Here is a 230,686-nt window from a genome sequence, read left to right as displayed (position 1 = left end):
CAAGCTCCATATCGCAAAAGGTTTGAATACCTTCTTTGTCTCCATTTCCCATTCACTCCCCTAATATACTATTTCCATTCCTTACAGATCTCTGCAATCTGTTATATTCTAGCTCTAACACTTCTCTCCCAAACGGCGTTAACTCATAGCACTTCTTTCTATCTGTAGAGGCAACTTCAACAATTAATTTTTCTTTAAGTAATTTCGTCGTATTCCCGTATAAAGTACCAGGACCGAGCTTTACTTCCCCATTTGTCATCTCTTCTACCATTTGCATAATTCCATATCCGTGCATTGGTTTCACTAGTGATAACAGTATGTAATATGTCCCCTCAGTTAACGGAATATATTTTTGCGCCTTCGCATTCATTATAACTACCTCCGATACATCGCCTTATGATATATCGACTTACGATACATCGTATATCGATATTATATAATCATATTCCAAAATATTCAAGATTAATTTAATAATTAAATATCCATTTATTTGAATTAAAAAACCATACAAATTTTCTGAATAATTTGTTAAAATATAGAAATATTAGCTCTTTTATAATGAAAGGAATGGTACATATGATAAATAAATTGAAAGAAAACATCGGATCTGTGTTTGTTGGGAAAGAAAATGTTATTGATCTACTGCTCGTTTCACTTCTTGCTGATGGACATGCACTACTCGAAGACGTGCCTGGTACTGGGAAAACGTTACTGGCGAAAACCATTTCCAAAAGTATTGGTGGTAGTTTTTCTCGCGTTCAATTCACCCCTGATGTACTTCCAAGTGATGTAACAGGTATTGAATACTTCAACCCAAAAACAAGCGAATTCGAATTAAGAATTGGACCAGTTATGACAAACATTTTGCTAGCAGATGAAATTAACCGTGCAATGCCGAGAACGCAGTCGAGTTTGTTAGAAGCGATGGAAGAACGACAAGTGACGCTTGAGAAGCAGTCAACTCCTCTGCCGAAACCGTTCTTTGTTATTGCGACGCAAAACCCAATTGAATCACAAGGGACTTTCCCTCTTCCAGATGCACAGCTTGATCGCTTTTTAATGACGATTTCAATTGGTTATCCAACTCCTAAAGATGAGTTACAAATGATGCGACGTTTTCGGAACGATTTACCATTAGAAAGTGTCACATCTGTCATCTCATTAGAAGATATTTTAGAATCTCAAAAACGAGTAAAAGAAATATTTGTTTCGGAACCGTTAGAACATTACATTATTAAACTTGCTCATGCTACAAGAAATCATGATTATATCGCTAACGGTGTAAGCCCACGTGCCACATTAGCTTTAGTACGTGCTGTTCAAGCTTTAGCCTTTTTACATGGGAGAGAATATTGCACACCAGAAGATATACAATTGTTAGTTCCTTCTGTTTGGAATCACCGTATCGTCTTATCAATGGAAGGTGCATTACGTACGACAAAAAATGATATTATGCAAAGTATTTTAAAAGAAGTTGATGTACCCGTGGAGATTGAGCAAGCATGAATGGACAGCGCGTTGTAACTGTACCTTTATTTTTTCAACTTCATATTATTCAACTAACCGTTCCAATCGCGTTACTTTTCACATTCTTTTTCCCGCAACGAATGCTTATGTTTCTCTTTTTCTTCTATTATATATTTGCGATTTTTATTTATAAATATGTCGCTTTCATAGAGAAGAAGTTTCAAATCATAAATGAGAAACAAACTACACGGCTTTTTCCTGAGGAATCTGGACAGTTTTTTATTCATTTAAAAAATGGAGCCAGCATACCGATCGTTAATCGTGTTTGTTACTTTCATTTAAATTCGTCCCTTATACCGCATAAAGAGCAAGGCATTGAACAAATATCAAAAACGTTATTCTCTTTCCCATTTTCACAACCTGCACATTCGGCACAAAAATGGGATTTAACATTAACCGCTACGAAGCGTGGGGTGTTTCAAATTGAACAGTTTGAATGTGTATTAAAAGATCCATTTCATCTATTAACTGTACATTTACCTGTTTTTGATAAATTAAGGACTGAAATTATTGTGTATCCTTCTCCTAAAGAAGTAGCAGGTTTGCAAGAACTTCAGCAACTTTTAATCGGATCCTATCAAACGAATTTTTCTTTTTACAATGACGAAACATCTATTATAGGTGTAAAACGCTATGAACGTGAATCATTCCGTTCTATTCATTGGAAGGCATCTGCTAAAATGCAGGAATTACAAGCGAAGCAATATGAACCTGTAAAAAATTATAGTTGGACGATTTGTCTTTCTTTAGCTGCCGATCGTGGATTTGGTTGGAAAGATAATGTTGAAGATTTAATTTCATTCGCAACATACATTTGCCAATATGCAACGAAGCATCACATACCGTTTGAATTATTTATTAGTGTATTAGCAGAAGGTGGTGCATTACATTTATCGTTACATGAAGGGCAAACGCAATATGCAAAAGCTTTAGAAGAATTAGCCCGTATTTCAGATGATAGTACGTTACTTCCGAAACAAGGATTCCTTCATTATGTAACGAGAAAGAGAGAACGATCGTCTACAATGATATACATTGGTTTACAAAGAAATGAACTCCCTCTTCTCTCGCAGCCAACGTTTCTCATTACTAGTGAAGGGATGGTGGAATCGGTTGAAAACTTGGCTATATCACATTCATGATTTCATTCTGCTCCTCCTGCTTTCATTATTAACAGAAAGAGATGAACTAATTAGTATTGCAATATTTTTAACAACAGGCTATATTGGAGTATTTCTTATTCATAAATTTATGCAGAAAAAAACAACAGGATTTGTAATACTTTTAGTTCTTCAAATCGTTCTTTTCTCTTTATTTTTACCTTTTTCTCTTTTTGGCACAATCATATTACCACTATTTTTCTTTATCGTACATGTGGTCGGACCTGGATATCCAGTTCAAAAATCTTTAGGTGGTATTATATGGTTTGTCGTTTCAGTTATATTTTATGCACCCTTTCCACCGTTGTGGAAACTATTAATGTTAGCCTTGCATCTTATGATTACATTTTGGTTAACCGGGGCAAATCGCAAACAACAACTATTACGTTTTGCTTCTATCATTACGATTGGCTTAATGAGTATATTAATTGTTCAAATATTTCCTTTCATTCGACTTATTTTTGGTTTTATAACGGAAGTAGTCGCATTAGGCGTCGGCTATGCTTTAATGCCATTAATTAAAGCAGCGGAATTAAAAGATACTGAAGATGTTTGGGCAAATAAAGGACATCTCTTAAAACCAAAAATTGAAGACGGAAAAAAAATTCCTGATTTTGATCCAATACTCATAAATAGCGCTACAATAATAGTCTGTACAGCTATCGCTATTTACGTCGTTTGGAAAATAGTAAAAAAACGAAAACATTTAAGTTTACCAAATATGCACGTCTTCGAATCTACTATCATTACTGATAAAGAAGGAATGAGCCAAAATCGTTTTAAACGAAATAAACCGCCACATAACGAAATTCGGAAGGAAATTTTTAAGCTAGAGAGTAAGTTAACCTCTCCTTTAAATAGAAAACGGGGAGAAACTGTTGAAACTTGGCTAGAAAGAATAAACGATGAAGAAGATGTAAATATTCAAAGTGACATTATTATAGATGCTTATAATACTGTGCGGTATTCAAATGGTGCAAACACTGTACTTCTACATGAATTTAAGAAAGAGATTCATAAGCTTTATGCATATCAAAAAAATTTGAAGAAACGAAAGAAATAACGTAACAAAAAGACTCCTATATTCATAGGAGTCTTTTTATACTTCTACGTTGCTTTTTAAATGGAAGCATTCTTCCCTGCTTCAATTTCTAATGACTCTTCATGCCACCAAAGTGTTTCTTCAGGATCTTCTTTAGCAATTTGGTGTGCTTCTTTTTTCGTTTCTACTGTAGGATATGAACCTTTTAGCGCACGCCCTGAAGTCGTAACGAATAGTACACTAAATACAACTAATCCAATAATACTTACACCTGCTAAATAAAATGCCGGTGCGAGCGGGTTACCAGTTGCATGAACTAAGTATGAACATACAAGCGGTGTTGTTCCACCGAATATCGATACAGAAATATTAAATGAGATCGAAAGTGCTCGATAACGTACATCAGTGAAAAAGAGTGATGGTAATAATGAAGGTAATGTTCCTTCATATACACTTAAGAAGAAACCTAATACGAAAATACCTGCAAATATAGCTGCAATATGTCCGTTACCTATTAGTAAAAATGCTGGAATTGCAAATACAGTTAAACCAAGTAAACCAATTTGCACAACGCGTTTATTACCAATTTTATCACTTAATTTACCGAAATATAGTGCTAGTGGAATCATAAGTGCCATCGTAATAGAAATAATTAATAAGCCTGTTGTTTCTTCGACTTTAAGTACTTGAGTTAGATAAGAAGGAATATACGAAAGAATCATATAATTCGTAATATTAAAGAAGGCGACAATTACTGTGCTTAATAAGAAGTCTTTTTTGTGATACTTAATAATGTCCATAAATGAAAATTGTTCATTGTCTTCAGATTCCTCTTGTGCTTTTTCCATCTCTTCAAAGATTGGAGATTCATCTAGATGACGGCGTAAGTATAAACCGACCAAACCAATTGGTGCAGCTACTAAGAACGGAATACGCCATCCCCAGCTGAGCATTTGCTCATCTGTTAACAATAACGTCAAAATGGTAACAATTACCGATGCAGCAATGTAACCTGAGAGTGTTCCAATTTCAAGACCACTACCGAGTATACCACGCTTTTTATCTGGAGAAGATTCTGCGATATAAACCATTGCACCTGAATATTCGCCGCCTGTAGAGAAGCCTTGAATCATTCGGGCAACTAAAAGTAGTATTGGTGCCCATACACCAATTTGTTCATAGGTTGGTAGTAATGCGATGAATAATGTAGAAAGTGCCATTAAAATAATAGTAGTACTTAACACGATTTTTCGGCCGTACTTATCTCCTATTCTACCAAAGAATACACCTCCGATTGGTCGAACGAGAAAGGCTGCTGCAAATGTACCGAATGTAAGTACAAGTTGCAATCCACTATTATCAACACCTGAGAAGAATAATTGACTTAAAATTACCGCTAAATACGCGTATAATCCGAAGTCAAACCACTCCATTGCGTTCCCTATACCAGTAGCAATTACTGCTTTCCTGGCTTGTTTAGGATTGACAATATTAACGTCTTGAGGTTCAAAATTTAAATCATTATTTTGTTGCATATAATAAAACAGCTCCTTTTTTAATTTAACTTCTTTAAGCACACCTTCTCTTATTGAATAAAATTAATTCGAAGCACTTAAGGGAAATCAACGTCTCCTTGTCTGTTATTATTATTTCACATAATTAATTATTTGTCCAATTAAATGCTCTTTTTGTATAAATTTACACCCTATTTAACTTTTTATAAAATGAAGTTTAGGCTATATAATATATACCTTTACACTATAAATGAACCTTTCATTTATTTATATTTATAACGTTTCTATAATTGCTTCCTCTAACTTAGAAATCAGTAACTTTTACTAAAGACTTGCATATATTTAAAAAGTGAACTCATTGGCTCGAATTCTGTTTTATTACATTCAACTATAATATTATTGTAGTTTTAAAGGAGGCTGTTTTATGTTGGAAATAATCCTTTTACTTGCTACTGTTTCTTTTCTCTTTATTATTTCTGGATTTTTCATTACCTTAAAACAATATAAAGAAATTAAAAATATAAAGACTATATTAACTACAAAAAAAGAAAATGAGAAAACTACATCCGAAAACTCAATCCCTATGCAATTAGACCTTAGCGTTCTCAATAATTTACTCGCTTCTGGAATAAATAAAGGTTCTAATTCAGGTAATGAAAATTCTAAATCTGATAAAACTAAATAGTCGTTACGTATATAATAAAATATACATCTCCTATTTTATCTAACCTTATTAATAACTACCTCTGATTAAAAAGGAGACTACTTATGTGTAAAAATCCGATTTCTATTATTATTCGTATACAGCATAACATAAGAGTTTTAACTGAAATTTTGAAAGCCTGTGAACAACTACAGCCTTTAGAAATCATCCTTACTATTAACGGATGTATCGATGATTCCATTGATATTGCACAATCTTACAATTGTAAAATTATCACGCTAGAAGAACCGACAGAATCAAATAATTGTTATGTAATTGGTGCCAAAAAAGCAAAGGGTAAGTACCTCTTATTTTTAGATGCAAATTACAATATCAACCCTTCCTTACTTAAACAATTTCTTCAACCATTACTAGATGAATCAGCTGACTTAGTATTAAACAATTTAGATGATTTTTTTTATCAAAAGCAAAAGCCAACCATAGAAATGATTTGGCAGCAAGTTACGAATCATTTTTTTCATCGTCCAGATTTACATGTTAACTCATTATTATTTCCTCCCTATGCAATAACAAAAGAAATTCTTGAAGCAATTACTCCAGAAAGTTTATTAAATCCGATATTAGCACAAATGAAAATTATTAAAAATAAATTTCGGATTAGCAATCATTTTAAAATTTCTATACCGCAAATTCCCTCCTTCCCCTCAAAACAACTCATTCGTTATCACCTAGAAGCAATTGAAAATTGGATAAATATATTACAAAATTCAAGAGGAAACTATACTGATAATAATCGAAGGCGAGATATTATTTTAGAACTTCAAAACGGCGAACAAAGAGCTATACCAAAAATAATTACAGGTAAAGAGTTTTATTCAAATACTTATGGAAATAAACAATTATCCATCATTATCCCTGTTCAAAATGAAGAAAAAACGATAGAATCTATCATTTTTGAGGTGCAGAAATTAAAACCTTTAGAAATCATCATTATTGTTAATGGATCAACAGATAAAACAGAGGAATTGGCGAAGAATTGCGGTGCAACAGTTATTACTTACAAAGAAGCACTCGGCATTGATACCGGACGTGCCGTTGGTGCATATTTTGCAAAAGGTGATATATTATTATTTATTGATGGTGATTTCTTAATTCCTAGTTCTGATTTATTACCATTTGTACAATCTGTTCAAAATGGAACCGATTTAGCTTTAAATAAATTAGAGGACTACTACATGTATCGTCTTCCTTATACTATCGTGACTGCATGTAAGTATGCTGTTAATTTAGCATGTAATCGAAAAGATTTAGGTATGGGATCCACAATTGCTGTCCCTCATGCTTTTAGTCGAAAATGCATTGATATAATTGGATTTGATTCACTTCTTTCACCAACCTTAAGTCAAGTTAAAACAATTTTAGCAGGCTTGCATATACAAAAAGCCCATTCTGTCGACGTTGACAAGATAAATCGAGTTCGACCCAAAAAACACTTCTCTGAGGAAGGCCACCTTTCATTAGCAACACAGCAAATCATTGGTGATCATATAGAGGCAATTTCTTACCTCCTCGAACAAAAAGGAGACACTGAATGCTCTTAATTGTATATCCTTACGAACAGATAATATATAAATTCAATTTAAATATATAGCAAAATAAAAAAGATGGTTTGTAACCATCTTTTTTATTTTTACATTAGTTCAAAAGAAAAGTAGAAAGTAGGCTTTTCATTTCTTGATTTTCTTAAGAAGTTTGAAAAGAGAGGCTTGTTAATGAAGATACAACACTTAAATCATCGTTTAGTGTAATTGAGAAACATGCAACTAATGGTAAAGTAATTACAATTGATCCACTAGGACTAATTACAATTGTAGGACTTGTCCCACATGCACCCCCACAATCCACTACAGCGTCAATTCCACTACCAGGGGTAATTGTAATTTTAAGACATACATCAAAACAAACATTATTCGTAGTACATGCCATAACTCTCCCTCCTTTCTCTTAACAATATATGCAGTTAGTTAAATTCGGACACGACTCTCTTACTAAATTTTATAAATTAGATGTTATTTTACTATTAGGTTCCAAGAAAATTAACGTTTTATTAAACTATCTAAATCAACTAAAAAACTCAAATCATCCTTTACTGAAATAGAAACACATGCAATAAACGGTATTACATTAAAATTAGATGAACATTCATCATTGCACCTTACGAATATTTCTGCCCCACCATTTGGATTGACTTTAGTTTCTAAACAAATATTAAAACAACTTTTATTGATGCAAGACAAGATATTTCCTCCTTTCTTATATCCAATATCAATTTATTCAGAAATAAAAATATTGTTACAACTTTATTCACTCTTTACTTTCCATACATAAAATAAAAAAGATAAAAGCTCCTTCATATATATAAAGAAGCCTTTACCTTTTGGTTACTTGTTCATTTATTATCAGTCAGTGAAACATGCTCTTCACTTGTACCTAAGCTAAAAATAATAAAAATTTTTGATTTCAGTTTCATTACAATACTAAATATCGTTAAGTTGCATAAATGAAATGTTGAGGTTACTCATTCAATAGACAAATTTCCCTTTTAAAATAAATCTTTAAAACCCTTATTCTTCAATAAATACGAAAATCCTTCTAAATGATCCCCAGTAATTCTTAATACAGCTGGTGGATGTCCTATCGTGGCAAAATGCTCTTGTGGCCGAATACGATTAGGTTTCATTACATCTACAAAATGGACACATTCAACTTTATATCCTTCTAATATTGCCTTTACTTGCGCAACACACGCTGTGTGAAGTGTATCCCAGCCGATTCCCTCTAAACATTTTCTACTAATAGCATGGGGAACAGCAATTGTGGATCCCACTCCTAAATCTTTACGATTACAAGCAATATTCAACACATATTTATATAAATTTACAATATATAGAGGAAATCTAAGATTTAAATTTAAATCGTTTAAAGCCATATCAATCCCATTGGCAACAGCCTTTGTTAATGGGTGAAGATCTTTTGCTGGAATAGCAAAATCAGCATCAATAAAGAGAAGTATATCCCCTGTGGCTTCTTGTGCACCAATTGCCCGTCCTACATCGTGACCCAATGCTTCTTGATAAACAATTACTGTAGCTCCTAGTTGCTTAGCAATTGCTTCTGTTTGATCTGTTGATCCATTAATTACAACAATTATTTCTTTCGGTTCAATTTTTCTTGCCTCAAGAATAACTTCTTTAATCGTTGTTTCTTCATTTTGTGCTGGTATAATAATCGATAACTGTTTTCCATTATAAATAGAGGAATTCATTCCCCATCCTTTATGAAAAAGTGAATAATTCTTCTCTTTTTTTAGTTGCTCTATAATTTCTCTTTTTCTTCCTCCATCTGTATAGTTACCTCTACCATCTTTTCGTTGTAACCAACTCTCCAAAGCTTTTACGTTTTCTTTAATCTCACATACTTCTAATTTAGTTAATTCATTTTTATAGAAAGAGGTTTTGTTTGTGGGTATATTATTCAAGGAGGTGTTAGTGATAGCTGACGAGGATTGTAGTCGCCACCCTTTCTCAATAAAAGTTATTTGAGATAGAACGGGATTTTGCAAAGTGTCATATCCAATGTCCTCAATTGCTTTTTTTCTAATGGCATATGGCATAGATAACACCGAATCATATTTTAAATCCATGCGCCCCAATACATCGTTTACTATTTTTCTATACACCATAGCAATACTTGGCCATTCTACTCTCATCTTTTCAAAACATACGGAGTCTATGTTATTTAAGATTACATCCTGTTCCTTTTTTAGTAGCGGTTCTATAAATCGTTCTAATTCTACCGAAAAAATAACATCTTCTCCATTTAAAAATAAGACCACATCACCATTGGCGACTTTTGCCCCCTGAACTGGTGCTTTCCATTTACTTTTCTCCTCAATCACAACAACGTTACTTTCAACAAATGTTGATATAGATTGTATCGCACTCATTCTATCATCAGATACAATAATAATTTCTAGTGGTTTTATATGCTGCACTTTATTTAAAATTTGATTCAATTTTGATTTATCTTCTCCTAAAACTATAACGACTGATAGGTCCACTTCTTTTTGTTCTTCTTTTACAGTCTGATTAGGTTTTACTTTTTTTATATATTCAATTGTTTCACTCTTACCTACAGCTGCATGCCCTGCTTTTTTATCAAAATATAAGTCAATTATAATTTGATTTACTTCCGTGTCTTTATCAAGTTGCTCTAATTCAGAAATAAATGGTAGCAAATGATTTTGCACATCAAATTCACACGCGAAATTTTGCAAAAAATAAATGTTCGGCACATATTTAATGTGATTAAAAAATTTCACAACATTAATTCTTTCACCAAATTTCTCCTCAACTTCTTCTCTTGATAAACCTGGATAAGATAAATCGAAAACTAAATTTACCGGTACAGGTATCCACTTTATTAAATTTGTTTGAGGATTATTAATGAAAGCTGTGGAACCTTTAACGAATCCAGCTAAAATTAAAGACATAAATCCTCCTCCAGAACTTCCATAAAACAAGACATTTTTTGAATCAACTTTTAACTTTATAAATAATATTTCTAGAATATTAGCTATATCTTGTAAATAAAATCTATTTAACTCTCCCTGTCCCCAACCTAAAGATAATTTTCCAAGATATAAAGTAGGATCATTATAATATATAACAGTATCTTCAAATTCATTCATCCAAGAATGTCGATGAAAAATAGGTGGACCAATTGGTTGTTCTTGAAACCCACCTGCTCCGGATCCAAAAACAATTGTGTTAGAAGCATTGGGCTTAATACGAATTAAAAATTCATACGTTACTTTATCCCAATTAACCTTGAGTATAAATGGCTCCGTAGTTTGAAAATCCATTTGCCATAATTGTTCATATGAAATGTTAATTATTTTATACTGGTCTAACAGTTTAATCACCCTTTCCATCCATTTCGAGTTGTTCTATCAAGTAAGAGAGAGCTTCAACATGATCACCAATTATTCTTAATACTGCTGGAGGATGTCCATTTTGACTTACATTTTCCTTTAAACGAATTCTATTCGGTTTTACAACATCAACATAATGAACACATTCTACCCTATATCCTTGTAATATAGCTTTTACTTGTGCAAGACTAGGGCATAGTAAAGTTTCCCACCCTATTGCATCTAAACATGATCTACTCATTGCATGTGGAATAGCTACTAATGATCCATTACTTAATTCTGGGCGATCATATGCTAAATTAAGCATATATTTTACAATATCAACAATATAAAAAGGCGGATTGAGCATTGGGTTCAAATCATTTAACGCTATGTCTATGCCATCTGAAACTGCTTTTGTAAAGTGATGTAAATCACTTCCTGAAACACTAAAATCACCATCAATAAATAAAAGAATATCTCCTGTAGCTTCAAGCGCTCCAATAGCACGTCCAACATTATGACCGAGTCGTTCGTTATATTTAATAATAGTAGCACCAAGTCTTTTAGCGATATTGGCCGTTTGATCTATCGAACCATTTACAACGACAATTATTTCTAGTGGTTCTATTTTTCTCGCCTCAAGTATTACTTGTTCTATAGTTTCCTCTTCATTTTGCACCGGTATAATGACAGAAAGTTGCTTCCCATCATAAATTGAAGAATGCATTCCCCACCCTTGATGATAGGAAGGGTATCGCTTACATTCACCTAGTTTTTGAACAATATCTCTTCTTTTTCCTGCATCAGTAAACCCTACTCTTTTTCCCTTTTTCTCTATCCATTTAGAAATACCGATTAAATATTTTCCCAATTTCTCCTTTTCATTTTCTGACAATTCTTTTTTAACTAAATACCCTTCCTCTTCTAACGTTTCATCTCTAGATAACGTTTTTATTGCATATTGATCGTTAATCCGCCATCCTTGATCCACTATGTTCATATGAGCTAGAACGATATTTTTCATATAATCAAAGCCGATATTTACTACTACTTCCTTCGCAAGTGCATATGGTAATGAAAGTATTGAATTGCTTTTTAAATCTGGTCGACTTAAAATTTCATTTAACATTTTTCTCCATACAATATCCATATTTGGACATTTACCAACTTCTACAAATTTATCTATTTTGTTTAATACTACATCAGCCTGATTTGTAACAACTGGTTCAATAAATTTCTTCATCTCATTTGTAGATATTGAAAAATTACTATCTACAAATAACAAAACATCTCCTTTTGCTGCCTTTACAGAAGCTTCATACCCCTCATAATACGTACTATATTTATCCATCAAAACAATATGGCATTTATTTTTCTTTGCTATTTCATACAAATTTCTTCTATCGTTAGGAACTAAAATTATAATTTCAAGAGGATTTAGCTTCCATATAGATTGAATTGACTCTTCTAATATTTGCTCTCTTTCACTATACAAAATAATAACCGTTAACGATTTCATTACACGCCCCCTTTACACATCATGTGACATAAAGTGAAACTTTAATCAGTGGGGGTTTTCTTCATCCCCCACTGATTATTAGCCCTCACCAATCGGACTTTAATGGGCAGCCCGACCCCCACCTAAATTCTTTGCTTTCACTAAATTTTGAGGTGGGGTCTTACCGCCCATTAAAGCGGGATAAAATATTAAGTATTACCATTTCCTATGAATTTGCTACTTTATTAACATATTCAAAAGTGAATTATACTGTGTAAAAACAATCGTCTATTTTTGAAAATATAAGTTCTACACTCGTTCCCTTCCTCTTATCATTATTTGTTACAACTCTCACCATTTAAAAACAAAAAAAAGCCCTAATTTCTTTAGGACTGTTTTAAACTAATTTATTTACATTATTAATTTTATATACTATCTTTTTCCATGTTATACCTCTATCCGTTGTAGTAAATATTTCTTTTTTATTACACGCCCAACCTTTACGCCGATTAAAAAAATGTAAACAAAATACATTTTTCAACAATGGATTACTTGATACCTTTATCCATTTTGCTCCTTTTTTTATTATTTGATATACACTTCCATGTTCACTATTTATAACCCAGCCATAATAGGAACTAAAAAAAGAAACAGCCGCTTTACTAGTATTTATTGTTTTATTTGAAATATGCCACGAATTCCCCTTATCAAATGAGTAATTCATTAAAAATACATCATTATTCATTTTAGTTGGTATTACTAACAAGTTATTTTTATAGATTGCTTTATAAGCCATAGAAGTCTCATTATTACTTCCTTCAAGACTTGGAATATCTTTTATAGGCTGCCAATTTACCCCGCCATCTATTGTTTTAAATACCGCTGATGTTTCATATTGTTTGTGCAATGAAATAAATCCAACTAACTCGTTTATAAATGTTATTCCTGAAATACTATCACTAATACTTATATTTTTAATTACTTTCCATACTCTCCCTTTCGTTTTCATGTAGTATAAATTATGTTCAAATTTATTTGATGCAAGCTTTCTAGACAATACAATCCATATACTATCCATATTGGTGGCATGCAATTGTACTTGAATATCAGTCGATTTCTCCCACTCTTCTTCAATTGGTAATATAAACTCACTCCATCTTTCCCCTCTATTAACTGTATAAAATATAGCGGGCAATAAATCATCATTAGTTTTTGTTAAACCATATGCCCAAGAGCTTCGAGCATTTATTGGATATCCAAATAATATAATTGAATTTAGAGGATTAACAACTTCCCATTCTACTCCTCCGTTTCGAGTATATAAGATAGCTTGCTTTTTATTTGTATATTGAATACCAGCCCACCCAAATCTATCAGTTCGCATTTGTAAAGAAGTAAATTGAATATCATTATTTTTCAATATATCACCTCATTCTTATCATATATATATATTCGTATGCTATTATTTTCAAAACGTTCTATCATTAGTTGTTAGTACCACTCGTTTTATCTACTATCTTTACACATTTACTTTCTCTTTTCCTCACCAACCAAATATCAATAAATAATGTATCAAATCTAATAAAGTTCCTTTTATTTTTTCATTCTCATTTCATAACGACTGTATTTCACAAAATTCTACTATAAAAAATGCACCCCAATTGTAAAACTATTTCTAACAATTAGAGTGCACTTTATATAAAATATAGCTTTAATTTTTAAGCACTTACTACAGCAGCAACTTTATCTAAACAAATAATAAACTGATTAATAAATGCGTCAATTTCCTCTTTCGTAATAATATACGGCGGAAGTAATCGAATAATATTCCCTTGTGTTACATCGACTAACATTCCTTTATTCATTAGCTCAATCTGTAATTTCTTCACATTTTCATACGTATCATTCAGACTAATTCCAAACATCATGCCAGCATGACGTACTTCCTGAATATAATAAGAATTTTCTTTCTGAATTTCTTGTAATTTATCATTTAAATATAGTGACGTTTCATACGCTTCTTGCATTAAACCATCGTCAATCAATGTGTTTAATACAGTTAACCCTAAAGCCGTTCCCATAGATGAATGAGCAAACGTTGTACCGTGATCTCCAGGTGCAAATACATCACATAACTTTTCACCTACAATAATTCCTCCTAGCGGTATCCCGCCTCCTACTCCTTTACCAATTTGAATAATGTCCGGTGTAATATTAAAATTTTGATAAGCAAATAGTTTTCCCGTTCTACCCATACCACTTTGAACTTCATCAACGACAAGAAGTACATTATATTTTTCACATAAATATTGAATACCATGTAAATATTCACTTGATAAAGGATAAATCCCCCCACTTCCTAAAACAGGCTCTAGCATAATCGCAATTGGGTTCTCTTTAATAATGGTCTCTTCTAATTGGTCTATATTTTCGCGCTCTACTTCATATACAGGAATAGATGTTTTAGGGAAATTTTGATATACCTTTTCTTGTCTCGTAAAATGTAGTGCCCCTAACGTCCTCCCGTGAAAACTATCTTTTAACACAACTACTCCATCACGTTCTTCATTCGCAATAGTTCTATATTTATCAATTAATTTTAATGTCGTTTCTGTCGCTTCCGTACCAGAGTTTGTAAAAAAGACTTTTCCGCTTTTTAAAGTACACTCTACTAATTTCTTTGCATACTCAATTGCAACTGGGTTTAAGAAATGAAACGGTAAATGCAACGATTTCGCAACTTGCTCCATTGTCGTTTGTACAATTTTAGGATGATTGTATCCTAATACATTTACTCCTACGCCAGAAAATAAATCTAAATACTCTTTACCATCTACATCATATAGATTACATCCTTCTCCTCTTTCCATTGCAACCTCTGTACGACAATATGTAGACACCATATATTCTTTATCTAATTGAAACCAATCCGACATGTTAAATTCCTCCTAGTTATTTTTCCTTTTTTAACGTTCATTCTCTATATAATCGTTTATAAATTAAGTTTTAAGATTGAAATTTTAATAGTGGTTTTCTTCCACATTTTTATTAAAACGTGTGCTTTCTCTTCCCGATATTCATTTTTCCATAATTTCTTCTATTTCAACAGGTCCACTACATATGTGTTTTTTTCATCTAGCGGTATGTTACTGCTTTGAACTTTGCATGTCATACATAATTGGGACTATAAAATCATATTTAGTAACAATCGACGAAAAAATTTGGAGGCTATATCGATGAATGAAAAACATGATAAATATAAAAAAGATTTATTAGATGAAGACTTTAATAAACATCGAGAACTTACTGAACCAGCTAAATTCCACTCTCAAACAGTTGGTTTACGTGGCCCCGTACTAGAACAAGATAGTGTACTGCATGAGTCATTACAACAATTTATTCATGAAAAAATTTTAGAAAGGCCTGTTCATGTAAAAGGATTTGGTGCGTTCGGTTATTTTCAAACGATATATTCGATGTCTGAACATACTAAATTAAGTTTTTTACAAAATTCTAATGAGAAAGTTCCTGTTATGGTTCGATTTTCGTTAGCTGTTAGTACGAAAGGAACACCGGATACTGCTAGAAATGTACGCGGTTTTTCTACAAAATTTTATTCAAAAGAAGGAATTTTTGACCTTTTATGTAATCACATTCCTGTTTTTTCTGTTCGTGATCCAATGCGTTTCCCTGAAACGATTCAAGCATTATTGCCTTCACCTAAAAATAACTTAATAGACCCGAATAGATTTTGGAGTTTTGTCGCTAAAGCACCTGAATCGATTCATTTTGTTGTCCGTTTATACTCTAATAATGGTACGACCAAAAGTCTTCGCCACATTCCAGGACATAGTGTTAATACATATGTATGGAGAAATGCGGAAGGTAATCGAAAGTATGTAAAGTATCATTGGTACCCATTTGAAGGTGTACAATACATTACTAGTAAAGAAGCAATTAAATTAGCTGCTGAAAATCCTGATTATAGCGGGAAAGATTTATATGATGCTATTAAAAATGGTAAACCAGTGGAGTATGGTTTATACGTCCAGCTCATGGATCCGAAAGATGAAGCGCACCTATCTTATGATCCTTTAGATGACACAAAAGTATGGGATGAACAGACGTATCCTCTCATACCAGTCGGGAAAATGGTATTAAATAAAAATCCTGAAAATTTTATGGAACAAGTAGAAAAGGTCGCATTCTCTCCTTCTAATTTACTGGATGGTGCAGAACTATCAGATGATAAAATGCTGCAAGGGCGCGCTAACATTTACAGTGATTCACAAAGAAGAAGAATTGGTCCAGAATTTCGCAAATTAACGATTAACCAGCAGCAAGATTGGACACCTGCTAATCAAATTACAACCGGTGAAGGAAGGTACGTTGAAGGTAAACTTGAAAGAACTTCTATAACGAAACAGGATGACTTTACGCAGGCTGGTGAATTTTATACGAAGTTACAGCCGATAGAAAAAGAGCATCTCGCTGAAAACTTAGCTAGTGATTTAAAAGTTATATCCGATGATATCAGAAAGGTCGTTTTAGGGTATTTTCATAAAGTGTCTGCTGATTTAGCTGCAAAGATTGAGAGTGCGTTGCAAAAGATTTAAGCATATAAAAAACGTCATTTTAATGTTTAAAATAACGTTTTTTATAGAAAAATTACTAATAAAATTTATTGTCTCGTTTATAAATTATTAAAGATAGATTCTCCTGTAAGATTTTCGTTATTTCATTTTATATTATGATACTCATTTTTCTTTTTCATATAATCTTTTTCACATTGCAACGGCTTGAATTTCACTTTTTTCCCTTTCTTCTTTTTCGTTTTTATAACGAGCCATTCCCCTTTTTCAACGTCTAGTTTTAGGCGTTTCATTACATTGATATTATCTTTTTCTTTATAAAGTAAAAATGCTTCTTGCGCCCTCACAAATAGGCTGGGCTGTTCGCTAAATCCACCACTATCATAAATTTTAGTTAGCGAAGTATAATAAGAATCATTTTCCTTTCCACCATACATCAAATGAGCAGCCTCCAGATCTCTTTTACTTACTTCCCAAAAACTATGTTCATCAATATTTAAATTAAATGTGGATTTAATGTCCTGTATTATATTCTTCACATACTTTTCATCTCTAACTTTTCTTTCTTCGAGACAATCCGAAGATAACTCTGGTGCATCTGATTGGGAATGTACAACGTGTTGTATCGATACACACAGAATAAATACGCTTAAAATGTAAAATATTTTTTTCATATTTACATATCACCTCAAATGATTTAGATACTATATCATTTGAGGCTTACAATATTCTTATGCTAATAATAGGAAAGATCCTATAAAATAAAATTTTTATAGGATCTTTCCTTTTAATATTGCTTTATCAAATTCACGGGCGAGGCAACTACCTTACTACTTTTCACATCATATAATCCTATAGGTGTTACTCGTACAAAAGGCAAGTGCGTCGCAGAAAAGAATAAAATTGTAAATGCTGGATCATCATACGCGTAGCCACGCTCTTGTAGTAATTTCACCATCTGTTTCTCTTCCTGTATTAATTCTCTCATTTTTAAATTAGACATAATCCCGAGCAATGGTAATGCTATTTCGTGTAACACTTCATTGTTTTCTGCTATGACCATTCCACCACCGAGCTCTTTTACTCTACGAAAAGCTGTAAGCATATCTTCTTTTCTTTTTCCTATAAGAATGATGTCACCTGTACCAGAATAAGAGCTAGCAAGCCCACCTAGTTCTTTTGCAAAACCTTTCACAGCTGTATTCACTTGCCAACCGCCATCACGAGCAATCATCATAAGGAAACATTCATCATGATCTGTGGACAATTCATCACAGTCTATATTGATTTCACTAGTGTATGGTTTTGTAATAACGTTATTTAATAAGTGTATCCCCGTTTTATTAGAGAAAATCATATCCTCTTTTTCTATTGACCAATCTAGTGATAATGGAGTTACTTTATGTTTACTCCAGTCTATATGTAATGCCTCATGTGTATTTACACCGTCACGCTTCACCCATTTCCCCTTTGCAATTACACTTATTGGAACCGGGTTTTCTTTACTTTCCAAAATATTAATATTAGCAATTCTACCTGTCGCAATTGAACCATGTAGATGTTCCATATTGTAATAACGAGCGATATTATAGCTTGCCATATGATAAGCATCTATTATTGGCACTCCTTGTTTTATCGCGGTAGCTATCATTACATTTGTCATTCCATTTTCATAGAACGAAGGATGTGAACCGTCTGTCGTAAGAATAAATCTATCAAACTGCTTTACTCCTAGTTCCAGCAATTCTTTCAGTAACACTTCTAAATCTGGACGGATTGAAGAATTTCTTAGGGAAACCGTGTAACCTTGCATAAGACGAGCAAAAGCTTCCTGTCCTGTCATCGCCTCATGATCACAATCTGTACCTAACAGTTTTAACTTTGCTAAAGTCGTTTCAGATGCTCCTGGAAAATGTCCTTCTACTTTTTTTTGTAATCGTTTCGTTTCCTGCACCCAATGTAACATTTCATCATCGCCATGTAATAACTTTGGCCACGCTGTTAGCTCACCGCCTTGAAGAACTGCTTTATGCTTTAGCCACTCTATTATTTCTTCACGATTAAATAAAGATTCCCCGTTTTGCAATTCAGTCTGTCCATCAAAACGACACCACCAATACATACTTGCTGGAATCTTTTCAAATTCATCTAATAAACAAAATGCTTCTTCACGTTGTAATGTGAAAAATAAAGTTAAATTATCATTAATAAAAGTAGTCGTCCCAAATTGCATCGCATAATTCGCTAACGTTTCTGGATTATATAATTGATACGGATGTGCATGCGGTTCTATGTAACCGGGTACGACATACTTTCCTTCACAATCAATGACTTCGCATCCTTGTAGTTGCACTGGTAGTTTTTCTCCTACATAAATAATGCGATCATCATAGATCCAAATATGTGCTTGCATCCACTCGCGTATATAGGAATTTAAATAAGTTGCATTTTTCAATAAAATGTGTGGACTTCTTGTGCCGTCTATTACTTCAACATGTTCTCTTAATTGCTTGTTACTCCATCTAAACTGATTTTCTCCCAATGAATTTCACTCCACATCTAGTTACTATTATTTATTAAAATAAAAATAATTAACAAACTAAAGTATTATCCATTCATAACTCCCCTGTATAACCCCTATCCCCTTCATTATATGGAATGATTGTAAAAATAACAATTTTCAGAATCAAAAACACACCTCTTTGCTCAACAATAAAAAAGGATGTCGTGTAACTGACATCCTTTTTATTGTTGAATTACACTTGATGTCATACTAGGAATGCTAATACTGTCCTTTACAACAGAATGCTATTCGCTTTCTTTTCATCTATTTCTTAAATTCAATTTGCATCATTTTATTAAACTGCGGAACAATATCGATCCCACCTATAGAGTTAACACTGATAGCCAATGTATGTTTGCCTCCAATTACTCCCCCAGCAAAAGTTGTAAATCCAGGAATTCCTCCTCCATGCCCCCAAACTGAAACACCGTTTGGAAGTTTAGTCTCATAGATTCCAAGACCGTATGCGTCACCAACCCCTTTTCCTTCTATAGGAACTGTAGTAAGCATTTCTTTTAGCTCGCGTTCCTTCAGTAACTTACCACCGAGTAAAGATGAAAAGAACTTATTTAAATCATCCGCATTAGAAATCATATCTCCAGCTGCATTAGCTAAACTCGGATTATAATAAGTAATATCTTTCAACTCGCCTGTTCCTTCCATTTTCACATATCCACGAGCATGATTCTTTCCTGGGATGACGGGTGAATTTCCTGGTAAAAACGTATTTGATAGGTCCAAAGGTTCAATAATTCGCTTTTCGATTTCTTCCGCATAACTATTTCCAGTTATTTTTTCAATAAGCATTCCTAGTATTACGTATCCTGTGTTTGAATACAACCAGTCTTTACCCGGTGAGAAATCTGGAGGCAGCGAAAGGCCTATTTTCACTATTTCTTCTGCTGTATACGTTTTTTTCGAATTCATTATGTCCGCGTCTTTTGACTTTAAGTATTCAGCGATACCACTCGTATGATTCAAAAGTTGTCGTATCGTAATTTGATTACCATCATACCCACTTCCTTGCACGAGACCCGGTAGCCACTTTTCAATTGGATCGTCAAGTTGTAAGCGATTTTCTCCTACTAATTGAAGAATAGTCGTGGCAGTAAACGACTTCGTCACACTACCAATCCGAAAGCGATAATCCGAATTCACCGGTTTCTTTGTACTTAAGTCCGCCACGCCAGCAGTAAAACTACTAGTTTTTCCGTTATTAGACGCCTTAGCTAATATTCCTACAGCACCAAGCTGTACTGTTTCCTGCATTACTTGTTTCCAGCCATTACGATTCTTTTGATCATGTACTTGTGACGAACTAGAAATATTTTGAGTTGACTCTGCAGTCACAGTAAAACCAGGTGTGAATAGAGCAGTACCCGCTAATAAAACTGCAAAACTTGCTAACTTAATTGAATTACATTTTTTCATAAGGCTTTCTCTCCTCCATTAATATCGGATTGATTCAAGCTATACTTTCATCCTATATGATAAATCTCTCTTTTTTCTTATCCATTCCTTACGAAATACTTACTTTCAAAATTTGGCGACCAGATGAGAAAAAATTATGTATGGAAATAAAAAAAGAACGTGTTTTCATTTATAAACACGTTCTTTTAAGCACTCTATTAACTTTTACCATCCTGCACTAGCGTTCATACCATTTCCTATAATAGTAAGAAGTAGTGGCCACAGTACTGGTACTAACGTAAGAAATAGATTAAACAGTATAAGTATTCTATATCTTCCAGGAATATTATAATTTTTACGATTAACAAATAATACAAAAACTAACAATATTATGGTCGTTACAAACAAAAGTAACACTAACAACCAATACCAAACCATTAAACTGAGACTCCATGGCTGTAATAGCTCGTGTACAATACCAAAGGTGATTCCCAATACTGCAAAACTAAAGGTAGTAATTGTTGCTTTGATAAACAATTTACTCGTTTTTTTATCGTATGTATACTTACAATATAAATCTATTATCGTGTATAAAGATAAAAATGCCATTAATACACCTATCCAAGACAATAACCAGTCTCCGCCTCCTCTAACTACCATAAACAGAAACCAACACATCCCTGCTGCAGAAAAAATAAAGGAAAGGAGTATGTTTTTCAATACCGGTTTCATTCTGTTTTCACACCCTTACAAAAATTTAAAAATAAATAATAATTTCTTATTTACATGCTACTAGTAATTGTTTTATCTCTTTTTCATTCTATATTGATGTAGTGAAGATAACTCCACAAAAAATGTAACGAGCAATACTCTATTAAGACAACCCATTTCCATTAGTATTGATATAAAAAAGTAAGTATACATTACCATATAATTAAATATAAGTAAATAAAATTAATTATATGGTAATTTTATTTACTTATATTAATGTCACCCTTTACCGTCTCGCTCTATCCATCGTACAGTCTTCTCTACATCTAAATCCGTATACGTCTTTTCACCATAACGAACAGACTCATATATCGAAATAATATCTCTCGTTCTACAAATTCTCGTTAACCATTGTTGCATCGTTTCATAAGACCTTCTTTGTTCGTGAAATGGTAATGTTCTTTCCCATTCAACTAACGTTTTCCTTATCGTATCTTTAGGTAACGGCTGTTCAAACTGATGCTTCACTTTCTTGTTCTTTTCGGTTCTATCCGTATTTTCCTTTGTTATCGATTGTTTATCCTGTTCTATTTCTGATTTTGTTACCTTTTTCCTCATTAATTTATAAAAAGCATATAGAATAACTAATGCAATAATTACATAAAAAACGACACTAATCCATGCATTTGAAAGAACAGAAAACACATCAGTCCATGAATTTTTTCGTACAAAAAGTGGAATTTCCCTATATATTTTTGTTCTTGTATCTACAACTCCTATTTCTTCATCTATAATTCTTTCAGGTTCATCAAACTGTGCGTCTACACTAGTAAAATCATAATTTCTTTCCGATATTGTCTCCGTCTTACTAGAAAAAAGCCCATTTACTATGTCTTGTACATGCACAACACCTTGTGATAACGTTATCGCACTAACCGTAAAGAAAAGTAGTATTAATACTCTAACACTCCACAACTTTACTTTCACATGTCTCTCTTTATTAGCCATGACATAAACCCCTTCTTATTCTTTAATTACGACCCATTTATTCGTTCTACTGTATTTCCTTGGGGAAGTACCAAGAATTAAAGGAACCGCATCTAATTCCTTTCGCCGAAATCCAGCTGTGTAAAAATAAGAAGAAGTTATAGGTGTATCTTGATCCGATATTGAGGCAAGTACCTTTAATACATTTTGCAAATGTTTCCGGTTATCTCCATTTTTTATATGTAGCAAACCATTATCTTTCACACTATTAATCCATACTTCAAACGAACAGTTTTGCATAAGAAGTTGTTTACATATGCCTGCTGTTAATTCAATTAATTCTTCTATATCATTTCGCAAAGAAACACCACTTTTATTTTGCAAGTTGAGATAAATCGCGTATTTATCACATTGTGTTCGCTCATACTTTTTCGCAGTTATCGTCCCTGTTTTCGCTGTTGCACTCCAGTGGATGGAACGAAAATCTTCATTTTCATAAGACTTTACTCCCATTACTTTCGTTTCATCATATAAGGGTGAAGACATCGCTTTTCGAAATCCTCGTGACCATTCTTGTAATTCAGGAACTTGTATTTTCGGAACAGCTGGTAAGACTAAATAAGAGGGCATATCAACTTGTTTATATGTTATATGGTTCGTTATAAATCCAAAGAGATCAGTAATAACAATTTCAACTTCTTCCCATTTCGCGATGCCTCTTTTTAACGCTACAGCTTGCAAATCAAATGAAACTGACTCCCTTCCTTTTAAATTAAAATTCATATAATAATTTGAACCTGTACTATGATTTTTGTTTATTTCATCATGATTCCAAGTTAGCTTATTTTCACATTTAAATCGAAATACAATATTAAGAATAGGAAATATCGACTTGTTTGAAATTTTCATTTTGCACATATTCGTTTCACCTATAAAAACGTTCGAATTCCCTTGACTGTATTCCCATTCAACACGAGATACTTTACGTATATATACATGCATAGCACCTATTAAAATTACATATAAAAATACGAGAGATAAAAACAGTAGATTACTTGAAAATACACTTAAAATAACGGCTACAACTGACATAACCCCCATTACGAAAGGCTCCGCTAAAGGTGTATACACAAGCTGTTGATTCATCGTACATTCTCCACTGGCACACTAATCGTATGAAGAATTTCTTTCATAATTTGTTCTTTCGTCGTTTTCATCTCTCCCTCAATCGTTAACGTTAAACGATGAACACAAACGGATGCAGCGAGCGTCTTAATATCATCTGGCGTACAGTAATCTCTTTCATTTAATATTGCCCGTGCTTGAATTGCTCTCATAAATGCCAACGTTCCCCGAGGGCTTACACCAATTTCAATTAACTCATGGTTACGAGTTGCTTCAATAATTTCAAGGAGATAATCTTGCACATCATTCCCTACTAACACTTCTCTTGCACGCTTTTGCATCGTAATAATTTCTTCACTTGAAATAATAGAATGTAACGTTTCTAATGGATCATTCATTTGAAACCGATTCATCATTTCCTTTTCAGCTTCTCTCGTAGGATAACCTTGGCGTATTGTGAGTAAAAACCGGTCTAACTGAGCATCTGGTAACGGAAATGTGCCGGCTGATTCGAGTGGATTTTGCGTTGCTATAACTAAAAAAGGTTCTGGTAATGAATGTGTCTGTTTCGCAATTGTAACAGTACGCTCTTCCATAACCTCAAGTAACGAAGATTGTGTTCTCGGTACAGCTCGATTAATTTCATCCACTAATACGATATTTGCAAAAATAGGACCTAACCTCGTTTTAAAATCCGATTCCTTCACATCAAAATATTCAAGACCAATAACATCTCCAGGCAAAGTATCCGCTGTAAATTGTATTCTTTGAAATTTAGCGTCCACACTTTTAGCCAAGCTTTTCGCTAACGTTGTTTTTCCTGTCCCAGGTACATCTTCTAATAAAATATGCCCCCTTGCTATAAGAGCTATAGCTGCCAGTTCAATCGATTCATCTTTTCCTATAATAACTTTCGAAATATTATTAGTAATCTTCTTTAATGTACTCATATAGTATCTACCACCTTTAAATTATCTAAAAATTAAGAATATATTTTTTCCAAATTATAACATGTAATTCGAAGATGAAATAGAGTGAAAATGAATCTTTTATTTTTTCTTCATTGCACGCAAAAAAGCACCTATTATCGTATATTGACAATAAGGTGCTTAACTCACGTAATTTTCATATTGGGTATTTAACACCTTATATACATTCACTATCTTTCTATTTCACTCCAAATATCAATATCACTTTCATTTAAAATCGATTTAATTTCGTCTTTCTCAAAAACTACTAAATAATTATACGGTAAAGCTAGTACTTGAATAATTGCAGGTTTCATTTTTAATAATTCGTAGGCGTATATGGTCTCTAATTCTCCTGATACTTCTTCATTAATAGGACCTATATACCAACCCGAATCACCTTTATCACAACCACTAGATCTTTGTAAATAAAGCCCTTCTTGTTGCAACACATTTTTCGCTATCCCAACCTCTCTAGCTGCAGCAATATTGTCTTCCTGCTCTTGTAAGTTCAATTGTTGTTCTTGCAAAGTAAATTGTTTCATCTTGGTTTGCCAGCTTGTACTTCTATAATCTCTTGAGTTCGTCTCATTGTTTCTTTAAAGAATCGACATTGATTTCTATTAGATATCCTAAGTACACTCATACTCTCATCTGCCTCTTATTCTTGCAACCAATTTCGTGCCACTGATGAACACCCTTTACAGGTGTTAAAAACATAGAAAAACCTTGAAAAGCATATATGCCAATCAAGGTCTCAGTTTATATACCACCTATTATTTACATATTCCACTTTCCCATACTCTTTTTCCGTCAGTTAAAAACACTGCACTTGGCGGATCATCATAGAGAGAAATTTCAACCAATGAACTTTTTTCTTGTATCAACCAATTATATACAATACCTTCGTTAGTAGAAGGTTGAGATAAAATATGATTTACTTGAAATGCTGTTGCATAATATTCTGCGTATGCGGGGTCATCATCATCTAATCCATTGTCTGTCTCATAAAATGTGTCTGTTTTGCCTATAATTCTCAACCCACTGTTCCACTCTAATATGATTTCTACACCTTCATGCTCTGTTAATGTTTTAAATAAAGAATCTGCTTCCATAGACATCCTCTTTCTTAATTTTATTCTGATGGTTTTGCTGGTACTATATGGGCACCATCTTTTCCATAATGTATCATTCCTCTATTAGTCTCTATATATTGTCCGGTCACAGTGTCATAGTATTTACCTATTGGTTTACCAAAGTCCACTCTTTCTTTATTTTTGGTAACAGTGGTTCCTTTTCCGGCAAACTTATCAAGCAATTCTTGCGCTATTTTATTATCACCATAGAAAATGCTCTTATTTTTTCCATTTGCTAATTCTTGTTTATAGTTCGGTGTATCAGGAATATGCTTTTCTTGAGCTCCTGCTTTCACTTTTATTGGATAACCATTTACTTCACGGTATGGACCTTTAGGTACAGAATCTTTTCCATAAGAAGGTATTCGATTACTCGCACCCTTACCCCCACCAGAAGACTGAATTTTTTGAATAGTACCCTTAGTATTTTGAATCGATTTATCCCATACAAATCCACCATGTGCAAAAAGACTAGCCCCAGCAGCTGTTGCTGCTATATCTAATGGGATAACAATTGGTGACGCTAACCCGCCAGTTCCTACTTCTGCCACGATAGTTAAGAAATTAGATCCGCCTATGAGCGAGATACCTTCAAACATTTCTACAATGGACCCGACTATTGATATAACATTTCCAGCCAACCTTCCAGCTTGGTAAGTTGTCTTACTTTCTAATTTATCATTCTCATGTGGTTGTAGTCCAAAAAAGTTTTCTAGTGCTGCATCACCAGCACCTTGAAAAAATTCGATAACTCCATGCAAAAACGTTTGCGCATAAATGGCTGTTTTTTCATGCCATGATCTATTGTCTTCCTGCTCTTGTAAGTTAAATTGTTGTTTTTGCAAAGTAATTTGTTTCATCTCGGTTTGACGAGCTGTTTCTTCTATAATCCCCTGAATCGAACTCACCCAATCCATATTCAACCCTTGTGTACTAAACGTCCCACTCACAGGACTAAATCCTTTCCCACTTTGCACTTCAGCGAGTCCGGCTGTGATGCTAGCTGCTAATTGGAGAGCGGTGCTGTAGTTGTTGCTGGATGAATGATTGAATTCATATAGACGCTCTAGTTTTTCTTCTAGTTTTTTTCTCATTGTACCTAATACCGTTACAATTGCACCTACTCCGGGCATTGGTGTAAGTACTTCTATTGCTTCTATACTTGTAATCGATTGATTGGCATGTCTCGTAGAGTAAACTGCTACGATAATCCAGTCGTTGAAAACTTCTTCATATCATGAAAGAGAATTGTGGAAGCACTTCATCATTTGAAACTTTTGTTTTGGTATTTTTGAATATATAATTCACCGTACCAAATATTGTAATTCCGAAATAAAAAGCACTTGTTGCTTTTAGTCGACAATCAAGTGCTTTAAGTTCATCTGTTTATTAAGTAGGATTATTTGGGGAAATTTCCAATTAACTTTACAATATCTTTAAAACTTACGAATTCATTAGTTTGATGTTTATTCCATTTATTTATATTCTTAGCCCACTAATAGCTATCTCGCCTAGTTATTGTTCTTATATTCAAAAGAATTACCTCTCTTCTTTGCACAAATATAAGTATTGGCCAAACTTAGGGAATGCATCCCAATTTCTAGATACATCATCTTTTATCTCTCGCTCTTCTACTTCTCCAGTTTTAGAATCTTTTTGCTCCATAGCAATATGACCATTTTCTTGATACCCCAAAATCATACTTTTTAACTGTGTATCCCCGTCATATTCCCAATACATTATTGTCCTTAGGAATAGTCTATTATCTTCTTTAACAATAAAATCGTAGTGTAAATATTTACGAAGAAAATCATCAAAAAAACTTACCGATACCCATTTCTCAGTGACATTTACTAAATACTTTGGCTGCTCTCCATCACTAAGAACAGCAGTATAAGAATGACGATTTTCATGAAGTGTCTTGGCTGCATTCTCATCAATAATATTCCAAGGCTTCTTTTTTATATTAGACCACTTATCACAATAATAAATTTCCATTAATTATACACCTTCCCATTAATATCACGAATAATAATCCCTTTCTCATTCGCCTCTTCAATAATTTTTTGTGGAACTGGCTTTGTTTGTACAGGGATTTCCAAAATTAACTCTCCATCTAGTCGACCACCTTTTAAAGCATTAGGATTAAATTTGCCTGAAGAAATTTCTGAACCGGAAGAATACTTTTTAGTAAACTCACTTAAATAACTTAATGCCGTCTTTTCTTTTACTTCAGCCAATTGGGTAAATTTCCTCGAGACAATTTCTTCACTCGGAATATAAGAATCTACAACATATTTCTTCCCATTGATTTCCTTTGCCTCTAACTCTACTTCATTATAAGGATATCGAGGACGATTTTCCTTATTAAATCTATTCCCTGCTTCCCATTGCTTTTTCACAAAGTCCGGTATTGATTTCTTTTTAGATAGTGTTTCACCCGTACCCTTACCACCATCTTTAGACTTCGCAAACTTATAAAAAGCTTCTAATAATTCGCCTTGAGGTATTTTGGTTACAATAGTTCCACCAACACTAGAGAATGCATAGGAAGCATTTCTCTTAAATGATTGTAACATTTCAAGGGTAGGCTTCAATTCTTTTGCTAGTTTTTCTGCATTAGCAATTGTACTTATTCCACTTGATGTCTTTGCGATATGACCGATTTTATTTAGCGCCTTTAACTTATTTACTTCTCCTACATAATATATATACTCTGAAATACTCTACTTAATTTACAGAACCATTCGTAAACACAAAAATAGTGGCAGTTGGATTCTCCAAACTACCACTATTTTTAACCTCTTAATTCATTAAATTCCGTATAAATTAGTTTTTCAACGTTACTCATGATACACAATGTTTTAATTTGCTTATTATAGAACTTCCTCTACATCGACACTCTCTACCTTCACTTCATACATATTTGGGATATTTACTTCTTTTGGTACCCATGCATAATAATTTTGATCATTCTCTAACATAAATTGAACTAACTTTGTTTCTGAAACATTCCAGAAATTTTTAAGATTATCGATGTAGTCCTCTAAATCTTCTTTATAGTCCAATTGTAATATATAATCTCTTACCGTCAGAGCAAACACAATTAAACTTCCTAATAGATTTTTTTGCTCATTTTCTTCTTCATACTCTTGTGGTAAGAACCACACTTGACCTATTCCTATCGTTTTTTTGTATTTTTCATAAAAACTACTATCGTCCATATTATCATAGTCATGGATCAATTCATTGACCAATGAATGCCATTTTGGCGGAATAATGTTTTCCAATGCAGGATTATGTTCAATTCCTTCTACTATATCCTCGATTTCTTCTGTCTCATCTTCATAGTGATATTCACTTAGGTCTATATGCTTAAATTTCATTTCATTTTTATAATGTGCCAAATCATATGGATAATGATTATTATCTTTTAAACTTGTATCATCAAGTTCGAGTATCTTTACTATTGCAGCTGTCTCAAAGCTCCAATACCCTACATATCCAGGTTCTTTATGCGCATTTTTCCATTCATAATCATAATGGCCTTTAAACCATTCTTTCTCCATGTACGTTTGTAATCTTTTAGATGCTTCTTTTTTATCTGTTTGTGCAAGTTCTATAATCTCTCTCGTTTTTGCATATGGATTTTCTTTATAATATCTGTTCGTCATTTTTGTGTATCCGATATCACTAGCGCATAAGAGGAAATCGATTACTGCGTCATTCATATTTTCTTTCTCAACTAGCTTAGCTAAACTTACAAGATTCTTTTTCTCCGTCTCTAATAAAATTCCTAGAGATATCATCCAAATTAGATTTAAATATCCAACTTCTCTTTCCCCTATATGCCCCAAATCAATAAGAGCGTTGTCAAAATCTCCTTCTATTGTATGGATAGCTTCTCCTAGGGAATATTTTGCGTTAATATCCTCTAACTCATAATTAAAATTTAATAGATACCTTCCTTCTATAAGACTTTTATTATCTTTAGCCTTTCTTTGAATACCATTCCTTTCATCTTCTTCAAAACTTTTAATCTCCTCTCTATTTTCCTCAATAAACTCTTTATTATATTCTATTCCTTCTCTACATTTTTCTTCTATACATAAAGGATCTCTCATACTATTCAATTCCTCCTAACTTCTAAATTATGGCCATTCTCCAATGTTGTTTCCTTCTTCATCTAACCTATATGTTTTCACATTTCCACTACTATCAACCTTTGATAACACTCTCTCAACTTCCTGATCTTGTAATGCTTTCGTAATCTTTGATGCTAATTTTGCATCTCCATCAACGGCCTTCAATATTCTACTTTTTCGGGTCTTCGCACCATTCAACCAACCATCTGACATTTGTGGTCCATCTTTAGTTTTTCCTAATTGTGAACTACCAAACTTTGCTTCATCAATAACATATTTAATATTTGAATTTGGATTTGCATTTTCGTATAATCCATCAATCCCTTTTACTATTTTATCATTTATGCCTGTTGGTGCACTTTTTCCGACTGGCTTTAAATCAAATCCAGCTTCTTTTAAACTTTGATTATTCAATAAATTGTCATTAGATTTTATTTCACCATAATTACCTTTTTTTGCTTTTTTTCATAATATTTTTCTTGGCTTCTACAACTTTTAATTGATGTTCATTTAAGTTTCTAGCAACATAATGCTCTCTGCTACTTTATCAACTTGAACCATACCCTAAATAAAAAGCACTTGTTGCCTTTAGTCGACAATCAAGTGCTATAAGTACATATTTCTGTTACAAGCGTAATTAAATATTTTTTGATTATTTTAATAATAATTATCTCTTTGTACTAATATTATTTTTTCGCATAGAGAATTTATTCATTTTTAAAATGAACCATGTCATAAGGATAATAAGAAATATCTTTTAATATACTATCATCTAATCCTAAAATTTTCATAATTGCTCCACTTTCAAAACTCCAATAACCAAAATATAATTTTTCTTAATGTTTATGGCATTCATACCATACCATATTATTATGCCCAACATACCATTGCCCTAACAAGTATTTTTTCATGAATTCACAAGATTTTGTATTATCATTACACAAAATAACATTAATCAGACTTTTAAATGGCTTTTCAAATAACCAGCTATATTTTCGAACTGTAATCACTTCTTAACAACTACTAATCTACCTCTATTATTTGTATCCCTTCTTTGGTTTCTGGACAATCATTAATGCTTCTTTTTAATACTCATCTTCAAATAAACAATTATATATAGTAACACCTGTTTCCTTTAACTCTAACGAAACATCCTCCACTTCAATACTTAACGTTTCTTTATCAAGATTCTTTATTCCGTTACTATCTAATAATTTTAAAATACTACTTCCTATTTTCTTAGATTCATCATTGTATGGCGAGGACTCTTCAACTAGCTCGATTGTACCATTAGTGTATCTATATCTTAAATATTTAACCACTGCATATGGCGCGATTGCCGAAATCATTAGCATTACACAATTAATTTCTGATTGCTTCCGAACATACTCACTGAATTCTACACTACCAAAACGAAATTTCACATCTAGTGGTAGAAAAATGTAAGAAAAACATGATGAATAACTAAAATCAGTAATATTATCAACGTTTATATTTGATATTTTATTAATTTCTCCATCCCAGAAATGTTTATCAACAAATTTCCCCAAAACATATTGGAAATCACCTTGTTTATATAATTTATTAACAACTTTTAGTATCTCATCACTCATAATTATTCTCCTTTATTGTACAGGGTATCCATGTATATTTCCTTTACCATCCATATGAACCTTTACCCTCGTTTCTCCATTTGGACCTATTGGTTTTCCAAAATCATGTACTCTAACACTTCCATCTGGCTTTACTGGTGTTCCTTTCACCCATGCTTCTTGTGTCTCTACTACTCCATTCTTCCCTGCTCCCCACTGCGATTTGGTTGAGACATTATTCCCATGACCAGGAACATGTTTACCTTGTTTTCCTGCATCAACTTTTGGAGCCCCTGAAACGCCAGCATCAACATGTCCTTGACTTGCTAGTTTATCATTTTTTCCAATGTTCCCTGCTACACTGGCTCCCTGGCCACCATCACCATTACCCTTACCTCCACCAGAAGACTGGATTCTTTGAAGAGTATCCTTAGCATTTTGAATCGATTTATCCCATACAAATCCACCATGTACAAAAAGACTAGCCCCAGCAGCTGTTGCTGCTATATCTAATGGAATAACAATTGGTGATGCCAATCCACCAGTTCCTACTTCTGCGACGATAGTTAAGAAATTAGATCCACCTATGAGCGAAATAGCTTCAAACATTTCTACAATGGACCCGGCTATTTAATAATTTTGCCCTGTTTTTTTTAATGTTTTTTGACATTGAAAAACATACTATATAGCATCAATTGAAGCCTATGTGCCTGTGAAATGCAAGGTACGAAAGTGCATTCGCTCAAATAATAATTTTCAATTGAAATCAACAAAAGAGACCTCAAATGTGAAGTCTCTCTTGTTGATTATTTTCCATAAGTAACTCGCCATTTATTTGTTTATTTTAAGACAGATAACGTGGTTCATTCAAATATATATCTTAAAGAAAAAATTTTTCCTGCCGTCATAATCTAGTAGAATAGATTCAAGTAATTCTTATTAATTGCGATAAACTCACTAGGAATCTCATCTGCTAACCAAACTTTTTCATTTCCTAAATAAAATTTAACGCCTTCTTCTCTAGCTTTTTCAGTATTAACTTCTAAAATAATAGGATGCTTATCTTTTCTTTTCCCCACTAATTCAGCAGTTATAATATCTTCAGAAAGATGGACATATTGTCTCGACATAGGTGATAGACCATTTGATTCAATAGAATTTAAAAAGCGAGGAGATGTACCATGATAAAGAAATTTAGGTGGAACGCCTTCTTCCTTTACTATTTTCATGGGAATAGAATGTCCATACAACGCACGAATTTTATTTTCTTTTAGCTCATGCCTTTTTTTCTCAGATTTCTCAATCATTATTTTTAAATCTTCTATCTTCACATCTCTCCATTCAATGGATTGGTGAAGTGCTTGTAAAAGTTGCTCAACAGAAACCCACCCATTCTCATCTAACTCCAATTCGTATTCCCATGGAGCATGACGTAAAGCATAAGATACTTCTTTACTTAAATTTGTATAGAATTTTTGTTTATTCAATTTCTTCACTCCGATTGTAATCAATCATTTCTTTCATAGCAACTTCGACCCACTCCCAAAAATCATCAAACTCTTTTCTTTGTTCAAAGCCTTCAGAAGCAAAATCATGAATAAGTTGAACTTTACTTCCTTTGCCGATTTCAAAACATGCAGTATCATCATTATCAACTCTTTTAGCAAAAGGAATCAGCTTACGATTAGGATATCTTTTCTTCATACCAGAGTATATGTTAGTAGCCTGTTCTGATTCCTTTAAAAACCATATATCAAAATTAACTACATCTAATTTGACTAATAAGGTAACAGTTTAAATGCCACCTATTATTTACACATTTTTCTTTCCCATACTCTTTTTCCGTCAGTTAAAAACACTGCACTTGGCGGATCATCATAGAGAGAAATTTCAACCAATGAACTTTTTTCTTGTTTTAACCAATTATATACAGTACCTTCGTTTGTATTAGGTCGAGATAAAATATTATTTACTCTAAATACAGCTGCATCATATTCTGTATAATTTATATCATCCTCATCTAGTCCATTGTCTGTTTCAAAAACTGTATCTAGTTCTCCAATAATCCTCAATCCACTTTTCCATTCTAGTATCATGTCACTATGTTCATAATTTATTAATGTTCCAATTAAAGAATCGTACCCCATTTACATCCTCTTTTCTTATGATTTTTATGGCCTTGATGGTACTATATGAGCGCCATCTTTTCCATAATGGATCAACCCTTTAGTAGTCTCATGGTATTCACCAGTATTGCGGTCATAATATTTTCCTATTGGCTCACCAAAGTCTACTCTTTCTCTACCGTTTTTTAATAGTTCACCTTTCCCGGCGAACTTATCAAGCAATTCTTGCGCTATTTTATTATCGCCATAGAAAATGCTCTTATTTTTTCCATTTGCTAATTCTTGTTTATAGTTCGGTGTATCAGGAATATGCTTTTCTTGAGCTCCTGCTTTCACTTTTATTGGATAACCATTTACTTCACGGTATGGACCTTTAGGTACAGAATCTTTTCCATAAGAAGGTATTCGATTACTCGCACCCTTACCTCCACCAGAAGACTGGATTTTTTGAATAGTATCCTTAGTATTTTGAATCGATTTATCCCATACAAATCCACCATGTGCAAAAAGACTAGCCCCAGCAGCTGTTGCTGCTATATCTAATGGAATAACAATTGGTGATGCCAATCCACCAGTTCCTACTTCTGCGACGATAGTTAAGAAATTAGATCCACCTATGAGCGAAATAGCTTCAAACATTTCTACAATGGACCCGGCTATTGATATAACATTTCCAGCCAACCTTCCAGCTTGGTAAGTTGTCTTACTTTCTAATTTATCATTCTCATGTGGTTGTAGTCCAAAAAAGTTTTCTAGTGCTGCATCACCAGCACCTTGAAAAAATTCGATAACTCCATGCAAAAATGATTGCGCATAAATGGCTGTTTTTTCATGCCATGATCTATTGTCTTCCTGTTCTTGTAAGTTCATTTCTTGTTTTTGCAAAGTAATTTCTTTGATCTCGTTTTTTCGAGCTGTTTCTTCTATAATCCCCTGAATCGAACTCACCCAATCCATATTCAACCCTTGTGTACTAAACGTACCACTCACAGGACTAAATCCTTTCCCACTTTGCACTTCAGCAAGTCCGGCTGTGATGCTAGCTGCTAATTGGAGAGCGGTGCTGTAGTTGTTGCTGGATGAATGATTGAATTCATATAAATGCTCTAGTTTTTCTTCCAGTTTTTTTCTCATTGCACCTAATACCGTTACAATTGCACCTACTCCAGGCATTGTTGTAAGTACTTCTATTGCTTCTATACTTGTAATCGATTGATTAATTCCCCTTATTTGTTCTCTTATTTCTTGTTCAATCACATCTGTCGAAGCAACTTTCGCTTGGAACTCATTTGGAAATGCTTCATTTTGGCGAATTAATTCTTCACATAGGCATATGATTCCTTGCGCTAGTGGCCGAAATGTTTGGACAAGGTAGGCTTTTGCACTACTGTATGTTTGTCCTTGTAATACTGTGTCTATCGCAAAGGCATCAATAGATTGAATGGCTTGTTCCATACTTTGAATCGTAGCATTACATATAGCGTTCATACTTTGAGTTTGATTTTGTACTTCTCCCAAATACATGTTTAAACTCATGTATTGGCCTCCCTTTGTAGTTGCTGCTGTTCATAGGAAAGGTCGTTTTCTTTCTCACTGAGATGCCGTTTTTCTTTAAGCAACGTCTCTTTTTCATTTTCTAATTCGAATGTAAGTTTTCTTTCATACTGTCCGATTTCTTGCCGCATATTCGTAAAAAGGTGAAACACTTCTTTGTCGCCGTGCCAAGTTTCTAGTATTCGGTTAAATAAACGATTGCTTCTATTTTTCCATTCATGAAAACTAGCCTCAGCTCGTTCTTGATTTTGCAGCGCGATTCGGTTTTCATTTTGTTCTTCAAATATAATTCGTAATTTTTGATTACATTGATTGATTCTCGTTTCAATTCCTTGACTCATCTTTTCTCCCTACCTTTTCCCCTTTACGTAGGTTGTTACATTATTGAAAAGTCTTTTGAAGTCCTGTATCCATTTTCTCAAATTCATTTGCTACGGAATGGATATTATCAATTGTTTGTTGAAAAGCAGTACAAAATTGTTTCGTGATCTGTAAATTTTGTTGATTTGCTTCTTGTGCTTTGAAGTTCACAGATAGTGTAGTACGCGTTGCCTTATTTATAGAGCGACTAGTAGCACTTTGCATTCGATCTGAAGCATTTCTCATTTTCGTTGCAAGTTGCGTTGCCGTATGCAAATTACTTTGAAATTCTCCCATCACTTACTCCCCTCTACCTTATATTTTCAAGAAAATTATACCATGGAAAAATATTCTAATAAACCGAATGTTCGAATTTAACATACAATTCACCACTATTATTGAACATAATTTCAACATAACTGTGTCGAAATTATGTTCTACTTATACAAAAAAGATGACTTCAGCCATATGCTAAAGTCATCTTTTTCTACCTTATTATTTTACTAACTCTCCATTATAAGCTTTTATATTAAGCGGAGCAGTTAAAAACTGTGCTGCTTTACTAACGAAAGATGTGAAGTGTTCACTCGTATTATGACTCGCAACTGCTGCTTCATCTTTCCATACTTCTACCATCGTATAAACACTTTCTTTTTCTGTATCTTTATATAAGTCATAAGATACATTTCCACTTTCTTCTTTTGAACCGTGAATGAGTGGCTGAATTTCTTCTAAAAATGCTTGTTGTTTCGCTGGATCTACTTGAAATATTGCGTGAATAATAATCATGGTGTTTCCCCTCTCATCTTTCACTTATTGAAGTTCTTTTATAAAATTATTTCCACTCTGCAACTTTTTCAATTGGAAGACGTACTGATTGGTAACCACTGTCTGCAGCTTTCCCGATTGAAATTAACATAACTGGTACGTAGCGTTCTTTATCTAGTCCAAATGCTTCTGCAATTTGGTCTTTTTCAAATCCACCAATTGGACAAGTATCATAACCGTGCGCACGAGCTGCTAGCATAAATTGCATCGCTACAAGACCACCGTCAATTAATACTGTATCTTTCATTACTTCTGGTGTAACCATAGAGAAGTAAGCTGAAAGTTTTTTCATTTGATCTTCTTTTACTTCTGCTGGCATAAGTCCACGCTCTACTGCTGTACCGTAAATTTCTTCTGCGTTATCAAAGTTGTTTAAATCACCAAATAAAGCAATCATTGCTGAAGATGTTTCTACTTGAGATTGATTGAATTTCGCAAGTGGCGCAAGTGTTGCTTTCGCTTCGTCACTTTCAATCACTACGAATCTCCATGGTTGCATGTTTACTGAAGATGGTGCAAGTGTTGCTTCTGTAAGAATTTCTGTCATTTCTTCTTTGCTAATTTTCACTGAAGGGTCGTACTTACGAATTGAACGACGTCCTGTTAAAATTTCGTTAAAATCATTTGTTTTTACTGAGTTAGTCATAGTTGTATTCTCCCTTTTTTATAATTCTTTTATATTTTCTTGAATGTGATTTAACATATTTAAAAGATTATCGCGTTCTTCCTCACTTAATCCTTTAAATGCAGATGCTGCAAAACGTTCTTTTTCCTCTTGAAACGCTTGAATTTTATTTCGTCCCTCTTCAGTAAGAGAAACTAACGTAATTCTGTTATCTTCTGGATTTTTACGTCTTACAATCATTTCATTGGCCTCAAGCTGCTTTAAATGCCTTGTTATCGCAGCATTATCAATATTCACTTCTTGCTGAAGTGCTTTTTGACTAATTTCACCTACTTCAAATAATTGAAGTATAAGCTCTAATCGAGACTGGCTCATACCCGTACACCCTTCAAATTTCGAACTTACTTCTTTATTTAGAAAGTGTAATTTATATAAAATAATCGCTTCTTTTGAGCATGAACTTGTCAAATTAACCCTCCTTTACAATCAAAATAAAAACATTTGATGTATCAATAGTTGATATGTCAATTAATATAATCTATATCGATTTAGAATGCAAGCATTTTGTTTTTATTTTATTTTTTCCAAATTAAGGCGCTTTGTAGCGTTACAAATAATGTTAATTGCACTATAATAATACTAATTTAAAGAACTGGAGAGTGATTGATAATGCGGCAATACACAAATAGAAATGAGGAATTGAAAATGGAAAATGAAATGAGGATATTCACAAATGACAACAATAAATATAGGGATTGTTGCGCACGTAGACGCTGGCAAGACGAGTTTGACTGAGCGTATTCTTTATGAAACGAATGTGATTAAAGAAATTGGCCGAGTAGATAGTGGTAATACACAAACTGACTCAATGGAATTAGAAAGACAACGCGGAATTACGATTAAAGCATCTGTCGTTTCTTTCTTTATTGATGATGTAAAAGTAAATGTCATTGATACACCTGGACACGCTGATTTTATCGCTGAAGTGGAGCGATCATTCCGCGTTCTAGACGGTGCGATTTTAGTTATCTCTGCCGTTGAAGGTGTGCAAGCACAAACAAAAATTTTAATGCGAACATTACAGAAACTAAACATACCGACTATTTTATTCGTTAATAAAATTGATCGTAGTGGCGCAAACACTGAAAAAGTTATGAAACAAATAAAAGAGGTTCTTTCAAATGAAGCATTCCCCTTCTATTCTGTTCTAAACGTAGGAACGAAAGGAGCCCAGATTATTGCATACAAATCATATGACGATTGTACGGAACTGTTAGCGCCATATAATGAATCGTTACTTGCGTCATATGTAAATGATGAAATCGTACCGGACGTATTATTAAGAGAAGAACTCGAAAAACAAATACAGCAAGCAAGTGTGTACCCAATCTTTTTCGGTTCAGCCATGACAGGTATAGGTGTAACTGAACTGCTCGAAAATATTTCAACCTTATTTCCAGCTAATAAGTCGGCAGAAAACGAAACATTATCCGGTGTTGTGTTTAAAATTGAACGTGAACCTTCTGGAGAAAAGATTGCTTATGTAAGAGTTTTTTCTGGTCGTTTACACGTAAGAAAATATGTTGATATACAGCGCGGAGACGTTCTGGGGCATAAAGAAAAGGTTAAGAAAATATGTCTATTTCATAACGGGAATGTTGTTCAAGCTTCTATCGTTCCTAGCGGAGAATTTTGCAAAGTGTGGGGACTGAATGATATTAAAATTGGTGATATTATTGGTGAACGTACGGATTATATAAAAGATATTCACTTTGCCGAACCACAAATGGAAGCTTCCATTGATGCAGTATCAAAAGAAAGAATTCATGATTTATACGCTGCACTTATGGAGCTATGTGAAGAAGATCCACTTATTAAAGTGTGGAAAGATGATGTTCATAATGAACTATATATTCGCCTTTTCGGTGAAGTACAGAAAGAAGTAATTGAAACGACTCTTTTTGAAAAATATAATTTGCAGGTTACTTTTTCAAATACGCGAGTTGTATGTATTGAAAAGCCAATTGGCATTGGGAATTCCGTTGAAGTCATGGGTGAAAAAGCCAATCCATTTTACGCAACAGTCGGATTCAAAGTTGAACGTGGTGAACTTAATTGCGGCATAACATATAAATTAGGTGTTGAGCTCGGCTCACTACCTTTAGCATTCCATAAAGCGATTGAAGATACGGTATTTCAAACGTTAAAACAAGGATTATATGGATGGGAAGTTACAGATATTATCGTCACGTTAACACATACTGGTTATGCTAGTCCTGTTACAACAGCGAGTGACTTTAGAAATTTAACACCGATCGTATTAATGGATGCTTTAAAGCAAACTGAAACACATGTATATGAACCAATAAACGAGTTTGAATTAACTGTACCGGAGCACGCAATTAGTACCGCGATGTATAAGCTCGCTGCCGTTCCAGCAACTTTTAGAGAGCCTATATTGAATAATAACTCTTACCAGTTAACAGGATCATTACCTGTTGCAAAAACAGAGAATTTTAAACGAATGCTACATTCATTTACAGAAGGAGACGGCATATTTACAACGAAGCCAGCTGGTTTCACAAAGCTTATGGCTCCCTTCCCTACTCGAAAACGTGTTGATTATAATCCGCTGAACCGTAAGGATTATTTACTTCATGTTTTGAAGGCTTATTAAAGTAAAAGAGGTGCAATTCGCACCTCTTTTGCATGTATTAATAGGTTAGTTTGTCCTAACAACTTCTTTAAGTTCTCCTATTATTTTCGCTATAGCCTCAATTGAATTTTCCGTTTCATATCCCCCAACATTTACAGAATGATTTGCATTTTTGACAACTTCAATCTGTAAATTCGTTTTATATAACTGATCAATTTGATCTGCATTGTATTGGTGATCTTTATCCCCAATAACTAAAAACCCTTCGTGTCGACTATGTAAGATAGAATCAAAAATTGTATCAAACGTCAGTAAAGGTGTAAGTAATATCATTTTTGACTGCGCGAATTCGTCTCTCTTCATTAAATCATTTGCAATCGGAATTGTTCCGAGTGACTTCCCTAAAAACATAGTCTCGTTGTATTGCTCATCTTTTAATACTTCATTTATTACAGGATTAATATCATCCATCATTACTTTCGTTACTTCTTCCATTGGTTTATTCATTACTTGTTCGTCATAAGAATAATGAATATGTACAACATCTATTTTATGTTCAAGCATTAACATCGTTGCGTAATAAAATAACGGCTTATCATAATTGTATCCTGAACCTGAAAACATAAAGCAAACGGTACTAGAACCTTTTTCGATATGTGTGTAATAAATTACTTTGTCATTTATATGTACCTCTTTTTTAGTTGCCTTCACCATTTTCCCCTCCGAATACATTTACTTTTGTAATACGATATGTTCTGTGTGAACTGATACATCCTTTACTTTCTCTTTTATAAATGCAGGCTGTAAGTTATATGTATGCAGTTCTTCAACTGGCACCCATCTAAACAAATACGTTCTACCCTCTTCTTCCAAAATATATTGATCCGCTCCATTTGCAGGTAACTCATGTAGCTCTACTTCATAATAAAAACTAATTTCATGAAACTTTCGCTCAGAAAGTGTAAAGAAATTTTCTACTGACCATATTAATCTTTTCCCTTTCATAGGAACACCTAATTCTTCTGCAAGCTCTCGTTTTAACGCATCCTCACTATTCTCTAACATTTTCACTCTTCCGCCTGGTACGTACCAAAAATCTTCACCGTCACATTGCTGAATAAGTAGTTTATTACCTTGTTTACAAATTGCTCCGACTCGGTAATTAAAACATGTTTCCTCTACTTTAAACGTAAGATCCATCCGTAATGCCCCCTCATATAAATATCGAATTATTACAAAACAATTATGTAATTACTGTACAAATAAGGTTACTAAATTTATCCACTTCATTCAATCGTTTTCGAATTTTCCGAACTCTTATTTTTCATCATTACAAGTGTATATACATATGTTACAATCACATTGCACACTAGAAAACATTATGGGGGTACGGATGGAAACGTTATTAATCCAGCAAACTGAGAAATCAAATAAGTTTTGGAAAATCGTTGTGAAAGAAAAAGACTATGTTGTGTTTTACGGAAAAATCGGCACAGCTGGCAGTGTGAAAGCGAAAGAGTTTGAAACAGAAGAAGAATGTATGAAAGAAGCTAATAAACTAGTTGCTTCCAAACGTAAAAAAGGATATATAAACCCTATTCAAGGGGAAGATTACATAAAAGAAAAGACAATAACCGAAGAAGAATTTTGGGAACTACTTAATCGTGCAAAAACGAAAGGTGAGGAACAAGTAGAACAAATAGAATGGCTTACTTCCCACCTTGCTAAACGTACAGTACATGAAATTGTTGCTTTCGATACGCATATGCATCGTATTTTGAAAGATTCCTATACCTCCCGTTTATGGGCAGCAGCCTATATTATTATGGGTGGCTGTTCAGATGATACTTTCGATTACTTCCGCGGATGGTTATTATATCAAGGAAAAGAGACATACGAAGCTTGTATTGAAGATCCAGAACGATTAATTCCTGTATTAGAAAACTTGAGTGAGTATGACGTCCCAGAGATTGAAGAACTTTCTTTATATTTCGGTTTCACTGTATATGCAGAAAAAACTGGTGACGAAGATGATACTTACTTTACACTTTACCATGTCTTATCTAATGAAGAATTCAACGATGTAGATTTTGAATTTGACTGGAATGAAGACGATGAAGAAGGTTTAAAAAAGATGTTTCCTAAGCTATGGGAGATGTATGGGGAAGAACCGATTGAGTAGTAGATTAATTATTCGTGAAAAAGCGCCTTGTTTCTTTAGTAACAAGGCACTTTTTTTGATACTATATTTAAATTATTATCTTCCCACTCTCCCACCACTCCATAAAAGTCTTTAAAGAAGGAGCAACCCACGTTCTACTATCATTTTCATGATTCCATACATATATATCATCTCTTTGCACTTTTCCATTCAAAATGGAATAGCCAAACAAATCACCATTTCCGCCATCAGCAAAAAATAATAAACAGCCAAAAGGCATATATAGATCCTTAAAATCAGCTATATTTCTCATATTCATATTTTCAGTTTTAATTTTTGAAGCAGACCATATAAAGTCCCCGTACTCACCTTCTATACCGTTTGTTTCTTGTAATAATTGATATAAATCATTCGGTAACTCCACATATAAACATTGTTGTATATCAGTAAGTTCCTCCTTCGTAGCCGAATTTTTTAAGCTTAAGTTTGATGAGATACTGTGAATGGTGTCTTTCCACATCACCTTTTCTCCTCCTTATGTGCAATCAAGTATATTCAAAGGACTCCGCTAAATTTATTGATACCATCTTTCTAACAATTCCTTCTCCCTCTCCCCTGAAATACCTGCTTTTAATTCCCATTCGTCTGTACTCTTCATCCACTCATACACGTCTGTAACTGTCTCTTCTATTTTTCTAAAAGTAAGTCCTTCTTTAACAGCATTCTCGATACTTATAGAAAACCCACCTTTCCACGGCTTCGTCTCACCTTCTAATGAAAAAGTTTCTGGAAGCCATAGTGGCATCTCTGTCCAAGGCTGTACTTTATGTCCATTCATAAACGATTCATCTACCCAAACGAATTCAGCATCACTATTCATAACCTTTTTACACGTATTTAATAGCTCTTCCATCGTCAAATCATAATTTGGACCTGTTACATTGAATGTACCTACATTTTTATTTCCTGCTATGTTTAGTCCCCAGTTTGCGACGTCTTTTATATCAACTATTTGCACTGGACGGTCTTTTCTTCCTGGAACTAACACTTTACCTCCTTTTGCTACACGCCCGATCCAATATGGAAGTCGATCTGTATAATCAAACATTCCTGAAAGAAGTCCTGCTCTTACGTGTACAACACGCCCTGGCCAATATTTCTCTGCTTCTTTTTCACATAATACTTTTAGTGCACCATAATGCTCATAATGAGATATTTCACCATTCTCTACAGCCTTTATTTGCTCTTCCGTTGGTTCAGGTTGTAATATATAGTCTTCTTTTATGTCATGCGGGATCCAATCCTTATATACGGAAAGGCTTGAGATGAATATATAATGTTTTATATTATCTTTTAAGACATCTCCAATATTCCGAATGTGATGCGGAGAAAACCCACATGTATCCACGACAACATCCCATTTTCGATTTTCTAAACTTGATACATCACCATTTCTGTCACCGATAAGTTGCTCCACTTCAGGAAAAATTTCTTTGTTTGTTCCGCGGTTAAATAATGTAACTTCATGTCCTCTTTTTAAGGCCTCTTCTACAAAAGCTCTTCCTAAAAATCGTGTACCGCCTAGAATTAATATTTTCATAGTTCTCCCCCATTCGTGATTAATAACCCTTCCTAATGTTTAACGATTTTTTATTGAGGAAAGTTACGGGGAGCATTTAAATTTTTCTACAAGTTCACCATTACTCTTTTAAAAGTATATACTCTTTAATTAATCTCCATCTATCCTTTGCTTCTGGCACAACTTCAGAAGCAATCGCCACCACCAGTTCCTTCTCTGGTACGCAGCAAATCATATTCCCACCATCGCCCATTGCACAGTATGAAAAAATTCTATCCTCTTCTCGTAACCACCATAAGTAACCATATTGATTTGGGTTCATTGTTGTCGATTCTTTTATCCATAATTTTGATAGTATTTGTTTTCCATTATGAATACCTTCATTCAAATACAGCTGTCCAAACTTAGCCATATCTTTAACTGTTAACGTTAGTCCCCAGCCGCCCGTCGAAATACCATTTGGATCGTGAACCCATCCCTTTACATCTTTTCCGAATAAGTCATCAAATCCAAATGCTTTCATATTGTAGTTTGGAATTTCTCTCATGCCGAGTGGCTGAAATAAGTATTTATTCGCAAATTCACGGGCACTTTTTCCTGTTGCGCTCGTTATGATTGCTGATAGTAAATGAGCTCCTGCAGATGAGTATTTAAAAGATCCGATTTCTCCGCCTTTTCCTATCCTATTTAACGTATACTGTACCCAATCTTGTTGTGTACATAGTTCTTCTAACGGTTCCTGCCAGTCTACGAAAGGGTGTGGAACTGTCATCGTAAGAAGATGCTCTACTGTTATTTCAGGTGAATGAACGTTATATTCCGGGAAAAATTCTATTACTCTTTGATCAACGCTTTTTATATAGCCCTTATCTATACATATCCCAATTAGCGCAGAGATTATCGTTTTTGTGACTGACGCTATGTGAAATGCATCATCTGGACCGTAACCGTTATAATATTTTTCAAAAATAACATTACCTTTCTGCATTACTAACATACCATTCATATTTTCATATTCTTCTTTTATAATCTGATCTAACTTTTCAGCAGTTTTCATTATTCTTTCCCCTTTAACCTGTAATTAAAAAGGTTCGATAGGTACATATATATCAACTATATGTTTATGCTTTGGATGCTGCTTTGGGTCATTTCTATATACTTCAAAAGGATACGAGTCTCTCGGTTTATATCCGCTATTTGGCAGCCACTCACCATATATAAAGTCCCACGCTCCCTTATATTCATCTTGGAATATTTCAAAATGTCCTACTGCATACTTGCCTGAAGGTATTATCATTATTCCAATATCACTCGTTTCTACTGCGGACTCATTCGGAATTGTTATGCATAAACTAGTTCTTAAATGATTGTCCTCAGTAAATTCATGATGATCGTGGTAAATGGTTAATACTTTCGTATCCTCAAATACATGATAATTTTGTTCAACTGCGTAATGAAATAATTTCTCTATCATTTTTGAAAAAGCTATAGTTAACTCTTCATATGTACCGATATGCCTTATGTATGCGACGTTTATATCATCTACTGTTACAATTTCAACATTCCCTCGAACCTTCTTACATTCATTGTATTGAGAAGTTCTTCTTACGTCTTTGCAATTCTTGCTATTATCGTTTCGATATTGTGACGGACTTACACCGTAATAATTTTTAAATGTGCGGGAGAAAACTGCTGAATCTGTGAATCCGAAGTGATACGCAATATCTGTAATTGTCATATCCAAACGGTATGTAAGTAAATTTGTTGCTCTTTCTAATTTTAATCGGTTTACATACCGTGATAATGGCTCGTCTACTATACCTTTAAAAATACGATGAAAATGAAACTTTGAAAATCCTGCTACATCCGCTAGCTCTTCAATGGATAGTGAACTGTCTATGTTTGATTCTATATAATCTTGAACCTTATGTATGCGTCTTACATACTCATTTCTACTCTGTTTATTCTCCATACTCTTTATCTCCTCACAACAAAAAGAACCATCCCAGAATACTTTTAGGACGGCTTTCTATTCGTAATAGATTCTTCCATATTCTATTGTTAAATCGATATAATTTCACTATATTTTTTAAATTGATGGTAATGTGGCGGTCTCCCGATTTAATTGAAAGAAACAACTATTTTTTTATAGCCCTACGCAAATTAGTAATATTATTGGGATTTAGCTCCCATTGTCTCATAAGTTCTCTTTGTCTTGTTTTTAAGTCTTCAAATGGTTCTTCCACTATGTCGATTTTATTAAATTTCCCTTCGAAAACTAAAGCATTTTTTATCTTTTTATATCCACCAAAACCTAAGTCATCATTTAGTAACCAGACTACTCTCTGTATTTTTGCGAATAAAATACCATCTGTACACATTGGACACGGTTCCAACGTGCTATAAATAGTAAACTTCTCATTTTTTATTTTTGCATCAAACATTGCTTCCCCTGCATTGCGAATAGCGTCTATCTCTGCGTGAGCTGTTATGTCTTTTTGTGGATGCACTCTATTTCTTCCTCTTGCAATGACATTATTATTTCCATCAACAATAACTGCTCCTACTGGATATGTGTTTTCTTTTAATGCCTTTTCTGCTTCTTCCAATGCCATCTCCAAAAAATATCTATCTCTTTCAAAATGCATATAAATCCCCTTCTTTTGATGAAATTATTTTACAGAAATTGCTTTTGACATCCCACTCACTTCTATCAAATTAACAAAACAAAAAAGGATATCATTATGTCTGCAACAACGGGGCAAGAATGGTGTTTTAATATAAACTTAATTGAATAGAATTTGTGATACAATCCCATCTTCATTAAGCTAAGAAAAACAAATACTCTAAAACGAGAAATTTTGAGGTATCATAAAAATTTTCAAATTTTTAATTCTTGTTTTGACGTTTCTTTTGTATGCTCCCTATAACTCCAAATACAATCGCTACTGCTAAACATACGATTGAGAAAGTTTGTAATACGTTTGTCGAAAAATAGCCTACCCCTAACACTACTGCTAAAACGATTCCTGCTACTAACATTCTCCGTTGCTGCATATCCATGCAATCATTCCCCTTTTATTTACACATTTTTCAAAAACAAAACTCTACTACCGCCGTTCCCATCATAATTTGTATGTACCGATACACCCTCTACCTCATCATCCCCAGCCTCAATTCGAAAACCGATTTCTTGATGAAACTGTATCGACTTTTTATTAGTTGGTGACGTAATTGCTTTTACAACTTTACGATTATTTGCACGAGCGACATCAAAGAAATAAGAATACAATGTCGATGCGATTCCTCTTCTTCTATACTTCGGATTTACACCGATAAAATGAACGTATGCTTCATCTTTATATGTTTGTGAAAAAAATCCACATAAGAAACCTAACGTTTCTCCTTCTTCCTCAATGATAAAACTCGTTTCTTGAAAGTGAACGAAAAACAATTTTGGCAACATGGCAGCCATGTCTCTCCCGCCCCACCAATCATTTAAAACAGAATGAATCTTTACATAATCTTCCCCTTGGATGTTTCTTACTCGCATATGTTTCTCCCTCTCACTCACTTCATTTTTTCATAAATTTTAATGACTGTTTCTACTAATAGGATGAATACCCATATCCCGCAAAATACAAGAACTGACTGAAATATAGAACCTAGCATAACAATACTTATTAAACCTAATTCTGATCCTGAAATGGACATTTCATCAAACCCCAGGTTATGTATAAATGGACCAGTTGAAAAAGCCATTAAAATTGATCCTATTAAATAAATCACACTCATTATTTTTAATATTTTTATAGAAAGATACGAAGTTTGTTCTTGCTCCACTTGTGATAATTCGATTTCTCCGTTCTCAATTCCTTTTTGTAAACAGTCTTCACATAGAAATTATTCCTTAATTTTTTTACCACCGTGCATCGTACCTGTTCTTTCTTTACATCTTGAGCATTTTCGATTTATCATGTTGTTACCACTCCAATCTATTAAGATTATACTTATACAATTCTATTTTTACCTTAATATCCCTTTTATGTATTTTATAGAGAAAGGTCGTGTTTTATGATTTCAAAACTCACGTTTGGCTCGAAAAAACGTACCGTTCATTATGTATTAAGACCTAGTTGTTATGCGATTATTTTCCATTCATCTTCTTCAAAGATTGCTGTTATCCAAAAAGGAGACCGTTACTTTTTACCTGGTGGCGGTATGGAAGGTAATGAAACAAAAGAAGAATGTTTGCACCGTGAACTACTAGAGGAATTAGGATGGGCAATTAAAATTGATCAGTATGTCGGTAATGCGGCTCGATATTTTTATGCAGAAAAGGAAGATATATATTATTTAAACGATGGATTTTTTTATATTGCGAATATGGTGCAGAAACAAACTGAAAACTGTGAGGAGGATCATGTTCTAAGGTGGATGTCTCCATTGCATGCTATAAAGCTTCTCATACACGATCATCAAAAATGGGCCGTTGAACACGCGCTTTTATTACGAAATAAAAAATGATCTCCTTCTATATGAAAGAGATCATTTTTACTGTTAACTTACTTTTTTCAAATTGAGAGCAGGCTTTTTCATTCCGCCTTTTTTTACAACATATAAACCGATAAAGATAATAAGCCCGCCAACGAGTTGCATCATATTAACTTGCTCCCCAATTGTCACTGCCGCAAAGATAACTGCGAATAAAGGTACAAGATACATATAAACCATTACTTTTGTTGAGCCTATTTGACTAATACCGACATACCATATTGCTAGTCCGAAGATGGTCGCGAAGATGATTGAATATGCTAGTGATCCCCAGCTTGGCGTATCTACTGGCCATGTTAATGAATTTACGTTGAATAAACAGTATATAACTAGCGGTACAATTCCAATTAAAGTAGACCATGATGTGACTCTCATTGCGGAGTATTTTGTGATAAGAGGTTGCGCTAATATTGGATACCATCCCCACGCAATTGCTGCGACTAATCCAATTACATTTCCGAGCCACGCATACTCATAAGTAGCTCCTCCTGTATGTCCTGTTAATAAAACGAATGCTGCACCAATAAACGCTACTATTGAACCAATTTGTACTTTCATCGAAAAACGTTCTTGTTTGTGTAATACTGCTAATATCCCTGTAAAAATAGGTGACATCGCAATTAATAATGAGGCGTTCGTTGCTGAAGTATATTTCACAGATAGCATAAACATCGTTTGATACATTGCCGTACCAACAATGCCGACTGCTACTAATCGTAACCAATCTTTTCTTTCAATACGTAATGAGCGTTCCATCATAAACGTAATAAGTAATAATACCGGAGATGCTACTAAAAATCGTAAACTATTAAATTGAATGGATGACATATATGCCACACCATACTTTCCAATTGTATAATTTGCTCCCCATACTAATGCAACTGATACTAGGAGCCATTCCATTTGCCATCGTTTCATCCGAATCTCCCCTTCCATATTTAGCATAGTAAAATTGGCTGGATATAACACCGTCCAATTGGCTGTTTTTTTACCCAGCCAATTTGTTATACTGAATATATATAAGAGATTCGGAGGCGTTTGTATGGAATGGAAGCTAGATAACGACAGTAAAATCCCCATTTATCAGCAAGTTGTTGACTTTATTGAAAAACGTATTACATATGGAGAACTTCCTCCAGGTAGCTTCCTCCCTTCCGAACGGAAATTAGCTACACAGTTAAATGTAAACCGAAGTACAGTAACGACTGCTTATAATGAACTACGTGCAATGGGAATTGTAGAAAGTACGACTGGTAAAGGTACACGTGTAAGTACACATATGTGGGGCGTTTCTCCAACATTAACGCCGAACTGGAGAAATTTCGTAGAAGGTGGTACGTTTTTACCAAACTTACCGTTACTTCGCCATATTCGGGCAGAAATACAACAAAATGAAAATATTATAGATTTCGCGAATGGAGAACTCGGTTGTAATCTTTATCCTCACGATCAACTACAAACGATTTTACGAGAACAACCGTTAACGCATTCATTAAGTTATGATCATCCGCAAGGCTATCTCCCGTTAAGACAAGCGGTCGTAAAATATATGAAAGAATATTTAAAAGTTGAGGCGACTGAACAATCCATTATGATTACATCCGGCGCCCAGCAAGCACTTCACCTTATCGTACAATGCTTATTAAATCCCGGTGATGCAGTCGCTTTTGAAAGTCCTTCACACTGTTATTCCTTACCGTTATTCCAATCAGCAGGTATTCGTATTTTCCCGTTACCTGTCGATGAACATGGTATTAATCCGGATGATGTACAGGAATTATATAGAAAGCACCGCATTAAAATGATTTTTTTAAATCCAAATTTCCAAAACCCTACGGGCACAATGCTTCATCCAAACCGTAGAAAAAAACTGTTATCACTTTGCGCAGATTTACGAATTGCGATCGTTGAAGATGATCCATCTAGTTTGCTGACACTAGAAAAGAAACAACCTTGTCCTACTTTAAAATCAATAGATGAAAATGGGACAGTCATTTATGTACATTCCTTGTCTAAAATGATTGCACCAGGTTTACGAGTCGGCTGGCTTGTCGCCCCGCAGTCTGTAGTAGAAAGGTTATCCGACGCAAGACACCAAATGGAATTAGGTATGAGTATTTTCCCGCAGTGGCTTATGCAGCAATTTTTCGAAACTGTGCCATTTCACTCTCATATCGTACCGTTACGAAAACAATTAGCGGAAAAAAGAGACGTTATCGTTCGCGCCTTAAATGAGCAACTTCACGACAAAATCTCTTTTTCAAACCCGACCGGCGGTATATACATATGGGGAAAATTAAACGAACCGATAAACGAAAAACAACTCATTATGCAAAGTTTAAAACAAGAAATCGCCTTTATGCCGGGTAGTATTTTCGGCGCGAAAGATGGTTATATTCGTTTATCTTATGGAAAAGTGAATATTAATCAAATTGAGGAAGGGATTTCTCGTTTACGTGAGGCTATTTTGCTTTGTGAAAAATAATGTGAGATAAAGCCTTCTCGTTTGACAAAAGAAAAATCTACCATTATTATCAACACGAACCTAGTTACCCCGCATTAACGGGCAATAAAACTCCCAGCTCAAAATTTAGCTGTAACAAAGAAGTTAGGTGGGAGATTAACTGCCCGTTAATGCCCGATTGGTTCAACTAATAATCAGTGAAGGGTGAATCCCCCCCACTGATTAAAGTTTCACTTTATAGGAGTGGTAAAAATGAAAATTTACGTTGATGCAGATGCTTGCCCTGTAAAAGATGTAATTATTTATGAGGCTACGAATGCAGAAATCCCTGTAACCCTCGTTACTAGCTTTTCTCATTATTCTAATGCTCAGCAGCCTAAAGGTGTGGAAACAATTTATGTTGATTCTGGAGCAGATGCTGCAGATTACCGAATTATGCAGTTAGCAAAAAAAGAAGATTTAATCGTAACGCAAGATTACGGTCTTGCTTCGCTCGCTTTAGCAAAAGGCTGTATCGTACTACACCATAAAGGCTATAAGTATACGAATGATAACATTGAACAATTGTTACAAACACGATATTTAAGTGCAATGGTTCGAAAAAGTGGTAAGCGTACAAAGGGACCGAAACCATTTACAGCAGAAGATAAAGAGAAATTTAGAGCGCTCTTTAAAAGTATGATCGCCCATTAAAGATGAACCTTCTTTTCGAAAGGAAAACTTCGCAAAACAAAGAAGAGAATATCCAAATGAACATTCTCTTCTTGAGGTTTACCCGTTTAAAATGAAGGTAAATTATCTAAGTTATTTTCCTTTATTCCATCAGGTTCACTACGTATAATATCTCTGCCATACTTATGAAATACATCCACATGAGCTAACTTCCCTGATTTTGCTTCACTAAGAGCAGTCATATAATCTAACTCTCTCCCGCTACTTGTTTTAAACGCTATTAAATCACCATCATCATTTTTACGAACAGCAACAATTTGTTCTGCTCCTGAATTGACTTCATTGTCTACTTCAAATTGAGCTTGCTCTTCTCCTTGATGTAAGTAATCATTATAAACTTTTTCAAAGTCTTTATTGTCCATAACATTCACCTCCAGCACATTTTTTAGTATGGCTGGGAGGTAGTGGTTTTATGTACTTTTCTCTTAGAAAAACGTATTTTAATACCTACGCAAACCCTTCAAAGTCTCCAATATATCATCTGTAAAAGCTGTACTACCCTCTGTCTCTAAAGCTCTGAAATATAAACTTCTTAAGAAAGCTCTAATATTTTGTACTAAAATATCATACTGAGGATGCGGGATGTCTTCAACAATTGCTATACTATGTAACCAATTGCTCCACTCTTCCTCAGTTAAAAGATTTTGGTTACGTAACGACATAATTGGCGCTACTAATCTCTCATCTTCAAAGTGAATGTATACGTAGTCATGTAAGCGAACCTTCTGACGAACAGCAGCTAATATAGCATATGAAAACTCACGATTTTGGATTGTACGTGCTAAAGCATCAAGCGCATCTGCTGCATGTGCAGTAGAGTGTGCCCAGCCTTTTCCTTCTACGTAGCCTCTTACATCTTCTTCTAAATACACATATTCCAGCACTTGTTCTGCTACACTGTACAGTTGTTCTTCGGATAACAACGGTTCTCTTTCATGAACAGATAAAATAAGTGGTGGAATTAATACGGAGAATGCACGTTTAAATACAGAATCTGTTCCCTTTTCACCAATTTTATAAAATAAATAATCAGGACTAATTGCTTGTAACATTAATCCTCTTAACTCTTTTTGTCTAAATACATCATTTGTAATCCATGTATGAAGCGTACTATAAATTAAATCATCACGTAATTCAGCATCTGGTGATCCGATATAATCTAGCATCCACTGCGCATATGGATATGCATCTACGTCTTCTGGTACAGCATAATTGTTATTTTTAATTTGTAGTAGTTCTTCTTTTAGTTCTAGTACTTCATTCATTATATTTCTTGTCCCCTTTTTGCGTTTTTTATTGTCTTATCCCCTTTTATTTGCTTCATAAAATTAATTTAATTATAACAATAAACAAAAGGCTATACATATATTTCTGATTATGTATTACGCTCTTTCATGAAATATAACTTCTGGATTTCCTAAATCATTATTCTTAAATATAACATTCGTACACTCTTTTGGATTATGCTCATCTATATACATCTTACAGGCCGCATGATATCTGTTTAAAAACATCTGCTCTGCTTCTTCATAACTTCCAAAAGCTTCAGTTTCCCGCTTAGCACCACGTTTTCTCGCAATCTCAAAATTTGTATCTACAAAGATTTTGTAATCAAATAAATGCGCAACGTCTTTTTTCAATAGAAACGTTCCATCTACTATTAATATCATATTTTGCGTGGCCAATAGCGGCTCATTATGTACAGGCATATCCGTTATTAAGTTATGAGAAATCGTTTCATATTGTAAATTCCCGTTAGGTCCTAAAGGCATTAATAATCTTTCTTTGAAAGCTGTATAATCGTGTGCATCTTCATAATACCCCCTTGCAGATTCTTTTCCTTTTGCATAGCGAATCACTCTTGGATTATGAAAATCATCAATGCTGGCGCGTGTTACTGGTAATCCTCGTTTTTTTATTTCTTCCGCTAGTTCGTTTGCAAATGTTGTTTTTCCTGATGCTGTAATACCACTTACTCCAACTCTTGTTGGATAGGTTAAGTTTAGCTTTAAAATATAATCTGCAATTTTTTTGATTTGTTGTTTTCGGTTCATGATATCTCCCTTTACATTTAGTTTACATAATATTATTACAAGTAATAATACATGTCGCTATTTGTCGGTAAGTCGATATTCTTTATCGAATCGTCGATATATCGAAAAAATCGTTGATATATTTTAAGTTACGATAGATATATTTGAAAAATCGTTGATATATTATTAGCTTACTTCCCCTTAAACCCTCGATATAAAGCAGTCCGTAATTCTTGTTTGTATTCTTCAATTTCTGGCATTTCGAGTTCTTCTGCTAGTCTGATAGCTAATTCAATATCATACGGTACTCGTACAAGTTGAATAGAAAAGCTCGCTGCTTCTTTTTCATTGTAAGTTCCTTCAAATATTAAATAGGAAGCTTGTGTTATTTCAAGTGGGTTTCCTACGCTACCAGCATTACATAACGTTTTTCCTCTGAAATTTTGAACGAATGCTTGGTGAACGTCACCGTAGCAAACGACATCTGGCTTTCTTTCTTCTTCTATGTTCTCTGTGACCTCACTGTTTTCGAACATACTAACACGCTCTTCTCTTGAAGCGTGCGGTTGAATTCTTTCATATAAACTTCTCGGTGAAGCGTGGAACATACGAATCAATTTGCCACTCATAAAAAATTCGATTGAAAATGGTAAGCTTCTTAAATAATCATTTTGTTCTTCCGATAATTGTTTTTGATGCCATTTTAACGCTTCAAATTCAGTCGGTTTTGTAATAAAATCATCCCAGTTACCCATTACAACTACTTCACATTCTTTACGAATGATTTCAATTACTTCGCTAGAATGAGGGCCTTTTCCGACTAAATCTCCAAGACAAATAATGCGTTCAATTCCTCTTAATTTAATATCTTTCAGTACAGAATCTAATGCCGGAATATTGCCGTGAATATCTGAAATTACTGCTATTTTATCCATATGAATCCCTCCATTACTTATAGTTTATTATATCCTCATGTTGTGATTGATACCATTTTGGAATATAGGATGAAAAATGATTATGATCTTCTAAAATTCTGTTCAATCTTTCTTTCATATCATCTACTAAATGGGGCATGCTTCGGTTTGTCCATACGATATCCGCTGGGAATGTCATTGCTGCATATAAGGAGTACAGTTTCCAAAAATGAAGTGACGGTTCTCCCCCGCAATAACCATGAACTTGTCCAACTGCAAATGGTTTACTTATTCTTGTAGTAAAAATCGCTACGTTATAGAAATCGTGTATTGGATCGCCAAAATCATATCCACCAAAATCGATAACGATAAACTCCTTATTATGAATCATACTATTTGCTGGATGGAAATCATCGTGTAAAAAGGTGATTGGACGATTTTTCAATAAATACTTATGATTTTCTACAAAGGTTAATATGGGCTTCAAATCGAGAAATTTCACCTCGTAACCTTCTAATGCTTCTATATATCTTTCATACTTATTCCATCGAACCGTTTCCCATTTATTACTTACGCTTTCTTTTTCAATTGAATGAATCCTCTTTAATACTTCCCCTGCTTTTCTTCCTGCATAATACTGTTCTTCCACCGATAGCTTCCCTAAACCTTCTTCACCATTTACACCTTGGACCCATTCAAATACTTGAACACATTTATTTAATTCCTCAAGTTTTATGAAATGAATTAACTTCGGCGTTGGAATATGTAATAACTCTAATTGTTTCATATACGTATATTCTTCTTGTTTACGTTCAAAATGAACAGCATCACATACTTTTACAAAATATGTTACTGTGTTTTCTAACTCTATTTTATATTTCTCTTCATGTGAAAAACCTTTCGAAATAGCTGTACACGTTGCAATACGAGGCCATTCTAGTTCTCTCTCTATCTCTCTAAGCATTTCTTCCACAACGTTCACCTCTATTAATATATGTACAAACTACCTAACACTTCATGTTCTCGTTTATTTCCACCTTTAAACTCTACTGCAAATGGATTTTCGCCATGATTTTTTTTGTATTCTTGCACTAGACCTTCTCCAACCGGTTCACAAAACTGCACATGAATGTCACCAAACGATACACTTTGACACTCCGCATTCCATTCTTCATTTTTCACGACCGAGCTTGCAGTTAACTCCATTACTTCTTTCCATTTCTGCACCGTTTCTCGAACATTTTTCACCGCATAATGAACCGTTTCAATTTGTTGTACCTTGTTTTTATGTTCCGTGATTGTTCCAATGTTACGTAAATCTTTTCTTCTTTCTTCATCTGTTTCATTCCATTGTATAAAGAAAGGTAATTTCGGCCCGTTCTCTTCTTGCTTTACAAATAACATTTTCCATTCTAAAAGGCGACCATCTTTTCTCATACGTTTCCCTTCAAATGGTCCTTTTGTTTGTAAACCGTATTTACTAAACTTATCTGCTAATTCTTCAATGGCATCTGTTCGAATTGCGATTTGTAGCATCCCTTCGCCATCTTGTAATTTCACTACCGTTTCTTGTACTAATGGATTTTCTGCCTCTTCCGCTTTTTCTTCATGTTGAACTGCTAAAAATTCTATATATGATAAATCAAAATAACTTAAACTATTCCAAGTACCCCAATTCGTATGCTCTCCGCCTAATACAGTATGAAATCCAAGTTCCTGCATTTGTTTTGCTGCTTCCTCCGGTGTACCATGTACTGCGTGTACGAGATGATCAAATCGTAACATGTCTTTCTCCCCTTTCTTTCCATCCTTTTATTGTATATTTTATTTTTCTTTCATTCAATTCAAAAAACTTTAAAACCCAGTTGATTTATAAGATTAATATGTATTATAATGAAACAAATTTAATTATTGCTGATTGGAAAAACCAAAGGCACTTTTCTCATACGGGAAAAGTGCCTTTTTCATTTATTATTACAGGGGGATTTTTTATGCAGAAATTAATTGTCTTTGCTATTATTGGATTTTTCGCTCAATTAATCGATGGAGCGCTTGGAATGGCGTACGGGGTAACGTCTTCCTCTTTATTATTAATGTTTGGTATTGCACCAGCTGTCGCTTCCGCATCTGTTCATTTAGCTGAAGTCGTTACAACCGCGGCTTCTGGTGCATCTCATATCAAATTTGGAAATGTTGATAAATATACAGTTTCCAGGCTTACATTACCTGGGGCAATCGGCGCATTTGTTGGGGCATGTTTTTTAAGCAATTTACCTGGTGATGTCATTAAACCGTACATTTCTGTATTTTTATTTACTTTAGGGGTTTATATTTTATTACGATTCATCATTCAAAAACAAATTGTTGCTTCAAAAAAACGTATGTCTGCAAAACAACTTGTGCCGCTTGGCTTATTCGCTGGATTCGTTGATTCAACTGGTGGTGGTGGCTGGGGTCCGATTACGACACCTGTACTTTTAGCAAGAGGAAATGAAGCGAGAAAAGTTATCGGATCTGTAGATACGAGTGAGTTTCCTGTTTCACTCGCTGCAACAATTGGCTTCTTCATCTCACTTGGCTGGGAACAAGTAAGCTGGGTTTGGGTATTTGCGTTAATGCTTGGCGGTATTGTCGCTGCACCAATTGCTGCATGGTTAGTTCGCATCGTTCCAGCACATTTACTTGGCGTATTAGTTGGCGGTCTTATTATCTTCACAAATATTCGTACACTGCTTACTACATTTAAAGTGGATCCAACTATTATTTCACTTTCTTACGTTGCAGTTGGTCTTGTCGTTATTATTTCTATTTTCATTGCTGTTCGAAATCATTCCAATCGGCCTAACGCATCAACGGCTGAGTATCCGAATGATCAGAAGCAAATGCTACCATAACTATAAAAATACCGCCCAATTTAGAGCGGTATTTTTTATTTTTCTATTTTCCAATTAATCATCGTTTCTGTAGCATTTACTCTCTTCATATGTAACTTTTCTAAAACACGCATCGAACTATAATTATCTAGGAGTGTCTCTGCAATTATTGTTTCTACCTCTCCTGTTTTGAAAGCCCAATCGATTAGTTCTCTTACAGCTTCTGTTGCATAGCCCTGATTCCAATATTTCTCAATAAATCCATAACCGATTTCTACTGTTTGATTCTCATTTGGTTTCCCCTTAAACCCAATATCACCTAAAACGATATCATCTTCTTTCCGAAGAACATACCACGCCCCCCATGATAATAAATCCGCATCTTGTTTTATATTCCCTACATGCCCCACAATATGCGGACCGCTATTATATCCTTGCTCGTTAGCGACTTGAATCCTCTCTTCTGTACACGGCACTATATAGAGCCTTTCTGTTTCTAATTTCATTTTGATTTCCCCTTTTTGCTTAAACGTTACTCTAATTATAACAAATAATATGACCTTATCATGAATGTCGAATTATATTTTTCTGAATTTTCTTTTAATTTAAAGGATTTTTCAATATTTTTTGCGAAACATTTGTATAACAATTTTTTCTTTGCTTATTGCTACATAATAGTTGGTTCGGGTGGAGTTTTGCAAGCGTTTCCTATACAATAACCGATATTTTTTGATTTTTTCCTACAAAATATCTTGCAATATATTCAGAAAGTCATTACAATTGCCATATATTAAAAATCTTAGCAATATATAAATCCTCATCAATCCGATGAGGTAGAGGTTGCGACTTTTAATAGTAAAACGGACGAGACACAGAGAATGTCAGCTGACTCCGTTTGAAAGGAAAAGTTGCCGAAGTTTATATTTCTTCTCTGGAAATATGAGCTGGGGCTGTCTCCGAAAGGAACAGAACTGTCACGTTTACAAAATTACCGTGTAAACGTGGGGTGCTATCTTAACGGAAGGGTATGATGGGGTGGTTATTTGTGAAACGTTCCGCCAAATTCCTTTGGCGGTTTTTTGTATTTTTCTCCCCCGCTCCTTCCTAACCTACAAGAAAAGGAGTGTTGAACATGAATAGCGCAACAAATCAATCTACCTCTAAAACGCAAACTACACAAGGAAAAGGTGAATTAAGACGCGGTCTAAAATCAAGGCACCTTACGATGATTTCTCTCGGTGGTACAATTGGTACCGGACTATTTCTTGCCAGCGGTGGTGTCATCCATACAGCTGGACCTGGTGGCGCATTAATTGCATACGCCGCAATTGGAATTATGGTTTATTTTTTAATGACAAGCTTAGCTGAACTTGCAGCTTACATGCCTGTTACTGGATCTTTTAGCACGTATGCAACAAAATTTGTTGATCCATCACTTGGCTTTGCACTTGGATGGAACTATTGGTATAACTGGGCAATTACAATTGCGGCAGAACTAGCGGCCGTAACATTAATTATGAAATTTTGGTTCCCGGATACCCCTTCTCTTATTTGGAGCGGATTATGTTTAGCTATTATTTTCCTTTTAAACTACTTATCTGTTAAAGGGTTTGGTGAATCTGAATATTGGTTCGCACTTATTAAAGTAGTTACTATTATTATCTTTTTAATTGTTGGTTTCATGATGATTTTCGGAATTATGGGCGGCGAAACGGTTGGATTCAAAAACTTCACTGTTGCAGATGCACCATTTAACGGCGGTATCATGGCAATTATCGGTGTATTTATGGCAGCTGGTTTCTCTTTCCAAGGAACTGAATTATTAGGAGTAGCTGCTGGTGAAACATCTGATCCAGAACGTAATATTCCGAAAGCAATTCGTTCGATCTTTTGGCGTATTCTTTTATTCTATATCCTTGCGATTCTCGTTATCGGTTTATTAATTCCTTATACAACTGAAAGCCTTGCAGCAAGTGATGTAACAGTAAGTCCATTTACACTTATTTTTGAAAAAGCGGGCGTTGCCTTTGCTGCTTCTGTTATGAACGCTGTTATTTTAACTGCTGTACTATCTGCTGGTAACTCTGGTATGTATGCATCAACTCGTATGCTTTGGGATTTAGCTCGCCAAGGAAAAGCACCAAAATTCTTAGGCAAATTAGATAGCCGCGGTGTACCTGTTAACGCGTTAATCGTAACGTCAATTGTTGGTAGTATTGCTTTCATTGCTTCTTTATTCGGTGACGGTGTTGTATACATTTGGTTATTAAACGCATCTGGAATGTCTGGCTTTATCGCATGGGTTGGAATCGCAATTAGTCATTACCGTTTCCGTAAAGCATATATCGCACAAGGAAAAGATTTAAATGACTTACCATATAGAGCAAAATGGTTCCCATTTGGTCCAATCTTCGCATTTACACTTTGTATCATCGTAATTTTAGGACAAAACTACGGGGCATTTATGGGTGAATCAATCGATTGGAATGGCGTACTCGTTTCTTACATCGGTTTACCACTCTTCTTAGTACTATGGTTAGGATATAAATTTACGAAAAAAACAAAAGTGATTCCACTTGATAAATGTGAACTAAAATAAAGTGAAACGAGCAAACAAATTTGTTTGCTCGTTTTTTGTTGCAAACCTCTTTGCTTCCCTATTGCTCCTGTTTTTGCAATAATAAAGGAAATATAACTAAAGGTTGGGATACTATGAACATTCGTATTACTGATGAAGCAAAAGCAGCTATACATAGATTAGAACGTGAAAACAAAAAGATCATTCGCATTAGAGGGACAATGACAAACTCTTGTAGTATTTTCGTTGATGTCGATTTAATTTGGGATACATATAACGCAGATGATGTTGTATATGAAGATGCAGAGCTTATCGTACAAATGGATTCATTCACGAAAGACTACACTGGTGATACAGTGAAGCTTGATTATAAGACGACTGGTTTTAGTATTACGACTCCGAGTGAGACGTTAGTTTATGGATTGTCGATTAAAAAATAAAAATTGTTTTCATTTGACCACCGAGGTGAAAAAATGGATAATTATGTTCCGTTAAAATTTTTATTTAGCGAAGAATTAGCAGAAAAAATAGCTGATTCTATTTGTAAATACGATCCGAATTTCTCTAAAAAAAACTTTGTAACCTCTGTAACATGTAAAGTTGAAGGTTTAGAGTTAAAACAACGTATTGAAGTAATAGCAGATGAATTACAAAATGCTTTACAAAAAGATTTTAATGCAGCAATACATATATTACTGAAAACATTAGGACCAGAAAATACAACAGAAGTAGGCATGTTTACAAATGGATATATGTACATGCCTCTTGCAAAATACGTTGAAAAATATGGACTTAACAACTTTGAAACCTCATTCAACGCCATGTATGAAATAACGAAAAGAAATACTGCTGAATATGCCATTCGGCCTTTTCTTGAAACATACCATGAAGACACACTAAATATATTACAACAGTGGATTCATGACGAAAACAGCCACATTAGAAGATTAGTTTCTGAAGGTACAAGACCAAGGCTTCCTTGGGCTAAAAAAATAGGAGCTCTGAAAGGTGACTTTAAGTACAATTTACAGCTTCTTGAACCATTAATGAATGATACTTCTAAATATGTCCAAAAATCAGTAGCCAATCATATTAACGATATTACGAAAGAAGATAAAGAACTCGTTTTTCAATGGTTACAGCAATTACGTGATAAACAGCATCCTATTAATCCTTGGATTATAAAACATGGGTTAAGAACAGTTATTAAAAATGGTACTTTACCAAAAGATTTTTCTTTTTAAGTATTTTAAAGAAAACCGATTATGCTTCAAAAATGAAGTATAATCGGTTTTCCTTTTGAATACAGAAATAACAAACGTAAAAAGCACTTTAAATTTCTTCTTTATATCATTATTTTACTAGCTCTTCTATGTTATTACTTTCCTTAATTTTTTCGGATGATAGCCAGAGTGAATAACTTGTTCCATCCTTGTTCCTTAAAAATATGTTAAATTCCTTATTATATAGTTCTTCTTTAAGAATAGTGACTACCTTTCTCAAATCCTCTATTACATATGGATCATTTCTATATTTTATCTCACTGTCATTGAAAACTAATGTCAATTCATACTCTAGACAATTGCCGTCTTTCGGGTGTGGACAAGTAATATCCTCAATTTCAAAACGATCATTTTGAATTTCATTTAACCTTACGCCTACTTTTGTTTCAGTTTGAACCAAATATGTCCAATAACCGCTTACTGTGTTTTTCATTGTTAAAAGCAGTTCTTCTTTCGTTATAGCTTTTTGCACATTTTGAAAAGGCAAACCTATAGATTCACCATTATAATCCTCAATTTCAAGTTTTGTTATCTTTCTATTGCTCTTCTGAATGAATTGGATTAGAGCATATAAACGATCTAATTCTTTTGATTCAAATTGACTGTAATCAATCTTGTCACTCGTTTTTAAAGTTAATAATAACTTATCCGTTGGTTTCTCCTCTATATCATCATCCACTATATATTGAAAAACATTTTTATTTTCAGGTTCCACGTAACCTAATTTTTTAATTTCTTCTAGCATTGGTTTAAATTTCTTATATTCCTCATATGTTTTTTTTCCGTATTGATATTCATCACCTTTTATTCTTGAATATAAGAAGCCATCTACCTCTACTCTAAATTGAATATTTTTGTTATTTTTTGCTTGAACAGTATGATATGTATGCCCCATATTCCCTTCGTTTATAGCACCCCAATGTGTTACAATCACATCAATTCCGTGCTTTTTTTTCACATATTTTTTCACCTGATCGTCATCTTTATAATTACACCCACTTAAACATAAGAAACATAACAATAGTAACATTACATTTTTCATTCTTTTCATATAGCACCTTGCCCTCTTTTCGCATAAACAAAATATTCCATATATAAAGAATACTAAATCGCTGAATGTTTTCAAAGAATTAAAATATTTTTACACTCGGTTTATATATCTATTTCTTTTATTAATGGCTCTAATAAGTTTTAATATTGATAATCGAATATAATAAAAAGAAACCTAAATTTAAGGTTTCCCATTTTTACCAACAATTTGAATTTAAATAGATATTTTTTAGCCAAGTAATAATTCGTAGTACCTGAAACGACTCAAACCAAGTAATTAAAAACAGGAGAACAAAGAAAGAGATAAGTGATATGAATTTTAATCTTCCACCTTCACGTCTAGCAATCGCTATAATACTCAGAACCACTCCAATTAAAAAAGAAATATACCCTAATAGGATAATAGGCTCAGAATAGCTATCTATTATCCTATTTAATCCAAATAATAACATTCCAAAAGTCATCAAGGTTATTGAAAATACACTAAATTTTTTCATAATTCAACCTCCAATATAATTTTACTATTTTATGGAGAGAATAATTTTTTTATGCGTATGGATGAACAATTACACTATAAAATTAGATAACTCAATTTATTTTTTCATTAAACAACTGCCTTCTTTTATACCCTCAAAGGATTTTCACTCAATTAACCCGAATATATAAATTACCATTCTCACAAGGAGCGAATCTATATGAATCTATTCGAACACGAAACGTAAAACTGCCTCTCTTTCATAAGAGGTCCTCCCTTTTTCTTTTCTTATCATATCATTCATTTACGAAATAGGAGGAAATAATTATGAAATGTAAGCCATTATTTTTAACTTTATTAAAAAGTGCAAATACAAACTTTAGCGGCTGGGATTTTTCTTTCATTTCAGAAACGGGTCGAATGAAGAGCGAGCCTTTATCGTGGTCGTACGGCAGCACTGCTTTTCAGCTTATGCAATGTGCAGAATCAGTGCTCGATATGGGTACTGGCGGCGGAGAGTTTTTATCTATGTTACAACCGTTCCCGTCAACTATATTCGCTACTGAGGGCTACACTCCAAACGTGTCAATTGCTCAAAACAAATTAGAGCCTTTAGGAGTTACTGTTTTAGAAGTAACTGATGATACTGCATTACCATTTCAAGATGGGCAGTTTGATTTAATTATAAATCAACATGAATCGTATGCTGCTTCTGAGGTAAACAGAATCCTTTCTCCAAGTGGCGTTTTTCTTACACAACAAGTTGGCGGTCTTGATTGCGCGGAACTTAATGAGCAGTTTGGCTCAACACTAAATAGCGACTTTGCAAGTTGGTCTCTCGAAACAGCATGCAGTGAGTTAAAGCAAAATGGATTTACTATTTTAGAAGCAAGGGAAGAATTCCCTTTCCAACGCTTTTATGATATTGGCGCTATCGTCTATTATTTAAAAGCGATTCCGTGGCAAATTCCTGATTTTACTGTCGAAAGATATTATGAGGATTTATATCGCATACATGAGAGCATCTTGCAAAAAGGATATTTTGATGTGAAGCAACATCGATTTATGATTAAGGCGATTCGCAGCTAGCAAAAAGGAGGTGGCATAGCCACCTCCTTTTTGCTCCGTTTACGTATGTTCTCTACTCTTTCATCATAAGAAAAGTTATATCATACATATTACAATTATGACCAATGAGTTGTATTTCTGAAACATATAATCACCTCGCATATATAATGAGAGCAAAAACGTGATTTTTCACTTTCCTCTTCTATTGAGAAACAAGTTGTTTTTCATATCGCTTGTTCGTATCATCTTCTGTTAATACTGTCGGTAAGTATTTTGGTAAGTTGCTAACTACACCTCTATTATCACCATCTAATATCCAATCAATTTCTTTCCATTCTAATAATCCTTCAGCCGTACGAAATGGTGTATTCATCTGCATTTCATCTGGCAAATCAGCAACGAACACATACATTCCTTCATTAGCCTGGGGCTCATCTTTACCTTTAAAAACAACAGTCCCTTTATACGTTACACTTGAAAGTTCTATGCCCGTTTCCTCAAATGTTTCTCTAATTATTCCTTCGTATGGCGTTTCATTATCTTCTATTTTTCCTCCGACACCATTCCACATCCCCATATTCGGCTTTTTATTTCTATTTAATAGCAGTATTTTATCGCTTTTTCTAATAAAGCAAATTGTGTACTTGTACATACAATCATTTCCTTTCATTTTCCACATGAGTTATTTGGCTTATTTTCAAGTAAAAACACTCGCCTTACAATTCCTTACTACATAATATATAGTACAACTTTCATGCGTAAACACTTTACGTCAAACGAGAGAATCCTTTTTAGAAAGGAGAATTTAAAATCGATACTATAAGCAATGAATTTTTAAACCAATATTACAACAGCCTTGTGTGGTTAAACGATACACACTGGCTCGGGGTTCCAATCTGTAAACTTCCCTCTGATCTCTTTTTGTATCAAGAAATCATTTATGAATTAAAGCCCGATTTAATTATTGAATGCGGGACTTTTCATGGTGGTAGTGCACTGTATTTAGCTTCTATGTTAGATTTAATTGGAAAAGGTCACGTACTTACTATCGATATAACTCCGCAGCCAAATCGGCCATCACATAATCGGATTACGTATTTAACAGCCTCTTCTGTTTCTGTGCAGGCCGTTCAAACAATAGTAAGTATGCGCAAACCTGATGATGTGATTTTAGTTATTTTAGATTCTGATCATAGTAAAGAACATGTATCCAAAGAACTCTTACTATATAAATCTATCGTCACTACTGGCAGTTATATAATTGTAGAAGATACCTCCATTAATGGAAATCCACTTCTTCCTGATTGGGGTCCTGGCCCGATGGAAGCTGTGGATGAGTTTTTAACAAAAAATAATCACTTCATAATCGACGACTCTAAACATAAATTTTTCATATCATTTAATCCAAAAGGGTTTTTAAAGAAAATAAAGTGAAACTTTAATCAGCCCTCACCAATCGGGCTTTTACGGACAGTTGATCCCCCACCTAACTTCTTTGCTTTCCCTGAACTTTGAGGTGGAGGTCTTACTGCCCATTAATGCGGGGTAAAGTGAAACTTTAATAAGTGGGGTTTTGCTCCTCCCCCACTTATTCTATCATTTTCATTTTTGAAAAAGGATAATATACGAATTCCACCTTGCCAATTATGTTATCTTCTTCAATATATCCTAAGCCATTGCGACTATCTCTACTTACTTCGCGGTTATCTCCCATTACAAATAACTTATTTGGTGGAATTTTTGTCTTTTGAAAGTTATAAAACACTTGTGTGTTGTTAAATAAATCTTTGTTCGTATATGGTTCTTCTTGCTTTTTATCGTTCACATATACCTTTCCATTCGTTATGTTAATTACATCACCCGGAAGCCCTATTACACGTTTCACATAATATTTCGATTCATCCTCTTCTTTTATAATGACAATTTCTCCGTGTTGTAAATTAGAAAGACGTACTGCTGCTTTATTTACAAATACGTAGTCTGCTTCATATAAAGTCGGCTGCATCGATTCCCCTTCCACCTTACATAAAGTAAAAGAATGGTAGCCTATGACTATCACCAATATAAATAGTATGTACTTTCCCCAGCCTCTCTTAATCTCCTTTTTCATATCCATTCCCACCTTATAAAGCGCTTTTTAACTCAAAAAATATATCACTGCACAATAAGTTTCCATGCAGTGATACTATTTTTACTGTGCCTTGTTCGGTTGTTCTACTGGAATTGAATTTGCATTTGATCTATTTGTTTTTAATTCAAAATACGCATCCAAAATCTCTTTACCAATGGCAGAATTAATTCCTGATTTATCATCATTCACCCATGGCACAACAACTGAAAAGGCTATTTCCGGATCAGCATCATATGGCGCATAACCGGCAAGAGTTAAATTATAACATTTTTTTCTGTTGTTGTTCTCATCTCTTCCAATATCACTTTCTCCACCATATACTGTCTCAGCTGTTCCTGTTTTTCCCGCTGGTTTATATGGTAAACCTTTAAACGTTCCAGTACCTGTTCCGTCAGCTTCTTGAAAAACCCTTCTAAATCCTTCTTTTACATGATTAATGTACGAAGTGTCCATATCCACTCGATTTAATACAACTGGTTCAATCGACCGAACGACTTTTCCTACATCCTCTGGTCTATTCGGTTGTTCTCTAACTTCTTGTACAATTTGTGGTTTCATTCGGTAACCGCCATTTGCAATGGTTGAAATATATTGCGCAAGCTGAAGCGGCGTATATGTATCATACTGTCCAATCGCGTAATCAAGTAAAAATCCGGGTATGTTATCAGTTCTACCTACTTGACCAATTGATTCATTTGGCAGGTCAATACCAGTCGACACACCTAGGCCAAATTGTCTAAAATAGTAGCGCATTTTATTAAATGTTTCTTGTTTAATGTCTAATGGATTGTTTGGGACATAATTAATGCCTGCCATTTTTAAAGCCGTATTAAACATATAAACGTTCGATGACACTTGCAAAGCTCTTAAATCATCAATATCCCCAAATTCTTTCCACGATTTCTTCGGCTTAGAACTTCCTTTAAAATACATTGGTGCATCAAAGAAATGTGTATACGGCTTAATCGCTTCTGTTTGATATCCAGTTAATAAAGTAGCACCTTTTACAGTTGACCCTAACTCATAAGAACTTGTCATCGTTCCTAGTGCATAATCTTCTATTTGCATACCGCCATCTTTATTTACAATTTTCTTTCCTGCCATTGATAAAATTTGACCGTTTTTCGGATTCATCATTACTACGAACGCACGATCCATCATCGGCTCTGCAGCATGAAAAGCTCGTAAATTCTTTTCAAGGCTTCCCTCTACTCTTTTCTGTAAATCCATATCGACTGTTAACATCAAGTTATTTCCACTTTTTCCTTCAGTCACTTTTTCAGTTCGAACAATCTTCCCTGCTTTATCCATAATATTTTTAGACTGTTCTTTCGTTCCATGTAGTGCATCTTCGTATTGTTTTTCGATGTAACTTTTACCAATACGGTCGTTTCGATTATAATCACGAACTAAATAATAATCTAATTGTTCTCTTGGCAACCCTTCATTTTCATTAGAAACGCTACCGAGTATAGAGCGCAGTATTTTATCATTTGGGTATTCACGTTCCCAATCTACTGTTGTATCTACCCCCGGTAAACTTGCCAACCTTTCACTAACGACAGCATATTCATTTTGACTTACATCTTTTTTAACGATTTGCGGCGTCATTTTATATCCCGCATTCATTTTGCTTTTAATTACTAATACTTCTATATCTTCCTTTGAAAGCTCATTTAATTCTTCTTGTGTAATTCTTTCCCGGCGCAGTTCTTCTACTTTTTTATCTAACTCTTTTCCTTCTATTTCTTGCTTTCTAAATTTACTCTCATCTTCTTTCGTTACTTTCGCTGCTGCCCGCTTTTCATTTAACTGCATCCAAAAATCTTTCTTATCTGTCTCTGTTAACTTATCCATGTCCTCTTGCGACATTTCAATTAGCTTAGCTAAATCTTTTGCTACCTGTAAAACTTCTTTCGAGTCTACTCCTCTCATTTTCGTATATGTAACGGTTCGCAATGGTTTATTATTTACAATAACGTGACCTTGCCGATCAAACATTTTCCCTCTAGGAACGGGAGTGCTTACCGTTACATCTTCCTTTTTGTTTACTTCATTTCTATACGTTTCTCCATCAATGATTTGTACTTTACCTAATTGAATTATAATAGCTGAAAATAAAAGAAAGACAATAAAAAATAGTACATTTAACCGAAATGGAATATGAGTCTTTTTCTTTTTCGATTGTTTTTTCTGCTCCTTTTTCTGTCTCATTTCGCTCCCTCGCTTCATTCTATTAACATTTCTACGCAAAATCATTATGTATCAAATTTATTTATATGATATATATAGAATTTTATATTAATTACAAAAGAAATAAAAGATTTAATTTTCAGTTTTTTATTTCGCTATCCTATTTATTACCATTCCCTTAATGCACAATAACATGAATATTATTCTAAAAGAAAAATGGGACAAATTGATTTTTATACCATTAATTAACATTTCTTTGTATACTAAAGAAATAGATTCATAAAAGACATTACTTAAGGAGAGAACGAAAATGACAGATTCGTTTATCATACATACTAATACGCCACATTGTTTAAACTTTATGATTTACATTCAAAATATTTATCTCAATCAAAAAGGAAAAAAAGAAAATTTTCGTTTTCCTTACATAACAAAAACATTACATTTCTCCACTGACTTTAAAACAAACTTCAAAGAATTATGGCTGACTCTTCGTAAGCAAACTGCTAACGACAGATATGATTTACAAATTTTTCACGAGGAGAATCATATATTTTACGAGAAGCTTTTTGACACTCAATTATGTAATGAGGAATCTTTTAAAGAATTACTGTGTAGTTTTAAAGTATGGTGGACTAGCATAGTAGGTCAGCATTCATTAGAATGGTCTGTAAGTGAGTATAGTACGCAACTTTATAATGATTTAGTTTTATACTTAAAACAAAACCAAATAAAACCTTTACAACAGGTACACATTAGCTTACTTTATGACGATTGTGTATTCGCTAAAGAAAATATTACTTCTTACTCTGCCATTTTACCTACCAAACTCTTTTTTATAAATTATAAAGATGTTGTTACTACGTTATCAAAATGTTTTCATATCGCTTTAAACAGCGATTACTCAAATAAAAAAGTGAGGTAGATACCTCACTTTTTTAGATAACTTATTTCACTGAAGATACCCCTTTAACAAACTCACCAATCTTATTTTGAAAAACAAAATCAAAGTTATATTCTTGCCCTGTTAACTCTTCATTTACTAAAATTGTTGTTGCCCCTATTTCCCTCTTTGCGATTTGCGGGAATGAAGCGACGGGTTGTACTTTTAATGACGTTCCCATAACGATAAATACATCTGTTTCATATAAACGTGTTATCGCATTTTGATATTGCGGTAATGTATCTCCGTATAAAACTACGTCTGGATTTAAAATGAAATTACACTTCTCACAACGCGGTACTTCATGATCAATCATATACTGTAAATCATAGCCTGATTTACATTTTGGACAATGTGCTGTTTGAAGTGTTCCATGTAAATCAATAACATGCTTACTGCCACCTAATTGATGTAAACCGTCAATATTTTGCGTTAAAATCGTAATATCTTTCCCTTGTTCTTCTAGCTCAGCTAAAAAACGATGTCCACGATTTGATTTATATTGATGGAACGTATTAATTTGAAAGATTTCTTTATAATGCTTCCAAAATTCTTTCGGACTTTGGTTATAGTACCCTCTTGATAAATACATTTCCACATTCGCATCAGCATACAATCCATTTGCTGAACGGAAATCTGGGATACCACTTTCCGTACTTGCACCAGCGCCTGTTAATACTGTAATTTTCTTCGCTTTTTCTAAAATTGAACGTACTTCTTCAAATTGTTGCATAAAAATCACCTCTATGTATTTTCCTATTCTTATTATACCAGTTGTTTACAGGAGGTGTTGTACAATTCATTTTACTTAATGCGTTGCGCCCCCAATCTCTACAATATCTACTTCAACTGTCATCGTTACTTCAATTGCCAATTCTATTCCCTTACTAATAGTAGAAAGTGACATACTCGGTTGCCCTGGATAATTACTCGATTGTTCTGGTAAAAACGGAATATGAATGAATCCGCCTTTTATTTTCTTATCATGTTTCTCTAGTTCATGCATAAGTCCATAGAATAAGTGATTACAAACGAATGTGCCTGCCGTCTGTGAAACAGATGACGGTATGCCCTCTTCGCAAAGTTTTTTTACAATTGCTTTCATCGGAAGTGCAGACCAATAGGCAGCTGGTCCTTCTTCTACAACCGGTACATCTACCGGCTGATTTCCTTCATTGTCAGCAATTCTTGCATCATCAATATTAATTGCAACACGTTCTATCGTAATATCTGGTCTGCCCCCAGCTTGTCCAATGCATATAATAATTTCCGGCGCTAGTTCTTCTATATACTCTTTTAATACGCTTATTGATTTATGAAATACAGTTGGTACTTGTTTGCTTATTACCTTGTATTCTCCAATTGTTTTTTCATGCAAACCTTTTGCTACTTCCCAAGCTGGATTGATATTTTCTCCGCCAAATGGATCAAACCCTGTTAATAATACTGTTTTCATAGTTTTATCCTCCTAATTAAAAACGATATACAAGGCCGTACATAATAAACATATTTATGATAAAAATTGAAAGAGCAATTGGTACTTGTGCTTTAATAACTGCATTTTTATCCTTTAGTTCTAAAAGCATTGCTGGTACGATATTAAAATTTGCTGCCATTGGAGTAAGCAGTGTTCCGCAATATCCAGCAAACATACCAAGCGCTGCCATAATCGCTGGGTTTCCGCCGTGCATTTGAACTATTAAAGGTAAGCCAATTCCGCCGGTAATAACAGCAAACGCTGCGAATGCATTTCCCATTACGACTGTGAAAAGCATCATTCCTAAACAATACGCCATAACAGCAACGAACGGATACTCTGTCGGTAACACTTGTCCGACTAAGTCTGAAACAACTTGTCCAACGCCAGACTTCGCGAATATACCACCAAGTGCTGCTAACATTTGTGGTAAAATGACAGCCCAGCCGACAGCTTGTAATAGTCTGCTTCCTTCTTGTACAGGCGTTGTTATTTTTGATTTTGTAATACGCATTGCCGCGACGAATGCGAGTAATGCACCAAGCGCTAATGCAACTAATGTTACTTTATCTGGATCAACAAGAGAGACATTTCCCCATTTAATTTCCCCTAACGTTAACGTACCGATAATTGTAAAAATAGGAATTAAAAGTGCAGGCATAAAAATTTTATTTTTTAATTTCTCAGCATGTTTCACACGTTCTTGTACTGGTACTTCTTTTTCCTGAGACTTTGTTACTTTATTTAGTGAAGCTAAAACGACCATAGTAAGCACTATACAACCAACGTAAAACGAAGGAATTATATTTCCGAATAAAAATGTAACTGCAAACAATGCCCAAAATAAACTAGAACCGAATCTGTTTGGATGTTCACGATCGAATGCGATACGAACAGCGATAAAGGCAACGATTATCCCTAATACATAATAGATTGTATCCATTGTGATGATGTTCATATTAGATTACCTCCTTCTCTTCTTTTCCTTCTGCCTTCATTGTTTTCTCTATATATTTATCAAACCTTCTAAATCTAATCCAGCTTACAATAAGTGCAGATATTGCTGTCGGAATGCCCCAAAGTGCCATATCCCATACACCGACATGCATACCTACTGAATCGAAGAATCCTTTCATTAATAAAATAGCACCAGTTGCGATGAAAATATCTTCTCCGAAAAACCAAGCTGTATTTTCCGCAGCAGCTGCGTTTGCTTTAATCTTTTCTCTTAATTTTTCAGGGAGTTTACCGTATTTACCTTGTGCGGCTCCTTCTGCCATCGGTGCAACGAGCGGTCTTACTGTTTGTGCATGACCACCAATATTCAGTCCAAGTGCTGCTGAGGATTCTCTTATCGTAAAATATGACATTAATACTCTTCCAGTTGTTGCTCCTTTTGATTTCGTTATAAGTGCTTCTGCTCTTTCTTTTAAACCGTAACGCTCTAAAATTCCGATTACCGGTAATGTTAATATAATTGGCATAGACATATATCTATTTTCTATGAAAAATTTACCGAACATACTGATCACATCATAAAAACTTAATCCTGAAACCATACCAGTAACAATACCTGCAACCATAACTACTAAAAGTGTATTTAATCTAAATAAAAAGCCCACTGCAACAAGTAATATCCCGATTAATTTCACCAATTCCAACACTTCCCCTCATTTTTTACTTCGGTACACAAATAGAAATGCCGTTAAGTTTGAATGTTCTGTATATTCTTTCTGCAAATTGCACTGCTTTTTCCCCATCACCATGTAAACAAATCGTTTGCGCCTGAACTACTACTTTCTTTCCATTGACCGAATTTACATGGCCTTCTTTCACCATTTGAAGTACTTGCTTTATCGCTTCGTCTTCATCTTTTATAAGCGCATTTTCTTCTGTACGGCTCGTTAATGTACCATCTTGCTTATATGTACGATCCGCAAAAGCCTCTTGTACGAGAGTTACTTTGTATTTTTTTGCAGCCTGTATAAATGCCTCACTATTTGCTAATCCGTAAAGTAATAGATTTGGATTACTATGATAAATTACCTTCGCAATTGCATCTGCAATTTCCGGATTAGTCGCCGCCATATTATATAGAGCACCGTGCGGTTTTACATGATGCATCTTCCCGCCAGCTGCTTTCAAAAAAGCGTCTAATGCACCGATTTGATACAATACATAGTCGTATACTTCACTTGCTGAAACATTCATGTTTCTTCTACCAAATCCAATTAAATCAGGAAATCCAGGATGCGCCCCTATTGCTACGTTATGCTCCAAAGCTTTTTCAACAGTTTGACGCATAACAGACGGATCACCTGCATGAAAACCGCAAGCAACGTTTATAGAGGAAACGAACGGAAGAATTTCATCATCATTCCCCATTTTATAAGCGCCAAAACTTTCTCCTAAATCACAATTCAAATCAATTGTAGTCATGATATTTCCCTCCTGCTCTCAGCTTCGTAAAGCGATGAATTTCTTTAATAGATTCATATTTACTTCTTGTTCTATGTACAATTGTTCCGCTTCTTCAAGCGTAATTTTCTCAAAAGAAACATAGTCCCCCGGCTTTAGCTGGGCAAGAAGAGGTAAATCTACTGAAATGATATTTCCAATTCTCGGATAGCCACCTGTCGTTTGTCTATCTGCCATTAATATAATCGGCTGTCCACCATTTGGAACTTGAATGGTTCCAAATGTAACAGGACTCGATAAAATCTCTTTTTCTTCAATCCTATTTAATACTTCTCCCTCAACTCTATAGCCCATACGGTCAGCATGATTAGATACCTTATACTCTTTCGTAAAAAATGCCTTTCTACTTTCTTCTGTAAATTGATTATATTCAAAGTCAGCTATGACACGAAGCTTAGGATGTTTCTTATACTTTGGTAGTACGCTGTTACTAATTGCCCATTTCGTTTTTATTCGCTCATCTTTTTGTAAGTCTTGAATGAAACAATTCGCCATTTCTGGTTGTGCACCAATTTGGAAGTAGTCACCCTTTTTCAACATTCTCCCTTCTATACCGCCAATCGTAGCACGTATGTACGTACTTTTACTTCCCATAGTGCGATCAATATGGATGCCACCCGCAAAAGTCACATACGCTCTGCAACCACTTTTCACCTTTCCAAAACAAAGCATACTACCTTCTTCCGCTAAAATGGGACGCCATAACGGGATACGTTCTCCATTCAATAACGGTTCCATGTCTGCTCCGCCAATCGCAAGTAAAGTCGGTTTCTTTATTAACAATTTAGGTCCCATAATCGTAATTTCGAGTCCGGCTTCATTCTCTTCATTACCAACTAACATATTGATCATCCGAAGCGCACTTTGATCCATTGCCCCGCCAACGGGTACACCGTATTGTTGATAATGTGATCGCCCTAAATCTTGGACTGTTGTAAACATTCCCGCATGCAAAACTTCTACATCCATTCTTTAGCCCCCTCAAGTGATACGTACTCTTCCTTCGTTATTGGGATAAATCGTAAATACATACCACTTTGAATATATGTTGGTATTTCTTCTTCTGGATTAAATAATGAAATAGGAGTTCTGCCGATAATATTCCATCCTCCTGGTGTTTCAAGTGGATATATACCTGTTTGATTCCCGCCAATACCCACTGAACCAGGAGAAATTTGTAACCGTGGTGTTTCTTTTCTAGGTGTTTCTAATTCTTTTGATAGTCCTCCTAGATACGGGAACCCTGGTGTAAAACCTAGCATATATACAAAATATGTAGTTTCACTATGTATTCGAACCACATCTTCTACTTGTAAACTTTTATAATGTGCGACATCTTCTAAATCAGGTCCATATTCTCCCCCGTAACAAACTGGTATAGAAATATGTTTCACATCCTGTTTTACTTCTTCTTTATTAGAATCATAAAGCTCTTTTATATACTGGCGAACATAATCATATGGTCTTTCACTTCTTTCACTTCTCTTCCATACTTTATATACATTGTAGTAAACAGCTAATGAAGTAAACGATGGAACGCACTCAATCATTCCTGCAAACGGATGTTGCTGCAGTGCTTGAAATAACCGCTGTACTTTCTCATATATATCCATCTTAATTTCTTCACCAAATGTAACAATAATTGCTTGATCCCCTAACGCAGAAAATTTCATCCTACTCCCTCTTTCTATGCCAAAAAGCCGAGTTCTTTCGAAATGCGATGTGCTGTTTCTTTCACCTTAGCGATAAAATATGAAATGTTACTTTCGCTGTACTCAATTGCTAATCCTGAAATACTAATGCCTGCTACAACCGTTCCATCACTTGCGAAAATGGGCGCTGCTATTGCGGCTGTATGATTTTCTAACTCAGAATAACTAATTGTATAGCCTTCCTTTTTTGCCATTTGCAACACTTCTAACAATTGTTTCTTATCCACGATTGTTCCATCTGCAAACTGTTTTAAATCCACTTCCTCTATGTATCTCCGTTTCTCTTCCTCAGAGAAATACGATAGTAAAATTCTTGGACATGCACCAGTATAAAGCGGTGCTCTTCTTCCAACCGCCGTATACACGCGTACCGGCTGAACACCTTCCATCTTTTCAACGTAAATTGCGTCATTACCATCTTGAATTATTAAATTAACTGCCTGTCCTAAACTATCTCTAAGTTCTTTCATATAAGGAATTGCTATATTTCTTACTGATAATCGTTGTGAAACAAGTTGACCGAACCGTAAAAATACGACCCCTAAACGATATTTCCCCTTTTCGTTTTTTTGTAAAAACGCCATCTCTTCTAACGAGCCAATTAAACGATAAACAGATGTTTTCGGCATATTGGTAAGCTGAACCATCTCAGTTAAACTTAGCTCTTCATGCTCATAAAACAACTCTAAAATATCCATTGTCTTAACTGCCGTTTTATTTATACTCATTCTATCTCCCTTTCGTTCCGAATTACGGAACTTAAATTCCGTTTTTCGAAACAAACATATAATTTAAAATTATAAAATATTCTTTCAATTCAATCAATAGATTTTAAGCAAATAAAAAAGTATGGAAGAATATCTCTCCCATACTTCACTACACTTTATAACGCTCTTACTTGTTTCAACGGCCAGAAAACAGCTTGTCCTTTTCCGACAATTTCATCTTCTGAAATAAAGCCAAACATGCGACCATCCTTAGAAACTTCACGATTATCCCCTAAAACAAATACTTGGCCTTCTGGCACTTTCGTTTTTCCTGTGATTTGTTCTAACGTAAAGTCTGGAGTTAATACACGGCCTACTGCTTTTTCTTTAAACTGTTTTAAATATGGTTCTTCCATCGCTTTGCCGTTTACATATAAAACATCATTTTTATACTCAACTGTATCGCCTGGCAAACCAATTACTCGTTTTACTAAATCGTATCCTTCTTTTCCGTGGAAGACGATAATATCAAAGCGATCTAATCCACTTATACTATAACCAATCTTATTCACGAGCACTCGTTCGTTATTTTTTAAAGTGGGCATCATTGATTCACCTTGCACTAAAGAAGGTGTAAATAAAACACCGCGAATAATAGCAATTAATACAAGGGTAAAACCTATCGTTTTAGCCCAAGAGAATAATTCTTTCTTCGTATTTTCCTTCATCGTTTCTCCTCTTTCTTAAGCACTTATTTTATGATTTTAACTAATTCTTGTACTAAATTAGGGTCTATTTCAGAAAAACATGATTTTCCTTCTCTTACCGCTGTACCGACATGAGCTTGCGAAATTCCAGTTTCATCTAGCAATCGCTTTATATTTTCTTTCGTCACGCCAGCTCCAGCTACAAGCTGAATTTGACCATCACTTACCTTTTGCATTTCTGTAAGCACCGGAATATTCTCTACTATATTTCCTTGTCCACCTGAAGTTAAAACGTGAGTCACTTTATGAAACTTCTTTAAAGTGTTCATCGCTTCTACTGGATTTTCTATATCATCTATCGCACGGTGGTACGTTACATTTATTCCATCTACAACAGATAGTAAATCCGCTAATTTCTCTTCATCCACTTCATTTCGTTCGCTTAATACGCCTAATACTACACCAGCTGCTCCTAACTTCTGTGCAACTATAATATCTTCTTTCATCATTTCAATTTCTTCTTCCGTATATGTAAAAGACTTCGCATGCGGACGAATCATAACATGAATTGGTATACTTACCGCTTCTACCGCTTTTTTTATAAAAGCATAACTCGGTGTTAAACCACCTTCTGTATAAGATGAAATTAATTCAATCCGCTTCCCGCCAGCGCTTTCAATTCGTTTTACATCTTCTAAACATGTTGCAATAACCTCTAGCATGAGATGACCTCTTTTCGTGCTTTTTTCTTATTATAACATTAGTAAAAATAAGAAGCCTAGCTTTCTCCTTTAAAACTTAAAAAAGAAGAATAAAAAGAAAGATTTTTTTATTGGCAACAATTATTGGTAACATCCTATTATTCATGTACACTCCTACCATAATGAAAAAAACCCGTCATTTTGACGGACTTTTCTAATTTCAAGCTTTTCTTTCCTCAGTTTTCATATCAATGCCTAATTGATCTTCCAATAACTTTACACCTTTCTTTGTAAGATGGACAGCTCGGTTCTTATCCGTTTTGGTAATCCATCCCTGTTCAAAAAGCAGTTTTGCAATTGCAGACCCTAACCAACCGGAAATATGGTAACGCCGTTCACTCCAATCAAGGCAAGGTTTTGCAAATACCCTCCTTTTTGTATCTGCCTCATCAACATTTATTCCAAAATTCAGAAACCATTTCTTACCTTGTTCCGTTACAATGTATTCTCCATCCTCTAAAATTATAAATTGCCTATCTAGTAATTTTTCAGTTATCTCTACACCGAGTTTGCCTGCAAGATGATCATAACAAGTTCGAGCATAACGAATTTGTTTTAGTTGACCTGATTGTTTTAAAGAGCGAACTTGAACTGTTGGTGCGATTGTCCCTAACTTTTCAAGCACTTCTGCAACTTCTTGATTAGCAAGTCGATAGTAACGATGTCTACCATGTTGTTCAACTGTAAGTAAATTCCCTTCTACTAATTTAGAAAGATGAGAACTAATTGTTGGATGTGACACTTTTGCCATATAAGCCAATTCACTAGCGGGTAGTGCCTGATTATTCATTAGACAATCTAATATGATTGCTCTTGTAGGTTCAGCAATTAGTTTAGCTATATATGAGATATTCGGATATACATTCATATTTCGATGATACCCTAACTATTAAATTGATACAATTATTTTAAGTTTAATAGTAAAGGAGAATTTATTATGAATGCAATTGATCTTAGTATATTAAATTTGAAAGAAACGAGAAGGCGCTCAGAAAAATTATGGAATTCTCTTCCTAATAATTTTCTTAATTGGAAGCCTGATCCTGAGGCTATGTCTTTTGGTGAGATGATTCGTCATGTATGGAGTTCAACTTTTTACTACCATATGATTATAAAAAACAACGGTTCAATAAACGACATACGTATCACGTATGATGACGAGCCGATTACTTGTGTAAAAAAAGAAATTGAATTGGCACAATCATACTTTACTGACTTCATAGAATATGTTCAATCAATAAGCATAGCCGAGCTAGATTCAAGACTTATTGATAGAAGCGATGTTGGCTATCAACGATATTTAGGCGATATGCTATTACGAATTGCCTATCATGATGCGGTCCATGCAGGTCAATTTTTACAATATTTACGAATGGTAAACTTAGAAAGACCATTAATTTGGGATTAAATACGAAAAATGTTTATACAGCCTCCAAACTGGCATTACAATAAGAATTTTTCAACAAGAAACAATCACAAACCATGATAATCATTTATATTAAAAACCTACATCTCAACTAAGTACTTCATACACATAAAAAGCACGGGTTTGATTACTAATCAAACCCGTGCTTTCAAAACAACTATAATATCCACAAACAATAAAATGTAAAATTTAAAAACTACGACCGAAACGCCGCATCCGCCAACATAGACAATGTTGCATCATCCATCGGTGGATTGTGTAATCCTGCTCTGACATTTAAATAGTAACGATGGAGCGGATTTTTTTCTGATAAACTTTTTGCTCCTACGATGCGCATCGATTTATCCACTATAGATATCGCCGCATTTGTTACGGCGTATTTCACGGCTGCTAATTCTGCTTGCAGTGATAGTTTATCTTCTGCCTCATCGTACTTTTTCGCAATTTGATATAAAAAGACACGAGCCTGCATAAGCTCAAGTTCTAATTCTCCAATTAATTTTCTAACATTTGGCAATAAACTAATAGAATGGTTTAAACTGTTTGGCTTGTATGATTCCGCAAATTGAACTGCATAATTTCTTGCTGATTGTGCAATTCCTAAATAACATGCTGGTATATGTAGCAACCAGCCAACACCCTTTTGTTTTACTTTCCCGCCTTTTATATCTGTAAAAAAGCGACTTTCTATCTCTACATTTTGTAAGACAAGGTCGTGGCTAGCAGTCCCTCGCATTGCAACGCTATCCCACGTTTCTTCAATAGATACACCGAGTGTATTTCTTGGAATAACAAACTCACCAACTTCTTCTTGGCCTTCCATACTTGCTGAAATAATAAAATAATCAAGTACTGGCGCCATCGTTGTAAAAGTTTTTCTTCCATTTATAACCCACTTCTCGCCTTGTTGAACCGCTATTGTTTCTGGTTTGCCGCCACGCGTCGGACTCCCTGTTTTCGGTTCTGTTGCTGCCCTGTTAAAGAGCGCACCATTACGTACTTCTTCGCAAAACCATTTGAACATCTCATCATTCCAAGAGCGATTTTCCGCTAGCTCTTTCACAATGCCAAGATGCCAGCCAATCGATAATGCAGTAGCTCCGCAGCCTTCCGCGATTTTCTCTTGAAATAAAACAAAGTCATATAAAGAAATCGCACTACCACCAAATTCCTTCGGTAATGTTAATTTCGTATATCCGATATCTTTCAAATCATTTATATTTTCATACGGAAATGATCCTAATTCACTTAGCTGATGCTCCCTTTCCATGAACTTCGGAATCAATTTATTTATTTGTGCAATAATGAAAGATTGTTCTTCTGTTTCAACAAATGAGAGTGCCATACTATAATCTCCTTTATGTTCGATTCATCAACCGCTCACTTTTTCATTATGATTATATGAAGCTACCTCTCTATTGTTTCACTATTCCGATAAAAATACAATGTTTTTGACTAATAAGAAAAGTTCCTATTTAAGGATAGGTTCTTTTCTTATGTTAATCTCCCTTCAATGCCTTTAATGGCAAAGAGGTTACATATCCAATATACGAGAATAATTCTTTAAAGAAGAATGGAATTTCTGTGTCTAACGTTTTATATGCTGATGTCGGCGTTGGTGAAGCATACGCTTCAATATTAATATGTTTTGCAATTCTCATTGCGCGCTTCATATGAAGTGGATCACTTACAATCGTGTATGTGCGTATTCCGTTCTCTATTCCAACTTGCTTCGCATTTTTTAAATTTTCTTCAGTGAAAAGGGATTTAGTTTCAATTAAAATATCTTCCTCTTTTACACCTTGTTTCATTGCATATACTCTTGCAGTACGTGCTTCCTCAAGTTCTGCCTCGAACTTTGTACCACCTGTAAAAATAATCTTTTTAATATTTCCGTTCTTATATAAAGAAATCGCATGATTAATTCTTTCTTTAAATACAGGAGATGGTTTTCCGTTCCACGAAGCTGCTCCTAGTACGATACCAGCATCCGTTTTCACGTCATCATTTGCTTTAAAACGATAACTCCAAATATCGTAAGCTGCATAACTTACATATAAAATAGCAGAACAAATCATTAGTAAAAATACTTGAAAGATTCGTCTTTTCTTACTCTTCTTATTCTCTTTCATTTGTAATTGCCTCCGTACATCATCCATACTTCTATAAAAAACATTTATATCAAATCGTTTTGTTTGAGTTTATTTAAAAGAAGGAACTTTACTTGTTATTTATATATAAAAGGGTTTTCATTTAAAATTGAGGATTATCAATTCATTTTCATTTGCGGTTTTCATTACATTTTTTAAATTCATAAGTTTATTACCATACAACTACATTGTAACGAATTTTTTCTCAGAAGGGAACGATGAAACAAAAGGAATTAAAATAAAGTAGCATTTTGTAAGAAAAAAGGTATATTTTTCATACCTCACGAACAATATACCTTTCAAAACACGAATTATAACTTTTCTTTATATAACTCTAATTTTTCTAACAATTGTTCTTTTACGCCTGGCCATTCACTCGAGATAATACTGTACACCACCGCATCTCTCACATAACCATTCGGTAATTTTCTTTCATTTCTAAGCACACCCTCTTTTACTGCGCCTAATCTTTCAATTGCTCGTTGTGCTTTTTCATTTCTTGCATCCGTCTTAATTTGTACCCTAAGCATATGCAGTTTTTCAAAAGCATACTGGAGAAGCATATACTTACACTCTGTATTTATACTCGTACGTTGCACACTCGGATGATACCACGTTTGCCCTAACTCAACTGTCTTATCTTCTACTGAAATATTATATAAACGTGTACTTCCTACAATCTTATTCGTCTGTTGATCTACGACTACGAAAGGTATTTGAGTACCTCTTCCGTAACCCTTTATCGCTTTTTGAACGTATTGTTGCATATCTTGCACACTATCCATTTTAGAGATTAAATACGCCCAAATATCCCGATTTCCTTCTACAATCGAAAACAAAGTTTCGACATCAGTATTATCCATTAACCGCAACTTTGCTCTTTCGTGAATAAATTCCATTTGTAAGCCCCCTTTGTTGTTACTATATCATAAGAATTAAAAACGTATTATAAGAATAAAAAAATATAATAAAAAAATTCTTTTCAAATATATTCTTCTCGTATTATACGGTAGGAAGACTCATCAGTAACCCTTAAAAAAAGCTTTTCATAATTTCCAATAAATCCTATATAATGATAAACGGGAGGGGATAAAAAATGTTAGATCAAATTACTTGGGGAACGCCAGGCAGCTTATTATGCTTAGGGTTCTTTTTTGCGGGACTAGGAATCTTCTTAAGAAGCGTTACGTCATATACGAAAAATAAATAAAAATATCCCGCTTTTAAACAAAAGAAGCCCTCTTTTTACAGACGGCTTCTTTTTTATAACTTTATCTTATTAAAACTTCAAAGCAACAAATAAGCAATCGGCGTAATGATAAGCAACGTTAAAATCGTTCTCTGCACATATAAAATAATAAGTTCAGATACTTTTAACGGAATATCTGTTGATAATATACAAGGAATGGAAGCAGAGAAAAACAGTATAGATGATACGGAAACAACTGCAATAACAAACTTTGTCACAAGTGGTGCACTTACTACTAATAATGACGGTAAAAACATTTCTGCAATACCAACTGATGCGGCTTTAGCAGCTAATTCTGCTTCCGGTAATTGTAATAGCCATGTAAATGGATAGAAAATATAACTAATCCAATCAAATATTGGCGTGAACTTCGCTAAGACGATACCAATTAATCCTACTGACATAATAGATGGTAAAATTCCCATCGTCATAATAAATCCATCTTTTAAATTCACTGGAATGTTTTTCATAATGCTCGGTGCAGATTTTGATACTTCTAACGCATCTTCCCAAGCACGTTCTAACATTTTCTCTTTATAAACAGGCTCTGGGAACCCTTCTTCTGTTACATATGTATCTGGTTTTCTACTGAGGGGCGGGATTCTTACGGTGATAGCAGTCACGATGAATGTTACAACAAGTGTAGTCCAAAAATAAACATTCCATAAATGCATAATATCTAATGTTTTTGCGATGATGATCATAAATGTAGCGGATACTGTAGAAAATCCTGTAGCGATAATCGCCGCTTCTTTTGTCGTATACTTTCCTTCTTTATACACGCGATTCGTAATAAGGAGAGCAAGCGAATAACTTCCAACGAAGGACGCAACTGCATCGATTGCCGATCTCCCCGGCGTATTCCATAATGGCCTCATAATCGGACGACAGAATGTACCGATAAATTCAAGCAATCCATATCCGACTAATAACGCTAAAAACGCCGAGCCAATTGGAACGAGCAAACTTACTGATATGACTAGCTTCTCATATAAAAACGTTCCAACATCTGGCGCAAAGAACCAAGCTGGTCCTACTTTTAAACAATATAATATGCCAAAAACAACGCCAACTACTTTTAAAATAGAAAAACAAATGTCTACGATAGATGCATTCCATTTCTTCGTATAAAATGGATAAATCGCACCAATCGCCATAACGAACAATGCATAATAAGGTACTACGCCTGGAACCGAAGCCCTAATCCACGATACGATATGATCAATCATAATAGACGATGCACCGTTTATCGTAACAGGAACGAAAAACATAAACACCCCAACGAGACTAGCAAGTATAAACCGAAGAATAATCCCCTTCTCTCGCCCTGTCTTAATTACATTACTCTTTAATTCAATTTCACTCAAAATTCGACACCTCCTATTATCTAAATATTCTGTATAATTATGTTATATTCCTTCTTTCCATTTCTACTATTTAATCATATGAAAAAGCCTATTTTAAAATAGGCTTTTCTATTACCTCTCATAATCATCCACAATCACTTGAATGATACGATACGATTCTTCTGCTACTTTTTCATTACTATCCCTATTCGCATCATATGTAATTAACGCCTTCCAAAGAGCCCATCCTCTCGCTCTATTCCACTTTTCTTCATCCATGCGTAATACTTCTTTAAATACATTTCTACTATTTTCATCAAAAAACGTCCACGCCATCGCTGCATCACAAGCAGGATCTCCTACACCTAAAATACCAAAATCAATTACAGCACAAAGTTTTCCCTCTTTAACGAGTAAATTCCCCGGTGCTACATCTCCATGAATCCAAACTGGCTTACGGTCCCATGTTGAACTAAGTGCTACATTCCAAAGGTGCTTTAATAATGCCTCGTCAAAAACATCCTTATTATTTTCAATAGCAACTCTCGCCTCTTCATCATATACAGATATAAGTCCGCCTCGGTAAAAATTATGTGTTCCAGCTAAAGGTCCGTTACTCGCATTAATAGATTGCAATTCTACTAAAAAAGATCCTAAGTCCGCCGCAAATTCATTTAAATCCCGAACGTTTTGTTTCGTAACTGTTTCTCCCTCTATCCACTTATTAATAGACCAAGGCAATGGATACGCTTCAGACGGATTTCCTTTCGCAAGTGGGGTAGAAATCGGTAAAGAAAGCCCCTTACTTAATAGTGGTAACCACTTATTTTCTTTCTCTACTTGCGGTGCATATGCCACATCACTTGGCAATCTTACACTCATCTCATCCCCTAAGTGAAACGTCCTATTATCATGCCCACTAAACTTTACAGGTTTCACTTCTAAATGGGCCCATTCAGGAAACTGTTCCTGTATTAACTTTTTAACTAAACTTACATTAATTGGATGCATTCACATTCTCCTTTTCTTTTGAAACTTACTAAGCCCATCCGTACTCCCAACATATTCAAAACTATTTTTCTTATAAAAATCATTCAACGTACGATTATGCCCACGCAATCTAACTTCAAATACTCTTTGTCATGTTGTACATTCTCTTCTATCCACTGTAAAATCCATTCGCCAATTCCGTTCCCCTTATACTTCCGTTTCACCGCAAATCTATGAATATATAATGAATTAGAAACTTCCTCTTTACCAAAAATATGTTCATCCCATTCATTTTGTTTAGGAGAAACTGTAACCGTACCAACTATTTCATCTTCTTTCAGAACAACATATGTATATTTCTCTCTTATACATTCTATTATTTCAGCCGTAGCTTCCTCTCCTAAAAGATACTGCCACTGATCCACTTCTTTATATTGTAGCCATTGTGCTACCTCTTTTAATAAAAGGATAATACTATCACTTTCATTTTCAGTAGCAATTCGAATTGCATATTCTTTACTTATATTGCTCTCCATATTGCCTTTCCCCTTTCAAATTGCTACCATACTGACAAACGAGTCCTTCCATCATTTTCATCTGTAATATATTCTACATAAAATCCTTGATTCACTGCGTTTTCATACATCATTTCAATCTCTTCTTGGTTTTTCGCATAAATTTGTATATACTCACCATCCGCTACTAATACGACTACTTCACACTTACTCTCCTTAAATTCTTCAAATGTTGCAATTTCTCCTAGTACCTCTCCTTTTGGACATGCTTTTAGATCTAAAAATAAAAGATAATATATGTTATCTTTTATTAGCTTTTTTAATTCTGATCCTTCCATGATCTCGTTATCTTCTGAAAATAATTCTGGACCTAATTCATTCCCTATTATTATATAAGCTTCCTCCCTTCCCATGACTTGCCAATCAAATACAGTAATATCAATTGGCTTTAATACTTTCCAAAGTAAATTATCATATCCATCTAGAATATCTACTGTAATCCCTCTTTTCATATGTCTGCTCCTAACTTATTCATTTTCATTTCATACATTATATATCAAATGTAATTACTATATTTTGTCGATACATATGTACATCATAAAAAACCGCTCCACTACTAGCGAAACGGTTTCCTTCTGCTTACATTTAAATATTTTATTCAATTGTTGCACTACGTTTTAAAATGTTTTCTAATATATGCACCACATTAGCCGTTCATTCTTAATGCTCACTTCGACTTCAGGAAGTAATATAAAAACCATACTGCATGATTTTGTTCATCTTGTATAGCAAACTCTAATCCTTGTAAATACGTATTCGAACAGTTTTCAGTAATTTGTGCTTTCGGCTGCCTGCCAGTTAAGTTCGTATAAATTTGTACAAAGTTGTGGAAATGCTTTATTTCATCATTACGAATTTCAAAAATTTATTTTTGTTCTACTTGATTTGGAGCCATATTCGCTAATTTTGCATAGCAGCTTATAGCGCTATACTCTCCATTTATAGCTTTTTCAATATCACTAATCAACTTATCATTTTGTCTATACCAATCATAATAATTCGAATTATACATCGTATCCCTTCATACTTTCGCTTAACATTTTATGCATTTAGAAATAGTAGGAGCCTATGTATATAACGGGACGGCTTTAGATTGAAAGAAAAGTTTGAGAAAAGGGTCTATTTTGCAAAGGAATTGCTTATTCATAAAGTGAAGCTATATTCAGTGGGGATTTTACTACACGACAAATAGCGGATAAAATATCACTATTTTTTTGTACGCTGTTGCTATAAATTCGCGAATGAATCAGGTTTCCAACCAGATGTGGTGTTGAGATGCGAAGCTATTATGAATCCAGTCATATAACTAGGAGGTACCACTATGCCATCTTTATTTAAAACTATGGCCTTCCAGCTGAAAACCGAAAGACTTGAGCTTAGTATGTGGGAGGAATCCGATTCCGTTTGGCTGAGCAAATTAATTGGCGAACGTGGCGTGGACATTCCAGCCGTTGATTCCGTTCGTAACCGGCTCATTGAGATGCGCAAGAAGGCAGACGAAAATGGCATTTCTCTTCTCACTATTCGAAGGCGCAATGAAGGTGATTTCATCGGATACTGTGGCTTAATTATTGGACGTTCCACAATTGAAGAGCCGGAGGTTGCATACGAGTTGTTCCGTAGCGTTCATGGTAAAGGTTATGCGACTGAGGCGGCATCTATTGTACTGGACGCAGCGATTGCTACTGGGCGCCAAAGACTTTGGTCGACTGTAGGTGCTTGGAATATCGCTTCCCTCCGGGTACTAGAAAAGATAGGATTTAAGCGTCATCACAGTACGTGGGATGATGAACGTGGTGAGATTGTTTGGAACGTACGCGATTTTTAGAGATTCCGACTTAATTCTAAACAATACACTTTTCAACAATCAGGCATTTACATTGAGAAAAAATCAAAAACAAGCCGTTTCACTAATTAGTGAAACAGCTTGTTTTTAAGCATTCAATTCTGTTTCATGCCCTTTTACTACACTACGTTTGAGTGCAGTTGCTAATATAGTAACCATACTTACTATACCAATCCAAACGAGTACAGTAACAGGAGTATTCCAACTTAACCCTTTTCCGAAGAAGAAGATTTCTCTTAGGCCTTCAATCATAAATTTCATTGGTAACCATGAGTAAACCCAGTCTTGATAAAACGGAGACAACATCTCAGGTGCTAACGATAATAACGGCGCCCCGAAGAATAGTAATAAAGCGAATAAACCGATCCCTTTTAGCCCAACTAATGAAAGTACCGCAGATATCATTAAGAAGAAACTAAAAGAAGTAATGGATAAGAATAGAGCTGTATCCGTGAAGTTCGAGATATTTAACCCTACCATCCCATCCGCAATCCATGTAAGACCAAACCCAATTACAAGTGTCGCAATAATACTTAACTTCTTATATGGCATCTGCGCATATAGGTGTCATCCAACAATGGTTAAATAATGGACAAAAAGAAACACCTGAGGAGATTGCTCGCTTTTTATCAACAATCGCAGTTCATGGTCCTTTTTATGCGGCTGGTTTAAAGAAATGAGTTGTTGCAAAATAAAAGATCATCCACTATTTATAGCGGATGATCTTTTATTTCATTACAACACTTCAATATACCCTTCTGTTCCATGTACCCGTATTCGTTGCCCATCTTTTATTAATTTCGTAGCATTCTCTACCCCGACAACTGCTGGTAATCCATATTCACGTGCGATAACCGCTCCATGGGTCATCAGCCCGCCGACTTCAGTGACTAATCCTTTTATAGATACAAATAATGGTGTCCAGCCAGGATCAGTAAACGCAGTAACTAATATATCTCCTTCTTCTAAATTCGCTTCTTCCATGTTTAAAATAACGCGAGCTCTTCCCTCAATCACTCCTGAAGAAACAGGCAGGCCTACAATCGCGTCAGCTGGAAGGTTTTCACGTTTATATTTACCTGTAATGATTTCTCCATCAGACGTCATTACACGCGGAGGCGTTAGTTTTTCATATAATTTATAATCATTTTTTTGTTTATGAATAATTTCGTAATCTAGTTTCTTCGTGCGAACAACTTCGTGAAGCTCTTCAAAAGTTAAATAGTAAATATCATCAACTTCATGAATGACACCGCTCTGCACAAGTTGCTCAGCTTCTTTCAATAACGCCTGCTTATATATGAAATAACGATTAATCATACCGTATTTTGGATATTCACGATAGCCAATAAAATTACGGATATTACGAATCATTCGCTTCGTTTCTTCTACTTTTTGTTTACTATCCGGCACGTGCTGCAATCGGTCTAATAATTCTTCTTCTTTTTTCAAAGCTTCTTGCAGTCCTTCTTCAAACTTCCGCTTACTCGCACCATATTCAAAGTCTCTTATATTATTTAATATCATTGGGATAATGGTTGTTGGCTTCTCACTCCAGCGCGTTTTCGTAATGTCGATTTCTCCGCTACATCTCATTCCATATTTATTTAGGAAAGCAATGATTGTATCTCGAGTTTTTTCTCCGCCGTTATACTGAACAAGTTCATCTAAAAAGTTATCCTCTTCTACATGTTGTAAATACGCAATAACTTCTGGATACGGCCGAATCACATCAGCAACATCCATTAATGCTAGCCCCATTTCTGACGTAATATTATTTTGTACCGATTGAGAAAGCGCGTCTGCTACATTCTTTTCGCCTAGCCATTGCTCCATTTTTTCATTGATCCAAGCCGAAGCATTCATACCTGCCATAATGACCGCTATACTTTGCGGGTTAAATAATACTTTCTTTAATTGCTGAATGTCTTCCAAAATAAAATCAAGTACATCCACCCTTGATTTCGTTTGCATGTTTCGCTTTAACTCTTCGATTGATGCTTCACTATTTTTTATTAAATCTGTAACGATTGCTGGATCAATTTCGATTTCTGGTTGCGAACTTACTGGTGGCTTACTTTTACTAGCACTCTTTTCTTTTTCTTCATCCGGTAATAATTTAATAAAATAATCTCGTTCGATTATAGTCGTTAATGCATCTCTTACGAGTGGATCCGATTTCCCTAAAGTGTTTACTAAATAATCTCTGCTAGCAGGTAAAGCTAATTGTTGCGTAGCATCAACAAACAGCCTTCCTCCCGCTTTGCGCATAGGAGCATTAGTCGTTAACAAGAAAAAGGATAAACCTAATGGTTTCATCGCATCGGTCATCATTTGTTGGTGACCAACTGATATATAAACGTGATTTCCCCCATCATTTACTTCTGGAATTGGATATAAAGTCGTAATTGGCCTGCTTTGGACTATATAAAATGTATCATCAACTAAGCACCATTCAATATCTTGCGGACAACCAAAATAAGCTTCGATTTGTCTTCCGATGCGTGCTAGTTGTAAAATCTGTTGTTCAGTAAGTGTTTGAACTTTTTGCTTATTAGGAGTAATTTTCTTTCTCTCTGTTCCGCCTTCTTTTCGTCCATAGATGGCTAATTTTTTCGTTGCGATGACCTTTTCGACGATTTCGTCTTCTATTACCTTATAATTATCTGCAGAAACCAATCCAGATACTAGCGCTTCGCCAAGTCCAAAGCTGGCATCGATTGACAACACCTTCCTATTCGAAGTAATCGGATCCGCAGTAAATAAAATCCCTGAAGCCACAGGGAAAACCATTTTTTGAATGACAACACATATAGAAACTTGATTATGATCAAAACCGTTTTGCATTCGGTATATAACCGCTCGATCTGTAAATAAAGAAGCCCAGCATTTTTTAATATGCTGCAAAATGTTTTCTTTTCCAATAATATTTAAATACGTATCTTGTTGACCAGCAAACGAGGCATACAGTAAATCTTCAGCAGTAGCACTCGAACGCACTGCATACCCATGTTCATCGCCAAAGTGCGAGAGATAATGAGCTACTGATTCCACTACATCAACTGGAATTTCCACCGCCATAATGACTGCTCTAATCTTCTTACTAATTTCACCAATTTGATCTCGTTCCTCAATTTTTAGCATTTTTAATTGATTCAACAAAGTTTGAAATGCTTCATTTTTTCCGATGGCCTGTTCATACCCTACCGTTGTAACACAAAAACCTTCTGGCACTTGTATCCCTTGAATATTGGATAACTCCCCTAAATTCAATCCTTTTCCACCAACGAGAAAAAGCTGTGTTTTTTCTATTTCCTGAAAACCGAGAACGAAAGAACTCATTTGGCACCTCTCCTTACTATTCATGTGTTCTTGATTGTAACAGTAGTAAATGAGAAGAAACAGTCTATTTCGAACTTGATTTACATGATATAATTAAGTTAGGAAGAGATTAAAAAATGCCCCAGTTGCATAATGAAGTAACTGGGGCTCCTTATTTCCGCTCAATTTTAAATTATAATTTATTCACAACTAACTTCAATGTACTTCTGTTTTTCTCCTTTTTTATAACACGCCATTAATTATCACACACAATTCTTACCTCGACAAATAGTATATAACTCGAAATACGCTTTAGTTTAACCTCCTGTGAGCCTTTTCACAGGAGGTTTTATACATACATATATTATTTATAATGAATTAGTTCTCACACTTTCCAAAAAAAGGATGATTGTATTGGAAATGAAAAAACTTCAAGGAATTTATGATGATGTTATTAGTTTAGGGGAAAATTGTTATACCGCTATCCATCTGAAAAAATATAGGCTGCGGAAATATTCAGGTCCTCTAGATTGGTTTGAATCACCGAATCTTTCTTCTATCAACACATTATTGAAAAATAATTTTATAGACTTTATGGATTTAAAAAACAGATACAACCTGTTTTTTCTCATATTATAAAAGACACAAAATATAACGTAACATCTTATCATGATTTCCCTGTTATTCCAAATGAAGATTGGTTCATCACATACCATGATTTTAAACAAAAATTAGATCGAAGAATTGATAACTTTTACGAAAAAATTCATCATTCACAATCCATTTTATTTGTTAGATGGGGCGGAAACTTGACTGAAGCACTAGAATTACAAACCGTTTTATCGAATATTGTTAAAAATAATTTTAAGATTCTTTTACTCTATCCAACAGGACTTGAAAATGAAATAAACGAATTAGAATGGGGGCTTGATCATGTTTTCCCTATTCAAGTTTCAAGTAATTATCAAAATAAAAGAACTTGGTATATCCTCTTAAAAGATATACACTTAAACTCAAAATAATAGTAGAAACTACGACTTTACAATCAATATTTTTTGTTTGCACTTTATATAAATTGATATGTCTCCACCTTAATTCTAGGAGTAAATTATTGTTTTTTTAATCCCCCACTCATTCTTTTCTCAAATCCTCCAAAATGGATTTGAGAAATTAGGGAACTATAATGTCGTATTAACATATAGTAAGGGGGATAAAAAGTGGACAATGAGATGAATTATGGAAGTGATTATAAGTTTATTCCAGCAACTTCAATTGAAAGTGGTCATGGCATCGAAGTATTGCCTGATTTATTTTGCTACACGATTCAAATCGTCAACATATGTTTTGTTGGGAATCCGCATACCGATGATTTTGTTTTAGTTGACGCTGGAATGCCTAAATGTGCAAATGAAATTATCTCTATCGCTGAGAATCGATTTGGTACCAATAGTCGCCCAAAAGCAATTATTTTAACTCACGGCCATTTTGATCATGTTGGAGGAATAATTGAACTCATTAAATATTGGGATGTTCCAGTCTATGCCCATCAAATGGAGATACCGTTTTTGACTGGACAACAAAGCTATCCTGAACCAGATCCAACAGTTGAAGGTGGTATGGTAGCGAAAATGTCTCCCCTGTTCCCTAATGAACCGATTGATTTAGGAAATAGCGTAAAAGCACTACCTACCGATGGAACTGTTCCCCATATGCCAGAGTTTAGATGGATTCATACATCAGGGCATACTCCTGGGCATATTTCATTATTCAGAGAGAAAGACCGAACTTTAATTGCTGGGGACGCTTTTGTTACAGTGAAACAGGAGTATCTGTATAAAGTAATAACTCAAGAACAGGAAATAAGCGGACCCCCTCGTTATTTAACAACAGACTGGAAAGCAGCTAAAGAATCAGTCATTAAATTAGAAGAATTAAAGCCTCTAGTCGCTATTACTGGACATGGGATACCAATGTCAGGTGAATTGCTATCAACAAGCCTCAATACACTGGTTCAAGAATTTGATAAAATTGCTACACCTGATTATGGAAAATATGTAGATAAAAACATAAATTAAACAAAAAACTAAAATGTCTCACAAAATCAAAATGTCAAAGAATGTTAAAATATGTGAAAATAATAACCTTAGGCGACCTCTCTATTTTAAGAATGGAACTATCCTTGTTGAATAAAACTCGATATTCCGCAAACACTACCTGTAGTGTAGCCTGCTTCTTACCCAGGTTGTACTTCTTACCATAAAAAAGAGCAGTCATAATAAATAACTGCTCTTTTTACTTTTAACATACTTTTTTAAATTTTGTTCATACCATACTTAATCCATAATACAGTTTAACTACATTTCATTTCAAAGTTTTTAGTTTCAAAAAATCCGATACATCCCATGCCCTTACTACATTATTAACTTTTGTTCTCTTTCTGCTACCCCTAGACCATTGCAAACAAAGTATAAAAATAAGAACAATATCAACGAAATCTCCGCCATAATACATCAGCACGCCCCCAATTTCTGCTTGTTTAGTAACTACACCAGCAGGCGGATGAGCATATATGTATTTTGATAATATCCCATGACCAGCTGATGCAATTATTAAAATAATTGATCGGTACGTATAGCTATACCTATGGGATATTAAATCAACATAAATCATTGATGTGGTAAACAGATATCCTGCAATAAAAACGTGGAAATGTATGAACAAATGAAGAAGTATACTTTCGTGCATCATCGAGTATAAGCTAGTCGTATAGAGAATCCATAGTCCTCCTAAATTAAGTAAGGTTGCGATAATTGGATGAGTAAGAAGTTGTAGAGGCCTACTCTTTAGTATCCTTGAAAGACGTCGTGCTGCTTTCACATTGAGCGTTCGTAAAAAAAGAGTCATTGGAGCGGCTAATGCTATAAAAATTGGAGCAAGCATCCCAAGGAGTAAATGCACAAGCATATGCACTGTGAAATCATTATGAGCACGATGAGCTAAGGGCCCAACAACTGCTATTGCCACACAAATAAGTCCTAAAATCCAGAAGACACTTCGATATAACGGCCATCGTTTGTAATGGCTATTTGATAAAATCGTGGCTACTATATAAATTATTAACATAATTAAAATGAATACGAATAGTAAAATATCCAGTGCATTCCATATTTCATGATGAAGATGGTTATTGTTCATTTAAGCTTTTACCTCTCAATAATCTTTCATCAGTTCTTGTCTGAAAAACTAGCAGAATGCCAATTAAGAGCATTACAGTCGCAATTATATTCCATATTACGTCGTAGATAAGAACATTATCTACGTATCGAATCTGATGTATTTTCATTAGTTTGTGTTGAATTATACCGTCATATAATTGAAATCCACCACTACCAAGCATTAATCCGCTCCACCATCTTTTCAACCAAAATGCATTTCTACGGCGGAGATCAGCAACCATAAACAAGGAACCAATCGTTGCAAACCAACTAAAAGCATGAAAAAGACCATCTGAAATGAGTCCAATATCTGTTGTAGATTTATCATAGAAATGGTGCCAATGTAGCAGTTGATGAAAAATAGTTTCATCTATAAAAGCTACTAACCCTAGCCCAAACAAGATACCTGACCATAGATTACGGGTCAAATAAACAGAAGAGGTTAAATAGCTTGTATTATCGGTTTTGGTAAACATTAAATCCTATCCTTTCCACTAATGTATATTCTTATTTTTCCCAAAAGAAAAACGTGCTAAACATACTTAGTGCCGAAGGAAAATAACATTCAATTAGATGTATCATATAAATACTTATTCTCAAGCGTATTTAATATTTTATTAAAACTCACTAAAAAAGCTTTAAGGAATTCACCATTCTAAAATAGCGCTAGTATAATTTCTTTAATATTTTAGAATGAATCTATATTTTTAGCATTTAATTAATTTATTAACAATGGAAATTATCATATAGTCTTAATTATTTGATCCTCTATAAATAAACTATAGTTTTTCTCTCATGATAATTTCCAAATCTTCATTTTAATATTGCATTTGTATTGCCTTTTGCACATTTTGAACATCATTTTTTAATAGTTGCTTTAAATCATAAGCTGGATAGTAACCACGCTCATACATAAAGTTAAAAACCTGTGCATGTAATTGTATAGCACCATTTATTTGACGGATTAAAACTTCTCTAAGACGAGGCGTTGCAGTTTCAGTAATCGCTATTGCATAATTTCGAACAGATGTCTTTGCTAACCCAAGCAAATCTCCAGCGTAAAATCCAGTGTCATCACGATGTTGCGATTGAAATCCAGGAGCATATGGATAAAACTGTACTAACTCTTGTAAATTGTTTTGGATGGCATTTATAGCTTTAATATATAACGATTGAAGTGCTTGATCAGGTACATTCCTAACTGATTTTTTTAATTTGATTAAACCGTTTGCTTGAAATGCTACTAATTCATGTAACTCCAATGTTTCATGCCAAGCTAGTTGATTAGGATAAGACATAGACGTTCCCCCTTAATATTCATTCATGCTACAATATGCAAAAAAATTCAAAAAGGGCCTATACTACTGAATTCATTTCAATCTAATTCATGGTTACTTTTCATCCTTCTATGTTAATCACAATAAAGTATCCTTAATTCCTCTTCCCTACTTTTTTATATCCTTAATTTTGATTTTCAAAATGACTTCCTCGCCTTTACAATCTATAAATTTAATTTTTTCTTCCTTAAAAATTCCCATCATAATACATCCCTTCTTGTTTCGTTATAAACCATATTAGTTAGAAAATATAAATGTGAACATTGTACCTACATATTCCTTATATATTTTTCAAATTTTATAGCTACTTAAATTTATACGTTATTAAAGATCAACTATTAAAGTAACTACATTGAAGGGGATTCTTCATTAAGTCATTTTATTTTTATAGATTAAAAAATAATTATTCTAGCCGTGTTAGTCACCTATTTTTAAATAATTAATAGGTTATATATTATGACTTAGGAGGGATAAAAAGATGACTATGCTTTATGATAAAGACTCTTTACAAAAAAATATTACTAACCTTCCACATTGGCAACAAGAAGCTTTCCGTTCTTTTAAATTAAAAATGACAGATAAAGATAAACCTTTCCCTTGTATCCCAGCTCAACACGGCTTTACAGCCAATCACCTCCGGTACGGATTCATAGGTGATCCTAGAGATACGAATACTAGCGCTGATTTTGCCACATTACTTAAAGAATATACGGAATGTTCTAGAGACACAGGGCAATACGCTTCACTTATTGTTTTTATTCATACACCAATAGATTTACTGCGAGAAACTACAGTTGAAGATTTTGAACATATTTATTGGTCTCTACTTAATACAACTAGCCGTTTGGACGAAATGGAATGGCCTATGCACATTCCAAATGATCCTATGGAAAACACTTGGGAATTTTGCTTTCATAATGAATCATATTTTGTTTACTGCGCTACACCTGCCCATGTCAATAGACAAAGTAGACATTTTTCATGTATGATGCTTGCTTTAACTCCTAGGTGGGTTTTACAGGGAATTATGAATTCTGAGAAACGCAGTAGAAAGCTAAAAAACTTAATACGTCAACGTCTAGCCGCTTATGACAAAGCTCCTATTCACCCTTCTCTTAAAGATTATGGTGAAAAAGATAATTATGAATGGCAACAATATTTTTTACGTGATGATGAAACAATTCCATCCAAGTGTCCCTTTTCTCGAATAATAAAATACTTGCATAAAAATAAGTAACCCACTCCACTTTTTATTATTTAGTTGTACAAACTTTAACCACTGAATAGATTTAATATAGATCAAATTTAGTGGGAGGAGCATATCATACGTGGGCATATTTTTAAGCTATGTTTTCTTAGGTTTATCATTATCTGCTCCAATGGGGCCTATTAATGCTGCACAGTTAGAAAAAGGTATTAGGAGTGGGTTTTTTCACGCTTGGATTCTTGGCATAGGAGCCTTACTTGCAGATGTCATCTACATGGCACTTATTTATTTAGGTGTCATTCATTTCCTCGAAAAAGATATTATAAAACTTTTCTTATGGTCTTTCGGCGCTTTTGTTTTAATCTATACAGGTATCGAAAGTTTAAAAAATGCAAATCAAATTAGCATTAGTAATACGAGAAATGATGATTCAGTTATTAAAAGCTTTTTTTCTGGTTTTTTTATGTCCTTATCTAATCCATTAACAATTCTATTTTGGCTTGGAATTTTCGGCTCTATATTAGCAAAAGCCGCTTCTTCCTATAATAAAGAGCAGCTTTTGTTATATAGTTTCGGGATTATTTTAGGCATTTTTATTTGGGATATTACGATGGCAAGTACATCTAGTATATTTCGTAAAATTTTGAATACACGTATATTGTCTCTTATAACAGTAGTATCTGGAATATCACTTATTATTTATGGATTATATTTTGGTTTTCAAACTTACCAAATCATTTTTCAATAACTTCTATTATTTAGTTCTGACATACTATTCATGGTGTGAAAAGAAAGATACTTCATATAGCTGGATTCCTTTTTCGTGAGACAAAATGAACAATTATAGTAACAATAATAACTATTCCTAAAAACAACAAGCTCACTAAGAAACCAAAACGCGTTGTTTTTTGTAATAGTGTTCCACTAACAGCTAGTGCAATCATAATAAGACCAATAATACTTTTTATCTGCATCCACCCTTTTGGATTCATTAGTCTCCAAAAGGAAAGAAGAATTAAACTCCATGTATACAACAACATTAATCCAGCTGCAGTTGTTACATATTCATATATATTTTTTGGTAGTAATAAAGCGCTAAGGATAGAAGCACCAAGCCCCATTATGATAAGAATTAAAGCTGGAAAAGAGATATTCTTCTTGTTTTTTTTCGCAAACATCGCAGGTGCATCACCCTCTTCAGCTAAGTTCATTAATACACTTGTCACTGCAAATAATGAACCAACTAACGTTGAAAAGCCCGCTAAAATTAATACTACATTTAAAATAAATGGCACATACGGTAAATTATAGTCTTGTAACGCTATTACAAAAGGACTTTCTTTCGTATTAAACTGATTTAACGGAACCATCATAATTGCCAACCCTAAAGAGACTACGTAAATAATCGTTAAAATCATTAACATTACTCTTCCTGACTTTTGTGCATCTTTAGGGTCTTTCAGTCTTATTGTCATTAATCCCATAATTTCGATTCCTCCAAATGCATAAAATGCATAAATTAGAGAGGACCAAGTGCCTTTTAATCCATTTGGGAACCAGTCTTTAAAATTACGCGGGATTTGTGCCTTATATAAACCACCCTTTATAAATCCTAAAATAACTAAAATGGCAATTACAATAAACCCCACAATAGCAACGATTTTTATAATAGCCATCCATTTTTCTAAACGTTCGAATATCTTTACCCCTATAAAAATAATTAATATAGCCGCTACTCCATATACAGCAGCAAATATCCATAGTGGTATTTTAGGGAACCAGTAACGTGAAAAGATTCCTAACGCACTTAACTGGCTGCCCATAATAAGCAACTCCGAACACCAATATGTCCATCCGTGACTAAAACCCGCCCAATTTCCAAAAGCTTTTCTTGAATAAATGCGAAACGATCCTTTTTGCGGATCTTCCACAGCCATTTTTGCCAATGCTTCAAATACAATATATGTAGTGAATCCAGTTAAAATCAAAATAAGAATAATTGAAGATCCACCTATTTTAATCCCTATACTGGATCCTAAAAAAAAGCCCGTTCCTATCGTACAACCAATTCCAATAAGTGAGAGTTGCCACCATTTTAAATCTTTTTTTTCTTTCGTTTTGTTCTTAACATCATGACAGGTCATATTACGATTCTCCTTTATTCATTTTGAGAATGTCCCTCATGATTACTTAAGTACTTTTCAGCAAGCTTTTCAACAACATCAACGACATCATGTGCCTTTATTTTATGGTTTGCTACTCTCTCACTTCCTACAGAAATCTCAACTGTAAATAACGCTTCATATTTCATTTTTTCTGCCCCTTTCGCATCAAATATAACCTCTTATCTTTTATCCTTTTATTTCACAAAAAATTCATTATGTATTTAAAACCTCGAGAGTCTAAAAGTTAAACAAATAAAAATGTATGAGAAAGGAGAGACGGCATGCCTCTCCTTTATATCCATTTCATATATAAAATTAACGAGTAACGCCACCGCCAAGTTGTTGCTCAGCTAATGATACAAGACGTTTCGTAATTTCACCACCAACAGATCCGTTTGCACGAGCTGTTGCATCTGCACCAAGTTGTACGCCAAATTCTTGAGCAATTTCATATTTCATTTGATCAAGAGCTTGTTCAGCGCCACGTACTAATAATTGATTGCTGCTTCCACTGTTATTGTTTGACATGTTCATTCACCTCCTTCTTTCTTTAATATGTTAAATTACATGCTAAAATATATAGCTAATTAATTGGTAATTACGACCGTGAATTCAAAGGTATAATTGATGCCCTTTAAGCCCAACATAATAGTGTATAGGAGAACGAAATACAATATACGTGCCATGGGATATTATAAATAGGCCTCCATCAGAAAATGAAACGGGTTACGCTATATAAAAGCATAACCCGTTTCTAATGAAATATTTTATTCCATATACGTTTAAACAATGGAGGAAAATGATGAAACATATTGTTGCTTTATTAATTAAATACACAGCGATAACTGCAGTATTACTTATCGTACTCAGTATCTTTCAAGGCATTTCCATTCCTAGAGTATTACTCATTTCTCTTTTCTTAACAGGAGCTGCCTATTTAATCGGCGATCTCTTCATTTTACCTAAATACGGAAATACGATTGCTACAATGGCAGATTTCGGCTTAAGCTTCTTCGGAATTTGGCTTTTAACATACTTGTTTACTAATTTAGATGCTACTCGTAATATTGGACTTTCTTCATTCTTAGCCGCTTTAATTATTGGCGGAATAGAGGTTTTCTTCCACATTTATATGAAGAGGTTAGTACTGCGTAACGACGATGAATTAAGAAATCACAATCATATTCATCATGATAAATATGCTATGGAAATGTCAGATGAATATATGGATTCTTCTACAATAAATAAATCCAAAGTTGAGGATACATCTAAAAAATAAAAAAGTGGCCAATGCCACTTTTTTATTTTTGTTTATTAAGCTTGATCAGAGTTTTTCACATGTAATGGAGGTGGAACTACCCACCCTTTTTTCTTACTTAAACGTAGCAAAGTTACACCTGCTTGTGCTTTTTTCATATGAAATTGTCCGAATAGCATCCCTACATCTTCTCGAAGACATTTTCCCATCACTTGACTACATGTCACAAGTCCAGCTGCTAATCCTGTAGAAACCGCTGCTGCAATTTCTGCATCATTAATACGTGCTCCAGGAGGAATGTCTTCAATAGATGCAACTGGTCGTTCTGGCGGAGCTGGCGGTAAAGCTACGCCATTAACTTTTAAAAGAGTTTTTAACTCTTCTATTTCTGAATTCATATCATTTTCAATTAAGCTTTCTAAAAACTTCTTCAAATCTTCGTCACCTGTATGATTCATAAATACTTGATGGCTTGCGATTCCACCTTGTGCGGCTAGAAGATAACTCCAAATATCAAATACTTCTCCGTAATGTAACGGTTCATTTTGAGGGTTTCCACTTAAAATACCCATTTTTAAATTCCTCCCTTTCGAAAATATCATAATCAATATTGATTTCAATATTGAAATCAAATTTTTAAGTATGCTTTTTCCTGCAAAAGCTTTTCTACTATGCATGGAAAACACCTTTCCAACACTGCGTGTTTATTGTTTAGGAAAGTAGTTTACAAATTAAATACCCAAAGATTATGAAAGAAGATTATCAATAATCTTTGAGTGAGAATCCATTTACTATAAGGGTTTTTATTTTTATACATATACAAAAGAAATTGATTTACATATTCGCTATATTTTATACGAATTCTCTTAGCGGTTAGCTCTACCACCAAGTTGTTGTTCAGCCATTGCAACTAAACGTTTTGTAATTTCACCACCAACAGATCCGTTTGAACGAGCTGTTGTATCTGCACCAAGTTGTACACCAAACTCTTGTGCAATTTCATATTTCATTTGATCAAGAGCCTGTTCAGCGCCTCGAACTAATAATTCATTACGATTTCCACTATTATTGTTTGCCATATTATTTCACCTCCGATGTTTTTAATATGCGACAAATTATGAAATAATAATTATCCTTTTTATGGAAATTAGATTATGAATAATTATTGAGTTTCTTCTTAAAATAGGGCAAAAGATATAAGAAAGAAGAGTTGCTATAACATACTTTCATAACAACACTATGTACAGGTTTCTCTTTACTAAAAATTTATATTTTATCAGGAGATACATATAAAGTGAAATTTTAATCAGTGGGGTTTTGTTCATCCCCGGGTGATTATCAGCCCTCATCAATCGGGCTTTTACGGGCAGCCGGCAAATAGCGAGATAAATTATGAAAAATGATTCCTAAGGAGATATGAGATGAAAGCTGTAACCTATCAAGGACCAAACCAAGTACAAGTTAAACAGGTTGATGATGCAAAGTTAGAGAAAAAAGATGATATTATTGTAAAAATTACTTCAACTGCTATTTGCGGTTCTGATTTACATTTATATCAGGGCAACATGCCTTTACCTCCAGGTTACATTATTGGTCATGAGCCAATGGGCATTGTTGAAGAAGTTGGTCCAGATGTTACTAAAGTGAAAAAAGGAGATCGTGTTGTCATCCCCTTCAACGTTTCTTGTGGACATTGTTTTTATTGCCAACATGAAATGGAAAGCCAATGTGATAACTCCAATCCTCATTATGATTCTGGTGGATACTTTGGTTATACAGAGAAATTTGGTAACCATCCAGGTGGACAAGCAGAATATTTAAAAGTTCCTTTTGGAAATTTCACTCCATTTGTTATACCAGAATCATGCGAACTTGAAGATGAATCTTTACTGTTTTTATCCGATGTTTTGCCAACAGCCTATTGGAGTGTAATAAACGCTGGTGTTAAGCCAGGTGATACTGTTATCGTCCTTGGTTGCGGGCCTGTTGGATTAATGACACAAAAATTTGCTTGGATGCAAGGTGCTAAGCGTGTAATCGCAGTCGATTACTTAGATTATCGTATAAATTATGCAAAAAAGATTAACAATGTTGAGGTATTTGAGTTTACAAAATTCCCCGATATGGGAGAACATTTAAAGGAAATCACACATGGCGGTGCCGATGTAGTCATTGATTGCGTGGGCATGGATGGAAAAAAATCGCCACTAGAATTTCTAGAACAAAAATTAAAATTACAAGGCGGAACTCTCGGCCCTATTCAAATCGCTACGAAAGCCGTAAGAAAATATGGAACGGTTCAAATGACTGGCGTTTATGGTGGCAATTATAATGCATTTCCACTCGGAGCATTTTGGGTTAGAAATATTAACCTTAAAATGGGACAAGCACCTGTTATTCATTTTATGCCGGAACTATTTGAAAAAATAATAAACAAAGAATTCGATCCAAAAGAGATTATTACACACAAAATCCCCCTTGAAGAAGCGAGCTATGGTTATCAAATTTTTAATAATCGTGAAGATGATTGTATAAAAGTCATTTTAAAACCTTGAAGATACAATTTATTATTCTTAATAAAAAGATAAGATTACACTCCGTAATCTTATCTTTTTTATTAAATTGTAAGTAGCTATTCCCCCATTTTCATCTCATATCGAAAATAGTTATTTCCAAAAGAATTTGCATTTTGAGATCATGATTTATTGGTAAAAAAATGAATTTGAGTATTAAGTAACCAATTAGCGGACACGATAACAATGTTAACTAACTTAAAAGAGGTGTACTTCATGTTTTATTATAAAGAAGAACTGATTAATATTATCAAGCCGGACAAGCCAGATCCAGCTGCCGCAAAAGTTTTACAAGAAATATTAGGTGGGCATTATGGCGAAATGCGTACAATGATGCAATACTTCTTCCAAAGCTCAAATTTTAGAGGTAAAGAGAAGCAATATCGCGATTTACTTCGAGGTGTTTTTTTAGAGGAAATAAGCCATGTAGAACTTGTACAACATACAATTAATCAACTATTAACTGGATCTGGTGAACCTACGCCAGGAAATGCTGGTGTTGACAACGCACCACTTGATGAAGCGGTTAAACATGCAAATCCTCACCACTTTATTGTAGGTGCTCAAAGTTCATTGCCTGTTGATGCAGCTGGCAACCCATGGAATGGATCTTGGGTATATAGTCATGGGAATTTAATTAGCGATTTATTAGATAACGTAGTACTTGAATCTACAGGTGTACTTCAAAAAACTCGAATTTATGAAATGAGTTCCAATCAAACTTTTAGAGAAACACTTGCATTTTTAATTGTACGTGATAATGCTCATCAAAATGCTTTCGCAAAAGCTTTAGAGACATTGGGTGTTGAATGGGGGAAACTCTTCCCTGTGCCGAACTATGATATTAATAAATACCCAGAGTGCAGAAAGTATGTAGACATGGGATTCCATAACGCACAATTTAATTTTAGCTTAGATCCAACAAGAATAGGAGAAATATTCCAAGGTGAATCACCAAGTAGAAACAAAGGAATATTAGCAGTAACTGACCCGCCAAAAGGTTTTCCTGTACCAGAACTTCCTGAAATGCCAAATGAGCATAGTCCTGGATTAAAAGATATGGGTCTTTGAGATAACTGTAACCAACTATTAATGAATAGTTGGTTACAAACCTTTACATAGATTCAAGTAAATTTGTTTTAAGAGGAGGATATTCATTTGAGTATAATAAATGATAAACTATCTATTTTTGCTTTAGGTGGCGTTAATGAAATTGGTAAAAACATGTATGTCATACAATATTCAGATGACATTGTAATCATTGATTGTGGTTCTAAGTTTCCTGACGAGAGTTTATTAGGCATAGATTTAATAATACCTGATGTTACATATTTACAAGAAAATAAAGATAAAATTCGAGGTTTAATTGTTACACATGGACACGAAGATCACATTGGAGGTATTCCGTATTTTTTAAAACAATTGAATGTACCAATTTACGCAACAAAATTAACCTTAGGCTTAATCGGCATTAAATTAAAAGAACATAAACTTCAAGATTCGACACAGTTAATTGTTATTGACTCTGAGTCTTTAATTGAATTCGGACAGATAAACCTATCTTTTTTCAAAACAAATCATAGTATTCCCGATTGCCTCGGGATTGCTTTTCATACACCAGAAGGTACAGTAGTCCATACAGGTGATTTTAAATTTGATTTGACTCCCATAAACAATCAATATCCAGACATTCACAAAATGGCTAATATCGGAAGTAACGGAGTTTTAGCTCTCCTCTCAGAAAGTACGAATGCCGAACGTTCTGGATTTACTCCATCAGAACGATTAGTAGGCGAAAAAATTGAAGAAGCCTTTGTAAAGGCTCACAGCAAAGTTATTATATCTACCTTTGCTTCTAATGTGAATCGTGTACAGCAAATAGTAGATGCCGCTTTAAAAACAAATAGAAAGCTTGCCCTCCTCGGAAGAAGTATGGTGAACGTAGTTTCTGTCGCCTTAGAACAAGGCTATTTGAATATACCTGAAGGCATGTTAATCGAAGCAAATGAGATTAATCAAATGGAACCCGAAAAAGTCGCTATACTTTGCACTGGTAGTCAAGGTGAACCTATGGCTGCTCTGTCCCGATTATCTAGTGGCAACTATCGACAAGTTGATATTTTACCAGGTGACACAGTCATTTTGTCTGCATCCCCCATACCAGGAAATGAGCGTAATGTTTCACGTATTATAGATAACTTATATCTATTAGGAGCAAATGTTATTTATAGATCTGGAAGTTCAACAGGAATGCACGTTTCTGGACATGCATATCAAGAGGAATTAAAATTGATGCTTACTTTAATGAAACCTAAATATTTCATTCCCATACACGGTGAATTTAGAATGTTACATCATCACCGTCAATTGGCAGAATCTGTTGGTGTCAAGAAAGATAATATTTATGTTATCGGCAATGGAGATGTTGTTGATATTAAAAATCAAACTGCTATGCAAACAAGACGTATAACTGCGGGTAATATATATGTAGATGGCTTAGGTATTGGAGATGTTGGAAACGCCTTATTGCGCGATCGCAAACAACTTTCTGAAGATGGTATGCTTGTAATAGTTATAACCTTGAGTAAAACAGAAGAGAAAATAATTTCTGGCCCTGATACAATTTCTCGTGGGTTTGTATATGTTCGGGACTCAGAAGATTTCTTAAATAAAATTAATCAATTAGTTGTAGAAACTGTCAACAGATTACAAAAAGCACATATTAATCAATGGAATGTTCTAAAAAGAGAAATACGAGAATCACTTGGTCACTTTATATACTCACATACAAAAAGAAAACCAATGATCCTCCCTATTATAATTGAAGTGTAAAATGCTTATTTTCTTTAGTCATTAAGTCTTTTCTTAATTATATCTATTAGTATCTAAAACGGCTTTTTCTAAATAAATATCGCACCCTCTAACAACTGATATGCATAATTTTAAGAAACCCTATAACTGCTGTTAATGTTAATGCTAATTCTATTGTTAACGGGGGGTGTTTCCCCACATTCTTTCATCTAAAATGCAACTATCGTCAATGGTAATAAAGGGTATCTTATTTTTAGTATAAGCCTAATACTGTAACTGACCTTTCTATGCAGTAGGCTAAAAAAATACGCCTGCTGCATAGAAATATACTTTAATCAATCTCAATTACATCAAAAAACTTAAAAGTGCGCTTATTATCCGTACAAGTGATCGTCTCCATTAATGGATTAATATCCACTACTGTTATGTAATTTTTATATAAATAACCATCTTTATAATATGTAAGTAAAACCTCTTCCTCACCTAAAAATGAAATTAATAGCTTATTTTCAATCATTTCTTTTGCATCTTGCGTTACAGTTGGACGCGAGGCTTTCGTTTGCTCCTTTACCATTTCTTTAATAACTGCGAACTGCTCCGGCATACTGGCAAACGGTTGCCACTTTACCATACCTCTTCCTTTTGGCATATTAACATTCTTCACGATTTGTGCCCTCCTAATAATGTATTTCTATATCTTGCTGTTGCGACGCTTGTGTAAGAAACACCTCGTAAAATACTATTCTTACCAAATCGTGTTCGAATTTCGTCCATAACTTTCGTTAATCGTATTTCTTTTTCTCTTTGTATAATGTTATCGAAAAGCGAAATTTGCTCTTCCCCTTCATTAATAAGGTTTGTTAATGAAACACTTACTGATCGAATCGGCTCTCCTGTATGGCGTTCATATAAAAAATATGTACAAACATTATAAATATCCATCGTTAAGTTTGTTGCTCTATTTAACGTATGTACCTTTTTTATTCCCTCACCGTATTCCTTACTATATCCAACTGAAAAATGAATTGTTTGCGCGCATTTCTTTTCTCGTCTCAACCTATAACAAACCTCTTCTATATGCTCTAATAAAATAACTATGAACTCTTCTATCGAATAATTACGCAATAATATTTGGCTTTTCGCTATAGATGTTGTTGCTGGAACGTATTTTTCTGCTATTCTACTAAAATCAATTCCGTTACTATGTAGATGTAATTCTTCTCCTATTACACCGAATGATTGCTTTAAATATTTCAAAGGATACTGAGCTAATTCTCCAATGGTATGTATACCTTTTCGATTCAATTTCATCTCTGTTTTATACGATATACCCCAAAATTTACTGAGCGGTCTAATACTCCATAACTTCTCGGGTATATCGTCATACGTCCACTGCGCTATTCCATCCCTATTCTTCTTCGCTTCTACATCCATCGCTACTTTACTTAATAATAAATTAGGCCCTATACCAATCGTACTTTCAATCCTTGTACGTTCATATATTTCTCGCTTGAACTTTAATGCGAATTCGCGCGGATTACTGGCAAACAAATGAATACTTGCAGTCATATCCATAAAAAATTCATCGATACTATATTGATGAAAATCTTCCGGCGCGACATACTGCAAAGCCAAACCCGTTATGAAAGTTGAACATTTCATATACGTATGCATAATTGGATTCACAATAATAATATCTGGTCGCTTCGGTATTTCGTACAAACGAGCCATCTTCTTTATTCCTAACGCTTTTAATGGCGGTGTTGCTGCTAATACAATTGATCCGCTCTGATTCACATCCCCTACGACAGCCAATTTTGTATATCTTGGATCAAGTCCTTTTTTAATACATGATACGCTTGCATAAAAGCTACGAAGGTCTACACAAAGAATAATACGATTCGGTAAAAGAGAATAATCATACAAGGTTATCACTCCCAACAAAAGAACATTCGTTCTTATTATATACGAACTTACGTTCTTTTCAAAGGTATTTCTATGAAAATTTTGGTTAAAATGACCGGGCTTTAAAAATCTAAAAAATACTTAAGAGCCCTACAATATTCAAATACCATTTTCACCATTAGGGGATGGCACTGTATTTAGTTCTAAAAAAATCTCACTTAATGCATACTCGGTAATATATATATAATAATAAGAATAATATCTATGCACTATCAATCACGGTGGGAAAAACTATGCATACAAAACAGCTAGAATTTCAAGTAACTCATGAACATAAAAACTACTAAAATTCACTTCAGCCTTCATGTCTCTAATTCATATATTCTTCTAAATTTATTCTCAGCAAAACCTCCTACATAACGCCTGTGCCAAGATTCATCTGCATAACTAGTTACATTCTCCTTTTTTCTATTATTAATAGCTTAGTAATAATGGCTGTTAAACAGCAAAAGTGCGAAGTCATAAATTAGACTTCGCACCTTATACAATTTTATAATCAGTGACGATACCAACACAAATGCAATAATGTATACATAATAATCACTCATTATATCTGTTACTTTTTTAATCGGCTGGAGAGAATAGAATATATAAACAAATCCTTTTACTTAGCAATCTCTCATTATTGGTTTGATTATTTCTAGATACTTAATGCCCCCCTATACTCATTTCAAGTGTTAATCCATTCCTATTGAAATTGCAAATGATAAATTTATCCAGTTTTCCTTTTTGTCTACTTGCTAAATTCAGCAAGTAAAATGTTTTTAAAAAATTCCGGGTTATTAATGTTTAAACTGTTCGAATTGATAGCGAGTGTATGTTTACCTCCAAGTGTTCCACCAACAAAAGTGGAAAACCCTGGAACGGCACCTCTGTGTCCCCATACCGAGACACCGTTCGAAAGCTTAATTTCAAGGATTCCAAGACCATATCCAGTTCCCTCTCTATTTGTAGGAACTGTAGTAAGCATTTGTTTTAGTTGCTGTTCCTTCAGTAATTTGCCACCTAGTAAGTAAGAGAAGAATTTGTTTAAGTCGTCAGCAGTAGAAATCATATCTCCATCCGAGCTACCTGGGTTAATATAAGTAACGTCTTTTAGCTCACTCGCTCCGTCTAGTTGCAAATAGCCACGTGCATGCTTGGTACCTGGAATCACGCTTGAATTGCCAGGTAGAAATGTATTTGACAAATCAAGCGGTTCAATAATCCGATTTTCAACCTCTTCGGCATAACTGTTGCCAGTTACTTTTTCAATAAGGATTCCCAGTAATACGTATCCTGTGTTTGAATAAGACCAACCCTTTCCTGGTGCAAAGTCTGGGGGAAGTGAAATCCCCATCTTTACGAATTCTTCAGCCGTGTACGATTTTTTTATATCCGTTATATCAAAGTCTTTTGAATTTATATAGTCAGCAATACCACTTGTATGATTCAATATTTGCCGGATAGTAATCTGGTTACCATCATATCCGTTTCCTTGAATGACACCAGGCAACCATTTTTCAATGGAGTCGTCTAGATTCAAACGATTCTCTCCAGATAATTGAAGTAGAGTCGTTGCAATGAACGTTTTCGTCACACTGCCAATGCGAAAGCGAAAATCTGCTTTCATTGGTCTCTTAGTTTTCAGATCCGCTACCCCAGCGGTATAACTCCAAGTTTTACCACCCTTAGAAATTTGAGCGAGTATTCCCGGGTATCCAAGTTGCAGTTCATCCCGTATTGCTTTCTTAACGGAAGTACGATCGCTTTTCGTACTTGTTTGTAACGAACTAGATACATTTTGCGTAGATTCTGCTTTTACAATTGATGTTGGTGTTATGTATAACAGGGAACTTCCACCTATTAAAAGTGCTAGACTTGCACATGTAATTTTACTGCGTGTTTTCATAAAGAATTCCTCTCTTCTATTTAAATTATATAGATAGTTAATAGCAGTGTCATATACGAACCACACAGCTATCCATTCTCTCAATGATGAAAAGGCAACAATGCATTTGCAATCATTGTACTCATTATTTTCACAAAACACTCTTGTTACTGATTATTTGTTTTATATGTAGGCCGTACTTGTTCCCCCCTTCACGCCTCCTTATATTTTTATCCTACACAATGAAAATCTCTTTTTCCTTACCTATTCCTTACAAATTCCTTACATACAAAATCACTTCTACAATAGGATCGAAGTAGCATCTGTGCCCAAAAGCGCAAAAAACACCGATGCTTTTCGTTTCAGTGTTTTTTGCGCTTTACATATTGAAGATTCGTTTTACTCTTAACAGGTTAAACTGCTGATTTTTTCTAATACGATTATTCTTCTTGCTATATAAAACAAATTTCATAGTGTTATATGAAACACTTCTCAAGTTGTCATTAAGGTACATTATTCTAAATTTATTGATGTAGTTGAGATGGACTCACTTTTTGAATTTGAACAAGTATATCAAACGTTTTACCTAATGATATATCAACAGTTTTTGGTATATCAGGCCCTTCGGTAGTTATTCCAGCGAAAATTGGATGTTGTTCGTTTAACCAAGTTTTTGTCACGCCGTTCGCCTTACGTAAATCAATAAAAAATTGATCTTTTTTGACCTGTCCAAAAATGTAGTTATAACTGTTTGGATCATCCGATTTTAATGTTCCATATGGGCCAAATTCACCATTGCTATTCTTAACATTGTATTGTCCTTCATAAACTGACGTTCCAATAGATACGTATCTTTTTCCGTAATATTCTGTCAAATGCTGCCCAGCTACTTTAGGATATATAAAAGGAAGCATATTTGTTTTTGAAACGTGTCCATTATGTCCCCATACAATGGTTTTCCCTAAATGTTCTTCAGTCCACTTCGCATTTTCATACATTGCAATATCATGTTTCAAATAAAAATCCGCTGGTTTATCAGGAGGTGTCGCTAACATTGTAGTAAACTGTTCAATAATACGAGCATTTTGCTTTATCCATGCAAACTCTTTAGATTTTCCATTTAAATAGCTTTTATTTCCCTCTAATAAAGCACTAATTTGTTTAGCATCTAAAACATACTTTTCTTTTTCTTCTTTCGTAAGGCTTTCAAAAGTATTCATATCCTTTGTTACAGGAATAAGATCTTTTATCTTCTCTTCTACTCTAGGCAACAGTTTTGAATTGTTCGCTTTAATATATTCTATTATGCTATTATAGACATTCTCGTTTACTGATTGAATGTCCATCCCAATGATACGTACTTTCGATTTATGTTTTGGATTAGCATTATATTGCCGAATCCAATCAAGTAAATCTAGCATTTCTTTCGTCTTAAATGTAGGTGATAAATGTTGGCTTGGGTTTCCCTTTCCAGTAAGAACATATCGATCAAGTTCCAAAGCTCTGTCCCATCCCTCTTCTAAAACTAAGTTGGTAAAGCCCTTTTCAGATACTAAATACTTAACAATGCGGTGTTTCATTGTAAAAATCTCATGAGCCCCATGCGTAGCTTCACCTAAACCTACAATTGAAGCTGAACCTATCATATTCTTAAGTGGTTTCAAATCATTAAGAGATGCAGTTGGATTAGTTGTTTTTAAAGGCTTTGCATGTGCTTCTAACCATTTCACTATTTGATTTATATTGTAGGGAGCTGTAACAGAAACCTCTGTTTTCGAATCTGCATAAGTATTTCCTACAAAATGAGTCATTGTTATAGCAGAAGCAACAATTGCAATAATTATTTTCTTTTTCATAAAAAACCTCCTGAAATATTTACTTATAGCTTTTTGACATACTCTGCCAACTTCCATTTAAAACATTCATTTTCTTATTACTGTTAAGATACATTTATTCTAATTCCTAAAACTCACTTATTTCTTAATAGGTTCTTAAGAAATTCTTAATTCACTTATACGAATATAAAACTACATAAGCTTCAATCCATTGTAGTGTAAATTCCTCATTGCATAACATTATAATGTATAGATATTCGTTATAAATGATGTTATCTAAAGTATTCAATTTCAGTATGTATTATTAACGTGGTTAATATGAAGTTCCAAATTTTGATTGTTTGTAGTCTCTTTATCATAGAGTTAATTTAGGGGTTATTTTTTGTTCACTTCATTTTTTTCGGTACTCTGCATCTAGACGGTATACCCATTGGCCACAGTTAGACTATTTCAAATCAAAAAACTAGATTACCTGCACACTAAAGAGTATAGCGCACAGGTAATCTAGTTGTTTTTGAGATTAATAAAAACTAATTTATTTGTTGAATTCTTCCATCGATAATAGACTGAATTGGTTCTTTTGATTTTTTTATATAATCTACTAATGCTTCAAAATCAGTTGGTCCTGTTTCAGCATCTTTACCGTTTTTAAAGGATACAAATCCATCTCCACCTGAAGCTAGAAATGCGTTAGCAACGACGCTGTAAGTTTTAGAAGGAATGATTTCTTCTCCATTTGTTAAGCGAATACTTGTTACTTTTTCTCCATTAGGCTTGTTCGCATCCCAAGTGTATTGGATACCTGAAATTTGAAGCATTCTTGTTATATCTTTTTGCCATTGTTGATTTAAAATATCACGAATGTCTTGACCTGTTAAATTTATTTTTATTAATTGATTTCCGAATGGTTGAATACCATATATCTCTCCCCATGTAATATCACCAGCATCTAAGTCATTACGAATACCACCAGGATTCATAAGTGCAATTTGAGATTGCATTGTTGCACGCTGGGCATCAGCAACTAAATTTCCGAGAGTAGATTCACCAGCCGTATTGAGTTTACGATCTAGTGGAGCAATAGACTTACCTACAACTTCATTAACAAGAGGTGCGATTTTTGCTTGATATTTCTCCATCTTCTTCTTTATTTTTTTATCAGGCTCCATGCCTTCATGGTAAGTTGTAACAATTTCTGCTTTTTTCTCAACAATATCTTGTGTCTTACGATCAATCTTTACATCAACATCAGCAAAAGCCATACCATATGAATTTGCTTGTACGACAAGTTTATTATTAACAGTTCCATTTACATAAGTGTGGCTATGGCCACCAAAAATAACATCGACTTCTGGATCAGTCTCATTTGCTAATCGGACGATATCACCATTTGTTACTCCGTTCCCATCTGTTGTACCTCCGTTATGTGCAAGAACAACGATAGATTTAACGCCTAGTTTTTTTAATTGCTTTACGGATTTGTTAATAGCTTCAACTTCATCTGTAATTTCTACATTCTTTAGCATAGTAGGCATAACAAGGTTAGGAACATCCGTTGTTACGACTCCGATGAATCCAACAGGCACTCCTTGTACCTTTTTTATAGTGAATGGTGGTAAAAATAGACGCCCGGTGGATTTATTATAGAAATTCGCAGCAACATATGGGAATTTTGCTCCTTTAAAATTCCCTGTTTTCTCATGGTATCCACCATAAATAAGGCGGTTCATTTCCGCAACACCTTCATCAAATTCATGATTTCCTATCGTTCCAACATCGAATTTCAAATCATTTAGAAATTCAATCGTAGGTTCGTCTTGTAATAATGCTGAAACAGGAGTACTTGCTCCAACAACATCGCCAGCATGTACCTTTAATGTATTCGGATTTTGTTTTTCACGATTACGTAAATAAGCCCCTAAGTACTCAATTCCCCCTGCATCTTTATTGTTAATTTTTTTTACCGTGTCTAGTTGCCCATGAAAATCGTTAATACCGAGCATTTGCACATCTATGTAGCGGTTTGGTTCTGTACTCGCTTGTACTGAAGGCAAAGCAAATACACTAGTAAAAGTAACTGTACTTATTGCTAAAGCAACTGGAATGATTTTTTTCAACATAAAATTTCTCTCCCCTAATAATTAAAATCTGACATAATACGATGTTATTTTAATATATTAAGAGAATTATTTCTATAAAAATTCAACTAATTATAAAAATTAATAAAATTTTATTATTTTCTGACAAAACATTTCTTTTTTTGAGGATTATTCAAAATATTATCTTGATAGTAATATAACAATACTTCTAAGAAATCTAAAAAACTCTAATCAATACATTTTAGCTGTTAAGAAGAATATTCAATCCAAAACTACTGGAGATTTATCAATCTAACATCTCAATATCACCATTTAAAAAGATGCTCCTAGATTTATCCAAGAGCATCTTTTATAAAGCTTTATTTTAACTTGTTTATAAGTTATCAATTAACAATTATATAGTTATAATCAGTCCTTTAAAAATAATAGGAGTGCTTCATTAAATTCTTTGGCATGCGTTGCATTTAGCCCATGTGGACCACCCTTTATTAACGTTACTTTAGAATTAGGAATTGCTTCATGTGTTAATTTCCCACTATATTCAAATGGTACAGTCGCATCTGAATCACCATGAATAATAAGGGTAGGTATATTAACCTTAGCTAAATCGCCTCTGAAGTCTGTTTTGCTGAAAGCAGCGATACAATCTAGTGTTCCTTTAGGTGATGCACCTGCAGCGATATCCCTATTGTAAAGTCGAAATGGTTCACTAACTAAGTCAGTTCGATCTCCAGCAGCAAAAAATCCTTTCGTAAACTCATCAAGGAATGCTAGGCGATCACTTTTTACTCCATTTTCAAATCCTTGAATTGCTACATCATCTAATACACCCTCAGGATGATCTGCTGACTTGTAAAGGAATGGTGGTACAGCTCCTGCAAATACAGCCTTCTCTACTCTATTGGTTCCATATTTCCCAATATACCTAGCTACCTCTCCTCCACCCATAGAAAAACCAACAAGTGTGACATTTTGAAGCTCTAAATGTTCTAATAGTTGATGTAAATCAGAAGTAAAGGTATCATATTCATACCCATCCCACGGCTGAGATGATTTTCCAAATCCTCGACGATCATACGTTATAACTCTGTATCCAGCCTCAACAAGAGCTGGAACTTGGTATTCCCAAGATCGACCACTTAACGGCCAACCATGAATTAGTACAACTGGTTTTCCTGTGCCATGATCCTCATAATATATCTCAATTGGTGCTTGATTTTCGGTTCCTACAGTAATTTTAGCCATGCTTCTACCTCCAAAAAATATTCTAATATGTATCCTTTTCTTCAATAACTCGGATGAATCTCATAACCTATTCATGCACCTTTATGTTGTGAACTCTAAGTATGAAACTCTATTGTTCCAATGCATTCATTTTCTCCTTTTGGAACAATCCCCCCTCTAATACCTTTTTCATCATAAAATAATTACTGAACATTACTCATATTCAATTGTAATAACAAAAATAGGTGACTATCAATATTGTTCTATCTATAGGATGTATAGGTAAAACCAATCTATTTTATAGTGAAAACAACTATAGTTACGACCTATACAAATTATAGATAATTTAGAATTGATTAATTAATCAGTTTTCAAATACTATAAATTTGTATAGCACTTCATGTTCTGTGAATGCTGCTATAACCAATATTATTGGTCAGCTTAGTTATAAACGAAGAAACTTATGATAGTATTCGACTATTTAAACTTTCTTCGATTACTTAATTTTTAGGAGGAATACATAATGACTGATTTCTATTCTCGTATTAACAAAGATGATGCTGTCGTGCTTTTAGTAGATCATCAAACTGGTCTTATGTCCGGACTAGTACGTGACTATGGTGTTGATGAATTCAAGAACAATGTTCTAGCTCTTGCTCATACTGCTAAGTTTTTTGATTTACCAGTTATTTTAACAACAAGTTTTGAAAACGGGCCTAACGGACCTTTAATGCAAGAATTGGTTGATCTCTTTCCTCATGTACCAAAAATAGCTCGACCTGGACAAATTAACGCATGGGATAATGATGATTTTGTAAAAGCAATCGAAGAAACTGGAAAAAAGCAACTTATCATCGCGGGCGTAGTTACTGACGTTTGTGTTGCTTTCCCTGCACTTTCCGCTATAAAAGCTGGATATGAAGTATTTGCTGTTACTGATGCTTCAGGAACTTTCAGTAAACAAGTAGCAGATGCTGCAAATACTCGTATGGCACATAGTGGTGTGCAACTTATGAACTGGTTTAGCGTAGCTTGCGAATTACAACGTGATTGGCGCAACGATGTCGAAGGTTTTGGCAATTTGCTTGCTAGCAATCTTCCAGGCTATCAAAATATAATTGGAAGCTATATGGGCGCGCAGCGAGATCTTAGTAAACAAAATGCATAAATGTATTTCAAGGAAATAGCTTTAAATGGTGGTATTGCCATCCAAGACCGCATGGCTTTTCAAGGTGAATACTTTGTTGATTTATACGGAAAGGAAGCTGCAAAGCGTACTCCTCCGATTTATCGTATGTTAGACCTAGGTATACCTGTTGGCGCCGGTAGTGATGCAACTAGGGTTTCCAGCTATAACCCTTGGGTCGCTCTTTACTGGATGGTTGCCGAAAAAACCATTGGTGGACTTTCGATATACGATGAAAAAAATAAACTTGATAGAAAAGTAGCCCTGGAATTATATTCAAAAGGAAGTGCGTGGTTCTCTGGTGATGAAGGTAAAAAAGGAACCCTTGCAGTAGGTCAGTTTGCTGATCTTGCTGTATTGTCTGCTGACTACTTTACTGTGCCAGAAGAAGAAATCAAGAACCTTGAATCATTACTCACCATTATGGGTGGGCAGGTTGTTTATGGAAATGATGAATTTAAAAATTTATCACCTGAATTGCCACCAGCATCACCTGATTGGTCACCGACGGGAGTTTATGGTTATGGTGGTGCTAACCTAGCCCACACTATACTTTCTCACGATGCCCATGATCACAAGTTACATAGTTACAGTAACCCTCTCCATCAACACACTCATACCGTAATAGGAAAAGATGGAACTAAATGGGGTATTGGTTGTACTTGCTTTGCTTTCTAAGTCAAAACCACCGGTATAATGCCGGTGGTATTCTTTATGCAATAAGGATATGTAAAAAGAAATAGCAATATCTCCCTAATGGAATCTATTACTATGTGATAAAATCGAAGAGCTAATTAATTAACTTGACTTATTTTTAACAGCCTTCTCTCATTGCAAAGTCTGCCCTTTTTCCCTTAAGTAAAAGTCAATGATATTCCCATTTGAATCGATCACACCACACATATAAAGCCAATGCCCTTTGACTGTAATTTAGGTCTTCTCCCAAGAATTATGTATCATGTTTAATCCTCACACTATAATCATTATTATTTTTATTATACTAATGCTTTTTCAGGATTATTTAACTTCTGCATAAAGATACGTGCTGCAAAACTTAAAAATTTATCATCAAAGTGGATAAGATTAATATCTTGACTTGGTGTCGGGTCAATAATACGAACTATGCTCAAAGTATCATTATTAACAAAGTTAACCAGTGAAAGAGGTATTATGGCAACCCCATGTCCATTGTATACAAGGCTCAATAGAGAAATAGAAGATTTTGTTTCTATATTTGCTTCAGATAAAGATAACCCTAAACTCTCACAATATATTTTAATAGATTCACGACAACTACATGAAACCATTATTCTACTGAGCCCTACTAATTCTCGAAAAGAAACAAATGATGTTTCATTCAAAGGATGATTTTTTGGAATGACAAGGACAAGCTCTTCTCTATACAAAAGGGTGCTTGTTAATGTCTCTGGAATTTGAGCACTACGTGTGATGCCTATATCAATATTTTTATCAACGATTTGATTTACAGCAACTTCGGATTCTATAATTTTCACTACGATGTTGGGATAATGTTGTTGAAACTTCATAATATAAGGTGTTAAATAAGTGAGATCCTCTAATAAACCACCTATAGTAATTACCCCTCTTTTTACACCCTTTAATTCAAAAATTTCATTATAAACTTCATCAAATTGTTGCATGATAAATTTTCCTTTATCAAATAGCAGCTTACCCGCTTCTGTCATTTTGATACCTCTTCCAACTCGATGAAACAAAGGTGTATCAAGTTCACCTTCTAACACACGGATTTGTTGGCTTAAAGTCGGCTGTGAAATACCTAGAACTTCCGCAGCTTTAGTAAAACTATTATTATTACAAACTTGAATAAAATACTCTAAATGACGTAATTCCATTCTTGATACCCACTCTCCGCTTTATGAAAGATTTATAATGAAAAGGACGATATATATATCGTTAACATAACAACTATCTTTCTTACTATATCAATTGCAATTACATAATTTATTTACTTTGCATTACAATAAATTTACTACTATTTATTAATTTTTCCTCCTATTTATTTAATTTATATTTAATTAGGATATTACTAAGCAGAAATAACCTCTAAAAACTTACAATTTCTGTGTGTAACATCCTAACTTTTTCAACTGTTTAATTATCATTTTTTCTCCATATAGTCCAAACTATCAAATATTTGCCGAATCCCCCTTTATGCTGAGGAAAAATAGTGTCCATTAATTCAATACCTTCTGAAATATTTGACGCGTACGTGATACTACTACTTGCAAGTAATATTTTGTCTCCAAGTTTTTGTATAAGCTGATTATCTTTACTGTATAGTAGCTCACGCACTGCAAATTCAGTTGGATTAAGTCCATAATTTTTTATATCCTTTGCAATACATTTAGTGATTGACTGTAATTCCCTTCATAATATAACAAATAACTTTAAATATAGGCTCTCATCGTTAATCACGCTCATAATTCCCAATCCTTTACAAGTTATCTTGAATTCGAGATTTATTATATTATCGTCAAAATATTATGTCAATCATTCATTTTAGCGTTATCAAGCCACTTATAATTTATTTCTCAACATAAGACATATGGAATTAGAAGAAAACAATTGTTACTATATAAGTATCTCAATTACGTTATTTCTTTTAAAGAGAGCTTGTTGTCTAACGCAAGTTCTCTTTTGTCATATTCTAAATTGAATCGGAACAAATTTCAGATGATGAGTCTGCCTATGTATATAATATAGTTTTTAAACAAAGATTAGAGCTCTCTTACAAGAAGGAGAGCTCTAATCTTTCATATAAATATTCACCATTTTTATCATTGCGGGGACATCAAAATTTTAACTTGGTGAGGATATGGCACTACCCCAATTAATAAATATTACTAACCATATATCTATCATATGTTTTATAAAACAAGATTAATTTGATTTAAAAAAAGATTTTTTTTTCTTTACTCGTAATAAATCACCTGTCCATCCTTTTATCCGCATATACAAATACATACCCCCTGTTGTGAAAATAATAAATAAGAGAGCGATTAAATAGCTATATTTCCATTCTAGTTCAGGCATGTATTTAAAATTCATACCCCATAATGCTCCTAAGGCTGTCAAAGGCGTACTCACAGCAGTTAATACAGTAAGAGCTTTCATAATTTCATTCCCACGATGAGAAGAAACAACTTCTTGTAAATGAATCATCGTGTCTAATTCTTCTTGGTACTCTTTAACAAGTTGTAATCCACGCTCTAATTTTACGTGTGTTTGTTTATAACAAAGGGTGCTTGTTAGTTTTTCTAACCAAGCTTCCTCCAATCCTTGTAACACTTCTTGTATTAAGCGAAACACATGTGTGTTCATAAATAATTCATGACGAATATGATAAATCCTTTCTAAAACTGCTATGTTATTATGATGATAAAAATCCCATAATACATTTCTGAAATTGTTTTCAAAGTAGTCAACCTTTCGCAAATAATGAGATATAAACATTGATAAGATAGCACATAATCCTTCAGCGGAAGTGTTACAATTTTTTGTACCCATAGGGAAATTATGTATTAATTTTTGGAAGTCCTCTTCCTCTTTTTCCTGAACTGTTATCAGTATTCCATGAGCTACGAAATAATGAAGAAATTTTTGAATTTTGGCCTCCTTTTTATCTTGATCATATAAAAACGAACCATATACACAAGTTTGACTTGGTGATAACGTATAAACATATAATCCATTTTCACAAGGAGAACTTATTTTCTTTACAAATTGAGAGAAATAAGATGTTATATCACGAGGGATTATAGAAGAAAGTTTTTCAAGCTCACTAGTTTTCACATGATACCAACTCCATTTCGTCATTTTTATGCATTCCATATTATTCTTCCTTTCTAAATAGTTTTATGTTTGATCGAATCATATCCGTAATATGAAATTTGTATGTAGGTATTCATATCTTGGAGGAAAAGTGTTTAGATAATAAATGGCATAGGAGGTCTTATTCTTTTAAAAGAAAGACCCCCTATATATTAGTTATTTTTATTCTCAATTTTAAACATTTCCTCTATACAAGCACTTTTTATCTTTTCTTATAAATAATTTATTATATGTGGAAAAGAAGCTACATAATTTGGCACGTCTATTCAACGAACTCCATTTCAGTCGTTATTATAATTTGGATTCATATGCAGATTGATTTGTGATGTCTTCAAATACTTGACTCCCAATAATGTAGTATCCATGAAGTGCAGCCTCTTTCGAAGCGTCTACCATACGGAAAGAAGAAATTTCACCTTGCATTTTTTCAATTCGTTTTTTGTGGAGATCTACTATTCCTCCTGTCCAAATAATAGTATCATACTGTTCTAACTTAAATTGTTCTTGTAATACACGCATGACGTCTTGGAAATGTGCATCCAACTCTTTTTGAATCAAAGTATGAACCTGACTTGTCTCATGATTTTCTTCTCGACATTCATATCCTTTTTCTAATATGTTTGGCATGTCGTTAATATGCAATTGATTACTTTCATCCGTATGATTCTGCACGATATTCTTAATATTTTTCAAAGGCTTGCTACATCCTAGTTCCGTCTCATAATGATTTAAAATGAGATTCTGTTTCATATCTGTCATTTCTAATGTACGAAATCCGCCATCAATAATTAAGATGCGATCTCGTTCCTGAATGATTCCCTCTTTTAAGAAATAGGCATGTAAAGCGACCGGTTGCTGAAGAATCAAAGCATTTTCCACCGTAATATTAATAAATTTCCCATCAATTTGCACGGAAGTTTCTTTTTTTAGTGCACGTTGTAATTGCTCCTGCTGACTACCAAAACAAGTGATGGGAAGCCCGGTAACAACTAGAGGTAACACGACATTTTCTTTATAATCCTTTGCAATGCAACCAAATATTTGTTGTTTAAATCGTTCGCTTTCATAATAATTTTCTATTTCTTCGTCAAATGGAGGAAGAAACGAAGCGTCAGATTGATGTGCTTCATTTCCCATATAGTATGCAAAATCTAAGTCTATAAAACTTACCTTTGTTAAATCTTCACTTTCAGCATGATTAGGTACAGGGGCTAGTGTGGAAGCTTCACTCTTGATCGTCATCTCAGAATCTACATCCTGTCGATATGCCCTTTTGGTAAAGCCAATTCCTACATCAATTGCATACAGAGATTTCATACTTTTTTCCTCACTTTCTATTTTTAGAGTTACATCTAGGCACTCTCTTCTTTCCCTTCTTTCACATATTTCTTTTCATTTTTCGTTTTTTCCCCATCTAAGTTCTTACTATTTTCATTTATTTCGTAATCCTTTTCATCTGTTTTCTTTTTGTTATTTTCGTTCTCTGTTAAGTCTTTAATGGTAGAAATGACAACTGGTGTGGCTGTAAGCAATTGTGGTAATGATTGTTTTGCAACATTAGCTGCAGTTGCAGAGAATTGTTTACTTGTCTCAGTTACCTTCTCTAATGTTTCCTTTATGTTTCCTTCTTGTAGTTTTTCTTTTATGCTTTTTCCTTTTGTTTGTATAGCTTTCCGATTTTCTTTTTTTAATAGGGAGACTATGACTCCGGTCGTAATCCCAATCACAGCATACTTAAATATTGTATGTTTCATTTTTCTCACCCTTCTCTACTTTTATTTTCTTCCATGCTACAACCTAAAACAATTAACTTATCTATTTATCAGATGTTGCAAGCTATTAGAGAGAATGATAGTTTTGCAGCTGCCTATCACTCGCCGTTGGTGTTTCAGCTGTTACTAGGAGTAAAATCTTCCCTTGATCTAATTTTTCTTCATATAAATTAGCTTCCTCCTTCGACAACCCCATTTCTTCCATTTGATTTCGAAGTTCGTCTCCTTTTTTGGAGAAAAAATTGATAATACTTGTGCCCAATCCTTGTTCTTTTACTCCAATCGTATTTGTGTTTGTATCATCTGCAATCTTTTTTGTTATATGTTTTTCATGTGTTAAGACGTAAATGTCATCTTGGTGAATCCCTTGCAATTCTAGCTCTTTTACTTTCATAACTACTTCCTGTTCATTTTGATATTCATAAACCACCGGTTTTCTTTCATTCTTATACATGGTATCTTTCCTCCTTTAGATTTTTTTATTTAGTTGTTATGTAATATGTAATACACCTATTTTAAAGATGTTAAACCTAAATTTTCAAAAAACTTTAGGTAATAGGTTATTAATATTCTTGGATATTAAAGCCGTTTCTTTTGTTCTTTTAACATTTCTGCTGCTTTAATTTTCCGGATAGAATCCCAAAAGACTGCTGATCCTAAGTGAAAATCTTTTGGTGGATTCTGACCAGAGAAATTAGGATCATTTAACAGTTCAAATTGCGCTTTGTAGAATTTATATTCATCTAGGTTTATTGCTCCAATAGACAAAAGGAGAAACAATCATGAAGAAACTTTTACTTTGCATATTAGGAATAGGACTCCTTATATATTTACTACCTTTCCTATTGCGCGGGGATTTGGACAGGTTTAATCCTCTTGCTGAAGAAAAAAATGTATATGCTGTTGCGGAAGGATACGGCATTCCTGATTAGCATAGTGAAGGAAGAGCAATGTACTCACTAAAGGGTATTGATGAATCAGTGAATAAAGAAGAATATACAGTAGGAGCAGACACCCCTAATAATTTTGTACGAATAACTTACTTGAAAATTAATGTGAAAGGTAGATATGTCTATTATTACGATATTATTTCTGAAAAGGATATTCAAAAGGACATTGGAGATAAAAGTTAAATAAAAGAGCCTACTCGTATGAGCTGGCTCTTTTATTTTATGGATACAACTTATCATTACTGTTTAGCTCTAATTCATTTGTTACGCGTCGCAAGTTCATTTATCTGCAATATAATTAATGTGCGCCACTTAATTTAACTAAAATTTTTGATTGAGACTTATCATTCATTAGTGCTTCAAAGCCTTGTTCAACGAGATTATCTATATTAATTTTACTTGTAATAATTGATTGCGCTGGCAATCCTCCGTTAGCAAGTAATTCAATGACCTCATTGTAAGTTTCATTACTGTATCCTACAGACCCCATTATTTTTACACCACTAAAAATTAATGAAGCAGGACCATTAAACTGGATATCTTCCGTGTGAAAACTGATAACCATCATTGTGCCACGAACTTTAGTTGATTGAATGGCTTGATTAAATGTTGACTCAACACCTGCAGCTTCAACTGTAACATCTGCTCCATCTGGGAATAATTTACGAATTTCTTCAACAGGGTTCACTTCTTTAGCATTAAAGACATGTGTTGCACCCATTTCAGTTGCTTTATCGAGTCGACTATCCAATAAATCGACAACAATAATATTAGAAGCACCTGCTACTTTTGCACCTAATACAGCAAATAACCCAATTGGACCCGCTCCATAAACAACAACTGTATCTCCTTCTTTTACATTTAAATCCTTAATTGATTGGAAAGATACAGCTGCGGGTTCAACCATTGCTGCTACTTCTAGTGGTAAATTATCTGGAATTTTAAAAATCGTTTTTTGTGGAAGTATCGCGTATTCTGCAAACCCTCCGTCGATATGTGCACCAACCGCGTCTATAGTGATGAAACGTTCCGTTTCAGCATTTGAAGGATCTTTAAGCATCATTGGATAGATACATACTCTGTCACCTTCTTTAAATTTCGTAACATGAGAACCGACCTCTACAATTTCACCAGAAAATTCATGTCCGATTACCATATTCTTATTCATTGGTACTGAATCCGGATGCAAATATGCATGTAAATCAGACCCACAAATACCAGCCCATGCTACTTTAACTTTTACATCATTAGGTTGTAATTCTTTCACTTCTCTTTCCTCAATACGAATATCTCTTTCGCCATACCACACTGCAGCCTTCATAAAAAATCCTCCTTTAAATAATTAAAATGTTATATATAAATTTTTTGTTGAATATTGGATTGTAATCCTTTTTTAAAGCATGAAAACAAGTTTCTTTTCTTCTTTAATCTTCCTCCTAATTCCTTTCCCCCTTTGCTATGTTCATTAATCTATCATAGGTTTTGGAGGAATTCGATGAGCAAAAAATAACATATGTCTCAAAGTGAGACATATGTTATGAAGTGGTTCATTTATCTATTATAAGTTTTTAGAAATCTGAATTAATTCTTCTTTTGTATATGAATATTCATTGTTTAACCATTTTTTTATAATCTCAAAAAAACCACTACAGTAGAAATCACATAATACCATTGGGTAATCGGAGTTTTTAATTCGTTTGGAAAGTGGATCATTATATTCCATTGAATTTTCATATAAATTTTCTGCACCAAACTGAATCAATTTCTTGTATAACTCAAGGCTATTATTTTTACTCGTAATATTAAAAAACAATGTACGATTAACATCTATGTATTCGATTATTTCTTCAAACAATGTACGTTCTAAATCGGAACCTTGCTTCGTTTGTTCAAAGAGGTTTATTGCGATTGAATTTGACACATCACTAAACAGCACATATTTATCTTCGTAATGACGGTAAAATGTGCTTCTATGAACCATTGCCTTTTCACATATATGATTAATTGTGATGGATGAAAATGTTTTTTCTTTTAATAATTCCATGAATGCATCTTTTATTATGTTTTGTGTGCGTAAACGTGTAAAATTGCTCAAATTAAATACCCTCCTATATCAAATTCTTAACATTGTTTAAATTTATAGTCATTTTTCCAATATAGTCCCCATTCCCTATATCCGTTAGCAATTCATACACTTTTAATCAAAGATGAATTTAACGATATATGAATGTAACTAAACCTTGAGTTGACCACCGAAATACAATATTTTCGAACTTGCATGCCTCTAAAGCTGCGTAATATTTTAGTTTCTCCACTGATAAGGATTATTTTTTTCCATTAATATTTGCACAACTCGGGGAGCGTTTCGATTCATTCACACTAATTGAATAGCCTGTTTTATTTCGTAGTAGTCATACGGGATGTTTTACATCACAATCAAGCTAAAAATAATGTTTTACCCAAATCCCAAAAACGATTCAACTAACTATGGAAAGATACATTTTTATTCTAGAATGTAAATTTGAAGTAAAGCCCTGATGCACCTGCACCAAGGCTTTACTATTTATTTTATTTGGATCATTTCACTTTTCACCGGAAAAGATTTTAATCCATATACAGAACTACTATTTGAGATAGGTATTGGAAGATTAGTATCAATGAACGAAAATGATTTATATTTTTTAATTAATTCCATCAAGACAATTGTAGCTTCTAACCTAGCTAGTCGAGCACCTAAGCAAAAGTGGATTCCATGACCAAATGCAAGATGGGGATTGCGCTTACGGTGTATGTTGAAACTATCAGCATCTTTGAAATAATTAGAATCTCGATTAGCTGATCCCACCCAAGCTGAGATGATTTGATCTACTTGTAAAGTTTGGCCATTTAATTGCATCTCTTTTTTTACTCTGCGTACAACTCTTTGAGCCGGTGAACGATAACGCAATACTTCTTCAATTGCTTTTGGAATAAGAGCTGTATCCTGTTGTATTTGTTTATAAACATCTGGATGTTCAATTAAACAATATAATAAGTTGCCGAGCAAGTTGGTTGTTGTTTCATTTCCTGCTACTAATAGTAGTTTACAAAATGATACTATTTCTTTTCCTGAAATTTTTTCGTCTACTTCACTTTGTACTAATAAAGAGATAATATCATTTGAATCTTTATTGGAATTTCCTCGATTGAGTTGTAGGATTTCTTCAAAAAAATTCTCTAATTCATTTTCTGCTTGTAAACGTGTATGAAAAAATTCTTTTAAATAATCCGGATCATCATGACTGGGTGAACTTACGATAATATCAGACCAATTCTTAAATTTGTCCATGTCATTAGTAGAAACACCTAACATCTCCGCAATTACTATAACCGGTAAAGGATAAAATAACTCCTGGACAATATCAAAATTTTCGCGATTGGATAATTGAGTAAGGATATCTTCTGTGATTTCTTGGATTCTAGGCTCCCATACCTCTAATGCTTTAGGAGTGAAAGAACGATTTACGATAGACCGAATTTGCGTATGCTTTGGTTGATCCATTCCAAGGATACTTTGGGGAAATGGAGGCTTCTTCTTTTCGGGCATAATATTAGAAAAATACTCTTTATCCTCTAAAACTCTTTTTACATCGTCGTACAAAAAAACATTCCACATATCAGCCTGAGGATTAAAACAAATAGGCTCTTCCTCTCGCATTTCTTTATACCATGCAAATGGATCATATGGATCTTCCAAGGCCTTTTTTCCTATCAGCTTATTTGTAGGAATCATAATAATTGATTCATAAGGTGTTTTCATATATACAATCTCCCCTCAAAAAATCATTTACATTAAACTGAATACAATTCACCGAATGCAATTCGGTGTATTGAAGATTATATAACAACAAAACATATTTTCAAACTACTTTTTCATTTTTAAGATATCAGTTAATATATAATCAAGGAGGAATAAACCTTGTATAAAAAAAATTTGACGAAAAGAAAACAACAAGCTCTACTAACACAAAGTAATATATTCCTTGTGTTTTTAAATTTAACGAAAGAAAAAAAATTTGAGAATATAACAATTGAAGATATTTGTAAAAAAGCAAGTGTATCAGTAGGAACTTTTTATCATTATTTCTCTTCCAAAGAGGATATTTATAAAAAATTATTTCAACAAATTGAGGAAAACCTACATGTTGAATTAGAAAATATAGCGCAACATGCAACAGCACAAAGAACGATTTTGAATTTCTTCCAATGCATAGCTGAATATACAACTAAATTAGAATTACATATAAATCTTCTTAACGATTACAATAAAAGGATATTCGCATATCAACCTTCATTAATTTACAAAACTCTAAATGATTTTGTTTATAAAGGACAACTCGAAAAAGAACTAACAAATGATATGAGTGTAGAAGAAATAACAACGTATCTTTTTATAATTGCTAGAGGGCTTATATTAGACTGGTGTGTTGCAGATAGAGAATACTCACTAGAACAGAGAATGGATACTTATATACAATTAGCATTGAAGTCTTTAAAATCATAAATTTCATTCAAACTGTATGCTCTCTTGCCCTAGGCTTTATATTTAAGTCTGGTTTATTTTTTCAAGGTGCTAAAGCAGCTGAACTAAAAGAAAAAGCATCAACCTTCTTTCTACTATAGGAAAGAAGATTGATGCTTTTTCTTTTTTATACTACAACATATAAAGTGAAACTTTAATCAGTGGGGGTCTTACTGCCCATTAAAGTGGGATAAATCGTACATCAATCCATTTTAAGCCCCTTGCTCCCCTCATTAATTAGTTTCGAGGAAGAAAATACGCACTAAAATACGTGTATAAAGACAAGAGTCATGAATAAATTTGATTACTAATTTTGCTACATACCGTTAGAAGTTTATTAAGAAATGAGCCAATTTGAGATTTTTGTCTCATTTTGAAACACATACACATTTTTGATTATCGTTTTCTTCTAATACCTATGATAAATTGCTAAACATAGCTAGCTTAAAAATAATATTTCACCTTTCAGACAAAACATTATAAAAAGGAGTTTTTTAAATGAAAAATCGAGTAAATCCAGAGTTATTACCAGGCTTAGAAATGTATCCAGATCAAGATTTACGCCCAGAGTGTTTGCAAGCAATGCGAGAAGAGGCTTCGCGAGTATTCCCACCTACCATCGTTGATGAAACTCTTTCTGTAACAGATAAAGTTATTGAGGGACCTGATGCGAATCCATTACGATTAAAAATTTATCGTCCAAAATCAAATAAGGAATCCTTACCTGTCCTGTTGTGGATACATGGTGGCGGTTATATCTTGGGTTCTATAAATGATAACGATGATCTTGCTGTAAAAATTGCAAAAGAAGCTAACTGTATGGTCGTTTCTGTAGATTACCGTTTAGCTCCTGAACATCCTTATCCAGCCCCAATTGAAGATTGTTATGCAGCATTAAAATGGATTGCTGATAATGCAGAAGCATTAAACATTGATTCAAATCGAATTGGTGTTGCAGGAGTAAGCGCTGGGGGCGGACTTACAGCAGCATTAACATTGTTAGCTCGTGATCGACAATACCCTTCTATTTGTTTCCAAATGCCGCTCTATCCAATGATTGATGATCGTAATAATACACCTTCTACGAATGAAATTAAAGAAGGGTTTGTTTGGAATCAAAAGTCAAATGAAGCTGGCTGGAAAATGTATTTAGGAGAATTACATGGAACGAATCATATTCCTACTTATGCAGCTGCAGCTCGAGCAGAAGATTATCGTAATTTACCACGTACCTACACATGTGTTGGTCAATTAGACCCATTCCGTAGTGAAACATTAACATATGTAACGAAACTTGCAGAAGCTGGTGTTGATGTCGAGTTTCATTTATATCCTGGGGCTTATCATGGGTTCGAAATGATGCATCCAGATGCTGATATATCTATTCACGCTTGGACTGATTATGTACGAGCAGTTAAGACTGGTTTCGCAAAAAAGTAACTAAAGTAGCGACAAAAACTTTCAAAATAAAGGAGGATTTATAATGAAGAATAGAGTTCATCCAGAATTAAGAGAAATGTTTTCTGTATTACCAGCTATGGATAATGGTCCGGAAAATTTCCAACAATATAGAAAATGGGCTAATGAAGCCTTTGCTGCAACTGATTTAACGTCGAATGATAAAATTACCGTATCCAATCGATTCATACCTGGACCTGAAGGAGCACCCGAAGTTAGAGTTCGCATTTATGAACCAACTAAAAACACAAAAGCTTTACCAGGGGTACTCTGGATTCACGGTGGTGGATACCAAGTGGGATTACCCGAAATGGATGATAGGCTTTGTGAAAAATTTGTATTGGAAGCCAACTGTGTAGTGGTTTCAGTTGATTATCGATTAGCACCGGAAAATCCATTTCCTGCACCACTTGAAGACTGCTATGCAGCTTTACAGTGGGTTTCTAATAATTCGAAAGATCTTGGTATCGATTCTTCTCGAATTGCAATTGCCGGCATGAGTGCAGGAGGCGGACTAACAGCAGCCCTTGCTCTTTTAGCAAGAGATAGAAAGGGACCTTCAATCCTATTCCAAATGCCGCTATGCCCAATGATTGATGACCGTAATATTACACCTTCTACTTTTGAGATAACGGATTCAAAAGTATGGAACAGAGAAGCTAATATTATTGGATGGAAAATGTATTTAGGTTCAGCTTACGGTGAAGATGTATCTCCACACGCTGCACCAGCTCGTGCAACTGACCTTACAGGACTTCCACCAACGTATACGATGGTGGGTGAAATAGACCCATTCCGCGACGAAACAATTGAATACGCGAATAGATTAATGCAAGCTGGAGTACCAACGGAATTTCATGTTTATCCTGGTGGCTACCACGGATTCGAATTAATAGTGCCTCATGCTGAAATTAGCCAAAGGGCTGAGAAAGAATATATCGGTGCATTAAAACGAGCATTACAAAAAACAGAAGTTTAAATAGCCGCTTAATGAAAAATTGATTTTTTCTGCTAGCTATTTATATATTTTAGAACCAGACTCAAAAAAGACTCTTATATAGTAAGAGTCTTTTTTGATCGATTTATTAAGTTTGTTATCATTGTTTTAATAACCATTCTTCAATTACTTTCACTGTTTCATCTCGTTGTGCTTTTGACGTAATTAAACTAGCATTATCACCTTTTTGCTCACCATACATGCCAAAATGAGCATGATTGCCCCCTTTTATCATGTGCATAGTTTTATTTTTCGACATTAACTTTTTATTGTTCTCTATTTTTTCTACAGTTGCTAAAGCATCTACTTCCCCATAAATTGATAACATTGGAATCGATTTTGTAGAAAAGTCATCTGCAGGATACGAACCTAAGAAAATGATCCCGTCTACCTTGTCTTCATGTTGGAAGGCATACTTAGAAATCATAGCTCCTCCCATTGAATGCCCTGCAACATACCATTTTTGAACTTCCGGATACTTTTCAATTACACTGTCTACCTCATTTATTCCAAGTATCGCTAAATTTAATGGTAACTTAGGCATTACTACAAAGTGCCCATTTTTTGCAAGAGCTTCTCCTAAGTAACTATAAGCCTCAGCTTCTACTTTAGCTCCTTGATAAAAAATAACCCCTACTTTCGCATCTTTCGCTCCAAAAACGATATTATCTTCATCTTTTTTATCATCTACTAACGACAAAGCCTCTTTCGTCGGTTTATAAGTAAACTGAGACCAAGTCAAAAAAGTAATACTTCCTATAATTAAAATAGCTAGTAAAGAGTACAGCGTAATTTTTATCCATTTCTTCACAAGGATGACCTCCCTAAGATGTATATATTCCATATTTTAGATTATCATTAACACACATAAAAACTCGAGCATTTTTATTATGCTCAAGTTTTTAGTTCCGTCTTTAATTTATACTATAAATTGTCCAAGATAAATATGTAGCAAATGCAGACCATAAAAAATACGGAATTAGCAACCATGTCGATACTTTAGATAATTTGGAAGAAACCGCTATGAGAAGTAACGTAGTAATAGCGACAAGTAAACAATCTACTGTTGCTAAAAACAAATTCTTTTGACTGAATTGAAAATAGCTGAACGCTTGATTACACATATAATTTAAAAGGAATATAAACCAAAATGTTTTTGGCTTAAATCCATATTTGTTGTAAATAATTGCAACTGATAATGCAATGAGTCCATATAATACAGCCCAAACTATGCCGATTGTCATACCAGGAGGTGTCCAAGACGGCTTTTCTAACGCATCATACCAAGCACGATCAATAGGAAATAAAATACTAGAAACATAAAACAAACCATATGTTAGTAAAAATACTATAATACTAGATTTTTTCATAAACATTCTCCTTTTTTAATAGAAGGTTTTAGAAACTCTATTTGATTCGTGTGCTCTTTCAATGAATAAAACTTTAATGTGTAAATAGATATTCCTATACTTTGCATTGTAACCTTTACATATGAAATTTATATTGATTCATTTATTTTATACAAGTTCTTTCATACTTTTATATGCACAAAGTGCTCTCTCCCGTGCTGCCTTATGATCAACAACTGGCAAAGGATATGTATGACCAAGTTTTATATTGGCTTTTTGCAAAATATGCTCAGGTGCTTCCCAAGGTTTATGTATATACTTATTCGGTATATCTCTTAATTCTGGTACCCATTTTCTTATATACTCTCCATTTTTATCAAACTTTTCTCCTTGTGTGATAGGATTAAAAATACGAAAGTACGGTGATGCATCTGCTCCACTTCCAGCAACCCATTGCCATCCCATTGTATTATTTGCAATATCCGCATCTAGTAGTGTATCCATAAACCATTTTGCTCCTTCCTGCCACGAAATTAACAAATGCTTTACAAGAAAAGAGGCTACAGCCATTCTTGCCCGATTATGCATAAAACCTGTTTGCCAAAGCTCCCGCATTCCCGCATCAATAAACGGATAACCAGTTTCACCTTTCTGCCATACTCTTAATAACTCCTCTTCCTTATTCCATGGAAAATGTTCAAAGTTTTTATTAAGAGGTTTATATACTGTAAACGGATAGTGATATAGCAAATAATAAGAAAACTCTCTCCAAATTAATTGGCGTATAAAACTAATCACTTGTTTTTCAAAAAGACTACATTGTCTTTCGGTACTTTTATTTATTAAGTAGTGATACATTAACTTCACTGGTATTTGGCCAAATGAAAGATATGGCGCCAACATCGAATGAGCATTTTGATTTGGAAAATCTCTTCCTTCACTATAAAAGGCTAATTTGCTAGAGAAAAATTTCTTAAATACTTTATATGCCCCTTCTTCTGTCGGATCCCATATTGCTTCCATATGAGATGTCCACGGTATAGTCGGCAACAAGTGTAATTCTGAAACAGATAAGCTTGCTGGTAAAGAGCTTCCCCACTTTATACTCTGCACTTTGCTAGTAGGTTTAGGTATTACCTGCTTTTGAAATGCATTGTAAAAAGGTGTAAACACCTTATATTCAGTGTTATCCTTCTTTTTTATAATCCACGGTTCTAATAATAAATGCGAATTAAATTCCTTACAAATAATACCTTTATCTTCTAATATCATTTTCATTTTTTGATTAGATTTTAACCTGTCTGGATCATAACAACTATTCCAATATACAGCCGTTATATCTAATTGTTTTATGAGAGAAAGTATTTCTTCCTGTGTATTTCCTTTGCGGATTATTAAAGTAGAACCCAATGCCTCAAGTTGCTTCTTTATATCTATTATAGCATGGTGCAACCACCACTTTGCCGCACTTCCTATTGAAAAAGTTTCATCTTGTATATATATAGGAAGAACCTCACCAGACTGAACAGCTTCAAATAGAGCTGGGTTATCATATAAGCGAAAATCTTTTTGAAACATAACGATAATTTTATTTTGCATGGCTATCCTTTCTTACTCTTAAAACATAATAGATTCTTTATGTGAATAATCTTCTTTTTTGCTTTTGCATTATTATATTAATAATTCTTTGTAATCATAAACAAACGTTTCCATGGTTATTGGACTTCTATCTAGTAAATTCGATAAATCTGATGTGACTTTTTTAGCTAACCCTAATTTTGCAGTTGTATATATTCCAATCATAACCCAAATAAAGTCACTGTTAAGTCCCTTTTGAATCATTCTTTTTCTAAATTTAAATATACTTGGATTTGTATAAGTAATATCTTTATTTATTATTTTTGAAATAATAGCAGCAACTTCATAATATGTTAATGCCTCATTTCCCGTTAAAGAATAGGCTTTAAATTCATGTCCCTCTTCGGTTAATATTTTAGCTGCAACTTCTCCAATATCCCGTACATCTATAAAACTTGTTTCCCCTTTACCAGCAGGTACTTCAATTATTTTTTCATTTCTTAATTCATCACCATGTTGTGATAATAAATTTTGCATAAAAAAACTCGGTCTTAGGAATGTGTAAGGGATCCCAGAAGACTTTATCATAGCTTCAATTTTAGCATGAGGTACTATCGGATTTTTTTCTACACCTAATAAAGATAAAAATACAATGTGTTTTATACCTATTTCTTTTGCAGCATCTACAACAGGCTGGAAATACTTTTTTGCATCAGCTAGATGTGGTGGTCTTACTAGAAAGACTTTAGTAACACCTGTTAAAGCCACCTTTACAGATGAGGGGTTTTCAAAATCAAAATACACTCCTTCAGTTTCTCTACTGCGCGTTGTGACTTTGAAAGTAGCATTTCTTTTTATTAGGCATTTTACAACCTCTTTTCCTACATTCCCTGTAGCACCTGTTACTAAAATCATTTTAATCACCCTTTATTTTTTTGTAAATTTTGAATCATACTTTGCAAAACTCGAACTGTATTTTCTACTTCCTCTTTAGGAATACTAGCTGTAGCATTTTTTATAACTTCATCGCTTACATTTTCTATCTCCTGTATTAATGCCTTAGTTTCATCTGTTAAAAATATTAAATGTGACCGTTTATCTTTAGGATTATGTTTTATAAGAATCCATTCTTTTTGCAATAATCTTTGTATAATTCCGGTTACTGTTGGACGGTCTGCTAAGAGCCTTTCAGCAATCATAGCCGGGGTGGTTCCATTTGGATAAAGAGATATATCCTTTAACACAGACCATTGCTGAGCTGTTATTTTATATTCTTTTAATTGATTTGATAATTCTGTTTTCGTCATTATACTTACCTTGTGTAATAAATAGCCTAAATTATTCATATAACCTCCAATATAGTTAGTACACTAATTATATAGTTAGTATACTAACTATAATGTGTAATTACAAACTTCAATTAATAGTTTATATATAAAAGATATATCAAATTCTTATTTTGTACTATTTCATATTATATTTAAAATCTTCTTTAATCCTGTTTTGCATGTATTGTACACTCTATATAAAAAGGTTATTCCTTGCTGTTACTTTAAATAAGCATTTACAATTGTATCTAGCATAGGTATTTCTTATTGTACGATTAGTCATATTTATTCTTAATTCTGCAAAATAAAAAAGAAAATGGAGCGAAAGATGAGAAAACAATTTGATACACAATCAAACTTAAATACATTTATTGATTCAACAATCCTATGGACTTTTCAAAACCAAAATGCTATAAATACACTTTTGAATGAAGATAAGCTTATAGCCAATCCTATGTTTGTTAGTAAAGAAGATATCACAGCATATAAATACATTGTAAGACATATGAAACAGAATAGTATTAACTTTATTATAGATTTACCCATTTGGGCATGGCATTCATGCAATGGTTACCAAAAAAAGCCTACTTTTGAAACTGCAAGGGAATTACTATCAGATATTCAATTAGAGAAAGAAATATACCTCATCGAATTCACATGTCCTAATTTTTTATTTATGTTAACAAACTATAGCGGATGGTGCGACATTTATTTTAAACTTAGTGGCAATCCTAAAGCAAGTGTAACAAATGATGAAGAAAAATACTTATTTAACCTTTATCCTACCATTGAGGAAGAATGGGAATATCATAATATCCAAGCAACTCTACCCTACCTAAAAAAAGAATGGATTATACAAATAACAGAACTTAGTAAGATGAATGGATTTAACAAATAATATTGTTTATGAATGCTTTATTTAAGCATTCATAAACATAACAAATAGTCACATTAAACTAATGCATTTAAAATAGCGCTTTTTATATGGTACCCTAAATACTATGATTTTGCATACGTGCAGCTTACTCATTTAGTTTTGGTCTAGTTTGTAAATATAAATTCAAATCCGGACTTGAACCGCTAATAATTACATCTCGAACAATTTTAGAAAGTACCATACTATATACTAATCCATTATCTCCATATGCATAGATAAAGTGACAATTTGGAAACTCTTCATACATTCCAATTATAGGTAAACCATCATGAGTACCACCATAAAAAGCACTTAAATAAAATTCAGGTTCAACTGTTATATTTGGAAAGAGCTTATTAAATTCATTTACTAATTTCTCTTTTTTATGAATTAATTTTGAATCTCTTTCTTGAGCAATGTTTGTATCTTCATCTAATCCACCTATAATAATCCTGTTATCTGCAGTAGTTCTCATATAAATATATGGTCTCGCAGTTTCCCAAATAAGAGTACGCTTATACCAAGAAGATAAATCTTCCACAGGATTAGTCACAATTGCATATGAGCTAATCAGTGTAGCGTTCTTCTCCTTTTTAAATTCCAAACCTTCATATCCTGCAGCCACAATTACTTTGTTGGCAGTAATAGAATTGCCCCCTTTTGTATAAAAAACAGCACATTCTTTCTCTAACTTTTTGCCAACAATCTCTGTATCTTCATAAATCTGAACTCCTTTATTAGAAGCTTGTTTTAATAAACTATGTGTAAATTTATAAGGATTTATTTCACCATCATTATACGTATAAATAGCTGCACGTTTTTTAAATGGATATCTCTGTCCAATTTGTTCCTCTGATAGCCAAGTCGCTTTAAAATCATGCTTATGTAAATAATACAGTTCTTTTTCTAATTTCTTTATATCCTCTTCATAACTTGCATAATATAAACTGTCACGTCGTTTAAAATCAGAGCAATAAGGCAAGTTTTGATCAGCATATTCAATATCATTAATAGCTTGTTCACATAATTTCATATGCTTAACTGCATACTCTTCTCCAAATGTATTTACAAGTTCAAAAAACATCTTATCTCCTAAATATTGAATAAGTGCTGTATTTGTAAGGTTACTTCCATGTCCTACCTTTCTTTTATCAACGATAACAATATTTAAATCTGATTCACTCAAATAGTATGCTGATTGAGCACCTGAACTTCCTGCTCCTATTATTAGTACGTCACATTTTATATCTTCGTCCAAACGAGGATACGAAGGTGTATTAGAAAAAGTTGTGTTCCAATAGAATTTCCCTTTCTGTAAATCCATTTTAAGTGCACCATCCTAAATAAAATAGTTATATCCCCATCTGTATCTCCAAATCATTCTAACTATATACTTCTTATCAAAATTATTCTTATATCATTTTAGTTTTTAACTGTTTTATTCTCATAACAAAAGAATCTCCATTCTTTTTCATAATAACCTTAAAATAAAGTGAAACTTTAATCAGCCCTCACCAATAGGGCTGCCCGTTAAAGCGGGATAAATCACAATATACACTTCTATTTTACGATTAACTTTATTATCACCTGCTAATCCGCATTTAAATTTTCATGCAAAAATTTATATATTTTTATTTTGTTATGTATTAAGTGTCTCGTATAAAACACATTAAAAATCCAAACAAAAAAAGCAAAAGATCTCCATTTATAGAAGATTTCTTTTGCTCTTTGTAAAGGACACAAGTCCAAATAAAAGTTGCTTATCTATCGATAACTTACACATAAGAATGCATTTGTTTCACTACTTTATTAGCAGAAACTTTAACAACCGTTTCTTTTTCACCCGTTCTATCAATTATGAAACCATGAACTTCAATATCAGAAGGTACTAATGGATGATGACGAATCATATCTATACTCTTTTCAATATTTTCACTAACATTTTTTTGTCCACTCAGCCATTGATTAAGGCTACCACTTAAAAATTCAGGCATGCAATTTTTAAAGAGATAGTCTAATTCTATATTATCTTTTATGAAATCACGTTGAATTTGTAGATTAACTGAAGACGTTTCTTTATCCTCTATTCCGACAACAAAAATTTCTTTAACATTTTCTTGATAAATAGCAATAATAATAGATCTCATTATATCTCCATAAGGATGTACAATTACAGAATCATAGCTGTGTATAGTCAACATGTTTTCTTGGTGAATGTTAGTTACTTGTTGGATACTAGGCTCTATTCCGTGTTCAATGTCTGTTAATAATAAAACTTTTTTATTCTTTGAATTCATATGGAGCACTCCTTCTTCATTATTGTATTTATGAAACTTTTAAGCTAGTAACAATAATAATTGTTACCAGTTTTTCCAGCGTCCCTCTGGATCAACACTTGCAAGTCTAACCCATCCATTTTGAACTTTTTCTCGAAATGTGAAATCATTATTTAACAAACGTTCTATATATTCAATAGGTGCTTGAATGACAATTAGTAAACGAAGTGGTGAATGATACGTCTCACTATCTGACTGCATAACAGATTGCCAAGGTAAGCCTGGCAACAGGTCACTAGCATTCCCTTGCATAACACCGAGACCCGCCGTTACGGTTTGGGTTGTTTTATTTCCACTACCATAATAATGAGGAGCTACAGTTGATGCGTAATATTGTAGATTTATCCACTGCGCAACTGTTCCTGGTCCTGCAATAATGTTAGCTAATATATCGCCACTTTCATCCTGTTTCCAATCATAATTATGAAGGAAAGCCCTGCCTTCTAAGTCACAATCTTGAGTTAATTCACGCTGTCCGATAATAAAAGATGCATTACGAGCTAATCCCCATTCTGGACGTATTTCACTCCAATCTTCTGCAAATCGATGTGCCTCTTTACTAGGATTGTTTATTTCCGTTTTAAAATTAGGTAATTGCATTAAACGCTCTCTATTTGCATGTTGGCTCACATTTGGCATAATTGACTCAATACAATCAAATGCTTCTTGCGCAGTTTTCGAAAGTTCTGGGACGTAAATCCATTCCAATTCGTCCACTGTTGTTTTATGTTCAGCTGCTGCAAAAATGGTATCCTCAGGAATTTTAATGCCTTCAGCAGACAACGCCTCTCTTACTTCTGGAAGATTACATAAAGTAGCGAAAACTCTTGCATTGAATCCTCCTGCTGCTCCTCCACAAGCACCACACTCAAGTGCTGCAGCATAAGGATTGTTCGTACTTTGACTACTATGTCCGCACATTACAACTAAAGGAGCAAATTTTTCTGTCAGTCCCACCATTTTTAAAGCTTGACGCACATAGTTCACTTTTTCTTCTTTCGTAAAACCGATAGGTATCTCGCCCTTTGTGTCATGAACATGATTAAGCGAGAATGTTGTATCAGGTTTTTGTAACATAGTTTTACGAAGGTTACGAATGAAACCACCAACTCCTCTTGGGACAAAGCTTCTTGTCACCATCTGTAGACCAAGTAAAGGACCACTTAACTCAGGTAGCGCCATACTTGTCAGTACGTTCTGTTTCATCGTTTTAAATGTATAACGCACCGAACTGCCTACCCTCTTACGTTGCTCATAAGATTTAAATTCGTTTTCATCTGTGAGCTCTTTTATTTGATGCTTCGGTTTTAATATAACTGGCAAAGAAGGATGGCTGTCATTACTACCTAGTTCACTAGTCGCAATTGGTAATCCAAAGAAACCAGCTATTCCAAACGTTTCAAACGGACCTAGTTTTTCTAAGTGGCGACGAAACGGTTCTGAACGTACATCAATACAAAATGCTAATTGAGCTAATACATGCTTTTTATCATTAGTTACACGCTGTTTAGAAGAAATCTTCTCCCTTAATTGCTCTGCATGCGTCTGTTCCCAAGCTTCGAGCCAAAGTTTTCTGCGAATATTTTCATCAAAACGATATGCAAATGCTAACAATTCGCTTTGTTCAGCAGCAGGCATTTGTAACCATTCCCGTGTTGAAATATCTCCCCAATAGATCCAAGAAGCTATAAGCGGGACGAGTGCAACTTTTTTCTCAACCTTTTGATGTTTTAAAGGTAAATAAGGTTTTGCAATAGCCAGCTCCATAGAAATTCGAACTGCTAAATATTCTATTAGGAGTTCCTGTTCCTGAATTGATTGTTGTGAGCGCCATCGTATCATTCCTGCCCACCCAGGCAAAGAAAGTAAGTGCCCTTCAAGGTAAGCTTGTATGTTAGATTCAGAAATTCCTAGTTCAAATAATGCTCTCGCTAAAGCTACTTGGGCATCTTGTGGCCAATCTTTTAAAACTTTACGCTCATTTTTACTGAGCGCTGGATCAAAATTAATAAGGTGTTGCCATGCACGATAAAAACCTTTCTCTCGATTTGGCATCGTCCAACTTGATCCGGAGTCATCAAGATATAATTTACACCATTTAATGATATGATAATTAAGAATATCAGATAGGTTTTCACTATTGTGATTCTCTATAAGCGAACTTATTGGCTGCATAACAGAGGCTTTCATACTCCCTGTATTTATATAACTCATTTCGTCTGCCAGTTTATTTAATTCTGGCGATGATAATAGACTAGAAGGTAATTTCTCTAACTTTAAAGCTGCTTGGCAAAATCGCTCTGCTTTCTCTCGCGGAATATGAAAAGATTGTGAATCCAGCCAACGAGACAAACTACTTTGTAAAAATGATTCCTCAATCTCACCTTTCGCTTTTGCCGAATGAATCATGGAGGCACTAGGATAAATATCCACATTACGAGCTTCTTTTAACCAATTTGCGACTTGTTCAAATGATTGCTTTTCAAGTCCCATCCAAGGGTGGTGAGCTGCAAACGTAGAGATAGGCCAAAGTGGTGCAATCACTCGGCTAGCAGATGCAACTAAATCATTTATATTATTTTCTTGCATATCAATGTTTGTATTTTTCTTTAATATTGACGTTATACTCATCACGAATTACCTCCCTTTGATACATAATGTTTCAGATAGCTTGGGTGACTTTCTACTGACTTTCTTCTCGCCTCACCTACTCGAACTAACCAAAGATAAAGTACAGCGAATAAAGTAGAAGATTGATTACGAGTAACGAAAGTACTAATAGCACTACTAAATAGTAAAATACATATAACAAAGATAACGGCTGGAACTGAAGGTTGAACACTTTGATAAATGTCAGTATGCAACCATTTATAAAGAGAATTATGAACAGTAAAGTAAATGAGAGAAAATCCAATCAAAACAATTAAGCCAGCAATTCGTCCCATTCTTCCCTCTCCAAAAACAACAAGCTGTTTCCATGAAAAGTAAAGTGACCAGCCTAAGATTAACGCACTAACTAGTTGATATCCCTCTCCAGAAGTCATAAACCAGAAAGTAATTGCTATAAATAATCCTAAAACACGCCCGAATATAATCCATAAATTGGGCATTTTTTCATTAGACTGATTCACTACCCCAAAACGTTGCACTGAAGAACCAGCTTGTAAAAACAGTGTAGCTTTAAACAAACCATGTAAAATTAAATGAATAACAGCCGCTAAATAGGCGCCTAATGCACATTGAATAAGCATAAATCCCATTTGCGCAATAGTTGAACCTACTAGCTGACGTTTATAATCAACTTGGACTAAACTAATTCCTGTTCCGATTAAGACAGAAATACTAGAGAAAATAAGTAAAATGATTTGTGCAATATCATCATGAAAAAGAGGCGAAAATCTAGTTAACATGATACCACCAGCATTTACTAAACCCGCATGCATAATAGCAGAAACAGGAGTTGGAGCAACAGCAGACTCAATTAACCATCTTTGAAAAGGCCATTGTGCTGCTGGAATCATTACCGCTAATATAATTAATAAGTTAATTCCTGTTCCCTCCAATGTTCCATGTAGCGCTACATTTTCATTCGTTAAAACTGATGTTAATTGCCACTGTCCTGTTACTTGAAAAAGCCAAATGATAGCTGATAGCAACGCAATCCAACTTATTGTAAATAAATAGCCAGAGATTTTTGTTGCTTCGCTAACTACTTTCCACCCTTTATTTAGCCCTATGAGTAGAACCAATCCTATAAGCGTTGCTCCCCAAAAAATGAGCATTAAGCGAAAATCATCACTTAACCATGCAACCGAAGATACACCTGTAGTAAATGTAAAAAGTACAAAGTATTTTCGATATGAGCGGTCTCCCATTAAGTAACGTACAGAAAAACGCTGAATGATTAAACCAATTGTAAGAACAAAGAAAGCCATTAACCAAGCTAAAGTATCTAGATGCCAAGGCCCTACAACTCTATCTCCATTGTTATTAACAAGTGCGAGTAAAGAAATCAATGAAGGCAAAGCAGCGATACCAATATGGATATGAACAAAACGTAAAGGTATCCTTGCATTTAAAAACAATAATCCACTTAGCCAAGAAGCACTAAGCGCCATAAAAAATAATGTTAACAGTGTTGATGAACTCAGCGAAATTAACATATTAAATACTCCCTTCTAAGCGAAAATAACCTATAAAAATTCCTTTTAATTAAGATAATTTTTTAAATTTCAATTTTCATTCACTCTTTTTAGTGCATCGTTTTTTCCCATAAAAAAAACCGACAACTTCCATAATTCAATGATTTTATATCATCATTGAATTATGGAGATTGTCGGTTTCACTTCAACTAACTTCAATAAAGTTTTTTGAAGAGCTCCCATTTTATAGAGGATAGTAATGTATGTATTACTCCTATTAAAAATAACAGTATATCTCTGATCTCCTAGATTATGCAATCAATATATCAATTTATGTTATGCGCTATCTTTTAATTAAGAAACTTTTTCATTTAGTCAATATTACATATTAAAAAAATGCTAAAGCCTTAATTATAGCAAACAGTTAAAATAAGCATCTATTAATTTTTTAAAACAATTATAAGATAAACTATATTAAGCAGTTTGTCAATTTATTTATTAATTTTTTAGAGTAATTCGAGTTAAGCTTTATTACATTTAAATAACTTAATTTTTATTATTAGCATGTTAATAAAGTTAAATAAAGCGCAAAACTTGTAGACTTCTGAATCCTCCCGCTACATTTTCAGTTTATTCCCCCCTAATCTTAAGCTGTTTTTTATTTTTAAAACTTTTCCTCAAGATTATTAAACAATTTAAAAATCATTACTCGTTCACCTGTACGGGAGCTTATATCCGTATGAAAGCTTTTCACTTTTTCTCCAGTTAATTCTAGAATAATCTCTTTCAAATCTTCAATTCCAGATTCAACTAGCTCCGAACGATTTTTCTTTATCGTTAGCATACCGTCTTTTGTTTCGCAAACAGTATATTCAGCCGGCGTTAAAATACCTTGTAAATTTACGATAATCATATCCCGCAATATATCTGTCTTAACGGATATAGATCCGCGTCCTAGGTAGTCCTTTTCCCAGTGAGTAATTGCTTTGCTTATCTCTGATTCAATCGAGCCTTTTGAGTTTTTCATCTATGTATCCTCCTTCAATAAAATGTAATTACATTTATAATTACAATAACAATATAATAATCTGGATTGATTTTATTTTCAATTATTGAGAAGAATTTATACGAATCGTTGTCATGTATCCTTTAGTATTAAAGTGAATTTTTATATTGCGATATGCGTTTTTTGATTATCCCCAACAAGATACTCTTACTATAAAGGCTCTGTTGCATAGATTTCTAAAAAAGACATTCCGAAGAAAATAAGGAAACTCTTGTAACGTAATATACAAACAAAAAACCCTACACTTATGAGTAGGATTTTTCTCTTTTTATATTATTCAAAAACTTAAAAGTATACCTGCCCTCCAAACATATTACCGATTGGGTTTATGCATATTTCCTTCGAATTTTGCCAACCACCAATAACAGTAAAGGAATCCCTAGCTCATAAATGGGTAATGCAATTGGAATTACGAAAAATATGTAGTAATAATGGGTAAATGTCTGGATATTTTTAACTGACACAGCTATGATAAACGAAATAGGAGCAAGAACTAACGCTACTTTTCGCCAATCCTTCAAATGAAATATTTGTGCTGTTCCATAACAAGCGATAAACATGTATAACGCCAATTTCACAAAAATACTAAAAAACCAAATAATAACTATCAAAATATCCACATTTTGAATGAACTCCATGACAGATATGTATCGGCTCAAATCGTAAACCGGATACAAAAAACTTGAAGATAAATTCGGACCGAATGTTAAAATGACCGCTAATGTTCCGATTGTTACCATGAAAACGGCTAATCCTACCCCCAACATCGCCCTTGATGACGCTTGCTCTGGTTTATCCATAAAAAAAACGAACATCATCATCATAACAGCCTCTCCAAAAAATGCGGCTACAGGGGTATAGGAACCTTTAAGGATGGGAAGCCAGCCAGAATCGTGATAAATAGGCCGCATATAATCCCAATTCATATTGCCAACATTCAAAATGATTACAAACGTTATCATTAAAAGTACAATTGGCCCTATGATTTCACTTAAACGTCCAATACCTTCCACCCCTCCTTGGTAAATGATAAAAATGAGCAATAACATCGCAGTAAAGACAATGACCCACAAAGGTGTATTATGAAACAAAGCGATAATAATGAATTCACCAAATTCACGGACGGTTATCCAAATTATCATGTACCACCCAAAGAAGTAAGGAATCATCAGTAGCTTTCCTAGCCATTTACCAAGAATAGTTTGACTAAATTCAATGAGAGTTTGTTTCGGATAAAGCGAACCAAGTGTAGTTGCCAAAAAAGTAAGAGCAACCCCTATCACTCCTGCAATCAAAATCGAGATCCACGCATCTTGTTTGACAGTACGAATCGTCGCTGGAATAACTAGAAGGAGTGATTGTCCCACTTCAAATGTGAACATCATCCAAAAGATTTGCCTGCCAGAGATTTTCATCGAATTTCTCACACTCTATATTCCTCCTTATTTTTTCATTTCATTTTTCTTCAACTGCAACGGTGGTCCAGTCAGTCCTACTCGCCGAATAGTAAGCTTTGTATGAACAGAAACCTCCACTTTTCGAAATTGTTTACTCCAATTCTTTTTTAACCCTTTCCATTCGGATGGATATTTTTGATGAATGGCTTCTCCAAATCCAAAGATATCGGTTCCGTATTGTTTTTGAACCTTTTTAATAGTTTGGAGAGCTTCCTTATCGGACTGTTTTTCCAATACATGTTCTAAAAGAGTAAGATTTTTTGGCTTCGAAAGATCTAAATTCGTATTGTTCTCCTGAATTGTTCCTTCACCAGAAAAAACAATGTCACACTTAATTGTGTCCCCTTGTATAGTAGGTATGATTTTTCTATTGATCTTTGTCATATATAAACTTGCACTACCATTTCCTTTAGAGGCCGTTGCTGTAACTGTCTGTTTACTTAAACGATTCACTATCCAAAGAGTAGTTAACCATTCCTGCATGTTCAAGTATCCTACCAATTTGAAATCGTTGTTAAATATAGCACCGCCTACAATTTGAAACCCTTTGACCACGGTTTTACCTTTTTTAGGAGACACATTTAGTTTAATAACGGGCAAAATCGGGGTGATTCCATCACTCGTACCAGCAATAAGAAAATTTAACAAAGACATATCTCCCGCTGCCTCTATTTGCATATGCTCTTTAAGTGCCCCAAGTGCCGGAATAGACTCTAAAGGGATGGATGCTTTCAGAAAATCTTTTGCAGTATTCCCTTTTATGACGAACACACCTACTCGTAATCGAATATCAGGATCGCGGCTATATGCATCTAAAACTGGAGCAAGACCACTTTTAGCCATTTTTTCTCCAATCAATATTACACGCTGGTGCCCTCGAAAAATTTCTCTCGACATTTTTGTTTGCATCATTTGTATAGCTTCATGTGTATCCTTTCCCGTTCCCGATTCTGTAAAAAACGCTTTTCCTGCATTACTTCTTCCGCTCTGTCCCATTCCCATTTTTGATGGAATAATAAACTGAGCACTAATTTCAATCTTATTGTTCTTCGCTTGATCAAGTCCCCATCCTAATTCTATTGCCAAATCATTTAATTCTGTCCGATCCCAACATCCCGTCAAGAAGCATAAAGAAATGACCAGTATCATACAGAGTGCCTTGTGCAGGCTCATTCTGTTTCCCCTCCCCGTTTCTCATCTGGCTTTTGTCCACCTGGAAAACGGACTTTCTCTTCACCAGATACCATTATTGGGCGGTGGGTCATATTCCAACGAGGTGTTCGGAGAAAAACATCCTTTAAATCACGAGGAGTCTGAGGTGCAACTGGACTTAAATACGGAATGCCAAAAGAACGAATGTTAGTTAAATGAATCAAAATCGCAAGGGTACTTATTGCAACACCGTATAGCCCGAGCATTCCTGCCAATAACAGCATAGGAAAGCGTAACATCCGGTAAGCCGTTCCTAAGTTGTAGCGTGGGAACGCAAATGACGCAATACCGGTCGTCGCCACAACAATGACCAAAGGTGCCGAAATAATACCTGCTTGCACAGCAGCTTGCCCGATAACAAGTGCTCCAACAATACTAACTGCGGATCCAACAGGTTTTGGTAACCGAACCCCCGCTTCCCTCAAACCTTCAAATAAAAACTCCATCATTAGCGCTTCTATGACAGCCGGGAAAGGAATGCCTTCTCTCGCAGCTGCAATACTAATAAGCAAATTTGTCGGAATTAATTTAGGATGAAAGGTTGTAATAGCAACATAGAGAGAGGGAAGAAATAATGAAATATTAATTAATATTAAACGTATCCATCGAACAAAAGTTGTGTAGATGGAGCGTTCATAATAATCCTCCGCTGCTTGCAGACCTGTCCAAAATGTCATAGGAACAATCAAAACGAAAGGTGTGTTATCGACTAAAATAGCGACTTTCCCCTCTAATAAACTTGCACAAACCGCATCTGGCCGCTCAGTATTTTGAATTTGTGGAAAGGGCGAAAAGGGTTGGTCCTCAATAAACTCTTCAATGAAAGCTGACTCCAACACTCCATCAATTTGAATTCGCTTTACCCTTTGGCGAACTTCATCCAAAACCAAATCAGGTGCAATGCCCTCAATATAGGCAATTACCACATCTGTCTGTGACAATTCCCCAATCGAATAAGGTTCCATTTTTAGTTTTTGGCTTCGAATTCTTCGGCGAATCAGGCTCGTATTGACCCTTATCGTTTCCGTAAACCCGTCCCGAGGGCCACGAACAGAGATCTCGGCAGCCGGCTCTTCAATACCTCGTTTTTCAAAACCTTTTAAATCAGCGACTAGAGCTTGACTCTCTCTTTCTGTTAAAATAACGATATTCGCTTTCAATACCGCTTCTATAACCTCACGAACTTTTGAAATTGTTTTTACTTGAGAAACCGCAATTAGCTGATTTTGTATAATTTCTCCTACCGAATCCACACTCTTTACTCCACTAGGCAGACCTTCGAACATCATTGGTTTCAAAACAACTTGTTCCACAACTTTAGTGTCAACTAATCCATCTATATAAATAAAAAGAATTTTATTTTGACTATCTATGATTATTGGACGAAAAACAATATCGGAACAATTTTCAAAAACTTGTCTCAAAACTTCTTCATTCGCAGATACACTCTGCTTGAGTTCGCACTCTTGATCATTTTGGAGTAGCATACTTGCACTCTCAAGTTCCTGAATATCTTTTCTCAAACGCTTTCTACTAAGTTTTTTCATCATACTACCCCATTTATCGAATGGTTTATGTTTTTATACTTGAACTTTAGTGTTAGGATTTCTTGACAGAAACGCTTTAGAAACCGTTCCACTATAATGTTTTGGGTAAGTAATCATTTATCTAGAAAACAAAAGGAAAATATCTCCTCTATATCCTTCTTAAAATCTCCTTACACATGAAAATTATTCAATTTTTTCTATAAGTTAGTTATTTTAAAATGAGGTATCCATAAAGTAACTTGTAACTGATGCTTTGTTAAATTGGTAATAATGAGGTTATAGAAACAAGCAAAAAAAGCATGTCCTGAAGAAAGATGAATCAGAACATGCTCTTAATTTATTTATTTGATACTATAGACGTTGATCTTTCTGGAAATTTAGTTGAAAATGATCCGCTTCATTGTATACCCCGAATTCATACCCTTTTTCCTTATAAAATTTAATAATTTCCGGAAGCGCTTGTAATGTCTGTGGTTTTTCATGCATTAGAACTACTTCCACATCTTCTGTTGTTGTACGCTTTACATTTTCTATAATTTGCTGTGGGTTACCTTTTAGTTTCCAATCATTTGAATCTATTGTCCAATCCCAAACTTTTATTGCTGCTTCTACAATTTGATTACGAATTTCCTCACCCTTTAATCCCGGTGCAGATCCATATGGCGGACGAACTAGTTTAGGAGTTGTACCCGTAATATTATGGATCAGAGCTAACGTTTCTTTCATCTCCGGTACAAATTGTCCCTTTTTGTATAGCTTATCACTATTATGTGTCATACTATGAGCACCAATATAATGTCCTTCTTTTACCGCTCTTTTTACATTTTCCTGAAAACCTGTATTTTGTAAATTGCTACCTTGCATAAAAAATGTCGAGGCAACATTTTGTTCTTTTAGTACATCTAAAAATTTCCCAGTTAATTCACTAGGACCGTCATCGAATGTTAAATACACAACCTTTCCTACCGGTTTTCCATCAGGTCTTTTCTGTTTTGCCAGTGATGTGTCCTCTTTCTTTTTTTGTTGTTGCGTATTAGCTAGCTTAATACTTTCATTAGCTACTCCTTTCGCTGGAATAGAGTTCCATTTTCCTATTAAAAAGAACGTGAAAAAGGTCGTTGCTAAAACAACTCCTAGAGATAGTATTGCCTTAGTTCCTACATTTGTTTTTTTCTTATTTTGTGATTCTTTCATTATGTTTCGATCCTTTCCCTACTAATTTTCATATTCATTATTTATACAGCTAAGCATTAACTCCAGTTGATATTTACAATAAGTAGATTAATAGAGGAAGGTGAAGATAAAATGCAGATAATGTCGAAATTAGTTAAAGAATAACTTATTGCATCCACTCTTTAGAAAAATATTGTTTTCTCTAATACAGTTAAATTTGAAAACTGGATATACATCCAAAATAAAAAATACTACTCTTTCTAAACAAAATTTTTATATCAAGATAATAGCATGCTGTTATAAAGATAAAATACTGAGTTAGCCATACTATTGAAATTCTATTATAATTTTGTAATTGGAATTAATTTGAATCAAATAAAGAACTAGAAGAAATATTATTATGTGGAGGTGCTCCGATGAATCTTTTAATTAGAGAGTTAGAAAAAAATGATTTAGACAATTTCCCGAAGATCGATGACAGTTTTATAGTGAATGCTCGGTTAATTCTTTCTCTTTCCAAAGTAAATAGACGTATAGAATATACAGTAGAAGACGTTCCGAGTTATGAAAAAAGTTATTTACAAAATCAAGATGATAATGAAGAACTGGCTTACAATGAATATATAAATAAACCTAATCAAGTAATTTACATAGCACTGTTACATAACCAAATCATCGGATTAATAGTATTGAAAAAGAATTGGAACCACTATGCTTACATAGAAGATATAACAGTGGATAAAAAATATCGTTCACTCGGAGTTGGTAAAAGATTAGTTGATCAAGCAAAGCAGTGGGCAAAAAAAGGCAATATGCCAGGTATCATGCTTGAAACGCAAAATAATAATGTCACAGCATGTAAATTTTATGAAAAATGTGGATTTGTAATTGGTGGGTTTGATTTTCTTGTTTATAAAGGTTTGGATATTGAAAATGATGAAGTTGCAATTTATTGGTATTTTCATTTCAAATAAAACTGTTTTTAACATTAAACAAAGTCAAAATAAAAACCCCAATCTCTCTATATTAAAATTGAGAAATTGGGGTTAAGCTATTTAACAATATTTTTCATTTAAAACAAATAACTAATTAATAATCCTGCTGATAATAAGAAGCCAAAAATCGTATTTGTCATCGCTGTTGATTTCATTGCCATGCGCATATACCCAGGATCCTTTGCTCCTTTTTGGAAACTTTGAATCGCAGAAATTGGCTTTCTCAAACCTAGGAACATAACTAATGCCCAAGGACTTATATAACCCATTAATACAATTACGGCAATCCATAAATACGCAATGAAAAAGGCTACCGCTAGTGTTACTACAGCTTTCTCTCTCCCAAGGAGGATTACTAATGTCTTTCTTCCACCTTTAATATCTTCTTCGATATCTCGGATGTTATTCGACATATTGATTGCACCTACTAAAATTCCAATTGGAATGGAAATCAATACACTTTCAATCGTTACAGTATTCGTTTGAATAAAGAAAGCAATGAGTACAAAACATGTCCCCATTAACAATCCAGAAACTAATTCTCCAAACGGGGTGTACGCAATTGGTAATGGACCGCCTGTATATAAATAGCCAACTGCCATCCCAATTAAACCAATGACAACTAACCACCAGCTGCTATTCATACAAATATAAATGCCAATAAAAGCTGCTACTACATATAATAAAAGCGCAACTGTTAACACATTTTTTGGTTTCAATCCATGACGGACAATTCCGCCACCGATGCCAACGGATTCAGCAGTGTCTAGTCCACGTTTAAAATCATAGTACTCATTAAATAAGTTCGTTGCTATTTGCAGCGCTAAACATGCAAGCATCATCGCAATAAATAAAAGCCAATCAATTTCGGCAACATAAAGTGATGCCACTGTCCCTAAAATTACAGGTGAAAACGTCGCCGTTAATGTATGTGGGCGCGTCATCTTCCATATTAATTTAGCGGAACTAATTTCTTTTTCATTCCCCATAACTCTGTTCAATCTCCCTACATTTTTAGTATAAATTACTAGCAGTATCTTTCTATCTATTTCCTGCTTCGCATCCATTCATTATATCAATAAATGATTATCCTTTCTAACAAATCTACTTTTAATAAAGTAAAAATTATAAAATGAAACTTTAATTATTAGAAGTTTTGTCACCCCCACTGATTATTAGTACATATTCATTGGGATTTTACGGGCAGCCCTCCCTCCCATTCGCTGAATTTTTAAGGAGGGGATCTTATCCGCCCGCAAATATTGGGATAAATAAAAGAGCCAACTCATATGAGCTAGCTCTTTCATCTCTTATTTTATAAAAATTCAATAGTTACGCTACATTGAAAAACAGATAGATCCTACTTTTTTAGCCCATTAATAATGGTATCTATATTCCATTTCATCATTTTTAAGTAAGTATCTCCATCCTCACCTAATTTACCTAGTGAGTCTGTAAAAATTGTCCCTGCAATTGGTACGTTTGTTTCTTTTGAAACAGTTTCCATACTACGTCGATCTACACTTGTTTCAACAAATAAAGCTGGCACTTTGTTTGTTTGAATTAAACTTACAACATCTCGAATTTGATCTGGTGTACCTTGATTTTCTGAGTTGATTTCCCAAATGTATCCCGTCTTAATGCCATATGCTTTTCCAAAATATTTAAAAGCACCTTCACTAGAAATTAAGAAACGTTTTTCTTCAGGGATTTGATGAATTCTGTTTACTGTCTCATCATGTAATTTTTGAAGTTCTGCTACATACTTATCCGCATTTTTAGTATAGAACTCTTTATTTTTAGGATCTTCTTTAATTAATGCTTTCTTCACATTTTCAGCGTATACAATACCATTTTTAATATTCATCCAAGCATGTGGGTCTGGTTCTTTTTCTAATCCTTTTGTTTCTAAATAAATAGCTTCTACACCTTCACTTACTTTATAAACCGGTGCATCTTTCTCTGATTTATTTGCCGTTTTTAATAGTTTTTTAAACCATGCTCCGCCCTCTTCTAAGTTTAGCCCATTGTAAAACACCATATCTGCATCTGTCATTTTCATAACATCTTTCGGTAGTGGATCATATTCATGTGGATTAGCTCCAATTGGAACAAGACTATGAATCTCAACTTTATCTCCACCAATTTGCTTCACCATATCGTATATAATGGAGTATGTTGTTACAACTTTTAATTTTCCACTACCCTCTTCTTTCCCATTTGTGTTACTAGAACACGCTGTTAACGCAAATACGAAAATACAAATTACCGATAATAAAATATTTTTTAATTTCATCATTATCCTCCAATCAATTATGACAACTCTGCTCTATTTTTTCTAATTTTAATAGCTCTCCAAAACAAACCTTGTGACGGTGAGAAAAAGAATGCCAGCGCGAACAAGAATGTTGCAACGAGAACGATTGTTGCACCTGAAGCAAGATTATACGAGAAACTAAAATACAGCCCTACTACAGATGAAAGTGCACCAATTCCTGCCGCTAAATAAATCATGACCCATAAACGATTTGTTAATAAATACGCTGTAGCCGCTGGTGTAATAAGCATGGCAACAACTAGAATAATTCCAACAGTTTGAAGTGAAGCTACTGTAACCATTGTAAGGAGAATCATTAAGCCATAATGAATCCATTTATTCGGTAATCCATAGCTTTGCGCCATCGTTGGATCAAACGTGGATACGAGTAATTCTTTGTAAAACAACATTACAAGACCAATAATGACCACTCCAATAATCAGTGTCATCCACATATCAGAAGAACGAACGGATAAGACATTCCCGAATAAAATATGATACAAATCAGAACTACTCTTCATAAAGGTAATTAAAATAATCCCTACAGCGAAAACAGATGTAAACATAATTCCTATCGCCATATCATGTTTAATACGACTATTTTGACTTACAAATCCGATTCCTACTGCAGTAATAACACCTGTTAAAACCGCTCCTATAAAATAGTTCATTCCAATCATATAAGAAAGCGCTACTCCTGGAAGAACAGCATGTGAAATGGCATCACCCATTAATGCCATACCTCGTAAAATAATAAAACAGCCAATTACGCCGCAAATAACGCCTACCATAACGGAAGTTAATAACGCCTTCTGCAGAAAACTATACTGCGTTAATGCATCTATAAATTCTACAATCTTCATGATGAATGTACCTCCGCTGCATTATTAAACAATATTCCTTGATTCACATACGCTTTTGACATAACAGTTGGTTCTAATACTTGGCGTACTTCTCCGTAATGAATTAAGCTTTTATTCATTAATAGTAATTTATCAAAATACGATTCTGCTTTACTTAAATCATGATGGACAACGACAATCGTTTTTCCTTCTTTACGTAGTTCCCTAAGAATTTTAATGATTGTCTCTTCACTTGTTACATCAATTCCGACAAACGGCTCATCTAAGAAGAATATTTCCGCCTTTTGCGCTAAAGCTCTCGCCAAAAAGACACGTTGTTGTTGTCCACCTGACAGCTCACCGATTTGGCGATTTTTAAACTCTTCCATTCCGACTTTTTTTAAGCAATCAAACGCCCAATCCCAATGCTCTTTCTTCGGTCTTTTCATCATACCTAAAGATGGATACGTTCCAATTAGCACGACATCTAAAACTGTAATCGGAAAGTCCCAATCTATATCACTTCTTTGCGGTACATATGCAACACTCTTTCTAATGCTTCGAATATCCTCTCCAAGGATTTGGACATATCCCTTATCATTTGGAATTAAATCTAATACAGCTTTCATTAAAGTAGATTTCCCCGCTCCATTTGGACCAATAATTCCAACGAGCTTCCCTTTCTCAATATCGAAGGAGACATTTTGAACTACTTGATTCCCTTGATACGATACAAACAAATCTTTAACAATTATAGCCTCATCCATTTTTTATGCATTCCCCTTTCTTTTTTTCGTATATATAATTATTTTGCGTAAAGGCAACTTTTAAGCAAAAAAATATAAAGCGAATGTAAATCCACGTTTAAGTTTCCTTAAGGAAACTTTTTTATATGAGTCAAATTATATAAGTTGTACGCAAATTTGTAAACTAAATTTTACTAATTTATAAATATATAATGAAAATAATTATCAATGTGGAACAAAATATATTATCTATTTTATGATTTTTTGAAAAAGATATTACTGTGAAAAATAAGCAATATAGTATATAAATGAAAGAACCTACTCGTATGAGTTGACTCTTTCTCTTTTACAATATTTGATACGCTCTGCAGCAAAAAATATAATTAAATTACTTCCAAACAACACCTCGCCGCTCATATTCCATTCTATATTCAACAGCGACTGCAATTTTAGGACTTGCGAACTTTTCGATAACCCAAAGAGCTAAATCAATTCCTGAAGTAACTCCTCTTACAGTAATAATATCGCCTTGATCTACAATTCTGTAAGGAAGAAACTCCGCTCCATATTCACTCATTTCACTCTGCGCCAAATGATGCATTGTCGCCTTTTTATCATTTAATATACCGGATGCAGCTAGTAACATACCTCCAGTACAAACTCCCGCAACAATCGTTCCTTCATTATGCATCTCTCTAATCGTTTCTGTCAGTGTTCCAAGCTCTGCTTGCTTTCGTGCCCCATGCTCTGCTTTATGATTCCAGCCACCACCAGGTACAATTAATAAATCTGGGCGATTATCCATTCGTAAAAAATCATGTAGTTTCACCGTAATTCCAAATGAAGTAGTAACTTCTTGTTTCTGTACACTTGATACGAGTTCAACCGTAAATGGAGCCCCTTCTTCTATCGCTCTTTTCAATACTTCAAAAGGTGCAAAGGAGACAAGTTCTCCAAAACCATCAAACAATACAATTTGTATTTTCATTTTTTGAACACCCCATATGCTTTCTTTTTCGCATCCAAAATTAGAATAATAAATGTTATCTACCAATTAACAATGACGACAGTCTTTCTCCTCTTCCTTTATAAACTCTCAAATGTTCTACTAATGCACTCTCGTCACCCATTAGGTTCATCGTCTTTTTAACAAAGTTCCAATTTAAACTACCTGATAACCATAGCAACGAAGAAAGTCTTTCATACTCATTTAAAGTTAAAATGTTATTAGCTCCATACCCTTCTAAAAATGCTCTAGCAACTTTCGGACATACTACATGTGACTCCATTCCTTCTGTCCGGGAATACCACTTTATTAAAAAGGCTAACCCTTCAACGCGGTCAACATAACTAATAGATTCAAAATCCACAATTCCTTTTACCTTTTGACTTGATCCCCATAAAACATTCAAAGGATTTAAATCGGTTTGTACAATAAACTCCAAATTATTCGTATATGCACATTCTATATGACACTTAGCGAGCTCTATATACCCCCGCAATTCCTTACATGTACCACCTTTATTTTCTAATAGCTTTATAAACTCACCATATCCATCTAAATGCGATTTCTTTTGAAAAGTCGAGTTTTGAAATGTACTAGAAATATCATGTATATTTCTTGCTTCCTTTCCAAAAATCTCTGCCATTGTTTCTGTACAATGAGTAATATGCTCCCCTTCAATCCAAGTAGACAATACAAACCGGTACTGTTCATCATTCCAAGTAATAAATGTAAATGACCCTCCCGCCCGATTCTCCTTAATCTGCATAAATGGGATTCCATGCTCTCGTAAATAATACGTAAATCGTACTTGCTCTTTCAATTGTTCATTTGATAATGTCCCAAAAGCTGGATTAGTTGTTCGATCGCTATTCATAAACCGTGCGGAATACCGGTCTCCATTTACGATGATTTTATAATGTAAATCTGTATGCCAACTGTTCTTATGTAATTCTGCTTCCACTATTAGTGAATGAATTTCTTTAAAATAATTTATTACTACATTTCTTATTATGCGTTTCACCCTATTCCCCTTTCATGCAAAAATTCATTCTTGTACTTCCGAATAAAAACCTTTTAAAGTGAGGATTTTTAAGATACACCTAATGTATTCAAATAAAGAATTCTATCCTACTGTGGAGTAATAATAAAGTTATGTAATTTTGCCGCCAAAATTACAATAGCCTTCTATATATGTAGATGAAAGAAGGCTACTAAATCTTTTTAAAAATCTAGTTATTTCATAGTGAATGTATTATTGATTAAATAATACATTTGTTTAATACAAGTACTAAATAAGAAAAAATAACCGTTATAATGCAATTAACAAATTGAGGATTTTCATTTAAACTTTATAAAACTCAAATGTATTTTTTTCTATACATATTGTTTCATCAGAGGTTTTGATAATGATATCAAAACGCTGACTATACGAATGCATAAATACTTCATATTGAATCCGGCGTTCTTCATGAGACTGCCTTAAATAATTTATATCGGCTCCCCTTTCAGCTATATCCCGGCTTGATCTTCTCATTAGTTCCGTTTCGCCATCTGTATAAAAATAAATTTTCAAATCAAATAAATCAGGATTAATAAATGCGGCGCTCATTCCTTCCACAATCGTTACTTTATTTTCCGAAGAAATCAACTTACTTTTCATATAATGCGTATCTATCGTATAAAAATCTAGCCCAGCTCTAACCATATGAATATCTCTTTCTAAAGCTGCCAAATGGTGCGCCGCTGGATGACAAGCTGTCATTTTATAACGATGATTTTCATTTTGATATGTATAGTGAATCACTGCATGCTTGCGGATATCTGAACTAACAATGTAAGGATCTGTATTAATATAATTTACTTCATTTTGATTTAGTAGCTTTACGAGTCTATTAGTAAACGTTGTTTTTCCAGCTGCACCATGTCCTGAAATACCGATAACAATTTGTTCATCTCTCATCTTTAACCAATTTATAATTTCTTGTAACAACTTATCCATCATTCTCCCCCTTGCGCTAATATACTACCCTTTATTTATATATCCAAAAATCCTTTCATTTAATTATACTTAACAAAGGAAAGTTAGTGTGATTATTCATCATACCACCTCTAATTCTAAACAACTTTATTATCTTTTATATGACTTTATTATTTATGAACACCTACATGATTAAATATATTTCTAACTTTATAAACCCAACAGAATATCCTCTGCTTTTCGGTAATTTATGCGAACCAATGCAGTCATAACTATGTACAATAAAAAAAGAGCCAATCCCTATAAAATAGAAGATTGGCTCTTTCCTTTATTTACTCCCCTGTATCAGAAAATCTCTTTATACGTTCTCCAATTTCATCGCGAACACGTTGAAATTCAGACCATTCTTTTCCTGCTGGGTCATCAAATCCCCAGTGAACACGATTCACATGTTTTGGTGTAGACGGACAAACAGAATCTGCATGACTACAAAGGGTAACGACTAAATCAGCATTATTTAAAATATTTATATCAATCATATCCGAAGTTTGATTTGTTATATCAATATTTACTTCATTCATTGCTTTAATTGCGTTTGGATTTACTCCATGTGCTTCAATTCCTGCAGAATATACATTCCACTTATCACCTAAATATTGTTTGCCCCACGCTTCTGCCATTTGGCTTCGGCATGAATTTCCTGTGCATAAGAAATAGATTGTCTTTTTGTTTTCCATGTTGTTTTCCACCTTTGTTTTTAAATTATACTGGTTGATCATTAAAATATTTACGCTTAAACCAAAAAGCGACGTTTACAAGTGCAATCATTACAGGTACTTCCACTAACGGCCCGATAACAGCTGCAAATGCTGCGCCCGAATGAATACCAAACACACCAACTGCTACAGCAATCGCTAACTCAAAGTTATTACTACCTGCTGTAAATGCTAACGTTGTCGTCACCGGATAGTTTGCACCAATTTTTCTTCCCATAAAGAAAGAAACAAAAAACATTACAATAAAATAGATTAATAACGGAATCGCTATTCTTACTACATCTAATGGTACGCTAACAATCATTTCCCCTTTTAAAGAGAACATAACGATGATTGTAAATAGTAATGCAAGTAATGTAAGTGGACTAATCTTCGGTATAAATACCTTTTCATACCACTGTCTACCTTTTAACTTAACGAGTACAAATCGCGTCAACATACCTGCTATAAAAGGAATTCCCAAATAGATAAACACGGATTTCGCTACTTCTACCATTGTAATATCGACAATAGCCCCTTCAATTCCTAACCATTCTGGAATGACTGTTACAAACACGTATGCATAAACGGAGAAGAATAGCATTTGGAATACTGAGTTAAAAGCCACTAAACCTGCTGCATACTCTTTATCCCCATCTGCAAGATCGTTCCAAACAATGACCATCGCAATACAACGTGCTAACCCAATCATAATGAGACCAACCATATATTCTGGCTTATCAGGAAGAAAAATAATTGCTAAAACAAACATAAGTACAGGTCCGATAATCCAGTTTTGTACTAAAGATAAAACCAATACTTTTACATCTTTAAATACTCGGCCCATTTCCTCGTAACGAACCTTTGCTAATGGTGGATACATCATGACAATTAAACCAACAGCAAGCGGGATAGACGTCGTTCCAACTTGTAATGTATTTAGTCCGTCTACTACACTAGGAAATACATACCCTAAACCAATCCCAACAGCCATAGCTAGAAAAATCCATAGTGTTAAATATCGATCTAGAAAAGATAAACGTTTCATTTTATTTTCCATCTCCTATTAACAACAAGAATTTTGTTCTACTACGTTAGAAGTCGTGCAACAAGATGACTCTTCTATTTTGTGAACATCACTCTGTGCTTTTGTATAAAAGAATTCCCACTCGTTCCCATCAGGATCCGTTACCCAAAACTTATCTTGAACCGCATAGCAACAAGTTGTATCCATCTCATCACGTGCAAAGAAACCTTCTTTTTCTAACCTTTCTTTATGTAACATAATCTCTTCAGCTGTATCCACTTGGAAACCGAAATGATTTACTTGGTTTCCCTTCACTTCATCTCTTACGTTCAGCGTGAAGTTAAGTCCTGGCGTCTCTAATAAAAATTTTGCATAATCCATTTTCACCTTAACTGGTGACTCACCAAATACTTTTTCGTAAAATTCAATAGACTTCTCTAAATCCGTAACATTTATACCAACATGAACATATCTCATAACTTATTCCTCCTCTTTATATGTTATTAATCAATTTTTTTTGATTAATACTACAAAATTTTAACAGCAACTACCTTTGCCTGTTTTTCTAAAAATGCAGCACAATTCTTCTGATAATAAATTATTTACTTCCGCATCATTTAAATCATAATAACTCCACGTACCTTTTGTTTCTTTTACAATTAAACCTGCATCTAATAAAATCTTTAAATGATAGGACAACTTAGATTGCGTCATTTCAAAAATCTCTGCTAAATCACATACACAAGTCTGGCCTCGCTGGCAAAGTTCATACATAATCTCTAAACGCTTTTGATCCGCTAATGCTTTAAATTTTTTCTCATAGAGCTGAAAATCTTGTGCCATTTTAGTCCCCTCTCCCTTCATCAAATTTTTTTGATGTTTATAGTATATATGTAGTTTAGCTCTTTATGCAACTAATTAATCAATTTTTTTTGATTAATATATTCTTCTCTTCTTTCCCTTAACAGAACTTTTAAGTTATCAAATTACAAAATGCCCTGCATAACAGGGCTATTTTGTAGAATTATGTATGTTTGTATTTGAAATCATACGAAATACTTTCACATAGAAAACTGCACTAACAAGGGTACAAAGTAATATAATTCCGAACACAACAATTGGAGATAGCCATGTAGAAAATACAATCATTATTGGTGCAATAAAACGCCCAATGGTAAATTGTAAATTAGATGCTGCCATATACTGTCCTCTAGAATTTTCAGGTGCATATTTACTGACGAAACTATGTACAACTGGCGAACGAATCAATTCCCCAATAGTTAATATTGCCATAAAGCCAAATAGTAGCCATATATTCGTTGTTAACCCTATTAAAAACATACCCATTCCAAATAATATATTAGAGACAATTAAAACGTTTCGGTCGCTCCAATTCTCAAAATATTTTGCAACAGGTAAAGAACATAAAACAAACAAAATGCCATTTAACCCCATCATCCATCCGAAAATTTCAGTATTACTCAAAGAGAATGAACCAGTACTCCATGAGAAAAGAGATTGAGTTGGTACAAATTCCTTTACATATAATGCAAGATAAAGATCTAGCTGCATGAAAGCTATCATAATCAAAACTCCCGCAAATATGTAAAGAGAGAAAATTTTATCACTAAAAATTTTCATATAATTATTCCATTGTTCTTTAAAGATTTTTGATATTGGATTGTTATCTCCATCATTTTTAGAAGCTTCGGGCAGCGTTTCTCTAATTATGAAATAGATTGCTATAAAATAAATAAATGTAACAATTGTACAAGTCCATAACAATTCACTTCGATAATGAAAGAAGAAAAATGAACCTAACACTGGTCCAAATACAGCACCAATATTATTTGCTGTAACAAAAGTGGCAAAGACCACCCTTCTATCCTTTTCTGGCACTATATCAGCTATCATTGCAGAACTTGCTGGACTGTATATTGCCCCGCTAATTCCAATACCGATATAGGCTAAATAATTAATCCAATGTGAATGAGATAAAGCAAAAACTGCAAACATTGCTACTTGTATGATTGTGCCTAATAGCATGACAGGTCGACGCCCTAATCGATCAGCTAAATATCCACCTAACAAATTACCTATTATGCCTACAAGAGGTATAATTGCCATTAAAATTCCGCCAATTGCTTTACCAAAAGCATCGCTATAGTATATTGCCATAAACGGAAAATACATCCAAAACAATGTATTGAACATAGTTTCGCCAATCAATCTAGTTTTTAAATTTTTGTCCCAAGATAACCATTTCAACGTAATACATCCCCTATTTTAACTTTTCAAATATTCACTATACATTCTATAAACTTTCAGTCCAAGGGAAATATAATAACATAAAGTGAATTTATTTTACAAATTAATATAGAAATATAAATTTTAATTACAACACATTCTCTAGTTATTATCCTTTAATGCAATTTGAACTCACAGATCACCGTTACTATTAAACTAGACTAGACCAGATTCAAGATATCACTAAAGAAATAAATGATTCATAAATAGAAAAGAACATTGATTTTTCAATGTTCTTTTCTATTATTTCTGCATATGAATTAGATTTATATTCGAAAAAGCGCCTTACCCCTGATTCCTCTGTGCCTCTCTAAACTCCTCCTTCACCTTCTCTAACAACCCTTCTTCCGTAATTAATCGATACGCCGTATTTGCTAATGCTTTTGCCGATGTAATTAATGCTTTATCTCCGAGTTCTGAACGTGCTGCTTCTCTAAATTCATTCGTATGTGCAATTAAATCATCTGGTCCGATTTTAATGTACGGATGAATTGTCGGTACGACTTGACTTACGTTTCCTGCGTCGGTTGAACCGATCCCTACTCTTTCTTTACGGTTTACATCTTCACCTAATAGTTCTAGTTCTTCCGCTACGATATCGTTATATGTTTTTGTTACGAGTAATTCATCGATTTCATTTTGGAATTGATGGATTTTTACTTTTGCACCTGTTGCTAACGCTGCTCCCTCAGCAATGTTTCTTACTTTTTCTGTTACTTCCGCGCATCTTTTTCGCGTTGCTGCACGGATGAAGAACCTTGCTGAGGCGTAGTCAGGAATAATGTTAGGTGCTTTTCCGCCTTCTGTAATAACGCCATGAATTTTCACATCTGACGGAAGTTGTTGGCGAAGTGCGTTAATACCGTTATAGAGCTGAATAACCGCATCTAATGCGTTAATTCCTTCTTCTGGTGAAGCTGCGGCGTGAGCTGTTTTTCCGTAAAAATGAAAATCAAGTGGATCGACTGCTAGTGAAGGGCTTGTTGTCGCTGTTTTTCCGCTCGGATGAATCATAAGTGCCGCATCAATGTCTTTAAATAAACCTGCCTTTACATAACTTGATTTCGCGCTACCGTTTGGCCCTCCTTCTTCAGCTGGTGTTCCAAACACGACAACTTCCCCGCCAATTTCTTCAAGCGTTTCTGATAATGCGATCGCTGCTGCAACGCTAATTGTGCCAATTAAATTGTGACCACACGCATGACCGAGTCCTGGTAAAGCGTCATACTCAGCTAAAAATGCGATTGCCGCTCCTTGTTTTCCAGAGCTTTTTCGCGCGATAAATCCCGTTTCATGTCCAGCTATATTGTGCTGCAGTTGAAATCCTGCACTACCCAGTAATAAACTTAACGTTCTTGATGCATAAAACTCTTGGTTACCAATCTCCGGATTCGCATGAATATCATGACTTGTGTCTATGTACTTTTCCTTATTTCTTTCGATACTCTCTTTAATTGTTTTTCTTTGTGACGCTACTCCTGTCGCTCCCATTGTTCTTCCTCCTTTTATTTTCACGTAAAAAAGCCTCTTTCTAAAAGATAGAAAGAGGCTTCTGTATATACAGTCAAAATGAGCTTCTTTCTTATCTTTCAAGTTACCTTGCTGGAATTGGCACAGTATTCATAACGAATCCGCTGCCGAGGTATCATAGGGCCAGTCCCTCCACCTCTCGTGATAAGAATTTTCATAAAATTATATTAAATTACATTCATTCTAAGTTCATTTCAAATAAAAGTCAAGGAATTCCTATCCGAATTTACCGAATATCTAAAAATCCTTTTAATACACCAATTGTTTCAGGTGCTTGCAGTCTTGCACATACGTACGGAAATTCCGTACTACCTTCAAACATCATTTGAGATGTAAGCGGTGCACCTGCCCAGAAGATTTCATCATCAATTACTAAGAATGGGAATGCTTTATTTTGTCTTTGTAACTTTACATTTTTCAGTGGAACTGGTCCATCACTATAAACTGTTATTTGCGCATTTGTACGCATTAACGCTTGCCATACTCGCTTATCCACTTGTTTTGTACTTGGAAGTGAAATAATAATTTTTCGTTTTGCGGCTAAAATATCTTTTAATAACCCTTTCGTTTCCTCAAGATTCATTTCCATAAACCAGCGTAAACGTTTCGAAATTTTCCGTTCCCACAATTGTCTTGATGTCGTGCGATCATACACATCTCCGTGACGTTCTATATGAGCTGTTAATTGTGATAATGCTTGTTTTCTCGAAAGGTTTTTACGCATATAATGGCAATCTGATAATTGAATGAACTTCCCTCTCGCCCTTGTCACTGCTACATTGACGAGGCGATGGTTTTTGTGATCAAAGAATAATACGCCAGGTCGTTCTTGCGGATAACTGTCAACCGTATCAAAGATCATCATATCTCTTTCAGAACCTTGGAACTTATGAACTGTTGCCGCTAATACTGGTATGTTTTGATATTTCGTTCTCTGCAACATTTCTCTAATACACGTCGATAAAAAGCGTGACTGCGCCCTGTAAGGTGTCACAACACCAATCGATTGAACACCATCTAACAATCCGATTAACATCATTTGCATTGCTACTAAACCAGACATAATGTTAAAACGTGAACCAGATGCAGCGTCTTTTAAAGAAAAGGCTCCCATTAAGCTCGTATCGAATAAAACACTCGCCTCATTTGCGAACGGCTGCAATTGCGCAAGTTCTTTACGCTCTGAAACAGACGGATGATCGTATACTCTATTTTTATAAATAAACGAATTCGTAAACTTCGATATATCCGCATGCATACGTCTTTGTTCCTGCAACATAAATAGGTTCGGATGTACTTCTGATTTATTAACAGACTCAACAATCCCAGCATGGTAAAACATATCTTCCCCGAGCCATTTGCGAACAAGTTCATGGTTCGCCATCGCAATTGGAGGTAATTGTAAAAAGTCGCCACAAACGACGATACGTTTTCCAAGTGAAGCAGCTAATGCGATTTGCGGAACATATGCCATACTCACTTCATCTACGACAACTAAATCAAATGTACGCTCATAAATCAGTGAATCAATGGCACATTTCGATAAAGTCGCGCCGATTACTTTCGCATTTTCAATGTATTCTTTTTCTACTTCTTTAATTTTTGCTTTTTGCTTTCGAAGGTCACTTTCAATCTCTTGTATACGCTTCTTATCAGCAGAAGTCGCTTTATGCGATAAAATCTTTTCGCGAAGATCTTGTCGTGTTTCTTCTAAATAGAGTCTTTCTTCTCCCCAAGATCCGTTCGTCGTTTCAACTAACTTCGACGCAAGTAACGTTTCATGATTTCGTATATGCTCATGCTGACTATAACCGTAACGAACAATTTCGCCAGGCGTCCATTTCTTTTTCTTTTCAATTTGTTTCGTTACTTCACTCATTAATACGTCTACTGCCGCATTACTATGGGCTAACACAAGTACCGACTTTCCTTTTTGATAATGCGCCGAAATAATACGTGATAAATTGTAAGACTTCCCTGTTCCAGGTGGTCCCCACACGTACGTCGTCGGATTGTAAAATGAACGATACGCCAATTCATTTTTTGGATTTTTCATCTTCTCAATATGTTTCGGACTGCTCGTCCCATCAACAAGACGCTTTATACGATTACGTTTCAGCTTATCTTTACGTGCTTCTTTCAATCGCTCTTGCAGCTGCTCTAAAAGCTGCCACGGTTCACTGTATAAAACAGCTTCTCGTATTTCACCTTGTATATAATCATTTAATTTCAATTCTATTTCTAATCCATGTACAGATAATACTTCTCCTGTCGCTTCCTCACCATCGAACTCAATTCGAATTGGTGAACCTTCAGGTAAGCTTACTTCCGAAATAAGCTGAAATACATATACTGTACTTTCATAATCTGTATATAAAAAACGACCGTTCATGATAGAAATTTTACTACCACCTATCGTTTTCCAATGCTTAATTTCATACGCTAATGCATAATGCCACTCTTTCATCGTTTCCGATAATGAAGGAGTTTGAGTAGGTGTATTCATCGTATAATCTCCTTCCTTCTCCCCAAACATACTTTCTCACTATACCATATAACACGCTAAAATTTGTAAGGTTTTTATCTTGCTTATTTTCTTAATTTTCAATAATATATTGTATATAATTTTCAGAAAGAAGGAATCTACATGTCAGTTAGAAGAATTGAACACGTCGGACTTATGGTCGCAAACTTAGAAACATCTATTTCATTTTATGAAGAAGTAGTTGGCTTACAGCTCATTAAACGTATGGGACACCCGAATCCAGACTTAAAACTCGCTTTTTTAGGTGTGGAAGAATCAAAGGAAACGATACTAGAACTCATTGAAGGTTATAACTCTTCTCTTCCGGCAGAAGGAAAAGTACATCACATTTGCTTTAAAGTAGATTCATTAGAGAATGAAATCGAAAGAATACAGAAACATAAAGTAACCTTTTTACTAGGAGAAGAAATCGAAACATTACCAGATGGAACACGTTACATATTCTTCGCTGGTCCTGATGGAGAATGGATTGAGTTTTTTGAAACCGAGAGATAAAGCAAACCTTTATTTTGCGGAATAGAAAAAGAGCCGGAATTACGGTCCTTGTTTTTAACCAGTAACAATGAAACATACCTCCAACCTAAGAATTTACCAAGATTAAAAATACAATCATTTTGTTAGGAGGAGAGAATGGGAAATACAGTCTTTATTCTTGTTTTTTGGATACTGATACTATTTCCATTCCTTTATGTCATCAAGATAAAGGATTGGAATATAAAAACAGCTGCCTTATTTGTTGGAAGGATTCTATTAAGCATTTTCTATTTCATAAATGGAATGGTATTAGGTCTGCAACGAAATTGGGTAGAACCTCCCTATGAAACAGAATGGGATTTCTTTGTAAAGTCTTTACTAAACGGAAAAACTGATGCACTTATACACTTGTTACTTCTAATTATTATCATTACTTTGGATCTATTCATTACATTTTATTATATTAATAAAAAGAAATAGGATATTCTCTCCTATTTCTTTTTTATGAGTAGCGCAATATCGCTATCAAACTAATGTTTTACGCTGCCCCTAAACAATAATTTTTAACATTTTTACTCTGGGGGTGTCAATTTTACTATTTTTGGGGTATTTTTTTTACTAGCTTGATGGACATGGGGTTGATTTATTTTCTTAGGCTGATAGGCATGTGGTCCTATCCCATTGCTATTAAGGTAAGAATTTAAGTGTAATATCATTTAAGGTAATACTTAAGATACAAATAAAATATCTTTTCCATGTCGCACTGTTTTATTGAAGTCTATCCCGAGTTGTAGCTAGTTCAATGCGACTGTAAATTCGGAGTTCGGTGCGCCAGCAAATACAACCGTTCCGTTTTCTGGTAGTTTCACTTTGTTATTATCACTAACGACGGTAAAATTGACGCATACTCCATTCTCATCATACACCGCGAATGAACTTCCTGATGACAACTCCACATTCATCGTTTTCCCTGCTGCCTCTTGCGGGACCGTAAACCATTTCGCATGCCCATTTTTTTGCAATGTAACTTTCGATAATTGACCTGTATCAAGGGGTTTTACGTTAGATTCACTGACGTATAAAAAGCTGGACATCTCCATATATTCAGTACCATCCTCTGTATAGAAATGGGCTTCCTTTGTATCCCGCCCATTCATCACAGGAATTTGAATTTGATGCGTCGCCGTATTCGGACCTGTAATTTTTTTGCCGTCCCAATATCCATCCTTGATCGTAATTTGTGTGTTAAGAGGCATTAGTTGTCCTAGATAGTTCATAGAATTAAATTTTTCGTTAACGAGATAGAACTTGCCACCCTCGCGCTTCGCCCATGCAGCAGCTGTTTTCTTCGGTAACACATTGTTTTCTAATTTCTGGGCTAAATAGTGAGTCAGCACATTTTGCCCCAATCCCGGTGATAATTCATATGTGCTCTCTCTCAAATAAACTTTTCCATTCTTCTCTGTGACGAAGTTAAGCTTGGAAGTACCCTTCTCATTTATAAAGCTCCCATCCGCCGTATATACATATTTTTCTTCCGGTTTAGTTGGTAGAAACAGTTCTCCCTTCTTCGTAATTTCTATTTTGAAATGGCTATAGCTATTTCCATAAAATCCTGCTTTTTTTACCACGTCTTGAGGCACTTTAGCCTTGTCGGGCTTGCTGAAGGATTTATCTGGCTTTATATCCTTAATTGTCCCTTTCTCTTTAAGCCTAGCTAGCAGTAATTTATTTGCCAACAGTTGATTTGTCATGCTGCTGCCGCCGGAGGACAATACAGCTGCTGCCATCTTCTGTTCTGGAAGCACGACCAATGTAGCATGTTGCAGTATCGTATCCCCACCCTTAGTCAACGCTTTTATCCCATATTCACTGAATGGGTATAGTTTCACACTATCCCAGCCAAGTCCATAGTTGAACACATTTCCGCTATCTTCCGGCCACATTCCTTTTTTATATTCTTCTTGTTCCATCGCCTTGACTGCTTTATTAGAGAGAATTTCTTTCCCCTGTCCCATAAATATTTGTGAGAATCGCACCACATCTTCTGCAGTAGAAGAGATTCCTCCCGTACCAATTAGATTCACCATTTCACTTGCTAGCTGTCCCTGGTATGTCGGAGAATACAGTCCAGCCCGCTTTTCGTCTTCCGATTTGTCTTGCGATGTTATCGTATGATTCAGTTTTAATGGCTCTGTAAACTTTTGATGTAGAAATTCAGTAAAACTCATACCGCTGACTCTTTCTACCAAGATCTCAGCCAGTGTAAAACCGTCATTACAGTATACTGAGAACGCACCAGGGTCTGCCTTCAAGTTTTGGTTGGACAATTGTTGCAACAAGATATCATGGGCATAAGCATCATTATCTTTAAATAAAAATGCATTATTGAACGTCGAACCTTGCAAACCCGAGGAGTGATTCAACAGCATACGCGGTGTAATACGCTTATATCGTTTATCTTTCATTTTGAAATCAGGAATATAGCGGGCAACAGGAGCATCCAAATCAACTTTTCCTTCGTCTACCAGTTTCATAACAGCCGCAGCTGTATATACTTTACTGGTTGAACCAATTCCATATAGAGTATCTTTAGTTAGTGGCTCTTTCCCTTCTATGTCGTTCTTACCTGTCTGACCCGACAAAATAAGTTTACCATTATCAATCAGCGCATACTGTACACTAGTCGTCTCATAGGACTTCGTGAGCAGTGCAGCGTTCTCTGCAGCAATCTTCTCCAAATCTTTGCTAGCAACTTCTTGGCTAGATACAACCGGAGTCTTACTGCTAGAAGACGCTATCGCTCCTGTTGGTAGACTCATCGTTAGAGCTAAGGTAGCGGCTAACACTCCAGATAATTTATTTTCCATAAGAAAAATTCCTCCTTAGATAAATGATCGATTTCATCTTTTATTTGTTCAATTACAAACATCACATAAACTACTATTCTGGCTTTATCCCTACTGTTGTAACAAACGGTAAAACCTCTCTTTTTCACATGTATGTTAGTACCATAAATGATTTTTTTATTTAGAATGTGCTTGTTACTAGTTTGGTTTTCGTATGAATAAACCCTATTTATCCTCCCTCTTTTGTGCTTCTCTATATTTGTATCCTACATAATAAAAATTTCTTTTTTCTTATCCATTTCTTACAATTTTCTTACGTTCAAATCACTTCTATAATTAGGTAGATTTTATTTTAAAATCTCCAGGATAATAAATGCTTATATAATCCCACAATTTCATAGAAGTTGGATTCATAACCCTGCGCCAAATCATCATGCACATCTCTCATATTTCCTTGGATGCCTCCCTCAACCTTTACAACAGCTCCAACTGGCATCAACACTTCTTCACATTCTTATAAGTGGAAGTCATTATTTCATATTCATCATTGTAAAAAGATAAAACGAGAACTGAAACACCCCCTAATATAATTGACGTTGTATGAGCTTAGATTGATAGCGACGGGGTACCGCCAGTATTTCGGAAAAAACCACACTAAGGGTATACAAGGTTTTATACAGTTTTTCAGTTAATCCAATAACAGACAAGAACCCTAAAACCGCACCAGGATAGGAAAGTATAAAAAATGCATAGATTCATAGAACAAAAAAAAGACGATTCCCTTGTAAAATTAGGGAACCGTCTTTTTCTTCGCTATCGATAACAAAAATCAAGTACGTAATATTTTATTTGTCGATATTTTTTCAATCTTCATTATCGATTTCTATTGTACCCGTTCTAGCACTAACCTTTAAAATACTTAACAGATTATTAGGTGTCTTAATTTCCACTTCATATTCAAATTTTGATTGTGCTAAGTTGTCATCTTCTAATTCAAATTCTTTTTTCACATTAATAATTTCTCCATTTGTATGAGCTAAAGAAATTTCACGAACTTGTTTCTCTGTGTAGTTTTCATTCTTTTTTGCATAATTGTAACCCATACCATAATATCCACCAATAATAGCAATACCACTTACTAAAATAGCAATTACACTTATAATTATTTTCTTTTTATGTTTTAACATTTTCATCCACTCCTTATTGATTAATCCTCTATTCCAAATCTTGCTTCAAGTGCCTTTTCTGCTTGTTCTAATTGATCTTCCAGTATATCGTATTCTTTTTCTTGCGCTTTATATTGTTCAATCGTTATCGTTCCAGCGTGATAATCTGCTTCTAGCCGATTATCAGATAGATCTATCTTGTCATCCAATTGGTCAATTTCTTTTTTTACTGCTAAGTACGTATTTAATTTTTCTTCTTTTGCTCCAACCGGTTTCGTGTTATTGGCCTTTTCTACAATAGATGTGACTTCGTTTTTGAAATCTTGTGTTTGCTTCGTATCATTCGTAGCGGGCCCTATTTTGTTTGGTTCTTGTTGTAGTTGAGCAACTTCTTTTTGTAATTTATCATTTTCCACTTTCAGTTGTTGCACTTCTGTATTGTTATCAGCTTGAGTAGAACAAGCTGTTAACAATAAACAAGATATCGCTCCAATCAGCATCCATTTTCGCATTCTGTTTTCCTCCCTTTACATGTGCACCTTATCCTTGCCTTTATATTACTGAACAAACATTAAAGGAAGATTAATGTACAAAAAATAAAGTGAAGACTTTTACGGGTAGCCCGACTTCCCCTAACTCCCTCGCATTCGCCGAATTTTGAAGGAGGAGTCTTACTGTCCGTTAATGCTGGATAAAATGATATAATTAAATCGTTTCTAATCTTTCTTTAATATTTTTGAATTATAGTGATACATATTAATAAGAAGAAAAGGAGAATGTTAATGCGAGTTCTTATTGTCGAAGATGAACAAGACTTACAAAATATATTGGTAAAACGATTAAATGCAGAACATTATAGTGTCGATGCATGTGGGAATGGAGAAGATGCCTTGGATTATATAAACATGGCTACCTACGATTTGATTGTCCTTGACATTATGATTCCCGGAATAGATGGTTTACACGTCTTACAAAGATTACGCGGGGACAATAATGAGACTCCTGTCTTGCTTCTTACAGCTAAAGATACAATTGATGATCGTGTAACAGGACTCGACTTAGGTGCGGATGATTATTTAGTGAAGCCGTTTGCTTTTGACGAACTGTTAGCAAGAATTCGAGTGTTAATGCGAAGAAAAACAGGAAATACATCTAATGTGTTTGAAATCGCTGACCTAGTGGTAGATTGCAATATGCATAAAGTAACACGAGGAGACCAAGTTACCACTCTTTCCAGTAAGGAATTTGCTATTTTAGAATATATGATTCGTAATAAAGAAGTTGTGTTGACACGAGATAAAATTGAGCAACATGTGTGGAATTACGATTATGAAGGTGGCTCGAATATTATTGATGTTTACGTCCGCTATCTTCGTAAAAAAATTGATAGCCAGTTTGAAACGAAGTTAATTCATACAGTGCGAGGAACTGGTTACGTATTGCGAGTAGAATCATGAAAAGACTATCTATAAAAATGAGAGTAACCCTGTGGTATACGGGGCTAATTGTAATTATTATGGCACTCGTGTTAGCTTTTATTTTAACTTCTTCAGATAAAGTTTTGCTTTTTAATATGAAAGATAAATTGAAGAGCACAGTAAAAGAAAGCATGGAAGATATCGAATATAAGCATGGACACTTAAAGATGGACGATGATTTTGAAGCCTTAGAAGATGGCGTAAATATAAGTATTTATAATAAACAAGGTGAGCTGCTAGCAGGAAATAGTCCTACAAACTTTAATAAAAAGGTATCGCTTAAATCCGATGAAATACAAACCATTAAAGACGGTAATAAAGAATGGATTGTATATGATTTTCTCCATAATGCAGGCGACGATGAGCAAGTCTGGATTCGTGGAATAATGACCATGAACCAATTATCTTCAACGATGAATACACTTATTGTCATAACACTCATCTCATTCCCATTACTTATTCTCATTGCGGCAGCGGGAGGATATTTTATTACGCAAAGAGCGTTTCGACCTGTGCAACAAATGAGTGATTCAGCTAGTAAAATTGGTGATGGTAAAGACCTTTCGAAGAGAATTAATTTACAAGGTTCACCGAAAGACGAAATGTATCATTTAGCACAAACCTTTGACAAAATGTTTGAGCGATTGGAGACATCATTTGAAAGTGAAAAACAATTTACATCTGACGCATCTCATGAATTAAGAACACCAACATCTGTTATTATTTCACAATGCGAATACGCTTTATCGCAGAAGAATAATCCGAAAGAAATGGAAGAATCGTTAGAAGTAATTTTAAAGCAATCACGTAAAATATCCACTCTAATCTCACAACTTTTATTATTAGCAAGAGCTGACCAAGGAAACCATAATACTTTCCAATTTGAATGTATCAATATGAGTGAATTAACGGAAATCGTTGTAGAAGAACTTTCATTAATGGTTCAAGAAGCTTCGGTTGAAATAACAACCAATATAGAGAAAGACCTATTTATTAAAGCCGATCAAACATTGATGATGCGTTTATTAATGAATTTACTAACGAATGCGATTGCTTATAGCAAAGCGAGTGGAACTGTGAATATGCAACTATTCCGTGATGAAACCAACATAATAGGTAAAGTCTCCGATAATGGCATCGGCATCAGCGAGCAACATATTACTAAAATATGGGACCGCTTCTATCGAGTTGATGCAGCACGCACATCTTCAAACATCGGAAACACAGGTTTAGGATTGTCGATGGTAAAATGGATTGTCGAACTACACGGAGGAGAAATTACAGTTGAAAGTGAATTAGGAGAAGGCAGTACTTTTACATTTAAACTACCAATTGAAAAAAGAGCATAATTCATGCGCGTCTGTCGCTTCAAAATAAAGATTGATATTTAAAGGCTCTCTACAATCCTTATGTAAAAATAACTGACGCATTTTAAACATCATCGATTTTATCATTTTGGACAACCTATTCTGTTAAATTGATATACATGCGAAAAAACTATCGAAATAAAACCCCAGAAATCCAACGGTCTCTGGGGCTCCATTATATATTTAGCTCTTTTTGCTTTTTGTTTTGTTTATGTCTATACAGCAATTTTCGGCTTATTAGAGAAATCACTAATAAGGTCAGAATTAATAAGATAAGTTGCATAAATGATAGATCAAAATATTTAGCACCTGTAACGATTAAAAGTGTAGAAATTGTGCCTTTTACAACGAAAAAAATAATAACCCATAATCCGCCTTTTTTCCAGTTCATTTTATATTACCCTTTCTTACATTTAAATTCTTAAAAGATTTAATGATAGTTCTTAAATGTGACAACTTAATAGAAATCTATTATATTAACAAAAAATTCATGTCTAATTAAATGCGACGATTCTATATTAAGTGAAAATGATATTCATTGTCAATTTTATTGACTATTTGAATACTTATTCTTAATCTCTTCCTACTTTGTTTCTTATAAGCAATACACTCTTGTATTCAAACAAAAACACCTCCATTGCATTTGCACACTTAGTATGCGAATGCAAGAGGTGTTTTTTCATATACCATCAGGTAAGATTTCCTGCTTTGTTTATTTCTTGATACGTAGCTATTTTTTAGTACACGATAACTGGATCATAAGTGTTCAAACTATCATATACAGTTTTTGCAACATTAGGAAGAAGGTTCACACATCCACCTGATCCTCCTGTTAAATAAGCGTTATTTCCCCAGTCTTTTCGCCAGCCAGCATCGTGGAATCCTTGACCACTATTTGTGAATGGAACCCAGTAATCTACTTTAACCGCATAATCAGCTTTTCCTACTGCGCTACCTCTTAGCGTGTATGGTGTTCGTTTATATAGAACGTACCACACACCTGGTGATGTATCTTCACCAGTACTATGTTTACCAGTTACTACATTTGTTGTAACAACTAATTTTCCATCTTTGTAAATCCAAATTTGTTGCTCTGCAATTGAAACTTCTGCATACGTGTCTCCGATGCCATTATTCGATGTTGTTTTATAACCGATACCTTCCTTCTCCCAACCATTTCCGTGAATATTAGAAGCAGAAAGCGATTTTTCGCCTTTCTCAAAGGCTTGTTGAACTTGTTTAGTTTCTTTTTCAACATCTAGTGCCCAGCCGTATCCTTGTCCTTTTACTGATATGACTGAACCGGAATGAGTTTTAAATGAGAAATCTTTATTTAATGTTGATTTGGCATTATTAATTTCAGTAATTTTCTTCTTAATGTCACTCGCATCAATTGTAACTTTCATATCCTTTGACATAGAGGCATTTTGAATTAAATCTTTCGCTTTTAAAGGATAAACTTCATCCTGCACTTTATACTCAACAGACTGCCCAAGAAGATTCTGTAGTGCTTTCTCCTCTTTTTTGACAATCGGATCGTCTTCTTTAATAGGTTTTATGTATGCAGACTTCAGATGAATTTCGCTTTTATATTTTTGCTTATCATAATCTTTCAGTAGACTAGTAACATCATACTGTTTTCCTTCCACACTTTTCGAAATAACAATTTTCCCTTGTTCTAGCTTCGCCATAGCATCTTGAGGCGCTTTTAATTTCTCATTCATAGAGATGAGCTTTTCTTCCACAAGTTTTTTCATCGTTTCACTACGATACTGATCTGCCTTCTCTGGTAGCAATGAATAATTTTTCCCCTTTGAAGAAGGGAAAAATGTCCACTGGCTTTTTAATAGTTTCTTAATTTGAGGCAAATCTTTTTCCGTAAGTTCCGTTTTTGTATCTTTTTCATCTAAAATTTGTTGTTGATCAACATAGACTTTGTTTGCTAGTCCAGATGTCTTTAATTTTTGTATTGCTTGATCAGCGCTCAGACCACCAACTTTTGTGTCATTAATTGTAACATTCGAATTGAAGTGAGTTGCCTGGTAATAACTCATTCCCCCAATAAGAAGTGCAATTACACCAATACCCGCTGCGATAAACTTCCAATTTGTATAACGTTTGTTTGATCTTACTCGTTTTTGATCAATTTCTTCAACTGATTCATTTGTTGTATTGTTGTTCATCAATCTTTCCCCCGTATGTATTAACGTCAAACGATTTTCAATTAAAATCATAGACTAGTGTACCTTATTTTTCCTAAAATTTCATTATTTCCGACCACATTTTATCGCAATTTAATGATTAAATTTAGATTTTTTAATAGTACGATGCATTGCACAGCCCTTTACAAGTTATAAAATGAAATTTCAATCAACCGTTATACCAAGGGAATTAACTACATCTTCTTTGGAAAACTTTTTCTCTTTACGTAAAATACGAATTATATTATCCGTTTTATGAACATCACCTCCTAATTTTGTCAAAAAAAAACGATAGTCCTTCTATCTAAAATGTAGAAGGACTATCGTTTTTTCAGTTAGAGTATTTGTATAATCGTTTAACTTTTTATTTCCTGAAGGTCAAACTTGATGAAGATGATGAAATTTCATCTCATAGCCTTTAAATGAAAACATTATGTTTTTTATGGCAACCAAGTTTATTTTCTTAGCTTGATGTCCCCCACATATCCAGCAACCTAAGATTAAGTAAGAGTCTGTTCAACTAGATTTTTTCTAATATTTTTAGGAGCATCTTATTTCACCTTGTCATATTTCACTAATTAAATTTAAAACACATCCATATGCTATTTAGTAAAATTTACGATTCGAGACGTAATTATTGCAGTAATCAAGATAATAATAGCGGTTATCAAGCCAGATTCTCCAATCCAAATCTCAGTTTGATATCCTGTACTTGCACGTGCGAAAGGTCCTTGGATAATGGCGTTCCAAGTGGTATGAATGATAACCGAAGGCCAAACGCTACCTGTGATAAGTCGTAAATAAGCTGTAATGTAACTGAATGGCACAATACATAAATAAATGCCAAGTACTGAGAGAAAGACAGATGATCCTTCTACATACAGACCAGCGATAACAATTGGAACATGCCACGTTGCCCAAATCAATCCACTAATAAGGATGGGGCGTGAAAACTCTGCATCGATTAGCCTTATAAGCATGTAACCTCGCCACCCCATTTCTTCTCCAAAAACTGGGATTAAGTTAAGCAAACTTCCTAAAATGCCGCTCAATACTACTAGATAAATGAAACTGAATGGTGCCGTTACATACTGAAGTCCAAGTATATTGTAGATCGGTTCTAACATACCACCTTCGGGATGCTGAAACCCCGCAATTCCGCTCAACCAGGCTATAGAATAAGTAATTCCACAAATAATCATAGGTATTAGCAGAGCAAAACCAATCCCCTTCCATACCTTTAAGTTACCGAGACTAAAAGATACATCTTTAAACCCTTCTTTCAGTATTATGCGAGTCAAAATAGAAGAAAATGCTGGGGTAAACATATATACCACAATAAGCGGCATACTGTTAGTAACCATTACTACTACATTTAGGATAATGGAAGTAATGGTTAAGATACTTAGAAAGAGTTGAAGTCCTATTTTAGCACGTTGGATTTTATCTTTATTATGGAATGCTTCTCCGTGTAACAACATTGTAATCCGCCCTTCCCCTTTTATTCATTTGTTTATTAAATTTACTTCCTGTCATTTCAACAGCTACAACTTAGAATAAAAATATTTTGGCATACAGATTCATTCATCTTTACAATCCCTCCCAAATTCATAATCTAATCTTACTTGCGACTCAACAATGTAATTATTATTTATAAGGTGTCATAGCCGATAGTACAAAAGTGTAATGATTAGCCTATGACTTGTGTCAATTAACCTTATGACAATATGTAACTAGAAAATATGATATGGAATAAATAACAATTGAATTAAGGCAATTAATTCGTGTAAGTACATGAATCAATCTTGCTTTTACAAATAATTCAATTGAGGTGAGCAAAAATGAATAAGAAAAAAATGATTGCAATGGTTAGTACAGCTTTATTAGTCACAGGATGTGGGGAAGTAGGAAACGCTCAAACTGTAGCAGTCGAAAACTCAGGTCAATCAATCCAAAAAAATATAGTTAAATCAATACATTCACAGGCTAACCCATTAAAAACGATAGAACCGTCAAAACCATTTGAAGATTTAAAACCACTTAAGAAAATGATTGGGAGCGCACAATATGTAGGATTAGGAGAGAATACTCATGGAAGCTCTGAAATTTTCACTATGAAGTTTCGCCTTGTGAAATATTTGGTTACTGAGATGGGCTTTACAAATTTCACAATGGAAGAAGATTGGGGAAACGGCTTAAAGCTAAATGAATATATCCAAACAGGAAAAGGAAGCCCTAGGGAATTTTTAAATTTGTTATATCCTACTGATGAAATTATAGCCATGATTGAGTGGATGAAAGATTATAATGCTGATCCATCCAATAAAAAGAAGATCCAATTTATTGGAATCGACTTAAAAACGTTGGACCAAGGTAGCTTTAATAAAGTAATTGATTATGTAAGGGTACATCGACCAAATTTGCTTGCAGAAGTAGAAGAAAATTATAAAGAATTATCGTCTTTTACTGGAAGTATACAAGAATATATGAAACTTACTCCTGAATTGAAAGAGAAGTTCAAAGCAAACGCTGAGAGAGTAGCCCGATTACTAAATGATGAGAATGAGCAAGCCAACACAGAAATAGTTTCACCTGAGTACATGTGGGTAAAAGCAACGGCAAGTGCAATAGAGAAATTTACCACAATGCTACTTCCTAACGACTATCCAAGTATAATAAAGCTACATGAGCAATACTTGGCCGATCATGCAATGTGGGCACAAGAGACATTTGGTGGTAAAACGATGGTATGGGGACACAATATTCATATAGCTAAAGGAATTATCGATGAACAATTATATCCTGATGTTGCGGGGCAGTTTTTAAAGGAACGTTTAGACAATAATTATGTCACAATTGGTAGTACAACTACGGAGGGGAATTTCACCTTATATAGCGAATATAATCCTTCCACCGGAGGTAAGATTACAACAGACGCTATTCCACAAGATGTAAAAAGTTTCAATTATACTCTCGGAAAAGTGCCCTATAAAATGTTTTTATTGGATAACCGTCACCTTAAAGGACAAGCAGAGAAATGGGTTAAAGCAAAAAGACCATTACTAAGTATAGGAGGACAAATCCTCCCGAACAGTTCGGTATACTTTGATACTTCATTGCTTGAGCAATTTGATATTATTTTTCATATTCGAAAAACAAGTCCATCTCATATTAAATAAAAGTACAAAAAAACCGTTCTTGCAGATGCAAAAACGGTTTTTTTGTGGAGGATTAATAAAGTGAAACTTTAATCAGTCGGGATTTTATTCATCCCCCACCTAACTTATTTGCTTCCACTGAATTTTGAGGTGGGGGTCTTACTGCCCGGCAAATAGCGGGATAAAAGGATCTTTTTTAACTAGAAGTAAGCTGTTCTCCCCCCTTTTCAATCTCATTTAAAACTGTCATATGACACTTTTACACTAGTGAGAATGACAAAAAAAGCAGTATGATTCGGTTATTACATAGATAGGAGCGATGAACTTTATGAAATCAAAATTCATCCAGAATGGTTATTTTTTATTGCTAACTTTCATTACAGGATTGTTTTATTTTTGTTTTTATCTAATAGCTCTGCTATTTAGTTTAACCCTTTCATTTACTGTTGTTGGGATTCCATTAATTATGCGCGTACTACAGACTACCACACCCTTTATCCAATTCGAACGCATACAGACGAAAATTTATACAGATGTTTCAACAGACTCTTACGATCGAAGTATAGCAATGGATACATCGAACTGGGCTCAGGTGAAATTAGTGCTTGCAGATCGTCGCACTTGGTGTGCTGTCTATTGGTTAATGCAGAAATTTGTGATTGGCATTTTCAGTCTCATTAGTGCAATCATTTTTTATGTAATGCCACTTATGTTCCTGTTGGCACCACTACTGTATCGATACATCGATATGAATATTATATTCATACAGATAGATACTTTTGCCAAATCACTCTTTGTAATGTTTATGGGTATAGTATTTACCGCCATAAGTATTAGAATAGTAGATGGTTTGACAAAGAAAATCGGGGGCTATACACGTAGTATGATTCGGCAACTAAATCAATAGAGGTTTACAGTCTGTGAGTAGTATCACAGTTTTAAATTAAAAAGTATAATAAGACATGAAAGATTAAATTATAATATAGGAAGTAAAAAGGCAGGCTATTTAGGAGGTAAATGACTTGTTAGATATGGTTAAGTATTGGTTTTGGTATGATTGGATTATGTTAGGGATTCGTCTACTTACTAGTGTATCTATCATCCTAGCTACATTAAATTTTCAAAATGGTTTAACATTACCACTTTGGATTATTATTCTTTGGGAAATTATTGCCTTCTCAATTCCATGGGTAGCCTTACTATTCAATTATAAATATTATTTGTTCACAGAAATACTGCTATATGGTGGACTATGTATATATTTAACCTCATTATTTCCGGAAGCTTACAACACATTTCTTATATCGGTGTTTCTAATTGCTGCAAATAGTAAGCATTTGTCCTATTATTGGACAGCTCCAATAACAGTTTTTATAACGACTGGAATTTTCTATGCGGTTGCGCCAAGTAATAGCTATTGGGTTATGGTCACCTATTATGGATTCGCATATGTAATGGGCTTCGCTTTTCATTTATTAATCGTCAATCATAAGCAAAATGAATCAATTCGTAAACAAAACGCGGTACTTGAGCAATATATGTCTCAGATTGAACGCATTACACTGGCGGAAGAACGAAACAGACTGTCGAGTGAGCTTCATGATACAGTTGGTCACGCTTATACTTCTATTATTATGGGAATGGAAACGTTGCGCACCGAACTTGCTACTGAAATGGGTATACAGAGGCTAGATTCTCTGCTTGAAATGGGACGTAAAAGCATCGAGGACGTGAGAGGTTACCTACATCAAATGGAGTCTCCGTGTCAATCGCCTTCCTTAATTCAATCTCTCCAAAATCTTGGAGTCGAATTTCAGGAGCACGCTCAAGTTAATGTAAGTTTTCGGGCATACGGAGAGGAATATGAATTGTCTCGGCAAGCGAAGATAGCGTTCATTCGTTGCTTACAAGAGTCCCTTACAAATGCAGTACGTCATGGTCAAGGAACTGAAATTATAGTTTCATTGCAGTTTGAACAACAATATACGAGATTAGAAGTTCAAGATAATGGAAAAGGAAATGTAGAATGGCAGGAAGGCTTCGGTATGAATGCGATGAAAGAACGAGCAATGAATTTGCAAGGTCAATTGTCTGTATATACAAAGCCGGATGAAGGAATGCTTGTTACATGTACCGTACCGCGACAAACTGAAATAAAAGATGGACTTATTCGTTTGTTAATTGTAGACGACCAGCCGTTTGTTCGAGAAAGTTTGAGGACACTACTCGATAGATATGAAGATTTAAATGTAGTGGGTTTGGCCGAGAATGGCAATCAAGCCATAGATTTGTGCGGGCGCCTTCAACCCCATGTTATCCTTATGGATTTAGATATGCAGCAAATGGATGGAGTTGAAGCAACCAAAAAGATTAAGCAACAATGGCCACATATCCGCATATTGATTTTTACAACGTTTCAAGATACCAAACAGGCGTTGGAATCGCTTCGCAACGGTGCGGATGGTTTTTTACTCAAATCTATTGAAACGTTGGAGCTAGCTAATACGATCCGACTTATTCACAAAGGTGGGACACTAATTGATCAGGGAATGTCTCACAAAATATTTGAGAAGTTTGATGAGCAAAAAGAGACACCACAATCAAAAGCAACCGCTTATGAGCTAACAGCTAGGGAAATAGAAATATTACAGCTAGTAGCAAAGGGACTTCGATACACTACCATAGCATCAAGGTTATATTTGTCAAATGGTACGGTCAGAAATTATGCTTCTACAGCTTATACAAAGCTAGGAGTCCGTAACAAAGAAGAAGCTGTTCAAAAGGCTCTAGAAATTGGAATTATTGAATAAGAAAAATGTTTTTTGTTTCTCTATAGCAAGGTGAAATGTAATTACAAGATACAGTAAAGGATAAAGTGAAACTTTAATCAGCCCTCACCAATCGGTTTTTTACGGGCAGCCCGCCCCCCACCTAACTTCTTTGCTTCCGCTGAATTTTGAGGTGGGGGGCTTACTGTCCGGCAAATAGCATCATTACATTAATCTTTTTTCGGGAGTACTATTCCTTTATATAATTGAACTGTAGTTAAGTACTAAATCGAGTAAATTACTACAAAAATAACAAGTGGTAACCAAATGCGAGAGTACGGATCGATTAAAAGAGGGCTAAACATGTTCATACCAACTGATATATGAGTAATCCCTATAATTGCTGGGAATAAAAATATGAAGAATAACTCTTTATAGATTGATTTTGTTAATAATTCTCGGCGGACAACAATTTTACGAAGCATTTGATAACGAGCCACATCTTTTGATGCTCCCGACAGAACTTTAAACATTAAGCAACTTGCCATTATTGCTAAAAATGCAATTCCAACGAAGAACACCATAAACATTAATCCGCTAGCAAAATCATGACTCACAATATTGTGACGAAAAACCGGGAAAATAATAATAACTAGTTACTATTATTATTTATTTGTCACTTTTAAAGCATCTAACACTATCTTGGTTGCTTCTGCAATAAGCTTATCATCGTATTTAGCATCCTCTTTATCATGATTAGAAAGTATCGCAAGAACAATTGGTTTTTTATTTGGTGGCCAAATAATTGCGATATCATTTCTGGTTCCATAAGATCCCGATCCGGTCTTATCAGCTACTTCCCATCCTCCTGGAACTCCGGCACGAATTAAGTTGTCTCCGGTAGTATTCCTTTTCATCCAATCTATTAATAAATCCCGTTTCTCAGTTGAAAGTACATCTCCTAACGCAAAAGCCTGAAGACTAGTAGCTAATGCCTTTGGGGTACTAGTATCATGTACGTCTCCTGGATGCACTTCGTTTAACTCTGGTTCAAAACGTTCAGGATTTGTAACGGTATCTCCTATTTCTCTCAGTGATTTTTTGAATTCGCTAGGTCCACCTAATTGTTTAAGAATAAGATTTTGTGCAGTATTATCACTATATCGAAGGGAAGCATCTGCAAGCTCTTTCAGAGTCATGCCCCTATCAACATACTTTTCTGTAATTGGATTGTAATTAACAAGATCTTCACGAGTATACAAAACTCTTTGATTTAGATCTTCTATTGATTTCTTTTGTAAAAGTACTCCCACAGCTAAAGCTTTGTGGGTAGATGCGTATGCAAACCGTTTATCTGATTGATACGTAACGGTTTGATTCGTATCAGTGTCCAATGCATAAATACCAAGTTTAGCATCAAATTCTTTTTCAAGTTTAGCAAAAGAATCATTACCAGTAGTTTCTTGTTTGATTTGATTTGTTTGTTTCGTTTGTTTAAGTGATTCAGATTGAGTATTACCATCGGAACAGCCTATAAGCGTTGCACATGAAAGAAATACTACAGGTACCATCTTTTTGTAATGTAAAATGTTAAAAAACTTGTTTAAGACTATCATACATTTTCAACCTCTTTCAAGAATATATAGTTTTTCTAGGTGTTATACATACCGACACAATGAAAAAGTCTATCGGATATCACTCTTCTTGCATCTCACTTTCCATAAAGTGAAACTTTAATCAGCCCTCACCAATCGGGCTTTTACGGGCAGCAGGGCCCCCATCTAACTTCTTTACTTTCGCTGAATTTTGTGGTGGAGATCTTACTTCCTGGCAAATAGCGGGATAAAATGAGCGAATTATCATGAACACCTGTTTTATACGTATACTTAATAGACAACTTAAGTAACAAGTTTGTTCCATTTTTATCAGTAGTCGTATCTAGAAACCTAAAAAAGTCCATTTAGAAGATCTAAATGGACTTTTTCACTCATATAATCCTATCTATAGTTAAACGAATAAGATTAAATAAATTTAAATTTTCTTGTTTTATCTACTAAACTGTTTAGGCATTTCTTTAACGTGCTTATCATCATCACGCCAATCATAGGTTTCTTTCTGTGAAATATCTAAAGTTTGATCTCCAATTCTAACAATATTCTTATTTACCCATTCAATATATGGATCGGTATCTGGATAATTCCAATATATATTTTTCTCTGAATCTGTATCAAGGTTAACTAATTCACCCCTAACAGCATCCGCACTTAATGATCCTGCATTATGAAAATAAGTCTTGATGAGATATTTTCCATCTGGAGATTTCACTGTTCGAATGAATTCCCCTTTTGGAACACCTTGCAAACTAAAAAATTTCCAATATCCAAACCCAATTATAATTACTAACATAGTAATTATAGTTAGTAATACTTTTCTTTTTGTTTTTTTAATTTCACCTTTTGTATTTATAATACTCATTCAACTCCATTCCATAGAACTAACACCATATTATACCATTAAATAAATGGTATAATATATCAAAAATAAAAATCCTCCCGTAATAGTATTATAAAAAAGGCATGTGATGGTCTCCCTATTTATAAAGTGAAACTTTAATCACCCTCACTAATCGGGCTACCCGTTAATGCGGGATAATCATGAAAATTCCCCTTTAAGAAAAATATAAAAAATCAGACAGTATACTTGAATTGCTCTTCGCAAGAGAATATACTAATAAAGCAGGCTATGACGTTCCTTCCTTCTAACTTCTTTGGCCAAATAGGGATGTTACTTTCCTGCTAAACACATAGGCTATGACAATTCTTCCTTCTTTTTCAGAAATTTTAAATTGTTTTAGAGTTGTCAATTCCCTATGAAAAATAATTAGACTATAAAACCTCTTTCTTCTTTGGGATTGAATAAACTTTAGTTTATCAACCATTGATGTAGAGGTTTTCTTTTCTTAATTAACAAATTACCACTTAACAACTAAATGTTATACCCCTAATTTTTCACTAAAAAATAGCTATGTAACCTCTGTGTATTTTTCTACAATTAGTGTGTTTATGCATGTAAAAATAAAAATCTACCACTGAAAGGAGGACAGTCAGACTATTCCCCTCTTTTATAAGGAGTGAATAGCTGGCGTTCTCATGAAAAATTCTATTTATATAAGAAGAAGTTTGAAAGTAATTATAAAAAGAGAAGAAAATAAACTACCAAACATTTATTTAGCCACTGTTTTAAAAAACTTGGAAAGTTTAGGATTTACTTTTTCCGAGGCTTTAATAGAAGAGTTGCAAACACTTTCGATTGATACATTCACATCGTTTTACAAAGAGTTGGTAAAACATTTAAAAGAAATGGTTGGTGCACATATTCAGTTTGCTCCTATGTATCCAAACTTTCCGCAACAAATGATGGATTTAAGTGACGCTGATTTATACATCAATGCCGTTATTCATTATGTGACGTTGCGCCTACCTGTATCAAAAATAGAAGAACGACTTCCTCTTTTAGATAGCGTTGATTTGAAAGTTATTGACTTAGGAAGTGAAGAAGATTTCAATAAAATGATTTCTCAATTGATTAGTGCAAATAGCTCTATTTCCTCAACTGATAAGACAGATATAGAATGGGCTATTACACACACTGAAGATGTTTCCTGTTTTCTGCCTAATGTAATTCCTCATAAGGAAAATATGTCTTTTATAATTGGGGTTTTATTAATAAACAGAAAAATATCAGCCGATGCTGCTGCAAAGTATTTTAAAACAGCAACTGATGTTCTTCGCCTTGCAGTTGCTTTATCTGAAGGCGATGTGAGTTTAGCATCCTCCGTCCGATTCAAGAAGTTTAACCGAGCAGAAAGACGCTTCCTTTTAGGATTGTTAGAGCAATGCGGAAACATTACCGAAGATATGCTTCGATACAAAAAACGTTGGATTCGTTTAGGTGAAATTCTTCATCCAGCAGAATATCATACTCGTTTCCCAAAAACCCACCGAGCATTTGAGATTCTTCGCAACAACATTAAAGTTGAAACATTTAATGGAAAAATAGAAGCAGCTTTGTTGAATCGTGATATCATGACAGCGAAAAATCTTTTAAAAACTCGCCCGGGGGAATTTGCCAGACGCTTGGATCATTTAATCCGTTTATGTAGTGATAAGTCAACAGATGTTTTCAATATTCTCGAAGATTTTCTAAGTATAATAGGAAACGTTTCTACTCCTGTATTACTTCAACTCACGGCTCATTTTAAGCATCGAAATGATAAAAATGAATTTCGTACCTTTTTTCCAAAGGGAAATGTAGCAAAAGCTATAGGTATTGAAAATACACTTCCATTTATCTCAGAGGATATTTGTTTAATGATTGTAAAAATGTGTGAAGATACTTTAAAAAATCGCTTCGCAGAACTTCCAAGTCTCGGAAAAGTATTTTTGGATGAACAGTTAAAAAATCACTTAGTTCCCTTCTCTCAACGTTCAGCCAGCAAAGCGCTTCGCACATTATCTCGAGGAAGTAAAGTAGATTTGCCCGAAGGAGATACGATTCGTTTTTTCCTATGGTGGAAAGAAGGCTATGTGAATGGACGACATACAGGACGTGTTGACATTGATTTATCTGCTGCAATGTACGACGAAGATTGGCAATACAAAGAACATGTATCCTTCACGAACTTACGTTCAAAAAATTTCAAAGCTTACCATAGCGGAGATATTACTTCTGCACCAAAGGGAGCATCTGAATTCATTGATTTCGATATTCCGTCTGTGCTGAAATATGGTGGACGCTATGTAGTCATGACTTTGCTTTCTTACACAGACCAACCATATAAAGATTTACCAGAATGCTTTACTGGTTGGATGGTTCGTCAATATCCTGGTTCAGGTGAAATATTTGAACCTTCTACTGTTCAAGATAAAGTGGATATTACTGCCGACACCCAAATCTCTATTCCAGTTATTTTAGACTTAAAGGAACGAAAATTGATTTGGACAGATTTGTCTCTTATAAGAGATCTAACTTATGATAATACCATCGAGGCTAATCAAAAAGGTATGATACTTATTGGAAAGGCTTTAACTAATTTAGTTAAACCGAATTTATATGACTTGTTCCGATTACATATTGAAGCTAGAGGTGAACTCGTTCAAGACATCGAAGAAGCAGAAAGCATTTTTTCTTTGGATAAAGGGATTACTCCTTTCGATATCGAAAAAATAATATCTGATTTTATGGCTGATCCACAAGGCTAACTACATTACAAACATTGATAATGTGTGGAAAATATCCATGTATAATGTCTATGTGAAACAGGACCTGATAGATGCATATCAGGTCCTGTTTTTTATTTAGTAGATACTAAATAGTCCGGTTAATCACTATTCATCTAAATACACTATACTAATAAATTGAAATTTATTCGAAAGAATTTCATTAGTTAATATGTATCTAATTAAGAAACATTCATATACCAGCCCAAACATCTTTTCCATATCGCCCTTCATCTTGCACACGATCCAACCAATTTCTTGCTTCTTGTTCACTGACTTCATGAATTTCTTGATATGCTTGACAAAGGGTATCTTCTACATCCGGAGCCATTTTACTTCCATCACCACATATATAAAGGTGAGCTCCATTATCTAATAACGAAATTAAATTGATTCTATCTTGTTTTATTAAATGCTGTACATATGTTTTTGGATGTCCCTCTAGACGAGAAAAAGCTGTGTGTAAAGAGATTAATCCATCTCTTTCATCATTTTCTAGTTCTGTACGATAAAGATAATCTTTTTCAGGATGACGACAACCAAAATATAGATGCGCTTGTCCTAAGTTCATACCTTTTTGCTTTTGAACACGACGCGCTTGCAAGAATCCACGGAATGGTGCAATTCCAGTACCTGGCCCAACCATAATAATTGGTGTTTCTGGATCTTTAGGTAATTCAAAGTTTGATTGTGGCGTTCGAATGAAACAGATAATCTCATCTTTATTATGACGCTGAGCTAAGTAATTAGAAGCGACTCCTTCATATGTCCCTTCCCCACTCCATGCAGGCGCATTAACAACACCGACCGTAATGCTCAGACGATTGTGTGCAACGAGTGGAGAGCTTGAAATAGAATAGTAACGCGGTTTGAGCGCAGGAAGAAGTTCTAAAAAGCGTTCAAATCGGATTTCACAAGCCTCATACTTTTCAAGAAGGTCCAACATTGAAATCCGTTTCTTTAATATTTGTTCATGGTAAACTCCTTCTTCTAACAATGCTTCCAATTCTTTTTTATGAGGAGGACATGCTGTGAATGTTACCATTTCTCGTATTTGTGCACGAGTGGCTGCTTCTTGAACTTCGACACTATAACTAAGAAGGTCCAATAAACTAACAGGACTGTCTAAAGGTATGTGATTTATACTTCGTCCACTTGCACTCAGTATAACTTGATCCTTCCCATTTAATCCAAAGCGTCTTAAAATTCGGTTGATATTTTTCTCGCTATTAACTGGCAGCACTCCAAGGTGGTCTCCTTCTTTATATGTAGCGCCTTCTGGCAAGGATACCTCGATATGTCGTGTACTTCTATCACTGCTGGATGATTGGAGTTCACGATTTTCTAGTATAGACGCATAAACTGCTTCATATGTTCGTGCAAGAGGAGATCCTCCAAGACGACTGACAAATTGCAGACTCAACGTACTGCGCTCTTTTTCCATATTTTTGTTGAGCTCCAATCCAAATGCCTTCATCGCATCAGACCACATGCTTTGTTTCCATTGCTCGAGCTGTTCCTCGAAATCACCACTTGCATCTGCTTCTCCGCGTTTAGAAAATCTTGTTGCTCCTTTTTGAGCCATCTGCTCATCAATATATCTTGGAATCCGTTGATAGGTACTAGCCCAATTATGATCTCCACAACCAAAAACTGCGTATTGAACCCCTTTTAGCTCATCCGGTTTTAGTTCCTCCAACCATTGCACAAACTGCCCTGCATTACTTGGCGGTTTTCCATTATAAGAAGAAGTCACAATAAGTACCGCTCCTTCTTTTGGCAAACTTCCAATTCGATCGTTAAGAGCTACCACTTCCGTTTGAACTCCTTCTAAACTAGCTGTATCCGCTAATTCTCTTGCAATACCTTCTGCTACCCCTGTATCCGAGCCGTACAGAACAAGAAGTGAAAGATTATCGGCCCCAATAATAGAAGGTGTCTTCTGGACGTGCTGCTTAATTTCATGGCTTTTCAGCTTGTCCTCTGTAGGTGCAAGAGCAGTAGGATGGCTTATAGTTTGTTTTCGGGGTAGAATCCTAATCTTAAAATCACCGGGCTTTAGCGTTAATGTTTGTTTTACGTCCAGCTGATAGTTTTGATAATCGATTAATTCAAAATGTTGAAGAAGCATTCCCATTACAAGAGTGGCTTCATGAAGTGCAAATTGCATACCGATACATGCTCTCTGGCCATTTCCAAATGGCTTATAAGCATGATGAGGAACCTTATCCAGCTCTTCAAATCGTTCAGGTTGGAATTCTTCCACATTGTCTCCCCATGCATCTTTATCCCTATGTAGCTGTGGAATAAGAACAGAAATACGATCTTCTCCTTTCTTAATTGGGTATTTCCCGCCAATCACTGTATCTTCTTTTGCATAGAGACTGAATGCTGGAGCGGTAGGCCATAGACGTAGCGATTCATTTAAAATCATCCGTATATACTTCAGTTTCATAACTTGTTGGTATGTTGGAGTGGAATCTGTCAAAACACGGTCTACTTCTTTATAGGCTTTTTTCAACTTATCCGGATTCTTTAATAAAAAGTAAATTGCAAACGATAACAATCCACTTGTTGTCTCATGCCCAGCTATTAAAAAAGTGATAATTTGGAAACGAATGTTTTCATCATCTAATTTTTCACCAGTTTCCGGATCTGGCACATTTAACATACGGGAAAGTAAATCATTTTCTTCCTGATCTCCACTACTTTTACGTTCAGCAATAATATTATCTACTAAAGAAAACATAGATTGGATATCATGCTGAAATTGACGTTTCGTTCTCCACATAAGTTTGTCTTCTATATCCAGCCGCTGCAATTGGTGCATCGCCTCATCTAGAGCACGGGTCATGCTAGTAATAAAAGGATGAGGTGTCTCACGATAAAAGCTATTAAATCGGTAATTAAAACCACATAGACCAATTGTATCTAACGTAAGGCGAGTCATATCCTCTGGAACATCTACGTTTTCGTTCGGATTCAGTCTTGCCCATTTTTGAACGAGTTGTACAGCAATATCGACCATCATGGCATGGTAATCTTTCATTGCCCGTTGGCTAAATGTAGGCATCAAAATATTATGAGCTTTTTTCCAGTTAGGCTCGTGAGTCTCGCTAGTAAATAATCCGTCTCCAGCAAAAGCACGAACTTTCGCTAAAGCACCCTCTATGCTTTTATCGAACCGCGTTTCGTCACAAACTTCTGCTACCAGTTCATGTCCAGAAACGACAATTATGGCATCACTTAAAGTTTGAATTCGAAAAATGGGACCATACTCTTCCGCCAGCTTAATAAACGATAGAGTCGGTTTATCTTTATTGATTAATGGGAGATTACCCAGCGGTCCATATGTTTTCGGCTGGGGAATGGCAGATACTTTTTTTTCCATTTAAAACACCCTTTCAAAAAAGCATGAAATAAAGTGAAACTTTAATCAGTGGGGGTTTTGTTCATCCCCCACTGATTATTAGCCCTCACCAATCGGGCTTTTACGGGCAGTTGGTCCCCCACCTAACTTCTTTGCTTCCGCTAAATTTTGAGGTGGGGGTCTTACTGCCCGTTAATGCGGGATAGCATATCCCATTTAATAAAGAGGAAATAGCAACTAATCGCCTGGGATAAAGATATGTAATTGATTACCTTATTTTATCTTTTCCCTAACTATTCATGATTATGATATTACGTATAAGCTTGGCAATTAGATTTATAACTTGTAGAAAAATACTAAATTAAAATGAAGCGAATAAATATAGTTGGAGCCTTTTAATGTTGAGGTTAAAAGATAATCTAAACTTGTAATGTTTATGAAAAATTGCAAATGGATCTCATCTCTTGTATTTGTTTATAAAAACGATTATTTTGATTCATTTTCTTCTAAAACACCCCAAAACAAAGAAGTTGACACTCTTAAGATTGTAGTATTCGAAAAATCAGTAGTTTAGTTAAAGCAATACGATAAGCAAATATACCGTGTTACTAGTGAAAGAGGACCTGATATGAACATCAGGTCCTCTTTCACTACATAATTATGTCACTGCTTCTTTCAGTTCTTTTCCCATTTTAAATACTGGCGCCTTAGCAGTAAAAAACTTGTAGGAATCATTATCTAAGGTTTTATTCTTCTCTACCGATTTAACTTCTCGACAGCTTCCGCACTTGTATCTACACGTTTAACGAAAAAAACTAGTAGTAGTGCAACAACATTCATGCCAAGCGCTACATAAAATGAATATTGAATTCCAGATAATAAAGCTTTCTGAGTTACTATTGCCTTCGTAGTTTCTGTGAAGGTTGTTGGATCTATATGAGACATTAAACTTTCAGCTTTCGTTTTTGTTACAGAATTCATAATCGTAACAAGAATAGCAGTACCAATCGAACCGGACACTTGTTGAGCTGTATTATTAACAGCTGTACCGTGCGGATTTAAGCGAGTTGGCAATTGATTAAGACCATTTGTCATAAGTGGCATCATAACCATCGCCATCCCAAACATCCGCAGTGTGTAGATAAGAATAATATGTGTGTGACTAGAGTCAATTTGCAGACTTGCCAACATATACGTCGAAACAGCTGTAATGGAAAGCCCCACTATGCCAAGAATCCGAGGACCATATTTATCAAATAGTTTACCTGTAATTGGTGACATAATCCCCATTATTACCGCACCTGGAAGCATCATCAGCCCAGAGCTCAGCGGCGAAATACCACGGACGTTTTGTACATAAGCTGGTGTTAAAATCATACCCGAAAACATGGCCACCGCGTTGACAATTGCAATTACAGACGCAAGTGCAAACATTGGGTACTTGTAAACACGTAAATCCAATAACGGCTCATCCATTTTTAATTGACGAATAATGAAAGCAATTAGGGCAATAGCGCCTATGATTAAGGTTGTTAAGACAACTTTATTCGTCCAGCCATCGGAGCTTGCAGAACTGAATCCATATAACAAACCGCCAAAACCGACAGAAGATAATAGTAATGAGAGATAATCAAGTTTTGCATTTTTGTTTTGTTTCATGACATTCTCAGATTTCCAAATCCCTAACAGTAAGCTAATGATTGCTAACGGTAAAATCATTTCAAAAAGCAAACGCCAGTCATAATACTCTACAATATAACCTGATAGTGTCGGCCCAATTGCTGGAGCTGTAATCATAACTAGTCCAAAAATCCCCATTGCTGTTCCCCTTTTTTCTCTTGGAAAGCTTACTAGCATAATATTCATTAACAAAGGTCCCATAACTGAAGAGCCTGCCGCTTGAACCATCCGACCAGTAAGTAATAAACCAAAGTTAGGTGCTACAGCCGCTAAGGCAGTACCAAGAATAAAAATCACCATAGATGTAATAAATAGGCTCCTATTGGAGAAACGCGTTATTAAAAATGCTGAGGCCGGAATTAATATACCACTTACAAGCATATACCCTGTAGAAAGCCACTGGATCGTTGAATAATCTTGAATGTTTAAATCTTTCATTATTGATGGCAAGGCTACATTTAAAAGGGAGTTATTTAGAAATGAAACAAATGCCCCAATAAAAAGGATTACAAGCATTACATATGGCGGTTTTCTTTTATGTAATGTTTCACTCATATATTTAATTGCCCCTTCATTATAAATTTCATTGATTCGTTTAAATCGTTTACATATTTGCACAAGAAAATATTACCCTTGCAGTATTTTGCCAAACTCTTCGAATGGATATTCTCTTTTTAGCAATTCCACTTGCTCAACATACCATTTTAAAATCTTTTTGTTGATTAAACCTTTATAAAAATGTTTGTTAACGGAATTTAAATTAGGCTGAAATACACAAAATAAGCAACTGAAAATCCCCTTCTAAAATAAAGTGAAGCTTTAAATCAATGGGAATTTTACAGGCAGCGAGAAAAACCAAAAAGACCACGCACCCATTCTTTTAAATACAGGCTTGTAGATCTAGTTATGTAACCATCCATAAAAAGGAATATTACATAGGCTAAGTCTAACATTACATTTTTAAAGTGAGGAGAATAAGCGTATGGACCAATATTGGTATTTGAATTCAAAGGGAAATGGGCAACAATATAATAACCAAATTTCATTATATTCACAGCCCGAGATAACTACATCTGAGGTAATGAATGATTTGAAGATTTCTGAGAATTGGAGTTACCGAGTCTATCCAGTTAGTTGGGATTCATCAGCCAATTATACGGGGTTCAATCCCCACCCCCCTCTCTTCTCTTGGGGGCAGCCAATTAATTATGCAGGGATAATGCCCCAAGGTCAGCCTGCTAATTGGACTCCATTACCAAGTCATGCAGGTTTTAATTTTCAAAAACCTCCCTTCCCCTGGGCGCAACCATTCAGTCATACAGGGATGTTCGCACAAGGTCATCTTGCAGCTTTACTATCGCCGCCAGCCAAGCCTTTTCATTTCAATACCAATAACTCGGGTGTTTTTGGAAATCCTCCAGGATGGGGTGGTCCGTGGGCCCCAATGGGATGGGGAAATAACGGAGGTAACGGTCAGCTAGGAATGCTTGGAAACTTACTTACAGCAGGAAAAGGCACCATGAGTGGAATAGGAATGATCAGTAGTCTAATCGGGATGGGGAAGTTCTTCTTTTAGTTAATTAGAACAGGAGAATGTGGCTGTAGCTTTAATCAACCACATTTAAGGACAGTAATCTCCCACCTAACTTCCTAGCATAGCATTCGCGGAAATTTTAGGTAGATATGTATTGTTACAAGTTACCGTTTTACTTTGAGTGCTCCTTTACTTTCTTATCAAGTGCCTTACTATAAGCATCTTTCTTTTCCTGTGATAACTCATAAATTGCTTTTTTCCAATGCTCTCCGTCTACACCTGATAAAAATTCAGTACCTTTCATTGTAGCTTCTTGAATCTTCTGTTTATCTTCTTTACCAGCATCCTTAATTAACTTCGTTGCTTTTCTTGCCTCTGTTACCCCTTCTTGTATGGATTTGTGAATGTCTTTGTATGTATCAGGTACTTTTATGTGTTCCATATTGTCTAAAATTTTATCTATCTCGTTTGATGTTTTTAAAACAGCTTTTGCTTTTTCTTTGTCCTTTAAGGATTCTCCTAAGTTTAGTAATAGTTCATCCTTCTTAAATTGGAACTCTACCACTTGCTCACATATGTAGTACGGATACTGTTGTTCAGAAATTACTGTTTTCGTTATTGCTTTACTAGTTTGCTCAGTCTTATGAGTAGAATCTTTATCTCCTACCTCGCATCCGACTAACAGCATAAATGGAACTGCTAACGTTACTAGTTTCTTTGCTCTCATTATGTATTCTCCTTGTAGAAAGTATTGTAAGTAATTAACATATCAAACTATAACATACATTACATTATGGTTCACTTCCATTACGCTTTTAAAATGTAAAATAAGAATACACCCCATAAGCCACAAATAAGATTAATAGAATAGAAATGCCGAGTGCCGTATATATAATCCATTTTAAATTTGAATTCATATCATCCTCCTACCTCTCGATAATTCCAGTATATAACAAAAAAGCATTGGATACCCAATGCTTTTTACACTTACACAAATAAAGAAGTATTCGCATATAAAGCTGGTGAACCACCTGAATGTACGAATAAAATATTGTCTTCCTTATTAAATTTACCTTTTCTAATTAAGTCGATTAATCCCGCTACCGCCTTACCTGTATACACTGGATCAAGTAAAATACCTTCTGTTTTCGCAAGTAACTGAACTGCCTCTACCATTTCCGGCGTTGGTAACGCATAGCCGGGTCCTACATATTCATCAAAGCACGTAACAGCGTCGCGCGAGATAAAGTTTGGAATACCAACGTGTGCTGAAGTTTCATCTACAAGTTTTGCTACTTTCTCTTCTTGCTCAGCTTTTCCTCTACTTACGTTAATCCCGATTACAGGAATATGGCTTTGTGTTCCAGAAAAACCAGTAATTAAACCAGCATGCATACCGCCGCTACCACTTACACAAACAACTGAACTGAAATCAATTCCTTGCTCAAATGATTGCGCCATAATTTCTTGCGCACAAGCAACGTATCCCATTGCGCCCGTAGGATTTGATCCACCAACTGGAATTACATATGGTGTATTACCTTTTTCACTTACTTCTTGTGCTACTTTATGCATTTCTTCCATAAGATCTGCTCCGTTCGGTACAACAATTACATTTTCAGCACCTAATAAGTGATATAAGAAATAGTTCCCGTTAAAGTCTCTCTCCTCTTCTGTCTCAAGCCCTTCCTCTAATACAAGAATACATTTCATTTTTTCTTTTACCGCAGCTGCCAGTGTCAGGCGGCAATGATTTGACTGAATACCACCAGCTGTAATTAACGTATCTGCACCCTTTTCCTGTGCATCTGCAACTAAAAATTCTAATTTTCTCGTCTTATTGCCACCAGCTGTTAAACCAAGTAAATCATCTCGTTTAAAATAAATAGTCGGGCCACCAAGTGCTTCAGAAAAGTTGTTTAACTTTTCAATTGGTGTATATGATTCTGTATATTTTTTTCTCGGGAATTTAGCTAAATTCATTGTAACGCTCCTTTTGTACTTCTTTCACAATATATGTAACGTTACTATTATTACACGTAAAAATGGTGAAGTCATCTTTCTGGGTTAAAAATGTATTAGAATTTCGTTTTGATAAGTAAAACCGTATTAATGATTTTAACTTAATTACGGTACATGAAATTTATATCAACGATTTTTTAAATATATCGTTCATTCCTTACAATATATCAACGATTTTTCAAATATATCTATCGTAACTTGCAATATATCAACGATTTTCTTAATATATCGATCTATCGACAAAAAACGACAGACAGGCAACCCCTTTCTCATCAACAAAAAAAGAGCCTACACATTCAAATGCAGACTCCCTCCAATCACTTATTTACCGAAAAACGAAGTAACTGTGTTAATCCCGGCTCTAAATTCATTTCACCTTTATGGCGTACGTATACGACTTTATCTCCATCAAATTTCGGAGGATTTGCTTTACTATACGTATGCCACTCATTCGTTCCTTCTATAGAATACTCCATATATTCAGTTGCACCGACAATTATATTTTTACGATCATCTGCCGTTACATTTGGTGCCATCTGCGCAATTTTTGAATCACTAATTAATAACTTCTTTATATCCTTATCACGTTTGTAATCGTAAGCTGTCACAATTACATCGTTACCATATGCTTTCACTTGTAACCCTTGTTTAAATGAATAGCCATCTGGAGCAGTTTTCTCTCCTCCATTTGGCCCTGCTGACATCCAGCCTGTTTCAATACCGCCCGTATTTACAACAGTGAAACCTTTTTCATCTCCACCTTTAATTTTCTTTTTACCAGCCCAGTCAGGTAAGTTTAAATCCCAATGCGTATGGCTCGTGAAGAAAACAACTTGCGGATAGTCTTTTAATATATCGTACAATTTATCCACGTTTAAATAATCTTGTAAATATGGTGATTGTCTTGATCCCGATACTGTATCAGGTAAAACGTGATGAGAGAAAATGAAGATTGGCTTATTTTTATCTTTTTGACTGTACTCTTCTAAATTTTGTTTTAACCAACCTAATTGCTCATCACTCATATATACTTCATCCCACATTTTTGAATCGTGGTATTTCATATATTTTTCAGTTCCTAAAAATAGAAGCGGATAACCGTCTAATTCTTTTTTATGATATACCTTTTCTTGTCCACTAAATTTCAGATAGCGGTTAAATAAAGTTTCCTCAGTTACACCATTTGGCCATGTACTTTGAGAGAGTTTCCCATCTGCTGTCCATTTACCAGCATAAAACTCATGATTCCCAACAGTAGACCATACATTTTCTGGATGCTTATTTTTATTTAACACACGCTTTACATCATCATATTGTGACTGTTGTCCAGTCGGCGTTATATCCCCATTCATAATAAGCGCTCTAGAAAGTGGCGTTACTTTATTCATATCTTTTAATACGTGATCAAAATCTCCTAAATCACCTTGAATGTCACTAATAACATTAAAAGTTGTAGCTGATTTTCGAACTTGCTCTTTCCCTTCCGCATGTGCTGAAAATGTCGGTAATAATGCCGCCATAACTGCTAACGAAGCAACTGTCTTTTTCATACAAATTCTCCCCCTAATAATAGAATGTACCAACTGACATGTTCTGCTTCTCTTAGGTGCTTGTCCAATTCATATTATAGGGGGAGATTGTAAAGATTAATGGAATAAAAAATTAAGTGTTTTTTAAGAGATTTTGTCTTTTTTCACACTCCACAATTAGCAATTCGCGCCAATATAGCTTTCTAGTCTTTTACATTACATACATGTAAATTTTGATGTTAAATCTTTTATTTTCATACGTTGTTTTTTATTACTTCTAATTTTCGGGAAAAATCCACTAATTAATAATGTTATAATCCATACCATTATTAGAATAAAATTTATTGTATTACCGGAATTCAAGCTGAAAACCCTCCACAAATAGGCAGCACAAAAAACGAGAATAGCAGTAATAATAAGTAAAAATGTCCTAACTACTAATCCGATGTAGGATTTCTTCTCTTGCTTAAAAATGAAAGTTCTTCCACCTTTGTACAATCTAATTACAAATAGTAGCAAGTATACACCAAGTGCGGCTCCAATAACAATTGATGTAATGAAGTTATTTTTTCTCTGCTCAGCTAGAGCAAAGTAACTTTCAGGTAATTTTCCCGTTTCATATTCAATCCATGCGTGGTAAATATCCTGTCGTAAGTCTATACCACCTTCACTATTCGTAAGAATTACCAATCCATCCTTTGTATTAGGAATGAAACCATAAAAAGAATGCCAGCCTCGATTGTCACCAGAATGATAAAGTAATTTCCATTGATTAGATAGTTTTTTTTCAAATATACCTAAACCATTCTCCCCTAATACTGGCTTTTGCATTTCTTCAACACGTTCACTTTTGATGACACCACTCCCTTTATTATTTGCATCCATGCTTGCAAGTATCAATGTCATCATATCCGTAACATTTGTCTTGAGGCCTGCAGCAGCCTGTTCGGTAAATTGGTAACTAGGGAGCTCCTCTCCAAAATATCCATAGCCTTTCGAAAGGTTAGGGTTTTCAGGATTTTGTAAAAATGAACTAGAGTTCATTCCCAAAGGTTTCATAATTTGTTCTTCCATATAACGATTAAACGGTATTCCAGTAACCTCTTCCATTACAAGTTGTAAAATTGTATATCCTCCACCAGAGTATATTGTTTCTGAACCTGGTTTATTAGTAACCTCCACTGGTTCATTAAGCCATCCTTTTCCAGACAAAGACTCCTCGATAGAATCAAGATGTTTTCCTGGTGCAACCCCAAGGTATCCTTTATGTGCAGACAGCCCTGCTGTATGACTTAATAATCTTCTTATTGTGACTTCATTATTATGAAACTCTGAATTAGATAATTTCCATTTGGTCAGATATTTTTCAACTGGATCATCTAGTGATAAACGCCCTTCATCTACAAGATGCAAGACTCCCCACGCTGTAAGGCTTTTAGATATGGAACCAGCTTGAAATACAGTATCATCACTCAACGCTTTTTTTGTCTTTTTATCTACATAACCGTAGTTTAGTGTATAAGCAATACGCCCCTCATGTACAATCCCTATTGCAACCCCTGGTACCTCATAATTCTCCTGCCATTTTGGTACCTGTTCATCCAGCTTTTTTTTGAAATCCTCTATACCCCTATCAGTCAACTTACTCGATTCTGTCCTCACCACATTTGTAAACAATGCTTCATTCGTAATGAATATACAAATGATGAAACATAAAATACTTTTGCATATTATCGATGCTTTTTGTCTATTCTTCATTTGCTTTGCCCCTTTTTTCAGAATATTCTTTCCGTCACTCAGAATATCCCATTCATTTATCTAGTTCTATCGATTTTTATTACTTAACCTTACAAAATTGTAATAAAAATCAAACTTCTACTATTGTCCTTTATCCGAGGACAATGAAATTCATTAACAAGATTGATATGAAATTATATTTATTGTTTCAGTTAAGGCCCCTAAAATACTAGTTTGGTTAATCAAATAGATATATTCCAAACTACAAAAATTTATAATAGAAAAGGTGGATTTTAGTTTTAATTAGAATTTGAACAAAGTATTGCTGCAAATATTTATTCTATAAAAAGAAGAACCCCACACATTTTGATTTAAATGTGTGGGGTTCTTTTGGCTTCCTTAAGTTTTTATAAAAAAGATTGATTATTTTATGTAGCCTACTAAAAAAACATTTTGTTTAATCAACTAACAGAACAAGATTAAACACTTAACTCGTATTAGTAATTTTTACTGTTTCTGTTGATAAATATAAAAATACTGCCTAACACACTTAATGAAAGTGCAAAATATAATAACAAGTCAGGTAGAAATTTCAAAGGAATAATATCAATTAATTGTAAAACAATAATGGCAAGGATACCTAAATATAAAATATTGTACAAAACATTATTTGTTTTATATAGAATTTCTCTTCCTCGTTCGTCATTTGCTTCATCACTTGATTGAAATTTTATTACATACATCTTACTTATCACTATTAAACCAAATAATAAAATTTTTAACAACAACATATGTATCACTCCTCTAGATAATCAAATACGTCGGTTAACGGCTTTTCAAATGCATTTGCGATTTTAAAGGCAAGAATTAGAGAAGGGTTATATTTATTCTTTTCAAGAGTAGCAATAGTTTGACGACTAACTCCCACTCTTGTTGCCAGTTCTTCTTGGGTCCAACCTTTTTCTGCTCGACAAACTACAATTTTATTATGCAACAATAGTAACACCTCTTTAGATAATTGTAATTTATTTTTTACAAATTGTAAATTATTTCTTACGATATATTTTTAAAATTAAAAATCCTCATAAAAAAGGACATAAAGATTTCTCTCCATGCCTACTAATCTTCTACTTCTTTACTGTATGTACATAATGGGCTGTTTCAAAAACTTAATAAAAAAGAGAACTACTCTTCAAGCACTTCTCTCTTTCATCCAAACGATACATATAAAATAAATTATTAAAAATATACTATATTAACTCCATAACATAGGTATTGCAGCTACACTTAAATAAAGAGTTCCAGGTAACAAGCAATCATAAAAGTCTTTTTGTTTAAAAGCGATGTTTTTTTGCCATCGGTTCTATATATGTATTTAATATCCACATTAATACTTTCCATACCCTTTGTTGGCTAGGTGGGAGATGAGCGTTATATACATAACTGTATTCGATCTGCTGTGTTGCACCACGATTTCGTTTAAACTCTCCAGCCCCAGCACTACAATGACAAATTAAATCTTTTTCGATAGAATCCATTGTAATAAGGAGAGACAGTATACGATACAAACCTTGTTGCTGGTCAGAGTTTGTATTATAGCCAAGAATCGGCGTTGTCATAACTCCATCCCTAATAAAATAAGCAATAACACCATCAATTGTATCCCCTTTTTTTATGGCCTTTATCTCAAATAAACGATGCTGAAGAGCATTCCATAAATAAGCGGGTGTAAACATTGGGTTATGTGCGGAATATTTTTCAATATATAGTTGGTTGTATAGCTGGGAAATTTGTAAAATATCCTCCTTTGTTAATTCTTCATTTGTAATGATTTCATAATTGCTTTTCTCTAATAAACTTTTATCGTTTAATAAGTCTTTTCGTTTTTTTCGATTCATTTTTTTATAGTGTTTCGGATCAAATAAGTATATAGAACGAGACATAATTTTCTTGTAACCTACTGTAGATAGTGCTTCTGTCGTTACAGGATATAATTCGTTATTTAAAGAGCGAAATAAAATTGTATGCTCTGGAAATTTCTCAACAAATAGATTTGTAATTTGTTCGATTTGTTGTTCGTTAATAGAGTGATAAAGGTTTGTTGAAAGCATCCAATTATTTACGACAATTACTTTATTCAAATTCGTTCGTCGTAACCAACTTCCCATAAGATAAATTGGATAGGTTAATAGCTTCTCTAACCATGGTTTTTTCAACTCCCATAGCTCTTCTAACGCATAAGATACGTAATGTGTATAAGGAGAACATACATATGAATTTTCGAACTCTGCGTTATTAAGAGTAACTGGCAAGATAAGATCATCAATTTCTAATAGAAAGAGCTGTGTGTTAACATTTTCAATAAATACTGTAACGCCCTTTTGAAACAGTGGCAGAAAACTATCTCGTACATATGCTCCATCTTTTTTGGATTCCCAATCAATGCTATGCAAGGAACGAACATCGTGCAACTGAATCATTTATGTTCACCACGCCTTACAAGACTTTCTATTCTTTTTAATTTTTTATCATATACTTGAATATCGTAATGTGAAAAGAAAAAATGTGGTATCGCACACTTTTTAGTAGCCCACAGTGTATGTAATTCTTGCATTACCTTCGATTGACATAATTCGAGATTTTCAGGTCGTGCTTTAAGTTTAATTTCAATTTTGTCTACGCTATGTTGTATCACTTTAAATTCTTGAATGTCACTAGATGCAAACAAAATTGCTCTTCTAATGAAATCAGGAAAAATAGATATTTCGCTATTATCCAATTCACTTATTCCAATAAATATATCGTCGCATCGACCGTCAATTCGTTCTAATGCTAAGAAAGGTGAGCCACAGCTGCACGGCGTTTTTTTCTCAATTAATATGTCATTGAGACGATAGCGTATAATCGGCTGTGTTTTCCTCATGAAATCAGTAATAATGGGAACGAATATCCCCTTCTCTTGATCTAAGTATTCTTTTTCAATATGAACGAGGTCTTCATTCATGTGTAATGTCCCATGCTTGCAGGTGGTAGCAAGAAAACCTTCTGTACATTGGTAAACTTGGTGTACTGTCTGCTTGAAAGTTGCACGAATAAAGTCTCTATCAATATCTTCAAGCACTTCTGCTACAGAGATAATTTTCTTAGGACAAATTGTAATCAGTCCTTCTTGCTGCCAGTAAGCAATTTTCCGTAACATAGACGGAGGTGCGATTAAAATAGATGGCTGTATTTCATTTAATCGCGTGATATGCTGCTGAAACGAATCTAGTAAATCAAAAAAATGAAATGAGATTCGCTTATTTTTTGTCGCTTCGTATAAATTGCTATTTGCACGTAAGAAAAAAGCTATCGTATGTTTATGTAAAATGCTAGAAGGAAGCACCTTTCCAATAATCGAGCCAGCCCACAACGTTTGTTCTTCCTCGGAAACGAGAAAAACCCCGCGATTGCCACTAGTGCCTGATGATAAACCGACAGTTATATTACGAATGGTTGGTGAGAAATTCCGGGTCTTCTCTGCTTCAAATGCTATATGAAACGCTTCTTCCTTTGAAATATGGACTGTATTTAATGTATCAAAATGTTCCATCATTACTTCTTTATCAATAATCGGGAGTGCAGACAAATTCCCTTTTTCAATTTCATGTAAAAACGGCTTATATAACTGGCGATAAAAAGGCGACGCCTCTATCGTGAACAAAAGTTGTTTTTGTATTTGTCGTTTATGAAACTGTTCCAATTGTTTGCGATTTGAAAATCTCAAGCCATATTTTGTTTTCAAGTATTGCTTAAGAATTCGTAGTTTATTCATAGTACACCCCTGCTTTAATTTTATCCCATGTATGTTCACAATGAGTTGGTACAATTTCAATCTCAGGTGATGTTTGTGATAAATGGTGTAACTTCTCAATATTCTTTCGGTAAGATTTTGGATCGCTAGTTAAAAGGTTGGCAACCTTACTAGGAAATACAAGATTTTGATACGTTTTACTTAGCCACACTGCGTCTGCACATAGAAAGACAATTTTATTACTCTGTAAATGAACGAATAGACCAAATTGTCCCGTTGCATGTCCTGTTAAGTCAACAGCAAATAATGAACCATCCTCAAATACATCATACCCTTCTTCAAACTTTCCATATGTAGAAGGTAAGTTTTGCGGTGGAGTTTGATCAATGAATGACATCCTCTTCTCTAAATCCACCGGCAGTGTATCTTTTAGACACCCTTTTAATAGAGCACCAAATTTACTTCTCTTTTTAATATCCTCATAAGCTTTTGCGAAGGTTAATATTTTCGCTTTCGGAAAATCAGGTAAACCAGCAGTATGATCGCCATGAAAATGAGAAAGAATAATATATTTAATTTCTTCTGGCTGAATACCATCAAGAAGAAGTTGTTGTTTAATAGATTGCTCTTCCGTAAAATGAACAGGCGTAAGTTTTGCATATACAGAGTAAGGAAATTTTTTTGTCGCCTCTTTAAAATGTCCCGCATATCCAGTATCAAATAAAATATATCCTAATACTGGATGCTGGAGTAACCCTACTGTAGCTGGAAAACATATTTGTTTCCAACTGCCCTTGGAGTATGCAATTTTTTCTGGATGTGTGCAATATCCTGTATCATATAGCTTTAAAGATTTGATTTTCATTGTATTTTCCACCAGTCTACAAATTTTGTAATTCCTTCTTCTATACTGATCTTTGGAGCATATCCTAGTTCTTCTTTAGCTTTATCAATATTTAATGTTTGGCTTTTTGAAAGGACACTAACAGTATATTTTGTGAGAATAGGTTCTTTTCCAAATAAAATAGTTTTTGAGATTCCTTCTAGTATAGCAGCTAGTGAAAAAGCGGTTTTGTAGGAAATTTTTTTATATTTTACTTCCTTATCAAGACGCTTCATTACATTTTCTATGACCTCATATAAATTTACACGCTCGTCATTTGTTATATTGTACTTTTTACCTAATGTATGTTTTGGAGAATGCATACAAAGAAGTAAAGCATCTACAACATTCTCAACATACGTAATATCAACAAGAACATTTTCAGTACCAATTCTCGGTAAAGCACCCTTTTCACATACTTTAATAAGACGCGGAAGAATCGCGTTATCTCCTGGTCCGAATACAGCGCGCGGGCGTATTGTGATAACTGGTAAACCATGCATGAAAGCTTGATCAATAGCTTGTTCAGCCATGTGCTTCGTTGTTGCGTAATGATTTACAAATGCATCAGGAAGTTTCGCGTTTTCTACTACATTTTGTCGTTCATCATAATAGAAATAAATACTTGGTGTTGATACGTGGATCAGGCGTTTTATCCCGTACTTTTTACTTCCCTCGATAATATGTTTCGTTCCTAACACATTCGCATTATAAAAATCTTCATATTTGCCCCAAGGGGAAGAAAGTGCGCCGCTATGAAAGATATAATCTTTATCTTTACAAACTTGTAGCACACGATCTCTGTCTTCAAGAGGACAGTAAACAAACTCAATTCCATTTTGTTCTAATACCTTACCAATTGTTTTATTTCTCCCTGTTGCCGTTACTTCATAGCCCATATTTTTCAGTCGAAAGGCGAGTTTTTGTCCTAGAAAGCCCGTTCCACCAGTTACTAGCATTTTCATAAATCTTCACCATCCCACGATATGTCATATGTTGTTTGCTCTAAAATAGTCCGTTCATGTTTATAACTTTCACGCCATAATTTATACATGCTAAAAAACTGATAAAAAAATGGTTTCCAATCATTGTGACGATAAACGATATCTGGAAAAGAGCATAGAACTTTTAACCATCGCTTACGTTTTTGTTTACTTTTTAAATAAGGAAATCCATATAAAAGCATCGCTAACCGAATTGCACACTCCGAATTTTCTTTTGGAATGAGTGTATTGTTTACTGTTTCATGAAAGAAAGCGGGCAATATTTCCTCATCGAATAAATGTAATCCACTTGTAGTACGTGGATTACACTCAATCGGCATCGCATCTCCATCCTCTGTAACGATAAAATCAAAAGCAATTTGTCCTGAGAAATTTAGCTCTTTTACAATATGTCTCACAAACTGATCAATTTTAGGATGATTCATATGCTGAAACGCAATGGTAGCACCTAAGCCTGCCGTAAATTCCGTTTTATACGAAGAGTGCGCTAACACTTCCCCAGATTGTGCAATACTGTAGGAACAATGCTGCGTTCCTCGTATAAACTCTTGCATAATATAATTCGACTTATCTATCATGCTTTCTTTTAGAGCATCCTCTTTTGTAATAAATTCCACTTTATCAGAAAAACGGGAGAAAATCGGCTTTCTTACAAAAGGAGTATGAGCTGGTGTTTTGTGCATCATTGAACTTATCCCTGCTTCATTATTTATTCTATATGTTGCAGGTACTTGCCACCCTAAATTCGCTACGAACTGAATAAATTCCCACTTATTATGCAGTAATGAAAGTTTTTGAAAATCATCTACTAATACATGACAAAATGCATTTAACTCTTCTCTATATTTAGATATGTAAAACACTTCTTCACAAGTAGGAATAAGCAAATCCACATTGTGTCGTTGAATAATGGATAGTAGCGCACGGATACTTTCATTTGTTTTCCACTTTGGAGAAGGAATTTCATAAAAGTAATCCGTACTCTTTGAAACTTTACTTAATGGATACGGAATACTATCTGCAATAATAACGGTATGTCCGGTGTTATGAAACAGTCTGCATAAATGCAAAGTTGCTGGTGCACGTGCCCCTGTAATTAATACTGTTTTCTTAGTATTCAAGAAGGATGCCCCCGATAGAAAGTCCTGCAGAAGTACCTAGTAATAGTATTTTATTTCCACGTTGCACTTTCTTTTGCTTAATCGCTTCGAAAAGAGCGACTGGAATAGATGCGGAAATCATATTACCGTAGTCTTCAAAAATGGTCATAAAGCGCTCTTCCTCAACCCCTAGTTTTTTACGAATGAGTCTCATAGCTGGTCCACTCGCTTGGTGAGGAACAATTAAATCAATATCGGCCAGGGAATAACCAGTATCCATAAGTAGCTTGTCGATAAACTTCAACAAATACTTAGAAGATAGTTTAAAAATGGCTCTTCCATTCATATCGAATAAGAAGTCTTCTTTTCGTTCCTCACTATACTCGCGAGGATGAATCATCGTTCCACCGCCACGAATTTCTGATAAATGCGCACCAGAGCTATATGTTTCCATATGAGAAGCAATAATAGAAGATGTATGATCGCCTTTTGTTATGACAACAGCTGCCGCACCGTCACCAAATAAAATGCTGCTTTCATTTTGGCCCCAATTTAATCCGACAGAAGAAATTTCAGAAGAAATAATAACAACATTTTCGTATCTCCCGCATTCAATTGCGTACGAAATTGTATCAAGTGCTGTTATGAAACTTAAACATGTTGAGTTAATATCAAAACATGGAATACCAGAATGCTGTAGCCCGAGCTGTTCTTGAATAAGTGATGCTGTAGAAGGAATCGCCTGTTGAATCGTTCCGCTTCCGCAAATAATACAATCGATATCATCCCAAGTTAACTTAGCATCTTCTACAGCTTTTTTTGCAGCTTCCGCCCCCATATAAGAAGACGTCTCCCCATCAACAAAATATCTTGTTTTTACCCCAGCTTTTTTTAATGTCCAGCCTTCTGGCACTTGTAGCATACGATCTATTTCAAAAGATTCTACCTTTCTTTTCGGAAGATATGTACCAATTCCTTTTATACTAATATACCTTTTCATTTTCTATCGCCTCTTAATCTTTTTATAAATTTTAAAATTCCGTCATATATAACTACTGTTGTGGATAAATACAGATTTTCTTGTAAAATTCTGCTATCCCATTATGTACATCTAATCCTACTTCTCTTCAAAAAAGAGCCAGTTCTCTACTTGAGAACTGGCTCTTTTTGCATGAGAATTCTTCAAATACATACTTTAGAAAAACACTTTTATATCAATTTAATTATATTATAACAATTATCCGAAAATAATTAATGGTATTTTTTGTAAATAAAAGTGAATATGTGGTATGAACTTACGTGAGAGGATCGTTTATTGAGCAGCAAATATAAACATATGGAACGTATATACATCTCATTTAAACATCTTCTATTTTCTCTTTTGTTTTCAAAAAAATGATTTCTATAATTGGATTGACAGAGCTTTAGATAGTAATGCAAAAGATATATATACCTACCATCACTAAATTTAATTTCCTTTTCTTTTATAGACACATCACTATGCCCTATAATACTTTCCATTTCTACTATTCATGTCTTCCGCTCCATACAAAACTCTCTTTGGATTTATAACAATCATTACAACTGCTACCACTAAATAAAATATCGCGTTATACATGATTAGATTTATTAAATTTCCGTTTATAATACCAATAAAAAAATTAAAGAATTGATGGATAATGATTGGAATAATTAAATTCTGATTCAAGTTGTAAAATGCAGTCATGACGATTTTTATAGATATGATAGAGATCATAAAAAATAGAATATATTTAATTAGGTCCATGCCAACAAATCCTGTAGTAAACCAAATAGGTAGATGCCACATCCCCCACCAAAATCCAATGATTATTGAAGCTTTTAATGGTGAATACTTCTTTTGAAGTTCAATTTGTGCAAAGCCTCTCCATCCTAGTTCTTCTCCCAATGGCCCCGCAAGAAAGTTTTTAACAAAAAATAGATTAGCATTCCCCATGAAGAGACAGTAAAAATAGAGTCTACTTCACTATTTTTAGACACGACAAACAAAATCATTAGAAATATAAAAGTTTGAATCGCACTCACAATAAGAAGGACAGAAACTTTAAGTTTGTTCTTGAACTTGTCTTTTACAAATTGTATAAAGCTCTGACCGGGATAGATTTTTTTAAATAACACGGCAAAAGCAAAAGTTGAGGACCAAGACGATATACAAAACATTACATTAAAAACCCATGCTGGGAATCCTAGCATACTTGTAGCTCCTACAAGTAAAAAAAGTGGCAGAAAAATAATATTGGTTAGTACAATAAAACTAGCTACTGGCTTTTTTAATTTCTTTTCTCTATTCATGCACAATCCCCATTTCAAACTAAGTATTTCGTAAACATAATAGTATTTATATTTACAGATACTTTCAGCTTAAACCTGGGGGTTACTCACAGGTCAATACATGTCTGCATTATTTTACAGGTGCATAAATTTCTAAAAATATACGCTCAAGTTCATCTTCATACGTGGTAAGTAATATATTTATATACACTAGCCCCAAAAGCTCATATCCTTATTCTATCGCCGCTTTTCTTAAACTGGATTCCACATTATGATCAATACTTTCCCCACCAGTTGCCCACCTTCCATCTTCAATAACTGTATAAATACATTTTGGATGCGATAGAATTTTTCCTTCCACTCTTTTATCAGAGCCCTCTACTTTTCTTACAATAATAAATTTATCTTCTATAATACCTTCTTCATTGAAATGTATAACTCTTTGTAAAGAGTTTAAAGTAACTGCCTTTTTTAAGCTATCCGTGTTCTTTTTCAAAGATTCATATTCATCATATGCAGTAAAATGCTCTATTTCTCCGTTTACTTCTAAAGGCTTCATTTCTTTTACTGCGTATTTCCCTAAGAATTGCTTTATTTTTTCACAATCTTCTTTTACAATTTGAACCTTTTTTAAAAGAAGATTTTTATATTCTATCTCCTCTAAAACTTCTTGTTCTTTCTCTTCCAACAGTGATTTTATTTCCTCTATACTCTTACTTTTTCTTAATTCCTGAATTTTTTTTATTTCGATATCCATTTCCCTATAGAAATTGACCGTTGTTATATCATATATATCCAAATGATTATATTTTCTATACCCATTCTCAATATCTTGCTTCGGCTTGACCAAATCTTTTTCCTCATAAAACTTTAAAGTATCTCTAGATACATCTAAAAATTTAGCAACTTGTCCAATTGTGTACATTACGCTCTCCTTTATCATTGCTACTTAATTTATTACATTCATACTTCATATTCTTTACATTATCGAATTTCCCTTCCTAGTTAATATTTCCCCCTTGTTCTCCCACAAAAAAGGCACAGAGATTTCTCCCCATGCCTACTAATCCTCTACTTCTTCACCGCATGCACGTAATGCACCGTCTCAAAAGCTTCTAAATAATCATTTCGTCCTTCAAAATATAATTTATTTATGTCTTCTGGCGATAAATGCTCATAAATGAGTAAGCCCGCCTTCTCTAACAGTGCTTCCATTTCGGTATAAGAAAAACATGATTTCATCGGTTCTCCGCCTACTGCAGCCATTTTCACCATATTTTCCACTCGATTGGACAATCCTTTTTCCGTAAATAAATTTTCATCCGGATAATCGAATACGATAGAGCTCCCCTCTGGAACCATTTCGAATAAGTATTCTATTAAACTAGAAAGCTCCTCTTTCGTTAAATAGTACGTAACACCTAATAGACTAAAGAAAGTCTTTTTATTTTCAAATCCTTCATTCCGTAACTGTTCGTAAGAAAATCCTTTCGTAAAATCCATTGAAACAAAATGAAGGTTGTTTGGAATTTCAAGTTCTGCTTCTTTTATTCTCTCCTTCTTAAATCTTTGCGTAGAAGGATGATCCACTTCAAATATTTTTATTTGTTTTTCTAATTCTCGATGTCTAAAACTAAATGTGTCTAAGCCTGCACCGAGTATGACGTATTGTGTCGCGCCTAATGCAATTTCATGCAGCAATACTCTTTCACAATATGCCGCGCGTGCCAAAGGTGTTGGGGATAATTGAACTTGTGTAATCCATTTTAATATTTCTTGTGGATTATCTTGAAACTGCTGTGCGATGTCTATATTGAAAAAATGTATTCCTTGAACCATATTCGTTTCAATATTGTTACGTTCTTTTTGTGAAATGAAATCTTTCGCTACATAATCATCAAAGATTTTAGGACGATCGAATTCACTATGATACGCTCTTCCGAAAGCTGATACTAGCGACGTTACACTTGCTTCACCTTTTTTCACGCACATACACTCCTTCATTTTGACAAAAAAATAGGGTTCCCCTGGCCAGGAGAACCCTATTATACACTTTATTTTTATATTGGTAAATTATAGCATAAATAAGTTTTTTTGTCAAGTTTCTAGCCTACTACCACTCCGACACTTTGTATATTCTCTGGCAGGAAAACCGTAATTATTTACACAAGTTTTCGAATTATTTATCCATTCTTTTTTGAGCAGTATTAGTATCTTGAGATACTGGTATATGTTCGGTAGCTCTAGATAAACCTGTTTTTGGCATATTAACATAGATTGCTTCAGAAGCGCCTTTTTCTATTTGATACGTTTCGTGAAAAACACCGACACTCCCATTATCTTTAATCTTATTATTATATGATTTCCAAGCATTTGAATGATTTTTTCCGTGAGCATAGTTTACTAATTCATCGAATCCCTTCCAGTATTGAATTAAGACCACCTTTCTCCAACTAAAGAAGAATTCTGTATGTAAGAAACCCCATTGTGGGTTTTGATACAATTCTTTAATCATAGGTCCCATAGCATTAAAAACTGGTATCCACTTCCAAAATTTTAATAGGTTATTAATACGCATACCAATAATAAAAACAACAAATTCTTGATCCTTACTATTAGCTATATGCCTGCCGTTAAAAATTTTAGCTCCCACTTTAATCCCCCTTTTTTACTGAACATAAATCATGCGCAGCTTCCAAATAAACCATAACACTTTCCCATTAATTTTCCAATCACTTCAACATAGATTTTATGAAAGGCTGTATTTAATAATAAAGGGTATATGTTTTTACCTTTTTATTATTAATATTTGTTTTAAATCTCCTTTTCATCAAGAACATTTTCATAATATATTTCAGTAACGATAGCATTACTGCCTCCTTTCTAAACAGAATATTTTTTTGTAAAACTTTCAGCCCATTGCTACTCAGCCACTTTGCATATCCCCCAGCAGGAAAATTGTCAATTCACATCGAATACCCAAATTATAACAATACATATGGAGGCCAATATGAAACGATTCGTCATTATTACCGTAGGAAAAACACACAGCGGAAAAACTACATTTGCTAAAGAACTAGAAAAAGAGTTCCCCCACTCTTTCGTTATGGATCAAGACAACCAAGCACAATTTATTAACACGCATTATGAAAAATTACAGCCGGCTGAAGGCGCCAATACATTTAAGCACGGTCTTTCGAAATTCATTGTTGATTATGCAAAAGAATATACAAGTTTACATCTTATTATTTGCAACTCAAATAGAAGTCGAAACGGCAGAATGTATTTACTCAATGAATCGTTTCCAAAAGAAGACTATGTACGCATACTCGTTCATTTTGACATGCCAGCTGATGTCCTTTACGAACGAGTAGCTCGAAGCACACGAAGTACGAATATTTTTAGAGGTGGTTATTCTAATTTCAAAGAAGTACTTGATCGACAACAAGCTGAATCACTTCACGAAGATGTAGTAGATCCTATAGAAAACGAGGCTGATTATTTGTTCGTTATTCGTAATAGTAAGGATGTAAACTCTACTATAGAAGAAATTATTCATCTAGCTAAAGTTTTGTCCCCTACTCCAAAATAAGAGAATTTCATAATTACATAATGATAGATTATTATGTAAATACTTCCTCTAGACATCCTACATGGTATATAATGATAAGATAATCTACTTCTATATGCTCAATTTTACACAAAATAGCTCATGCATATGAAAGAAAAGAGGTACAAAAATATGAAAACAAAACAAACTATCGCTGCGTCTACACTAGCTTTAGCAATGATTGCTGGCGCAAACTCTGCTCATGCGGAAGTAACTGATGCTACTCCTCAGCAAAGTACAGGAGATCGATTAGCTGAAATTAAGCAACATAAACAAGAGTTAGATGCGAAATTGCAGCAACACAAAGAAAACGTGGATCAAAAGTTGAATGAACTTAACCAAGTTAAGGAAAATGTTGATACGAAGGTTAATGAACTACATGAGCGTAAACAAGTTGCTGATGAAAAAATTAACGAAATAAAACAACGTAAAGAAGAGCTAGATGCAAAACTTCAGCAGGACAAACAAATCGCCGAAGATAAAATCGCTGAAATTAAAGAGCATAAAAAACAAGTAGAAGATAAAGTTGCTGAAGTTAAAGAACATAAGCAAAATATTGATAACAAAGTGAATGAGATTAAAGAACATAAACAAACTGTCGATGAAAAAGTGAATGAAATTAAGCAACATAAAGAGAACATTGATCAAAAGATTAATGAACTTAAGGAAGTTAAAAAACAAGTAGATGAAAAATTAGCTGAGTTAAAGAAAGCAAAACAAACTGCTGAGGACAAACTTGCTGAGTTAAAAGAAAATAAGCCGCATACTGGGAATACGTTAGAGGAACTTAAGAAAATTAAAGGTAATTTAGATAGTCTTTCCGCTAACTTAGAACTAGCGAAACAAGATGTAAAAAACAAACTAGCTGAATTACAAAAAGCTAGAGAAGATTTACTAAATAAAATTAACGAAATAAAACAAGCGAAACAAACTGTTTCAGACGATTTAACAAAGAAAAAACAAGACTTAGATATTAAAATCAACGACTTTAAACATACTGAGAAAAAAATTGAGGACAAATTAGGTGAGGTACATACTACGAAGCAAAATGTAGATAACAAAATTAATGAAGTCTCTCAATCGAAACAAACTGAAACAAAGACTGGTACTACAAACACAAACAATAACGCTAAAGAACTTCCTAACGCTGGTAGTGAGCAATCAAATAATATGGCTTTAGGTATGTTATCTGTATTAGGCGGAATTTTATTAGTAACTCGAAATAAAATTAAAACGTTATTCTCAAAATAAAGTAATTATACAAAGGCCAACCGCATGTACGGTTGGCCATTTTTCTTTATATTAACTTCCCATCTCGAAGCGTCAATATACGATCACATACATCAAGCATTCTTTCATCATGCGTAATCATAATTGCTGCTTTTTGGCTCTCTTTCACTTCACGTTTCATCATTTCTACAACTTCACGTGCACGTTTTGAGTCTAAGCTTGCTGTTGGTTCATCCGCTAATATTAAATCCGGATTGTTCATAAACGCGCGAGCGATTGCTACCCTTTGTTTTTCTCCGCCAGACAATTGATTTGGATAATGATTTTTTCTTTCTCCTAATCCAAATGCTGCTAATAAATGATCCGCACGCTTTTCTGATTCTTGTTTGTTTTCTTTTTTAAGCTTTGCAATGTAAAGCAATTGTTCTTTTACATTTAAATATGGAACAAGATTTGCGAACTGGAAAATGAAGCCGATTTTTTTCAAACGAATGTCTGTCATTTCTTTTTCTGATAGCTTCGTAATATTTTGCTCACGAATGTAAATATCCCCTTTTGAAGGTGATAATAAAGCACCCGCGATTGATAATAACGTACTTTTCCCTGATCCAGAAGGACCGACAATTCCGATAAACTCTCCAGCTTTCACATCAAGCGACATCGGATGAAGGGCTGTTACTTCTGTATTCCCTTCTCCGTACACTTTACTTACTTTGTCTAATTTTAATAATGAAGTCATTACATCCCGCCTCCAATTGCTTCTAATGCATCAACTTTTAATACTTGGTATAACGAAATAAGTGTTCCTAAAATACTAATGACGATAAAGATTGCTGCATATTGTGCAATCATCGGTGTTGTTAATAAGAATGGCATACCTGCTGGTAAAATTTGTTCTAATCCTTGTACAAAAACAATACTGATTACCATAGCAACGACTGATAAGAATAACGCCTGTACGACTAAGCTATTTGCTAAATAAGAGTTCTTCGTACCAATTGCTTTTAATACGCCTAATTGCTGTGTTTTTTGCAATGTAATGACGTAGAAGAATACGCCGATTAGTAACGCAGCGATAACTAGTAAGAATGCAATGATCATCGTTAATGTCCCTTGCTCTTCTTTAAATCCTGGAATACTTTGCAGTACTTCTTTTTTGTCAATTACGTGTGCACTTTTAATCTCTTTATCTGTGTTAAGTGCAATTGCACTATAATCTTTTTGGTTTGGTTGTGAAATAGATCCCCATACGTCTTCATTTACATAAACGACTGGTGTATGGCTAAACATTTGATCTTTTGTAAATCCAACAATTTTAAATTCTTTCTTTGAAACAGGATCAATAATTGTATCTCCAATATCAATTCCTTTTTCTTTAATTGATTCATCAGCAACCATTTCATTATTTGCTGTGCCTAATTTCTCACCTTTTACAATGTTCGGCTCTAAAAATGAATCGCGCTCACTTGAGAAAATAGCGATATCAACCTTTTTCGAACTATCTTTCTTTTCATACGTTGAAACTTTTACACGAAACGGAACAGCATCTTTCTCGCCTACTTGATTTACTACGTTATCAACATCGTCTTTCTTAATTTGTGAACGAAGTAATTTATTTTCCGCATCATCTGCTAAAACGAACTTATTTGCCTCCATATTTTGAATCGATGAAGCATTATCATATGATAGTCCATTTGCTAATCCTGAAATAACAAGAACTAAAAATGATAATAACACCATAATAAGTCCGATTAATCCATATCTTAATTTTGATTGTTTCAATTCACGCAGAGCTAAAAACATTTCGCTCGCTCCTTCCTCTTTCTTTCTATGCACTTATCATAAAAAAGAATTATGAACGGAATATGAACAGAAGATTACAGAGGATAAGATTTAATTTTCAGAAAGTATTGAAAATAATTGAAATCCTTGATACAATTCAGTCAAATAATCTTGACCGAGTAATTTCATTTAAGGAGTTGATCATTTTGAAGCCCATGTTCACACTAACTACTTATAGCCAACTAAAAGCATTAAGCGATCCATTACGTGCCGAAATGATGATACGTCTATGCGAACGTCCTTATACAGGACAATTACTATCTGAGAAATTCGGCATTTCAAGGGCGAAAATTCATTATCATTTAAAAGAATTAGAGAAGAATGGTTTTATAGAAATTGTTTATACAGAAGAAAAGAATGGCATCGTTCAAAAGTTTTATCAATCTGTCGCTAGAGGCTTCACCCCTGCCGCAGATCTATTACCTCATTTAGAAATGTTAAGCGAATCAGGTCGCCAAATCTTTTTACAAATGACGGAAAGAACGAAAAGCCATATTCTCGCTGCACCAGAAGAAGCCTTTACATTACGAAAAGAAAGCGAAGATCCAGCTGAGTGGAATTACGTTTCATCTTGCTGGGAGTTTGATGCCACGCCAGAACAATTTCAAATGTGGGTGAAAAAGTTTTATGAATTGATGGGTGAATTAAACGAGATCACAAAAGACGCGGATAAAGATCCAAATAGTAAATCTTACTACATTTCTACTACTGCCCTACAAATCGAAGAACGAGCAATGCAGCGATTTGTGAAAAAAGAAGAAAAATCGTAATACGATTTTTTTATACAAACGGTCAAATTTATTTTACCGAATAAATTTATTATAAAGGAGTAGATTAAATGGACATATTAAAAAACCGGAATTTCCTCTTATTGTTTTTAGGGAGAATTTTTACAAACATAGGAGATAGCTTATACTATGTAGCCGCGATGTGGCTCGTATATAAGCTAAGTGGTAATCCTTTCTATTCTGGATTGGCTGGTTTTCTTACGTTATTACCTTCTGCACTTCAATTTCTTACCGGTCCATTCGTCGATAGATGGTCAATCAAAAACACCCTCGTCATCACACAAGTTCTGCAATGCATTCTTATATTAATCATTCCTATTACACACTACTTCGATCTATTAACAGTTCAACTACTACTCATCATCATGCCCATCGTAGCCTTTATCGAACAATTCGCCTATCCCGCACAATCGAAAGCTTTACCACTTCTACTGCATAAAACACAATTATTAAAAGGAAACTCACTCTTTTCATTTGCATATCAAGGCATTGATTTAATTTGTACGACTCTTTCTGGAATATTAGTAGCACTATTTGGCGCAATTACTTTATATGTAATCGACTCTTTTACATTCGCGATTACTGCCCTTTTGTTCTTTTCACTAAAAATGCCAAAGCAAACAGAAACCAATACATCGCTATCAACTAAACAATATTTCACTGATTTAAAAGAAGGTTTTTCGATCGTCTTTCGTTCATTAATGGGCGTATTCTTAATCGGTTCAGTAGTCGCTAATTTTTCAATCGGTATGACGATGGCGATACTCCCTTCTTTCGCTGATTCTTTAGGAGGTGTGAAATCATATGGGTTCTTCTTAGCTGCTATATCAGCAGGTAGTCTTATCGGTGCATTATTCAGTTCATGGGTTGGCAAACGTAATGTTGGCCGTGTCTCCATTATTAGCTTTGCGACCGGCGCTATCTTTTGGTTTCTCTCTACGATTGTACCGTTTCAATGGCTATCTATTTTCTTATTCGGCCTAGCCTGGATTCCAATTGGTGCGACCAACATATTATTTGCGACAATTAGTCAAATTGTAATTCCAAATCAATATATCGGGCGCATCAATTCAGTCATGCGAAGTATGGGCACAATTGCTATGCCGTTCGGTTCTTTAATTGGTGGATATGCTGCAAATGTATTTAGTAGCCAACTCATTTTCGCGCTCGCTAGCATCGGAATTTTATTTATTTCTCTCGTATGGCTGCTTCATCCGAAATTACGAGCATTGCCAAAAGCTGATGAAATTACTGCGGATACTTTTGGGGTTCGGTTTAAAGTAGAACGTGGGAAAGATGCGGCTTTATAGCTGCAGTGAGAGGGTACGTGAAATTTATATCGGCGATTTTTCGATTATATCGACTTACCGACAAAAAAAGAGGCCGTTCCGAAAACAGCCTCTTTCATCTATTTAGGAAGCTCAACCCGAACGGTCGTCCCTTCTCCCTTCGTACTATACACTGAAACGTTTCCATGATGCAGTTCAACAATCTTCTGCACGATCGATAACCCTAAACCGCTACCTTCTACATTTCTTGCCCTTGCTGTATCTACCTTATAAAAACGATCAAAAATACGCTCCATTTCTTCTTTTTCCATGCCGATTCCGTTATCGGATATAGAGATTATAACGCTAGACTCTAACTCTTCGACAAAAAACTCAATGGTCCCACCATCGTTTGAAAACTTAATACTATTCGTAAAGATATTACTCCATACTTGATGAAGTAAGTTTTCATCACCTTTTATAGTGATATCCGGCACATCAAATTCAACGGCAATATCTTTCTCGCGCCATTTCCACTCAAGCATAAAAATGACGTCTTTAATTTGCTTCTGCAGATTGAATTCTCTTATTTGTAGAACCTTTTCCTCTTTATCTAATGAAGCGAGCGTAAGTAACTGTTTACATAAACTAGACATTCGCTTGCTTTCACCCTCAATAATTTGTAAGTAATGATTTCTTTCTTCCTCACTCATCTTTTCTGTTTGCAACGTTTTTGAAAAACCTTGTATGGAAGAAAGTGGCGACTGAAATTCATGTGAAACGTTCGAAACGAATTCTTGTCTCATTTCATCTAGTTCTTTAATACTCTTCGTCATCTTTTGGAAGCTTGTAGATAACGTTCCTATTTCATCTTTTCGTTTTACATCTAATTCAATTTCATATTCCCCACTCGCAATTTTTTGCGTAGCCTTCGTAAATTTACGGATTGGGCGAACGATATAACCTGCTGCAATCGCTATAAAGATAATACTTAATAGTACGATAAACCCAAGTAATACCGCTAAGAAAATTCGCATCTCGCCAAATTGGTTCTGAATGTCAGGACGAATAAATAACGCGTACTGTTTATCACCGTGCTTTACCGGTACACCAACACTATTTATTAATTCATTATCGAAAAATCCTGTAATAAAAAGACGCGTTGGATACGTAGAAACACCATTAAACGTTTCTCCTTGCAATACTTTATGAACAGTAGCATCGCTAATAGACGTCTTACGAAACGCATTACCAATACGCTTCCCATTCTTTTGATCATCGACAATATAAATTTCATACCCTAACTTTGCAATAGAATGCAAATACGTCTCTTGATTTTCTTCACTTTGCTTTTCATATAACGATTTAACTTCTTCCGCATACTTTAAAATCTTTTCACTATTATACGGTTTTAACTTCACTTGATAATATACGTTCGTTAATAAAAAGCCGATAATACTACTAAGTAGCATAATGCCGACCGTCATAAATACAAATCTAGAATATAGTGATTTCATCTTATTTCAACTCCAACTTATACCCGAGGCCGCGCACTGTCGTAATTTGAAAATCATCCGTTCGTTTTGAGAAACGATCTCGGAGCCTTTTCACATGAACATCAACTGTTCGTTCATCTCCTTCAAAATCCATTCCCCATACTAATTCAATTAATTCTTCTCTTGAAAATGTTCTTCCAGGATAACTAGCTAATTGTGATAATAACTCAAATTCCTTTAAAGGAAGTAAAATTGTTTGACCGTTACACTTTACTTCTACACCTTTTCGATCAATTGTCGTTCCGTGCAACGTAATAATATCTGCACTCAGCATTTGATAACGGCGTAATAAAGCTTTCATACGGAAAATCACTTCAGCTGGTTCAAATGGTTTTACGATATAATCATCTGTACCAGAAATGAATCCTTTTTCTTTATCCACTAACTGGTCTTTCGCAGTTAATAAAATAACCGGTATATCATGATACTTCCGGATTTCTTCACATAACGTATAGCCATCAACGAACGGCATCATAATGTCTACGATCGCAAGATGAATATTTTCCTTCTCTAAAACGTCTTGCGCTACCTTTCCATCTTCTGCTTCAAAAACTTTAAACCCCTCTTTTTGCAAATGGTAATGCAACAACTCTCTAATATGCTTATCATCATCAGCTAATAAAATATGTATCATCTTCATTAAACCCTCTCTTGTTCATCCTTCTACATCCTTACCTTAAGAAACAATTGAATTTTTTGCAAGAAAAAGAAAAAGAATCTATTTTGAAAAAAGATGATTCAAAATAGATTCTTACGTTTTAGTATTAAGATTATTTTAATAAAAAATAAGTTCTAAGCTTTAGAAATATCAACGAATCCTTCTCCAAATACGTCACGAACATCATGTATAGCGATGAATGCAGCCGGATCTGTAGTTTGAACAATCCTCTTTAGCTTCACTACTTCTTGCTTATTGATAACAACATAAAGAATTTCCTTCGGAGTTTTCGTGTAATAGCCATGACCTGAATACACGGTAACCCCTCTGCCCATTAACGTAGTTACCTTCCCGGCAATTTCATTCGGGTTATCAGAAATAATCGTAATGGCTTTCTTCGGATTTAAACCTTCAATTACAAACTCCATCACTTTCGTTGCTACATATAGCATAATAATTGTTATCATCAGTTTTTCTGCACCAATGATGAAATAAGATGAAAACGCAACGATTAAATCGAAGAACAGTAGACCGTAGCTAATGCTCCATCCTAAATACTTATGCGTCATCCTTGCTAAGATGGTAGTACCTGCAGTTGTTCCGCCAACGCGAATGATAAGACCAATCCCGCATCCAATAAATATTCCTCCGAAAATGGCATTTACGAGCATTTCATCCGAAGCAATCGTCCATCCTTCTGTCAAATGAAGGAATAGCGAGTTCGTAACTACAGCGATAATCGTATAAATTGTTGTTATCTTATTTAAAAATTTATAACCGGCTATTAACAAAATTGCATTTAAAATTAAGTTAACTAAGCCCGGTGACCATTCAAATAAATAATACGTAATAATCGTGATACCTGTTACCCCACCCTCACCAAACTCGTTCGGGATAACAAACAAATTGACACCTAACGCAAAAAGAAATGCACCAATAATAATAAAAATAATGTCTGTCGTTCTTTTTTTCATACAGTACCTCACTTCTTATGTAAATATTTATTCTGCCATAAACTCTCACCATTATATCGTGGAATATTCAAATCGAACAGTGGTTTGTTTTTATTTTAATATAAGATAAAAAATCAACATTATTTATTATGTACTGCAAATAAAGTTTTGATTTCAACCGTAATTTACTCTTAAAAAGAAATGCTAAACATTGACTTGCACAAATTTCAAATAAAAAAGTACCCATCTAATTCTCATACGGAATGAGAATTAGATGGGTACTGCATGATACATTTAGTTTTTACATGTATTGTTTGGAGAAAATTGCAAATAACGACCTATACTCGCCTTATTAAGACCAAATCCATACATCATCATTATTTTCAGCGTTCGTCTTTGCTTCATGAACTTTTTCAATATGATCAACTGTGTTCCAGTTAATAGAAATACCACCCCAGCCCACATACTCCATATCAATTTTCACTTTCTCACCCACATTAAATACTTGTCCCTTTGTTAAGAAAACATCAATAATATCTTTCTTCCCATTTAGCGATGGATACTCAACTACAACATATTTAGTAGCACCGTCTCCCTCATCTTCCATCGTTCCTACTTTTGATACTTCTCCAATTACATAATTAGGTGAGCCATCTTCTTTCATGTGCATACCTAACTTGTCTGTTGTATTTTCAACTGCAGTTGCAACCATATATTCTGTAAAATTACGCATCATAGATCCAGTAGCTTTTACTTCATCTCCTACTTTAACGTTTGAAAGTGAATCAATATACACACTAACAGGTTCCTCATATTGCTGAGATTTTACAACAATTACACCGTTATCTACCTCTACTACTCGTCCTTCTAACGTCGAGAAGTTCGATTCAATAGAAGCGGCACTCGCTTTTGTTAGTTCTAACCCTGGTACATTTGTTCCTGATAATGCTGCGATACCTAAAGCACCTGCTAAAATTATTTTTTTCATACCCATATGTAACATCTCCATTCATGATGATTGTATTTGTTTGATTGGTATCGACCAACCTGTAATCATTATAGTTACAAGTCATAAAAATAACAACCGTTTTCCTCATGCAATGTTGCATACTGTAATTTTCAAATGTAAATTGATTATTCCTATATTCAACACTAAGACTGAATTCTTGAATCCCAGCAGGTAAACGGATTAATGATGAAGAAACTAATTTCATACATCATGTTTTTCAATGATACAGTTTGTATAATCGTAGTCCATTACATTATGTAGCAGCGGAGTTAACATGTTAATAAAACCAAAGAGGTTACAAGCAGGAGATATCCTGGCGACAGTAAGTCCTTCATGAGGAGGCGCAGGTAATTCTGAGATAAGATAACGATATGACAGGGCTCAAATAAATAAAAACACCCCTATAAGATATGACTGTGAATTAGTACTTTTCAAATGATAAAGGGGGATTTACATGTATGGAAGTAACATTTACAGTAAGTAAATGGGATGAAAAACCAATCGATGATACTAAAAAAGATTTCCCTATTAATATTGCACATGTCGAATATGATATTGATGGTGAATTAAAAGGAAAAGCTTTTATTGAATACTTCTTATATTATTTAGACTCAAATATAAATGATGGTCACTTAGCTACTTCTAAAATTTCTGGATTTTTACACTTTGAAGGAATTTATAAGGGGCAACAAGGGACATTTACAGCTATAGAGCAAGAAATATTTGATAAAGAAAATTTAGATTCCCCAGGAACAATTATTAAAGCTACCGGTAACTTAGAAAATCTAAAAGGATCCTATAATTATCAATTTACAGGTCAAACCAGTAAACTAATTTTAGAGTTTGAATGTTAGCAAAATATCCTATAATTTAGTGGAAAGGACACTTCTTGTAATACTAGGAATGTCCTTTTTGTTGACGAGCTTATTCAAGTTAAAAATGAACAGAATATATTACATAACTTCTTATTAACAGTATTCAATGATACATAAAATTTTCGTTATGGGGGGAATTAAAAATCTAAGCCCGAGTGACATGGCCCACCTATTCATTACTTTCTCTACTAACTAAAGAATAATCCCAGAAAAACTCCCCTTCATAACTTCCTTTTCAATTTGATTCCTACATATAAACATCGCAATAATTTTTGTACGATTTTTTTCATCGGGCTCAAATTGTTCAATGGTTACGTCACAATGAATAGTTACTATTAATTGGTGACTTTCGATTAAATGAAAATCGCCTCTTATAGAGCGCAGTTTTACTTATATTCATTCTTATGCAAATTCTGAGGCATATTCTTCGTATGTCTTTAATGTATTAAGCAATCGAACTGATTCAATCATGATTTCGTTCGATGAATCAGTTACACAAATGATAATAAATCGATTATCATCTCCGTCTCCAAACAAGCCTTCTGATTTAAGTTCCATTAACACATTTAACGTTTCTTTCAACAGTGTATTTACTCGTATGTTAAAGTCATCTTCGACGATATCATGATATTTGTTAATAATTTTGTTCACTTCATCAAACATTCCAAAATCGTCCCATTCGCTCCACTCAACAGCTCCGTATCTATAATAATTGTATAAAGGGTCCGACTTATTAACTTTGATTAGTCTTTCTTTATTAGCCACTGGTCCAATGCTATTGACACAATCGTCTGTTAATATGGAGTACCCATATATCGTGTCAACACCGCACCTAGTTATAAGTTCGTTATAATGACAACGAATTGCATTTTTCAACTCAACATAAAAACGTTCTTGCAGTTGCATTTTCATCGTATTTCCTCCGTTTTTTGTAGCGATCTGTCGTTACATATTTCAATCTTAACATCAAAATCAACATGAAACGTTAACTGAGCCAAAATAAGAAAAACCGAAACTATAATCATTTCGGTTTTTCAAAACTGTAGAAGTCTATATTTACTTTAAAGAATGTACAAACAACCCGCTGCGCAGTTTCGGTTCAAACCACGTTGACTTTGGCGGCATAATTTCTCCAGCGTCTGCGATTGCTAATAACGATTCCATTGATGTCGGATATAGTGAGAACGCTGCTTTATATTCACCGCTATTTACAAGGCGTTCTAGTTCTTCTAACCCGCGGATTCCTCCGACAAAATCAACGCGTGAATCAGATCGCGGATCGTGTATTTCAAGTACTTGGCTTAATAAATGATCTTGCAGGATAGATACATCTAAACCTCTAACAAGATCATTCGCATCAAATGTTTCTTCTTTCACAGTAAGCTTATACCACTTCTCATTTACATACATACCAAATGTTTTTGGCTCATTTGGTTTATACGGAGAAACAGCCGCTTCTTCTACATAAAAGTATTGCGCTATTTGTTTTAAAAACTGTTCTTCTGATAAACCGTTTAAGTCTTTTACAACTCGGTTATAGTCCCAAATAGATAACTCATCGTGAGGGAATAAAACAGATAAGAAGAAATTAAACTCTTCTTCTCCTGTGTAATTCGGATATTGTTCTCTTCGCATGAGCCCTACTTTTGCAGCTGATGCGGAGCGGTGATGCCCATCTGCAATATAAAGATTAGGAATATCTTCAAATACGTTTACTAAACTTGCAATTACTTCTTCATCAGCTATTTTCCAGGCAACATGCTTAACGCCGTCTTCTGCTGTAAATGTATAGATTGGCGCATGTTCTTCTTTCCAGCTGGCAACAAAACGCTTTATCTCTTCTTTTGTACGATACGTTAAAAAGATAGGACCTGTATTTGCGTCACACACATCTACGTGGCGAATGCGATCAAGTTCTTTTTCATGACGCGTTCTTTCATGTTTTTTAATTGTATCATCTTCATACTCATCAATAGATGTACAAACGACAAGGCCTGACTGCGTTCTTCCTTGCATCGTCAATTCATAAATGTATAACGCTGGCTCTTCGTCTTGAATGAACACTTCTTCTCGTATAAATCGATTTAAATTTTCACCCGCTTTTTCATATACGCGATCATCGTACGGTGAAAGTGCCGGGTCTAAATCAATTTCTGCTTTATCAACGTGTAAGAAAGAATAAGGATTCCCTTTTACAACCTCTCTTGCTTCTTCACTATTTAATACGTCATACGGTAAAGCTGCCACTTCCGCTGCTTTTTCTTCTACTGGACGAATGGCCCGAAACGGTCGGATTTTTGCCAAGTTCCTCTCTCCTTTACACAATCATTCGAACGGCTACAACACCTGTAATTTTGCTTATATTTTCCACAATATTCTCTTTTATTATATCATCAATTCCGTTATCAATATCAATCATTGTGTACGCCCAAGAATGTTTACTACGATTAATCATATCAGCAATATTAATATGATGTTCTGCTAAACATCCTGTAATTTGTCCTACCATGTTCGGAACGTTTTGATGCATAATCGTAATTCGTTTTTTTCCGATATACGGTAATTCTACGTTTGGATAGTTTACTGAATTACGAATATTTCCTGTCTCTAAATATTCACGTAATTGGCGCGCTGCCATTACTGCACAATTTTCTTCCGATTCAGACGTAGATGCACCGAGGTGAGGCGTCGCTGTTACGTTTTTCATTTTAATCACATTTTCATTCGGGAAGTCAGTTACGTAATGCGCAATAACATCTTCTTCTAACGCTTTTTGAAGAACTTTTTCATCTACAAGTTCTCCTCTTGAGAAATTGAATAAACGCATTCCTTTTTTCATCTTCTCTATAGCGTGTTCACCAATAAGCCCCTTCGTTTGATTGGTAAGAGGAATATGCAGTGTAATATAATCACACGTTGCAAAAATTTCATCAAGGCTAAATGCTCTTTGCACATGTGTAGAAAGGCGCCAAGCTGTTTCAACTGAAATGTAAGGATCATATCCGACGACGTCCATCCCTAAAGCTAACGCATCGTTCGCAACTAAAGCACCAATTGCGCCAAGTCCGATAACCCCTAGACGTTTCCCTGCAATCTCTGATCCAACGAATTGTTTTTTCCCTGATTCAACAAGCTGTGGTACTTCTTCACCCTCTAAATTTTTCGTCCAGCTTACTCCGTTAATAATATTACGTGAAGACATAATAAGGCTGGCGATAATAAGTTCCTTCACTGCATTTGCATTCGCTCCTGGTGTATTAAATACTACAATCCCTTTTTCTGTACAGCGCTCGACAGGAATATTATTTACACCAGCACCAGCTCTTGCAATCGCCTTTAAGTCTTTTGAAAAATCTTCTTGATGTAAAGAATAGCTGCGAAGTAAAATACCATCTGGGTGATCCATTCTCTCCCCTACTTCATAACGCTCTCCGCTAAGAACTTGTAAACCTTTTTCCGCAATTTGATTTAACGTTTGAACACGAAACATATCCCCATCTCCCTATCTATTCTCAAGCTCAAATTCCTTCATATAATCTACTAATTGCTGTACACCGTGTACTGGCATCGCATTGTAAATACTTGCACGCATACCACCGACTGAGCGATGTCCTTTTAACGTAACAAGGCCGCGTTCTTTCGTTTTTTGTAAAAACTCATTGTTCAGCTCTTCTGACGGTGTTGTAAACGGAATATTCATAAGTGATCGATACGCAGGGTCAACTGGTGAAGTAAACAATTTAGATTCATCTAAAAAATGATAAATAAGTGAAGATTTCATTCTATTCTGTTCTTCAATCGCAGATACTCCGCCTTGCTCTTTCAACCACTCTAGTACAAGTTTTGTTACGTAAATACTAAAGGACGGCGGTGTATTATATAAGGAGTTATTTTTGCTGTAAGTTTCATAGTTTAACATCGTAGGACAAGAGCGATCTGCTCCTCCAATTAAATCTCTTTTTATAATTGCAATCGTTAAGCCCGCTGGCCCTAAATTCTTTTGCGCTCCCGCATATATAAGGCCAAACTTCGTAACATCATATTGTTCTGATAAAATATTTGAGGACATATCCGCAACGAGCGGTACTTTATCTAAATGTGGAACTTCTACATATTTCGTCCCCTCAATTGTATTATTCGTTGTAATATGTACATAATCTAGTTTTTCATCGCTCAGTAAACCATCCAATTTAGGAATTGTAGTAAACTTCTCTTTTTCAGAAGAAGCAATCACTTGTACTTCCCCTACTTTTTCAGCTTCTTGCATCGCCTTTTTTGACCATGAGCCAGTCAATACGTACCCTGCTTTTTTATACGTATTCATTACATTTAACGGTATCATAGAGAATTGTAATGACGCACCGCCTTGTAAAAACAATACATCATATTCATTAGGAATGTTCATTAATTCACGAAGTAGGTTACTAGCTTCATCTATAATACTTTGAAAATATGAAGATCGATGACTCATTTCCATAATAGACATGCCTGTCCCGTTATAATTTACAAGCTCCTTTTGCACTTTTTCTAAAACTGGCAAAGGGAGTATTGATGGTCCTGCTGAAAAATTATACACTCTCTCCATCACCATGATAACCCCCCTATTTCTCATTTTTATTAATTTTTAAACTTTCTGAATTATAACCTAAAATATAATATACGGTCAATTTGTTTTCCACTATTATGGCGTAAGACGCAATGGAATCGCTTGCAAGTGCAAACCTTTTTTTTATAAACATACAAAAAAGTGTTAAGTACATAATCGTACTTAACACTCTAGTAATGAAAGAATAATAGCTAATTGTCCGTAAAGAACCGATCAAAAATTTGATAAATTGCAGAAAGACCAATGAGCCAATAAATAGTGTCCACAAGCGCCGGCATAGAACCAAACCATTTCTCAACTACATTGTAATCTAACGCTACAAACAACCAATTCAAACCGCCAAGAATCACCAAAATTACTGTAAGGTAAGACAAAAATTTCATTATGATTGCCCCCTAGGTGATAAGATGGTGAAAGGCCTTTCACTAGAAATATATGTGGTAAACTTTAAAACTTACCTATTTTATAAAATTTATTTTCGGTACCACCCGCTAATAACTGCCTCTGCTTCTTTACTATGTATTTGATACGCATGCGTACTATCATTAGATCCAATAAACCAAATTGAAAAACCTTTAAAATATGGTTTTGGTTCTAATACGTCACGGTAAGCGCGCCATCCGTTTAATTGTACGTCTTTTGAAAACACATTAGAAACATCTGGATTCCACGGATTTTGCAGTCCAAGTTCACGCGCTGGAACGTTAAATCCACCAAAATAAACAGGCTTTCCTGTTGCTTTATGTAATTGTTCTAGTTGCTGAACAACATTTTGCCCACGATTATATACTGTCGTCGCAAATAAACTTTGCTTCACTTCTTCGTATGATGGATTTCTTTTTCCTGAAACTTCAAACCAACTGTCTATGCTAACAATATCCACCTTTTTTAAATACGGGCGATTGATTTTCTCTTTAAACTTCGCTTCATAAGAAGGGTCCCAGCTTGCTGTTAACCACCAGTTCATTTGATACAAAACATTTCCTTTATACTGATTACGAACAAAATCAATTGTATCGCTCCAGTATCCTTCTGCATACTCCATATTCACGAAATTAGAAGCAATCTTTAGTCCATACACATTGTATTTACTTGTAATGGAATTAAAAATATCTTGCAGAATAACCGTCTTCCAATTCCAGAAGAAATCATTAATGTTACTTGGGTTCCATTCTGTCTCTCCAACATTCCCCTGCTGAATATACGGGAACGGTTCCACTATAACTTGAATATTACGCTTTAATAATTCTTGAATTAAAATAATAGCTTGTTGCTTTTGCGCTTGATTAATTACCATGTTAGTAGAAGTCACATTTGGGATATCTACTTGAATCGGTACATTTACTGTATTTAAATTTAAGCGCTCCACATCCGCTAATACTTTCGCTACATTTCCAACTTCCCATACTGTTACGTTTCCTGATTTGATTTTTCCAGATTGAACAGTATTTACATCTGCCTGTACATTTCCTTGAAAACAAAAAGAAAACAACATAATAAACACTCCTAAAAAACTTATTAAACTCTTATTTTTCTTCACAACTTTCCCCCTATAATTTTTGGCTTTCTTGATTATTTTATACAACGTTTCATATATATTCCACAAAAAATCCAATAAATTTTTATTGATAAAAATGCTATTCATCCTTTATTCACATCTTACTCATACTAAGCTCCTAAAAATAGTAAGATAAATAAAAAAGGAACGGATTTCCGCTCCTTTTTTATCTTTTTACAATTATCAATCTATTTCCCTTTTAGGCTCTACCAACATGATATGAGATTCCTTTTCAGTGAAAGGTTTATGCTCAACGCCTCTCGGGACAATAAACATCTCGCCTTTAGAAATTTTCACCTGTCCATCACGAAAATCGATGAACATCTCCCCTTCAAGCACAATAAATAGCTTATCCGTATTAGGGTGCTCATGCCATATAAAATCTCCATTAGCTTTAAAAAGCTGAATTTGATCGTCATTCATTTCACCAATCACTTGTGGATACCAATAATCGTTAATTTTAGATAACTCGTCATTTAGTTTAATAGGTTGGTAATGGATAATAATCCCTCCTTACTTTCGAATTCCACTATATTACAGTAATATAAGTAAAAAAGTCGTTATTACGCTTAAAAAGAAAATGCTCCGGCCAGAACTTTTCATTCAGATAGTACAAAGGAGTGATTTCAATGAAAGTACTTTCAATCCAATGTTTCCTTTAACTCTCCATAAGTATAGAACAGTGATTTTCAAATAAGAATGGACCCCTGTTGACATTCGTATGGATTATTGATGAACTTCTCGCGATATTTAGTAGGCGAAATGCCAACTCGCTTCTTGAAAACTCTACTAAAATAAAAAGGGTCTGCGATTCCAACAGCCTGCGCAATTTGTTGTACAGGCACATCACTTGTACATAACATTTTTTGAGCCATCTTTATACGATAGTTCAATAAATATTCTGTTGCCCCCATACCTGCATGCTTTCTAAACACGTAAGAAAGACGATTTCGATTAACATTATTTTGTTCTGTAAGCGTATGAATTGTAATATCCTTATAATAGTATTTACGAACGTAACTAGATATTCGTTCGAATAAAGTATGCGACTCATAATTGCTTTCTCTATTGAAAACACTTAATAAAGCTTCATTCAACGCTTCGCGAAACAGCATTTCGGTCTGAAACATCGAAATGCCTCCACGCTGATTATATACATCCCAAAGACGCATAAGTAATTCGACAAGACGAGGAGATTGTCCTGTTAATAATTCAAAATGCTGATGAGTAAAGCCAGAGTCTTCTCGTTCTGAATTGCTTATCTGATATAAAACAAGAATATATTCCCAGTTCATTTCACCAAGCATTTTATGGGCTAATGTCATTTTTGCACCCCCATGTATAACTTTTCCTGGGGAAAGAGTATACGGCGTACCATTAAATTGAAATTGCGTCTTCCCTGTAATTGGAAATACAAATCCTGGGAAAGAATCTGTAGACTCAGCAAAAGGCACACCTGGATTTTTAGCATAACGATATACTCCTTCTACTCGGAAAGGAGTATTGGCAAGATACTCTGCTAACTCATTCACGTCCAACTTCACAATACACGCCTCATTTCAATAATAGTTTTCTTGTAATTCGCGAGATTAATTGGTGTACATTCTGGGAAACGCTAAACTAAAAATAGTACATACAACTTAACATGATCTGGTTATTAACCTATAAATATATTATTTTTCATTTATTGACCAAAGTATCCTCCCTATATTATTGATAATGATTTTCATTGTAGTTTGATAAAAAAACATTTGTCAAGTTGGCTGGCCTAGAAAAATGATGAAACAAGGGGAATAGAGGAACAGTTCTGTTGCAAATAATACCTAGTCTTTGTTAACTAATTCCCCTCAAAACTGGAATGATCATGTTAATAGTTGTAATGACTTTATTAGTTACAGCACTTGCAGCATGTGGAAATAATCGTAATCCTGAAGAAGTTGCTACAGCGTATTTCGAAGATGGAAACAGCCTACTATCAAATTAAATGATAGTAGGCTGGCTGTTAAAATTATTTAAGAACTGGGTTATGTTCTAAATGATAAGCTTTCATTATCAAAAAGAGTATTACTAGTTCCCTCCACAAACAAAAACACCCTATCACTTCGGTTCTAAATTTAGCACCTTCCCCTCTATCCCCTCCGTATTCAATGTAGTCGTATGATACGTGCCATTTACCCAATCATCTATTTGATCATGATACCAATCGCTTCTAAAATGTCCCGACTGTCCTGGCCCTACGATATGATAACCGTTTGACATATCTTTCGTATCAATAATGAATCTCCAAGACGCCCCGTGATTTACAATGCCGTTTTCGCCGTAACTTGCTGCTTGCACGGTAACTTGGCTCCCACCAATCGGAACTGGTTTCTCACGATTAAAAGCGAGTAATGCTAACATACTCGATGATTTCGAAATTGGATGTGTAAAAGCGAGTTGATGGTAATCGCCCCACTTCCACTCTCCAACATCGGGTCCATATTCCTTCTGCAATTTCTTCATTACATTCTCGTACGATGTATGCACAACTGTTGTGAAACCTCCGTACTTCGTAAACCAAACGCTATTTTCTCCCGCTACTTCTTTTCGAATCAATTCATCAACAACTTGTGACTTCCCTTCAAATAACTCCATTACATCTTTCGGTATTTCTTTTGAAAATAACGTATTTGAAATCTCTTTCATTAACAAATGGAATATTAATGGTGCCGCTTCATCTTTACTATCGTAAAAATTCCACTTTGTTAATTGGTCTACGCCTTCTTTCTCTACCTCATTTAAAGATGCTTTATTTAACTCTTTTAAAAATATAGGAGTAAACTCTTTCCCGTATAAATTCTTTTGATCCATCTGTAACTCTTCTAAATCTTTCACCGTATACTTTTCCTTCTCTTGCAAAAATTCTTGAATACGCATTTGCCTATATGGCTGCGCCCACGTATTGCTAATATGATATGGATAATCATCATCAACAATTTTATTATTCGCAGTTGAAATAAACCCTTGTTTTGGATTGATTACTTTTGGAAGTTGATCAAACGGGATATACCCTTCCCATTCATATTCATCTGTCCATCCTGGAACAGGCAAGCTACCATCACCTTTTTTACGCACTGGTATATTTCCATTCGCTTTATAAGCAATTGTGCCGTCATTTGATGCAAACACAAAGTTTTGGGTTGGTGTATGAAACTCTTGAAGAGCGGTTTCAAACTCATTCCAGTCTTTTGCTTTATTCATATTTAATACAGCTTTTAACTCAGCTGACGGTTCTAAAGCTGTCCACTTTAAAGAGAATACGGTTTTGTTTTTTTCCTTTCCCTTATCCGCAAACTCTGAAATTACTGGTCCATGCCTCGTAATCGTAACGTTATAAGGAATTGTCTTCCTGCCTTTTACTTTAATCGACTCGTCTACAACGGTAGCTTTCTCCCATTTATCGTTATACAGAAATTCATTTTCATTATTAGGATTTCTCTTCTCAATATATAAATCTTGCACATCAGGCCCCGTATTCGTAACGCCCCACGCTATTTTGTCATTGTGTCCTAATATAACACCTGGTACTCCGGCAAAAATAACGCCACTCACATTCAAACCTTTCATTTCAAGTCGCGTTTGATACCAAATAGAAGGCGTCGCAAGAGATAAATGAGGATCATCTGCTAAAATTGGCTTACCTGACGCACTCTTCTCACCGCTCACAACCCAGTTATTACTACCGTTAAACTCCGGCGGAATTATCGTTTTTGAAAAACTTTGTGCTACGTCCACATTTGTATTTTTCAGTTCAGTTAGCAATCTAGGGGCATCTTTCGGATATGCAGGAAATAGCTCATTCGCTTGCTCTTTGGGAAGATTTTTCAGGGCCCAATATCGAAATGCCTGTCCGTGCCAATGTCCTCCTAAGTCAAACGCCATATACTTCCCGATCGTTAAAGTATCAACAATTGACCACTCAGCAGGTTCATAACCTAATATAGTAAACTCAACTGGTAATTTCTTTTCCTCTTTCGCCTCACGTATAAAAGCGTTCACCCCATCAGCAAATGACTGCAGGGCATATTTCGCTTCTCCATCATATTGACTAACTGAAGCTTCGGCCGCTCGCCGTAAACCGAGTGTTCGAAACAATTTATCTCGATCAACAGCTGCTTCCCCAACAACTTCACTTAACATACCAGACGCTTGTCTTCTACTTAAATCCATTTGAAACAAACGATCTTGCGCTTGCACATATCCTTGTGAAAAATATAAATCATGTGCATTTTCCGATTTAATATGCGGTACACCTTTACTATCACGCTTCACCGTAACAGCCTGTTGTAAATCCTCTAGCTTTATCGTTCCATCTATCTTTGGCATAGATTTCAGCGTATATATGTTCAAAAAAATCACAGCGGAAATAACTAACAAAAGAACGATACTACTAGCCCAAATAAAAATTCTTTTTCCCTTTTTTCGTTTCTTCTTTATAACGACTTCCATATAACCACCCCTTTCTCACAATATTCGCTTCTATAGTAAAAGAACCTTTTAGACTAGAAAAAATCCTTATCCAAACTATGGATCATACAAACCAAATACTTCTCTCCTATGCATTCCTTCACTAAAATCTACTCGTCCTTTCTTACACCAATTCCTCAAAATCCCCTTCACATAAGCTAACGTTTTCTTATTATTTTCAAACGCAATTTTAAGTGCCTCTAACACTTTCTCTCCAGAAAGTCTTTGTATCCAATTCTTCAATTCCTTCACAATATATGGGGATAAACTACTAATATTTTGTTCATAAAACTTATAAACTTCACTATTTGGAACGTCCTCTTCTATGGTTTCTACCTCTATCTCTTCCGCTTCTTCTTTCTCTTCAATAACTACTTGTGAACTACTATTATCCTCTTCTTCTGGCATACCAAAATGCTGCAATAATAATGGAATCTTGTATTCTTCTTCAAGGCATTTACGTAAAAATATATGTATGAACTCATTACTTTTTATAGTCTTTAACTCACGTAATACGCACTTCTCCACATTCGTATTTGAAATAGGGTTATAGTGTAACCAGTTTATTATGAATACCTCTTTCGTTTCCGTATCATATAGAATCTTTCCATACTCAACAAACCTGTTTAGCAACTTCTCAACAGTCTCCATACTATAACCTGTTTCAAGCTCTGCCACACGCTTCGGTAATATATAAATACCACATTGCTTCGTTTTCGTACCAGTTAACAAATATATGTAAAAATAACGCTCCTCTGGCGTTAAATCTAATATGAATTCATCTTGCCAAAAGTTCACCTGCACATTACGGTATACTGCCATATGTTTCCCTCCACTCTTTGCTAGTAAATAGGAAAATTTTAATCCTTCATTATAAAGATAGGACTGCGGGAATGGTTTTGGCATTCGAATTACAATTTTTTTACTACTACAACGCCGGTTTCATTTTTTCGCGCTTGTTTTGTTCTTGTAGTTGTTTTTGTTTTTGTTTTTGTTTTTGTTTTTTCTTAGTGATTTATTACTTGGTAGGGGCTTATGAGGGGCTTGGAAGGGCATTCTACATTACAATCTATCAAATACAATTGTTCTTCCTACTAAATAGGAGCTATTCCAAATTATTATTTTGGATAGCTCCTTTCAAATTCTTCTTATTTTTTACTTCTACCAATGTCAGCTTCTACATACCATTTATTCTGCTATTTGCGGGCAGTAACACTCTCATTTCAAAATTCGGTGAATAAACTGCTCGATTGCAGTGCAAGTGGCCCTCACTGATTAAAGTTTCATTTTATTTTTGCATTGAATCTAACATCTTCACAATAAAGGCAGCTGCCTGACCACGAGTTGCTGTACCTCGGGGATCAAACTCATTATTTCCAATACCATTAACTACCTTTAGACTGTATAATCGTTGAACCGATTCTTTGTATGTTATTAAATGCTTATCTGTAAATGGTAATGCTACTAACTCTCCTGTAATTCCTTTATATCGTAATGCTTTGTCAATCATAATAGATACTTCTTCACGAGTAATTGGTGAGTTAGGATCAAAAATCCCTTCACCACGACCATTAATAATTCCTGCACTTGCACAACGTTTAATACCGTCATGAAGTGATGGATGTGCCTCATTAATATCTACAAATGACTTATTTCCCTCTGGTAGTTTAAGAGCATTCGAGATTAATTTCGCAAACTCCGCTCTCGTTACATTTCGATATGGCGCAAATACACCATTACCTTCGCCTTGCATAATACCTAGACTGTTTAATTTACGAATATGCCCTTCAAACCAGCCACCTGTAATATCATCTTTTGGTTTTTGTACTTCTTCCTTTGGTACATTGTAGTTAATTTTAATCCAACTTGGGTCATAGAAAATCCATTCTCCATTACCTACTTTATACCAACCATTTTTAACGGCTAATACTTTGTAACGATCTCCGTTTGAAGCTTTACGTACAACACGATGTTCAATACCCGCATCACTACGTACATTGATGCCACTACCATTTACCACTAGTTCCATGCTAGGTTCAGCTGGATTATTTTCATTTGGATTAAATGAGTCATTTTTATCTTGTAAAGGCGTATCAATCTGCGCATTTATATTTGCATACCACTGAATTCCTTGTACGAAACCAGCCCAATTACCACGTGAAATTAAAATGTCAGGACATTTTTTCCCGCTCCATTGTTGATGCTTGTAAATATGATCTGCACCAATTCCTTCTTTGTTCATTAAATAACCTGCAAGTCGTTTTGCATTTTCTAACGCTTTATTGTAATCACCGTCTTGGTTAACCGCAATCTCGATACCGATAGACTCCCTGTTTCCTGAACCATCTCCATCTCCTGCATGCCAACCATTTTCGTTTGTTGGTAAGTGTTGATAAATTTGTTTATCATCTACAGTAAAATGCCATGAAGCTGTTCGGAAAGTGCCTTCAGTTGCTTGCTTGTATAAATATTTCGCATGATTT

At 34.5% G+C, this 230,686-nt stretch carries 211 protein-coding genes, 18 pseudogenes and 2 riboswitches (2 of these 231 running past the window's edge); of the genes and pseudogenes, 52 read left to right on the top strand and 177 right to left on the bottom strand.

Annotated features, from left to right (window positions below; translation table 11 throughout):
- Together ACTFRH_RS13765 and ACTFRH_RS13760 are read right to left on the bottom strand one after the other, a co-directional pair.
- Window positions 1-45: the 5' portion of a DUF2812 domain-containing protein gene (locus ACTFRH_RS13765; RefSeq protein ID WP_000448427.1), read on the bottom strand. 483 nt of this gene lie to the left of the window's left edge; the window shows 45 of its 528 coding nt (coding positions 1-45); its start codon is at window positions 43-45; its stop codon lies off the left edge, out of view.
- A 7-nt stretch (window positions 46-52) separates the two neighbouring features.
- On the bottom strand, window positions 53-370 hold the full coding sequence (locus ACTFRH_RS13760; RefSeq protein WP_000991894.1) for a PadR family transcriptional regulator: 318 nt from the start codon (window positions 368-370) through the stop codon (window positions 53-55).
- A 206-nt stretch (window positions 371-576) separates the two neighbouring features.
- Between ACTFRH_RS13760 and ACTFRH_RS13755 the strand changes: the two genes are divergently transcribed.
- The 3 genes from ACTFRH_RS13755 to ACTFRH_RS13745 are packed head-to-tail and all read left to right on the top strand — an operon-like array spanning window position 577 to window position 3,750.
- On the top strand, window positions 577-1,506 hold the full coding sequence (locus tag ACTFRH_RS13755; protein WP_440048739.1) for an AAA family ATPase: 930 nt from the start codon (window positions 577-579) through the stop codon (window positions 1,504-1,506).
- Window positions 1,503-2,669: a DUF58 domain-containing protein gene (locus ACTFRH_RS13750; protein WP_001014385.1), complete on the top strand. Its 1,167-nt coding sequence runs from the start codon at window positions 1,503-1,505 to the stop codon at window positions 2,667-2,669. The genes ACTFRH_RS13755 and ACTFRH_RS13750 overlap by 4 nt, the downstream gene beginning before the upstream one ends.
- Window positions 2,641-3,750: a DUF4018 domain-containing protein gene (locus tag ACTFRH_RS13745; RefSeq protein ID WP_000860477.1), complete on the top strand. Its 1,110-nt coding sequence runs from the start codon at window positions 2,641-2,643 to the stop codon at window positions 3,748-3,750. The genes ACTFRH_RS13750 and ACTFRH_RS13745 overlap by 29 nt, the downstream gene beginning before the upstream one ends.
- A gap of 56 nt (window positions 3,751-3,806) precedes the next feature.
- On the opposite strand, the gene ACTFRH_RS13740 is transcribed toward ACTFRH_RS13745, so the two are convergent.
- Complete coding sequence (locus ACTFRH_RS13740; RefSeq protein WP_001186931.1) at window positions 3,807-5,264, bottom strand: MFS transporter; 1,458 nt, start codon at window positions 5,262-5,264, stop codon at window positions 3,807-3,809.
- 403 nt (window positions 5,265-5,667) lie between these two features.
- Between ACTFRH_RS13740 and ACTFRH_RS13735 the strand changes: the two genes are divergently transcribed.
- Window positions 5,668-5,928: a hypothetical protein gene (locus ACTFRH_RS13735; protein WP_000889740.1), complete on the top strand. Its 261-nt coding sequence runs from the start codon at window positions 5,668-5,670 to the stop codon at window positions 5,926-5,928.
- An 83-nt stretch (window positions 5,929-6,011) separates the two neighbouring features.
- A complete protein-coding gene (locus ACTFRH_RS13730) occupies window positions 6,012-7,508 on the top strand; it encodes a glycosyltransferase family 2 protein (protein WP_000335270.1) in 1,497 nt (498 codons plus the stop codon).
- A gap of 142 nt (window positions 7,509-7,650) precedes the next feature.
- Here the strand turns inward: ACTFRH_RS13730 and ACTFRH_RS13725 are convergent, their stop codons facing one another.
- The 6 genes from ACTFRH_RS13725 to ACTFRH_RS13700 all read right to left on the bottom strand — a co-directional run bounded on the left by ACTFRH_RS13725 (window position 7,651) and on the right by ACTFRH_RS13700 (window position 15,316).
- Complete coding sequence (locus ACTFRH_RS13725; RefSeq protein ID WP_000752466.1) at window positions 7,651-7,893, bottom strand: hypothetical protein; 243 nt, start codon at window positions 7,891-7,893, stop codon at window positions 7,651-7,653.
- A gap of 110 nt (window positions 7,894-8,003) precedes the next feature.
- Entirely contained in the window at window positions 8,004-8,204 is a 201-nt protein-coding gene (locus ACTFRH_RS13720) for a hypothetical protein (protein ID WP_001277651.1), read from the bottom strand.
- A 305-nt stretch (window positions 8,205-8,509) separates the two neighbouring features.
- On the bottom strand, window positions 8,510-10,831 hold the full coding sequence (locus tag ACTFRH_RS13715; protein WP_003301764.1) for a glycosyltransferase: 2,322 nt from the start codon (window positions 10,829-10,831) through the stop codon (window positions 8,510-8,512).
- A gap of 52 nt (window positions 10,832-10,883) precedes the next feature.
- Window positions 10,884-12,401: a glycosyltransferase family 2 protein gene (locus ACTFRH_RS13710; protein ID WP_000839306.1), complete on the bottom strand. Its 1,518-nt coding sequence runs from the start codon at window positions 12,399-12,401 to the stop codon at window positions 10,884-10,886.
- A 376-nt stretch (window positions 12,402-12,777) separates the two neighbouring features.
- A complete protein-coding gene (locus ACTFRH_RS13705; RefSeq protein ID WP_000794259.1) occupies window positions 12,778-13,800 on the bottom strand; it encodes a hypothetical protein in 1,023 nt (340 codons plus the stop codon).
- 298 nt (window positions 13,801-14,098) lie between these two features.
- Complete coding sequence (locus ACTFRH_RS13700) at window positions 14,099-15,316, bottom strand: aspartate aminotransferase family protein (protein ID WP_001286512.1); 1,218 nt, start codon at window positions 15,314-15,316, stop codon at window positions 14,099-14,101.
- 300 nt (window positions 15,317-15,616) lie between these two features.
- Between ACTFRH_RS13700 and ACTFRH_RS13695 the strand changes: the two genes are divergently transcribed.
- The gene (locus tag ACTFRH_RS13695) at window positions 15,617-16,996 is read left to right on the top strand and encodes a catalase (RefSeq protein ID WP_001003074.1); all 1,380 of its coding nucleotides are present in this window, start codon (window positions 15,617-15,619) and stop codon (window positions 16,994-16,996) included.
- Between the two features lie 122 nt (window positions 16,997-17,118).
- Here the strand turns inward: ACTFRH_RS13695 and ACTFRH_RS13690 are convergent, their stop codons facing one another.
- The 26 genes and pseudogenes from ACTFRH_RS13690 to ACTFRH_RS13565 form a co-directional block, all read right to left on the bottom strand.
- Window positions 17,119-17,646 (bottom strand): hypothetical protein, encoded by a 528-nt coding sequence (locus ACTFRH_RS13690; protein ID WP_000719377.1) that lies wholly within the window; start codon window positions 17,644-17,646, stop codon window positions 17,119-17,121.
- A gap of 113 nt (window positions 17,647-17,759) precedes the next feature.
- The gene (locus tag ACTFRH_RS13685) at window positions 17,760-19,514 is read right to left on the bottom strand and encodes an adenine deaminase (RefSeq protein ID WP_000504434.1); all 1,755 of its coding nucleotides are present in this window, start codon (window positions 19,512-19,514) and stop codon (window positions 17,760-17,762) included.
- A 285-nt stretch (window positions 19,515-19,799) separates the two neighbouring features.
- Window positions 19,800-20,966, bottom strand: a complete 1,167-nt coding sequence (locus ACTFRH_RS13680; protein ID WP_000710635.1) for a serine hydrolase domain-containing protein — start codon at window positions 20,964-20,966, stop codon at window positions 19,800-19,802.
- 204 nt (window positions 20,967-21,170) lie between these two features.
- Window positions 21,171-21,677, bottom strand: a complete 507-nt coding sequence (locus ACTFRH_RS13675) for a DUF3902 family protein (RefSeq protein WP_000805745.1) — start codon at window positions 21,675-21,677, stop codon at window positions 21,171-21,173.
- Window positions 21,678-21,935: 258 nt separating this feature from the next.
- Window positions 21,936-22,664 carry a hypothetical protein gene (locus ACTFRH_RS13670; RefSeq protein ID WP_001284448.1) on the bottom strand — a complete coding sequence of 243 codons (729 nt, stop codon included), beginning with the start codon at window positions 22,662-22,664 and terminating at the stop codon, window positions 21,936-21,938.
- A gap of 15 nt (window positions 22,665-22,679) precedes the next feature.
- Window positions 22,680-23,789: a DUF58 domain-containing protein gene (locus ACTFRH_RS13665; protein ID WP_001075938.1), complete on the bottom strand. Its 1,110-nt coding sequence runs from the start codon at window positions 23,787-23,789 to the stop codon at window positions 22,680-22,682.
- Window positions 23,786-24,718: an AAA family ATPase gene (locus tag ACTFRH_RS13660; protein ID WP_000105662.1), complete on the bottom strand. Its 933-nt coding sequence runs from the start codon at window positions 24,716-24,718 to the stop codon at window positions 23,786-23,788. Before ACTFRH_RS13660 ends, ACTFRH_RS13665 begins: the two co-directional genes overlap by 4 nt.
- Window positions 24,719-24,927: 209 nt before the next feature.
- Window positions 24,928-25,281, bottom strand: coding sequence for an immunity protein Imm33 domain-containing protein (locus ACTFRH_RS13655; protein WP_000808870.1), 354 nt, complete (start codon window positions 25,279-25,281; stop codon window positions 24,928-24,930).
- Between the two features lie 231 nt (window positions 25,282-25,512).
- Window positions 25,513-25,851 (bottom strand): hypothetical protein, encoded by a 339-nt coding sequence (locus tag ACTFRH_RS13650; protein ID WP_000387012.1) that lies wholly within the window; start codon window positions 25,849-25,851, stop codon window positions 25,513-25,515.
- Window positions 25,852-25,871: 20 nt separating this feature from the next.
- Window positions 25,872-27,059: pseudogene (locus ACTFRH_RS13645) on the bottom strand (polymorphic toxin type 50 domain-containing protein); the annotation flags it as partial.
- A gap of 352 nt (window positions 27,060-27,411) precedes the next feature.
- Window positions 27,412-27,870 (bottom strand): hypothetical protein, encoded by a 459-nt coding sequence (locus ACTFRH_RS13640; RefSeq protein ID WP_000409335.1) that lies wholly within the window; start codon window positions 27,868-27,870, stop codon window positions 27,412-27,414.
- Window positions 27,870-28,553 (bottom strand): annotated as a pseudogene (locus tag ACTFRH_RS13635) (cytoplasmic protein); the annotation flags it as partial. The pseudogene ACTFRH_RS13635 and the gene ACTFRH_RS13640, both read right to left, overlap by 1 nt.
- 195 nt (window positions 28,554-28,748) lie before the next feature.
- A complete protein-coding gene (locus tag ACTFRH_RS13630) occupies window positions 28,749-29,996 on the bottom strand; it encodes a PoNi-like cognate immunity protein (protein WP_001205553.1) in 1,248 nt (415 codons plus the stop codon).
- Window positions 29,997-30,023: 27 nt separating this feature from the next.
- Window positions 30,024-30,431, bottom strand: a complete 408-nt coding sequence (locus tag ACTFRH_RS13625) for a hypothetical protein (RefSeq protein WP_001064791.1) — start codon at window positions 30,429-30,431, stop codon at window positions 30,024-30,026.
- 293 nt (window positions 30,432-30,724) lie between these two features.
- A pseudogene (locus ACTFRH_RS13620) lies at window positions 30,725-31,027 on the bottom strand (PoNe immunity protein domain-containing protein).
- A gap of 75 nt (window positions 31,028-31,102) precedes the next feature.
- Window positions 31,103-31,630, bottom strand: coding sequence for a hypothetical protein (locus tag ACTFRH_RS13615; RefSeq protein ID WP_001278746.1), 528 nt, complete (start codon window positions 31,628-31,630; stop codon window positions 31,103-31,105).
- A 12-nt stretch (window positions 31,631-31,642) separates the two neighbouring features.
- A pseudogene (locus tag ACTFRH_RS13610) lies at window positions 31,643-32,239 on the bottom strand (hypothetical protein); the annotation flags it as partial.
- 281 nt (window positions 32,240-32,520) lie between these two features.
- On the bottom strand, window positions 32,521-33,096 hold the full coding sequence (locus tag ACTFRH_RS13605) for an RNA 2'-phosphotransferase (protein WP_001041380.1): 576 nt from the start codon (window positions 33,094-33,096) through the stop codon (window positions 32,521-32,523).
- Window positions 33,089-33,391, bottom strand: a pseudogene (locus tag ACTFRH_RS13600) (hypothetical protein); the annotation flags it as partial. The pseudogene ACTFRH_RS13600 and the gene ACTFRH_RS13605, both read right to left, overlap by 8 nt.
- Window positions 33,392-33,417: 26 nt before the next feature.
- Entirely contained in the window at window positions 33,418-33,756 is a 339-nt protein-coding gene (locus ACTFRH_RS13595; RefSeq protein ID WP_000540189.1) for a hypothetical protein, read from the bottom strand.
- A gap of 24 nt (window positions 33,757-33,780) precedes the next feature.
- Complete coding sequence (locus ACTFRH_RS13590; RefSeq protein ID WP_000056061.1) at window positions 33,781-35,271, bottom strand: polymorphic toxin type 50 domain-containing protein; 1,491 nt, start codon at window positions 35,269-35,271, stop codon at window positions 33,781-33,783.
- Window positions 35,268-35,630: a DUF3958 family protein gene (locus ACTFRH_RS13585; protein ID WP_000077520.1), complete on the bottom strand. Its 363-nt coding sequence runs from the start codon at window positions 35,628-35,630 to the stop codon at window positions 35,268-35,270. The genes ACTFRH_RS13590 and ACTFRH_RS13585 overlap by 4 nt, the downstream gene beginning before the upstream one ends.
- Before the next feature lie 40 nt (window positions 35,631-35,670).
- Window positions 35,671-35,946: a TIGR04197 family type VII secretion effector gene (locus ACTFRH_RS13580; protein WP_000503639.1), complete on the bottom strand. Its 276-nt coding sequence runs from the start codon at window positions 35,944-35,946 to the stop codon at window positions 35,671-35,673.
- 198 nt (window positions 35,947-36,144) lie between these two features.
- Window positions 36,145-36,438 carry a putative quinol monooxygenase gene (locus tag ACTFRH_RS13575; protein WP_000583801.1) on the bottom strand — a complete coding sequence of 98 codons (294 nt, stop codon included), beginning with the start codon at window positions 36,436-36,438 and terminating at the stop codon, window positions 36,145-36,147.
- A 46-nt stretch (window positions 36,439-36,484) separates the two neighbouring features.
- Window positions 36,485-37,123, bottom strand: coding sequence for a nitroreductase family protein (locus tag ACTFRH_RS13570; protein ID WP_000185391.1), 639 nt, complete (start codon window positions 37,121-37,123; stop codon window positions 36,485-36,487).
- 18 nt (window positions 37,124-37,141) lie between these two features.
- A complete protein-coding gene (locus ACTFRH_RS13565) occupies window positions 37,142-37,570 on the bottom strand; it encodes a MarR family winged helix-turn-helix transcriptional regulator (RefSeq protein WP_000204164.1) in 429 nt (142 codons plus the stop codon).
- A gap of 265 nt (window positions 37,571-37,835) precedes the next feature.
- Between ACTFRH_RS13565 and ACTFRH_RS13560 the strand changes: the two genes are divergently transcribed.
- On the top strand, window positions 37,836-39,779 hold the full coding sequence (locus tag ACTFRH_RS13560) for an elongation factor G (protein WP_000207818.1): 1,944 nt from the start codon (window positions 37,836-37,838) through the stop codon (window positions 39,777-39,779).
- A 45-nt stretch (window positions 39,780-39,824) separates the two neighbouring features.
- Here the strand turns inward: ACTFRH_RS13560 and ACTFRH_RS13555 are convergent, their stop codons facing one another.
- On the bottom strand, window positions 39,825-40,490 hold the full coding sequence (locus ACTFRH_RS13555) for an alpha/beta family hydrolase (RefSeq protein ID WP_003301736.1): 666 nt from the start codon (window positions 40,488-40,490) through the stop codon (window positions 39,825-39,827).
- Window positions 40,491-40,958, bottom strand: coding sequence for an NUDIX hydrolase (locus tag ACTFRH_RS13550; protein WP_000366254.1), 468 nt, complete (start codon window positions 40,956-40,958; stop codon window positions 40,491-40,493). It lies immediately after the preceding gene.
- Between the two features lie 193 nt (window positions 40,959-41,151).
- Here ACTFRH_RS13550 and ACTFRH_RS13545 point away from each other — a divergent pair, with 193 nt between their 5' ends.
- Window positions 41,152-41,940, top strand: coding sequence for a DUF4240 domain-containing protein (locus ACTFRH_RS13545; protein ID WP_000449114.1), 789 nt, complete (start codon window positions 41,152-41,154; stop codon window positions 41,938-41,940).
- 67 nt (window positions 41,941-42,007) lie between these two features.
- Here ACTFRH_RS13545 and ACTFRH_RS13540 read toward each other — a convergent pair whose 3' ends face one another.
- The 8 genes from ACTFRH_RS13540 to ACTFRH_RS13505 form a co-directional block, all read right to left on the bottom strand.
- A complete protein-coding gene (locus ACTFRH_RS13540; protein ID WP_033703563.1) occupies window positions 42,008-42,439 on the bottom strand; it encodes an SMI1/KNR4 family protein in 432 nt (143 codons plus the stop codon).
- A 54-nt stretch (window positions 42,440-42,493) separates the two neighbouring features.
- Window positions 42,494-43,519, bottom strand: a complete 1,026-nt coding sequence (locus ACTFRH_RS13535) for an SDR family oxidoreductase (RefSeq protein ID WP_000697705.1) — start codon at window positions 43,517-43,519, stop codon at window positions 42,494-42,496.
- 100 nt (window positions 43,520-43,619) lie between these two features.
- Window positions 43,620-44,555, bottom strand: a complete 936-nt coding sequence (locus tag ACTFRH_RS13530; protein ID WP_000844647.1) for a serine hydrolase domain-containing protein — start codon at window positions 44,553-44,555, stop codon at window positions 43,620-43,622.
- Window positions 44,556-44,579: 24 nt separating this feature from the next.
- The gene (locus ACTFRH_RS13525) at window positions 44,580-45,470 is read right to left on the bottom strand and encodes an AraC family transcriptional regulator (protein WP_000428672.1); all 891 of its coding nucleotides are present in this window, start codon (window positions 45,468-45,470) and stop codon (window positions 44,580-44,582) included.
- Between the two features lie 166 nt (window positions 45,471-45,636).
- Entirely contained in the window at window positions 45,637-46,146 is a 510-nt protein-coding gene (locus tag ACTFRH_RS13520) for a nucleoside deaminase (protein WP_000545358.1), read from the bottom strand.
- 241 nt (window positions 46,147-46,387) lie between these two features.
- Window positions 46,388-46,561 carry a hypothetical protein gene (locus ACTFRH_RS13515; RefSeq protein ID WP_000367555.1) on the bottom strand — a complete coding sequence of 58 codons (174 nt, stop codon included), beginning with the start codon at window positions 46,559-46,561 and terminating at the stop codon, window positions 46,388-46,390.
- Between the two features lie 19 nt (window positions 46,562-46,580).
- Window positions 46,581-47,051 (bottom strand): GNAT family N-acetyltransferase, encoded by a 471-nt coding sequence (locus ACTFRH_RS13510; RefSeq protein ID WP_001266057.1) that lies wholly within the window; start codon window positions 47,049-47,051, stop codon window positions 46,581-46,583.
- Between the two features lie 17 nt (window positions 47,052-47,068).
- The gene (locus tag ACTFRH_RS13505; protein ID WP_080545888.1) at window positions 47,069-47,371 is read right to left on the bottom strand and encodes a DUF3980 domain-containing protein; all 303 of its coding nucleotides are present in this window, start codon (window positions 47,369-47,371) and stop codon (window positions 47,069-47,071) included.
- A gap of 201 nt (window positions 47,372-47,572) precedes the next feature.
- Between ACTFRH_RS13505 and ACTFRH_RS13500 the strand changes: the two genes are divergently transcribed.
- Window positions 47,573-48,025, top strand: coding sequence for an NUDIX hydrolase (locus ACTFRH_RS13500; RefSeq protein WP_000624002.1), 453 nt, complete (start codon window positions 47,573-47,575; stop codon window positions 48,023-48,025).
- Window positions 48,026-48,058: 33 nt separating this feature from the next.
- Here ACTFRH_RS13500 and ACTFRH_RS13495 read toward each other — a convergent pair whose 3' ends face one another.
- On the bottom strand, window positions 48,059-48,970 hold the full coding sequence (locus ACTFRH_RS13495) for a DMT family transporter (RefSeq protein WP_000832982.1): 912 nt from the start codon (window positions 48,968-48,970) through the stop codon (window positions 48,059-48,061).
- A gap of 124 nt (window positions 48,971-49,094) precedes the next feature.
- Between ACTFRH_RS13495 and pdxR the strand changes: the two genes are divergently transcribed.
- Together pdxR and ACTFRH_RS13485 are read left to right on the top strand one after the other, a co-directional pair.
- A complete protein-coding gene (pdxR, locus tag ACTFRH_RS13490) occupies window positions 49,095-50,537 on the top strand; it encodes a MocR-like pyridoxine biosynthesis transcription factor PdxR (protein ID WP_000454887.1) in 1,443 nt (480 codons plus the stop codon).
- A 231-nt stretch (window positions 50,538-50,768) separates the two neighbouring features.
- Entirely contained in the window at window positions 50,769-51,209 is a 441-nt protein-coding gene (locus tag ACTFRH_RS13485; protein WP_000708787.1) for a YaiI/YqxD family protein, read from the top strand.
- 86 nt (window positions 51,210-51,295) lie between these two features.
- Here the strand turns inward: ACTFRH_RS13485 and ACTFRH_RS13480 are convergent, their stop codons facing one another.
- From ACTFRH_RS13480 to ACTFRH_RS13455, 6 genes are all read right to left on the bottom strand, one after another.
- A complete protein-coding gene (locus ACTFRH_RS13480; RefSeq protein ID WP_000368864.1) occupies window positions 51,296-51,610 on the bottom strand; it encodes a DUF3892 domain-containing protein in 315 nt (104 codons plus the stop codon).
- Window positions 51,611-51,688: 78 nt separating this feature from the next.
- Window positions 51,689-52,513 (bottom strand): DUF2785 domain-containing protein, encoded by an 825-nt coding sequence (locus ACTFRH_RS13475; protein ID WP_001006672.1) that lies wholly within the window; start codon window positions 52,511-52,513, stop codon window positions 51,689-51,691.
- A gap of 117 nt (window positions 52,514-52,630) precedes the next feature.
- Window positions 52,631-53,302 (bottom strand): uridine kinase, encoded by a 672-nt coding sequence (locus ACTFRH_RS13470; RefSeq protein ID WP_001080545.1) that lies wholly within the window; start codon window positions 53,300-53,302, stop codon window positions 52,631-52,633.
- Between the two features lie 170 nt (window positions 53,303-53,472).
- Window positions 53,473-54,216, bottom strand: a complete 744-nt coding sequence (locus ACTFRH_RS13465; protein WP_000357616.1) for a metallophosphoesterase family protein — start codon at window positions 54,214-54,216, stop codon at window positions 53,473-53,475.
- A gap of 13 nt (window positions 54,217-54,229) precedes the next feature.
- Entirely contained in the window at window positions 54,230-55,168 is a 939-nt protein-coding gene (locus ACTFRH_RS13460) for an aminoglycoside phosphotransferase family protein (RefSeq protein ID WP_000392071.1), read from the bottom strand.
- 14 nt (window positions 55,169-55,182) lie between these two features.
- On the bottom strand, window positions 55,183-55,980 hold the full coding sequence (locus tag ACTFRH_RS13455) for a VOC family protein (RefSeq protein WP_000943344.1): 798 nt from the start codon (window positions 55,978-55,980) through the stop codon (window positions 55,183-55,185).
- Window positions 55,981-56,078: 98 nt separating this feature from the next.
- Here ACTFRH_RS13455 and ACTFRH_RS13450 point away from each other — a divergent pair, with 98 nt between their 5' ends.
- Window positions 56,079-57,089, top strand: a complete 1,011-nt coding sequence (locus tag ACTFRH_RS13450) for a sulfite exporter TauE/SafE family protein (RefSeq protein WP_002181419.1) — start codon at window positions 56,079-56,081, stop codon at window positions 57,087-57,089.
- A gap of 35 nt (window positions 57,090-57,124) precedes the next feature.
- On the opposite strand, the gene ACTFRH_RS13445 is transcribed toward ACTFRH_RS13450, so the two are convergent.
- The gene (locus ACTFRH_RS13445) at window positions 57,125-57,574 is read right to left on the bottom strand and encodes a GNAT family N-acetyltransferase (RefSeq protein ID WP_000764603.1); all 450 of its coding nucleotides are present in this window, start codon (window positions 57,572-57,574) and stop codon (window positions 57,125-57,127) included.
- A 320-nt stretch (window positions 57,575-57,894) separates the two neighbouring features.
- Window positions 57,895-58,088: riboswitch (Lysine riboswitch) on the top strand.
- A 112-nt stretch (window positions 58,089-58,200) separates the two neighbouring features.
- Here ACTFRH_RS13445 and ACTFRH_RS13440 point away from each other — a divergent pair.
- The 3 genes from ACTFRH_RS13440 (at window position 58,201) to ACTFRH_RS13430 (ending at window position 60,890) form a co-directional block, all read left to right on the top strand.
- A complete protein-coding gene (locus ACTFRH_RS13440; protein ID WP_001083381.1) occupies window positions 58,201-59,667 on the top strand; it encodes an amino acid permease in 1,467 nt (488 codons plus the stop codon).
- Between the two features lie 113 nt (window positions 59,668-59,780).
- Window positions 59,781-60,086: an iron-sulfur cluster biosynthesis family protein gene (locus ACTFRH_RS13435; RefSeq protein WP_001026195.1), complete on the top strand. Its 306-nt coding sequence runs from the start codon at window positions 59,781-59,783 to the stop codon at window positions 60,084-60,086.
- Window positions 60,087-60,119: 33 nt separating this feature from the next.
- Window positions 60,120-60,890, top strand: coding sequence for a DNA alkylation repair protein (locus ACTFRH_RS13430; RefSeq protein ID WP_000371160.1), 771 nt, complete (start codon window positions 60,120-60,122; stop codon window positions 60,888-60,890).
- A gap of 109 nt (window positions 60,891-60,999) precedes the next feature.
- Here the strand turns inward: ACTFRH_RS13430 and ACTFRH_RS13425 are convergent, their stop codons facing one another.
- Both ACTFRH_RS13425 and ACTFRH_RS13420 read right to left on the bottom strand, forming a co-directional pair.
- Complete coding sequence (locus tag ACTFRH_RS13425) at window positions 61,000-61,980, bottom strand: hypothetical protein (RefSeq protein ID WP_000827146.1); 981 nt, start codon at window positions 61,978-61,980, stop codon at window positions 61,000-61,002.
- A 196-nt stretch (window positions 61,981-62,176) separates the two neighbouring features.
- A complete protein-coding gene (locus ACTFRH_RS13420) occupies window positions 62,177-62,476 on the bottom strand; it encodes a hypothetical protein (RefSeq protein ID WP_000714733.1) in 300 nt (99 codons plus the stop codon).
- Between the two features lie 305 nt (window positions 62,477-62,781).
- Here ACTFRH_RS13420 and ACTFRH_RS13415 point away from each other — a divergent pair, with 305 nt between their 5' ends.
- On the top strand, window positions 62,782-63,543 hold the full coding sequence (locus ACTFRH_RS13415) for a class I SAM-dependent methyltransferase (protein WP_000649855.1): 762 nt from the start codon (window positions 62,782-62,784) through the stop codon (window positions 63,541-63,543).
- A 181-nt stretch (window positions 63,544-63,724) separates the two neighbouring features.
- Here ACTFRH_RS13415 and ACTFRH_RS13410 read toward each other — a convergent pair whose 3' ends face one another.
- Window positions 63,725-64,174, bottom strand: coding sequence for an NUDIX hydrolase (locus tag ACTFRH_RS13410; RefSeq protein ID WP_000280184.1), 450 nt, complete (start codon window positions 64,172-64,174; stop codon window positions 63,725-63,727).
- Between the two features lie 158 nt (window positions 64,175-64,332).
- Between ACTFRH_RS13410 and ACTFRH_RS13405 the strand changes: the two genes are divergently transcribed.
- A complete protein-coding gene (locus ACTFRH_RS13405; protein ID WP_265411132.1) occupies window positions 64,333-64,956 on the top strand; it encodes a cephalosporin hydroxylase family protein in 624 nt (207 codons plus the stop codon).
- Window positions 64,957-65,110: 154 nt separating this feature from the next.
- Here ACTFRH_RS13405 and lepB (ACTFRH_RS13400) read toward each other — a convergent pair whose 3' ends face one another.
- Together lepB (ACTFRH_RS13400) and ACTFRH_RS13395 are read right to left on the bottom strand one after the other, a co-directional pair.
- Entirely contained in the window at window positions 65,111-65,632 is a 522-nt protein-coding gene (lepB, locus tag ACTFRH_RS13400; RefSeq protein ID WP_002164083.1) for a signal peptidase I, read from the bottom strand.
- Between the two features lie 81 nt (window positions 65,633-65,713).
- Window positions 65,714-67,867: a peptidoglycan D,D-transpeptidase FtsI family protein gene (locus ACTFRH_RS13395; protein ID WP_001249187.1), complete on the bottom strand. Its 2,154-nt coding sequence runs from the start codon at window positions 67,865-67,867 to the stop codon at window positions 65,714-65,716.
- A gap of 289 nt (window positions 67,868-68,156) precedes the next feature.
- Between ACTFRH_RS13395 and ACTFRH_RS13390 the strand changes: the two genes are divergently transcribed.
- Window positions 68,157-68,771 carry a hypothetical protein gene (locus ACTFRH_RS13390; protein ID WP_000132268.1) on the top strand — a complete coding sequence of 205 codons (615 nt, stop codon included), beginning with the start codon at window positions 68,157-68,159 and terminating at the stop codon, window positions 68,769-68,771.
- A gap of 22 nt (window positions 68,772-68,793) precedes the next feature.
- On the opposite strand, the gene ACTFRH_RS13385 is transcribed toward ACTFRH_RS13390, so the two are convergent.
- The 11 genes from ACTFRH_RS13385 to ACTFRH_RS13335 form a co-directional block, all read right to left on the bottom strand.
- On the bottom strand, window positions 68,794-69,522 hold the full coding sequence (locus ACTFRH_RS13385; protein ID WP_001183788.1) for an NAD-dependent protein deacylase: 729 nt from the start codon (window positions 69,520-69,522) through the stop codon (window positions 68,794-68,796).
- A gap of 75 nt (window positions 69,523-69,597) precedes the next feature.
- Window positions 69,598-70,245: a pyroglutamyl-peptidase I gene (gene pcp, locus ACTFRH_RS13380; RefSeq protein WP_000859714.1), complete on the bottom strand. Its 648-nt coding sequence runs from the start codon at window positions 70,243-70,245 to the stop codon at window positions 69,598-69,600.
- Window positions 70,246-70,261: 16 nt separating this feature from the next.
- The gene (locus ACTFRH_RS13375; protein ID WP_001021648.1) at window positions 70,262-71,224 is read right to left on the bottom strand and encodes a DUF979 domain-containing protein; all 963 of its coding nucleotides are present in this window, start codon (window positions 71,222-71,224) and stop codon (window positions 70,262-70,264) included.
- A 1-nt stretch (window position 71,225) separates the two neighbouring features.
- Window positions 71,226-71,921 (bottom strand): DUF969 domain-containing protein, encoded by a 696-nt coding sequence (locus tag ACTFRH_RS13370; protein WP_000239810.1) that lies wholly within the window; start codon window positions 71,919-71,921, stop codon window positions 71,226-71,228.
- Window positions 71,922-71,943: 22 nt separating this feature from the next.
- On the bottom strand, window positions 71,944-72,705 hold the full coding sequence (gene pxpA / locus ACTFRH_RS13365) for a 5-oxoprolinase subunit PxpA (RefSeq protein ID WP_000207322.1): 762 nt from the start codon (window positions 72,703-72,705) through the stop codon (window positions 71,944-71,946).
- A gap of 18 nt (window positions 72,706-72,723) precedes the next feature.
- Window positions 72,724-73,713 (bottom strand): biotin-dependent carboxyltransferase family protein, encoded by a 990-nt coding sequence (locus ACTFRH_RS13360; protein WP_000382224.1) that lies wholly within the window; start codon window positions 73,711-73,713, stop codon window positions 72,724-72,726.
- Entirely contained in the window at window positions 73,704-74,417 is a 714-nt protein-coding gene (gene pxpB, locus ACTFRH_RS13355) for a 5-oxoprolinase subunit PxpB (RefSeq protein ID WP_000672269.1), read from the bottom strand. Before pxpB ends, ACTFRH_RS13360 begins: the two co-directional genes overlap by 10 nt.
- Before the next feature lie 14 nt (window positions 74,418-74,431).
- Entirely contained in the window at window positions 74,432-75,184 is a 753-nt protein-coding gene (locus tag ACTFRH_RS13350; protein WP_000026351.1) for an IclR family transcriptional regulator, read from the bottom strand.
- A gap of 155 nt (window positions 75,185-75,339) precedes the next feature.
- On the bottom strand, window positions 75,340-75,891 hold the full coding sequence (lepB, locus tag ACTFRH_RS13345) for a signal peptidase I (RefSeq protein WP_000662502.1): 552 nt from the start codon (window positions 75,889-75,891) through the stop codon (window positions 75,340-75,342).
- Window positions 75,892-75,914: 23 nt separating this feature from the next.
- Window positions 75,915-76,592 carry a copper homeostasis protein CutC gene (locus ACTFRH_RS13340; protein WP_000895114.1) on the bottom strand — a complete coding sequence of 226 codons (678 nt, stop codon included), beginning with the start codon at window positions 76,590-76,592 and terminating at the stop codon, window positions 75,915-75,917.
- Between the two features lie 199 nt (window positions 76,593-76,791).
- Window positions 76,792-77,499 carry an ArsR/SmtB family transcription factor gene (locus ACTFRH_RS13335; RefSeq protein ID WP_001103802.1) on the bottom strand — a complete coding sequence of 236 codons (708 nt, stop codon included), beginning with the start codon at window positions 77,497-77,499 and terminating at the stop codon, window positions 76,792-76,794.
- 69 nt (window positions 77,500-77,568) lie between these two features.
- Here ACTFRH_RS13335 and ACTFRH_RS13330 point away from each other — a divergent pair, with 69 nt between their 5' ends.
- Window positions 77,569-78,039, top strand: coding sequence for a DinB family protein (locus ACTFRH_RS13330; RefSeq protein WP_000991285.1), 471 nt, complete (start codon window positions 77,569-77,571; stop codon window positions 78,037-78,039).
- Window positions 78,040-78,253: 214 nt separating this feature from the next.
- Here ACTFRH_RS13330 and ACTFRH_RS13325 read toward each other — a convergent pair whose 3' ends face one another.
- The 8 genes and pseudogenes from ACTFRH_RS13325 to ACTFRH_RS13290 all read right to left on the bottom strand — a co-directional run bounded on the left by ACTFRH_RS13325 (window position 78,254) and on the right by ACTFRH_RS13290 (window position 85,379).
- Complete coding sequence (locus ACTFRH_RS13325) at window positions 78,254-79,402, bottom strand: acyl-CoA dehydrogenase family protein (protein ID WP_001218340.1); 1,149 nt, start codon at window positions 79,400-79,402, stop codon at window positions 78,254-78,256.
- Between the two features lie 154 nt (window positions 79,403-79,556).
- A complete protein-coding gene (locus ACTFRH_RS13320) occupies window positions 79,557-80,189 on the bottom strand; it encodes a YdcF family protein (RefSeq protein ID WP_000662216.1) in 633 nt (210 codons plus the stop codon).
- Between the two features lie 329 nt (window positions 80,190-80,518).
- Window positions 80,519-81,106 (bottom strand): GNAT family N-acetyltransferase, encoded by a 588-nt coding sequence (locus ACTFRH_RS13315; RefSeq protein WP_000394342.1) that lies wholly within the window; start codon window positions 81,104-81,106, stop codon window positions 80,519-80,521.
- A gap of 388 nt (window positions 81,107-81,494) precedes the next feature.
- Window positions 81,495-82,823: a YjiH family protein gene (locus ACTFRH_RS13310; protein ID WP_001289423.1), complete on the bottom strand. Its 1,329-nt coding sequence runs from the start codon at window positions 82,821-82,823 to the stop codon at window positions 81,495-81,497.
- Between the two features lie 111 nt (window positions 82,824-82,934).
- Window positions 82,935-83,813: an aminoglycoside phosphotransferase family protein gene (locus tag ACTFRH_RS13305; RefSeq protein WP_000553384.1), complete on the bottom strand. Its 879-nt coding sequence runs from the start codon at window positions 83,811-83,813 to the stop codon at window positions 82,935-82,937.
- A pseudogene (locus tag ACTFRH_RS13300) lies at window positions 83,814-84,328 on the bottom strand (GNAT family N-acetyltransferase).
- Window positions 84,329-84,351: 23 nt separating this feature from the next.
- Window positions 84,352-84,819 carry a DUF2691 family protein gene (locus tag ACTFRH_RS13295; protein ID WP_000820197.1) on the bottom strand — a complete coding sequence of 156 codons (468 nt, stop codon included), beginning with the start codon at window positions 84,817-84,819 and terminating at the stop codon, window positions 84,352-84,354.
- Between the two features lie 215 nt (window positions 84,820-85,034).
- Window positions 85,035-85,379: pseudogene (locus ACTFRH_RS13290) on the bottom strand (ferritin-like domain-containing protein).
- Between the two features lie 309 nt (window positions 85,380-85,688).
- Here ACTFRH_RS13290 and ACTFRH_RS13285 point away from each other — a divergent pair.
- Window positions 85,689-86,195 (top strand): GNAT family N-acetyltransferase, encoded by a 507-nt coding sequence (locus ACTFRH_RS13285; protein ID WP_001139525.1) that lies wholly within the window; start codon window positions 85,689-85,691, stop codon window positions 86,193-86,195.
- Window positions 86,196-86,300: 105 nt separating this feature from the next.
- On the opposite strand, the pseudogene ACTFRH_RS13280 reads toward ACTFRH_RS13285, so the two are convergent.
- Window positions 86,301-86,741: pseudogene (locus tag ACTFRH_RS13280) on the bottom strand (phage infection protein); the annotation flags it as partial.
- A 2-nt stretch (window positions 86,742-86,743) separates the two neighbouring features.
- Between ACTFRH_RS13280 and ACTFRH_RS13275 the strand changes: the two are divergent.
- Window positions 86,744-86,893 (top strand): annotated as a pseudogene (locus tag ACTFRH_RS13275) (TetR-like C-terminal domain-containing protein); the annotation flags it as partial.
- A 55-nt stretch (window positions 86,894-86,948) separates the two neighbouring features.
- Here ACTFRH_RS13275 and ppsA read toward each other — a convergent pair.
- Window positions 86,949-89,555 (bottom strand): phosphoenolpyruvate synthase, encoded by a 2,607-nt coding sequence (gene ppsA, locus ACTFRH_RS13270; protein WP_000094227.1) that lies wholly within the window; start codon window positions 89,553-89,555, stop codon window positions 86,949-86,951.
- 384 nt (window positions 89,556-89,939) lie between these two features.
- On the opposite strand from ppsA, the pseudogene ACTFRH_RS13265 reads away from it, so the two are divergent.
- Together ACTFRH_RS13265 and ACTFRH_RS13260 are read left to right on the top strand one after the other, a co-directional pair.
- A pseudogene (locus ACTFRH_RS13265) lies at window positions 89,940-90,556 on the top strand (DUF1796 family putative cysteine peptidase).
- Window positions 90,557-90,751: 195 nt separating this feature from the next.
- Window positions 90,752-91,609, top strand: coding sequence for an MBL fold metallo-hydrolase (locus ACTFRH_RS13260; protein WP_000368279.1), 858 nt, complete (start codon window positions 90,752-90,754; stop codon window positions 91,607-91,609).
- Window positions 91,610-91,895: 286 nt separating this feature from the next.
- Here the strand turns inward: ACTFRH_RS13260 and ACTFRH_RS13255 are convergent, their stop codons facing one another.
- From ACTFRH_RS13255 to cotF, 3 genes are all read right to left on the bottom strand, one after another.
- The gene (locus ACTFRH_RS13255) at window positions 91,896-92,729 is read right to left on the bottom strand and encodes a cytochrome c oxidase assembly protein (protein WP_001063498.1); all 834 of its coding nucleotides are present in this window, start codon (window positions 92,727-92,729) and stop codon (window positions 91,896-91,898) included.
- Window positions 92,719-93,225 carry a DUF2243 domain-containing protein gene (locus ACTFRH_RS13250; RefSeq protein ID WP_000494506.1) on the bottom strand — a complete coding sequence of 169 codons (507 nt, stop codon included), beginning with the start codon at window positions 93,223-93,225 and terminating at the stop codon, window positions 92,719-92,721. The genes ACTFRH_RS13255 and ACTFRH_RS13250 overlap by 11 nt, the downstream gene beginning before the upstream one ends.
- A gap of 342 nt (window positions 93,226-93,567) precedes the next feature.
- The gene (gene cotF / locus ACTFRH_RS13245) at window positions 93,568-94,047 is read right to left on the bottom strand and encodes a spore coat protein CotF (protein WP_000121386.1); all 480 of its coding nucleotides are present in this window, start codon (window positions 94,045-94,047) and stop codon (window positions 93,568-93,570) included.
- A 517-nt stretch (window positions 94,048-94,564) separates the two neighbouring features.
- Between cotF and ACTFRH_RS13240 the strand changes: the two genes are divergently transcribed.
- The gene (locus tag ACTFRH_RS13240) at window positions 94,565-95,323 is read left to right on the top strand and encodes a YqcI/YcgG family protein (RefSeq protein ID WP_000178272.1); all 759 of its coding nucleotides are present in this window, start codon (window positions 94,565-94,567) and stop codon (window positions 95,321-95,323) included.
- A gap of 91 nt (window positions 95,324-95,414) precedes the next feature.
- Entirely contained in the window at window positions 95,415-96,041 is a 627-nt protein-coding gene (locus ACTFRH_RS13235) for a LysE family transporter (protein ID WP_000510852.1), read from the top strand.
- Window positions 96,042-96,093: 52 nt separating this feature from the next.
- Here ACTFRH_RS13235 and ACTFRH_RS13230 read toward each other — a convergent pair whose 3' ends face one another.
- The 3 genes from ACTFRH_RS13230 to ACTFRH_RS13220 all read right to left on the bottom strand — a co-directional run bounded on the left by ACTFRH_RS13230 (window position 96,094) and on the right by ACTFRH_RS13220 (window position 97,986).
- The gene (locus tag ACTFRH_RS13230) at window positions 96,094-97,437 is read right to left on the bottom strand and encodes an amino acid permease (protein WP_000128225.1); all 1,344 of its coding nucleotides are present in this window, start codon (window positions 97,435-97,437) and stop codon (window positions 96,094-96,096) included.
- Window positions 97,438-97,451: 14 nt separating this feature from the next.
- Window positions 97,452-97,604 carry a hypothetical protein gene (locus ACTFRH_RS13225; RefSeq protein ID WP_000872954.1) on the bottom strand — a complete coding sequence of 51 codons (153 nt, stop codon included), beginning with the start codon at window positions 97,602-97,604 and terminating at the stop codon, window positions 97,452-97,454.
- A 169-nt stretch (window positions 97,605-97,773) separates the two neighbouring features.
- Complete coding sequence (locus ACTFRH_RS13220) at window positions 97,774-97,986, bottom strand: alpha/beta-type small acid-soluble spore protein (protein WP_000069660.1); 213 nt, start codon at window positions 97,984-97,986, stop codon at window positions 97,774-97,776.
- 274 nt (window positions 97,987-98,260) lie between these two features.
- Between ACTFRH_RS13220 and ACTFRH_RS13215 the strand changes: the two genes are divergently transcribed.
- The gene (locus tag ACTFRH_RS13215) at window positions 98,261-98,737 is read left to right on the top strand and encodes a YndM family protein (protein WP_000680682.1); all 477 of its coding nucleotides are present in this window, start codon (window positions 98,261-98,263) and stop codon (window positions 98,735-98,737) included.
- A gap of 35 nt (window positions 98,738-98,772) precedes the next feature.
- Here ACTFRH_RS13215 and ACTFRH_RS13210 read toward each other — a convergent pair whose 3' ends face one another.
- On the bottom strand, window positions 98,773-99,288 hold the full coding sequence (locus ACTFRH_RS13210; RefSeq protein ID WP_000512139.1) for a DUF3231 family protein: 516 nt from the start codon (window positions 99,286-99,288) through the stop codon (window positions 98,773-98,775).
- 294 nt (window positions 99,289-99,582) lie between these two features.
- The gene (sasP, locus tag ACTFRH_RS13205; RefSeq protein WP_000002833.1) at window positions 99,583-99,795 is read right to left on the bottom strand and encodes a small acid-soluble spore protein, SasP family; all 213 of its coding nucleotides are present in this window, start codon (window positions 99,793-99,795) and stop codon (window positions 99,583-99,585) included.
- Window positions 99,796-100,137: 342 nt separating this feature from the next.
- Between sasP and ACTFRH_RS13200 the strand changes: the two genes are divergently transcribed.
- From ACTFRH_RS13200 to ACTFRH_RS13190, 3 genes are all read left to right on the top strand, one after another.
- Window positions 100,138-101,271 carry a zinc-dependent alcohol dehydrogenase gene (locus tag ACTFRH_RS13200; RefSeq protein WP_000649073.1) on the top strand — a complete coding sequence of 378 codons (1,134 nt, stop codon included), beginning with the start codon at window positions 100,138-100,140 and terminating at the stop codon, window positions 101,269-101,271.
- Window positions 101,272-101,505: 234 nt separating this feature from the next.
- Window positions 101,506-102,360 carry a manganese catalase family protein gene (locus tag ACTFRH_RS13195; protein ID WP_000500354.1) on the top strand — a complete coding sequence of 285 codons (855 nt, stop codon included), beginning with the start codon at window positions 101,506-101,508 and terminating at the stop codon, window positions 102,358-102,360.
- A gap of 87 nt (window positions 102,361-102,447) precedes the next feature.
- On the top strand, window positions 102,448-104,121 hold the full coding sequence (locus ACTFRH_RS13190) for a ribonuclease J (protein ID WP_000022523.1): 1,674 nt from the start codon (window positions 102,448-102,450) through the stop codon (window positions 104,119-104,121).
- A gap of 310 nt (window positions 104,122-104,431) precedes the next feature.
- On the opposite strand, the gene ACTFRH_RS13185 is transcribed toward ACTFRH_RS13190, so the two are convergent.
- From ACTFRH_RS13185 to ACTFRH_RS13160, 6 genes are all read right to left on the bottom strand, one after another.
- On the bottom strand, window positions 104,432-104,764 hold the full coding sequence (locus ACTFRH_RS13185) for a YolD-like family protein (RefSeq protein ID WP_000800256.1): 333 nt from the start codon (window positions 104,762-104,764) through the stop codon (window positions 104,432-104,434).
- Complete coding sequence (locus tag ACTFRH_RS13180; RefSeq protein WP_000272622.1) at window positions 104,761-106,026, bottom strand: Y-family DNA polymerase; 1,266 nt, start codon at window positions 106,024-106,026, stop codon at window positions 104,761-104,763. The genes ACTFRH_RS13185 and ACTFRH_RS13180 overlap by 4 nt, the downstream gene beginning before the upstream one ends.
- 772 nt (window positions 106,027-106,798) lie before the next feature.
- Window positions 106,799-108,022 (bottom strand): serine hydrolase domain-containing protein, encoded by a 1,224-nt coding sequence (locus tag ACTFRH_RS13175; protein ID WP_003301822.1) that lies wholly within the window; start codon window positions 108,020-108,022, stop codon window positions 106,799-106,801.
- Between the two features lie 437 nt (window positions 108,023-108,459).
- The gene (locus ACTFRH_RS13170; RefSeq protein ID WP_000726825.1) at window positions 108,460-109,791 is read right to left on the bottom strand and encodes an erythromycin esterase family protein; all 1,332 of its coding nucleotides are present in this window, start codon (window positions 109,789-109,791) and stop codon (window positions 108,460-108,462) included.
- Window positions 109,792-110,300: 509 nt separating this feature from the next.
- The gene (locus ACTFRH_RS13165; RefSeq protein ID WP_000913748.1) at window positions 110,301-111,890 is read right to left on the bottom strand and encodes a bifunctional metallophosphatase/5'-nucleotidase; all 1,590 of its coding nucleotides are present in this window, start codon (window positions 111,888-111,890) and stop codon (window positions 110,301-110,303) included.
- A 387-nt stretch (window positions 111,891-112,277) separates the two neighbouring features.
- Window positions 112,278-113,114, bottom strand: coding sequence for an alpha/beta fold hydrolase (locus ACTFRH_RS13160; protein ID WP_001074309.1), 837 nt, complete (start codon window positions 113,112-113,114; stop codon window positions 112,278-112,280).
- A 502-nt stretch (window positions 113,115-113,616) separates the two neighbouring features.
- Between ACTFRH_RS13160 and ycaC the strand changes: the two genes are divergently transcribed.
- Both ycaC and ACTFRH_RS13150 read left to right on the top strand, forming a co-directional pair.
- Window positions 113,617-114,261, top strand: coding sequence for an isochorismate family cysteine hydrolase YcaC (gene ycaC / locus ACTFRH_RS13155; protein WP_000129304.1), 645 nt, complete (start codon window positions 113,617-113,619; stop codon window positions 114,259-114,261).
- Between the two features lie 18 nt (window positions 114,262-114,279).
- A pseudogene (locus tag ACTFRH_RS13150) lies at window positions 114,280-114,957 on the top strand (amidohydrolase family protein); the annotation flags it as partial.
- 317 nt (window positions 114,958-115,274) lie between these two features.
- On the opposite strand, the gene ACTFRH_RS13145 reads toward ACTFRH_RS13150, so the two are convergent.
- The 7 genes and pseudogenes from ACTFRH_RS13145 to ACTFRH_RS13115 all read right to left on the bottom strand — a co-directional run.
- The gene (locus ACTFRH_RS13145) at window positions 115,275-116,153 is read right to left on the bottom strand and encodes a LysR family transcriptional regulator (protein WP_000423210.1); all 879 of its coding nucleotides are present in this window, start codon (window positions 116,151-116,153) and stop codon (window positions 115,275-115,277) included.
- A 219-nt stretch (window positions 116,154-116,372) separates the two neighbouring features.
- A pseudogene (locus ACTFRH_RS13140) lies at window positions 116,373-116,742 on the bottom strand (MarR family transcriptional regulator).
- Between the two features lie 459 nt (window positions 116,743-117,201).
- A complete protein-coding gene (locus ACTFRH_RS13135) occupies window positions 117,202-118,152 on the bottom strand; it encodes a magnesium transporter CorA family protein (RefSeq protein WP_440048741.1) in 951 nt (316 codons plus the stop codon).
- Window positions 118,153-118,443: 291 nt separating this feature from the next.
- Window positions 118,444-119,469, bottom strand: coding sequence for a ParM/StbA family protein (locus ACTFRH_RS13130; RefSeq protein WP_000839438.1), 1,026 nt, complete (start codon window positions 119,467-119,469; stop codon window positions 118,444-118,446).
- Between the two features lie 35 nt (window positions 119,470-119,504).
- Entirely contained in the window at window positions 119,505-119,906 is a 402-nt protein-coding gene (locus tag ACTFRH_RS13125; RefSeq protein WP_000683207.1) for a hypothetical protein, read from the bottom strand.
- A gap of 85 nt (window positions 119,907-119,991) precedes the next feature.
- On the bottom strand, window positions 119,992-120,378 hold the full coding sequence (locus ACTFRH_RS13120; protein WP_000277579.1) for a general stress protein: 387 nt from the start codon (window positions 120,376-120,378) through the stop codon (window positions 119,992-119,994).
- Window positions 120,379-120,506: 128 nt separating this feature from the next.
- A pseudogene (locus tag ACTFRH_RS13115) lies at window positions 120,507-120,695 on the bottom strand (alpha/beta hydrolase); the annotation flags it as partial.
- 11 nt (window positions 120,696-120,706) lie between these two features.
- Between ACTFRH_RS13115 and ACTFRH_RS13110 the strand changes: the two are divergent.
- A pseudogene (locus tag ACTFRH_RS13110) lies at window positions 120,707-121,057 on the top strand (YxeA family protein).
- Between the two features lie 115 nt (window positions 121,058-121,172).
- Here ACTFRH_RS13110 and ACTFRH_RS13105 read toward each other — a convergent pair.
- The 3 genes from ACTFRH_RS13105 to ACTFRH_RS13095 all read right to left on the bottom strand — a co-directional run bounded on the left by ACTFRH_RS13105 (window position 121,173) and on the right by ACTFRH_RS13095 (window position 124,673).
- Complete coding sequence (locus ACTFRH_RS13105) at window positions 121,173-122,195, bottom strand: 2,3-butanediol dehydrogenase (protein ID WP_000642461.1); 1,023 nt, start codon at window positions 122,193-122,195, stop codon at window positions 121,173-121,175.
- A 237-nt stretch (window positions 122,196-122,432) separates the two neighbouring features.
- Entirely contained in the window at window positions 122,433-122,969 is a 537-nt protein-coding gene (locus ACTFRH_RS13100; RefSeq protein ID WP_000064559.1) for a TetR/AcrR family transcriptional regulator, read from the bottom strand.
- A gap of 468 nt (window positions 122,970-123,437) precedes the next feature.
- The gene (locus ACTFRH_RS13095; protein WP_000856896.1) at window positions 123,438-124,673 is read right to left on the bottom strand and encodes a cytochrome P450; all 1,236 of its coding nucleotides are present in this window, start codon (window positions 124,671-124,673) and stop codon (window positions 123,438-123,440) included.
- A 159-nt stretch (window positions 124,674-124,832) separates the two neighbouring features.
- Between ACTFRH_RS13095 and ACTFRH_RS13090 the strand changes: the two genes are divergently transcribed.
- The 3 genes from ACTFRH_RS13090 (at window position 124,833) to ACTFRH_RS13080 (ending at window position 127,872) form a co-directional block, all read left to right on the top strand.
- Window positions 124,833-125,417: a TetR/AcrR family transcriptional regulator gene (locus ACTFRH_RS13090; protein ID WP_000277165.1), complete on the top strand. Its 585-nt coding sequence runs from the start codon at window positions 124,833-124,835 to the stop codon at window positions 125,415-125,417.
- Between the two features lie 516 nt (window positions 125,418-125,933).
- A complete protein-coding gene (locus tag ACTFRH_RS13085; RefSeq protein WP_000797651.1) occupies window positions 125,934-126,875 on the top strand; it encodes an alpha/beta hydrolase in 942 nt (313 codons plus the stop codon).
- 43 nt (window positions 126,876-126,918) lie between these two features.
- The gene (locus ACTFRH_RS13080) at window positions 126,919-127,872 is read left to right on the top strand and encodes an alpha/beta hydrolase (protein ID WP_000797632.1); all 954 of its coding nucleotides are present in this window, start codon (window positions 126,919-126,921) and stop codon (window positions 127,870-127,872) included.
- A gap of 118 nt (window positions 127,873-127,990) precedes the next feature.
- Here the strand turns inward: ACTFRH_RS13080 and ACTFRH_RS13075 are convergent, their stop codons facing one another.
- The 5 genes from ACTFRH_RS13075 to ACTFRH_RS13055 all read right to left on the bottom strand — a co-directional run bounded on the left by ACTFRH_RS13075 (window position 127,991) and on the right by ACTFRH_RS13055 (window position 132,163).
- Window positions 127,991-128,701 (bottom strand): alpha/beta hydrolase, encoded by a 711-nt coding sequence (locus tag ACTFRH_RS13075; RefSeq protein ID WP_000758823.1) that lies wholly within the window; start codon window positions 128,699-128,701, stop codon window positions 127,991-127,993.
- 103 nt (window positions 128,702-128,804) lie between these two features.
- Window positions 128,805-129,260, bottom strand: coding sequence for a TspO/MBR family protein (locus tag ACTFRH_RS13070; protein WP_000749728.1), 456 nt, complete (start codon window positions 129,258-129,260; stop codon window positions 128,805-128,807).
- Between the two features lie 147 nt (window positions 129,261-129,407).
- Window positions 129,408-130,838, bottom strand: a complete 1,431-nt coding sequence (locus tag ACTFRH_RS13065; protein WP_001179963.1) for a cryptochrome/photolyase family protein — start codon at window positions 130,836-130,838, stop codon at window positions 129,408-129,410.
- Between the two features lie 72 nt (window positions 130,839-130,910).
- Window positions 130,911-131,732, bottom strand: coding sequence for an SDR family oxidoreductase (locus ACTFRH_RS13060; protein WP_000604776.1), 822 nt, complete (start codon window positions 131,730-131,732; stop codon window positions 130,911-130,913).
- 5 nt (window positions 131,733-131,737) lie between these two features.
- On the bottom strand, window positions 131,738-132,163 hold the full coding sequence (locus ACTFRH_RS13055) for a MarR family winged helix-turn-helix transcriptional regulator (RefSeq protein ID WP_001061039.1): 426 nt from the start codon (window positions 132,161-132,163) through the stop codon (window positions 131,738-131,740).
- 310 nt (window positions 132,164-132,473) lie between these two features.
- Between ACTFRH_RS13055 and ACTFRH_RS13050 the strand changes: the two genes are divergently transcribed.
- A complete protein-coding gene (locus ACTFRH_RS13050; RefSeq protein WP_001231208.1) occupies window positions 132,474-133,043 on the top strand; it encodes a DUF3841 domain-containing protein in 570 nt (189 codons plus the stop codon).
- A 124-nt stretch (window positions 133,044-133,167) separates the two neighbouring features.
- Here the strand turns inward: ACTFRH_RS13050 and ACTFRH_RS13045 are convergent, their stop codons facing one another.
- The 9 genes from ACTFRH_RS13045 to ACTFRH_RS13005 form a co-directional block, all read right to left on the bottom strand.
- Window positions 133,168-134,385: an NAD(P)/FAD-dependent oxidoreductase gene (locus tag ACTFRH_RS13045; RefSeq protein ID WP_000365626.1), complete on the bottom strand. Its 1,218-nt coding sequence runs from the start codon at window positions 134,383-134,385 to the stop codon at window positions 133,168-133,170.
- A 451-nt stretch (window positions 134,386-134,836) separates the two neighbouring features.
- Window positions 134,837-135,358, bottom strand: coding sequence for a hypothetical protein (locus tag ACTFRH_RS13040; protein WP_001086239.1), 522 nt, complete (start codon window positions 135,356-135,358; stop codon window positions 134,837-134,839).
- A gap of 63 nt (window positions 135,359-135,421) precedes the next feature.
- A complete protein-coding gene (locus tag ACTFRH_RS13035; RefSeq protein ID WP_000029059.1) occupies window positions 135,422-138,028 on the bottom strand; it encodes a DUF2309 domain-containing protein in 2,607 nt (868 codons plus the stop codon).
- Window positions 138,028-139,560, bottom strand: a complete 1,533-nt coding sequence (locus ACTFRH_RS13030) for an NADH dehydrogenase subunit 5 (protein ID WP_440048744.1) — start codon at window positions 139,558-139,560, stop codon at window positions 138,028-138,030. Before ACTFRH_RS13030 ends, ACTFRH_RS13035 begins: the two co-directional genes overlap by 1 nt.
- A gap of 643 nt (window positions 139,561-140,203) precedes the next feature.
- Window positions 140,204-140,566, bottom strand: coding sequence for a DUF2294 domain-containing protein (locus ACTFRH_RS13025; protein ID WP_000798164.1), 363 nt, complete (start codon window positions 140,564-140,566; stop codon window positions 140,204-140,206).
- A 365-nt stretch (window positions 140,567-140,931) separates the two neighbouring features.
- Complete coding sequence (locus ACTFRH_RS13020; RefSeq protein WP_003301788.1) at window positions 140,932-142,020, bottom strand: GerAB/ArcD/ProY family transporter; 1,089 nt, start codon at window positions 142,018-142,020, stop codon at window positions 140,932-140,934.
- Window positions 142,021-142,047: 27 nt separating this feature from the next.
- Window positions 142,048-143,235, bottom strand: coding sequence for a Ger(x)C family spore germination protein (locus ACTFRH_RS13015; RefSeq protein WP_000052108.1), 1,188 nt, complete (start codon window positions 143,233-143,235; stop codon window positions 142,048-142,050).
- Window positions 143,232-144,824 carry a spore germination protein gene (locus ACTFRH_RS13010; RefSeq protein ID WP_003301784.1) on the bottom strand — a complete coding sequence of 531 codons (1,593 nt, stop codon included), beginning with the start codon at window positions 144,822-144,824 and terminating at the stop codon, window positions 143,232-143,234. Before ACTFRH_RS13010 ends, ACTFRH_RS13015 begins: the two co-directional genes overlap by 4 nt.
- Window positions 144,825-145,172: 348 nt before the next feature.
- Entirely contained in the window at window positions 145,173-146,015 is an 843-nt protein-coding gene (locus ACTFRH_RS13005; protein WP_000665155.1) for a polysaccharide deacetylase family protein, read from the bottom strand.
- A gap of 395 nt (window positions 146,016-146,410) precedes the next feature.
- Here ACTFRH_RS13005 and satA point away from each other — a divergent pair, with 395 nt between their 5' ends.
- On the top strand, window positions 146,411-146,968 hold the full coding sequence (satA, locus tag ACTFRH_RS13000) for a streptothricin N-acetyltransferase SatA (protein WP_001050463.1): 558 nt from the start codon (window positions 146,411-146,413) through the stop codon (window positions 146,966-146,968).
- Between the two features lie 98 nt (window positions 146,969-147,066).
- On the opposite strand, the gene menA is transcribed toward satA, so the two are convergent.
- The 14 genes from menA to ACTFRH_RS12930 all read right to left on the bottom strand — a co-directional run bounded on the left by menA (window position 147,067) and on the right by ACTFRH_RS12930 (window position 162,033).
- A complete protein-coding gene (gene menA, locus ACTFRH_RS12995; RefSeq protein WP_000526084.1) occupies window positions 147,067-147,978 on the bottom strand; it encodes a 1,4-dihydroxy-2-naphthoate polyprenyltransferase in 912 nt (303 codons plus the stop codon).
- Between the two features lie 371 nt (window positions 147,979-148,349).
- On the bottom strand, window positions 148,350-149,285 hold the full coding sequence (gene mntA / locus ACTFRH_RS12990) for a manganese ABC transporter substrate-binding protein/adhesin MntA (protein ID WP_000769183.1): 936 nt from the start codon (window positions 149,283-149,285) through the stop codon (window positions 148,350-148,352).
- Window positions 149,286-149,302: 17 nt separating this feature from the next.
- Window positions 149,303-150,169, bottom strand: coding sequence for a metal ABC transporter permease (locus ACTFRH_RS12985; protein WP_000706185.1), 867 nt, complete (start codon window positions 150,167-150,169; stop codon window positions 149,303-149,305).
- Window positions 150,166-150,915, bottom strand: a complete 750-nt coding sequence (locus ACTFRH_RS12980; RefSeq protein WP_000343001.1) for a metal ABC transporter ATP-binding protein — start codon at window positions 150,913-150,915, stop codon at window positions 150,166-150,168. The genes ACTFRH_RS12985 and ACTFRH_RS12980 overlap by 4 nt, the downstream gene beginning before the upstream one ends.
- Window positions 150,916-151,282: 367 nt before the next feature.
- Window positions 151,283-151,882 carry a DJ-1/PfpI family protein gene (locus ACTFRH_RS12975; protein ID WP_003301776.1) on the bottom strand — a complete coding sequence of 200 codons (600 nt, stop codon included), beginning with the start codon at window positions 151,880-151,882 and terminating at the stop codon, window positions 151,283-151,285.
- A gap of 55 nt (window positions 151,883-151,937) precedes the next feature.
- Window positions 151,938-152,921, bottom strand: coding sequence for a phosphotransferase enzyme family protein (locus ACTFRH_RS12970; RefSeq protein ID WP_000821334.1), 984 nt, complete (start codon window positions 152,919-152,921; stop codon window positions 151,938-151,940).
- A 321-nt stretch (window positions 152,922-153,242) separates the two neighbouring features.
- Window positions 153,243-153,899, bottom strand: coding sequence for a uridine kinase family protein (locus tag ACTFRH_RS12965; RefSeq protein ID WP_000359527.1), 657 nt, complete (start codon window positions 153,897-153,899; stop codon window positions 153,243-153,245).
- A 311-nt stretch (window positions 153,900-154,210) separates the two neighbouring features.
- Window positions 154,211-154,615: an arsenate reductase (thioredoxin) gene (gene arsC, locus ACTFRH_RS12960; protein ID WP_000428358.1), complete on the bottom strand. Its 405-nt coding sequence runs from the start codon at window positions 154,613-154,615 to the stop codon at window positions 154,211-154,213.
- A 25-nt stretch (window positions 154,616-154,640) separates the two neighbouring features.
- Window positions 154,641-155,681: an ACR3 family arsenite efflux transporter gene (gene arsB / locus ACTFRH_RS12955; protein WP_000826587.1), complete on the bottom strand. Its 1,041-nt coding sequence runs from the start codon at window positions 155,679-155,681 to the stop codon at window positions 154,641-154,643.
- 18 nt (window positions 155,682-155,699) lie between these two features.
- Window positions 155,700-156,137, bottom strand: a complete 438-nt coding sequence (locus ACTFRH_RS12950) for an ArsI/CadI family heavy metal resistance metalloenzyme (protein ID WP_001270988.1) — start codon at window positions 156,135-156,137, stop codon at window positions 155,700-155,702.
- Window positions 156,138-156,197: 60 nt separating this feature from the next.
- Window positions 156,198-156,503 carry an arsenical resistance operon transcriptional regulator ArsR gene (arsR, locus tag ACTFRH_RS12945; protein ID WP_000046013.1) on the bottom strand — a complete coding sequence of 102 codons (306 nt, stop codon included), beginning with the start codon at window positions 156,501-156,503 and terminating at the stop codon, window positions 156,198-156,200.
- A 168-nt stretch (window positions 156,504-156,671) separates the two neighbouring features.
- A complete protein-coding gene (locus ACTFRH_RS12940) occupies window positions 156,672-157,928 on the bottom strand; it encodes an MDR family MFS transporter (RefSeq protein WP_000871746.1) in 1,257 nt (418 codons plus the stop codon).
- Between the two features lie 324 nt (window positions 157,929-158,252).
- Window positions 158,253-159,458: a M20 family metallopeptidase gene (locus tag ACTFRH_RS12935; protein ID WP_000501359.1), complete on the bottom strand. Its 1,206-nt coding sequence runs from the start codon at window positions 159,456-159,458 to the stop codon at window positions 158,253-158,255.
- Between the two features lie 88 nt (window positions 159,459-159,546).
- Window positions 159,547-159,648, bottom strand: a riboswitch (SAM riboswitch).
- A 75-nt stretch (window positions 159,649-159,723) separates the two neighbouring features.
- The gene (locus ACTFRH_RS12930) at window positions 159,724-162,033 is read right to left on the bottom strand and encodes an AAA domain-containing protein (protein ID WP_003301829.1); all 2,310 of its coding nucleotides are present in this window, start codon (window positions 162,031-162,033) and stop codon (window positions 159,724-159,726) included.
- A gap of 111 nt (window positions 162,034-162,144) precedes the next feature.
- On the opposite strand from ACTFRH_RS12930, the gene ACTFRH_RS12925 reads away from it, so the two are divergent.
- Entirely contained in the window at window positions 162,145-162,537 is a 393-nt protein-coding gene (locus ACTFRH_RS12925) for a VOC family protein (RefSeq protein WP_000116337.1), read from the top strand.
- Between the two features lie 135 nt (window positions 162,538-162,672).
- Window positions 162,673-162,996 carry a hypothetical protein gene (locus ACTFRH_RS12920; protein WP_000528639.1) on the top strand — a complete coding sequence of 108 codons (324 nt, stop codon included), beginning with the start codon at window positions 162,673-162,675 and terminating at the stop codon, window positions 162,994-162,996.
- 314 nt (window positions 162,997-163,310) lie between these two features.
- On the opposite strand, the gene ACTFRH_RS12915 is transcribed toward ACTFRH_RS12920, so the two are convergent.
- The 4 genes from ACTFRH_RS12915 to ACTFRH_RS12900 form a co-directional block, all read right to left on the bottom strand.
- On the bottom strand, window positions 163,311-165,386 hold the full coding sequence (locus ACTFRH_RS12915) for a serine hydrolase domain-containing protein (RefSeq protein ID WP_000428440.1): 2,076 nt from the start codon (window positions 165,384-165,386) through the stop codon (window positions 163,311-163,313).
- A gap of 331 nt (window positions 165,387-165,717) precedes the next feature.
- Window positions 165,718-165,861, bottom strand: a complete 144-nt coding sequence (locus ACTFRH_RS12910) for a hypothetical protein (RefSeq protein ID WP_001143924.1) — start codon at window positions 165,859-165,861, stop codon at window positions 165,718-165,720.
- A 367-nt stretch (window positions 165,862-166,228) separates the two neighbouring features.
- Entirely contained in the window at window positions 166,229-166,552 is a 324-nt protein-coding gene (locus ACTFRH_RS12905; RefSeq protein ID WP_000912127.1) for a PepSY domain-containing protein, read from the bottom strand.
- A gap of 20 nt (window positions 166,553-166,572) precedes the next feature.
- Complete coding sequence (locus ACTFRH_RS12900; protein WP_001233654.1) at window positions 166,573-167,043, bottom strand: hypothetical protein; 471 nt, start codon at window positions 167,041-167,043, stop codon at window positions 166,573-166,575.
- Window positions 167,044-167,313: 270 nt separating this feature from the next.
- Here ACTFRH_RS12900 and ACTFRH_RS12895 point away from each other — a divergent pair, with 270 nt between their 5' ends.
- Entirely contained in the window at window positions 167,314-167,988 is a 675-nt protein-coding gene (locus ACTFRH_RS12895) for a response regulator transcription factor (RefSeq protein ID WP_001264518.1), read from the top strand.
- Window positions 167,985-169,358, top strand: coding sequence for a sensor histidine kinase (locus ACTFRH_RS12890; RefSeq protein WP_033703031.1), 1,374 nt, complete (start codon window positions 167,985-167,987; stop codon window positions 169,356-169,358). Before ACTFRH_RS12895 ends, ACTFRH_RS12890 begins: the two co-directional genes overlap by 4 nt.
- Window positions 169,359-169,551: 193 nt before the next feature.
- Here ACTFRH_RS12890 and ACTFRH_RS12885 read toward each other — a convergent pair whose 3' ends face one another.
- The 3 genes from ACTFRH_RS12885 to ACTFRH_RS12875 all read right to left on the bottom strand — a co-directional run bounded on the left by ACTFRH_RS12885 (window position 169,552) and on the right by ACTFRH_RS12875 (window position 173,058).
- On the bottom strand, window positions 169,552-169,767 hold the full coding sequence (locus ACTFRH_RS12885; RefSeq protein ID WP_001104104.1) for a hypothetical protein: 216 nt from the start codon (window positions 169,765-169,767) through the stop codon (window positions 169,552-169,554).
- Between the two features lie 346 nt (window positions 169,768-170,113).
- Entirely contained in the window at window positions 170,114-171,559 is a 1,446-nt protein-coding gene (locus tag ACTFRH_RS12880) for a L,D-transpeptidase family protein (protein WP_001064078.1), read from the bottom strand.
- A 620-nt stretch (window positions 171,560-172,179) separates the two neighbouring features.
- Window positions 172,180-173,058 (bottom strand): CPBP family intramembrane glutamic endopeptidase, encoded by an 879-nt coding sequence (locus tag ACTFRH_RS12875; RefSeq protein WP_000924284.1) that lies wholly within the window; start codon window positions 173,056-173,058, stop codon window positions 172,180-172,182.
- A gap of 360 nt (window positions 173,059-173,418) precedes the next feature.
- On the opposite strand from ACTFRH_RS12875, the gene ACTFRH_RS12870 reads away from it, so the two are divergent.
- The 3 genes from ACTFRH_RS12870 (at window position 173,419) to ACTFRH_RS12860 (ending at window position 177,545) form a co-directional block, all read left to right on the top strand.
- Entirely contained in the window at window positions 173,419-174,756 is a 1,338-nt protein-coding gene (locus tag ACTFRH_RS12870; protein WP_001035290.1) for an erythromycin esterase family protein, read from the top strand.
- Between the two features lie 307 nt (window positions 174,757-175,063).
- Window positions 175,064-175,642, top strand: coding sequence for a sensor domain-containing protein (locus tag ACTFRH_RS12865; RefSeq protein WP_000836847.1), 579 nt, complete (start codon window positions 175,064-175,066; stop codon window positions 175,640-175,642).
- 115 nt (window positions 175,643-175,757) lie between these two features.
- A complete protein-coding gene (locus ACTFRH_RS12860) occupies window positions 175,758-177,545 on the top strand; it encodes a response regulator (protein ID WP_440048745.1) in 1,788 nt (595 codons plus the stop codon).
- Between the two features lie 242 nt (window positions 177,546-177,787).
- Here ACTFRH_RS12860 and ACTFRH_RS12855 read toward each other — a convergent pair.
- The 3 genes and pseudogenes from ACTFRH_RS12855 to ACTFRH_RS12845 all read right to left on the bottom strand — a co-directional run.
- Window positions 177,788-178,123: pseudogene (locus ACTFRH_RS12855) on the bottom strand (ABC transporter permease); the annotation flags it as partial.
- A 45-nt stretch (window positions 178,124-178,168) separates the two neighbouring features.
- Window positions 178,169-179,119 carry a class A beta-lactamase gene (gene bla / locus ACTFRH_RS12850; RefSeq protein ID WP_061884372.1) on the bottom strand — a complete coding sequence of 317 codons (951 nt, stop codon included), beginning with the start codon at window positions 179,117-179,119 and terminating at the stop codon, window positions 178,169-178,171.
- Between the two features lie 430 nt (window positions 179,120-179,549).
- The gene (locus ACTFRH_RS12845) at window positions 179,550-179,978 is read right to left on the bottom strand and encodes a DUF5412 domain-containing protein (protein ID WP_000022535.1); all 429 of its coding nucleotides are present in this window, start codon (window positions 179,976-179,978) and stop codon (window positions 179,550-179,552) included.
- Between the two features lie 674 nt (window positions 179,979-180,652).
- On the opposite strand from ACTFRH_RS12845, the gene ACTFRH_RS12840 reads away from it, so the two are divergent.
- Window positions 180,653-182,764, top strand: a complete 2,112-nt coding sequence (locus ACTFRH_RS12840; RefSeq protein WP_000798025.1) for a TerD family protein — start codon at window positions 180,653-180,655, stop codon at window positions 182,762-182,764.
- Window positions 182,765-182,975: 211 nt separating this feature from the next.
- On the opposite strand, the gene cypD is transcribed toward ACTFRH_RS12840, so the two are convergent.
- Together cypD and ACTFRH_RS12830 are read right to left on the bottom strand one after the other, a co-directional pair.
- Window positions 182,976-186,173 carry a bifunctional P-450/NADPH--P450 reductase gene (gene cypD / locus ACTFRH_RS12835; RefSeq protein ID WP_000412785.1) on the bottom strand — a complete coding sequence of 1,066 codons (3,198 nt, stop codon included), beginning with the start codon at window positions 186,171-186,173 and terminating at the stop codon, window positions 182,976-182,978.
- A 735-nt stretch (window positions 186,174-186,908) separates the two neighbouring features.
- Complete coding sequence (locus tag ACTFRH_RS12830) at window positions 186,909-188,387, bottom strand: DHA2 family efflux MFS transporter permease subunit (RefSeq protein ID WP_000005138.1); 1,479 nt, start codon at window positions 188,385-188,387, stop codon at window positions 186,909-186,911.
- Between the two features lie 427 nt (window positions 188,388-188,814).
- Between ACTFRH_RS12830 and ACTFRH_RS12825 the strand changes: the two genes are divergently transcribed.
- The gene (locus tag ACTFRH_RS12825; protein WP_000373137.1) at window positions 188,815-189,408 is read left to right on the top strand and encodes a hypothetical protein; all 594 of its coding nucleotides are present in this window, start codon (window positions 188,815-188,817) and stop codon (window positions 189,406-189,408) included.
- A 130-nt stretch (window positions 189,409-189,538) separates the two neighbouring features.
- Here ACTFRH_RS12825 and ACTFRH_RS12820 read toward each other — a convergent pair whose 3' ends face one another.
- The 16 genes and pseudogenes from ACTFRH_RS12820 to ACTFRH_RS12745 form a co-directional block, all read right to left on the bottom strand.
- Entirely contained in the window at window positions 189,539-190,093 is a 555-nt protein-coding gene (locus ACTFRH_RS12820; protein WP_001201800.1) for a hypothetical protein, read from the bottom strand.
- Between the two features lie 260 nt (window positions 190,094-190,353).
- Complete coding sequence (locus ACTFRH_RS12815; RefSeq protein ID WP_001046610.1) at window positions 190,354-191,349, bottom strand: D-cysteine desulfhydrase; 996 nt, start codon at window positions 191,347-191,349, stop codon at window positions 190,354-190,356.
- A gap of 356 nt (window positions 191,350-191,705) precedes the next feature.
- Window positions 191,706-192,938: a DUF4073 domain-containing protein gene (locus tag ACTFRH_RS12810; RefSeq protein WP_000754275.1), complete on the bottom strand. Its 1,233-nt coding sequence runs from the start codon at window positions 192,936-192,938 to the stop codon at window positions 191,706-191,708.
- Between the two features lie 195 nt (window positions 192,939-193,133).
- On the bottom strand, window positions 193,134-194,675 hold the full coding sequence (locus ACTFRH_RS12805; protein ID WP_000797426.1) for a serine hydrolase domain-containing protein: 1,542 nt from the start codon (window positions 194,673-194,675) through the stop codon (window positions 193,134-193,136).
- Window positions 194,676-195,151: 476 nt separating this feature from the next.
- On the bottom strand, window positions 195,152-195,445 hold the full coding sequence (locus ACTFRH_RS12800; protein ID WP_000925448.1) for a hypothetical protein: 294 nt from the start codon (window positions 195,443-195,445) through the stop codon (window positions 195,152-195,154).
- Between the two features lie 5 nt (window positions 195,446-195,450).
- Window positions 195,451-195,651 (bottom strand): helix-turn-helix transcriptional regulator, encoded by a 201-nt coding sequence (locus tag ACTFRH_RS12795; protein ID WP_000903048.1) that lies wholly within the window; start codon window positions 195,649-195,651, stop codon window positions 195,451-195,453.
- A 337-nt stretch (window positions 195,652-195,988) separates the two neighbouring features.
- Window positions 195,989-197,134 (bottom strand): hypothetical protein, encoded by a 1,146-nt coding sequence (locus ACTFRH_RS12790; protein WP_000615359.1) that lies wholly within the window; start codon window positions 197,132-197,134, stop codon window positions 195,989-195,991.
- Window positions 197,131-198,468: a F390 synthetase-related protein gene (locus ACTFRH_RS12785; protein ID WP_001038133.1), complete on the bottom strand. Its 1,338-nt coding sequence runs from the start codon at window positions 198,466-198,468 to the stop codon at window positions 197,131-197,133. The genes ACTFRH_RS12790 and ACTFRH_RS12785 overlap by 4 nt, the downstream gene beginning before the upstream one ends.
- Window positions 198,461-199,312, bottom strand: a complete 852-nt coding sequence (locus ACTFRH_RS12780; protein WP_000695251.1) for an MBL fold metallo-hydrolase — start codon at window positions 199,310-199,312, stop codon at window positions 198,461-198,463. The genes ACTFRH_RS12785 and ACTFRH_RS12780 overlap by 8 nt, the downstream gene beginning before the upstream one ends.
- Window positions 199,309-200,295, bottom strand: a complete 987-nt coding sequence (locus ACTFRH_RS12775) for an NAD-dependent epimerase/dehydratase family protein (RefSeq protein WP_000783225.1) — start codon at window positions 200,293-200,295, stop codon at window positions 199,309-199,311. The genes ACTFRH_RS12780 and ACTFRH_RS12775 overlap by 4 nt, the downstream gene beginning before the upstream one ends.
- Window positions 200,292-201,455, bottom strand: a complete 1,164-nt coding sequence (locus tag ACTFRH_RS12770) for an ATP-grasp domain-containing protein (RefSeq protein WP_001093162.1) — start codon at window positions 201,453-201,455, stop codon at window positions 200,292-200,294. The genes ACTFRH_RS12775 and ACTFRH_RS12770 overlap by 4 nt, the downstream gene beginning before the upstream one ends.
- Window positions 201,445-202,434, bottom strand: a complete 990-nt coding sequence (locus ACTFRH_RS12765; RefSeq protein WP_000833208.1) for a beta-ketoacyl-ACP synthase III — start codon at window positions 202,432-202,434, stop codon at window positions 201,445-201,447. Before ACTFRH_RS12765 ends, ACTFRH_RS12770 begins: the two co-directional genes overlap by 11 nt.
- Before the next feature lie 498 nt (window positions 202,435-202,932).
- Window positions 202,933-203,765 (bottom strand): annotated as a pseudogene (locus ACTFRH_RS12760) (lysostaphin resistance A-like protein).
- Window positions 203,766-203,874: 109 nt separating this feature from the next.
- A pseudogene (locus ACTFRH_RS12755) lies at window positions 203,875-204,669 on the bottom strand (MerR family transcriptional regulator).
- 146 nt (window positions 204,670-204,815) lie between these two features.
- Window positions 204,816-205,736, bottom strand: a complete 921-nt coding sequence (locus ACTFRH_RS12750; protein WP_003302041.1) for a class I SAM-dependent methyltransferase — start codon at window positions 205,734-205,736, stop codon at window positions 204,816-204,818.
- A gap of 187 nt (window positions 205,737-205,923) precedes the next feature.
- Window positions 205,924-206,397, bottom strand: a complete 474-nt coding sequence (locus ACTFRH_RS12745; protein ID WP_000501002.1) for a DUF4188 domain-containing protein — start codon at window positions 206,395-206,397, stop codon at window positions 205,924-205,926.
- Between the two features lie 357 nt (window positions 206,398-206,754).
- Between ACTFRH_RS12745 and ACTFRH_RS12740 the strand changes: the two genes are divergently transcribed.
- Window positions 206,755-207,336, top strand: coding sequence for an AAA family ATPase (locus tag ACTFRH_RS12740; RefSeq protein WP_440048746.1), 582 nt, complete (start codon window positions 206,755-206,757; stop codon window positions 207,334-207,336).
- A gap of 150 nt (window positions 207,337-207,486) precedes the next feature.
- Window positions 207,487-208,605, top strand: coding sequence for an LPXTG cell wall anchor domain-containing protein (locus ACTFRH_RS12735; protein WP_000851018.1), 1,119 nt, complete (start codon window positions 207,487-207,489; stop codon window positions 208,603-208,605).
- A 46-nt stretch (window positions 208,606-208,651) separates the two neighbouring features.
- Here the strand turns inward: ACTFRH_RS12735 and ACTFRH_RS12730 are convergent, their stop codons facing one another.
- Both ACTFRH_RS12730 and ACTFRH_RS12725 read right to left on the bottom strand, forming a co-directional pair.
- Window positions 208,652-209,323 (bottom strand): ABC transporter ATP-binding protein, encoded by a 672-nt coding sequence (locus ACTFRH_RS12730; RefSeq protein WP_000202604.1) that lies wholly within the window; start codon window positions 209,321-209,323, stop codon window positions 208,652-208,654.
- A complete protein-coding gene (locus tag ACTFRH_RS12725; protein WP_000477746.1) occupies window positions 209,323-210,387 on the bottom strand; it encodes an ABC transporter permease in 1,065 nt (354 codons plus the stop codon). The genes ACTFRH_RS12730 and ACTFRH_RS12725 overlap by 1 nt, the downstream gene beginning before the upstream one ends.
- Window positions 210,388-210,572: 185 nt before the next feature.
- On the opposite strand from ACTFRH_RS12725, the gene ACTFRH_RS12720 reads away from it, so the two are divergent.
- Together ACTFRH_RS12720 and ACTFRH_RS12715 are read left to right on the top strand one after the other, a co-directional pair.
- Complete coding sequence (locus ACTFRH_RS12720; protein WP_000803744.1) at window positions 210,573-211,196, top strand: ArsR/SmtB family transcription factor; 624 nt, start codon at window positions 210,573-210,575, stop codon at window positions 211,194-211,196.
- Window positions 211,197-211,264: 68 nt separating this feature from the next.
- Complete coding sequence (locus ACTFRH_RS12715; protein ID WP_000353368.1) at window positions 211,265-212,524, top strand: MFS transporter; 1,260 nt, start codon at window positions 211,265-211,267, stop codon at window positions 212,522-212,524.
- Window positions 212,525-212,622: 98 nt separating this feature from the next.
- Here ACTFRH_RS12715 and ACTFRH_RS12710 read toward each other — a convergent pair whose 3' ends face one another.
- From ACTFRH_RS12710 to ACTFRH_RS12695, 4 genes are all read right to left on the bottom strand, one after another.
- Window positions 212,623-213,999 (bottom strand): sensor histidine kinase, encoded by a 1,377-nt coding sequence (locus ACTFRH_RS12710; protein ID WP_000839516.1) that lies wholly within the window; start codon window positions 213,997-213,999, stop codon window positions 212,623-212,625.
- A gap of 1 nt (window position 214,000) precedes the next feature.
- Entirely contained in the window at window positions 214,001-214,678 is a 678-nt protein-coding gene (locus ACTFRH_RS12705) for a response regulator transcription factor (RefSeq protein WP_000781961.1), read from the bottom strand.
- Between the two features lie 152 nt (window positions 214,679-214,830).
- Window positions 214,831-215,670 carry a YitT family protein gene (locus ACTFRH_RS12700; RefSeq protein ID WP_000747488.1) on the bottom strand — a complete coding sequence of 280 codons (840 nt, stop codon included), beginning with the start codon at window positions 215,668-215,670 and terminating at the stop codon, window positions 214,831-214,833.
- A 331-nt stretch (window positions 215,671-216,001) separates the two neighbouring features.
- Window positions 216,002-216,643 (bottom strand): F0F1 ATP synthase subunit alpha, encoded by a 642-nt coding sequence (locus ACTFRH_RS12695; RefSeq protein ID WP_000525488.1) that lies wholly within the window; start codon window positions 216,641-216,643, stop codon window positions 216,002-216,004.
- 473 nt (window positions 216,644-217,116) lie between these two features.
- Here ACTFRH_RS12695 and ACTFRH_RS12690 point away from each other — a divergent pair, with 473 nt between their 5' ends.
- Window positions 217,117-217,512: a DUF3224 domain-containing protein gene (locus tag ACTFRH_RS12690; RefSeq protein ID WP_000454095.1), complete on the top strand. Its 396-nt coding sequence runs from the start codon at window positions 217,117-217,119 to the stop codon at window positions 217,510-217,512.
- A gap of 213 nt (window positions 217,513-217,725) precedes the next feature.
- On the opposite strand, the pseudogene ACTFRH_RS12685 reads toward ACTFRH_RS12690, so the two are convergent.
- The 9 genes and pseudogenes from ACTFRH_RS12685 to ACTFRH_RS12645 form a co-directional block, all read right to left on the bottom strand.
- A pseudogene (locus tag ACTFRH_RS12685) lies at window positions 217,726-217,863 on the bottom strand (enoyl-CoA hydratase); the annotation flags it as partial.
- Between the two features lie 72 nt (window positions 217,864-217,935).
- Window positions 217,936-218,445, bottom strand: coding sequence for a DUF4303 domain-containing protein (locus ACTFRH_RS12680; RefSeq protein WP_002164097.1), 510 nt, complete (start codon window positions 218,443-218,445; stop codon window positions 217,936-217,938).
- Between the two features lie 144 nt (window positions 218,446-218,589).
- Entirely contained in the window at window positions 218,590-219,837 is a 1,248-nt protein-coding gene (locus tag ACTFRH_RS12675; RefSeq protein WP_001063035.1) for a DUF1015 domain-containing protein, read from the bottom strand.
- Window positions 219,838-219,850: 13 nt separating this feature from the next.
- A complete protein-coding gene (locus ACTFRH_RS12670) occupies window positions 219,851-221,023 on the bottom strand; it encodes a 3-phosphoglycerate dehydrogenase family protein (RefSeq protein ID WP_000490256.1) in 1,173 nt (390 codons plus the stop codon).
- 12 nt (window positions 221,024-221,035) lie between these two features.
- Window positions 221,036-222,118 (bottom strand): 3-phosphoserine/phosphohydroxythreonine transaminase, encoded by a 1,083-nt coding sequence (gene serC, locus ACTFRH_RS12665; protein WP_033703576.1) that lies wholly within the window; start codon window positions 222,116-222,118, stop codon window positions 221,036-221,038.
- Window positions 222,119-222,330: 212 nt separating this feature from the next.
- Complete coding sequence (locus ACTFRH_RS12660; protein ID WP_000670803.1) at window positions 222,331-222,522, bottom strand: DUF378 domain-containing protein; 192 nt, start codon at window positions 222,520-222,522, stop codon at window positions 222,331-222,333.
- A gap of 89 nt (window positions 222,523-222,611) precedes the next feature.
- Window positions 222,612-223,679 carry a glycoside hydrolase family 113 gene (locus ACTFRH_RS12655; RefSeq protein WP_000739766.1) on the bottom strand — a complete coding sequence of 356 codons (1,068 nt, stop codon included), beginning with the start codon at window positions 223,677-223,679 and terminating at the stop codon, window positions 222,612-222,614.
- A gap of 201 nt (window positions 223,680-223,880) precedes the next feature.
- On the bottom strand, window positions 223,881-224,120 hold the full coding sequence (locus ACTFRH_RS12650) for a cupin domain-containing protein (RefSeq protein ID WP_000997181.1): 240 nt from the start codon (window positions 224,118-224,120) through the stop codon (window positions 223,881-223,883).
- A 266-nt stretch (window positions 224,121-224,386) separates the two neighbouring features.
- Window positions 224,387-225,241 carry a helix-turn-helix transcriptional regulator gene (locus tag ACTFRH_RS12645; RefSeq protein WP_000762817.1) on the bottom strand — a complete coding sequence of 285 codons (855 nt, stop codon included), beginning with the start codon at window positions 225,239-225,241 and terminating at the stop codon, window positions 224,387-224,389.
- Between the two features lie 314 nt (window positions 225,242-225,555).
- Here ACTFRH_RS12645 and ACTFRH_RS12640 point away from each other — a divergent pair, with 314 nt between their 5' ends.
- On the top strand, window positions 225,556-225,681 hold the full coding sequence (locus ACTFRH_RS12640; RefSeq protein ID WP_102947809.1) for a hypothetical protein: 126 nt from the start codon (window positions 225,556-225,558) through the stop codon (window positions 225,679-225,681).
- Window positions 225,682-225,794: 113 nt separating this feature from the next.
- On the opposite strand, the gene ACTFRH_RS12635 is transcribed toward ACTFRH_RS12640, so the two are convergent.
- The 3 genes from ACTFRH_RS12635 to ACTFRH_RS12625 all read right to left on the bottom strand — a co-directional run.
- Window positions 225,795-228,185, bottom strand: coding sequence for a penicillin acylase family protein (locus ACTFRH_RS12635; protein WP_000454309.1), 2,391 nt, complete (start codon window positions 228,183-228,185; stop codon window positions 225,795-225,797).
- Between the two features lie 75 nt (window positions 228,186-228,260).
- Window positions 228,261-229,109 (bottom strand): DnaD domain-containing protein, encoded by an 849-nt coding sequence (locus tag ACTFRH_RS12630; RefSeq protein WP_003302016.1) that lies wholly within the window; start codon window positions 229,107-229,109, stop codon window positions 228,261-228,263.
- 382 nt (window positions 229,110-229,491) lie between these two features.
- On the bottom strand, window positions 229,492-230,686 hold the 3' portion of the coding sequence (locus ACTFRH_RS12625; RefSeq protein ID WP_033703575.1) for an S-layer homology domain-containing protein. Its footprint extends 584 nt past the window's final position; the window shows 1,195 of its 1,779 coding nt (coding positions 585-1,779); its start codon lies off the right edge, out of view — the gene reads right to left on this strand; the stop codon is at window positions 229,492-229,494.

Source organism: Bacillus cereus group sp. MYBK216-1 (genome assembly GCF_051916495.1).
GTDB lineage: Bacteria > Bacillota > Bacilli > Bacillales > Bacillaceae_G > Bacillus_A > Bacillus_A thuringiensis_K.
The sequence above is the reverse complement of the archived record's forward strand: the minus strand, read 5'-3'. Positions and strand labels throughout refer to the sequence as shown.

What these genes read in the sequence shown, in the direction of transcription:
- ACTFRH_RS13445 (WP_000764603.1), bottom strand. Translation starts at nt 57,574, where the DNA reads ATGAAATTAGAAACAGAAAGGCTCTATATAGTGCCGTGTACAGAAGAG.
- ACTFRH_RS13045 (WP_000365626.1), bottom strand. Translation starts at nt 134,385, where the DNA reads ATGGATTTACAGAAAGGGAAATTCTATTGGAACACAACTTTTTCTAAT.
- ACTFRH_RS13430 (WP_000371160.1), top strand. Translation starts at nt 60,120, where the DNA reads ATGGATAATTATGTTCCGTTAAAATTTTTATTTAGCGAAGAATTAGCA.
- ycaC (WP_000129304.1), top strand. Translation starts at nt 113,617, where the DNA reads ATGACTGATTTCTATTCTCGTATTAACAAAGATGATGCTGTCGTGCTT.
- ACTFRH_RS13145 (WP_000423210.1), bottom strand. Translation starts at nt 116,153, where the DNA reads ATGGAATTACGTCATTTAGAGTATTTTATTCAAGTTTGTAATAATAAT.
- ACTFRH_RS12680 (WP_002164097.1), bottom strand. Translation starts at nt 218,445, where the DNA reads ATGAAAATGCAACTGCAAGAACGTTTTTATGTTGAGTTGAAAAATGCA.
- ACTFRH_RS12635 (WP_000454309.1), bottom strand. Translation starts at nt 228,185, where the DNA reads ATGGAAGTCGTTATAAAGAAGAAACGAAAAAAGGGAAAAAGAATTTTT.
- ACTFRH_RS13735 (WP_000889740.1), top strand. Translation starts at nt 5,668, where the DNA reads ATGTTGGAAATAATCCTTTTACTTGCTACTGTTTCTTTTCTCTTTATT.
- ACTFRH_RS12775 (WP_000783225.1), bottom strand. Translation starts at nt 200,295, where the DNA reads ATGAAAATGCTAGTAACTGGTGGAACGGGCTTTCTAGGACAAAAACTC.
- ACTFRH_RS13520 (WP_000545358.1), bottom strand. Translation starts at nt 46,146, where the DNA reads ATGCATTTTGAAAGAGATAGATATTTTTTGGAGATGGCATTGGAAGAA.
- ACTFRH_RS13065 (WP_001179963.1), bottom strand. Translation starts at nt 130,838, where the DNA reads ATGCAAAATAAAATTATCGTTATGTTTCAAAAAGATTTTCGCTTATAT.
- ACTFRH_RS12935 (WP_000501359.1), bottom strand. Translation starts at nt 159,458, where the DNA reads ATGGGAGCGACAGGAGTAGCGTCACAAAGAAAAACAATTAAAGAGAGT.
- ACTFRH_RS13070 (WP_000749728.1), bottom strand. Translation starts at nt 129,260, where the DNA reads ATGAAAAAATCTAGTATTATAGTATTTTTACTAACATATGGTTTGTTT.
- ACTFRH_RS13160 (WP_001074309.1), bottom strand. Translation starts at nt 113,114, where the DNA reads ATGGCTAAAATTACTGTAGGAACCGAAAATCAAGCACCAATTGAGATA.
- ACTFRH_RS13660 (WP_000105662.1), bottom strand. Translation starts at nt 24,718, where the DNA reads ATGAGTACATTAAAGAAGATTACTAATAATATTTCGAAAGTTATTATA.
- ACTFRH_RS13040 (WP_001086239.1), bottom strand. Translation starts at nt 135,358, where the DNA reads ATGAATTCAAAGAATAAAAAAGTTTTATTATTAACAGACATTGAACAC.
- ACTFRH_RS13320 (WP_000662216.1), bottom strand. Translation starts at nt 80,189, where the DNA reads ATGAAAGAGAATAAGAAGAGTAAGAAAAGACGAATCTTTCAAGTATTT.
- ACTFRH_RS13325 (WP_001218340.1), bottom strand. Translation starts at nt 79,402, where the DNA reads ATGGCACTCTCATTTGTTGAAACAGAAGAACAATCTTTCATTATTGCA.
- ACTFRH_RS13595 (WP_000540189.1), bottom strand. Translation starts at nt 33,756, where the DNA reads ATGGGGTACGATTCTTTAATTGGAACATTAATAAATTATGAACATAGT.
- ACTFRH_RS13210 (WP_000512139.1), bottom strand. Translation starts at nt 99,288, where the DNA reads ATGGGTATTTTAAGTGGAAACCCTCAAAATGAACCGTTACATTACGGA.
- ACTFRH_RS13580 (WP_000503639.1), bottom strand. Translation starts at nt 35,946, where the DNA reads ATGGGAGAATTTCAAAGTAATTTGCATACGGCAACGCAACTTGCAACG.
- ACTFRH_RS13640 (WP_000409335.1), bottom strand. Translation starts at nt 27,870, where the DNA reads ATGGAAATTTATTATTGTGATAAGTGGTCTAATATAAAAAAGAAGCCT.
- ACTFRH_RS13690 (WP_000719377.1), bottom strand. Translation starts at nt 17,646, where the DNA reads ATGAAAAAAATATTTTACATTTTAAGCGTATTTATTCTGTGTGTATCG.
- ACTFRH_RS12735 (WP_000851018.1), top strand. Translation starts at nt 207,487, where the DNA reads ATGAAAACAAAACAAACTATCGCTGCGTCTACACTAGCTTTAGCAATG.
- ACTFRH_RS13525 (WP_000428672.1), bottom strand. Translation starts at nt 45,470, where the DNA reads ATGGAGAATAAACAGAGTAGAAATGAGTATGTAAGACGCATACATAAG.
- ACTFRH_RS12915 (WP_000428440.1), bottom strand. Translation starts at nt 165,386, where the DNA reads ATGGAAAATAAATTATCTGGAGTGTTAGCCGCTACCTTAGCTCTAACG.
- ACTFRH_RS13095 (WP_000856896.1), bottom strand. Translation starts at nt 124,673, where the DNA reads ATGAAAACACCTTATGAATCAATTATTATGATTCCTACAAATAAGCTG.
- ACTFRH_RS12980 (WP_000343001.1), bottom strand. Translation starts at nt 150,915, where the DNA reads ATGGATGAGGCTATAATTGTTAAAGATTTGTTTGTATCGTATCAAGGG.
- ACTFRH_RS12820 (WP_001201800.1), bottom strand. Translation starts at nt 190,093, where the DNA reads ATGAGAGCAAAGAAACTAGTAACGTTAGCAGTTCCATTTATGCTGTTA.
- cypD (WP_000412785.1), bottom strand. Translation starts at nt 186,173, where the DNA reads ATGGAAAAAAAAGTATCTGCCATTCCCCAGCCGAAAACATATGGACCG.
- ACTFRH_RS12660 (WP_000670803.1), bottom strand. Translation starts at nt 222,522, where the DNA reads ATGAAATTTTTGTCTTACCTTACAGTAATTTTGGTGATTCTTGGCGGT.
- ACTFRH_RS13395 (WP_001249187.1), bottom strand. Translation starts at nt 67,867, where the DNA reads ATGAGACAGAAAAAGGAGCAGAAAAAACAATCGAAAAAGAAAAAGACT.
- ACTFRH_RS12640 (WP_102947809.1), top strand. Translation starts at nt 225,556, where the DNA reads ATGATCATGTTAATAGTTGTAATGACTTTATTAGTTACAGCACTTGCA.
- ACTFRH_RS13060 (WP_000604776.1), bottom strand. Translation starts at nt 131,732, where the DNA reads ATGATTTTAGTAACAGGTGCTACAGGGAATGTAGGAAAAGAGGTTGTA.
- ACTFRH_RS12890 (WP_033703031.1), top strand. Translation starts at nt 167,985, where the DNA reads ATGAAAAGACTATCTATAAAAATGAGAGTAACCCTGTGGTATACGGGG.
- ACTFRH_RS13085 (WP_000797651.1), top strand. Translation starts at nt 125,934, where the DNA reads ATGAAAAATCGAGTAAATCCAGAGTTATTACCAGGCTTAGAAATGTAT.
- ACTFRH_RS13630 (WP_001205553.1), bottom strand. Translation starts at nt 29,996, where the DNA reads ATGAGAGATCCTTTATGTATAGAAGAAAAATGTAGAGAAGGAATAGAA.
- ACTFRH_RS13250 (WP_000494506.1), bottom strand. Translation starts at nt 93,225, where the DNA reads ATGTTTACCAAAACCGATAATACAAGCTATTTAACCTCTTCTGTTTAT.
- ACTFRH_RS13130 (WP_000839438.1), bottom strand. Translation starts at nt 119,469, where the DNA reads ATGAAATCTCTGTATGCAATTGATGTAGGAATTGGCTTTACCAAAAGG.
- ACTFRH_RS13025 (WP_000798164.1), bottom strand. Translation starts at nt 140,566, where the DNA reads ATGAAAAACTCAAAAGGCTCGATTGAATCAGAGATAAGCAAAGCAATT.
- ACTFRH_RS13035 (WP_000029059.1), bottom strand. Translation starts at nt 138,028, where the DNA reads ATGAGTATAACGTCAATATTAAAGAAAAATACAAACATTGATATGCAA.
- ACTFRH_RS13440 (WP_001083381.1), top strand. Translation starts at nt 58,201, where the DNA reads ATGAATAGCGCAACAAATCAATCTACCTCTAAAACGCAAACTACACAA.
- ACTFRH_RS12695 (WP_000525488.1), bottom strand. Translation starts at nt 216,643, where the DNA reads ATGGGTATGAAAAAAATAATTTTAGCAGGTGCTTTAGGTATCGCAGCA.
- ACTFRH_RS13305 (WP_000553384.1), bottom strand. Translation starts at nt 83,813, where the DNA reads ATGCATCCAATTAATGTAAGTTTAGTTAAAAAGTTAATACAGGAACAG.
- ACTFRH_RS13200 (WP_000649073.1), top strand. Translation starts at nt 100,138, where the DNA reads ATGAAAGCTGTAACCTATCAAGGACCAAACCAAGTACAAGTTAAACAG.
- pxpA (WP_000207322.1), bottom strand. Translation starts at nt 72,705, where the DNA reads ATGACTACAATTGATTTGAATTGTGATTTAGGAGAAAGTTTTGGCGCT.
- ACTFRH_RS12975 (WP_003301776.1), bottom strand. Translation starts at nt 151,882, where the DNA reads ATGAAAATACAAATTGTATTGTTTGATGGTTTTGGAGAACTTGTCTCC.
- cotF (WP_000121386.1), bottom strand. Translation starts at nt 94,047, where the DNA reads ATGTCTTATCCTAATCAACTAGCTTGGCATGAAACATTGGAGTTACAT.
- ACTFRH_RS13455 (WP_000943344.1), bottom strand. Translation starts at nt 55,980, where the DNA reads ATGTTACGATTTGATCATCTCGTACACGCAGTACATGGTACACCGGAG.
- ACTFRH_RS12885 (WP_001104104.1), bottom strand. Translation starts at nt 169,767, where the DNA reads ATGAACTGGAAAAAAGGCGGATTATGGGTTATTATTTTTTTCGTTGTA.
- ACTFRH_RS12670 (WP_000490256.1), bottom strand. Translation starts at nt 221,023, where the DNA reads ATGTTTCGTGTTCAAACGTTAAATCAAATTGCGGAAAAAGGTTTACAA.
- ACTFRH_RS13730 (WP_000335270.1), top strand. Translation starts at nt 6,012, where the DNA reads ATGTGTAAAAATCCGATTTCTATTATTATTCGTATACAGCATAACATA.
- ACTFRH_RS13510 (WP_001266057.1), bottom strand. Translation starts at nt 47,051, where the DNA reads ATGCGAGTAAGAAACATCCAAGGGGAAGATTATGTAAAGATTCATTCT.
- ACTFRH_RS13475 (WP_001006672.1), bottom strand. Translation starts at nt 52,513, where the DNA reads ATGAATGAAGTACTAGAACTAAAAGAAGAACTACTACAAATTAAAAAT.
- ACTFRH_RS13410 (WP_000280184.1), bottom strand. Translation starts at nt 64,174, where the DNA reads ATGTACAAGTACACAATTTGCTTTATTAGAAAAAGCGATAAAATACTG.
- ACTFRH_RS12880 (WP_001064078.1), bottom strand. Translation starts at nt 171,559, where the DNA reads ATGAACAACAATACAACAAATGAATCAGTTGAAGAAATTGATCAAAAA.
- arsC (WP_000428358.1), bottom strand. Translation starts at nt 154,615, where the DNA reads ATGGAAAACAAAAAGACAATCTATTTCTTATGCACAGGAAATTCATGC.
- ACTFRH_RS13435 (WP_001026195.1), top strand. Translation starts at nt 59,781, where the DNA reads ATGAACATTCGTATTACTGATGAAGCAAAAGCAGCTATACATAGATTA.
- ACTFRH_RS13360 (WP_000382224.1), bottom strand. Translation starts at nt 73,713, where the DNA reads ATGGATGTAGAAGTTTTGCATGCGGGAATGTTTACAACAGTCCAAGAT.
- ACTFRH_RS13105 (WP_000642461.1), bottom strand. Translation starts at nt 122,195, where the DNA reads ATGAAGGCTGCAGTGTGGTATGGCGAAAGAGATATTCGTATTGAGGAA.
- ACTFRH_RS13515 (WP_000367555.1), bottom strand. Translation starts at nt 46,561, where the DNA reads ATGGATATGCAGCAACGGAGAATGTTAGTAGCAGGAATCGTTTTAGCA.
- ACTFRH_RS13020 (WP_003301788.1), bottom strand. Translation starts at nt 142,020, where the DNA reads ATGAAAATCTCTGGCAGGCAAATCTTTTGGATGATGTTCACATTTGAA.
- ACTFRH_RS12875 (WP_000924284.1), bottom strand. Translation starts at nt 173,058, where the DNA reads ATGTTGTTACACGGAGAAGCATTCCATAATAAAGATAAAATCCAACGT.
- ACTFRH_RS13215 (WP_000680682.1), top strand. Translation starts at nt 98,261, where the DNA reads ATGAAACATATTGTTGCTTTATTAATTAAATACACAGCGATAACTGCA.
- ACTFRH_RS13480 (WP_000368864.1), bottom strand. Translation starts at nt 51,610, where the DNA reads ATGGACAATAAAGACTTTGAAAAAGTTTATAATGATTACTTACATCAA.
- ACTFRH_RS13710 (WP_000839306.1), bottom strand. Translation starts at nt 12,401, where the DNA reads ATGAAATCGTTAACGGTTATTATTTTGTATAGTGAAAGAGAGCAAATA.
- ACTFRH_RS13540 (WP_033703563.1), bottom strand. Translation starts at nt 42,439, where the DNA reads ATGTGGAAAGACACCATTCACAGTATCTCATCAAACTTAAGCTTAAAA.
- ACTFRH_RS13390 (WP_000132268.1), top strand. Translation starts at nt 68,157, where the DNA reads ATGACAGATTCGTTTATCATACATACTAATACGCCACATTGTTTAAAC.
- ACTFRH_RS13655 (WP_000808870.1), bottom strand. Translation starts at nt 25,281, where the DNA reads ATGAAACAATTTACTTTGCAAGAACAACAATTGAACTTACAAGAGCAG.
- ACTFRH_RS13545 (WP_000449114.1), top strand. Translation starts at nt 41,152, where the DNA reads ATGGAAACGTTATTAATCCAGCAAACTGAGAAATCAAATAAGTTTTGG.
- ACTFRH_RS13220 (WP_000069660.1), bottom strand. Translation starts at nt 97,986, where the DNA reads ATGTCAAACAATAACAGTGGAAGCAGCAATCAATTATTAGTACGTGGC.
- ACTFRH_RS13425 (WP_000827146.1), bottom strand. Translation starts at nt 61,980, where the DNA reads ATGAAAAGAATGAAAAATGTAATGTTACTATTGTTATGTTTCTTATGT.
- arsB (WP_000826587.1), bottom strand. Translation starts at nt 155,681, where the DNA reads ATGAAACGTTTATCTTTTCTAGATCGATATTTAACACTATGGATTTTT.
- ACTFRH_RS13015 (WP_000052108.1), bottom strand. Translation starts at nt 143,235, where the DNA reads ATGAGCCTGCACAAGGCACTCTGTATGATACTGGTCATTTCTTTATGC.
- ACTFRH_RS13500 (WP_000624002.1), top strand. Translation starts at nt 47,573, where the DNA reads ATGATTTCAAAACTCACGTTTGGCTCGAAAAAACGTACCGTTCATTAT.
- ACTFRH_RS13195 (WP_000500354.1), top strand. Translation starts at nt 101,506, where the DNA reads ATGTTTTATTATAAAGAAGAACTGATTAATATTATCAAGCCGGACAAG.
- ACTFRH_RS13225 (WP_000872954.1), bottom strand. Translation starts at nt 97,604, where the DNA reads ATGAAATATGAAGCGTTATTTACAGTTGAGATTTCTGTAGGAAGTGAG.
- ACTFRH_RS13675 (WP_000805745.1), bottom strand. Translation starts at nt 21,677, where the DNA reads ATGAAACCGGTATTGAAAAACATACTCCTTTCCTTTATTTTTTCTGCA.
- ACTFRH_RS13450 (WP_002181419.1), top strand. Translation starts at nt 56,079, where the DNA reads ATGTATTATAATGAAACAAATTTAATTATTGCTGATTGGAAAAACCAA.
- ACTFRH_RS13375 (WP_001021648.1), bottom strand. Translation starts at nt 71,224, where the DNA reads ATGAACATCATCACAATGGATACAATCTATTATGTATTAGGGATAATC.
- ACTFRH_RS12705 (WP_000781961.1), bottom strand. Translation starts at nt 214,678, where the DNA reads ATGAAGATGATACATATTTTATTAGCTGATGATGATAAGCATATTAGA.
- ACTFRH_RS13005 (WP_000665155.1), bottom strand. Translation starts at nt 146,015, where the DNA reads ATGAAAGAATCACAAAATAAGAAAAAAACAAATGTAGGAACTAAGGCA.
- ACTFRH_RS13465 (WP_000357616.1), bottom strand. Translation starts at nt 54,216, where the DNA reads ATGGATAAAATAGCAGTAATTTCAGATATTCACGGCAATATTCCGGCA.
- ACTFRH_RS13335 (WP_001103802.1), bottom strand. Translation starts at nt 77,499, where the DNA reads ATGAATGTATATCCGAATATCTCATATATAGCTAAACTAATTGCTGAA.
- ACTFRH_RS12690 (WP_000454095.1), top strand. Translation starts at nt 217,117, where the DNA reads ATGGAAGTAACATTTACAGTAAGTAAATGGGATGAAAAACCAATCGAT.
- ACTFRH_RS12910 (WP_001143924.1), bottom strand. Translation starts at nt 165,861, where the DNA reads ATGCCAGTTGGAGCTGTTGTAAAGGTTGAGGGAGGCATCCAAGGAAAT.
- ACTFRH_RS13495 (WP_000832982.1), bottom strand. Translation starts at nt 48,970, where the DNA reads ATGAAACGATGGCAAATGGAATGGCTCCTAGTATCAGTTGCATTAGTA.
- ACTFRH_RS13340 (WP_000895114.1), bottom strand. Translation starts at nt 76,592, where the DNA reads ATGCTAGAGGTTATTGCAACATGTTTAGAAGATGTAAAACGAATTGAA.
- ACTFRH_RS13030 (WP_440048744.1), bottom strand. Translation starts at nt 139,560, where the DNA reads ATGTTAATTTCGCTGAGTTCATCAACACTGTTAACATTATTTTTTATG.
- ACTFRH_RS12730 (WP_000202604.1), bottom strand. Translation starts at nt 209,323, where the DNA reads ATGACTTCATTATTAAAATTAGACAAAGTAAGTAAAGTGTACGGAGAA.
- ACTFRH_RS12765 (WP_000833208.1), bottom strand. Translation starts at nt 202,434, where the DNA reads ATGAAAAGGTATATTAGTATAAAAGGAATTGGTACATATCTTCCGAAA.
- ACTFRH_RS13330 (WP_000991285.1), top strand. Translation starts at nt 77,569, where the DNA reads ATGAATGCAATTGATCTTAGTATATTAAATTTGAAAGAAACGAGAAGG.
- ACTFRH_RS12925 (WP_000116337.1), top strand. Translation starts at nt 162,145, where the DNA reads ATGTCAGTTAGAAGAATTGAACACGTCGGACTTATGGTCGCAAACTTA.
- ACTFRH_RS12785 (WP_001038133.1), bottom strand. Translation starts at nt 198,468, where the DNA reads ATGAATAAACTACGAATTCTTAAGCAATACTTGAAAACAAAATATGGC.
- ACTFRH_RS13295 (WP_000820197.1), bottom strand. Translation starts at nt 84,819, where the DNA reads ATGAAAAGAGGGATTACAGTAGATATTCTAGATGGATATGATAATTTA.
- ACTFRH_RS12905 (WP_000912127.1), bottom strand. Translation starts at nt 166,552, where the DNA reads ATGTTAAAACATAAAAAGAAAATAATTATAAGTGTAATTGCTATTTTA.
- ACTFRH_RS13680 (WP_000710635.1), bottom strand. Translation starts at nt 20,966, where the DNA reads ATGAAAAAATGTAATTCAATTAAGTTAGCAAGTTTTGCAGTTTTATTA.
- ACTFRH_RS12700 (WP_000747488.1), bottom strand. Translation starts at nt 215,670, where the DNA reads ATGAAAAAAAGAACGACAGACATTATTTTTATTATTATTGGTGCATTT.
- ACTFRH_RS12630 (WP_003302016.1), bottom strand. Translation starts at nt 229,109, where the DNA reads ATGCCAAAACCATTCCCGCAGTCCTATCTTTATAATGAAGGATTAAAA.
- ACTFRH_RS13350 (WP_000026351.1), bottom strand. Translation starts at nt 75,184, where the DNA reads ATGAGTATAAATAAAACGGCAGTTAAGACAATGGATATTTTAGAGTTG.
- ACTFRH_RS12900 (WP_001233654.1), bottom strand. Translation starts at nt 167,043, where the DNA reads ATGCGAAAATGGATGCTGATTGGAGCGATATCTTGTTTATTGTTAACA.
- ACTFRH_RS13230 (WP_000128225.1), bottom strand. Translation starts at nt 97,437, where the DNA reads ATGACCTGTCATGATGTTAAGAACAAAACGAAAGAAAAAAAAGATTTA.
- ACTFRH_RS13585 (WP_000077520.1), bottom strand. Translation starts at nt 35,630, where the DNA reads ATGAGTCAAGGAATTGAAACGAGAATCAATCAATGTAATCAAAAATTA.
- ACTFRH_RS12815 (WP_001046610.1), bottom strand. Translation starts at nt 191,349, where the DNA reads ATGAATTTAGCTAAATTCCCGAGAAAAAAATATACAGAATCATATACA.
- ACTFRH_RS12800 (WP_000925448.1), bottom strand. Translation starts at nt 195,445, where the DNA reads ATGTTGTTGTTAAAAATTTTATTATTTGGTTTAATAGTGATAAGTAAG.
- ACTFRH_RS13135 (WP_440048741.1), bottom strand. Translation starts at nt 118,152, where the DNA reads ATGGAATGCATAAAAATGACGAAATGGAGTTGGTATCATGTGAAAACT.
- ACTFRH_RS13120 (WP_000277579.1), bottom strand. Translation starts at nt 120,378, where the DNA reads ATGTATAAGAATGAAAGAAAACCGGTGGTTTATGAATATCAAAATGAA.
- ACTFRH_RS12865 (WP_000836847.1), top strand. Translation starts at nt 175,064, where the DNA reads ATGAAATCAAAATTCATCCAGAATGGTTATTTTTTATTGCTAACTTTC.
- ACTFRH_RS13420 (WP_000714733.1), bottom strand. Translation starts at nt 62,476, where the DNA reads ATGAAAAAATTTAGTGTATTTTCAATAACCTTGATGACTTTTGGAATG.
- ACTFRH_RS13665 (WP_001075938.1), bottom strand. Translation starts at nt 23,789, where the DNA reads ATGAATCAACAGCTTGTGTATACACCTTTAGCGGAGCCTTTCGTAATG.
- ACTFRH_RS13535 (WP_000697705.1), bottom strand. Translation starts at nt 43,519, where the DNA reads ATGAAAATATTAATTCTAGGCGGTACACGATTTTTAGGAAGAGCTTTT.
- ACTFRH_RS13055 (WP_001061039.1), bottom strand. Translation starts at nt 132,163, where the DNA reads ATGAATAATTTAGGCTATTTATTACACAAGGTAAGTATAATGACGAAA.
- ACTFRH_RS12710 (WP_000839516.1), bottom strand. Translation starts at nt 213,999, where the DNA reads ATGAAATCACTATATTCTAGATTTGTATTTATGACGGTCGGCATTATG.
- ACTFRH_RS12985 (WP_000706185.1), bottom strand. Translation starts at nt 150,169, where the DNA reads ATGAAGATTGTAGAATTTATAGATGCATTAACGCAGTATAGTTTTCTG.
- ACTFRH_RS13760 (WP_000991894.1), bottom strand. Translation starts at nt 370, where the DNA reads ATGAATGCGAAGGCGCAAAAATATATTCCGTTAACTGAGGGGACATAT.
- ACTFRH_RS12830 (WP_000005138.1), bottom strand. Translation starts at nt 188,387, where the DNA reads ATGAGTGAAACATTACATAAAAGAAAACCGCCATATGTAATGCTTGTA.
- ACTFRH_RS13530 (WP_000844647.1), bottom strand. Translation starts at nt 44,555, where the DNA reads ATGAAAACTGCTGAAAAGTTAGATCAGATTATAAAAGAAGAATATGAA.
- lepB (WP_000662502.1), bottom strand. Translation starts at nt 75,891, where the DNA reads ATGAAGGAAAATACGAAGAAAGAATTATTCTCTTGGGCTAAAACGATA.
- ACTFRH_RS12725 (WP_000477746.1), bottom strand. Translation starts at nt 210,387, where the DNA reads ATGTTTTTAGCTCTGCGTGAATTGAAACAATCAAAATTAAGATATGGA.
- ACTFRH_RS13725 (WP_000752466.1), bottom strand. Translation starts at nt 7,893, where the DNA reads ATGGCATGTACTACGAATAATGTTTGTTTTGATGTATGTCTTAAAATT.
- ACTFRH_RS12870 (WP_001035290.1), top strand. Translation starts at nt 173,419, where the DNA reads ATGAATAAGAAAAAAATGATTGCAATGGTTAGTACAGCTTTATTAGTC.
- ACTFRH_RS13010 (WP_003301784.1), bottom strand. Translation starts at nt 144,824, where the DNA reads ATGATGAAAAAACTTAGTAGAAAGCGTTTGAGAAAAGATATTCAGGAA.
- ACTFRH_RS12840 (WP_000798025.1), top strand. Translation starts at nt 180,653, where the DNA reads ATGAAAAATTCTATTTATATAAGAAGAAGTTTGAAAGTAATTATAAAA.
- ACTFRH_RS13315 (WP_000394342.1), bottom strand. Translation starts at nt 81,106, where the DNA reads ATGGAATTTATTCACGAAAGAGCAAAGTTGCGGTTAATGGATAATACT.
- ACTFRH_RS13385 (WP_001183788.1), bottom strand. Translation starts at nt 69,522, where the DNA reads ATGCAACAATTTGAAGAAGTACGTTCAATTTTAGAAAAAGCGAAGAAA.
- ACTFRH_RS13560 (WP_000207818.1), top strand. Translation starts at nt 37,836, where the DNA reads ATGACAACAATAAATATAGGGATTGTTGCGCACGTAGACGCTGGCAAG.
- ACTFRH_RS12715 (WP_000353368.1), top strand. Translation starts at nt 211,265, where the DNA reads ATGGACATATTAAAAAACCGGAATTTCCTCTTATTGTTTTTAGGGAGA.
- ACTFRH_RS12790 (WP_000615359.1), bottom strand. Translation starts at nt 197,134, where the DNA reads ATGATTCAGTTGCACGATGTTCGTTCCTTGCATAGCATTGATTGGGAA.
- pdxR (WP_000454887.1), top strand. Translation starts at nt 49,095, where the DNA reads ATGGAATGGAAGCTAGATAACGACAGTAAAATCCCCATTTATCAGCAA.
- bla (WP_061884372.1), bottom strand. Translation starts at nt 179,119, where the DNA reads ATGATAGTCTTAAACAAGTTTTTTAACATTTTACATTACAAAAAGATG.
- ACTFRH_RS13165 (WP_000913748.1), bottom strand. Translation starts at nt 111,890, where the DNA reads ATGTTGAAAAAAATCATTCCAGTTGCTTTAGCAATAAGTACAGTTACT.
- ACTFRH_RS13470 (WP_001080545.1), bottom strand. Translation starts at nt 53,302, where the DNA reads ATGAACCGAAAACAACAAATCAAAAAAATTGCAGATTATATTTTAAAG.
- sasP (WP_000002833.1), bottom strand. Translation starts at nt 99,795, where the DNA reads ATGGCAAACAATAATAGTGGAAATCGTAATGAATTATTAGTTCGAGGC.
- ACTFRH_RS12895 (WP_001264518.1), top strand. Translation starts at nt 167,314, where the DNA reads ATGCGAGTTCTTATTGTCGAAGATGAACAAGACTTACAAAATATATTG.
- ACTFRH_RS12930 (WP_003301829.1), bottom strand. Translation starts at nt 162,033, where the DNA reads ATGTTTGGGGAGAAGGAAGGAGATTATACGATGAATACACCTACTCAA.
- pcp (WP_000859714.1), bottom strand. Translation starts at nt 70,245, where the DNA reads ATGAAAACAGTATTATTAACAGGGTTTGATCCATTTGGCGGAGAAAAT.
- arsR (WP_000046013.1), bottom strand. Translation starts at nt 156,503, where the DNA reads ATGGCACAAGATTTTCAGCTCTATGAGAAAAAATTTAAAGCATTAGCG.
- ACTFRH_RS12810 (WP_000754275.1), bottom strand. Translation starts at nt 192,938, where the DNA reads ATGAAAAAGACAGTTGCTTCGTTAGCAGTTATGGCGGCATTATTACCG.
- ACTFRH_RS13750 (WP_001014385.1), top strand. Translation starts at nt 1,503, where the DNA reads ATGAATGGACAGCGCGTTGTAACTGTACCTTTATTTTTTCAACTTCAT.
- ACTFRH_RS12965 (WP_000359527.1), bottom strand. Translation starts at nt 153,899, where the DNA reads ATGGATAAGTTGTTACAAGAAATTATAAATTGGTTAAAGATGAGAGAT.
- ACTFRH_RS12740 (WP_440048746.1), top strand. Translation starts at nt 206,755, where the DNA reads ATGAAACGATTCGTCATTATTACCGTAGGAAAAACACACAGCGGAAAA.
- ACTFRH_RS13080 (WP_000797632.1), top strand. Translation starts at nt 126,919, where the DNA reads ATGAAGAATAGAGTTCATCCAGAATTAAGAGAAATGTTTTCTGTATTA.
- ACTFRH_RS13570 (WP_000185391.1), bottom strand. Translation starts at nt 37,123, where the DNA reads ATGACTAACTCAGTAAAAACAAATGATTTTAACGAAATTTTAACAGGA.
- ACTFRH_RS13695 (WP_001003074.1), top strand. Translation starts at nt 15,617, where the DNA reads ATGAATGAAAAACATGATAAATATAAAAAAGATTTATTAGATGAAGAC.
- lepB (WP_002164083.1), bottom strand. Translation starts at nt 65,632, where the DNA reads ATGAAAAAGGAGATTAAGAGAGGCTGGGGAAAGTACATACTATTTATA.
- ACTFRH_RS13650 (WP_000387012.1), bottom strand. Translation starts at nt 25,851, where the DNA reads ATGGAAGCAGATTCTTTATTTAAAACATTAACAGAGCATGAAGGTGTA.
- ACTFRH_RS12750 (WP_003302041.1), bottom strand. Translation starts at nt 205,736, where the DNA reads ATGTGCGTGAAAAAAGGTGAAGCAAGTGTAACGTCGCTAGTATCAGCT.
- ACTFRH_RS12920 (WP_000528639.1), top strand. Translation starts at nt 162,673, where the DNA reads ATGGGAAATACAGTCTTTATTCTTGTTTTTTGGATACTGATACTATTT.
- ppsA (WP_000094227.1), bottom strand. Translation starts at nt 89,555, where the DNA reads ATGAGTTCTTTCGTTCTCGGTTTTCAGGAAATAGAAAAAACACAGCTT.
- ACTFRH_RS13700 (WP_001286512.1), bottom strand. Translation starts at nt 15,316, where the DNA reads ATGTCGGATTGGTTTCAATTAGATAAAGAATATATGGTGTCTACATAT.
- ACTFRH_RS13550 (WP_000366254.1), bottom strand. Translation starts at nt 40,958, where the DNA reads ATGGATCTTACGTTTAAAGTAGAGGAAACATGTTTTAATTACCGAGTC.
- ACTFRH_RS13240 (WP_000178272.1), top strand. Translation starts at nt 94,565, where the DNA reads ATGACTATGCTTTATGATAAAGACTCTTTACAAAAAAATATTACTAAC.
- ACTFRH_RS12845 (WP_000022535.1), bottom strand. Translation starts at nt 179,978, where the DNA reads ATGAGTATTATAAATACAAAAGGTGAAATTAAAAAAACAAAAAGAAAA.
- pxpB (WP_000672269.1), bottom strand. Translation starts at nt 74,417, where the DNA reads ATGAAATTTTCTGCGTTAGGGGATCAAGCAATTATTGTTACATTTGGT.
- ACTFRH_RS13755 (WP_440048739.1), top strand. Translation starts at nt 577, where the DNA reads ATGATAAATAAATTGAAAGAAAACATCGGATCTGTGTTTGTTGGGAAA.
- ACTFRH_RS13590 (WP_000056061.1), bottom strand. Translation starts at nt 35,271, where the DNA reads ATGAGTTTAAACATGTATTTGGGAGAAGTACAAAATCAAACTCAAAGT.
- ACTFRH_RS13415 (WP_000649855.1), top strand. Translation starts at nt 62,782, where the DNA reads ATGAAATGTAAGCCATTATTTTTAACTTTATTAAAAAGTGCAAATACA.
- ACTFRH_RS13715 (WP_003301764.1), bottom strand. Translation starts at nt 10,831, where the DNA reads ATGGATTTTCAAACTACGGAGCCATTTATACTCAAGGTTAATTGGGAT.
- ACTFRH_RS13485 (WP_000708787.1), top strand. Translation starts at nt 50,769, where the DNA reads ATGAAAATTTACGTTGATGCAGATGCTTGCCCTGTAAAAGATGTAATT.
- menA (WP_000526084.1), bottom strand. Translation starts at nt 147,978, where the DNA reads ATGGGGAATGAAAAAGAAATTAGTTCCGCTAAATTAATATGGAAGATG.
- ACTFRH_RS13285 (WP_001139525.1), top strand. Translation starts at nt 85,689, where the DNA reads ATGCCATCTTTATTTAAAACTATGGCCTTCCAGCTGAAAACCGAAAGA.
- ACTFRH_RS13170 (WP_000726825.1), bottom strand. Translation starts at nt 109,791, where the DNA reads ATGAAAAAGAAAATAATTATTGCAATTGTTGCTTCTGCTATAACAATG.
- serC (WP_033703576.1), bottom strand. Translation starts at nt 222,118, where the DNA reads ATGGAGAGAGTGTATAATTTTTCAGCAGGACCATCAATACTCCCTTTG.
- ACTFRH_RS12805 (WP_000797426.1), bottom strand. Translation starts at nt 194,675, where the DNA reads ATGAAGAATAGACAAAAAGCATCGATAATATGCAAAAGTATTTTATGT.
- ACTFRH_RS12950 (WP_001270988.1), bottom strand. Translation starts at nt 156,137, where the DNA reads ATGAGATATGTTCATGTTGGTATAAATGTTACGGATTTAGAGAAGTCT.
- ACTFRH_RS13615 (WP_001278746.1), bottom strand. Translation starts at nt 31,630, where the DNA reads ATGAGTGATGAGATACTAAAAGTTGTTAATAAATTATATAAACAAGGT.
- ACTFRH_RS13555 (WP_003301736.1), bottom strand. Translation starts at nt 40,490, where the DNA reads ATGTATTCGGAGGGGAAAATGGTGAAGGCAACTAAAAAAGAGGTACAT.
- ACTFRH_RS12780 (WP_000695251.1), bottom strand. Translation starts at nt 199,312, where the DNA reads ATGAAAATCAAATCTTTAAAGCTATATGATACAGGATATTGCACACAT.
- ACTFRH_RS13575 (WP_000583801.1), bottom strand. Translation starts at nt 36,438, where the DNA reads ATGATTATTATTCACGCAATATTTCAAGTAGATCCAGCGAAACAACAA.
- ACTFRH_RS12825 (WP_000373137.1), top strand. Translation starts at nt 188,815, where the DNA reads ATGGACCAATATTGGTATTTGAATTCAAAGGGAAATGGGCAACAATAT.
- ACTFRH_RS13670 (WP_001284448.1), bottom strand. Translation starts at nt 22,664, where the DNA reads ATGGCTAATAAAGAGAGACATGTGAAAGTAAAGTTGTGGAGTGTTAGA.
- ACTFRH_RS13740 (WP_001186931.1), bottom strand. Translation starts at nt 5,264, where the DNA reads ATGCAACAAAATAATGATTTAAATTTTGAACCTCAAGACGTTAATATT.
- mntA (WP_000769183.1), bottom strand. Translation starts at nt 149,285, where the DNA reads ATGAAATTAAAAAATATTTTATTATCGGTAATTTGTATTTTCGTATTT.
- ACTFRH_RS13125 (WP_000683207.1), bottom strand. Translation starts at nt 119,906, where the DNA reads ATGAAACATACAATATTTAAGTATGCTGTGATTGGGATTACGACCGGA.
- ACTFRH_RS13255 (WP_001063498.1), bottom strand. Translation starts at nt 92,729, where the DNA reads ATGAACAATAACCATCTTCATCATGAAATATGGAATGCACTGGATATT.
- ACTFRH_RS12650 (WP_000997181.1), bottom strand. Translation starts at nt 224,120, where the DNA reads ATGAATGACGATCAAATTCAGCTTTTTAAAGCTAATGGAGATTTTATA.
- satA (WP_001050463.1), top strand. Translation starts at nt 146,411, where the DNA reads ATGAATCTTTTAATTAGAGAGTTAGAAAAAAATGATTTAGACAATTTC.
- ACTFRH_RS13050 (WP_001231208.1), top strand. Translation starts at nt 132,474, where the DNA reads ATGAGAAAACAATTTGATACACAATCAAACTTAAATACATTTATTGAT.